A 230,686-nucleotide genomic window follows, 5' to 3' on the forward strand; every position below is an offset into this window, starting at 1 on the left:
CGTTACTGAACGGCGTCGATACGCTTGATGATGTCGGCGTAAGGCGCGCCGTACTTGGCTCGCACCGCGGCGGTGGCGTCGTAGAAGGGCTTTTTGTCGACGGTGATGAACTCGACCCCGGCCTTCTTGAGTTTTTCCTCACTGCTGGCGGACTTGGCGTCCCACAGCACGCGCTCATCGGCCTGGGCGACTTTGGCGGCTTTTTTCACCATGTCCTGCTGGGCGGGAGTGAGTTTGTTCCAGGTGATTTTCGACATCACGATGGGCTCAGGCAGGATCAGGTGTTCGGTGAGGGTGTAGTACTTGGCGTTCTGGAAGTGGTTGTGTTCCAGCAGGGTGGGCGGGTTGTTCTCCGCGCCGTCGATGACACCGGTCTGCAAGGCACTGAAGATCTCGCCGGTGTCCATGGCGATGCCGTTGGCGCCCATGGCGTTGAAGGCGTCGATGAACAGCGGGTTGCCCTGCACGCGGATCTTCATGCCCTTGAGGTCTTCGATCTTGCGCACCGGTTTCTTGGTGTAAAGGTTGCGCGTGCCGCCGTCCATCCAGGCCAGGGCCACGAGGCCGAACTCGGAGTCGGTGATCTTGGCGAGGATTTCATCGCCGATCTCGCCGTCGATGACCTTGCGCATATGCGCCTGGTCGCGGAACACGAACGGCAGGTTGAAGACGTTCACATCCGGCACCACCGGCCCGACGATGCCGAGGCTGACGCGGGTCATCTGCACGGCGCCCACTTGGGCCTGTTCGACTACTTCTTTCTCGGAGCCCAGCACGCCGCCCGGGAAGTACTTGAACGTGAGTTCGCCGTTGCTTTCCTTGGTCAGCGCCTTGCCCATGTTTTCTTCGGCAACCACGGTGGGGTAGCCAGCGGGGTGGATGTCGGCGAATTTGATTTCCAGCGCGTGAGCGGCGCTGCTGAGGGTGAACACTGCGGCGGCGAGCAAGGTGCGTTTGAAGTCCATTGGGGGTCACTCCTGTCTTGTTATTTTATTGTTGTATTCAAGGCACAGCGATGCAGCTAGAGGGTGAAGGTGGGCTCCGGCAATCCGGTGACGCCGGGGTTGAGCGCAAACACGCCGCCGGCGATGGACTGGTCGCTCTGGTCATCACGGATCGAGGTGACGAAGAGGGTGTCCAGCCGACTGCCGCCGAAGGCGCACATGGTGGGTTTTTTCACCGGCACGCTCAGGGAGCGATCCAGGCGACCGTCGGGGGTGAAGCGGTGGACCAAACCGGCGTCGTTGGCGCAGATCCAGTAGCAGCCTTCGGCGTCAACCGCGGCGCCGTCGGGTCGACCCAGGAAATGGTTCATGTCGACAAACACGCGGCGATTGGACGGCGTGCCGGTCTCGATGTCGTAGTCGAACGCCCAGATCTGCTGCACCAGCGGGTGGGAATCGGAGGCGTACATCGTGCGGCCATCGGGGCTGAAGGCCAGGCCATTCAGGGTGATGAACCCGTCAAGTTGGGCGTGGGGCGCTGAACCGGACGCATAACGGTAGAGGATGCCTTGCGCCGCATTGGCGCTCATGTTGAGCACCATGCTGCCGGCCCAGAAACGGCCCTGACGATCACAGCGGCCATCGTTCAGGCGCATGTCCGGGCGTGGGTGTTTGACACTGGCCAGGGGGGTGGTGTCGAGGCTGCCGTCGTTGTGTGCAGTGAGTTGGAAAAAGCCGGTTTCCATGCCTGCGACCCAATTGCCCGCATTGGTGCGGGCGATGCAGGCAAGCATCTGCGGGGCTTTCCAGGCGGCGACATGGCCGTTGCCGGCGCTCCAGCGCTGCAGGCCGCTGTTGGGAATGTCCACCCAGTACAGCGCGTTTTCCTCAGGCACCCATACCGGGCATTCGCCCACGGCATTGCGGGCGTCGACGATCAATTCAGCAGTCATGGCAACTCATTCCCTTGGGTTGATGTGAACTCAGTCACCGAACGGTCCGGCTGCGCAGAATGCGCCACCCTGATAGACCTTGGCCGGGTCATCGGCTGCCACTGGCGGCTGGGCTTCGACCTGGGCGCGGAACACTTCGGACGTGTCCTTGGGCACAAAACCCAGGTGTGCGGCGTGGCGGTTGTCCCACCAGGTGTCGAGGTTATCCGACATGCCGTAGACCACGGTGTGGCCGACGTTCGGCGTGTACAACGCGCGTTCGAGCAGTTGAGTGAGGTCGTCGAAACTCAGCCAGGTATGCATCATCCGGCGGTTCTGCGGTTCCGGGAACGAGGAGCCGATACGGATGCTCACGGTCTCGATGCCGTAGCGGTCGAAGTAGAAGCTGGCCATGTCTTCGCCATAGGACTTGGACAGGCCGTAGTAGCTGTCGGGGCGGCGTGGGGAATGGGCGTCGATGGTTTCGGTCTGCTTGTAGAAGCCGATCACATGGTTGGAGCTGGCGAAGATCACGCGCTTTACGCCATGGCGACGGGCGGCTTCGTAGATATGGAATGTGCCGCTGATATTGGCACCGAGGATTTCTTCAAACGGACGCTCCACCGAGACACCGCCAAAGTGCAGGATGGCGTCGACGCCTTCCACCAAGTGGTGCACGGCTTGTTTGTCGGCGAGGTCGCACGGTTGGACTTCCTCCGAGGCATCGGCAGCCGGGGCCATGGCGGCGATGTCGGACAGGCGCAGTACCTGGGCGTAAGGGCGCAGGCGCTCGCGCAGGACTTTACCGAGGCCACCGGCGGCACCGGTGAGCAGCAGGCGGTTGAAGGGAGCGGGGGTGGTCGTGGTCATGGGGATTCCAAATTTTTGTTGTAGGTTGTCGTATGACTATGCCGAAGTATTGTTAGGGAGCCCCCAGGTTGTCAACGTTCTTGCGGACAGAGTGCGGAGCAAAATGCGGGAGAGGGCTTGCCCTCAATGAGGGCGTGCCAGTGAATGCATCTGCTACTGACCCACCGCCATCGGGAGCAAGCCCCCTCCCACAGGGGATTTTCTTGGGCTGGGAGACTGAGCTCTACAGCAGGGAGATTGGATAGCTGATAAAGATCCGGTTTTCGTCGAACTCGTTGGTGCTGAAATCCCGACGCATGGTCGAGTTCCGCCACTTAACGTTCAGGTTCTTCAACGCACCGCTCTGCACGGTGTAGGCCAGCTCCGACTCACGCCCCCACTCTTTGCCATCAGTGATCGCCCCGGTGTGCACGTTGCTGCCGCTGATGTAGCGGTTCATCAGGGTCAGCCCCGGTACGCCGAGCACCACGAAGTTGAAGTCATGTCGCACCTGCCAGGATTTTTCCTTGGCGTTGTCATAGCTGGCGTTGTAACTGTCGTTGGCCAGGGTGCCGCCGCTGGTGCCGTTGACGCGCATCCACACGCTGTCGCCGGTGAGTTTTTGCAGGCCCACATAGAAGGTGTTGCCGCCGTATTTCGCCGAGAGCAGGGCGAAGGTGGTCTTGTTGTCCAGGTCGCCGGCCAGGGCGCTGCCGTCTTCCTTGCCGCTGAAGAAACCGAGGTTGGCGCCCAACGTCCAGTCGCCTACCGGCTGGCTGTGGGTGAGGTTGACGTAGCGCTGCTGGTAAATGTCGCTCAGTTCGGCGTACCACAGGCCGACCTGGGTGCGCTTGTCATTGAAGCTGTATTCGCCGCCGCCGAAGTTGAACCGGTCGGAGGTGAATGCCGCTTTGCCGTTCATGAACATGTCTTCCATGCTCGCGTCGTTGCGCGGGCTGTTGCCACGGAACTGGCCGCCGTAAAGGGTCAGGCCGGCGATCTCGTTGGACGTCACCTGGCCGCCGCGAAAGGTCTGGGGCAGGGAGCGACCATCGTCGGAACGCAGGATCGGCAGCACCGGCATCCATTCGCCGACCTTCAGTTCGGTCTTCGACAGTCGGGTTTTCAGCGCCACACCCAGGCGTCCGAAGTTGTCGGCGGGGCGGCCGTCATCGTGGATTGGCAGCAATTGGGTACCGCCAGTGCCTTTGCCGCCATCCAGTTTCTGGGAATACAGGCCCAACACATCAAGGCCGAAACCCACCGTGCCCTGGGTGAAGCCCGACTTGGCATCGAGAATGAAACTCTGCGTCCACTCTTCGGCCTTGCCTTGGGGGTTCGCCGGGTTGGTGAAATTGCGGTTGAAATAGGCGTTGCGCAGGTTGAGCGTGGCTTTGGCGTCGTCGACAAAACCTTCGGCGTGGGTGATGAGGGGCAGGGTGAAGGCCAGGCCGCCGAGACCGATAAGGCCGATACACGACGAGGAATTACGGGCGAATTGACTCACAGTGACGCTCCCTTTGATTTGTTGTTTTTATTATTTGTTATACGTCGTCGTACAACATCAGGGCGGATATTTGCGGGGTTTTCGTGGAGTGTCAAGCAGAAGTTATACGATGACTAAGTGAAGGCGGGAGCAGTCAATGTGGGAGGGGCGGTGCGACGATTCGACGTGCCCCCGATAGCAGTGGGTTAGTCACAGATGATGTCGCTGATACACCGCCATCGGAAGCCAGGCGAATCGTCGCACCGCCCCTTCTATATTCAGTCAGCCAGGACCATCGGCGGCAAAGTGCCGAGGAGCGAAACGGCGGCTACTGCGCAAACACCCAGCAGCCACTCCACCATCACGCTGACCTTCAAACTGCCCAACTGCTGTTCGCAACGATCAAGGCGCAGCCGGTTCAGCAGTGCCAGGGCCAACATGCCCAACACCAGCATCACCTTGATTAACAGAATCAGGGCAAAACCACTGAACAACGGCGTGGGCCACAGTTGCCCGGTCAGTACGCGCACATTGATCAAGCCAGTCACCAGCAGGCCCGCGACCAGGCCATAGCCCACGCCACTGAAACGACGCAGGACAGGTGCCAGCTCATCACGGTTCGATTGCCTGAGGATCATCACCAGCAGCAATAACCCACCCAACCATGCACCGACGCACATCAGGTGCACCACTTGGTTGAGGATCAACAGCTGCCCGCTCAGCCCGTCGAGCATGGCGCCATGGCCGACCGGCGCGAGGGTCATCAGCAAGAGTGTGATCAGCGGCAGGCGCGGGGCCTTCCACGCGGTCATCAGGGCGATGGCCAGCAACCCATTCAACATCAGATGCCAGGTCCATACCTGGCCAAAAAAGGTCTTGCCCAGCACTAACTGCACGGTTGACGGTTCCAGCGCCGCCGCCCATGAGCCCGCCATGCTGACGGTGATCAACATTAACCAGATCACACCCGACGCGAGGGCAGTCCATGCCAGGCCACGGGTCATGCGCAACAATTGTCGGTCCAGCACGGGCTGCGGTTTGGCGCCCAGGAGCCAGGGCCTGAACACACAGGCCCCGAACATCAACAACACGACGATGAAATGCACAAAGCGGCACAGCACCAGCAGCGTCGCCATGGATTATTGGCCGACCTTGAAGCTGTATTCGCCGTTGCTCTTGTGGGTGTCGACCGAGACGGCATTCCACACCACCTTGTAGTTACCGGCCGCCAATGGCGCGGCCGGGGTGACTACGAGGGTTTTCTTGTCGGCGCCTTCGGTATCCAGGCCCTTGATGGCGATTTCGGTGCCGTCCTTGCTCAGGGATACCTTGGTGAAGGTGGCTTCGATGCCTTCGCTGAAGGTCAGGCGCAGATCCTGGGGGGCCGTGACAGTGCTGTCTGCCGCAGGCGTGGCGCTTTTGAGATGAGCATGGGCAAATGCTGCGGAGGCACCCAGCAGGGAGGCGAGCAGGGCGACAGTGGTCAGGGTTTTCTTGATCAACATTGTGCAATACCCATCAATGGTTAGGAGCGGGCAGTGTACGAAGTTTCGACTGCGCCTGTCGCCCCGATCTAGAGCGGGTGGTAGTCTTTGGCGTATGTCTTTGTCAGGGAGCCCTTATGGGCAATCACAAGATCGGAATTCGTCGGATCAACGTCGAAAAAATCCTGCTGGCGGCGGAGAAAATCTTCGCCGAGAAAGGCTACGGCAGCACCGCCATGGCCGACATTGCTGAAGAAGCGCAATTGCCGCGCTCCAACCTGCATTACTACTTCACCACCAAAAGCGAACTGTACAGCGCCGTGCTATTCGACCTGCTGGAGGTGTGGAAACAGGACGCCCTGAGCTTCGAAACCTTCGATGACCCGCGGGTGGTCCTCAGCAGTTACATCCGCGCCAAGATGCAGCGCTCACGCACGCGGCCCTATGGTTCGAAGGTCTGGGCCAACGAAATCATCCACGGCGCGCCAACACTCGGTGAGGCGCTGGACGAGAGCCTGTACGACTGGGCCAAGATGAAGGAAGCGAAAATTCGCCAGTGGGTGGAAGACAAACGCATCCTGCCGGTGGAGCCGTCGAGCCTGCTGTATATGATCTGGGCATCGACCCAGCACTATGCCGACTTTGACCACCAAGTGAAGATTTTGAATGATCACCAGCCGTTGTCGGATATGCAGTTCGAGAAGGCGATCCAGACGGTGACAGGTGTGATTTTGCGCGGGATTGGGTTGGCGCCTTGAGTGGTGTGGTGGGGCTGAGGGCCTCATCGGGGGCAAGTCGAATTGTCGCACCGCCCCTCCCACCTTTACTGCATTTTGTCTGAAAGAATGCAGACAACTGTGGGAGGGGGCTTTACTGCATTTTGTCTGAAAGAATGCAGACTATTGTGGGAGGGGGCTTGCCCCCGATAGCGGCCTACAGGCCTACAGGCCTACACCGCCTCCCGGTAGGGATTCCTCGGATCCTGCGTCCAATTCAAAAACGGCTTGCCCGTGTCGATAGGCACCATCTCGATACAATCCGCCACTGGGCAGGTGATCTGGCACAGGTTGCAGCCCACGCACTCATCATCGATCACCTCGTACTTATGCGTGCCGTCCGCCTGCTTCAAGCTGGCGATGGCCTGGTGCGAGGTATCCTCACAGGCAATATGGCAACGGCCACAGCCAATGCACGCCTCTTGGTCGATCTTGGCGATCACCTGGTAGTTGATGTCCAGGTACTTCCAGTCCGTTGTATTGCCCACCGCCCGCCCGGAAAACTCTCGCAAGCTCGCGTAACCCTGGCTGTCCATCCACCGCGACAGCCCGTCCTTCATCTCCTCCACGATGCGAAAACCATGCAGCATCGCCGCCGTGCACACTTGCACCGCGCCGCAACCGAGGGCGACAAATTCTGCGGCGTCGCGCCAGTTGCCGATGCCGCCAATGCCGCAGATCGGCAGGCCTTTTGTCTGCGGGTCGCGGGCGATTTCCGCGACCATGTTCAAGGCAATCGGCTTGACCGCCGAGCCGCAATAACCGCCGTGGGTGCTTTGCGTACCGACGATGGGGAGGGCGACCATGCGATCCAGGTCCACGCTGGTGATGGAATTGATGGTGTTGATCAGCGACACCGCATCCGCACCGCCGCGATAGGCCGCCCGCGCCGCCACACGGATGTCGGTGATGTTCGGCGTGAGCTTGACGATCACCGGCAGCGAGCAATAGGTCTTGCACCAGCGCGTCACCTGCTCCACATACTCCGGCACCTGGCCCACCGCCGCGCCCATACCGCGCTCGGGCATGCCGTGGGGGCAGCCGAAGTTCAGCTCGATACCATCGCAACCGGTGGCTTCCACCAGGGGCAGAATGTTTTTCCAGGACTCTTCAACACACGGCACCATCAGCGACACGATCAGCGCGCGGTCGGGCCAATCCTTTTTCACTTGGGTGATTTCCCGCAGGTTGATTTCCAGCGAGCGGTCGGTGATCAGCTCGATGTTGTTGATGCCCAACACTTCACGGTTGGCGCCGAAGTGCGCCGAGTAACGTGACGACACGTTGACCGCCGCGGGGTCCTCACCCAGGGTCTTCCACACCACGCCGCCCCAGCCTGCTTCAAACGCACGCACCACGTTGTAGGCCTTATCGGTGGGCGGCGCGGAGGCCAGCCAGAACGGGTTGGGGGTTTTGATACCGGCGAAGACAATCGAGAGATCGGCCATTACGCAGCCTCCACATTGAGCATGAGTTGGGCGTGCATGGCTTCGGCGGCCAGCTTGCCGTGTTGCACTGCCTGTACGGTGAGGTCCTGGCCGAGGCTGACGCAGTCGCCACCGGCGTAGACCCCCGGGATGCTGGTGCGTAGCTGTTCGTCGACGAAGATGCGCTCGCCCACGCGGTGCAGCTGTTGCGCCAGGGGATCGTGCAATGCGTCGTTGTCGAAGCCTTGACCAATGGCCTTGAAGATTGCATCGGCAGCCAGTTCGAAGGTTTCCTCGGTGGGGAGCAGGCGGCCGTTTTCCACGCGGGTGCGGGCGAAGCGCATGCCGCGTACGTGGCCCTTGTCATCCAGCAGCACTTCTTCGGGCTGTGCCCAGGTTAACAGGCGCACCTGATTAGCCTTGGCGATGTCTTGTTCATGGTGAGTGGCGCCCATATCGGCAAGGCCACGGCGGTAGACGAGGTTCACATCGCGTGCGCCGAGGCGGGCCATTTGCACGGCCATGTCGATGGCGGTGTTGCCGGCGCCGAGCACGATGCAGCGGTCGGCCAGGGGCAGTTGAGTCAGGTCATCGGCCTGGCGCAGCTCGCGGATGTAATCGGTGGCGGCGAGCAGGCCGGGGGCGTCTTCGTGGGGCAGCCCCAATTGTTTGCTGGCGGCGAGACCCAGGCCGAGGAATACCGAATCGAATTGCTGATGCAGTTCGCTCAAGGTCAGGTTGTCACCCAGGCGCTGGCCGTGGCGGATTTCGATGCCGCCGATTTGCAGGAGGAAATCCAGTTCCTTCTGGGCGAAGTCGTCCACCAGTTTGTATTTGGCGATCCCGTATTCATTCAGGCCGCCGGCTTTTTCCCGCGCTTCGAAGATCACCACGTCGTGGCCATGCAGGGCTGCGCGATGGGCACAGGCCAGACCGGCTGGCCCGGCGCCCACCACGGCGATGCGCTTGCCGGTGGAAGCGGCGCGCTGGAAGGGGTGTTCGCTGAAGTGCGCATTGTCGATGGCGTAGCGTTGCAACAGGCCGATCAGTACGGGCGCGCATTCTTCGCTGTTGTTACGCACGCAGGCTTGTTGGCAGAGAATTTCGGTGGGGCAGACCCGGGCGCAGCTGCCGCCGAGGATGTTGGCCGAGAGGATTTTCTGCGCTGCGCCTTGGACGTTGTCAGTGTGGATATTGCGGATGAACGAGGGGATGTCGATTTCGCTGGGGCACGCGTTCACGCACGGGGCGTCGTAGCAATACAGGCAGCGCGAGGCTTCCAGTTGGGCCTGGCGGGCGTTGAGGGGCGGCGCCAGGTCGGTGAAATGGCTGGCGAGGGTGGCCCCGTCTTCATGGGGATGGGGGAGGTGGGTCAGGGTCTGGATCACGGTGTTGGCCTCACGGTTATTGAGGTGCTGCCTCTGATGGGCATTGGTTTTTTGTGTTGTCTGTTTGGGCCTCATCGGGGGCAAGCCCCCTCCCACATTCGACCGAGTTGTATCTGAATGAATGCAGTCAAGCGTGGGAGGGGGCTTGCCCCCGATGGCGGTCTCAGCGCTTCACAGCAACCGGCCTGGAATGCTCCGCCCGCTTGCTCAACTGCTCAAACACCGACGGATACGCCGGCCGTTCCACATACCGCCCGGCCCCGCGTTCGGCGCGCAGGTCGCCATCGGCCCAGACCAGTTTGCCCTGGCTGATGGTGTGGCTCGGCACGCCGCGCACGGTCTTGCCTTCGAAGATGTTGAAGTCGACCTTTTGATGGTGCGTCTTGGCGGAAATGGTCCGCGTGCCTTCGGGGTCCCACAGCACCAGGTCGGCATCCGCACCCACGCGGATCGCGCCTTTGCGTGGGTACAGGTTGAAGATCTTCGCGGTGTTGGTGGAGGTCAGCGCGACAAACTCCTGCATCGACAGGCGCCCGGTATTGACGCCTTCGTGCCACAGCAGCGCCATGCGGTCTTCGATACCGGCGGTGCCGTTGGGGATCTTGCTGAAATCGTCACGCCCGGCGGCTTTTTGCTCGGCGCAGAAGCAGCAGTGGTCGGTGGCGGTGGTGTGCAGGTTGCCCGATTGCAAGCCATGCCACAGCGCTTCCTGGTGCCCGCGCGGGCGGAACGGCGGGCTCATCACATAGCCGGCGGCGGTTTGCCAGTCGGGGTGTTGGTAGACGCTGTCGTCCAGCAGCAAGTGGCCGGCGAGCACTTCGCCGTACACCGCCTGGCCCTTGCCACGTGCATAGGTGATTTCATCCAGCGCTTCTTTGGTGGACACGTGCACCAGGTACAGCGGCGTGCCGATCGTCTCGGCGATACGGATCGCACGGCTGGCCGCTTCACCTTCTACCTGGGACGGGCGCGACAGCGGGTGCGCCTCCGGCCCGGTGATGCCCTGGGCCATCAACTTGCGTTGCAGGTGATACACCAACTCGCCATTTTCGGCATGCACGGTGGGCACGGCGCCGAGTTCCAGGCAGCGCTCGAAGCTGGCGACCAGGGTGTCGTCGGCCGCCATGATTGCGTTCTTGTAGGCCATGAAGTGCTTGAAGCTGTTGATGCCGTGATGGCTGACCAGCTCGGCCATTTCCTCGCGCACCTGTTCGTTCCACCAGGTGATTGCCACGTGGAAGCCGTAGTCGGATGCCGATTTTTCGGCCCAGCCGCGCCATTGGTGAAACGCTTCCATCAAGGACTGCTGCGGGTTGGGGATCACAAAATCGATGATGGAGGTGGTGCCTCCGGCCAAGCCCGCTGCTGTACCACTGAAAAAGTCTTCACTGGCCACGGTGCCCATGAAAGGCAGTTGCATGTGGGTATGGGGGTCGATGCCGCCGGGCATCAAGTATTGGCCGCTGCCATCGAGTATTTCAGTGCCGGCGGGAATATCCAGATCCGTGCCAATGGCGCGAATTAGGCCGCCTGCGCATAACACATCGGCGCGGTAACTTTCATCATGGGTAATAACGGTAGCGCCACGGATCAACAGCGACATGTCGAGTTCCTCACAGGCTTGACCGGCTTGTGCCAGTTCTAAGTGTTGTAATACTGCTGCCGATGGTCGGTTAATTCCTGTCATCGGTGACAGGAATAGAAACTAGCCCGAGTTTTTCGATTGAGCAAGAAGATTTTTAATAAGCTTATATCCATATTAAGTATCTGATTTATAAGGATTAAAAATTAAAATCACCAAAATGTAGCGGCCTCTCACCATTTTGACGCACTTGACAGGATCTCAATATGAGCAACATTTCTTATTGCAAATCAGACGGTTGAGATATGCCTCTTGACGGGGCTGGGAAATAAAAATAATTGTGTTGCACCAGATTGAGTCCCGACAGTTCGGGCAACTTCCACGTTATTCGGCCTGAGTCGCGTGGCAAGTACCGCAGGTTCAATCGGAAAGCTGATTAACATCAGTCAGTTATATGAGCGGTAAGGGTGTGGTGGCGGTTTTCGGCACGGTTATTGAGTGCAGAAACGGCTGGCCGGGCCCGTGATGTCATGTTGTTTACGAGGTACTCCGGCCACCTGCACTCACCACGCAGGTGAGCAAAAATAATTCGAAAAAACCGTGGAGCGGCCATGCAACAGAACAGATCGCAAGTCATAGAACGCAACGGCCTGTACGAACTCGACGCCGGCCCCGACGTCCTCGACAGCCCTCGCTATAACCACGACATGGCACCGACCAAGGTGCATGAACGAACCTGGAACAAATGGCACATCACCGCGCTGTGGGTCGGCATGTCGATCTGCGTGCCCACCTACACGCTGGGTGGGGTGCTGACCGCTTACTTCGGGTTGTCGGTGGGCGAGGCGCTGATGGCGATTTTGCTCGCCAATATCGTGGTGCTGATTCCGCTGACCCTCAACGCCTTCCCCGGCACCAAGTACGGCATTCCGTTTCCGGTGTTGCTGCGTTCGTCTTTCGGGATCCTCGGTTCCAACGTGCCGTGCCTCATCCGCGCGCTGGTGGCGTGCGGCTGGTTTGGTATCCAGACGATGTTTGGCGGACTGGCGATTCACCTGTTCCTGGGGTCGATTTTCGAGGGGTGGAAGTCCCTAGGCGGCACCGGTGAAGTGATCGGCTTCATGATTTTCTGGTGCCTGAATTTGTGGGTCGTATTGCGTGGCGCTGAGTCGATCAAGCGCCTGGAAACCCTGTCGGCGCCGTTGCTGGTAGCTGTGGGCATTGGCCTGCTGGTGTGGGCGATGCCGAATGTATCTATCAGCGAGTTGATGGCTATTCCTCCCAAGCGCCCTGAAGGGGCGAGCCTCACCGGTTATTTCATGGCCGGCCTTACCGCGATGGTGGGCTTCTGGGCCACCTTGTCGCTGAATATTCCCGATTTCAGCCGCTACGCCAAAAGCCAGAAGGATCAGATCCTCGGGCAGATTTTCGGCCTGCCGCTGACCATGTTTCTGTTCGCCGCCCTCGGCGTGATCATGACCGCCGCGTCAGTGAAGCTGGTAGGCGTCAGCGTGTCCGATCCGGTGACCCTGATCGGTCATATCCAGAGCCCGGTGTGGGTGGCCGTGGCCATGGCGCTGATCATCGTCGCGACCTTGTCCACCAACACTGCCGCGAACATCGTTTCGCCCACCAACGACTTCCAGAACATCGCGCCCAAGCTGATCAACCGCACCACGGCGGTGATCCTCACCGGCTTGGTCGGGCTGGTATTGATGGGCCATGAACTGCTGAAAAAACTCGGCCTGATCGTCTCGGATGTGAGCCTGGAAACCGTGTATTCCAACTGGTTGCTGGGTTACTCAAGTTTGCTGGGCCCGATCGCCGGGATCATGGTGGTGGACTACTTCATCACCCGCAAACAGCAACTGGACCTGGCCGGCTTATACCGCGACGACGTATACCCGGCGTGGAACTGGAGCGGCTTTATCGCCTTTGGCGTGCCGGTGGTGTTGACGTTGCTGTCGTTGGGCAGTGATGCGTTCAGCTGGTTCTACAGCTACGGCTGGTTTACCGGTTCGGCGTTGGGCGGGTTGTTGTATTACGGCCTGAATGCCAGGCGCGGAATCAGTCCGGTCGTTGTCAATTCATAAAAAATACAAGCCTGAGGAGATCCCCATGAACGCTGCCCGTGACGTTCTGCAATCGACCCACCAGCACATCAACCGCGACCGCTTGTGGCAGTCGCTGATGGACCTGGCCAAACTCGGTGCCACCCCCAAGGGCGGCGTGTGCCGCCTGGCCCTCACCGACCTCGACCGCAAGGCCCGCGACCTGTTTGTGCAGTGGTGCGAAGACGCCGGTTGCACCGTGACCGTCGACGGCATTGGCAATATTTTCGCGCGCCGTCCCGGTCGTAATCCCAACCTGCCGCCCGTGATGACCGGCAGCCATATCGACACTCAGCCCACGGGCGGCAAGTTTGATGGCTGCTTTGGTGTATTAGCCGGGGTGGAAGTGCTGCGCACCCTGAACGATCTGAATATCGAAACGGAAGCGCCGCTGGAAGTGGTGGTGTGGACCAACGAGGAAGGCTCGCGCTTCCCGCCTTGCATGATGGGCTCCGGAGTGTTCGCTGAGAAATTCACCCTGGCGGATACCTTGGCCAAGGTCGATGCGGAAGGGGTCAGTGTGGGTGATGCGCTGAATGCGATTGGCTACGCGGGAACCCGTCCTGAGAGTGGGCACAAGGTCGGTGCGTATTTCGAAGCGCATATCGAACAAGGGCCGATTCTTGAGGATGAGAAGAAGACCATCGGCGTGGTACTCGGCGCCCTCGGACAAAAGTGGTTCGACCTGAAGCTGCGCGGCGTTGAAGCGCATGCGGGGCCGACACCGATGCACCTGCGCAAGGACGCCCTGGTAGGCGCAGCGGCAGTGGTGGCGGCGGTGAATGCGGCGGCGTTGGGGCATCAGCCCCATGCTTGCGGGACCGTGGGTTGCCTGCAGGCGTATCCCGGCTCACGCAACGTCATTCCTGGCGAAGTGCGCATGACCCTGGACTTCCGTCACTTGGAACCGGCGCGCTTGGATTCGATGATTGCCGAGGTGCGCAAGGTCATTGATGACACCTGCGCCAAGCATGGCTTGAGTTTTGAAATGGAACCCACGGCCGACTTCCCGCCGCTGTACTTCGACAAAGGCTGCGTTGACGCCGTGCGCGATGCGGCGAATGGGCTGGGCTTGTCGAACATGGACATCGTCAGCGGGGCAGGTCACGACGCGATCTTCGTCGCCGAGTTGGGGCCGGCGGGGATGATCTTTGTGCCGTGTGAGGGGGGGATCAGCCATAACGAGATCGAGAACGCCGCCCCGGATGATCTGGCGGCGGGGTGTGCGGTATTGCTGCGCGCCATGGTGGCTGCATCGGCAGCCATCGCCAGCGGCAAACTCGCGGCCTGAAATGCCGGTAAAAAATGTAGGAGGGGGCTTGCTCCCGATTGCGGTGTATCAGTTACAGATAATCTGACTGACCTACCGCAATCGGGAGCAAGCCCCCTCCCACATTTGAACGGTGTTGTTTCGGCTAGTGTTGCCAGACGTTAGACCCAGATGGCATCCCACAGTGGGTAGTCGCCAATCCGCTCCACCAGGCCCGCTCGCAATGGATTAGCCACCACATACCGGGCCATTTTCACCAAGTCATCTTCCTTGCGTAGCGCCCGGTCATGGAAGCTCTCTTGCCAAAGCCGCCCCTTGCGTCCGCTTGCACCATTAACGGTCCTGGTGCTTTTTGACTTCACCTGGCACATCAAGTCCGCCAGCGAGCCTTTTTTCAGTTCAAGCAGCCAGTGGAAATGGTCCGGCATGATCACCCATGCCAGGGAATTGGCCAGCCCTTGGTACTGAGCCAGCCGAAATTGCCAGACCACTAAGCGAGCGAGATGGAAGTTGTTGAATATCGGTATGCGTTCGTGGGTGTTGGTGGTGATGAGGTAGATGCGGTTGGGTTCGCTGAAGCGGCCGATGCGCAGGCGGTGTGAAGCGGGTAAATCTGCCATTCCCTGGCCCTCTCTAGATGTGCTTAGAGAGGCTAGATTGGAGAGCAAGAGGTTGATGGGCAGGCTTTTGGCAGGATGTGTCGGGAAGGTCGCCATCGGGGGCAAGCCCCCTCCCACATTGGCTCAGCGGCGCTCATACATTATGTGTCTGACGCAGGACAAGTGTGGGAGGGGGCTCTGCGGTGCTTATATATTATGTGTCTGACGCAGAATCAGTGTGGGAGGGGGCTTGCCCCCGATGGCGGTATTTCATTCAAGGCATCATTAACTGACCCACCGTTATAGAGAGCAAGTCGCACCGCCCCTCCCAGACCTAGAGCCGTGCCAGGTCCGAGAATGATGTCAGGCGCCAGGTTGCCAGCCGCCGCCGAGTGCCGTCACGAGTCCTACACTGGCCTGCAGCTGCCGCGTCTGCACCGCCTGCAATGTCCGTTGCGCTTGCAACGCCGCCGTCTGCGCCGTCACCACATCCAGGTAACTCACCGCACCCGCTTGATAGCTGTTCATCGCCAGCGATTGCGTGTGTTGCGCCGCGTCCGCCGCGGCTTGCTCATCCTGCGCTTCCTGCTGCAAATCCCGCAGTTGCGCGAGGTTATCTTCCACCTCGCGCACGGCCTTCAGTACCTGGCTGCGGTACTGCGCGGACGCTTCTTCAAATTCGGCTTTGGCCTGGCGTTCATTGGCACTTAGGCGGCCACCGTCAAAGATCGGCAGGTTCACCAACGGCCCCAGCGCCCAATACCGATTACCTGCCGACAGCAGATTCCCCACGCCTTGCGTTTGCCCGCCGATCAGCCCGGTCAAACTGAAATCCGGATACCACGCCGCCTTGGCTACGCCGATATTCGCGTTGGCCGCAAACACCCGGCGCTCTGCCGCCGCAATGTCCGGGCGACGTTGCAGCAGGTGGCTTGGCAGCTGCGAGGGAACCCCCGGCAGGGCGATCAGTTGCTGGCCGGGCGGCAGCGTAAAGTCGCTGGCTGCCACACCCACCAATTCACCGATGGCGTGCTCGGTGAGGTTGCGTTGCCCGCGTACCTCATCCAATTGCGCCCTGGCCTGCGCCAGTTGATTTTGCGCACGGGTCAGGTCCAGCTCCGAGGCTATCTGGCCCTCGTAACGGCTGCGGGTCAGTTGCAGTGCCTGGCTGAAATCCTCCAGCGAGCCAGTAAGAATCCGGCTCTGCGCATCCAGCCCATTGAGCTGCACGTACAAGGTCGCCAACTGACGCTGCAAACTCAGGCGCGCCACCGCCAGGTCATCCCCGGACGCTTGCGCCTGGGCGTCACCGGCCGCGACCTGATTGCGAATTTTGCCCCACAGGTCCAGGTCGTAACTCAATGAAAAACCGGCGGTGTTGCTGTTGTACACCGACGGCTGCGTCTCCCCCCGTAGCGGCCGCGAGTCAGATTGGCGCTGGCGCAACGGTTCTGCGCTGGCGGTGATCTGTGGAAACAACCCGGCATGTAACTGACTGGCATAGGCTTGGGACGCATCGAGGTGCGCCAGCGCTGCAGCCAAGTCCGGGTTGGCCTTGAGCAATTGCTGTTGCAGGTCATTCAGGCGCGAATCGTTGTAGAGCTTCCACCATTCGGGGGCCAGTTGGTCGGACGGCTGCGCGCTGTGCCAGGGGCCGTCGCTGGTCTGTTCGCGGTAGTTGGCTGGCAGGTCAATCGACGGCACCTTGTAGCTAGGCGCCATCGAGCAACCTTGCAATACCAGCAGCGTCAACGCAGCGAGTGGTTTAAGCCCTGTGCGCATGCGCACCTTAAGCCTTACGCGCATGCGCACCTCCGGCGTCGGCCAGTTGCACAGCGTCGCCTTCGCGCAGAGCGTCGGGCGGGTTGTCGACCACGCGGTCGGCAGGTTTCAGGCCCTGGTCGATTACCAGGCGTTCGCCCAGGTCGAGGCCGATATGGATGGCTTGCAGGTGCACATGGTTCTGCCCATCCAGTACCGCGACCTGGGTGCCTTGGGCGCGAAAGATCAACGCGCTGGCCGGGATGCTCACACCATGGGTGTCGGCCGGAATCGGCAGCGTGGCTTCGGCGTAATCACCTGGCAGTAGCGCGTCGTCGGGATTGTCGACCACGAACTGCGCGAGCAGGGTGCCGGAGCGGCGGTCGATGGCAGTGGAGTCGCCGATCAGCCGTGCCTTGAAGTGCTCGCCAGGGTGTTCGGGCACGGTGAGCCGGGCTTCCAGGCCGGGGTGAATCACTGCCGCGTAGTTCTGTGGCACGGGTACATAAAGCCGCAGCTGGTGCGTATCCGCGATGCTGAACAACTCCGGGTCGCTGTCGGTGTCGGCCTTGATCAATTGGCCGATGTCGGTGTTGCGCGCCGTGATGGTGCCGGCGAACGGCGCGCGAATTGTCTTGTAGCCTTCCAGTGCGGACAGCCGCGCATAGTCGGCAGCAGCAGCCTGGGCATTGGCTTTGGCGGCCGCGGCGTTGGAGGTTTTTTCATCGGCTTCCTGGCGCGATACGGAGTGGCTCGCCAGCAGGTTTTGCCATCGGGTTGCGGTGGTTGCAGCGAGGCGCGCATTGGCCTGTTCCTGCACCAAGCGTGCATGGGCTTGCGCCAGTTGCTGGTCGAGGTCGGGGCTGTCGATTTCGGCGAGGACTTGCCCGGCCTTGACCTGGCGGCCGATGTCGACTGTCCAGTCCTTCAAATAACCGCTGACCCGGGCGTGGATCGGCGCCTTGCTCCACGCCTCAAGGTGCGCCGGCAGGCGCAAGGTATCGCCTGCCACATTCTGCTTGGGTTGAAACACCATCACTTGCGGGATGGCGGCGGTCTCTGTCCAGGCGGTGACCGATTGCTCGTGCAGCGTGCGGGCATGCAAGCCGTTGGCGACCAACAGGGCAGCCACGGTCAGTCCGCCGACACCCATGAGCATCAGGCGCTTGCGCGAGGGTTTGTGATCAGACGACATGTGGGGTTTCTCCTGCAACTGCGCGACTAGGGTGACGCCCGTGGACCAGGCTGAAGACCACGGGAACAAACAACAGGGTGGCGATGGTGGCGAAGATCAAACCACCGATCACCGCACGGCCCAGCGGCGCGTTTTGCTCCTCGGACAGCGCCAGGGGCAACATGCCGATGATCATCGCCAGGGCGGTCATGCACACCGGGCGGAAGCGCGTGTAACCGGCCTCCAGCGCGGCCTTGAGCGCATCACCATGTTCGGCCAGGCGCTCACGGCAGAAGCTCACCACCAGGATTGAGTTAGCCGTGGCTACGCCCATGCACAAGATGGCTCCGGTGAGCGCCGGCACCGACAATGAGGTGCCGCTGAGGAAGAGCATCCACACGATCCCCGCTAACGCCGCTGGCAACGCAGTGATGATCACGAACGGGTCGGCCCAGGATTGGAAGTTGACCACGATCAGCAGGTAGATCAGCACCACCGCGCCGAGCAGGCCGAAGCTCAAGCCGCTGAAGGCTTCATGCAGCGCGTCGATCTGGCCGTGCAGGCTGATCGTCGCGCCTTTTGGGCGCATGGACGCGGTGTCATCCAGCACCTTTTGCACGTCGCGGGCTACGCCGCCGAGGTCGCGGCCTTGCACGTTGGCGTACAGGTCCAGGGTCGGTTCGATGTTGTAGTGGGTCACCACCGCCGGGCTTTGCACACGGGAGATGGTTGCCACACCGCCGAGGATCTGCGACTGCCCGTTGGCGCCGGTGACGGGCAGCGCTTCCAGTGACGGAAGGCTGTCGAGGCGGTATTGCGGGGTGGCGGCGACGATGGAATAGGACACGCCGTTGGCCGGGTTGAGCCAGAAGGTCGGCGCGGTTTGCGAGCTGCCGGCGAGAGAGGCGACCATGCTGTTGGTCACGTCGCGCTCGGTAATGCCCAGGCCGTTGGCGCGCAGGCGGTCGACATTCACCTGCAGCGACGGGTAGCCGGTTGACTGCTGTATGCGCAAGTCGGCGATGCCGGGCACGTGTTGCAGGCGACGTTCCAGCTCGACGGCATAGGCGCGGTTTTCTTCATCGCTGCGCCCGGAGATTTTCACGTCCAGCGGCGCCGGCGCGCCGAAGTTGAGGATCTGGCTGCTGATGTCCGCCGGCAGGAACGCGAAGTGGCTGCCGGGAAAACTTTGCGGCAGCGCTTCACGCAGTTTTTTCACGTAGTCGGCGGTGGGCGCGTGGTGTTTTTTCAGGCTGACTTGAATGTCGCCATCCTGCGGGCCGATGGTGCCGCTGCTGCTGTAGGCCATGTCGATGCCGCTGAGCGGGATGCCAATGTTATCGACAATGGTGTCCAGTTCTTCGGCAGGGATGACCTCACGGATCCGCGCTTCAATGCGGTCGAAGGCGGCGGCGCTTTCTTCGATGCGCGTGCCCAGCGGCAGGCGCGCATGCAGGGCCAGCGCACCGGCATCCGTGGCCGGGAAAAAGTCCTGGCCAAGGCTGGGCAATAGCAGGAATGAGGCGAGCACACAGGCCAGAAAACCCACGATAAAGCGCTTGCGATGACCCAGGGCCAATGTCAGCAAGCCATGGTAGGTGTCGCGGATATTCGAGAAGTGGCGCTCGAACCCTTGCTGGAAATTCAGCACGGCTTGCAGCGCGGCAGTGCGCGGTTTCGTGTGCTGCTCACCCTCATGGTGGTTGATGAATTCATCTTCCGGATGATGTCCCGCGCCTTGCTCCGGCGTATGTGGTTTGAGTAGGAACATCGCCAGCGTCGGCACCAGGGTGCGCGAAAGAATGAACGAGCTGGCCATGGCAAAGATCACCGCCAGCGCCATGGGCCGGAATAGATAACCGGCGATGCCTTGCAGCAGGAACATCGGCACGAACACGATGCAGATGCACAGCAGCGAGACGAACGCCGGGCCGACAATTTGCGCGGCGCCGTCGAGGATCGCGGTCTTCACCGCCTTGCCTTGTTCCAGGTGCCAGTTGATGTTTTCGATGGTCACCGTGGCGTCGTCCACCAGGATCCCCACCGCCAACGCCAGCCCGCCGAGGGTCATGACGTTGAGGGTTTGCCCGCTGACGGCCAGCAGCGCTATCGCTGAGAGCACTGCCAGAGGAATCGACGCCGCAATAATGATCGTGGAGCGCCAGCTGCCGAGGAACAGCAGGATCATTGCGCTGGTCAGCAGCGCGGCGATGATGCCTTCCTGGGCCACGCTGCCCACCGATTGCTTGACGAACACCGAGGCGTCGCCCAGCAACGAGGTCTTCAGTGACGGTGGTAGGGTCTCGTTGATGCGCGGCAGCATTCCACGGATACCGTCGATGATCGACAGGGTGGAAATGCTGCCGTTTTTCAACGCCGGCATCAGCACTGCGCGATGACCGTCGACGCGCACGATGTTGGTCTGCGGCGGCGAGCCGTCACGCACGTGGGCAACCTGGCCGATGGTGATCAGCGCGCCGTCGACGGTCTTGATCGGCAGGTCGTTAAGCTCATCGATGGCCTTGGGGCTGTTGTTGAGCAGGATGGTGTATTCGTTGGGGCCGAGCTTGGCAGTGCCCACCGGAATGATCTGATTCTGCAGCGCCAGGGCATTGCCCACATCCTGGGCCGACAGGCCTTTGGCAGCCAGCGCTTGCGGGTCGAGGTCGAGGGTGATCTGACGCTGCTTGCCACCCATCGGTGTGGGCATGGCCAGGCCGGGCAGGGCGCTCAACGGCAGGCGGATGTTGTTCTGCACCAGGTCGCGGATCTTGGCTTCCGAGAGGCTTGGGCTGGAAAACGCCATTTGCAGGATCGGCACCGTGGACGCGCTGTAGTTGAGGATCAGCGGCGGCGTGATGCCCGGCGGCATTTGCTTGAGCACGGTTTGTGACACGGCGGTCACTTGGGCATTGGCGGTGCGGATATCGACGCCGGGTTGGAAGAAGATTTTCACGATGCCCATCCCTGGCAGGGATTGGGATTCGATATGTTCGATGTCGTTGACGGTGGTGCTCAGGGAGCGTTCGTAGGTGTAGATCACGCGGCCCGCCATGGCGTCCGGCGACAGGCCGTTGTACTGCCAGACCACGGCGACCACAGGGATGCCGATATCGGGGAACACGTCGGTGGGAGTACGCAGGGCCGCCATCGGCCCGATGATGCAGATAAATATGGCCAACACGATAAACGTGTAGGGCTTTTGCAGTGCGGTCTTTACCAGCCCGAGCATGCGTGAACCTCCGAGGGAGCAGGATTGCAAACCCCGGCAGTCTTGCCCGACCCACCTAACGCGCGCCTTTCAGCCAGGTGAAGGAACATTTAGGTAAGGGCTGAAGATCGTTTCATATGGATTCATTTGTTCCAGGCAGCGCTGCTGGTCACGCTTGTCACCCATCGGACATATCGTCTTTTTGGAGCACTGCCATGTCACTTAAACCTCTGTTGTTGATCCCTGCATTGGGTGTCGTATTGCTGCTGTCGGCGTGCGCCGGCCCGATCCCTAAAGCGGATCCGAGTGAGGCCTGGATTGGTCTGACAGAGGATGCGCCGAATGACTTGCTGGCTGAGCGCGTGGACGGCAAGCGTGTGGATGACGGGCGCTATTTCGAGGTGAAACCGGGGGCTCACAGCCTGGATGTTACGTTGTACGAAGAGGAGCCCGGCGACGACAATCAGCGGGATTGTCAAGGCCGGGTCGAATACGAAGCCTTTAAGGCGGGTGAGCACTACACGCTGGTGGAATCCAGCCTGGGCACCACCGTGCGTGCATCCTTAAAGGATGGCCACGGCAAGGAAGTTGCGGCGACGCGGGACTTCAATTGCATGCCTGGCTAGGCGTGGTGTGCCGCTGCCTTTAGGGGCTTGGCAGGTTTTACGTGGGGGTGATGGTGCCGACGGGTAATGCGCAACACCCCCCACAACATGGCGCCGGCAACCGCCAGCCAACCGCAGATCAACATCACAATCGTCGTTGCAAGGCTCATTCAGGCCTCCTTTCGCCCAGTACGGGGCACACACAGTCTTCTCAATGGACAGTCTAGCTACCTGACGGTTGCCTGCTATTGACCAATGGTCGTGTTCATCCAACTTGTTTGCTCTATCTCAGGCGGTAAACCCTGGCTTTGGGCTATACCCGCGTGGCCGAGCGCCCTATGATCAGGGCCCTTATCGGCAGTTGATCAAGAGAGTAAAAAATTGCGGTTACGGTCGAACGTTAAATCATCCCTGTTGCTGGCCTGCGCCATGGGCCTCGCTGCCTGTTCCGGGCATCCGTCGAAACTGCCGGGCTTGCCGGAGCGCGTCGAACTCAATGGTGTGCCGACCTTTCGCAGCGAGGCTTATCAGAGCGGTCCTACGGCATTAGCCAGCATGCTGTCGCAACAAGGCATTGTCATGACACCGGGTTTGCTGGATAAGCCGCTGCGTTTGCCGGGCGGCGAAGCGGACCTGGAGCGCAACATGCAAGTGTTGGCGCGTGAGTACGGGCTGATGGTGTATCCACTGGATGCCAAACTGACGGCCGTGCTGGCGCAAGTGGCGGCGGGTTATCCGGTGATGGCGCGAGTGGGCGGCGGGCTGTGGTCGGATGCGCACTATGTCGTCGTGGTGGGCTTCAATCAGCAGAAAAGCACGGTTCTGCTGCGCTCGGGCATGGACCGGCGTTTATTGATGAGCTTCAGCGAGTTTGAATCGAAGTGGGCAAGCGCCGGGCACTGGGCGATCCTCACCCAGCGTCCGAGCCAGTTGCCAGCGAATGTGGATGCCCAGCGTTGGCGCGAGGCGGCAAATGCGACGGCCCAAGCCGGGCAGGAGCAGGCGGCGGCCCAGGCGCTTAAAGTATTGTCAGAACACCGATAAAAATGTGGTGCGGCGCCCTTTAACGGTGGGCTTGCGCCGCATTCGAGCGGTTCTTCAGATTTTTGTCGGCCTTGTAGCGCAATGCCACGTCCGGCACCGAACCGCCCTTGCCAGTCTCGACCCAGCTGCGAATACGGCTGGCATCGGCAAAGTGCGTGAACTTGCCGAACGCATCCAGGATCACCAGCGACACCGGGCGATTACCCATGCTGGTCACCAGCACCAGGCAATGGCCGGCCTGGTTAGTGAAGCCGGTCTTGGTCAACTTGATATCCCAGTTGGCGCGGTTGATCAGGTGGTCAGTGTTGGAGAAACCCAGGGTGTAGTTGGGCTTGCGGAACGCAACGGTCTTTTCCTTCGTGGTGCTCAACTGGCTGAGCAGCGGGTAGTGCCGTGCGGCAGCCAACAGCTTGCTCAGGTCGCGGGCGGTGGACACGTTGTGTATCGACAGGCCGGTGGGTTCAACATAGTGGGTGTTGGTCATGCCCAGCGCCTTGGCCTTTGCGTTCATCGCCGCGATAAATGCCGGGTAGCCCCCCGGATAGTGGTGGGCCAGGCTGGCGGCGGCGCGGTTTTCCGATGACATCAGGGCGATCAGCAGCATTTCCTTGCGAGGCATTTCGCTGCCGATTTTTACGCGGGAGAACACGCCTTTCATTTCCGGCGTGTCTTTGATGTTGATGTCGATGTACTCATCCATGTTCTGCTTGGCTTCAAGCACGATCAGGCCGGTCATCAACTTGCTCACCGACGCAATCGGCACCACCACGTCGGGGTTGCTGGCGTAGATGACCTTGTTGGTCTGCAGGTCCACCAGCATGGCGCTGCCGGATGCGATCTGCAGTTTGGATGGGTCGCGCGGCGCCTGGGTGGATTCGGCGGCGTGCGCAAAGGTGCCTGTGAACGCAAAAAATAGGCTGGCAATAGAAAGACGAATTTTCACGCGGATGAACTCGCTAAAAAAGTAGGAAATACCGTTGAGCAACGGTTTCTTTGATAAATGCCGTTACATTTTAGGAGTATGGACGATGGAGTGTCGAATGTTCTTCTAAAACCAGACGAAAGTGCTTAAAAACTAAGAAAAAACAGGTTTTTTTCGGGCAATAAAAAGCCCTGCGATAAGGCAGGGCTTTTTCAGTACGACTGGTTATTAACCGTGCAGGGTCTCTGCGGCGTACAGGGTGTTCTCCAGCAGGCAAGCGCGGGTCATCGGGCCGACGCCGCCTGGCACCGGGGTGATCCAGCCAGCGCGGGGCAGGGCAGTGTCGTACACCACATCGCCTACCAGCTTGCCGTCTTCCTGACGGTTGATGCCCACGTCGATAACGATGGCGCCTTCCTTGATCCACTCACCCTTGACCAGGCCCGGCTTGCCGGCGGCTACGACAACGAGGTCGGCACGACCAACGTGGCCTGCCAGGTCCTTGGTGAAGCGGTGGGTAACGGTCACGGTGCAGCCGGCCAGCAGCAGCTCCATGGCCATCGGGCGACCGACAATGTTGGACGCGCCGACCACAACTGCATCAAGGCCGTACAGATCGACACCGGTACTTTCCAGCAGGGTCATGATGCCTTTTGGCGTGCACGGACGCAGCAGGGGGATGCGCTGGGCCAGGCGGCCGACATTGTAAGGATGGAAGCCGTCGACGTCTTTGTCCGGGCGGATTCGCTCCAGCAGCTTGGACGCGTCCAAGTGCTCGGGCAGTGGCAGTTGCAGGAGGATGCCGTCGATCGCAGGGTTGTCGTTGAGGCCGTCGATCAGATCGGTGAGTGCCTCTTGGGTGGTGGCGGCAGGCAGGTCATAGGCCTTGGATATAAAGCCGACCTCTTCACAATCTTTACGCTTGTGCGAGACATAAACCTGAGAGGCAGGATCGCTGCCGACCAGGATCACCGCGAGGCCAGGCGTGCGCAGGCCTTGCTGGCTGCGCTCGGTGACTCGTTTGGCGATCTGCTGGCGCAGGCTGGCGGCGATTGATTTGCCGTCGATAAGTTGTGCAGTCATTACGCGTGATTAACCATCGAGAGGGGGAGGAAAAGTGCGCGCATTCTCGCACGCCACGACGTGAGGGCAAAGGCGCTTGGTCTGCAAATTGGCCTAACCCCTTAAATAAAATGAATTTTTTTCAAAAAAGATTTGACGGGTTTCCGGGCCCTCTATACTATTCGTCGCACTTGTCGGGCACAGCCTAGCACTGGTTAAGAAGGTCGAGCAGAATTGTTGTACTGCAAGGCTGGAAGCACTTAGTTTGTAATCCTCCAAGAGTACAGATTAATAAGGCGCCCGTAGCTCAGCTGGATAGAGCATCCGCCTTCTAAGCGGATGGTCGCAGGTTCGAGTCCTGCCGGGTGCGCCATTAGGCAGCTTTGGCACAAGTAGCGCTATATGGTGGGCGTAGCTCAGTTGGTAGAGCACGGGATTGTGACTCCCGTTGTCGAGGGTTCGATCCCCTTCGTCCACCCCATATTTTGAAAAGGCGCCAGATTAATCGTCTGGCGCCTTTGCTTTAAGAGCTTCAAACGCGGATGTGGTGGAATTGGTAGACACACTGGATTTAGGTTCCAGCGCCGCGAGGCGTAAGAGTTCGAGTCTCTTCATCCGCACCAATTAAAGCTTCGCCAAGCCGCCAGGCTGGGTGGGGTCAACAAAGAAGATGTTCGAGTTCTTTGTTAATGCAATATGGTGGGCGTAGCTCAGTTGGTAGAGCACGGGATTGTGACTCCCGTTGTCGAGGGTTCGATCCCCTTCGTCCACCCCATATTTTGAAAAAGCGCCAGATCAATGATCTGGCGCTTTTTTTTTGCATCTGGAAAAAGCTGGGTCTTGTTTCTGTGGGCGGTTGCGGTCGAGTAGTGCGAGGCGCCTAGAGATTATGGTTGTCAAAAAAGCAAGCATTCTCAATGCCTTGGCGTTAGAATCGTTGCCGGTTTTGAACGTGTAGGACTGATGCTCGTCTATAGAGAGGTCAGTACCGCTATTAAATAGCGATAACGGCGCAGTACCTGAAAAGGGCTGTGCCGTTTTCGTTTAAGCGTTTCGAGTTTCAAGGGCGGGGCGCTTCATCGTATTTGTGTTTCTCGATGCTGCTTCCCTGTCGCCGGTCTTGCTCGCAAGGCTGGCTGCCGGGGGCTGCGTTCCTGGTCCTTCTATATATAGAAGGGTTGGCGCAGAGCCCTGGCGTGATGAGCTGTATTTGCTAACGGGCTGAGGTGCACGCGTGCACTTGAACCTACAAATGGCCTGCTGTTTTTTTACCCGTTTCCAGTAGGGTGACTTCTTGAGTTTGACCCTCTAGAATGCATGCCCTTGATTCTGGGGTCGGAAACGGCCGGCTAACGTCTGTGCAACGAGGAATATTCATGCAAGTTTCTGTTGAAAATACTACTGCTCTTGAGCGCCGCCTGAGCATCACCGTGCCGGCAGAGCGTATCGAGACTGCGGTCAACAAGCGTCTGCAGCAGACTGCCCAAAAGGCCAAGATCGCTGGTTTCCGTCCAGGCAAAGTGCCGATGAGCGAAATCAAGCGCCGTTTTGGTGCTGATGCGCGTCAAGAAGCTGTAGGTGACGTGATCCAGGCTTCCTTCTACGAAGCCGTTGTTGAGCAAAAGCTGAACCCAGCTGGCTCGCCTTCGATCGAGCCTAAGTCCCTGGAAGCTGGCAAGGACCTGGAATATGTTGCCGTATTTGAAGTGTTCCCAGAGTTCGAAGTCGCTGGTTTCGACGGTATCGAAATCGAGCGCCTGAGCGCTGATGTCGCTGATTCCGACCTGGACAACATGCTGGAAATCCTGCGCAAGCAGAACACTCGTTTCGAAGTGGCCGATCGTGCCGCCCAGAACGAAGACCAGCTGAACATCGATTTCGTTGGCAAGGTTGACGGCGAAGTGTTCGCTGGTGGCTCTGCCAAGGGTACCCAATTGGTACTGGGCTCCAACCGCATGATTCCTGGTTTCGAAGACGGCCTGGTTGGCGCCAAAGCCGGCGAAGAGCGTGTTCTGAACCTGACTTTCCCTGCTGACTACCAAAATCTGGACTTGGCTGGCAAAGCTGCCGAGTTCACCGTGACCGTCAACAGCGTTTCCGAGCCTAAGCTGCCAGAGCTGAACGAAGAGTTCTTCAATCAGTTTGGTATCAAGGAAACCGGCATCGAAGGCTTCCGCACCGAAGTTCGCAAGAACATGGAGCGCGAGCTGCGCCAGGCCATCAAGTCCAAGGTTAAGAATCAGGTCATGGACGGTCTGCTGGCTGCCAACCCGATCGAAGTGCCTAAGGCTTTGCTGTCCAATGAAGTGGATCGCCTGCGCGTTCAAGCGGTTCAGCAGTTTGGTGGCAATATCAAGCCTGACCAACTGCCTGCCGAGCTGTTCGAAGAGCAAGCCAAGCGTCGCGTTGTGCTGGGTTTGGTCGTGGCTGAAGTGGTCAAGCAGTTCGACCTCAAGCCTGATGAAGATCGCGTTCGCGAAATGATCCAGGAAATGGCTTCGGCCTACCAGGAGCCTGAGCAGGTTGTGGCTTGGTACTACAAGAACGACCAGCAACTGAACGAAGTGCGTTCGGTTGTGCTGGAAGAACAAGTTGTGGATACTGTTCTGCAGAAGGCTAAGGTGACCGATAAAGCGGTCTCTTACGAAGAAGCAGTCAAGCCGGCGGAAGCAGCACAAGCCGACTGATTGTCCAACTCGTTGGAAATTCAACCATAAGCCAGCCTCGCGCTGGCTTATGCGTTTTCAAGACATGACTATTTGGGAGTAACTGCAGAGCATGTTCCGTAATTCCTATATTCAGCAGAACTCTGATATCCAGGCCGCAGGCGGCTTGGTCCCGATGGTTGTCGAGCAGTCTGCTCGTGGCGAGCGCGCCTACGACATCTACTCGCGCCTGCTCAAGGAGCGAGTGATCTTTCTGGTGGGCCCGGTAGAGGACTACATGGCCAACCTGATCTGTGCGCAGCTGCTGTTCCTTGAAGCGGAAAACCCGGACAAGGACATCCATCTCTACATTAACTCGCCGGGCGGTTCGGTGACGGCAGGTATGTCGATCTACGACACCATGCAGTTCATCAAGCCTAACGTCTCGACTACCTGCATTGGCCAGGCCTGCAGCATGGGCGCGTTCCTGCTGACGGCGGGTGCCGAGGGCAAGCGTTACTGCCTGCCGAACTCGCGCGTGATGATTCACCAGCCACTGGGCGGTTTCCAGGGCCAGGCGTCGGACATCGAAATCCACGCTAAGGAAATCCTCTTCATCCGCGAACGTCTTAACACGCTGATGGCCAAGCACAGCGGGCACACGCTGGAAGAAATCGAGCGCGACACCAACCGCGACAACTTCATGAGCGCCGAAGCCGCACGTGAATACGGGTTGATCGATGCAGTGATCGAAAAGCGCCCCGCTTAATATAAGCCGCTCAAAATAGGGTTGGTCGGCGTGTCCGATCATCGGCGGGCTTGAAAAAGCCCGCATAAGCCTTCATCTTGTGTTGCAAGCCTATCGGATTTGGATCGAACGAATGACTGACACCCGCAACGGCGAGGACAACGGCAAGCTGCTCTATTGCTCCTTCTGTGGCAAAAGCCAGCATGAAGTACGCAAGTTGATTGCCGGCCCCTCGGTGTTTATCTGCGACGAGTGCGTCGACCTGTGCAATGACATCATCCGCGAGGAGGTGCAGGAAGCACAGGCCGAGAGCAGCGCGCATAAACTGCCTTCGCCTAAAGAAATCAGCGGCATCCTTGATCAATATGTGATTGGTCAAGAGCGTGCAAAGAAGGTTCTGGCCGTAGCGGTGTACAACCACTACAAGCGTCTGAACCAGCGTGACAAGAAAGGCGACGAAGTCGAACTCGGCAAGAGCAACATCTTGCTGATCGGTCCTACAGGCTCGGGTAAAACCCTGCTTGCAGAAACCCTCGCTCGTCTGCTGAATGTTCCGTTCACCATCGCCGACGCTACCACCCTCACTGAGGCTGGCTACGTGGGTGAGGACGTCGAGAACATCATTCAGAAACTGCTGCAGAAGTGCGATTACGACGTAGAGAAGGCCCAGATGGGTATTGTCTATATCGACGAAATCGACAAGATCTCGCGCAAGTCTGACAACCCGTCGATCACCCGGGACGTTTCTGGTGAGGGCGTGCAGCAGGCTCTGTTGAAGCTGATTGAAGGCACGGTTGCTTCCGTACCGCCACAAGGCGGCCGCAAGCACCCGCAGCAGGAATTCCTTCAGGTTGATACGCGTAACATCCTGTTCATCTGTGGCGGTGCGTTCTCTGGGCTGGAAAAAGTTATTCAGCAACGTTCCACCCGGGGCGGTATCGGTTTCAGTGCAGAAGTACGCAGCAAGGAAGAAGGCAAGAAGGTGGGCGAGTCCCTGCGTGAGGTTGAGCCTGACGATCTGGTCAAGTTCGGTCTGATCCCGGAATTCGTTGGCCGTTTGCCGGTCCTGGCCACATTGGACGAGTTGGATGAGGCTGCTCTGATTCAGATCCTCACCGAGCCGAAAAATGCCCTGACTAAGCAGTACGCCAAGCTGTTTGAGATGGAAGGTGTGGACCTTGAGTTCCGTACTGATGCTCTCAAGTCGGTAGCCAAGCGGGCGCTGGAGCGCAAGACCGGTGCACGTGGTCTGCGTTCTATCCTTGAAGGTGTATTGCTCGACACCATGTACGAAATCCCCTCGCAGTCTGAGGTGAGTAAAGTGGTGATCGACGAAAGCGTTATAGAAGGTAAGTCCAAGCCGCTGTATATCTACGAGAACAGTGAGCCGACTGCCAAAGCTGCGCCAGACGCGTAAGCGTTTCGCAGTTTCGGTACAAACAAGGGGCCCCTAGGGCCCCTTTGTTTTTTGTGCGACTTTTATCTTGAAGCGTTTACTGCGTTTAACTGCTGGCAATAAGCTTGTTTTTTTTGCATGCAGCCCCCATCTTGGTTTCAAGCTTATTTTTCAACTGTCATAGAGGCGAAATCATGAAGACAACCATTGAATTGCCTCTCCTGCCGTTGCGTGATGTCGTCGTTTATCCGCACATGGTTATCCCGCTGTTCGTGGGGCGCGAGAAGTCTATCGAAGCCCTTGAGGCAGCGATGACGGGCGACAAGCAGATCCTGCTGTTGGCCCAGAGAAATCCTGCCGATGATGATCCAGGCGAAGACGCCCTGTATCGCGTCGGTACAATTGCTACTGTCCTGCAACTGCTCAAACTGCCTGATGGCACCGTCAAGGTGCTGGTAGAAGGCGAGCAACGAGGTGCTGTAGAGCGTTTCATGGAGGTGGATGGTCACCTGCGCGCCGAAGTGGCGCTGATCGACGAAGTCGAAGCCCCTGAGCGCGAATCCGAAGTTTTTGTACGCAGCCTGCTCTCGCAGTTCGAGCAGTATGTGCAGTTGGGCAAAAAAGTCCCGGCTGAGGTCCTGTCTTCCCTCAATAGCATTGATGAGCCAAGCCGTCTGGTCGACACCATGGCCGCACACATGGCGCTGAAGATCGAGCAGAAGCAAGACATCCTCGAAATCATCGACCTGTCGGCCCGTGTTGAACATGTCCTGGCGTTGCTGGATGCCGAAATCGACCTGTTGCAGGTTGAGAAGCGCATTCGTGGTCGCGTGAAGAAACAAATGGAGCGTAGCCAGCGCGAGTACTACCTGAATGAGCAGATGAAGGCCATTCAGAAAGAACTTGGCGACAGCGAGGAGGGCCACAACGAAATCGAAGAGCTGAAAAAGCGCATTGATGCCGCAGGCCTGCCGAAAGACGCTCTTACCAAAGCTAATGCCGAGCTGAACAAGCTCAAGCAGATGTCGCCGATGTCCGCTGAAGCGACCGTAGTGCGCTCGTACATCGACTGGCTGGTGCAAGTGCCGTGGAAGGCCCAGACCAAAGTGCGTTTGGACCTGACACGTGCCGAGGAAATTCTCGACGCCGATCACTATGGCCTCGAAGAAGTCAAAGAGCGGATTCTCGAATACCTCGCCGTGCAAAAGCGCGTGAAGAAAATTCGTGGTCCGGTGTTGTGCCTGGTCGGCCCTCCAGGTGTTGGTAAAACCTCTCTCGCCGAATCGATTGCCAGTGCGACTAACCGCAAATTCGTGCGCATGGCGCTCGGCGGTGTGCGTGATGAGGCGGAAATTCGTGGTCATCGCCGAACTTACATCGGTTCGATGCCAGGAAGATTGATTCAAAAGATGACAAAGGTGGGTGTGCGCAACCCGCTGTTCCTGCTTGATGAAATCGACAAAATGGGCAGCGACATGCGTGGCGACCCGGCATCGGCGTTGCTGGAAGTGCTCGACCCTGAGCAAAACCATAATTTCAACGACCATTACCTAGAAGTCGACTACGACTTGTCTGACGTAATGTTCCTCTGCACTTCCAACTCCATGAACATCCCGCCGGCCTTGCTGGATCGGATGGAGGTGATTCGTCTACCGGGTTACACCGAGGACGAGAAGATCAACATTGCGGTCAAGTACCTCGCGCCCAAGCAAATTTCGGCGAATGGCCTGAAGAAGGGCGAGATCGAATTTGACATCGAAGCGATCCGCGACATCGTACGTTACTACACCCGCGAGGCCGGTGTGCGGGGCCTTGAACGCCAGATCGCGAAGATTTGCCGCAAGGCAGTCAAAGAGCATGCGCTGGAAAAACGCTTCTCCGTGAAGGTGGTGGCCGACTCCTTGGAGCACTTCCTGGGTGTGAAGAAATTCCGCTACGGCCTGGCCGAGCAGCAGGATCAAGTCGGTCAGGTGACTGGCTTGGCGTGGACCCAGGTGGGCGGAGAATTGCTGACCATCGAGGCTGCTGTGATTCCAGGCAAAGGCCAGCTGATCAAGACCGGTTCCCTGGGTGACGTGATGGTTGAATCCATCACTGCCGCGCAGACCGTGGTGCGCAGTCGCGCCAGAAGCCTGGGGATCCCCCTGGACTTCCACGAGAAGCATGACACTCACATTCATATGCCGGAAGGTGCTACGCCTAAAGATGGCCCTAGCGCTGGCGTAGGCATGTGCACGGCCTTGGTGTCTGCATTGACCGGCATCCCGGTGCGTGCCGACGTCGCCATGACTGGGGAAATCACCCTGCGTGGTCAGGTATTGGCCATCGGTGGTCTGAAAGAGAAATTGCTTGCAGCACACCGGGGTGGTATCAAAACAGTGATCATCCCTGAAGAGAATGTTCGCGACTTGAAGGAAATTCCTGACAACATCAAGCAGGATCTTCAGATTAAACCGGTTAAATGGATTGACGAGGTCCTGCAAATTGCGCTGCAATACGCGCCAGAGCCCTTGCCGGATGTGGCTCCGGAGATAGTTGCCAAGGATGAAAAACGAGAGTCTGATTCCAAGGAAAGAATTAGCACGCATTAATGTGAATAAGCCTGGAGGCTTCCTTGACAGCTTTTTAGAGCCCTTGTTATAAAGCGGCTCTTAAGTGTCTGTAGGCCATTCAGCACTGGTTTTTGCTGTTTACCAAAAAACTTAGAATCATACTCAATAGATATATAAGGGGACTTAGAGTGAACAAGTCGGAACTGATTGATGCTATTGCTGCATCCGCTGATATCCCGAAAGCTGCTGCTGGCCGTGCGCTGGATGCAGTAATCGAATCCGTCACTGGCGCTCTGAAGGCCGGCGACTCCGTGGTACTGGTAGGCTTCGGTACGTTCTCTGTGACTGACCGCCCAGCTCGCACTGGCCGCAACCCACAGACTGGCAAAGCACTGCAAATCGCTGCTGCCAAAAAACCAGGTTTCAAAGCCGGTAAAGCCCTGAAAGAAGCCGTTAACTAAGCTTCGTTCAAGCCTTTGCTACCCGGGTCGGACGCAGGTCTGGCCTGGCAGCGGAGCGGTAGCTGACCCACGTATCCATTGGGTCGCCACGCCGGGGGTGCAAGTTCAACCCCCCGTCCGCTCCGCCAGTTACGAGAAGGCGCATCCTCGGATGCGCCTTTCTTCTATCCGGATTCTACCCACGCTCCACGGTTGCCAATTTTTGAAGTTCAACCGTTTCTGGGGGACGCATGCTGCAAAATATCAGGGACAATTCACAAGGCTGGATTGCCAAGACCATTATCGGGATCATCGTCGCATTGATGGCGTTCACCGGTATCGAAGCCATTTTCCAAGCTTCGGGTACTAACAAGCAGGACGTGGCCAAGGTCAACGGTGAAGAAATCACCCAGACCGAGCTGAGCCAGGCCGTCGACATGCAACGTCGACAGCTGATGCAACAGTTGGGCAAGGATTTCGACGCTTCGCTCCTCGACGAAAAACTGCTGCGCGAGGCGGCTCTCAAAGGCCTGATCGACCGCAAGCTGCTGCTGCAAGGTGCTGCCGATTCCAAGTTCGGGTTCTCTGAAGCTGCATTGGACCAGGTGATCCTGCAAACGCCGGAATTCCAGGTTGACGGCAAGTTCAACGCCGAACGCTTTGACCAGGTGATCCGTCAGTTGGGCTATAGCCGTCTGCAGTTCCGTCAGATGATGACCCAGGAAATGCTGATCGGTCAGGTTCGCGCAGGCATTGCCGGTAGCGGCTTTGTCACCGATGCCGAAGTGCTCGCATTTGCCCGTCTGGAAAAACAGACTCGCGATTTCGCCACCGTCAACATCAAGGCCAACCCTGCGGCGGTGAAGCTCACCGACGAAGAGGTCAAGGCTTACTACGACCAGCACGCCAAAGAGTTCATGACCCCGGACCAGGTGGTCATCGACTATCTGGAATTGAAGAAGTCTTCTTTCTTCGACCAGGTCAACGTCAAGGACGATGAACTGCAGGCGGCCTATCAGAAAGAAACCGCCAACCTCGCTGAACAGCGTCGCGCGGCGCACATTCTGATTGAAGTCAACGACAAGGTTTCCGACGCGCAAGCCAAGGCTAAGATCGAAGAAATCCAGGCACGCCTGGCCAAAGGTGAGAAGTTCGAAGCCCTGGCCAAGGAGTTTTCCCAGGATCCTGGCTCTGCCAACAACGGCGGTGACCTCGGCTTCGCTGGCCCTGGCGTCTACGATCCGGACTTCGAAACGGCCCTGTATGCGTTGAAACAGGACCAGGTCTCGACGCCGGTGCGCAGCACCTTCGGTTGGCACTTGATCAAGTTGTTGGGCGTTGAAGCACCGCAAGTGCCGACGTTCGCCAGCCTGAAAGACAAACTGACCCGTGAGCTCAAGGCCCAGCAGGTAGAGCAGCGTTTTGTCGAAGCGACCAAGCAATTGGAAGATGCGGCATTCGAAGCTTCTGACTTGGCTCAGCCTGCCTCTGACCTGAAGCTGACCGTGCACACCTCCGCACCGTTTGGCCGTGAAGGTGGTGACGGTGTCGCGGCCAACCGTGCCGTGGTCACCGCTGCGTTCAGCCCGGAAGTGCTGGATGAAGGTGCCAACAGCACCGCCATTGAGCTGGACCCGGAAACCATCATCGTGCTGCGTGCCAAAGAGCACCGCAAACCTGCGCAACTGCCGCTGGAAAGCGTTGCTGCGGCAATCCGCACGCAGATGGCCAAGGAGCGCGCCAGCGCGGCTGCCAAGACTCACGCTGACGAGCTGATCGCCAGCCTGCGTGATGGCAAGACACCGCTGAACCAGCCGGTCGATGGTCAGGCGTGGAAAGTCACTGAAGCGGCTACCCGTAGCCAGGAAGCGATCGACCCAGCCGTATTGCAAGCCCTGTTCCGCATGCCTAAGCCTGCGGTCAAGGACAAGCCGACCTTCACCACCGTGACCCTGGCTGACGGTAGCCTGGCGATCGTGCGCTTGAACGGCGTGAATGAAGCTGCAGCCCCATCGGAAGAAGAAAAGGCCCAATACCGCCGCTTCCTCGCTTCCCGTGTTGGCCAGCAGGACTTCGCAGCGTACCGCAAGCAGTTGGAAACCAAGGCTGATATCAAGAAGTACTGATGTTGGTTTGAACAAGAAGCCCCCGGCCTGAAAAGACCGGGGGCTTTTTTATGTGCGCTAGACTGGGTGCTCGGTATCGTCGACCCAGGAGTTCCATGCATGTTGATTCAAGGAATGGACGGCTTGCTGATCCGCCGCGCCCGTGTGGCGGATGTTTCTGCCGTGCTCCAGGTGTTCGACGAGGTGATTGCATGGTTCGTTGGCATAGGCAATACCCATCAGTGGGGCACCGAGCCCTGGTCGGCGTTGCCCCGGCGGGTCGCGCAAGTGGCTGAAGCCTGCGCGTTGCCCGGGGCGTGGGTGGTAGAGGATCCCGCAGGGCGTATCCGTGGAGCGCTGGTTTTGGGCGATCCCATGCCTTATGTACCGTTGGCGACTGAGCCCGAGGTGTATGTGCGCCTGTTGATTGCCGCGCGTGACCCGCGTGTTCGCGGCCTTGGGCGGCGCATGATGGCCTTTGCCGATGACCAAGCCCGGGCAGTAGGCGTCACGCGTTTGCGTGTGGACTGCTACGGCGGCGGGACAGGGGATCTGGTGCGTTTTTATGAGTCCTGTGGCTACGAGCGCATTTCAACATTCGACTTGGCGGGCTGGCCGGGCCAACTGTTGGGGCGCCGTCTGTGATGCGCCAGCCCAGGCCAGTAGCATCAGTAGCATAACGGCCCATGGAAAGCCCGCGACGCCCCAGCCCTGAAGCAACACGCCACCCGCCAGCCCGCCACCGGCTATCCCCAGGTTCCACACGGTCACTAGCATTGATTGTGCGGTATCCGCCGACTCGCCCGCCGATTGGGCCAGTGCGGTTTGCAACAGCGCCGGCAGGCCGCCGAACGCCAGGCCCCATAACGCCACGGCGGTATAGATGACTGCCGGCACATTGATCCAGAACGCCAGCGCCAGGGCGATCAGGCCAAACAGCGCACAACTGATTAATAGTAAGGCGCGCAGCCACCGGTCAATCAACACACCTGCCAACCAGATGCTAAGCACCGCCGAGAGGCCAAACACCAGCAGCACTCGGTCAACATCCGCATCGATCCCGGCGGGCACCAGCAACGGGGCGATGTAGGTGTAGAGAATGTTGTGGGCCAGCACGTAGGTAAACGTTACCCACAGCACCGGACGAATTCCTGGCAGGTTCAGCACCTGGCGCAGCCCCAAGCGTTTATCCGCCCGTTCGCCAGCAAAATCCGGCAGTTGCCAGCGTGCCCAAGCCAGTAACACCAAGGTCAGCCCGGTCATGATCGCAAAACTCAGGCGCCAGCCAACGGTGGTGCCGAGGAAGGTGCCCGCAGGCACACCCAGTGACAGCGCCAGCGGTGCACCCAGCATGGCCACGGCAATGGCGCGACCTTGCAAGTGTGGCGACACCATTCGGCTCGCATAACCCGCTAGCAACGCCCAAAGCAGCCCGGCGAAGACCCCGGCAAAAAAGCGCGCCACGAGGGTCAGCCCGTAGTGGCTGGACAGCGCGGTTATGCTGTTGACCAAGGCAAAGCCGCCGATGGCCATCAGCAGTAACGGTCGTCTGCGCAAGCCGCGGGTCAGCAGCGTCAGGGGGATGGCCGCCAGCAACGAGCCAAGGGCATAGACCGTGACCAGTTGACCGACCAGGGCGGGCGACACGCCTAGGCCTTTGCCTATCTGGGGTAGTAATCCGGCGGGCATGGCTTCGGTGAGGATGGTGATAAAGCCAGCGCTGGCCAGGGCCAGTAGACCGCCCAGCGGTAATGAATCCCGCTGGGCTGATGCGGTGAGTGAAGGGCTGCTGCTCATGACGTTTTATCCAGGTAAAAGGGCAAGCGGCCAGAGTAGGGGGCTGTGGTTGACGGAAAAACAGGCTAAGGTTCCGAACTTATCGGACGCAAGTGTCCGCAATCGCTGAAGGGGGATCATGGACAGCTTGGGCAGCCTTTCGGTGTTCGTGCAGGTGGCGCAGACGCTCAGCTTCACCGCCGCCGGCCGTGTGCTGGGGGTGTCGTCGTCGGCTGTAGGCAAAAGCATTGCGCGGATGGAAGAGCGCCTGGGCGTGCGGCTGTTTCACCGCAGCACGCGCAGTATCACCTTGACCAGTGAAGGCTCGCTGTTCCTTGAGCGGTCGCGGCGGATTCTCGCTGAGGTGGAAGCAGCCGAGCAGGAACTGACAGACGCCGGTGCAACCCCACGGGGCAAGCTGCGCATCAGTGTGCCGCAGGTGCGGGGCTTGTTGATGCCAGTACTCAGTGACTTTATGCGCGTCTATCCGGATATCGAGTTGGATGTGGATTTCTCTGACCGTATGGTGGACGTGATCGAGGAAGGTTTCGATGCGGTGATTCGTACGGGCAAGCCAGAAGATTCGCGGTTGATGGCGCGCCACCTGGGTCACTACCAGTTGGTACTCGTCGCCACACCGGGATACTTCGCCCAACACGGCACCCCGCAGCAACCACAGGACCTGAATGGCCACGCCTGCCTGCGCCACAAGTTCTGCGCCACGGGCAAGCTCGAGCCCTGGCCGTTGCGTCTTGCCCCGGGTGCTGCGGAACCGCTGTTACGTACGCCGTTGGTCAGTACCACCATTGAGTCTCTGAACCACGTGGTGCTCGAGGGTTTGGGCATTGCCTGCCTGCCGGACTACATGGTCAACCAGGCCGTGGGCGAGGGGCGCTTGCAACGGGTGTTGGATGATTACTTGGAACACCGGGGCAGTTTCTGGATGTTGTGGCCCGGTCGCCATACTTCGACCAAGGTACGCGTGTTTATTGACCATATGTGCGCCGGGCTTTTCCCTGCAGGCCCCGGTGCGTAACCCTGTGACGTTTTACCGACAGGAATGCGCGCGCCAAGGCCTCGTTCTGTTGCACAATACCGCCCAGACCGTTTTCCTCAGGATCTTCAATGTCGACATCATTCCACTTGTGTAGCCTCGGGCTGGCGCTGGTGCTGGCGGGCGCCGCGGGCTGCTCGTCACCCAAGACCGCTATTTATGAACATGAGAACTTCGACGACTCCGGTACGTTTTCCCGGGATTACCCCGTTAGCGATGTAGCAGCGTGCGAGGCCGCGCGGCGTGCCTTGCTGAGCCAGGGCTACATCATCACCAGCAGCGACCCGAAACTGGTCGTGGGTAACAAGAGTTTCCAGCAGACCGGCGAAACTCACCTGCAGATCAGCTTCAACGTGGTGTGTGCCGATGACGGCAAAGGTAAAAAGCACTCGACGATGTTTGCCAACGCCCTTCAGGATCGCTATGCGCTGAAGAAGGTCAACAACTCCGCTAGCCTGGGTGTAGGCGTGCTGGGGTCGGTGTCGATGCCGATTGGCTCCACCGATGACTCGATGGTGAAGGTGGCGAGTGAAACGGTGTCCGCGCCGAAGTTCTACGATCGCTACTTTGCGTTGGTGGACGTCTTCCTGCCCCAGGAAGTGAAGAAGGCTGAGCATATCCCCGAGCAGCCAAAGGCGGACCTCGGTGTGCCGGAGCCGAAGGCCGCACCCGCTGCGGAGAAAGTCGAGGCGCCGAAGGAAGAGCCTGCCGTACCAGCTGCTGCGGAGCCGGTTGTGCCTGCGCCTGAAGCCGCACCGATTGCCCCGCAGGCCGAGCCCGCACCCGCCACGACCACGCCGGACCTGCCGGCGCCGACAGAAGCGATTCCGCCCCTGCCAACGCCTGCGCAGTAGTTCAGACCGCTACGGGATTCACCTTGTCGACGTTGATCCCGTAGCGTTTGATCGCTTCACTGACCTTGTCGCGACCGATCATGCCGTCATCCGCCAGCGCCTTCAGGGCGGCCAGGGCGATGAAGTGGCGATCCACCTCAAAGAACTCACGCAAGGCTTCCCGGGTGTCTGATTGCCCGAAGCCATCAGTGCCCAGCGCGACAAAGCGACGGCCCGGCACGAACGGACGAAGCTGATCGGCGAACAGTTTCACGTAATCCGTCGTCACCACCACTGGCCCCGTGTGCCCGGCCAGGCATTGCTCTGCGTAACTCACGCGAGGCTCGCTTTCCGGGTGCAGCAGGTTCCAGCGTTCGACCGCATGCCCGTCACGGCGCAACTCGGTGAGGCTGGTCACGCTCCACACGTTGCCGTGCACACCGAAGTCGGTGGCCAGCAGTTCAGCGGCGGCGATCACTTCTCGCAGGATCGAACCACTGCCCATCAGTTGCACTTGCGCCTCAGGGTTGGCGCTGAGCCTGTACATACCTTTGAGAATGCCGCCTTCCACGCCTTCGGGCATCGCCGGGTGCGGGTAGTTTTCGTTGAGCAGGGTGATGTAGTAGTAAATGTCCTCTTGCTCAACGTACATGCGCCGCATGCCCTCGCGAATAATCACCGCCAGTTCGTAGGCAAAGGTCGGGTCATAAGAGATGCAGCACGGAATCACCGACGAGAGGATATGGCTATGACCATCGTCATGCTGCAAGCCTTCGCCCATCAGCGTGGTACGCCCGGCCGTGGCGCCCAGCAAGAAACCACGCGCGCGCGCATCGCCCGCCGCCCAAGCCAGGTCGCCGACGCGCTGGAAACCGAACATCGAATAGAAGATATAGAACGGCACGGTCATCAGGCCGTGGTTGCTGTAGGACGTACTCGCCGCGATCCATGAGGAAATGGCGCCTGACTCATTCAGGCCTTCCTGCATGATCTGTCCGTCCTTGCTCTCCTTGTAGTAGCTCAGTTGCCCGGAGTCCTGTGGGGTGTAGAGTTGGCCGACGGCGGAGTGGATGCCGATCTGACGGAACAGGCTCTCCATGCCGAAGGTGCGTGATTCGTCCGGCACGATGGGCACGATCAGCTTGCCCAGGTGCGGGTCTTTCAGCAGGGTGCCGAGGATGCGCACGAAGGCCATGGTGGTGGAAATCGCGCGCTCGCCAGTGTCCTTGAGCTGAGTGGCGAAAGCGCTCAGTTCGGGGATCTGCAGCGATTCGACCGCAGTGTGGCGCGCGGGCACATAGCCGCCCAAGGCCTGGCGACGTGCGGCGAAGTAACGGGCTTCTTCGCTATCGGCTATGGGCTTGAGGTAAGGAATTTCAGCAAGTTGCTCATCGGGCACCTCCAGGCCGAAGCGGTCGCGGAAGGCCTTGACGGCGTCGGCACCCATCTTTTTCAGTTGGTGGTTAATGTTCTGGCCTTCGCCGGCTTCGCCCATACCAAAGCCCTTGACGGTTTTTGCCAGGATCACCGTCGGTTGGCCACTGTGACGCACGGCGGCGGCATAGGCGTTGTAGACCTTGTCCGGGTCATGGCCTCCCCGTGAGAGTTTCCAGATGTCGTCGTCGGACAGGTCCGCAACCAGTGCCAGCAACTCCGGGTATTTGCCGAAGAAGTGTTCGCGCACGTAGGCGCCGTTCTGGGATTTGTAGTTCTGATAGTCACCGTCCACGCATTCCATCATGCGTTGGCGCAGCAGGCCGCTTGTGTCTTTTTCCAGCAGTGCATCCCAGCCACCACCCCAGATCACTTTGATCACATTCCAGCCGGCGGCGCGGTACAGGCTTTCGAATTCCTGGATCACCTTGGCGTTGCCGCGTACCGGGCCGTCCAGGCGTTGCAGGTTGCAGTTGACCACGAAGATCAGGTTGTCGAGTTTCTCGCGTCCGGCCAGGGAAATGGCGGCCAGGGATTCCGGCTGGTCCATTTCGCCATCACCCAGGAATGCCCAGACCTTACGGCCCTGGTGTTGCTTGAGGTCACGAAACTCCAGGTAGCGCATAAAACGCGCCTGATAGGCCGCCGTGATCGGCCCCAGTCCCATGGACACCGTAGGAAATTGCCAGAAGTCCGGCATTAGTCGTGGGTGGGGGTAGGACGAAATGCCCTCACCACCGGCTTCACGGCGGAAGTTATCCAGTTGTGCTTCGCTGATGCGGCCTTCGAGGTAGGCGCGGCCGTAAATGCCAGGCGAGGAATGCCCCTGGATGTACACCAGGTCGCCGTCGAAGCGGTCGGTGCGGCCACGGAAGAAGTGGTCGAAGCCGACGTCGTAAAGCACAGCGGCTGACGCATAAGTGGCGATATGCCCACCCACACCGGAGTGTTTGCCTGCACGCAATACCATGGCCATGGCGTTCCAGCGGATAAACGCATTGGTGCGGCGTTCGATGGCCAGGTTGCCGGGGTAGGGCAACTGGCGATCCACCGGGATCGTGTTGACGTAAGGCGTGGTCACCCGCCCATAGAAGTCGCCATGCCGCGCCACGTCGAAATCCAGCAACTGATCGATCAGGTAATGGGCGCGCGGGCGGCCTTCGGTGGACAGCACCGATTCGATGGACTCCAGCCACTCGCGGGTTTCCTGTGGATCGACGTCGCGTCTGACTGCGTTATTCGGGGTCATGTGAGGCTCCAGGGTCGGCGGATTTCAAGTGGCGGGCTCCTTGTGGGAACGTCGTCAATGTTGTTGCAATTGCAACTACATGGCCGAATCTAGCGCGGGATGAGCTACTATTGCAACCTTCTTGAAATCCACCGGATGGTGTTGCATGTCGTCGAAAGAGCCCGATGTATGGTTCCGTTTTGTCAGGGCCCACAGGACGGTCATCCGTGAAATCGAGCGCCGCCTGGCGGCCGCCGACTTGCCCCCTTACGCCTGGTACGACGCACTGTGGGGTCTAGAAAGCGGCCCCGAAGGCACCCGCCGCATGCACGAGTTGGCCGATGTATTGGCCATTGAGCGCTATAACCTCACGCGGCTGGTAGACCGCCTGGAAAAGGATGGCCTGGTGCTGCGTTCACGCTCCGACGGCGATGGCCGCGCGGCATTTGCGTCGATCACCGATACCGGCCGGGCGTTGCGTAAAAAAATGTGGAAGATCTACGAAAGTACGGTGGACGAGTTGTTCCTGTCGCAGATCGAACCGGAGCAGCGCCGGGCGTTTGCCGAGGCGTTGGAGCGTACCGCCGGGATGGCGGTGGAGGCGGGTGCTCAAACCCGTGGCCGACGCAAAGCTGAAAGCTGATGCAGATCTCATGTGCAAGGGTGCGAGCCCCCTCCCACAATGGAATGCATTGCCGTCCATTTCAGTGCGTAGCTGATTGCAATCGCGCTTCAGAGCCCTGGCGCTAAATCCGCATAACGCTGCTACGTTTAATCTTGAAGTGCAGGAACGTCATGGCGCAGACATTTTTTCGTCATGACGGCACTTTAGGCTGGTGATGCAGGTCATTTATCTGCAGCCACTTTTAACGTCAAGAAGGAGTCCATGATGGACGATTACCAGGAAGAACTGCTGGAGTACCAGGCCTTTGAATTCGATCCGCTGGATCCGGCCGACGACGCCACCGAGCTGTAAGACCGACTTCAGGCGGAATGCCGCTGACTGCGGCGAAATTCCCCTGGGGTCTGGTTGTTCCAACGCTTGAATGCCCGTTGAAAGGCTTGGGCTGAGGCAAAGCCGAGCAAGTAGGCGATCTCGCCGAACGCCAGTTCCGTATCGCGAATGTAGGTCATAGCCAGGTCGCGGCGGGTATCGTTGAGAATCGCGCGGAATTGAGTGCCTTCTTCGGCCAGTTTACGGCGCAATGTCCAGGTCGGCAGCTTCAAGCGTGCCGCCACTTCTTCCAGGTCGGGTTCCCGGCCGCCGTTGAGCATCGGCCCGAGCAACCGGGTAATGCGCTCGCGCAAACTGCGGGTGCGGGTCAACTGCTCCAACTCCCTTTCACACAATTGCAGCAAGAGCTGCCAGGTACTTGGGCAATGCTGCGGGTTACGCATTGCCAGGGTGGATTGGCTCAGGCGCAACTGGTTGGCCTCGGCACCGAAGTGGACCTGGTTGGCGCCCAATAGGCTGTACTGCTCGCTGTACTCGGGGGCATCGAACTCGATGTCGATTCGTTGCGCCAGCAACGGTTGTTGAGCCAGGTTGGCGAGCTGATGCAACCAGCTGGAAATGATCGAGTCGACCACAAAACGGTTGTAGGCGTTGTAGGGGCTGATGGAATAGAAACGCAGCCAGGCGCCTTCGGCATCCTCATGAAAACTCGATTGCCCGCGATAGTTGGCACCATACAGCGGCTCAAAGCGCGTCAGGGTGCGAGCGGCTTCGCGTACGTTAGGCGCCTGTGCGGCGGTGACACCAGCCAGTCCCGCTTGGCTCAAGCGGCTGAGTTGCCCCATGCGCAAGCCCAGGCCGGGGTCGCCGGTCAGTTGAATGGCCGCATGGCCCAGGCGCATATAGCGCGGGATCGACAAGCGCGCACCAGCTTCGGCGAGGCGCGCCGGGTCCAGGCCGTATTGCAGCAAGAGCGGTTGCGGGTCCAGGCCGTGGCTGTGGATCGCGTCGGCCAGGGTGTGCACGAAGCCCACCGACAAATCCCCGAGGCGCACCGGCTTCACCGCGTTACAGCCAGATATTCAGCAGGCGCGCGCCACGGGCGTCGCTGTCGGCGTTGATCTGCCCGTTGTGACTCAGGAAACTCTGCCCGGCAGTGCCCAAATCCCAGAACTGCCCGCGCAGAAATACGCTCATGCCGGCGCTGGCCTGGCTGATCGGTTGTTGGCTGATCAAGGTCAGGCGGCGCCACGCTTCGCCCTCACTGAGCTCTTCGGGCTTGAGGCTGATTTCCTGTGGAGTGGAGACGCTTTTAAAACCGCGCCATGGTCGATCCCAGGTCTCGCGGCCAAGCACAAAGGCCGGCACTGCAATCAGCTGCGCGCCTTGTTCGTTGAGCTTGCGGTAGTTGTCCGGGTACCAGCTGTCACTGCCCACTAGCACGCCAAGGCGGCCGGCCGGGGTGTCGACCACGCTGACGATATTTTCGTCTCCAGGCTCGATAAAACCGCGCTCATCGTAGATCGGGTAGAGCTGGCGTTGCAGATTGCCGACGGGCAAGCCGTCTGCCGCAAATACCACGCTGGCGTTAAACAGCGCGCCATGGCCGACCTGGAGTTGCCCTTGGCTCACACTTGGGTTGGGCAGGGCAATGGAGCCAGCGACCACCGTGACCCCGAATTCCTTGGCCAGGCCGCCGAACAGCACTTGATAGTCACGCGCCATGGCCGGGGCTTTCATGCGCAGGTAGGCGTCGTTGGTGCGGTCATCGCCCGTGGCGCTGATCCAGGCACGCAGGAATTGCAAGGGATTGCTCAGCGACAGCCAGTGCATCGCGTCCTTCAGATGCAGCGCTTGGTACACCTCGTTTTTTTCGCCGGTGAGCATCAGCCAAGTGCCGATGTGTTCAGGCAGTACCACAATGGTCTTTTCGTTGATCAGGCCCTGGTCCCGTGCGTTTTGCAGGTACGCCGCAAGCTTCAGGTGCAGGCGTTCCAGGCTCTGGTAGTCGGCGGGGAATAACTCCGGCTGGATGCCCAGCAGGTTACCTCGATCGGCGGGTTGGCCTTCGTTGACGGCGAGGGTGCTGCGCAGGTCCGACAGGTAATGCGCCACGGGGCGCTCCTGGGTCCAGACCAGATACGCGGCGACGGCGGCAACCAGGGCCAGGGTGACGGTAAAAGCTAGAAGTTTACGCATGGGGGAACAGACAACAGACCAAGTGCAGGGTTCGCTGACTAGGGTAGGGCCCATGCGGCGGCTTGCCAAGGGGCGCTGTGCGTTTGGATCAATAAGTTGTGAGTTTCGGTCATTGAGCGGTAGGGGATCGCCTCTTAGTCTGTGGGACATAAACCGATGGCAGGCCATTCGAGCCTTCCACGTCCCGTGATGATCCGTTGTGGAGCTGTACCATGACCGCTGCTGCCTACCCGCACCTGCTGGCCCCGTTGGACCTGGGTTTTACGACCTTGCGCAACCGTACTCTGATGGGTTCGATGCACACCGGCCTTGAAGAAAAACCCGGTGGCTTCGAACGCATGGCGGCTTATTTTGCCGAGCGCGCCCGTGGCGGCGTGGGCCTGATGGTCACCGGTGGCATTGGCCCCAACGATGAAGGCGGGGTGTACGCCGGTGCGGCCAAGCTGACTACCGACGAGGAAGCGCAAAAGCACAAGATCGTGACCAAGGCCGTGCATGAAGCGGGCGGCAAGATCTGCATGCAGATCCTCCACGCCGGCCGCTATGCCTACAGCCCCAAGCAGGTCGCGCCAAGCGCCATCCAGGCGCCGATCAACCCGTTCAAGCCCAAGGAATTGGACGAAGAGGGCATCGAAAAGCAGATCCAGGATTTCGTCACCTGTTCGCTGCTGGCCCAGGTCGCCGAGTACGACGGCGTGGAAATCATGGGCTCCGAAGGTTATTTCATTAACCAGTTCCTTGCCGCCCACACCAACCACCGCACCGACCGTTGGGGCGGTAGCTACGAAAATCGCATGCGCCTTGCCGTGGAAATCGTGCGCCGGGTGCGCGAAGCGGTGGGGCCGAACTTCATCATCATCTTCCGCCTGTCGATGCTCGATCTCGTGGAAGGCGGCAGCACTTGGGAAGAAATCGTGCAGTTGGCCAAGGCCATTGAGCAGGCCGGTGCGACCATCATCAACACCGGCATCGGCTGGCACGAAGCGCGTATTCCGACCATCGCCACCAAGGTGCCACGCGGCGCGTTCAGCAAAGTCACTGCCAAGTTGCGCGGTGCGGTGCAGATCCCGCTGATCACCACCAACCGCATCAATACACCGGAAATTGCCGAGCAGATTCTCGCCGAAGGCGATGCGGACATGGTTTCGATGGCGCGACCGTTCCTCGCCGACCCGGAGTTCGTCAACAAGGCCGCCGCCGGGCGTGCCGATGAAATCAACACCTGCATCGGCTGCAACCAGGCCTGCCTGGACCACACCTTTGGCGGCAAGCTGACCACCTGTTTGGTCAATCCCCGTGCATGCTATGAGACCGAACTGAATTACCTGCCGGTCAAGCAGATCAAAAAAATCGCTGTGGTCGGCGCCGGCCCTGCGGGTCTGGCGGCTGCCACCGTAGCCGCTGAACGCGGTCACCACGTGACGCTGTTCGACTCGGCCAGCGAGATCGGCGGCCAGTTCAACATCGCCAAGCGTGTGCCCGGCAAGGAAGAGTTCTTTGAAACCCTGCGCTACTTCAAGCGCAAGTTGCAAACCACCCACGTCGAGCTGTGCCTCAACACCCGAGTGGATGTCGCGCAGCTGGCGGCTGGCGGCTACGACGAGATCATCCTGGCCACCGGCATCGCGCCCCGCACGCCGGCGATTGCGGGCGTGGAAAATGCCAAGGTGCTGAGCTACCTGGACGTAATCCTTGAACGCAAGCCGGTGGGCAAGCGCGTCGCGGTGATTGGCGCTGGCGGTATTGGTTTCGACGTGTCGGAATTCCTCGTGCACCAGGGCGTGTCTACCAGCCTGGACCGTGAAGCATTCTGGAAAGAATGGGGCATCGACACCCAGTTGCAAGCCCGTGGCGGTGTGGCCGGCATCAAGCCTCAACCCCATCCTCCGGCCCGTGAAGTGTTTTTGTTGCAGCGCAAGGCTTCAAAGGTCGGCGACGGTCTGGGCAAAACCACCGGCTGGATTCACCGTACCGGCTTGAAGAACAAGCAGGTGCAGATGCTCAACAGCGTTGAGTACCTGAAAATCGACGATGACGGCCTGCATATCCGCATCGGCGCCGAGGGCGAGCCGCAGCTGTTGGCGGTGGACAATATCGTCATCTGTGCCGGCCAGGATCCGTTGCGTGAATTGCACGACGGCCTTGTCGCAGCGGGCCAGAACGTGCACCTGATCGGCGGCGCCGATGTGGCGGCCGAGTTGGATGCCAAGCGCGCCATCAACCAAGGCTCGCGCCTCGCCGCGCAGCTGTAAGACGACGCAAGGGGCGGTGTTAGACTACCGCCCCTTTTTTTATTCAGATGCCGCCCGATGGGTCCTTTCGATTGGCTTCCCCATGCTCCGCTTGAACCGTTAGCACTGGATTGGCTCAACGGCGTCGAGTTGGCCGTGCTGCGCCTGGACCGCATCGACCCGCTGATCAGTGGCAACAAGTGGTTCAAGCTCACCGAGCACTTGGCCCAGGCGCGACAGGCAGGCGCCAGCGGCGTTATCAGCCTCGGCGGCGCCTATTCCAACCATCTGCACGCACTGGCGGCGGCGGGCAAGCGTTTTGGCTTTCCCACTGTCGGCCTGTTGCGCGGTCATGCGCAAGACACGGCTACCGTCCAGGATTTGAAAGCATTCGGCATGCAGCTGCATTGGCTCGGTTATGGCGGCTATCGTGCGCGCCATGAGCCGGGTTTCTGGGAACCTTGGCGCGCGCTTTATCCGCATCTGTATTCCGTGCCTGAAGGCGGCAGCGGATTGGCCGGCGCAGTGGGGTGTGGGGTGTTGGTCGAACAGGCCCGTGAACAACTGAGAAACCTGGGTTGGGCCGATTACGACGGCTGGTGGCTGGCAGCAGGCACCGGCACCACGCTGGCAGGTTTAGTCCTGGCAGAGGCGGGCGCCCATCCGGTGTTCGGCGCAATGGCCGTGCCGGACGATCATGGTGTGGCGCAAAACGTGAGTGCCTTGGTGCAAGGTGGCTATACATTGCTGGATGCCAGCCGGGGTGGCTTCGCCAAGGTCGACCCGCTGTTGCTCGACTTTATTGAAACCACGGAGCAGGCCTGCGGCGTGCCGCTGGAACCGCTGTACACCGGCAAAGCCCTGCTGGCGTTGAAGCAGCAGATCGAGGCCGGGCACATCGCGCCCGGTACTCGCCTGATCTTTGTGCACACCGGCGGCCTGCAAGGCCGCCGAGGGCTTACAGCCTAGCGCGCTTACCCGGCATCATCCGCAACGCTGTGTTATCGCGCATCACATAATGATGAAAGATCCCCGCCAGGGCATGCAGGCCGATCAGCCAATACCCGATTTGGCCGAACAACACGTGCCAGCTTTCAATCTCTTTGGCCAGTGGCTTGTTCTCGCCAATTAACGGCGGCAACTCCATGCCATAGAACATCACCGAATGCCCCTCGGCACTGACGATCAGCCAACCAGCAATCGGCATACCGATCATCAAGGCGTACAGCGCGGCGTGCATCAGGGTGGCGAGCAGGCTTTGCCATTGCGGCGGGGCGGGGACGATCTTCGGCGCCACCCCCAGGCTGCGCGCGAACAGACGCAGCCATACCAATACAAACACGGTGAGGCCGAACATGAAGTGCATCTCGACGATCAAGGTGCGGGCGCCGCTGCCTTTGGGGAACTGGCCGCGTAACTCTATGCAGGCGTAGACCACCGCCAGCAGCACCACCATCAACCAGTGCAGCGCAATCGACATGGTGCTGTAGCGCGTATCGGAATTTTTCCACGGCATCGCTCGGTTCCTTATTCATCAGGGTAAACCTCCGCTCTTTGGCGACGGAGTCTTTTTACTTTATGCCTGTTTTGAACGATTTGCCCGGCGCGAATGCCTTTGTATTGACGCTTGTCAGTGGCTTTGCGGCATTTCACCGCGCGCCAGACGCTGGTTAACATCGGCGATCACCGCCGGCAGGTCAGTGATGGTATCGATCAGGTAATGCGGGCGTGAGCCTTCGAACATCGCCTCGATGCGCGTGCGTTCGCTGGCCAGGGTGGCGGCATCGAGGGCTTGAAACTGTTCATAGGTAAGCCCCAGGGCATTGCCGGAGCAGGTCAGGGCCACGGTCCACATTCCGGCGCGACGACCTTCGAGTATGCCGGGCACGGTGTCGTCGACCTTGAGGCACGCCGCCACATCATCAATTCCGAGGGCAATTACATTGGCCAGGGCCTGGGCCGGCCATGGGCGGCCGTTGGGCACTTCATCGGTGGCGACCACATGGTCGGCGACGTAACCATTGGTGGCGGCCAGGGCGACAACCTTGTCCATCACCTGCTTGGGGTAGCCAGAGCAGGAGCCAATCTTGATGCCTTGCTCACGCAGTTGAGCGATGGTGTCGAGTGCGCCGGGGATCAGCGCCGAGTGTTCGGCGATCTTCTCGATCTGCAACGGCATGAAGCGCTGGTAGATGGCGGTCACGTCGTCGTCGGTGGGCGTGCGGCCGAACGCTTTGCGATAACGTTCGGCGACTTGCGGTTGGTCGCAAAGGGTGCGGATATGGTCCCACTTGCCCATGCCCATCGGGCCACGGGCTTCTTCGATGGAGACTTGCACGTCGAACTCGGCGAAGGCCTCCACAAAAATCTGAGTCGGTGCGAAGGAGCCGAAGTCGACGACGGTGCCGGCCCAATCGAGGATGACGGCCTGGAGGGTGTTGGGGTTTTGATAGTTCATGGTTCAGATCCTGTGGGTTATGGGGAGAATCAGATGTCCAACACTTCCATTTCTTGCAGCACCTCGGCGATCGCCTTGACCGCCGTCTGCATGCCGGTTGCGTCGACATGGCCGATGCAGCCGACGCGGAATGTTTCCACTTGGGTCAATTTGCCGGGGTACAAGATGAAACCCTTGGCCTTGACCCGCTCGTAGAAGTCCTTGAACTGGTAGCGCGGGTCTTTGGGGGCGTGGAAGGTGACGATGATCGGTGCCTGGATTTCGGCCGGCAGAAAACTGCGCAAACCAAGGCTGGCCATGCCGTTCAGAAGCGCCTGGCAGTTGTCGGCATAGCGTCGATGGCGTGCAGGCAGGCCACCTTCCTCCTGGTATTGCAGCAGCGCTTCGTGCAGGGCGGCGACCACGTGGGTCGGTGGGGTGAAGCGCCACTGGCCGGTCTTCGCCATGTAGGTGTGCTGGTCGAACAGGTCCATCGCCAGGGAATGGCAGTTGCCTTGGGCGGCGGCCAGTGCCTGCTTCTCGGCAAAGACGAAGCCCATGCCGGGCACGCCTTCGAGGCACTTGCCCGAGGCGGCGATCAGTGCGTCGAACGGCACGTTTCGGGCATCAATTGGAAGGGCGCCGAAGGAACTCATGGCGTCGATGATCAGGCGCTTGCCGTGGTTCTTAACGACCTGGGCGATCTCCGGCAACGGATTGAGAATGCCGGTGCTGGTTTCGCAGTGGATCAACGCGACGTGGGTGATGCCCGTGTCGGCCTGGAGCAAACGGTCCACATCGGCGGCGGTGGTGGGTTCGTCTTCAGCGGTTTCAAAGGTGCTGAAGTCGCGGCCCAGCACTTCACAGATCTTCGCCAGGCGCTTGCCGTACGCGCCGTTGATCAGGACCAGCACCTTGCCATTACGCGGAACCAGGGTGCCGATGGCCGCTTCGACGGCAAAGGTGCCGCTGCCTTGCAAGGGCACACAGTGGTGGCTGTCAGCACCATTGAGGATTGCCAGCAATTGCTCGCAGACGCTGGCAGTGAGTTGGTTGAAACGGTCATCCCATGAACCCCAGTCCACCATCATGGCCTGACGGGTGCGGTTGGATGTGGTCAGGGGGCCAGGGGTCAGCAGGATCGGCGCGGCAGTGGTCATCTCAAGTCCTCGCAAGGCATCGGGGGTTGAAGCTACGGCGCCTAAATTGCAGTTTGGCTTGTCATCAATCAAATTGTTTGTTGTTATGCGAGCTATCAGTGAGGCCGATGACTATGAACCTGTTCCAACTGCGCGCATTCGATGCCGTGGCCCGCGAGGGCAGTTTTACCCGTGCTGCCGCGCGGCTTTTCATCAGCCAACCGGCGGTGACCGGGCATATCAAGGCCCTGGAGGAGTACTACCAGATCCCGTTGCTACGGCGCACCGCCCGACGGGTTGAGTTGACTGAAGAGGGCGCACGGCTGGCGGCGATCACCCGGGCGATCTTCGGCCTGGTGGACGAGGCCCAGACGATGCTGGAGGCCAACCGCCAACTGCTGACCGGGCGTCTGGAAGTCGCGGCGGACGGCCCGCACTTGGTGATGCCGATGATTGCCAGCCTGCGCGCGCGCTACCCCGGGATTACCGTCAACCTGCGCCTGGGCAATGCCCAGGAAACCCTCGCCGCACTGTTATCCGAACATGCGGATGTGGCGGTGCTCACCGAAGTGGAGCCGCGCAATGGCCTGCACCTGCAACCGTTGAACGAGTCGAGGATTTGCGCATTGGTGCCGGCCAGCCATCCGTGGGCGCAGCAACCCGAGGGTATTCGCCTTGAGCAACTCAACGACGTGATCATGGTGCTGCGCGAGCCCAGCTCCATCACCCGGCGTACCTTCGATGACGCCTGCATGGCCGCGAATGTGCAGCCCAAGGTGCTGCTGGAACTGGACAGCCGCGAAGCGGTGACCGAAGCCGTCGCCGCTGAGTTGGGAGTGGGCGTGGTCTCTTCTATGGAAGTCAGCCCCGACCCACGCGTGCAGGCCGTGGCGATTGAGGGCGATGGGCTGGTCAACCGGCATACGCTCGGTTGCATGGAGCGGCGCCGTTCGTTGCGCCTGATTCAGGCGTTTTTCGAGTTGGCGCCGAGCTGAAGGCTGTCGCGCACGATCTCCAGGAACGTCGCCACCACCCGGCGGGAACTCTGTTCCTTGAGGCATACCAGGGTTTCTTTCATGCGCTGGCTGCAATCGCGGATCGGCATGGCGCACACCCGTGAGTCGGCGCCGAACTCCGCCGCCGAGACCACGCCCACGCCGATGCCCACCACCACCGCTTCACGCGCGGCCTCACGGCCTTCCACCTGGATCGCCGGGCGAATGCGCAAGCCTGCCTGGCTCATTTCGTGTTCAAGGGTCTGACGGGTGACCGAGCCGATTTCACGCAATACCAGCGGCGTGTCGTCCAGGTCAGCCAAGCAGATGGACTCGCGTCCGGCCCACGGGTGGTTGCGCGCGACAAAGGCGAGCAATTGGTCGTCAGGCAACGGCAGCGACAGCAGGCGCTCATCGTCGACGTCGCGGCCCAGCAAGGCCAGGTCGGCCTGGTAGTTGTACAGGCGAAACAGCGATTCGTCGGTGTTGCCGGTTTCGATCTTCACGCTGATTCCCGGGTACAGCTGGCAAAAACGCGCGATCTGCGGCAGCACATGCACGGGGGCATCCACGGCGAGGGTGAGGGTGCCGGTGAGCAACGCGCGGGAGTCCTGCAACAGTTCCTCGGCTTCGGCCTCGATCACAAACAGGCGCTGGGTGATGCTCAGCAGGCGTTCGCCCAGGTCTGTCAGGCGCACTGAGCGCTTGTTGCGATGAAATAACAGCACGCCGAAGCGCTCTTCGAGTTTGCGCACCTGGTCGGAAATCGCCGGTTGCGTCAGGAACAACCGTTCGGCGGCCTGGGTGAAACTGCCGTGTACGGCCACGGCATGAAAGGCTTTGAGTTGGGCATGGGACACCGACATCGCAAATCCTCTTACAAGCTGAGCTTATATTTGAAATACGATAAATCGATTTTACCTATTAGTCAGCCATTGCTTTGATATGTCTCAACCACTGTAGGTTGAGTCCTACAACCTCCGGTGGTCATGGGCTCTGGGACACCGGACTCATCTGACCAATACCGCGCCATCCACGGCTCGGCATTGCAGTGCTTAACCATAAAAACAACAGGCATTTGCTTCTCGATTCTGCCGGCACACTCACCTGAGGTCAGAAACACCATGAATATCCCTATGGGTAGCATCAAGCGTTGGCGTGTGCAGATTTTCGCCATCACATGGCTGGCGTACGCCGCGTTCTATTTCACTCGCAAGGCGTTTTCCGTGGCAAAGCTGGGGATCGTCGACGACCCGAGTTTCCCCCTCGACAAAATGATGATGGCCAACCTGGATGGCATTTACCTGGCGGCCTATGCCGTCGGACAGTTCACCTGGGGCATGCTGGCTGACCGCTTCGGGCCGCGTGTCGTTGTGCTCGGCGGGTTACTGATTTCTGCCGCTGCGGCGCTGGTGCTGGGCACGTTTGCCACCTTGCCGATCTTTATAAGTTGCATGCTGATCCAGGGCTTGGCGCAGTCCACCGGCTGGTCTGGACTGTGCAAGAACCTCGGCAGTTTCTTCCCGGCGCAGCAGCGCGGGCGGGTGCTGGGGTTATGGAGTTCGTGCTACGCCTTCGGTGGCCTGGTGGCGTCGCCCTTTGCCGGGTGGTGGGCCTACACCCTGATCGGCAGCTGGCATGCGGCGTTTATCTCCAGTGCGGCGGTGGTAGCGTTTGTGGCGGTGCTGTTCTTTCTCTTCCAGCGCAACACGCCGCAGGACGTGGACTTGCCGGCCGTGGAACCGGAGCCGCTGTTGAGCGCCGAGGAGGCCGCCGCCGAGAAGCGCATCAGCGTGCTGGAACCGCTGCGGGCCATCTTGCGTAACCGCACCGTCTTGACCCTGGGGCTGGCGTATTTCCTGTTGAAACCGGCGCGCTACGCGATCCTGTTGTGGGGCCCGGTGATCGTGTATGAGCAAATGCCCTCGGTCGGCAAGGTCGGCGCGGCCATCGTGCCGACGGCGTTCGAACTGGCCGGTTTGCTGGGGCCAGTGCTGATCGGGCTGGCGTCCGACAAACTCTTCGGCGCCCGACGCATGCCGGCCTGCGTGCTCAGCCTGCTGGCCCTGACCGTGGCCTTGGCGCTCTTCATGGGCGCGCTGCACACCGGCAGCGTGCTGCTGGTGATGGCGTTGTTGTTTGTGATGGGCCTGACCCTCTACGGGCCGGACTCAATGATCAGCAGCACCGCCGCCATCGACTTCGGCACCGCCAAGGCGGGGGCGACAGCCGCAGGCTTTGTGAACGGTTGCGGTTCAGTGGGGGCGATCCTCGGCGGGTTGCTGCCGGGCTACTTCGATACGGTGACGGTGTTTATCGTGTTTGCCGGTGCCGCGCTCTTTTCCTCGCTGGTGCTGATGCCCTACTGGAACGCCAGGCCGGCCGTGCTGGCCCAGGTCGGGGATTTCGTGCCGGACCGCGGTCTTGCGATCAAACCCTTGCGAACCTGAGGGGTATGGCCGGTTTTTGGTGGATCAGAGCGTTTTTGCCCTATAAACTCTGCCCCCAAAGCGCCGGCCAGTAGACGTTTCGGCGCGATGTATAGAAGAGAGTGAGTCATGGGCGCACAGTGGAAAGTCAAACATAAAGAAGCGGCATCCAATGCCAAGGGCAAGATCTTTGGCAAGCTGGTGAAAGAAATCACCATCGCCGCCCGCAATGGCGCCGACACCGCGACCAACGCTCACCTGCGTCTGGTGGTGGAGCAGGCCAAGAAGGCCTCGATGCCCAAGGAAACCCTGGAACGCGCGATCAAGAAGGGCGCCGGTCTGCTCGGTGAGACCGTGCAATACCACCGCGTGACCTACGAAGGTTTCGCCCCGCACCAGGTGCCGCTGATCGTTGAGTGCGTAACCGACAACATCAACCGCACCGTGGCGGAAATCCGCGTGGCGTTCCGCAAGGGTCAGTTGGGTGCTTCGGGCTCGGTAGCCTGGGACTTCAACCATGTCGGCCTGATCGAAGCGTCGCCGGATACCCCGGACGCGGATCCGGAAATGGCTGCGATTGAAGCCGGTGCACAGGACTTTGAAGACGGCGAAGAAGAGGGCGCGACCCTGTTCATCACCGAAACCACCGACTTGGACGCAGTGCAGAAAGCGTTGCCCGAGCAGGGTTTCACCGTGCTATCGGCCAAGCTGGGCTACATCTCGAAAAATCCGGTCAGCGGTTTGACGGATGAGCAGATGGCTGAAGTCGAAGCCTTCCTCGAAGGTTTGGACAACCATGATGACGTGCAGGATATGTTCGTGGGCCTGGCGGGCTGATTGAATTTATAGCTGTACAACTGTGGGAGGGGGCTTGCTCCCGATAGCGGTGGGTCTGACCCACTGCAATCGGGAGCAAGCCCCCTCCCACATGGTTTAAGAGTGTTGGATAGATGCCAGCAAGGCGTTGATTTCTTCGAAGCTCGGTCGTGCCAACACATCCGGCTGACAGCACATTTTTTGGAGTTCCAAGAGTTCACCGCTCAACCCCGTTTCAACCCGCTCCAACAATTCCCCCAGCAACACCCCGAACGCCCGCACTTCAAGTCGCTGTAACGCCCGTGTCTCCAAGGTATCCGTCGTGGCATGGAACGACGCTGCGCCAAAATCCCCTAGCAGGCAATCGCCCACTTCATTCCACAGAATATTGTGGCCGTACAGGTCGCCATGGGTGATGCCGTGCCTGTGCAAATGAGCGGCCACCGAGGCGATGCCCTGGGCCATGCGCAAGGCCACATTGGCACTGAAACGGGCAGTCGGTTCGTAGATGTCGCGGGTGCACGAAGCCAGGCTCGGCAGGGCGGCGAGGTTGCGGTAACTGGGGTCAATCAGGTCCATCACCAGTGCGGCCTGGTGATCGGGATGGCCGACTACACGGCCCTCGACCTTGATCAGATTGGGATGCAGCCCGGCGGCGATGCAGGCCTGCATTTCGTGCAGCGGCGAGCCATCGCTGGTGATCGTGCCTTTATAGAGTTTGACTGCCACCGGCTTGGCCTGCGGTTTCCATAGGGCCTTGCGGATCACCCCCGAGGCGCCTTCGCCCAGCACTTCGGCCAATTCCAGTTCTGCCCACGGGATGTCCGGCGTTGCGTCGTCTGCCGCCACATCCACTGCCATTTCCACCGGGTTTCCGGCATAGGCCAACCAGGTCAGGCTTGGCAGGGCTAACAGCCATTGCGGCAGATGGGTAAAGCGGTTGGACGCGATGCGAAGCAATTCGAGGTTGTGACAGTTGGCCAGGCTTTCCGGCAGGGCCGCGAGTTGGTTCCCGGCGAGCATCAGTTTTTGCAGCAGCGGCCGCTCGCCCAACGCGTCGGGCAACTGGCTGATGCGATTGTCGGTGAGGATCAGCCAGCGCAACAGCGGCGGTAAAGCGGCGGCGGGAACGTGGCTGATCTGGTTGGCCTTGAAGCCGATCATGCTCAACTTGGCGCACTGCCCCAGGCATTCCGGCAGCTCAGTAAAAGCGTTGTCCGAGCAGAAGAGCACGCGAAGGTGCGGCAGGCGGTGCAGGTCGTCGGGCAGGCGGCTCAGGGCGTTACCGCTGAGGTTGAGGATCTCCAGGGAGTCGGCCAGCCCGAAGATTTCTTCTGGGAATTCGGTGAGCCCGCAGGACAGGTCCAGGCGCGTAACGCCGGCCAATTGGCCAGCCTTGAGTTGGGCGAGGGTATTCATGAACGGCGCGGTCACTCGGCAAGGGGGCGTAAATGGCGCTCATGATACCGGGTCGGGCACCGGTTGCGGGCTGGCGTGTTGCAGTTGATTCAGGCGGCTGGCGGTGCGCGCCAAGTCGATGGCCTGACCGCTCATCGCCTGTGCCAGCGGTTGTTCGCCGATCAGGATCAGGTGCTTGTCTTTGTCGTAGAGCACGTCCACCAGGTTGATAAAACGCTGCTGCACAGCGATCGGGCACTCGGCCAAGTGGGGCAGGCCGTCGATGATCCAGTGATCGAAATCCTCGCACAGCAGCAGGTAGTCCATCACGGCTGTCAGCTGTTCGCAGAGGTCGCTGAAGGTAAACGCGATGGTACGAGCGTGATGCTGGCGGCAGATCAATTGTCGGTTGCCCACCGTCAGGTGCTGCGCCGGGCCATCGGTGACCGGCAGGCCGAGCGCCGCACGCTGGGTCGGTGTGCCCGGCCACACGTATTGCCCGGTGGTAAAGCGCTGCACGGAATGAGCCTGGGGCAGGCTGCGGAAATCCTTGGGCGAGCTGACTTCCAGCACCTCCATGCGCGTGGCGATCAAGTCGATCACCGGTTTGAACCGTTCGTGGTACAGCGGGTTGGGTAACAGGCCTTCGGGCGCATAGTTGGAGGTGACCAGCACCAGTACGCCGCGCTGGAACAACGCCTTGAACAGCCGGGTAATCAGCATGGCATCGCCGATATCGTGCACGTGGAACTCGTCGAAACACAGCACACGGCGGCCGTCGAGCAGTTCGTCCAGGGTGACGGCCAGGGCATCCTCGGCCTTCTGGTGGGCGAACATGCCCCGGTGCAACTGGGCGAAAAAATCATGGAAGTGCACGCGCTGCTTTTCGGCGATGGGCAGCGCCTGGAAGAAACCGTCCAGCAGCCAGCTTTTGCCGCGACCTACCGGGCCGTGCAGGTACAGGCTGCGGGTGGGTTGGCCAGCGAGCAGATGCTGGGTCGCGCGCGCCATGGCGGCGATTGCCTGGGCCTGGCCGGCGCTGAGGGTATAGCCCTGTTGCCGGGCCTTGTTCTCAAAGAACGTCTGAATGGGCGAGTCGTCGTGGCCGTCGGCATGTTTACCGAGCAAGCGACGGATTAAAGGAAGCACGGCCAATGGGATTCACTCTGTGTGTCGAGGTCGCTTACTTTAGGTCGCCCGGGGCGATTTGACCAATACAGAAGGCCGCGGCCAGCTATCTCTAAACGGCATGGAGCACAGGTAATCCTGTCCACACTGGCAGATTTTTTCTCAGTGACTACCCTTCTACATGGCAGTCACCCCTGTATAAGGATTTGGGGCAGTGAAGGGACGAGCAGTATTGACAGTCATGGGCGCGATGCTCTGCAGCACGGTTTACGCGGCGCAACTGCAAGTTGTGGTGCGCATCGATGTGCAACGGGGCTGTCAGTTGGTGGGCACCACCCGCAGCGCTGGCATCGAGCAACTTGGCGTATTGGATTTTGGCAGCGGCCCGCGTCTGGATGACCCGGCCGGGCCGTTGAGTGCGGCGCTGATCAGCCAGCGCCAGCCGCGCCTGGAATGTAACCCCGACACCCCGTACCAGATGCGCGTCGATGGCGGCCTGAACGGTGGCACCGGCGAAGTGCGTTACCTGAGCACGGGCATCCCCTCCGGCAAACCCATTCCTTATCGCATTTATGCCGACGCCGCGCGGCGTGTTCCGTTGCCAGTGAATGTCCCGCTCAGCGGCCGTGTGCCGGACTCTGGCTCCGTCGATCTGCCGCTGTATGGTCGTATCGAACCGCTCAAGGACATCCCGGCCGTCGGCCGTTACACCGACCTGCTCAAGGTAACGGTCACATGGTGAACCGTGGCTGGACCCTGCTGGCCATGGGTGGCCTGTTGCTGCTGGCTGAAGACGCCCGCGCGGCGGTGGCCAGCGGGTTTATCCAGGCGCGCATGGTGATCACCGCCAGTTGCGAAGTGAGCAAGGGCAATGACACAGCGCCAGTCAGCCCGACGGGCGGCACCGCCATGCTGGACTTCGGCAGCCAGGGACCTACGTGGAGCAACCCCTTGGGGGCGAACATCTCAGACGGCAGTAACGCGCCGCTTACAGTCTCGTGCAACCCGACGGTCGCCAGCTTTACCGTGACCATCGACGGCGGCACCAATGCCGTCGGCACCACCCGGCGCCTGAGCAACGGCCGCCAGACTATCCCTTATCAACTGATGGCCGACCCGCGGGGGCGTATCCCTTACACCATCGGCCAGCAACGCAGTTTTGTAGCCGCTAATGGCACGCAAATGACCATCCCGGTGTGGGGCGCCGTGGTGGCCAATACCACGGCCCTCCCTGCAGGAACCTATACCGACACATTGACGGTGACACTGGATTGGTAAATCAAAAGGATGACGATCATGCATGCACTTGTATCTCGACTCGGCGTTTGTGCACTGGGTCTGGCGATGGCCTCCAGCCTGAATGCGGCCACCACGGTGACCGGCCAGATCACCTCCAGCCTGACACTGATTGCCAGTTGCCAGGTCAACGGTTCCGGAGCGGCTACTGGTCTCAACTTCGGTAGCTTGAACTTCGGCACCACCAACAGCCTGTTTACCAATGCTGACGCCCAACTGCTGGGCGGTACCGGTACTGGTGGCGCGCTCTCGATCCTGTGCTCCAGTGGCACCACGCCAGCAGTGAAAGTGCGTGCCGGTGCCCATGATGGTGCTTCTCCGGGTGGTACCCGTGCACTGGCCGACGGCGCGGGTAACTTCGTGCCTTACGACTTCTACACCGACAGCGGCCATTCGGCGCTGCTGGCGATTGACGGCGTGATCACCCTCGCGACCAGCACCGGTGTGGCGCAAACCGTGAACCTTTATGGTCGGGCAGTGGGCAAGGCCGGGCTGCCGGCGGGCACGTACTCGGACACCGTGGCCGTTGAACTGACGTTCTAATGCGCTGGCTTCGCGCATTGCTGGCCTGTGGCCTGGTGGTGCCGCTGCCGTTGGCGGCGGTGACCAGCCAGAGTTTTCAGGTGAGCGCGACGATTACGCCGGGCTGCCTGATCGTCGGCGGCGGCGCCAACTACGGCGCGCTGAACTACGGCAGTTACTCGGCCCTGGCCACCAGCACCGTGACCGCGGTGCTGACCGGCGGCGTGACCCTGCAATGCACGCCGGGGGTGGCGTTAAGCATGAGTGTCGACGGCGGCCTGCATAACAGCAGCGGGCGCAACCTGCAACTCAACAGCGGCAGTACGCGAGTGGCTTATCAGCTGTTTCGGGACGCGGCGTTCAGCCAGAGCCTGGGGATCAGCCAGAGCGTCAGCGTGGCGTACAGCGACGCAAACAACATCAGTCTGCCGATCTATGGGCGGGTGGTTTTACCGGGCAATCAGCCTGGGGGGACTTACAGCGACACGCTGCAGGTGCAGCTGACGTGGTAGGGCTTATCGGTAAAAGGAGTGGTTTTATGCGTTCACCTTCCCGGCGGCTGTGGGCCGCAGGTATTGCCTTGGGGGCGTTGTGCACGACGGGGCTGGTGCAGGCCGCCAGTTCGGTGCTGATCTGGCCTATCGACCCGGTGCTGGAAGCTGATCAACAGGCCAGCGCGCTGTGGCTGGAGAACCGCGGAACGGAAACCGCGAGCCTGCAGATTCGCGTATTTGCCTGGAGCCAGAGTGGCTTTGACGAGCAGTACCAGAACCAGCGCGATGTGATCGGCAGCCCACCGGTGGCCAGGATCGAACCGGGTCAAAAGCAACTGGTACGCCTGACCCGCACCCGTGAAGTGCCGCCGGGCCAGGAGTTGGCCTACCGCATCATCATTGATGAAATTCCCTCGCCATTGCAGGTGCCCACGCCGCCGGAAGGCAAGAATACGGCGGCGGCGATTCGTTTCCAGATGCGCTACTCGGTGCCGTTATTCGCCTACGGCGCGGGGCTGTGGAGCAAGGAGGACGCCACGCGTCAGCGTGACCCGGCGGGCGCGGGCAAACCGGACCTGAGTTGGCACAAGGTCACCGTCGCGGGGCGCAATTACATCGAGGTGCGTAACCAGGGCGCTGTGCATGCACGATTGACGGACGCGTCGTTCAAGCAGAGCGGACAGACCCGGCCGCTGGTGGAGGGCTTGTTGGGTTATGTGCTGCCCGGCGCGACGATGCGCTGGCCGGTGCCGGATGCTGTGTCGGCTGATCAGCCGTTGCAGGTTCGCGTCAATGGTGCGGCGCAGTTGGAGAGCCTGGCGCCGAAGCGTTGAAGGCAGTGTAACGGGGCGGGGAAGCTCCGGGTTTTAAGCAGATGGAGATGTCCATTGAAGGACACAACGCCATGGTGAGTCGTGGTCGGGCTCGTCATCTATGGCTGTCGGTGGTGGTCAGCGGGCTGTGGGGCGTGGCAGTGGCTGGCGACCTGCCACCGCCGCCGAGCAGCATGGAGGCTGTCGCCGATGCACAGTTATTTCTGGAGTTGGTGGTCAACCAGATGGACACCGGCCGCGTCGTTGCAGTCGATCAACGTGCCGGACAACTCTATGTGCCGGCCGGCGCGCTGCAGGATGTGGGCATGAAATTGCCCGGTGAACTCAGCGGCAGCGTGGCCCTGGACGCAATCCCCGGCCTGCACAGCGATTACGACAGCAACGGCCAGCGCCTGCTGATCGACGTGCCGCCGTCGTGGTTGCAGGAGCAGTTCATCGGCAACCGCGACACCTACCCGCGTACCCAGGCCATGAGCAGCTTTGGCGCTTTGCTCAACTACGACCTGTACTTCAACGACACCGATGAAGGCGGCAGCTACCTCGCGGCCTGGAATGAAGTGCGGCTGTTCGACAACTGGGGCACCTTGTCCAACACTGGGCAGTATCGCCAGACCCTGGCCGGCGGTATCAACGACAGCACCCTCAATAATGGTTACCGGCGCTACGACACCACCTGGCGTTTCTCGGATGATGAGCGCTTGCTCACCTACGAGGCCGGCGACGTGATCAGCGGTTCGCTGCCCTGGAGCAGCTCGGTACGCTTGGGCGGGGTGCAGTTGTCGCGCGATTTTGCGGTGCGCCCCGATCTGGTTACTTATCCCTTGCCGCAATTTGCGGGCGAGGCGGCAGTGCCGTCGTCGGTGGATCTGTTCATCAACGGCTACAAATCCGAAAGCGCGCTGCTGCAACCGGGCCCCTACACCCTGACCAATATCCCGTTTATCAACGGCGCGGGTGAAGCGGTGGTCGTCACCACCGACGCCCTGGGTCGCCAAGTGTCGACCACGGTGCCGTTCTACGTCACCAGTACGCTGTTGCAACAAGGCCTGACGGATTTTTCGGTGGCGGCCGGCACGTTGCGCCGCGACTACACCGTGCGCGACTTCTCCTATGGATCAGGGGTGACCAGTGCCACGTTGCGTTATGGCTACTCCGACAACCTCACTCTGGAAAGCCACGCCGAAGCCACCGGCGATCTGACTCTCGGCGGGCTGGGCGCCAATGTGCGCCTGGGCAATTTTGGCGTGCTCAACACTGCCCTCAGTCAAAGCCAGTTCGAAGGCCGCAACGGCCAGCAACTGAGCCTGGGTTATCAGTACAACAGCACCCGTTACAGCCTGTCCTACCAACGGGTGGAACGGCGCGCCGATTACGCCGATTTGACCCTGGTCGACACGCCCTACGCCAGCCTCAGCAAGCGCAGCGAACAGGTGACCCTGAGCCTCAATCTGCAGCGTTTTGGCAGCCTGGGCCTTGGGTATTTCGACGTGCAGGCAGCGGACGATTCCCGCACGCGCCTGCTCAACCTGAGCTGGAGCAAACCGTTGTGGCGCAACACCAGTTTCTACCTGTCGGCCAATCGCGAGATCGGCGATAGCAATTGGGCCATGCAGGCACAACTGGTAATCCCGTTCGACCTCAACGGCAGCCTTGCGTTGAGCACCGAGCGCGGAAAGGACGGCACTCGTCGCCAGCGCGTCAACTACAGCAGTGCGGTGCCCAGCCAAGGTGGGTTCGGCTACAACCTGGGGTATGCCCAAGGCGATGCACCCAGCTATCGACAAGCTGACTTGACCTGGCGTTTGCAGTCGGTGCAATTGCAGGCCGGCGTGTACGGCAGCAGCGATGCCGAGACGCGCTGGGCGGATGCCAGTGGCTCTCTGGTGTGGATGGGCGGCGACACCTTTGCTGCCAACCGCATCAACGATGCATTTGTGGTGGTGAGTACCCAGGGGTTTGCCGGGATTCCGGTGCGCTACGAAAACCAGTTGGTGGGAGAGACCGATCGCAATGGGCATTTGCTGGTGCCATGGAGCAGTGCGTATTACCGGGGCAAGTATGAAATCGATCCGCTGAACCTGCCGCTCAATGTGCAGAGCCCTAACGTGGAACAACGAGTTTCGGTGCGCCGTGGCGCGGGTTATCTGCTTGAGTTCCCGCTGCGGCGAGTGCTCGCTGCGAGCGTTACCCTGGTGGACAGTCAGCATCAGGAATTACCCCTGGGCAGCCTGGTGGTCCATGAGCAAAGCGGCCAGCAGGCGGTGGTGGGCTGGGATGGTCTGGTGTACCTGGAGAACCTGTCGGCCCACAACACCTTGCAGGTGACGTTGGGACAAGGGCGAGCCTGCCAGGCGACCTTTGATATCGATGAGCAGCAACAAGGCGTGCCGCTGATCGGGCCGTTGGTGTGCCAGTGAGAGGCAGGGCATGGTTGCTGCTCGGGCTGCTGCAGGCGGGCCCGGCGATGGCGGCGTGCTCGGTGGTCACCACCGCGCCGGCCAGCTTCGGCTCGATCAGTTCAATGACGGTGCGCACTGCCGCGCAGACCAGTTCCACGGCCAACGCCGGTTTGAGTTGCACGTCGGCGCTGATTTCGCTGTTGGTGTCGTCGGACCACTTCTACGCCACCGTTACGTCGGCCCAGAGTGGCATGGTCGGGCCGACCGGTGACGTGATCGGTTACACCCTTTACGGCAACAACAGCAGCAGCTATCCGATTACCCGAGGCACGCAATTCGATTTTGGTGGATCCGGGGGGATTGCCCAGGCGTTGGGGCTGATCGCAGGGCCAGGGACGAAAACCGTGCCGCTGTACCTGAGCAGTATCACGGGCAGCAATGTGGCGGCGGGGCTATATACCGAGACGTTGAACATTGCCTGGAACTGGAACTATTGCTCGGGGATCGGCATCGGCGGCGTCTGCCTGGGACGGGACATTGGTAATGCCGTCGCGACCCTGACGGTCAGCATGATCGTCACCAACGACTGTCAGATCACCGCGCCCAATATCAGCTTTGGCAGTGCTCCGGTGATCAGTGGGTTCACTGCCGTGACCGGACAAACCATCAACATCGCCTGCACCAAGGGCAGTGCCTACACCGTGGGCCTGAGCGACGGCCAGAATCCGCTGAGTGCGGGTGGGCGGCGGCGCATGATTTCAGGCAGCAATTACCTGGCCTACGACATTTTCAAAAGCGCCGGCACCACGCGGTGGGGCAGTGTTGGCGCAGCGCGGCGGGCCAGTTCCACGGCTGAGGTCAACCCCGGCAATGGCTTGGGCACCGGCAGCCAGGTGTTCAACTACAACGCAAAAATCTACAGCGACCAGACCACCCCACCCGCCGGCACCTATCTCGACAATGTGGTGCTGGACGTGGGGTTCTAGAACGGCTGAAGGGAGGGTGGCGGCTGATCCGTCGGGCTGACCACCGCATAGTTGTAGCCGCCGCCGGACCAGTATTGCGCTTGTAATCCATCCGCCGTGCGCTGGCCGTGGGGCAGGAAACCGTTGTCCGGGCCCGGTGGGCGAATGTAGAAACTGATGCGCCGACCCTGGGGATCTTCGTACAGCACCATGGCGGCGGCGCCTTGGTCGGTGGTGAGCAATCGACCGCTGACCGGCTTGAAGCCCGACTGACTCAAGTCCGGCAGGCGGTGGGCCTGGTTGAAGTAGCGGTCGAGCCACGCCTGCATGGTGCCGCTGTCCTGGCCGTTGTAGTCGGCGGGCATGATGCCTTCCTGGGCAAACAGGCGGAACGCTTGCATGGCGTCGGCCATCGGCAACATCGGTGCTTGTGTGGCTTCACGGGCGTGCCAGCCGCCGAGGCCGCCCAGGCTGACGGCAATCAGCAATACCGCCGCCGTGGCGAAGTGGCGGCGCGATTGATGCTTGATGCGTTGGCGAATCAGCGCCGGGTCCAGTGCCGGGTTGGGCGGCTGTTGCAGGGCGCCGCTCAAGGACGCGCGCAGTAGTTGCGCGTCCTGTTGCCAAGCCTGGACCCGGGCCGCGACGTAGGGATGGGTCGCCAAATAGGTGTCGAGCACACGGCGATCACTCTCCAGGAGCTGGTGGTCGACGTAGGCATGCAGGTCGCGTTCGCTGGGGGGCAGGCTGATCATTTGAGTATCCGCAGGGAAGGGCTGGCAATTTCGCCATCGCTGAGTTGACGCAAGGCTTGGCGTGCCCGGGACAGGCGCGACATCACGGTGCCCACTGGCACATCGAGGATGTCGGCTACGTCCTTGTAGCTCAAACCTTCGACCGACACCCATAACAGCAGGGCGCGCTGTTCGGTGTTGAGTTGATCGAAGGCTTGCAGGGTCGACTGGGCGATCACAGTGCGCTCCACCGACGGCTGCGCGTCATCGCGGCCGGTAAAAAACTCCAGCATGCGTGCATAGCGCCGGGTGCGGCGGTGGGCGTCGAGGAACTGCCGATAGAGGATCGAAAACAGCCACGCGCGCAGATCGCCCTCAACGCGTTTGTCGGCCCAGCGGGTAATCGCCCGTTCCAGAGTGGACTGCACCAGGTCATCGGCGCTGCTGGCGTTACGGGTCAAGGACACGGCAAAACGCCGCAGCCTGGGGATGAGTTCACGTAACTGTTCGTCGAGTTCATGCATGGGTGTCTGGCTGGTCACTACGCTGGGACTAGAGAGACGTCCGGCGTTAAGGGTTATTCCAGGCTAGGAAAAATAAATCCACGGCCAGGGAATAGAGCAGATCGGCATTCGTCTCAATGCTCCGACCTTAAGTTTCACCCCCTAAGGCCTCTGGCCCTGGAGTTTGTTCATGGTAGATCACTCATCACCGCCCCGTCCTGCGTTGAGCACTGCGAGCCTGATTGCGCGACTCGCCGGTATTGGGGCCGTAGTTGCTGTCGTTGCCGGGGCATTTGCCTACGTCAACGGCACGCTCGACCCACAGCGGCTGCGGCCGAAAACCTTGGTCAATGCCCTGGAAACGAATAACGGCGTGCACCCTGGTTTTCGCCGGAACCATGCCAAGGGCGTGTGCGTGGCCGGGTATTTCGAGAGCAGCCCCGAAGCCCGTGCGTACTCCAGTGCCCAGGTGTTCAGCGAGGCCAAGACGCCCCTGGTCGGCCGGTTTGCGTTGCCCAGTGGTAACCCATATGCACCGGACAGCAGTGTGCCGATCCGCAGCTTTGCCGTGCAGTTCAACCAATCCAACGGCCAGCAATGGCGCACGGGTATGAACAGCATGCCGGTGTTCCCGGTAGGCACGCCCGAGGCGTTCTACCAGATGCTCAAAGCGGGTGCGCCCGATCCGGCCACCGGCAAGCCGAACCCGGCGAATATGCCGGCGTTTTTCGCCGCGCATCCCGAGACGGCGCCGTTTTTGGCGTGGGTCAAGACCGCCAAGCCATCGGCCAGTTACGCCACCGAAACCTATAACGGCATCAACGCGTTTTACTTGGTGAGCGCCGATGGCAAGCGCCAGGCCGTGCGCTGGGGCGTGCTGCCGCAGAGCCAGGACGCGGCGGGGGATACTGCGCCGGGCGGTGCTGACTTCCTTGAGAAAGACTTGGCGCAGCGCCTGGCGTCAGGGCCATTGCGTTGGCAGTTGAACATCACCCTGGCCAACCCCGGCGACCCACTCGACGATGCGAGCAAGACCTGGACCGGCGAGCACAAAGTGTTGAACGCCGGCACCCTGGTGCTGCAAAGCAGCCAACCTCAGGCCGACGGTGATTGCCGCGACATCAACTTTGACCCGCTGATTCTGCCCAGCGGCATCGAAGCCTCAAATGATCCGCTGCTGGCCGCCCGCTCGGCGGCGTATGCCAGTTCGTACCTGCGCCGTGCCGGTGAAGTCGGCCCGTTGCACAGTGCCCCTCAGGAGTCGAAACCATGAATGCCCACCCTCGGTTTTTTGCGCCCCTGGCACGTCTGCTGCACTGGTTGATGGCGCTGATGGTCATCGCCATGTTGTTTATCGGCGCGGGGCTGGCGGCGTCGGTGTCGGAGCGGCATGAGTGGTTGATCCACCTGCACAAGCCGCTGGGGATTGCGATCCTCGCTTTGGTGATCGTGCGATTGGTGGTGCGTTTTTCCACCCGTCAGCCGCCGTTACCGTCTGACTTACCGCAGTGGCAAGTGCTGGCGGCCAAGGCATCCCATCTGGTGCTGTATGGGTTGATGCTGGTATTGCCGCTGCTGGGTTGGGCGATGATCTCGGCGGCAGGTGATCCGGTAATGCTCAGCAGTTCGGTGCAGTTGCCGGCGCTGGTGGCGGCTAACGCGCCGCTGTTTGCGCTGCTGCGCAAGGCCCATGGGTATCTGGCTTACCTGCTGTTTTTCACGGTGCTGTTGCACTTGGCGGCGGCGTTGTTCCATGGACTGATTCGGCGTGATGGGGTGTTGCAGAGCATGACCGGCACCAGGGACTGATGCCGGCTGAGGGCAGGGGCGTTAGCGCAGGACCGTGACGATATCGGCCACGGTACTCAACACATCCTTGCCCAATTGCTTGGACCGCTCACCCGACCAACCGGTTTTCGGGTTGGGGGCGTCGTCGTTGTCCTTGAATGGCATTTCCAGGGTCAGGGACAGGCAGTCGTATTTTTCGCCGACTGCATTGCACGCCAGGGTCATATTGGCTTCGCCCGGCAAGTCGCGGGTGTAGCCATGTGTGGTCTGGAAGTCTCGGGTCAGCGCACTCAAGTGGCGGCGGAAGTGTTTTTCCAGCGCTTCGATACGCGGGGTATAGCCCGGGTTGCCTTCGCAGGCGGCGGTGAACACGTAGGGGATTTCTTCGTCACCGTGGATATCGAGGAACAGGTCCACACCGTACTCTTCCATCTGTTGCTGCACGAACAGCACTTCTGGACTGATCTCCTGGCTGGCGCTTTGCCAGGCACGATTGAGGTCCTGCCCCATGGCGTTGGTGCGCAAGTGACCGTGGAAGGCACCGTCGGGGTTCATGTTCGGCACGAGGTACAGGTCGGCAACGGCCAGGAGTTTTTTCATCTCGGCATCGCCGTCCTGTTGCAGGCGCTCGATGATGCCTTCCATGAACCATTCGGCCATGTGTTCGCCGGGGTGCTGTTGGGCGATGATCCAGATGTTGCGACGGCCTTCGCCGCCTTTGCCACGGCGCAGCAGTTGGATATCGCGGCCTTCTACGCTTTTACCGGTCGCCAGCAGTTGAGTGCCGGCGTATTTCAGCGCCAGCTCTATCAGCCGATCATGGCGTTCACGGCTGTAGGGCTCGAAGTAGGCGAACCAGGCATGTTTCTCGCGGGTTTCGAGGCTGATGTGCAGGATCTCTCCGTCGAAGCGAGTCGGTACTCGGAACCAGTTGACGTGATCATAAGACGCGACAGCGTGGTAGCCGCTCCAGGCATGCTTATACGAGGAGCCACCCGCGTTGCTCAGGCGAAAGGTGTGGGTGTGGCCCACGTGCATGCCTTCGGCCTTGAAGTGGAACCATTGGAAATGGTGACTGCGGGTATCGGGTCGAATTGCCAGCAACAAATGGTATGCATCGCTGGCGTCGAGTACTTGGATATTGCCACTGTCGAAGTCGGTGCTGATCTTGATGGAAGTCAAGGCCACGGTCATAGTCTGGTTGCCTGAATATGAGTGTTGTGACGACTATATTACACAGGAGTCTGGTAAAGACTGGACGCAAAATTGTTGCGAGAAGGGGGGCGTCATCCGTGACGCTGCCGCAGCTTAAAATCTATGAGATTGATTCTCAAGCGCTATTTCGCAGAGATCTGAGCCAGAGCGCCCGACTGACTTTCTTTTGGCGATGGTCTTTTGCTACCATGCGCGCCATCGAGCAACACACAGTCTTCATTAGCCTGAAGCCACGCCAGGGAAACTGGCAAAAAAAAGACCCGGCCAAAGAGCCGGGTCAAAAACCGTGATTAGCCTGATGAGGAGATATTCCAAGAGTCCGACCTAAGGTCCCTTGGTTTATCGACTGATCTCGCGATCAGCTGAGCCCAATAATAATCATTATCATTTGCAAGTCAAATGTTTTTATCCCTGTGATAGAAATATTTTCCTTCGCGCCTCTTACGCGTTCGTCTGAGCCCCCGATGCCTGCAGCGACCGCTCTATCATCGCCTTCGCCATATCAATCAAATACACAACTGAAAACGCCAGGTCGCGCTGATTGCCTTGATGGCTGCTCGCCGATTCATAGGCCGTAGCGGCGGCGCTGCGCAACAGCTCTGAGGCGTGGACCAGCGCTTCTTCCTGACTGATGCCCGGTTTGAGTGTGAAAAAACCTTCGTCCGGGACGGGTGCTGACATATTTCCTTTCAAGTAAAAGTCCAGCGCCCTCTGGGCAGCACCGCTGCTGCGCAGGTTGTAAACGTCGTCACTCTTGGTGGCTTCAGGCAGGAGATACGGGCTCGTTGTCATAAGGGGCGGTACTCTGTGTGGGTGTCGAAAACCTTGAGCCTGATAATAGTACGTATCGTATTTATGTCGTTTTATGGATTACTACAAACTGTTTATTGCCCTGAAAAATACCTGCCGTATTGTCTGGCGCCATGGATAACTGGATAGCGTTGGTCAAGGCCAACATGAAAGACCGCAAGGTCACACAGGGTGAGCTGGCTGAACGCTTGGGCATGTCCCAGGGCGGTGTGGGCCATTGGCTCAACAAGCGGCGCGTGCCGAGCCTGGCAGACATGAACCGGGTCCTGGAAGAGTTGGGGCTGGGCTACCTGGAAGTGGTGCAGGAGGTGCGTGAGAAAACCGACGAAGTCCCCATTCAGGCTAAACAGTACACACCGTATTTTCGCTACCCGGTCAGCGAGTGGAGGGGCCTGTGCGAAGTGCGCGAAGAGCGCCCCGCTTATGGCGCCGCGGGCTTCGAGCTGTCGGACTACCATGCCCACGGAGATGCCTTTTGGCTGCCCGTGACGGGGGACGCCATGACGGCGCTTAGTGGCCTGAGCATCGCTGCGGGCATGATGATTCTGGTGGATCCCGCAATCGCCGCACAACCCGGCAGGCTGGTGGTCGCCCAATGGGCAGACAGCCCCCAGGCGACCTTCCGCCAGTTGATGGAAGAGAGCGGCGAGCTCTACCTGGTGCCGCTCAACCCTACCTACCCGAAACGGCTGTTCACCAAGGATTGCCGCATCCTTGGCGTCGTCGTGCAGGCCACGGCGAAGTTCTAATCAGCGGTTTCGAGTTCCACCAGCGCGCAACCTTCGGCAACCATTTCGCCTTCCTGGCAGAACAGCGCCTTGACCACTCCGGCCTTGGGCGCGCGGATGCTGTGCTCCATCTTCATCGCTTCGAGCACCACCAATTGCGTGCCGGCTTCAACCGCTTGGCCGACTTCCACCAGCACTCGCACAATGCTGCCGTTCATCGGCGCTGTAAGGCCACCTTGATGAGACTGGTTGGCCTCGACGGCGGCAATTGGGTCGAACAGGCTCACGCCATGCATCTCGCCATCCCAACGCAAGAACAGGGTGCCCTCGCGACGTACTGCCAGATGTGAATGACGCACGCCGTGATGATCGATCAGCAGGTGCTCCCCGCACAGTCGCGGAACATCTTCGCCCACTGTCACTCGGCGATCCTGCCCATTACAGCTCAAATGCAGGGAAACCTCGGCGGGTAGCCCGGCACGAAACCCACGGGTGTCCGCCCAAGGCCCTTCACCCGCCGGCAAGCTCTGCATAAACGCCGAACCCGCCGCCTGCCAGAATTCATCGCCCAACTCACCGGGCACGGGCAGCAACTCATCCTGATAACGCGGAATAAATCCGGTATCCAGTTCGGCCGCCGCAAATGCGGGATGGCCAATGATGCGCCGCAGGAAGCCCAGGTTGGTTTTGATCCCGCCGACGGCAAACTCATCGAGCATACCCAGCAATCGCAGACGTGCCTGCTCACGGTCCTCGCCCCAGGCAATCAACTTGCCGAGCATCGGGTCGTAGAACGGCGAAACGCTGTCCCCTTGCCCAACGCCGCTGTCTACCCGACGCCCCGGGCCCGACGCGGATTCGCGGTACAGCGCCAAGTGCCCGGTGGCGGGCAAGAAGTCATTGGCCGGGTCCTCGGCATACAAGCGCACTTCAATCGCATGGCCGATCAGTGGCACCTGTTCCTGGCTGATCGGCAGCGCTTCGCCCTGGGCGACACGAATCTGCCAAGCCACCAGATCCAGGCCGGTGATGGCCTCGGTCACCGGGTGTTCTACTTGCAGCCGCGTGTTCATTTCCATAAAGAAGAACTCGCCGCGCGCATCCAGCAAAAACTCCACGGTACCGGCGCCAACGTAGCCGATGGCTTGGGCGGCACGCACGGCGGCTTCGCCCATGGCTTTGCGCTGTTCAACACTCAGCCCCGGCGCTGGCGCTTCCTCGACGACCTTCTGGTGCCGACGCTGGATCGAGCAATCGCGTTCATTGAGGTACAGGCAATGCCCCTGTTGATCGGCAAATACCTGGATCTCCACATGGCGCGGCTTGAGCAGGTATTTCTCCACCAGCATCTGGCCGTTGCCAAAAGAGGACAGTGCTTCACGCTGGGCCGAGGCCAATGCTTCGGCGAGTTGGTCGACGTGCTCAACCACCTTCATGCCCTTGCCACCGCCGCCCGCTGTGGCTTTTAGCAGCACCGGATAACCAATACGTTCGCAGGCGGCGCGGAAGGTTTCCAGGTCTTGGGCTTCGCCGTGATAACCCGGCACCAACGGCACACCAGCGGTTTCCATCAGCGCCTTGGCGGCGGATTTGCTACCCATGGCGTCGATGGCCGAGGCGGGCGGGCCGAGGAAGATCAGGCCGGCGGCTTCAATCGCCCGGGCAAAACCGGCGTTTTCCGACAAAAAGCCGTAGCCCGGATGAATCCCTTGGGCACCGCTGGCGTGAGCGGCCGCGATGATCTTATCGATTTGCAGGTAACTTTCCGTGGCCTTGCTGCCGCCCAGGTCCACGCGAATATCCGCCTCGCGACTGTGCCGCGCATCGCGGTCGATGGCGCTGTGCACGGCCACGGTTGTCAGGCCCATTGCTTTGGCGGTGCGCATCACCCGGCAGGCAATCTCACCCCGGTTGGCTACCAGCAGGGTCGTCAGTGTACTCATGGGCGCGGCTCCTGGGATTGCCAGCTCGGTGACCTTTTTTGCAGGAACGCCCTCAATCCTTCCTGCCCCTCGGCACTGACGCGAATCCGCGCAATTGCGTTTTCGCAGTAGCGGCGCAGTGCTGGGGTGAGGGCGCCGTTGCCCACTTCACGCAGCAGATCTTTACTCGCGCGCATCGCTGCCGGGCTGTTTTGCAACAGGTTGGCAATCCACTGCTCGACCTGGGTATCCAGCTCACCGGCCGGGTAGCTTTCGGCAAGCAAACCGATGTCTCGCGCACGTTGGCCACCAAAGCGTTCGGCCGTCAGAGCATACCGGCGCGCCGCGCGTTCGCCGATGGCCTGCACCACGAACGGACTGATCACCGCCGGCGCCAGGCCAATGCGCACTTCCGACAGGCAGAACTGCGCGTCATCGGCGCCGATCGCCATGTCGCAGCAACTGATCAACCCGAGGGCGCCACCGTAGGCTGCGCCTTGCACCACGGCCAGGGTCGGGATTTTCAGCTTGGCCAGGTTGTACATCAGCTCTGCCAGTTCGCGGGCGTCGTCGAGGTTGGTGTGGTAATCCAACTCGGCCGACTGCTGCATCCAGGCCAGGTCCGCGCCGGCACTGAAGTGCTTGCCGCGCCCGCGCAGCACCAAAAAACGCAGGGATGGATCGCCTTGCACCTGGTCGAGAGCAATGATCAATTCGCGGATCATTTCGGCATTGAACGCGTTGTTCTTGGCTTCACGACTGAGCCACAGGGTGGCGAAGCCACGACTGTCGGTGATCAGTTCGAGGGTGTTGAAATCGCTCATGGGTACAGCTCCGATTACATGCGGAACACGCCGAAGCGGCTCGGCTCGATAGGGGCGTTCAGGGAGGCGGACAGCGCAAGGGCGAGCACCTCGCGGGTCTGCTGCGGATCGATGACACCGTCGTCCCACAGGCGCGCGCTGGAGTAGTAGGGGTGGCCCTGGGTTTCGTACTGATCGAGGATCGGCTGCTTGATCGCGGCCTCTTCTTCAGCACTGAATGCATTGCCCGCACGCTCGGCCTGCTCACGCTTGACCTGCACCAACACGCCGGCGGCCTGCTCGGCGCCCATGACCCCGATGCGTGCGTTGGGCCACATCCACAAAAAACGCGGGTCGTAGGCGCGGCCGCACATGCCGTAGTTACCGGCGCCGAAACTGCCGCCGATGATCACCGTGAACTTCGGCACCTTGGCGCAGGCCACGGCGGTGACCAGCTTGGCGCCATGCTTTGCGATGCCGCCGGCTTCGTATTTCTGGCCGACCATAAAGCCGGTGATGTTCTGCAAAAACAGCAGTGGAATCCCGCGCTGGCAGGCCAATTCTATAAAGTGCGCGCCTTTTTGCGCCGCCTCGGCAAACAGAATCCCGTTGTTGGCCAGGATCGCAATCGGGTAGCCGTGCAAGTGCGCAAAACCGCACACCAGTGTTGTGCCGAACAGCGCCTTGAATTCATCGAACACCGAACCGTCCACCAACCGTGCGATCACTTCGCGCACATCGAATGGCTGCTTGGCATCCGCCGGGATCACGCCGTACAGCTCATCGCTGCTGTACAACGGCGCCACTGGCGCGCGTTGCACCAACTGGCCCTGCTTGCGCCAATTGAGGTTGGCCACACTGCGTCGGGCCAGGGCCAGGGCGTGTTCGTCGCTGTCGGCATAGTGGTCGGCCACGCCGGATATCTTGCAGTGCACATCGGCCCCACCGAGGTCTTCAGCGCTGACCACTTCACCCGTGGCGGCTTTTACCAGCGGTGGGCCGGCAAGGAAGATGGTGGCCTGCTGGCTCACCATGATCGCTTCGTCCGCCATGGCGGGTACATAGGCGCCACCGGCTGTGCACGAGCCCATCACTACCGCAATCTGTGGGATGCCTTGGGCGCTCATATTGGCCTGGTTGAAGAAGATCCGCCCGAAGTGCTCGCGGTCGGGGAATACTTCATCCTGGCGCGGCAGGTTGGCGCCGCCGGAGTCCACCAGGTAGATACACGGCAGGCGGTTCTGCTCGGCGATGGTCTGGGCGCGCAGGTGCTTTTTCACGGTCAGTGGGTAATACGAACCGCCTTTCACCGTTGCGTCGTTGGCGACGATCATGCATTCGACGCCTTCCACGCGACCGATCCCGGCGATTACCCCGGCTGCAGGCACGTCTTCGCCGTACACCTGATGGGCGGCCAATTGGCTGAGTTCAAGGAACGGCGAGCCCGGATCGAGCAGGCGATTGATGCGCTCACGGGGCAGCAATTTGCCACGTGAGGTGTGCCGCTCCTGCGCCTTGGCGCCGCCGCCTTGTTGTACATGGGCGAGCAAGGTGTGCAGGGCGTCGACCTGTTGGCGCATCGCCGCGCTGTTGACGGCAAACTCCGCCGAGCGCGGGTTGAGTTGAGTGTGCAAGGTGGCCATGAGGGCGCTCCTTCAGCGAGTTTCGTTGAAGAGTTCACGACCGATCAGCATCCGCCGAATCTCACTGGTGCCAGCGCCGATTTCATACAGTTTGGCGTCGCGCAGCAGGCGGCCGGCGGGGAATTCATTGATGTAGCCGTTGCCGCCGAGAATCTGGATCGCGTCCAGGGCCATTTGCGTGGCGCGTTCGGCGCTGTAGAGGATCACCCCGGCCGCGTCCTTGCGCGTGGTTTCGCCGCGCTCGCAGGCCTGGGCCACGGCGTAGAGGTAGGCGCGGCTGGCGTTGAGTTGGGTGTACATGTCGGCGACCTTGCCCTGGATCAGCTGGAATTCGCCGATGCTCTGGCCGAACTGCTTGCGGTCGTGGATGTAGGGAACGATCAGGTCCATGCAGGCCTGCATGATCCCGGTAGGGCCGCCGGACAGCACCACACGCTCGTAATCGAGGCCGCTCATCAGTACTTTTACGCCGCCGTTGAGCACCCCGAGGATGTTTTCCTCGGGCACTTCGACGTCATCGAAAAACAGTTCACAGGTGTTGGAGCCGCGCATACCCAGCTTGTCGAATTTGCTGCTGCGGCTGAAGCCCTTCCAGTCGCGCTCGACGATAAACGCAGTGATGCCGTGAGGGCCTTTTTCCAGGTCGGTCTTGGCATAAATCACGTAGGTGTTGGCGTCGGGACCATTGGTGATCCAAGTCTTGCTGCCGTTGAGCACGTAGCGGTCGCCGCGCTTGTCGGCGCGCAGTTTCATAGAGACCACATCGGACCCAGCGTTCGGCTCGCTCATGGCCAGAGCGCCGACGTGTTCGCCACTGATCAGTTGGGGCAGGTATTTGAGTTTCTGTTCGTGATTACCGTTGCGGTTGATCTGGTTCACGCACAGGTTCGAGTGTGCGCCGTAGGACAGCGCTACAGACGCCGAACCACGGCTGATCTCCTCCATGGCCACCACATGGGCCAGGTAACCCAGGCCGGCGCCGCCGTATTCTTCGGCCACGGTAATGCCCAGCAGGCCCATGTCACCGAACTTGCGCCACAGGTCGGCGGGGAACAGGTTGTCACTGTCGATCTGAGCCGCGCGAGGCGCGATCTCCTTGGCCACGAAGGACTGCACCTGGTCGCGCAGCATGTCGATGGTTTCACCGAGGGCGAAGTTCAGGGACGGGTAACTCATGGACAGGCACCTTAAATATCAGCGTTGTTGTTGTATGGAGGGCTCATCAGAGGAGGGCGCTCACCTTTACGTTAACGTAAGCTTGCGTTGTGGTGCTGTCAATCGTAGTTTACGTTTACGTCAACCTACAAAAAAGACAACAGGGGTCGTTATGGATCAACCGCAGCCGAGCTATAGCCGTGGCGCTCAGGACAAGGCCTTGTTGGCCATGACCATTGGCCAGGCCTTCGATCGCACCGTCGCGCAATACCCGCAGGGCGAAGCGCTGGTAGTGCGTCATCAGCAACGTCGTTACACCTGGCAGCAATTGGCCGAGACGGTTGAACTGCATGCCCGCGCGTTCCTCGCATTGGGCATGCAGACCGGCGATCGCCTGGGCATCTGGGCGCCCAATTGCGCGGAGTGGTGCATCAGCCAGATCGCCAGCGCCAAGCTCGGCGTGATCCTGGTCAACATCAACCCGGCGTATCGCAGCAGCGAGCTTGCCTACGTGCTCAAGCAATCCGGCTGCCAATGGCTGGTGTGTGCCGGTTCGTTCAAGACCTCCGATTACCATGCCATGTTGCAGGAACTGAACCCCGACCTGCGCGGCCTGATCAGCCTTCACCCCGAGCCGCCTGCGGGGTTTATGCCTTGGTCGCAACTGGCGAACCTCGGCGCCAGCGTTGCGCCCGAGCAACTTCACGCGCGCCAGGCCAGCCTGCACTTCGATCAACCGGTCAACATTCAATACACCTCCGGCACCACCGGTTTCCCCAAAGGCGCCACCCTCAGCCATCACAACATACTCAATAATGGTTACATGGTCGGCGAAAGCCTGGGCCTCACCGCGCAGGATCGTCTGGTGATCCCGGTGCCGCTGTACCACTGTTTCGGCATGGTGATGGGCAACCTGGGCTGCATCACTCACGGCACCACCATGATCTACCCCAATGACGGCTTTGACCCGCTGCTGACCCTCACCGCCGTCGCCGAAGAGCGCGCCACCGGCTTGTATGGCGTGCCCACCATGTTCATCGCCATGCTCGATCATCCGGGCCGCGCCGACTTTGACCTGTCCACCCTGCGCACCGGCATCATGGCCGGCGCCACGTGCCCCATCGAAGTGATGCGCCGGGTCATCAGCGAACTGCACATGGGCGAAGTACAGATTGCCTACGGCATGACCGAAACCAGCCCGGTGTCGCTGCAGACCGGCGCCAATGACGACCTGGAACGCCGCGTGACCACTGTCGGTCGCACCCAGCCGCAACTTGAAAACAAGATCATCGACGAGGCGGGTAACACCGTTGCACGCGGCCAGATCGGCGAACTGTGCACCCGTGGCTACAGCGTGATGCTCGGCTACTGGAACAACCCCGAAGGCACCCGAGAGGCCATTGACGACGCCGGTTGGATGCACACCGGCGACCTGGCCAGCATGGATGAACACGGTTACGTGTGCATTGCCGGGCGCAACAAGGACATGATCATTCGCGGCGGCGAAAACGTGTACCCGCGGGAGCTGGAAGAGTTCTTCTTCACCCATCCGGCAGTGGCTGACGTGCAGATCATCGGCATTCCCGATGCGCGCTACGGCGAAGAAATTGTCGCCTGGATCAAGTTCCACCCTGGCCATGTGGCCAATGCGCTGGAGTTGCAGGCGTGGTGTAAGGACCGCATAGCGCACTTCAAGACGCCTCGGCATTTCAAGTTTGTGGAGGAGTTCCCGATGACGGTGACGGGCAAGATCCAGAAATTCAGGATGCGCGAAATCAGTCTCCAGGAGCTGCAGGGCGACGCCTGAAACGCGGTGCATGGCTACCGCTTCGGTATGGGGCCCATTGCCTAGGGTGGCGGGATATTCCGCTATCTGAAGGCGATGCACATGACAGATCCAGCCACACCTGACATTGAGGAGGATCAGGGCCCTCACGTCACGGTAATCCGCGACAACACGCCCGGGTGGTACACCGATGCAGTAGACGCGCGTAAAACCGAACTGACCGCAGTGGGCCTGCGTATTCCGGATTGGTACAAACAGGCGCAAGCGCCAGCCAAGGAGCGGCTCAAGAAGGTTCACGAGCGCAGTCGGCGCTCGCTGAACCAGCTCGATCAGTTGCTTGGTTCGCTGCAAAATCCGGCGGACTACGCCGAGCCATTACTGGTTGCCGCCATCGAGAAAACGTTCGGTAAACGCCTGGACGTTCGCCAGGTGTTCTATGCGCGCAAGATGGCGAACACCACATGCAACCCCGGACCCGCTGAGTTGGAACCCGACAGCGAGCATGCACTGGCGCCCGAGTTTTATTTCTATAAAGGCCTGAGCCTGCTTGAAGCGGCGCTGAATAACTTCACTGCGAGTGAGGCCACCGCACCGGTGTGCGGTGATTGCCACCTGATCACCTGTTACAACTTTCACAGCTACCGCGTACGCGTCATTCATTCTGTGTGGAGTGTCCAGGCGCAAAAACTGGACATTGACGCCTATCGTTTTGCCCAGTTGTGCCGGGAGCTTGACCTGGGCAAGTCATACTTCGAACACGTGCGTGCCACGATCAATGCACACATAAACGCAGTGCCAGACGCGCCGCCCGGAAAGCTCTACAGCACGCTGATCACCAGCCATCGAAACCAACTGGAACTGGCCGCTGAGATCGCCTTGATGAAGGCGGATATCGACCCGTCTCAGCATGCGCTGATCAAACAGATCCTGATCGACCCGGTTGGACGCAAATGGGCGGGTGATGATGTCGCGTTCTGTCGATTTCGGCTGCTGGGGCTGGAGCTGGACAGCATCCTGATCATCGGCCCGCGGGTGATGGAGCAGTACCTGGTCAACTCCGAGATCGTGCCTCGGCCTTGCATGGTTTACATCCCCGGCGATCCGCTTTATCCGCTAAAGGCCTATGACAACGTGGGCGCTTTCACCGAAGCACTGACCCTGCGCCTGTGCCGCGCGAAGTACCGAACGTTCTTCAGCCAATTTGTGCCACTGGCCGAGCAGAATGATTTTTTTGCCAAGCTTAAAATGTTGCTTGACCCTGAGGATGGGTACCGCATCAGCGATAATTTTGATGCAAACAAGAGAACGCCGATCCAGCGCCAGGGGGACTACGGCAAGGTCTGGAAAGACGTGTGGTACGACAGCGCGCTGCAGCGCGTGCGTTCGATCATGAACAACGCCAGTGCCGGCGCGGTCTCGACTGACGACATCACTACGCGAACCTACAATGCCTGGCTCTGGTCGTGGGGCAGCAAGGCCCTGGATATTCTTAATCTGGCGGCGTTCGTGGTGCCGGTGCTCGGTGAAGTGATGCTGGTGGTTGGGGCGATACAGATGGCTCGCGAGGTGTGTGAGGGCCTTGAGTCATGGTCCGACGGCGACACGCACCAGGCCTGGGCGCATCTCTCGGCGGTGGCGCTGAATGTGGCGGGGCTGGCGGTCCCCAAGGCGCTGACGGTGTTGAAGGACACCGCGTTGGTCAGACGGCTGGTGCATGTCCAGATGGGCGGGCGACCGCGTCTGTATGACTTCAGCCCGGGTGCCTACAAGCATCAGGTTACATTGCCGGCCGGTCTTGTACCGCAGTCCGATGGACTCTATCCCCACGAGGGGCGCCTGTACTTGCCGGCTGCAGGTGGCGGCCACTATGAAGTCCAGGCCGCACGGGGCCGAAATGCCTTCACACTGATCCATCCCGACGGTGACACGCGTTATGCACCGCGTATCCGGCATAACGGCGAAGGCGCGTGGGTGCACGAGTTTGAACAGCCTTTGAGTTGGGATCGCACAACCTTGTTGCGCCGTATGGGCCCCCGTGTCGAGCGCCTGAGCGATCATCAGTTGGAGCAGCTTCGGCTGATCAGCGGGGTGTCCGATGATGAACTGCGCCGTATCTATGTCGAGCAGCAACTGCCGCCACCGATATTCAGCGAAACCGTGCGGCGCTTTGAGTTGGCGGGCAAGCACCAGGCGTTTATCGACCAGTTGAGCAGCAATGATCCGCAGGTGTTCGGCCGGGTTGACGCGACCTTGCAATTGAAATTGCTGGTGGACAATGGCCTGTGGCCAAAATCCAGGGTGCTGGTGATCTTTGATGCCGAAGGCAATCTGACCTGGCGTTCTGACCGCGTCAGGACGCGCAGCCAGGTGGTGAAGCTTGATGCCGAGCAGACCGACAGTGGCATGTTGCTGCCGGCTTTTCTCAAACAATTGAGTGAGCCTGAAATCCGTCAACTGCTCGACGAAGAGGCCGTGCTGGACGATCTCCGTACTCGCCTGGATATTGGTGGGCTGACGGACGAGGAAGGCGATCCCATTCCCCGGCCGGCAAGCCGAGAAGACTTGGAGGCAAAGGCGCAGCTTATGATGCCCGCGCAGCGTATGCCCGAGGCGAGAGCACTCAGGTACCGTGACCGGTTGCTGGAGGTGGCGAAGAACACCCAGGGCAAGCTGTACCGCGAGGAGGTTTTGGCCGGTGATAGGCCCAGCAATACTCATGCACAGCTGATCCAGGACAGCTTCCCCGGACTGCCCCGGCTCGCCGCCGAGGAGCTGGCCAACCATGCCAGCCCCGAGGAGTTGGTGCACCTGGACAGCACATCCCGGTTGCCCCTGCGTCTGGCCGAAGAGGCTCGTTGTTACCTGCAAAAAGCACGGGTCATGCGTGCGCATACCGACATGCTGTTTGACAGTGAATTGACCATGGATGGCGTACACCTGGCGCTGCACAAGCTGGCGGCGCTGCCCGGCCGCCTCGACGGTGTCGGCATCGAGTTGCGTGCAGGCACCTATGACGGGCCGGTGCTGGACCGCATAGGCCGTGCGGACGCCCCGCGACAGCGGCGCCTTGTGCGCGTCAGCATGAAGGAATGGGCGGTGTACCGCGAACCGCAGGTGGCTTCGTACCATCGTGCCGATAAAGACGCGTTCTACAGCGCGCTACTGGTGGCCACTGAGGATCAGGGCCTCGACATGCCGCGAATACGCGAATCGACGCCGACCTTGAAGGCACAGATCACCACTCAGCCGTTGAGCGAACAGGCCAGCCGCCAAGCCCTGGGCCTGCAAGCGATCAAGCCGGGGTTCAAGTCGCCCATGCGCCTGGCCGACGGGCGCATCGGCTACCCGCTCAGCCCGGTGGGCGGCGCGCAGCAATGGCCCTCGGTGTGCGTGATGAAAGCAATGATGCTGTACCCGTCGAAATCCATCGAGGCGGTGGTCGAGATGCTGGGGTTGCAAGGTCGTGGCAGTGCGGCGCTGGTGGCCAGGCTTAATCAGCTTGAACAAGAGTTCGCACAGCTTGACCGGGAATTGGTCGCCTGGCAGCAACAAGGTGAGCCCGGTTACCGCAGCGCCAGGCGCCGGGTCAGCGCGACCGTGCGATACGCCTGGCAGCGCGAGTCGGCTACTGCGTTCGCGGCGGATGGCACGTCTATCGGGCATGTCCTGGATCTGTCTGGTGAAGTCATCGACGAGCTTCCGCAGCTCAGCGCCAATATGGACCACGTGGGCCGCCTGACTTTACGGCGCATGGGGCTGTCGGACAGCTCCCTGCCGTTTCTGCAGTCCTTCGGCGGTTTGCGCTGGCTGGACATGCGTGAGAACAACCTCACTCAACTGCCGGAGTTCGCCAATGCGGGCGTTGGGCTGACCAAGCTCAACCTGAGCCGCAACGATATTCGCCTGACCGAGCAAAGCCGAGCGCGCCTGGAAGCCATGCATGGCCTCAAGATTCTAAACCTCTCCGACAATCGCAACCTGGGATGGACCGCCGACGTGCGCAACATGCGCAGTCTGAACCAGCTGTATCTGAGCGATACCGGGACCACTCGTTTCCCGGCGGGCGTCGAGCAACTGACTCAACTGGCGCGGATCGACCTGCATACCAATCGGCTCACGACACTGCCGGAGTACGCGTTCCAGCATCTGGAACGGATCTCTGTGCATGACAACCCCTTTTCGGAGGCTACCCGGGTGCGCCTACCCGGTGAGTTTCCGGTGAATCAGGCGCAATGGGCAGACCATGTCACCGCCGACGAAGCGCGGGTACTCTGGCTGGCCGATACACCGACGGCGCTGCAGGCCGAGCGCAGGATCCTGTGGGATGACCTGAGTGCCAGTGCCGACTCGGCGCCGTTCTTCACGGTACTGGCCGACACCACACGCAGCGCCGAATATGCCTCATCCAACACCCGTGCAGCCCTGGCGGCGCGGGTGTGGGACATGCTGGAAGCAGCACAGCAAAGTCAAGACATCCGCGAAACGCTCTTCAGCACCGCAGATGATCGAGTCACCTGTGGCGATGGCACCACGGTGGAGTTCATGAACCTTGAAAGGGAACTGATCGGCGCAAGGGCCCTGGTACAAGCGGGGGATGCGCACGCGGAGGGCGCACTGATCAGCACCGCGAAAAAACTGTTTCGCCTGCATCTGGTGGACACCCTTGCGCAACGGGACGTCGAGGCGCGAGGGCCTGGGTTCACCGAGCAGGTCGAAGTCATCCTGGCCTATCGGGTCGGTCTGGCGGACCGGCTGGACCTGCCCGTCAAATCCCGCGGCATGTTGTTTCCCCAGCAAGCCAATGTAAGCCCGGCAGCACTCGACCAGGCCTATACGCAGGTGCTCGCGAATGAGCGGATGGTTGCGGATGAGTCAGCGTTTTTTGCCGAGCGGCGTTTCTGGCAACAGCACTTGCGCACTCGCTACCCTCAGGAGCTTGAGGCCTTGACGGCGCCCGGTACCGCGCTGAACCGGGCCAAGGGCGAGGCGCTCGAAGCGGTCTCGGACTGGCAGGCGCTGGAGGATAGCGCGCCGGACAGGGCGCAGTGGCAGGCAACACACACCGAATTGGTCGATAACCTGATGACTGTGCTGGGTAAGCCCAGGGAAGAGATTCTGGTGGATGGCGCGATGCAAAGTGCGTTTTATATCGAGCAGTTCAACCTGCTGCGCGTGGCGCAGTGGGAGCAAGAAGAACAGGCCATGCGCACGCTGACGCGGTCGGTGCTCAACAACGCCGCCGCGGAGCAGGGAACAGAGGTCTGAAAAGGCCATGTGCAGAAAGCACAAAGGGGACCCGAGGGTCCCCTTTAATTTGTCGTTGCGTGCTCTTTTTTATTATTGAAGGGCGGCCTGTTGTTGTTTTTGGTAGCCGTGACCCTTTTACCGCTGTTTTTAGCGACCCCCATGCGGGGTCAAGAGCAAACGTATTTTTTTGAGCGCTGACCTGCTTCTTCGTGACCGATCCAACCAGTGGGTAGCTACCTGAGGTAGTTTTATTTTTCTCTAACCGGTTGCGGGTTTCGGCGAGCCGTACCCTGCGAAGCACATCTTCTCCAAAAAAATCTGTTAGCTGCGTCTCTGCCGTGTTGTTTTTGTTATGTCAGAGTCGTTTCGTCTTATTTTTATTAGGTTTGGCGCTTTTTATTCTTGTTATGCCATAGAGATAGCAGAAGCCGTGCCAACTTTTAAAAATCCTTTAAAATCAGCTGGTTAGTTTTTTGTTCGGATTTGGCTTACGCAAAGTTCGACAAAATATGTTCCCGTGTTACTCGATGTGTAGTCGTGCGGTAACACATTGTCACGGCTGCTCTACTCAAACGGCATTACGGACCTTGGCCACCCGCGAACCCGTAGGGCGGCCCAGGACCTGACTGATTTGCAGGCCAGCGGCAATCAATGCTTGCAGGTCGATGCCGGTGTCGATCCCCAGGCCGTTGAGCAGGTAGACCACGTCTTCAGTGGCAACGTTACCGCTGGCGCCCTTGGCGTAAGGGCAGCCGCCGAGGCCCGCGATAGAGCTGTCGAACACACTGATCCCTTCTAGCAGACTGGCATAGATGTTGGCGACCGCCTGGCCGTAGGTGTCATGGAAGTGGCCCGCCAGTTTGTCCCGTGGCACCTGCGCACCGACGACATCGAACAGTCGCCGGGTAGAGCCTGCCGTGCCGGTGCCGATGGTGTCGCCCAGGGAAACCTCGTAGCAGCCCATGGCATACAACTCCCGCGCGACTGCGGCAACTTGCTCTGGCGCAATCTCGCCTTCGTAAGGACAACCCAGCACGCAGGACACATAGCCGCGCACGCTGATGCCATGTTGCCGGGCTGCAGCCATGATCGGCGCAAAGCGTTCCAGGCTTTCACTGATGGAACAGTTGATATTGCGTTGGGAAAACGCCTCGGACGCTGCCGCAAACACCGCGACTTCTTTCACCCCGGCCGCCAGCGCATCCTCAAAACCCCGCAGGTTCGGTGCCAGTGCGCCATAGGTCACGCCGGGCTTACGCTGGATCTGCGCAAATACCTCGGCCGAACCGGCCATCTGCGGTACCCATTTGGGCGAGACGAAACTGCCAACTTCGATGTAGCTCAAACCCGCCGCGCTGAGGGCGTCCACCAGTTGCACCTTGTCGGCCACGCTGATGGGTTGGGCTTCGTTCTGCAGCCCATCGCGCGGACCGACTTCGACCAGGCGCACATGGGAGGGGAGTGGATTTGATGGGTGGGACATGGCAGTTACCTTCTGATCAATGGCCAGCCTGGCTCATGGTGTGCGCGAGGGCCTGGGTGCAGCGCTCTTCGGCGGTGTCCAGTTCCAGTTTCATCTGTTCGATATCCAGCAACTGTTGCTCAAGCTGCTCGCGGCGCTCTGCGATCTTGGCCAGCATGCTGTTGAGCTGGATGTGGTTGCCGCTGCTGGGGTCGTAGAGTTCGATGAGCTCGCGGCATTCGGCCAGGGAAAAACCGATGCGTTTGCCGCGCAGGATCAGCTTGAGGCTGACCTTGTCCCGTGCCGAATAGATGCGTTCCTGGCCCCGGCGCTCCGGGGTCAGCAGGCCTTGTTCTTCATAGAAGCGAATGGCGCGAGTGGTGATGTCGAGCTCGCGGGCGAGGTCGGAGATGCTGTAGGTGATGCTCATGGCGGCGCTCAAGAAGGTCCTGGCGCTAAGCTAATGGCAGGTTGACGTAAACGTCAAGGCCAGCTTCGCTGACCATAGGGGGCAAGCCCCCTCCCACAGGGTGCGCGCTTCAACCTCAGGCTTGTTGTTTGTCCAGCTTCTTCTCATGGGCCGTAACCTGCTGGCACAACTCGATCATCTGCTCACGCATCCAGCGGTTGGCCGGATCCTGGTCGGTGCTTTCGTGCCAGTACAGGTGCGTTTCCACCGGAGGCACATCGTTGACCGGCAGGTTGACCCAGTGCAACTCATGGCGCCGTGCGAAGCGTTCGGGCACGGTCATCACCATGTCGGTCTGCTGCAGCACTTGCGAGGCCATCAGGTAATGCTGGGAGCGCAGGGCGATCTTGCGTTGCAGGCCCATCTTGCCCAAGGCCAGGTCGACATGGCCCAGGCCGTTGCGGCGGCTGGAGATGTGGATATGGGTCAGCCCCAGGTAATCGTCGAGGGTCAGCTTGTCCTTGCCCGCCATCGGGTGGCCCTTGCGCATGGCGCACACGTAGCGGTCTTCCATCAGCTTGACGTGGCGCACTTGCGGGTCGGTGTTGAGCGGCGCATCCACCGCAAAATCCAGGCGCCCGGCGGCCAGTTCCTTAGTGGTTTCGCGGCGCTTGGACAGGAAACTTTCGATCACTACCGTCGGCGCCAGACGGCGCAGGCGCTGGAACAGCGCCGGCAGAATCACCGCTTCGGTGAGGTCGGTCATGCTGATGCGGTAGGTCTTGGCCGCCTGTTGCGGATTGAAGATACGGCTTTCCTGTACCGACACTCGCAGCAACGACAGCGCATTACGCACCGGGCCGATGATGTTCTGCGCCATCGGCGTGGGCACCATGCCCTGAGCGGTGCGTACAAACAGCGGGTCGTTGAAGGTCTCGCGCAGGCGTGCCAGGGCGTTGGACACCGCCGGCTGGGTGATGCCGACGATCTGACCGGCGCGGGTCAGGTTGGCTTCGGTGTAGATCGCGTCGAAGACGATAAAGAGGTTGAGGTCGACCTTGCTCAGATTCATTGGGTTGCGCTCTTATTGTTAGGTGGCGATTTGTTGCGTGCTGAGACGCCGATCATATATCGGTGATGAATGTTAATACACGCCGAGAATAGGCTAGGTAAATTATGAGCGCTGTTCTAGCATCGATTGCATGACCTAAACAACCTCTCAAAGAAGGGAGCTGCTCATGGATTTCGCCTATTCGCCCAAGGTTCAGGAACTGCGTGAACGCGTCACCGCGTTTATGGATGCTTACGTTTACCCGGCCGAGCCGGTGTTCGAACGCCAGGTCAGCGAAGGCGACCGCTGGCAGCCCACCGCCATCATGGAAGAGTTGAAAGCCAAGGCTAAAGCCGAAGGCCTGTGGAACCTGTTCCTGCCCGAGTCCGAACTGGGCGCCGGCCTGACCAACCTCGAATATGCGCCGCTGGCCGAAATCATGGGCCGTTCACTGCTGGGCCCGGAGCCGTTCAACTGCTCGGCACCGGATACCGGCAACATGGAAGTACTGGTGCGCTACGCCAACGAAGAGCAGAAACAACGCTGGCTCGAACCGCTGTTGCGCGGCGAGATTCGCTCGGCCTTCGCCATGACCGAACCGGACGTCGCCTCGTCGGACGCCACCAACATGGCCGCCCGCGCCGAACGCCAGGGCGACGAGTGGGTGATCAATGGCAAGAAATGGTGGACCTCCGGCGCCTGCGACCCGCGCTGCAAGATCCTGATTTTCATGGGCCTGAGCAACCCCGACGCGCCACGCCATCAGCAGCACTCGATGATCCTGGTGCCGGTGGACACCCCCGGTGTGAAAATCGTGCGCCCGCTGCCGGTGTTCGGCTACGACGACGCGCCTCACGGCCACGCCGAAGTGCTGTTCGACAACGTGCGTGTGCCCTATGAGAACGTACTGCTTGGCGAAGGCCGCGGCTTTGAAATTGCCCAAGGTCGTCTTGGCCCAGGCCGTATCCACCACTGCATGCGCTCCATTGGCATGGCCGAACGTGCGCTGGAGTTGATGTGCAAACGCGCGGTCAGCCGTACCGCGTTCGGTAAACCATTGGCACGCTTGGGCGGCAATATCGACAAGATCGCCGACTCACGGATGGAGATCGACATGGCGCGCCTGCTGACCCTGAAAGCGGCGTACATGATGGACACCGCGGGCAACAAAGTGGCGAAAAGCGAAATTGCGCAAATCAAGGTGGTGGCGCCAAACGTAGCGCTGAAGGTCATCGACCGCGCGATCCAGATCCACGGCGGCGCAGGCGTCTCCAACGACTTCCCGCTGGCCTACATGTACGCGATGCAGCGCACACTGCGCCTGGCCGACGGCCCGGACGAAGTGCACCGCGCTGCAATCGGCAAGTTTGAAATCGGCAAATATGTGCCTAAAGAGTTGATGCGCAGCGGGCAGTAACACCGCGTCGCCTGTAATCGGGGGCGAGCCCCCTCCCACATTCGACAGTATTCCTACTGGAGATACGCGGTCACCTGTGGGAGGGGGCTTGTCCCTGATGAGGCAGGATCAGGCACTGAAGATCTGGCAGTCCTCAGTACACCCAAACCTCCACCCGCCGATTTTTGATCCGCCCCTCATCCGCCGTATTCGCCGCCACCGGCATCTGCGCACCAAACCCGCGAATATCTCGCAGTACTACGCCGCTCTTGACCAACTCCCGTCGCACCGCCATCGCCCGCAATTTAGACAGCAGCGCCGCCCGCTGCGGATCGTTCTTGGTATCGCCGAATCCCACCAGCGTCACCTTTTTGTCCAGCTTGTCGTGACCCTTGAGATACGCCACCACCCGCTGCACATCCTGGCGCGCCTTGTTATCCAGGCTGGCGCTGCCTTCTTCGAAACGAAAATTCACGGTCAAGCGCTGAGCGTCCCGAGCGATGGCTTGATAGTCATCCGGCATTGTCGGGCGCGGTTCCACGGCCATGGCCTGCACCTGCTGCGCAATAAACCCACTGGCCGCCACAATCGCCTGGCCTTTGCTGCTCTGGGCAAAGTCCACCAGCGCCTTGGCCCACGGGTTATGGGCGGTGGGCGGCAGGTAAAAGAACAATCGGCGCGACAGCGGGTAATCCTCAGTGGCGATCAGGCTGTTGAGCGGCAACATCGGTTGCGAGTCGCCATCCACAATCGCCACGGCCTTGGCGTGGCGCACGTAGGGCAGCCCAATAAAACCGATGCCCTGAGGGTCCTGGCTCACCGCATCGGACAATGCCTCGCTGGACTCGAAACGCTTGGCCGAAGAAACCAGGGGCTTGGCGCGCAGGCGCAACACCAATTCCTTGAAGGTGTCGTAGGTGCCCGACTGATCATCGCGGGCGTAGATATGAATCGCGCCGCCGATGCCGCCCAGAGCCTCCCAAGTGCTGATCTCACCGTTGAAGATCTGCGCCAGTTGCTCGGTATTCAGGGTATTCAGCGGGTTCTGTGGGTTGAGGATGATTGCCAGGCCATCGATGGCGATCACGTGTTCGGCGTCGGGGCTTTTCAAGTCACCAAGCGGTTCAAGGTCTACCAGTTCGCTGTCCTTGATCGGTCGGGACGAGGCCGCAAGGTCGGCGCTGGTTTTCTTCAGGGCGACAAAGCCTGTGCTGGAACCGTGGGCTGCGACGTCGATAGTCACCGTTTTGCCCTGGCGTGTCTTGCCGATCACGCGCTGTTCATTGGCGCCCTCGGCAGGTTCGCTGTGCACGTTCTGCAACCCTTGATGCTCCATCAAACCCTTGGCCAATGCCGGGGCCAGCGCCGCGCCAATGGTGTTGGAGCCCTGGATTCGCAAGGCCGGGCCTTGATCGGGAACGGGTAGGGGGGCAGCCACAACGGAGAGGGAAAATGCGCAACACAACAGGAACAGAACGCGCAGCATCATGCCGGCACCTTCTCAAGCCAAAGGGAGTGCCGCGAGATTAAGTCAGTAGGATTTCAATAATGTGACTGACACTCAAATGATCAAAAGTGTGGGAGGGGGCTTGCCCCTTCTCCCACATTTGACCCGAGTACAGTCAGGGGGATCAGCTCAGTTCAAGCCAGATCGGCGCATGGTCCGAGGGTTTTTCCAAACCACGCAGGTCGTAATCCACGCCGGCATCCTTGACCCGTGGCAGCAAACCGTTGGAGGCCATGATCAGGTCGATTCGCAGCCCACGCTTGGGCTCATCTTCAAAGCCGCGGCTGCGGTAGTCGAACCAACTGAAGCGGTCGGCCACGTCCGGGTTGAGGTGACGGAAGCTGTCCACCAGGCCCCAGTTTTTCAGGCGGGCCATCCACTCGCGCTCTTCGGGCAGGAAGCTGCACTTGCCAGTTTTCAGCCAGCGCTTGGCGTTGTCGGCGCCGATGCCGATGTCGCAGTCTTCCGGGGAAATATTCACATCGCCCATCACCACCAGCGCCTGATCGTTGCTGAACTGGCTTTCCAACAACTGTTGCAGGTCTTCGTAAAAGCGCTGCTTGGCGGGGAATTTGGTTGGATGGTCGCGGCTTTCACCCTGTGGGAAATAGCCGTTCATGATGGTCACCGGGTTGCCGTTTTCATCGGCGAAGGTGCCCCAGATAAAACGACGCTGGGCGTCTTCTTCGTCACTGGCAAAGCCTTTGTGAAGGCTCAACGCAGGCTGACGCGAAAGCAGCGCCACGCCGTAGTGGCCTTTTTGGCCGTGGTAGTAAACGTGATAGCCCAGTGCTTGTACTTCGGCCAGAGGAAACTGGTCGTCGTGGACCTTGGTTTCCTGCAGGCCGATTACATCGGGTTGATGCTTTTCAATCAGCGCCGCCAGCTGATGGGGGCGGGCGCGCAGCCCGTTGATATTGAAGGAGACGATTTTCATGGTCGGCGGTCCAGTCTGGCAAAAGGGCGATGCTAGCGGACAAGTCGGACGGGGGCCAGCGTGGCGGTAGGACAGATGCGCTGCTAATGTCTGGGAACGACTGGTGCTGCGTAGGTTCGTACCCATAAGAACGCCATCTATTGAGTGGCGCCCAGGGAGATTGATTGTATGACTGACACTGCCATTGGCGAAGTTCGCTTGCTCAACAGCGGCTATTCCCGCGAGGCCCGCTCCCTGCTGTACCAGGCCTATCGGCATGAGCCGACGTTTGCCTACATCTTCGAAGCCGAACGCCCAGGTTATGAGCAGCGGGTACGCGCCACCGTGCGGGAGCTGGTCAAGCAGCATTTTTTTCAAAAACTTCCGGCGATCGGTTTGTTTGTGAATGATCGGCTGATCGGCATTGCCTTGATCGCACCCCCGCAACGGCGCCTGGGGATCACTGAGAGCTGGGCGTGGCAACTGCGCATGTGGCTGAGCACTGGTGTGCGCGGTACACGGCGTTATCTTGATTATCATCACGCCGTGCTGGCGTGCCTGCCGAGCGAATCGGTGCATGTGCTACCGCTTTTGGGCATTCACCCGCAGTTCCAGGGCAAACACTACGGTGAACAGTTGCTGGAGGCGGTGCATAACTGGTGCGCCGAAGACCCGCACTCTTCGGGTGTGGTGCTGGACACCGGCAATTCCCGCTACCTGGATTTCTACAAGCGCCAGGGCTATGAGGAAATCGGCGAAGTCGCTGTAGGGCCTATCCTGGAGCATGTCTTTTTCCACCCCAATCCCCAGCTGTTACATGCTGCAACGGCTTAATGCAGAATTTTTCAGAATCGTCTGAGTTCTAAGTTTTCCCCCAGCTCGTGTAGCATCCGCGCCTATGAAGTTTCCAGGAAGATTTACCAGCGGCTTGGTTCTGCTGTTCACAAGCTGCGGCGCATTTGCGCTAAGCGAATTGGACGTGCGGATCAAACCCTCAAACGACGCGTTGAAAGCCAACATTGAAGGCTACATCGGCGGGGTTGGCGATCGTGACGAAGAGGCCTTGCTGCGGTTCAGCCGTGGTGCCGAAGAGCAGGCGCGCAAAGCGGCGCAGGCACTAGGCTTCTATCAGCCAAACATCGACAGCGAGGTGAAAGGCGGCAAGAACCCGCGCCTGATCCTCCGCGTCGACCCCGGTGAACCGGTGCATTTACGCAACGTGACTATTCGGGTCGACGGCGAGGCTGCGAACCTCAAGTCTTTTCGCGTGCCTGCCAGCGACGACCTAATCTCCGGCGCCGTGCTCAACCACGGCCACTACGAAGACGCCAAGCGTCTGATCCAGAATCAAGCCTCGCGCTACGGCTTTTTCAGCGGGCGCTTTACCAGCCAGAAACTCGCGGTGGACCCACAAGCTGGCGTCGCCGATATCGAACTCATTTATGACAGCGGCCCGCGCTACAGCCTGGGCAAGGTCAGCTTTGCCGGCGACACGCCGTTTGATGACGAACTGCTGCAACGCATGGTGCCGTTCAAAAACGGTGACCCTTACGATTCCGAACTGATCGCCGAACTCAACCAGAACCTGCAAGCCAGCGGCTTTTTCGAAGGGGTGCGCGTGGATGCCAGCCCCACCGCCTCGACACAAGACGTGATCCCGGTGGCCGTCAATCTGGACACACGCAAGCCGCGCACCATGGGCCTGGGCCTGGGTTACTCCACTGACGTCGGTCCGCGTGGCAAGGCCAACTGGACCCGTCACTGGGTTAACCCCCAGGGCCATAGTTATGGCTGGGAAGCAGAACTCTCGGCTCCGCGCCAGAACGTCGGCCTGTGGTACGACATTCCGCTGGACCCGCCGCTCACCGACAAACTGCGCTTCGCTGGCGGCTACCAGAATGAAGAACTGGCGAACACCGACACCCTGAGTAAATTGCTTACCGTCGGCCCCGAATGGCACAGCAAGTTGCCCAGTGGATGGACACGGGTGATTTCTCTCAAGTACCAGCGCGAAGAATACCGCCTGGGCAATGACTCCGGCCTGAGTAACCTGCTGATGCCTGGCATCAGTTATTCCTACCTGCGCAGCGATAACCGCATCGACCCCCACAACGGCTACCGCCTGCAATTCGACACGAAGGTGGCGAAGGAGGGCCTGGGCTCCGACACCAACTTGCTGTACGGCACGGCCATGGTCAAAGGCCTGACTACCCTGTGGGACAATCATCGTTTCCTGGCGCGGGCGCAGTTCGGCGGCAGTGCCACCAATGGCTACAAGTCGGTGCCACCGTCGTTGCGCTTCTTTGCCGGTGGCGATCAGAGCGTGCGCGGTTATGAGTACCAGACGCTGTCGCCCGAGAACGACCAAGGTGATCGCATCGGTGGCCGCTACATGGTGGCCTTGAGCGCCGAGTATCAATATTCCATCGCCGAAAAATGGCGGATCGCGACCTTCATCGACCAGGGCAACTCGTTCAACACCCTGGAACTGCCCAGCCTGAAAACCGGCGTGGGTGTCGGTATCCGCTGGGTATCGCCGGTGGGGCCAATCCGTCTCGACCTGGCCCATGCCCTGGAAGACCCGGGCGGCGTTCGTTTGCACTTTTCCATGGGGCCTGAGCTGTGATGCGTGGTTTGAAAATAGCGGGGCTGGCCGTGGTGGCCATCCTCGCCGTGCTGTTGCTGGCACTGTGGGCGGTACTGGGCAGCCAGGCGGGCAGCCGCTGGGCATTGGGCCAAGTGCCGGGTTTGAGTGTGGAGAATTTCCAGGGCCGTTTGGGCGGCCAGTGGAGCGCCGATCATCTGCTGTGGCAGCAAGACACCAGCCGCGTGGAACTCAAGGCGCCCACGTTCGAGTGGTCGCCAGCCTGCCTGCTGCGCATGACCTTGTGCATTGACCGGTTGGATGTGAATCAGGTCATTCTGCAATTTCCACCCAGCACCGAAGAAAGCAGTGGCCCCCTTGTACTGCCAGATCTGAAATTGCCGGTTGCTCTCCAGTTAGGCGACGTTCGCGTCGGTAGCCTGGTGTTCAACGGCAGCGAAGAGCTTAAAGGCCTGCAACTGGCGGCGCATTGGACCGCCGCCGGGATGCAGATCGACTCAGTGCACCTGCAGCGAGACGATCTGGTGCTGGACCTGTCTGGCCTGTTGCAACCCACTGGCGACTGGCCGTTGACCGCCAGCGGAAACTTGAGCCTGCCTTACGCGCCCGGCGGCGCGCCCTGGAAAGTTGCCCTTAAGGTCGACGGCGACCTGCTCAAGACCCTCAAACTCGACGCCGACAGCAGCGGCTACCTGCCGGCCAAACTGCAGGGCGAGCTGCAACCCCTGGCTGAAAACCTTCCGGCCCAGTTGCACATCACCGCTGACGGCTTCAAGCCCAGCGCCGATCTGCCCGACACCCTGCAACTCAATCAACTGGACCTCACCGCCAAGGGTGATCTGAAAAACGGCTACCAACTGCTCGGCAAGGCCGTGCTACCGGCAGAGAAAGGTCCGGTGGACCTGCTGCTGCAAGGCAAAGTCGACGCCAACGGCGCGCAAATTGCGGGCCTGGACCTGAATGCCGGTGACAAGCAAAGCCTCAAGCTGAGTGCCAACCTGGATTGGCAACAAGGCTTCACAGCCGATGCCAGGATCGACTGGCTCGACTTCCCCTGGCATCGCCTCTATCCCGTGATCGACGAACCTCAAGTGACGGTGCGTACGTTCAACGGCGAGATTTCCTATAAAGACGGCAACTACCTGGGCAACCTCAAGGCCGACCTCGACGGCCCGGCCGGCAAGTTCAATGTGGTCACGCCGTTCAGTGGCGACCTCAAGCAAGTCTTCCTGCCCGAGCTGAAACTCACCGCCGGTCAAGGTAAGGCCGAAGGCCACCTGAACCTGCAGTTTGCCGATGGTATCGCCTGGGATACCGCGCTGGACCTGTCGGCGCTCAATCCGGCGTACTGGGTCGCTGAACTGCCGGGTACGTTGGCCGGTCCGCTGCGCAGCAAGGGCGAGTTCAAGAACGAGCAACTCAAGCTGAATGCCGACCTCGACCTCAAGGGCCGCCTGCGGGGCCAAACCGCCGTGCTGGCGGCCAAGGCCGAAGGTGCAGGGGAGCAATGGACCCTGGCCAACCTGGATATTCGCCTGGGTGACAACCGCATCAACGGCAGCGGCAGCCTGCAACAACGCCTGGCCGGGCAGATCGACATCAAGCTGGCGCGCCTCGCCCAGCTCTGGCCGCAGTTACGCGGGCAGATCAATGGCCGCCTCGACGTGGCCGGCAGCCTGAATGCGCCTCAGGGCAAACTCGACATCAAGGGCCAGCAACTGGCGTTTGCCGACAACCGCCTGCAAAGCCTCAGCCTCGGCGCTACCCTCGACAGCGCCCAGCGCGCCAAGATCGACCTCAAAGGCAGCGGTATTCAAAGCGGCGACACCCAGATCGGCACCCTGACCGCCAGCGCTCAAGGCGACATCAAGAACCAGAAGGTCCAGCTCGACTTGGCCGGTCCGCTGGTCAAGCTGGCCCTGGCCCTGGACGGCAACCTCGACAAAGGCAACTGGCGCGGGCGCCTGGCCAGCGGGGATGTCCAGGCCGGCGGGCAGGATTGGAAGCTGCAAGCCCCGGCCAAAATCGATTACATGGCCGACGGCAAGCTGACCTTCGCGGCGCATTGCTGGGTCTCCGGCGGCGCCAGCCTGTGCGGCGAAGACCAGCGCCTGATGCCCGAGCCCAAGTTGCGTTACCACCTCAAGCAATTCCCAATCGACAGCCTCGCGGCCTTTTTGCCTAAGGATTTTGCCTGGCGCGGCAGGCTCAATGCCGATGTCCAACTCGACCTGCCCGACAGCGGCCCCAAGGGCTTGATTTCGGTGGATGCCAGCGGCGGCACTTTGCGCGTCAAGGACAAGGACCAGTGGCTGGATTTTCCTTACGACACCCTCAAGCTTGAAACCACCCTCAACCCCAAGCGCATCGACACACAGTTGAACTTCCGGGGTGGCAAGCTCGGTGAATTGCTGTTGCAGGCGCAGATTAATCCGCTGCCGAAGAACAAGCCGATCACTGGCAATTTCAGCCTCACCGGGCTGGACCTGGCGGTGGCGCGTCCGTTTGTGCCGATGGTGGAAACCCTCAACGGCAAGCTCAACGGCAACGGCCGGATTTCCGGTGGCCTGCTCGCGCCGCAGATCAACGGCAATGTGAACCTGATCGGCGGCGAAGTCTCTGGTCCGGAGTTGCCCGTCAGCCTCGAAGGCCTGAACGTGCAGGCTCTCATCGCCGGCGAAAGCGTGCAGCTCAATGGTGGTTGGCGCAGTGGCAAAGCCGGGCAGGGCAGCCTCAAGGGCCAGATCGACTGGGGTCAGGCCCTGGCCGTGGACCTCAGTCTGCAAGGCTCGCAATTGCCGGTCACAGTCGAACCCTACGCCACGCTGGAAGTGGCGCCGGACCTGAAGATCACCTTGAAGGACGACAAACTGGCGATTGCCGGCAAAGTGAAGATCCCGCGTGGCGACATCACCGTGCGCGAATTGCCGCCGTCGACGGTCAAGGTCTCGGACGACACTATCATCGTCGGCAGTCAGACCGAGGAGGGCAAGCCAGCGATGGCCATGGCCATGGATATCGACGTGGCAGTGGGAGAAGACCAGCTCAACTTCTCAGGCTTCGGCCTCACCGCCAAGGTGCAGGGCCATGTGCATATCGGCGACAACATGGACACTCGTGGCGAGCTTTGGCTCAACGATGGCCGCTACCGCGCTTACGGTCAGCGGCTCAATGTGCGGCGGGCGCGCTTGCTGTTTGCCGGCCCTCTGGACCAGCCGTTCCTGGACATCGAGGCAGTGCGTGTCACCACAGAGCCGTCCCGGACCGTGACCGCCGGTATTCGCCTGAGCGGCAGCGCCGAGCAACCGACTACGCAGATTTTCTCCGAGCCGGCGATGGCCCAAGAGGATGCGTTGTCGTACTTGGTACTGGGGCGTTCACGCACCACCACTGGCGAAGACAACAACATGCTCGCCGAAGCGGCGCTGGGCCTGGGTTTGATGGGCAGCGCCGGGGTGACCTCGGACATCGCCACCAAGTTGGGCATTCAGGACTTCGACCTCGACACCCAGGGCAGCGGCAATAACACCGCCGTAGTAGCCAGCGGCAAGATCACCGAGAAGCTCAGCCTGCGCTATGGCGTGGGCGTGTTCGAACCGGCCAGCACCATTGCCTTGCGCTACCTGCTGAGCAAGAAGGTATACCTGGAGGTGGCGAGTGGCGTGGCCAGTTCCCTCGACATTTTCTACAAGCGCGATTTCTAAGTCCTAGTCGAAAAAAAATATGTAAGGGGGCTTGCCCCCGATTGCGGTGTGACAGTCAGAAGATGTAGTGACTCACACACCGTGATCGGGGATAAGCCCCCTCACACATTTGCTCCCGCCTGTCGTCGAATTAGCAAGCAAGCTAATTATTCCATTTGACATTCGCTGCCTAAGCAGTAACATCTCGTCATACATTCGCTGCCTAGGCAGCAATAAGGTGACTTTCGATGCCCCATTTCACCCCCGAAAACTTCCACAACTGCCATCTCGGCTTGTTGCTGGGCCGCGCTGCGATCCTCAAGGACCGCATCATCGACACCCATATGGAACCCCACGGCATCACGGCCGCGCAGTTCAAGGTGTTGATCATCATGGCCCAGTTCGGCGTCGACACCCCGGCGGAGCTGTGCCGCAACCTGTCCCTGGACAGCGGTTCGATGACCCGCATGCTCGATCGCCTGGAGCAAAAAAACCTGCTCAGCCGCAAGCGTTCCGAGCTGGACCGACGCCAGGTGCAGTTGGTGTTGACTGCCGACGGCCAGCGCCTGGCGGACATGCTGCCGCACATCGGCGCCCAGGCGCTGAACCAACTGGCGGGCGTATTGGAGCCCGGCGAGTTGGAAACCCTGGAACAGATCCTCAAGAAAATTCTGATAGCTGCGGGTGATCCCATCACCCTTCAGCGGGTAGGTAAATGATGAATCCACGTGCCCTATGCCTAGTGCTGGTCGCCATGAGCATGGCCGGTTGCGCCAATTTCAGCGGCCTCGACACCCAAGGCCAGCGCCTCGACGCCAACACGCTGCAAGCCGGTAAATCCCTGAGTGGCGTGACCCTGTCGAGTGCGGCCTGGCCCAGCGCCGATTGGTGGAAAGGCCTCGGCGACCCACAGCTCGACGGCCTGATCCATGAAGCCCTGCAAAACAGCCCCGACATGCAAGTGGCGAGCGCCCGTGCCCACCAGGCCGAAGCGGCCGCCTACGCCGCCGACGCGTCGCGCATGCCGACCCTGGATGCCAGCGCCGGTGTGACCCGTTCGCGCCTGGCCAAGGATCAGGACCCGCTGGGGCAGGGCGATGCGTACTCCACCGTGCGAAAAATCGGTGCCAGCTTCAACTACACCTTTGACCTCTGGGGTGGCCAGCGCGCCGCCTGGGAAGCTGCATTGGGCCAGGCCCGTGCCGCTGAAGTCGATCAACAGGCCGCGCGCCTGACCCTGGCTGCTGATGTGGCCAAGGCCTACAGCGACCTGGGCCAGGCCCATATCATGCGTGGCCTGGCCACTGACGACCTCAAGCGCACCCGGCAAATGCTCGATCTCAGCAAGGCCCGCCTGGATTCGGGCATCGACAGCCACTATCAGTACCAGCAGACCGAAAGCCTGGAAGCCAGCTCCCAATCGCAATTGATCGACGCGGAAAAACAACTGCAGAGTGCCAAGATCGCCCTCGCGGTGCTGCTCGGTAAAGGCCCGGATCGCGGCAATGAGCTGGCGCGTCCCAGTGTGTTGAAACCCGCTGCCGTTGCCGTACCGTCGGTGTTGCCTGCCGAACTGTTGGGCCGTCGTCCGGACCTGATCGCCGCACGGTGGCGTGTGGAGGCGGCGAGCAAGGACATCGCGGCCAGCAAGACGCGCTTCTACCCCAACCTCAACCTGAGCGCGAGCGCCGGGGCCGAGTCGTTGCTGGGGGATGCGATGTTCGGGTCGGCCAGCCGCTTCTTCAATATCGCGCCAACGATCTCGCTGCCGATCTTTGACGGCGGCCGCCTGCGCGCCGGCCTCGATGCCCGCGACGCCGACTACGACCTCGCCGTGGCCCAATACAACAAAACCCTGGTGCAAGCCTTGGGTGATATTGGCAACACCCTTTCGCAACTGCGCGAAACCGGCCGGCAGATCCAGGCCCAGCAACACGCTACCGATATTGCCCAGCAGTCCTACGACACGGTGCTTCAGCGGTACGGCTCCGGGATCGGTAACTACCTGGACGTGCTCAGCATCGAACAGCAATTGCTGCAGGCCCAGCGTCAGCTGGCGACCCTGAATGCCGGGCAGATCGCTCTATCGATTCAATTGATGCAGGCCCTGGGCGGCGGGTTCAACGCCGACAACGTGGCGTCGACCACCCCAGCCACTCGCACGGAATAATTTGAGGTATTTGTCATGGCCACTGCCGAAAACACTAACGCTACAGAACAACCCAAAGACAACAACCCGCGCAAACGCAAAGTCATGCTGATCGGCCTTGCGCTGATCGTCATCCTCAGCGTCCTCGGCGTATGGGCCTGGCACGAATTCTACGGGCGCTTCAACGAGAGCACCGACGACGCTTATGTGAACGGCAACGTGGTGGAAATCACCCCGCTGGTCACCGGCACCGTGGTGAGCATCGGCGCGGACGATGGCGACTTGGTCCACGAAGGCCAAGTGCTGGTCAACTTCGACCCGAATGACGCCGCCGTCGGCCTGCAAAGTGCCCAGGCCAACCTGGCGCGTACCGTGCGCCAGGTGCGTGGCTTGTACAGCAACGTTGATGGCATGAAAGCCCAGGTCAACGCGCAGAAAGCCGATGTGCAGACCGCTCAGGACAACTACAACCGCCGTAAGACCCTGGCCCAGGGCGGGGCGATTTCCCTGGAGGAACTGTCCCATGCCCGTGACAGCCTGACGGCCGCCAAGAACGCCCTGACCAACCTTGAGCAGCAGCTCAAAACCAGCAACGCCCTGGTGGATGACACGGTGATCTCGTCCCATCCGGACGTGCAAGCTGCCGCCGCGCAATTGCGTCAGGCCTACCTGACCAATGCGCGCAGCACCCTGATCGCGCCGGTCACCGGCTATGTCGCCAAGCGCTCCGTGCAACTGGGCCAGCGCGTGCAGCCGGGTACCGCATTGATGGCCGTGATCCCGCTGAACCAACTGTGGATCGACGCCAACTTCAAGGAAACCCAACTGCGCGACATGCGCATTGGCCAACCGGTGGACATCGAGTCGGATATCTATGGCAGTGATGTGAAATACAGCGGCACCGTCGACAGCCTCGGCGCCGGCACCGGCAGCGCGTTCGCCCTGTTGCCGGCGCAGAACGCCACCGGTAACTGGATCAAGATCGTGCAGCGAGTACCGGTGCGCATCCATATCAATGCCGAAGAGTTGGCCAAGCACCCACTGCGCGTTGGCTTGAGCACCGTGGTGAATGTGGACCTGCACGACCAGAGCGGACCCGTGCTGGCGCAACAGCCGCCACAAAAGGCCTCATTCACCACCAACGTGTATGACCGCCAATTGGCCGAAGCCGATGCCATGATCACCCAGTTGATCCATGACAACAGCGTCGCCGCTCCCAAGGCTGTGCAACGCTGATGAGCAATAACGCCTCGTTCACGCCACCCAGCCTGTTGATGGCCACCATTGGCCTGTCGCTGGCGACTTTTATGCAGGTGCTCGACACCACCATCGCCAACGTGGCGTTGCCGACCATTTCCGGCAACCTGGGCGTGAGTTCAGAGCAGGGCACCTGGGTGATCACCTCGTTTGCGGTGAGCAACGCCATCGCCTTGCCGCTCACCGGTTGGTTGAGCCGACGCTTTGGCGAGGTGAAGCTGTTTCTGTGGGCGACCATTCTGTTTGTGCTGGCGTCGTTCCTGTGCGGGATTTCCACTTCGATGCCCGAGCTGATCGGCTTTCGGGTGCTGCAAGGTTTGGTGGCGGGGCCGTTGTACCCGATGACCCAAACCTTGTTGATTGCGGTCTACCCGCCGGCGAAGCGCGGCATGGCCCTCGCGTTACTGGCGATGGTCACGGTGGTCGCGCCGATTGCCGGGCCGATCCTCGGCGGTTGGATCACCGACAGCTACAGCTGGCCGTGGATCTTCTTTATCAACGTTCCCATCGGCATTTTTGCGGTGATGGTGGTGCGTGCGCAGTTGAAGAAGCGACCTGTGGTCACCAGTTATCAGCCGATGGATTACGTCGGGTTGTTAAGCCTGATCGTGGGGGTCGGCGCCTTGCAGATCATCCTCGACAAGGGCAATGACCTGGATTGGTTCGAATCCAACTTCATCATCATCGGCGCGGCGATTTCGGCGATTGCCCTGGCGGTGTTCGTCATCTGGGAGCTGACCGATAAGCACCCAGTGGTCAACCTGCGGCTGTTTGCCTACCGCAACTTCCGCATCGGCACCATCGTGTTGATCCTCGGTTACGCGGGCTTCTTTGGCATCAACCTGATCCTGCCACAATGGCTGCAAACCCAGATGGGCTACACCGCCACCTGGGCCGGCCTGGCGGTGGCGCCGATCGGGATTCTGCCGGTGCTGATGTCGCCGTTCGTGGGCAAGTACGCGCACAAGTTCGACCTGCGTCTGCTGGCGGGCCTGGCGTTCCTGGCGATTGGCTTGAGCTGCTTCATGCGCGCAGGCTTTACCAATGAAGTGGACTTCACCCACATCGCCCTTGTGCAGTTGTTCATGGGGATTGGTGTTGCACTGTTCTTTATGCCGACCCTGAGCATCTTGATGTCCGACCTGCCACCGCACCAGATTGCCGACGGTGCGGGCCTTGCAACCTTCCTGCGTACGTTAGGCGGCAGTTTTGCGGCGTCGCTGACCACCTGGATCTGGATTCGCCGGGCGGACCAGCACCATGCGTACATGAGCGAGAACATGACCACCTATGACGCGGCCACGCGCAATGCGCTGGATGCGTTGGGTGGGGCAGGGCACAAGGCCTATGCGCAGTTGGACCAGATCCTCACCAGCCAGGCGTACATGATGTCCACCGTGGATTACTTCACGTTGTTGGGGTGGATGTTCATGGGATTGATGCTGCTGGTGTGGCTGGCGAAGCCGCCGTTTGGCGCCAAGGCGGGGCCGGAAGCAAGCGGCCACTGATCCACACGGACTGGAATGCAATCAGATGTGGGAGGGGGCTTGCCCCGATAGCGGTGGGTCAGCCAAAAATAGGCTGACTGATCCACAGCAATCGGGGGGCAAGCCCCCTCCCACATTTTGATCTCTGTTCACATTGGATCAGTGGTGTTTGAGGTCTCAGGCGCCAGGCAATGCCAGCTGCGGGTTCACAAAATCAAACGCCGCCAACTGAAACCCTTGCTCATCCACCTGCAACGCCCAACCCTGCTTGTCCCAATCCCCCAGCACAATGCGCTTGGCCGCCTGCTCGCCAATCTGCAGCTTGTGGATCGCCGGGCGGTGGGTATGGCCGTGGACCAGGGTGCGCACGCCGAACTGCTGCATCACCCGCGGCACTTCCTCGGGGGTTACATCGACAATGTCGTTGGCCTTCATGCGCGTCTGCGCCCGGCTCTCACTGCGCAGCTTGCGCGCCAGCTTGTGGCGGGTGCGCAAGGGCAAGTGACGCAGGATAAACAGCACAATCGGGTTACGCAGGATGCGCCGCAGCTTCATATAACCCACGTCGCGGGTGCAGAGGCTGTCGCCGTGCATCAACAGCACGGGTTCGCCATACAACTGCACGACACTCGGGTCCTTGAGCAAGGTCGCGCCTGCTGCTTTGCAGAACGCCTTGCCGATCAGGAAATCGCGGTTGCCATGCATGATAAAAATCGGGGTACCGCTGTCGCTCAGCTCGCGCAGGGCTGCGCAAATCGAACGTTGAAAGGAGCTCATCCCATCGTCGCCAATCCAGGCTTCGAAGAAGTCCCCCAGAATGTACAACGCCTGGGCGCCACGGGCGCGGCCGTGGAGCAGATCCAGAAACGCCCGGGTGATGTCCGGGCGCTCCTCTTCCAGATGCAAATCTGAAATCAGCAATATCACCCAACGATCTCGGCTTTCTCGACGATTACGTCTTCTGCTGGAACGTCCTGGTGACCGGCTTTGGACGTGGTGGACACGCCTTTGATCTTGTCGACAACGTCCTGGCCTTCGGTGACTTTACCGAACACGGCGTAACCCCAACCCTGCACGTTCTTGCCGCTGTGGTTCAGGAAGGCGTTATCGGCCACGTTGATGAAGAACTGCGCGGAGGCCGAATGCGGCTCCATGGTACGGGCCATGGCGACGGTGTACTTGTCGTTGGAAAGGCCGTTGTCCGCTTCGTTCTGGATGCTTGGGCGCTTGTCTTTCTTCTCTTTCATGCCTGGCTCGAAACCGCCGCCCTGGATCATGAAGTTACCGATGACGCGGTGGAAAACGGTGTTTTCGTAGTGGCCAGCGTTCACGTACTCGATGAAGTTGGCGACGGTGATCGGCGCTTTCTCGGCGTTCAGCTCGATGACGATCTCGCCGTGGTTGGTGGTCAGTTTGACTTGAGTCATGTTCACTACTCTTTCAGGAAATTCGTGGGTTTGAGCGCCTTGGCGCCTTACCGGTTTGGCCAAACTGCGGCCAAGGCGCGCAGTTTAGCGTGCCTTGCAGGAATTTCGAGGTGGTTTTTTACCGCGCCCGTCATAAAAGCAGCAATAAATGCAGCAGTTTTTGACCGCGCTCTGTCAGCAGCTTGACAGCATCAGCTATGATACGGCCTTTGTTTTATCTGGCCCCAACCGGCCACGAACCTGTCTGTTCAAGGATCCTATGAGCAAGCCCACTGTCGACACTACCTCGAATTCCAAGGCCGGACCTGCCGTCCCGGTCAATTTCCTGCGCCCGATCATCCAGGCGGACCTGGATTCGGGCAAGCACACGCAGATCGTCACCCGCTTCCCGCCAGAGCCCAACGGCTACCTGCACATTGGTCACGCTAAATCGATCTGTGTGAACTTCGGCCTGGCCCAGGAGTTCGGTGGCGTCACGCACCTGCGTTTCGACGACACCAACCCGGCCAAGGAAGACCAGGAATACATCGACGCCATTGAAAGCGACATCAAGTGGCTGGGCTTCGAATGGTCCGGTGAAGTGCGCTATGCCTCCAAATACTTCGACCAGTTGTTCGACTGGGCCGTCGAGCTGATCAAGGCCGGCAAGGCCTACGTCGACGACCTGACCCCGGAGCAGGCCAAGGAATACCGTGGCACGCTGACCGAACCGGGCAAGAACAGCCCGTTCCGCGACCGTTCCGTGGAAGAGAACCTCGACTGGTTCGCCCGCATGCGCGCCGGTGAGTTCCCGGACGGCGCCCGCGTACTGCGCGCCAAGATCGACATGGCTTCGCCGAACATGAACCTGCGCGACCCGATCATGTACCGCATCCGCCATGCCCACCACCACCAGACCGGTGACAAGTGGTGCATCTACCCGAACTACGACTTCACCCACGGTCAGTCGGACGCCATCGAAGGCATCACTCACTCCATCTGCACCCTGGAGTTCGAAAGCCATCGTCCGCTGTACGAGTGGTTCCTGGACAGCCTGCCGGTTCCGGCGCACCCGCGTCAGTACGAATTCAGCCGCCTGAACCTGAACTACACCATCACCAGCAAGCGCAAGCTCAAGCAACTGGTCGATGAGAAGCACGTGTTTGGTTGGGATGACCCGCGCATGTCGACCCTGTCGGGCTTCCGCCGTCGCGGCTACACCCCGGCGTCGATCCGCAATTTCTGCGACATGGTCGGCACCAACCGTTCCGATGGCGTGGTTGACTTCGGCATGCTCGAATTCAGCATCCGTCAGGACCTCGACGCGAATGCTCCGCGCGCCATGTGCGTCTTGCGTCCGTTGAAAGTCGTGATCACCAACTATCCGGAAGACAAGGTCGATCACCTCGAACTGCCGCGTCATCCGCAGAACGAAGCACTCGGCGTGCGCAAGCTGCCATTCGCCCGTGAAATCTACATCGACCGCGATGACTTCATGGAAGAGCCGCCAAAAGGCTACAAGCGCCTGGAACCGAACGGCGAAGTGCGCCTGCGCGGCAGCTACGTGATCCGCGCCGACGAAGCAATCAAGGACGCCGATGGCAACATCGTTGAGCTGCGTTGCTCCTACGACCCGGAAACCCTCGGCAAGAACCCTGAAGGCCGCAAGGTCAAAGGCGTGATCCACTGGGTGCCGGCTGCGGCCAGCATCGAGTGCGAAGTGCGTCTGTACGATCGCCTGTTCCGCTCGCCTAACCCTGAGAAGGCCGAAGACAGCGCCAGTTTCCTCGACAACATCAACCCTGATTCCCTGCAAGTACTCACTGGTTGTCGTGCTGAGCCATCGCTTGGCGACGCACAGCCGGAAGACCGTTTCCAGTTCGAGCGCGAAGGTTACTTCTGCGCGGATATCAAGGACTCGAAACCAGGCGCTCCGGTATTCAACCGTACCGTGACCTTGCGTGATTCGTGGGGCCAGTGATTCTGTTTTAAGGAACTGTCGTGCTAACGATCTACAACACACTCAGCAAGACCAAAGAAGTCTTCAAGCCGCTGGATGGCAACAAGGTGCGCATGTACGTGTGCGGCATGACCGTGTACGACTACTGCCACATCGGCCACGGCCGCAGCATGGTTGCCTTCGACCTGGTGACCCGCTGGTTGCGTTTCAGCGGCTATGACTTGACCTATGTTCGCAACATCACCGACATCGACGACAAGATCATCAACCGCGCCAATGAAAACGGTGAGTCGTTCGACGCGCTGACCGAGCGCATGATCGCCGCGATGCATGAGGACGAGGCTCGCCTCAACATCCTCAAGCCGGACATGGAGCCGCGCGCCACGGACCACATCCCTGGCATGCACGCCATGATCCAGACCCTGATCGACAAGGGTTATGCCTACGCCCCCGGCAATGGCGACGTGTACTACCGCGTCGCCAAGTTCATGGGCTACGGCAAGCTGTCGCGCAAGAAGATCGAAGACCTGCGCATCGGTGCGCGTATCGAAGTCGACGAAGCCAAGCAGGATCCGCTGGACTTCGTGCTGTGGAAAGGCACCAAGCCCGGCGAGCCGAGCTGGGAATCCCCATGGGGCGCCGGGCGTCCGGGCTGGCACATCGAATGCTCGGTGATGTCCACCTGCTGCCTGGGCGAGACCTTCGATATTCATGGCGGCGGCAGCGACCTTGAGTTCCCGCACCACGAAAACGAAATCGCCCAGAGCGAAGCCGCCACCGGCAAGACCTACGCCAACGCCTGGATGCACTGCGGCATGATCCGCATCAATGGCGAGAAGATGTCCAAGTCCTTGAACAACTTCTTCACCATTCGCGACGTGCTGGAAAAGTACCACCCGGAAGTAGTGCGTTACCTGTTGGTGTCCAGCCACTACCGCAGCGCCATCAACTACTCGGAAGACAACCTCAAGGACGCCAAGGGCGCTCTGGAGCGGTTCTACCACGCGTTGAAAGGCTTGCCCGCCGTTGCACCGGCTGGCGGCGAAGCGTTCGTGGCACGGTTCACCGAAGTCATGAACGACGACTTCGGCACACCCGAAGCCTGCGCGGTGCTGTTCGAAATGGTGCGTGAAATCAACCGCCTGCGCGAGAGCGATCTCGACGCAGCGGCTGGCCTGGCTGCTCGCTTGAAAGAGCTGGCCAGCGTGCTGGGTGTATTGCAGATGGAAGCCGATGACTTCCTGCAAGCCGGCGCCGAAGGGCGTGTGGATGCGGCTGAGGTTGATGCGCTGATCCAGGCGCGTCTGGCGGCTCGCGCAGGCAAGGACTGGGCGGAATCCGACCGTATCCGTGACCAACTGACCGCGATGGGCGTGGTGTTGGAAGACGGGAAGGGCGGGACGACGTGGCGGTTGGCTGATCAGGCCTGATTGGCAAACGCTGGATGAAAAACGCCCCGACTGGTTCGGGGCGTTTTTTTGCACACCGTTTTAGTGAGCGGCTCACCCGATCGAGTGTGTGAGGGGCGGTGTGAGGATTCGACATGCCCCCGATAGCGCTGTGTCAGCCAACATACCTGCCAACAGTGCCGCCGCCTTCGAAGCCTCGCTAAAGCTCGACATCTCCCACATTGGGAGAGTGCCTGCGTCCTCGAAGCCGAGAAACCGGGCTTCCTGCGACTAGTGCGATGGGTGGGCTCACGGTCTGTTCCTTCAGAGGACCGTAGCTGGAAAAAGGACGGATCTAGCCGCCGGAAACCTGCGAAAGTGGTGTTAGATACGCAGGTGCCGTTGAGACGTCATACGCATTCTTAGTCGCGTCGTTATGAATCGTCTCGTGGTATCTGCCGTCCTTGAAATGCAGGGCGACGCCATCATCGACCGCGTAGGCGGGTTGTGCGCCTTTGAGCCGGACGAGCTCAACAAACGAAGTCTCTCTTCCCGCCTCTGAACTGAAATGCGGACACAGCGCTCCTGGCAGAAAACCCAGGCCGGCAATCAGGGCGAACGCTCCCCCTGAATCGGAGTGCCCGTATTCAAACCAGCAAATCGCCCCAGCGCTGACACCACACAGGACCTTGCCGTTTTCCCATGCCTTTGTCAGAAGGCCCACTGCGCCAAATTCACGCCAGATAGCCAGCATGGCGCGGGTATTCCCGCCTGCCACGTAGATGATGTCGGCTTGCTCAAACAACGAAGACATATGATCCGGGCTGGGAAAGGGTGGAATGAAAAATGTCAGCGTGCGTACGCTGCAACCAGCGCTCTCATATTTGGCCGTGAAGTCAAAAATCTTGACTCGGTCATCCCCACTGGCTGTGGAGATATAGAGCACAGTAGGGCGTGTTTTGCCTGATGAAGCGACGATCTGTTCGTCAATGTGCGTCATGCGCTGCATGTCTTCGGCGGACTCGCCGCCAATGACAATAATATGTTTAGTCATCCTGACCTCCAGTCCGTGTTACGCGGCGCGAGTGCCGGCTGTCAGTTGATATCGACTCTGAACAAAACCATTGTCCGACACCTGGGTTCCGACATGGCGAAGCCCATGCTCACTGCCAACCTGGCTAAACAATGGAATGCCTTGCCCCAGCAAAACCGGGATACGCGTAATGATCAGCTCATCAACCAGGCCCGCTTCAAGAAACGCCTGGACCGTTTGGCCACCGTCGATATAAAGATGCTTCATACCGCGTTCGGCTAACGCTACCACGAGTGAGGTCACGTCTCCTGCCATGACCTCGACCTTGCCCTCCAAATGCTCAGGTAGCTCCAGTCGTTGGCGGGAAAGCGCAATGACCGGCGTACCCTCATAGGGCCATTCGGGGAAGGACAAGACTTTCTCCAGGGTTTTGCGGCCCATCACGAGCGCATCGACCGTTGCGATGAAGCTTTCATACGTCACGCCGTTCAACTCGGCGGTTTCGTATTCCGGTTTGTGCAACCACTCGATATCACCGTCGGGGCGAGCAATAAAACCGTCGACGCTGGCTGCGATAAAAACCGAACATTTGATATCCATGGCGAAAACTCCTTTTTGCGTGTGGACGTAACGGCAGCCTGCGGGTGATGTTGGGCTGGGCGCCAATGTTACTTTAATCATCAGGTGCAACAACCGAGCGCCAATATAAATAGCCCTTACGCCCCTTTTTGAGTGCTAGGACGTATAGGAAGTTGGTTGATCCAGGACGTTGGACGATGTGCTCCATGGCCTGCGACCCCCTGAATCCGGATCCTAACTTTTTGGTTAGCCCATTACCTTTTCGTGCGTTCTTGTGGCCTCTTCGTCCCGTTCCTATCCTGTGGTCTCCGTTTATCCAGGAGTAGGTTTCCCATGAGTTTTGATCTTCAACTAAAGGGCCTTCGCGCCTTGGTCACCGGCGGCACCAAAGGTATCGGCGCCGCAGTGGTTGCCGTGTTGCAGGAACAAGGCGTCCAGGTGATTTCGGTCGCGCGTTCGGCGGTGGAATCGACACCCGAAGGCGTGCATTTCATCGCCGCCGACCTCGGCACTGCCGCCGGTTGCGCGTGCGCCACCGACGCGGTGAAAAGCCAGTTCGGCAGCGTCGACATCATCGTTAATGTACTCGGCGGCTCCAGCGCGCCAGGCGGCGGTTTCGCGGTGCTCGATGATGAGCAGTGGGCGAGTGCGTTGGGCCAGAACCTGATGGCGGCGGTGCGAGTGGATCGGGCGCTGTTGCCAGGAATGATCGAGCGTGGGGCCGGCGTGATTATTCATGTCACGTCGATCCAGCGTGAGTTGCCTTTGCCGGAGTCCACCACGGCGTATGCCGCTGCGAAGGCGGCTTTGGCGACCTACAGCAAGAGCCTGTCAAAGGAAGTCACGCCCAAGGGCATTCGGGTGGTGCGTGTTTCGCCGGGTTGGGTGGAGACGGATGCGGCGGTGGTGCTGGCAGAGCGTCTGGCGCAAGAGGCGGGCACAGATTATGAAGGTGGCAAGCAGATCATCATGCAAGCACTGGGTGGTATTCCGCTCGGGCGTCCTGCCAAGCCTGAAGAAGTCGCTGACTTGATTGCCTTCCTGGTATCGCCGCGTGCAGCGTCTATCAGCGGCACTGAGTATGTGATCGACGGCGGCACCGTTCCCACGGTTTAGGCCTCGGGTTTGGCCGCTTGCCACTTGAGCAGGCCATCCAGCACTGGGCACAGGCTCTGACCCCATTCGGTCATTCTGTATTCCACTTTGGGCGGCACCACCGGGTAGACCGTGCGCTGCACCAGGCCATCGGCTTCGAGTTGGCGCAATTGCTGAGCGAGCATCTTCTGCGAGATATCCGGGATCAGTCGCTCAAGGTCTGAATAACGCTGCACCTGACCGCCGAACAGGTGGAACAGGATGATCAGCTTCCAGCGCCCGCCGAGCCAGTGGAGGGTGCTTTCGACATCGGCCGCGGCGGTGGCGGGGGTGTAGGTTTTGCTCATCGCGTACGTCCTGGAACAGTTCGGAAAATTGCTATTTGTTCTGATGCCCGCGCCATCATGGCCTTAGAAGGGCGCCACGACCAAGCCGATGTTCAAGCTGGCGGTTATTTGAATGAGCACAGATCCAAATGTGGAAGGGGCAAGCCCCCTCCCACATTTTTACCGTGTTCGCCTCAGAGCTCAGCGGCGGCTGCTGACTTCAGCGGGCACGTCATCACCGGCCATGCGCTTGCGAAACAGCGCCGTACTTGCCAGCAGCACACCAGGGGCCCCAACGTCGAGGCGAGGGCAGGCGGCTGCATGTGCTGGAAGACGTCCTTCATGCGCAACAACCCGGTCGCACCGATCAGCGCAAACACGCTGCCGTGGAGTGGCTGGCAGGTGTTCACTATGTGCCGACTGGTGTACCGAATGAAGGCTAATTGCAGTTGCCGGGTTTGACTCGCGGCAATGTGCCTGAGTCACCTTTCTTGACAAACATCAATTTATGATCCTGACTTAAATCAGAGAACGTTAGCGTAGTGTGCGGCGAAACAGTTTTATCTCTTAAAGAATTTTGATCTCCTCACCGGTACGAAGGATATTGGAATGAATAAGATATTAACTGTATTGGCGCTACTGGTGTGGATGCCGATCTCCCAAGCTCAAAGTGTGTGGATGCAACTGCAAAGTCAGCACGATTCGCTAGATGTTGCTGAAGTTTCCCTCGGTAATTACAAGGTGCCTCCGGCGATTTTGGCGGAACATGCCGATGTTGAGCGGGGATGGAAAGTTATTACTGTGGACGCCAATGGCAATACGCTTTATAGCAGCACCATTAACGACAGTCGTTATCGTCGCGGCGAAGTTTTTAATGAGATAACAGGTGCAATATCAAGTGTCAGTGCGGAATCTGCTGTAGAAGGCACTGAAGAAGTATTACTTCCTTACGACAGCCAAGTGTCCAGGATCAAGATCTTTCGTATTGACCTCAAGGCGGTTGACTCACTTGATGGTGCAGCGATGCGTAAGCCGTTACTGGAACTCGATCGCCAGGCCATCGAACGCTTGGCGAAGCGAGCACCTTTGCGTGGTGTCCTAGGCGATATCCACAGCGACAAGGTGGTCATGCTTAATCCGGACGGTAGCAACCAGAGAAAGCCGCTGGTGTTTGCCATTGTCGGCGATGGTTATGCCCAAGACGATATGCAGGCCTTTCGTGACGATACCCAGGCCGCCATCGATATTATTATGGGCGATACTGTGTTCGATGCGATTAAAGATAAAGTGGGTTTTTTACGCTTTGACCATGTTTCGCCGGTATCGGGTGAGCCGGATACTAAGAATATTGAAACGATCATGCGGCACAGTAATCAACTGGGGCATGGCATCTATGACGTTTCGATTAAACTTTCAAAATTTACATACCATCAGGTCGGCGTCGGCGGTCTCGCCAGTACCAATAAGATTTATATCTTTAAACCGTCTGCCAATACGCCGCTGGCCATCACCTCGATTCCCCATGAAATCGGTCATGCGTTGTTCAGGTTGGCGGATGAATATGCGTCCTATGACGCTGGCGAGACGTGCTTCGATGTCGAGCCTGCGGCGCCGAATATCACCCGTCAGACTGACAGGGAAAAAATCAAGTGGGGCGATCTGATCAGTCCGCAAACGCCTTTGCCAACCGAAGAAAATGCGGTTGAAGCTGGCACGTTAGGCCTTTACACCATCCACAAGGACTGTACGTACGGCCCCGCACCCCAAGGCATCATGGGCGGTGGACGTTATGGTGTGAAGGGGCACGAGGCTGGTTGGGGGGCGGTCAACGAGCGGCAGATTCGCGGATTGCTGCATGCGTACCTGGGTAACGACGTGCCGCTTGTTTTTGCCCCGTCAGTTGTCATGAAGATAAAAACCGGGGAGAAACGTGAGCCCATAGCGTCTTCTTACCGCAACAGTCGCGCTCCCCTGACGGTGGAGGCGGGATCGACGAGTGTGCCCAATGCAGGCGGAGCGCCGTTTACGTATCGTTGGAAGATCCCTGTTGAACTCAATCCGCAGGTCAACGGGCGTTACGCGATGATTGAGGCCCCATCGGCGCCGCAATTCATGGAGTACCCGGTCGAGGTGCAGATTACTGACGGCAAGATGGCGAACACCCGGAGTGAGACGCTGAAAGTCCTTCCCTCCGTGCGGATCAAAGGGGAAATCATTGGCGCCTCTTCCGCTAACGGAGGGACCTGGGTGGAATTGACGGCCGACATCTCCCACGAAGGCGCAGAGAACCCCGAATTTCAATATCGCTGGACCGTGCCGGCCGGGTGGACCCAGCCCATCGGCGTGACGCAGAAGAGTTTGCGCATCGTTGCCCCCACGCCCTCTGTCAGTACGCCCTTTACGTTCAGTGTCAGTGTCACGCCGCTGATGAAGTTACCGGGCACCGAGAACGATCCTTATCCTGAAAAAATCAGCCTTCCGGCCGATACCGTGACACTGGAGACCTCCGTTGTCGTCAGGCGCAGGCAACCCGTAGACACTGACCCCTATGCCAAAATCCAGGGGCCTTCGTCGATAAAAAGCGCTCAAACCTTTCAGTTGGATGGGTCCAGTTCAGAGATCCCCCATTCGTCGACCAAGATGACATATCGGTGGAATGCCGCTGATTTTGAGCCATCCAGTTCATCCGCAGTGGCGCCTGATTTCAAAGCGCCTGAGAAAGCGGGCAGTTTCCCGGTATCGCTGACGGTGACCAACAGCGAGAACCGCAGTAATACCGTCACGCGCAGCATTCAGGTCGAGTCCGATGAGCCCACGCCCGAACCCGACAGGGTAGAGGGGCCGCAGACGCTGATGTCCGGTGAGGTGGCTGTCTTTACCGCCGTCGTCAATGATCTGCGGGATGTTCGCGGCTATAGCTGGGCGTTTTCGCCGGCGTTTGCTTACCAGAATGTAAGCGCCCCTAATATCGTGGCGAAGGCGCCCGAGGTCACGCAAAGTACGACCGGCAGGGTTACGGTGCTGGTTTACCGCACCGGTTCCCCCAATCCGACTTCGCTGTCCAAGGACGTCGTGATAGAGCCCAAGCCAGTGGATAGCCCTGCACCGCAGGCGATAATCAGCGGTCCAATTTCCGTGGAGGCAGGCAAGACGCTGACTCTGTCGGGCGCGGGGTCGAGTGGCGGCAACCTGCGTTATGCATGGACGGCGAATGAGTTTTCGCCGGCGTCTTCCTCCGGGATCGGTCCGATCCTTACCGCGCCTGCCACGGCTGGCCCACGCATCATCAACCTCATGGTGACCGATGCCGACAATCGCAGCGCCAGTGCAAGTCATACGGTTAACGTCACAGCCCAACAAGCCGGTAACTGCGCGCCGGCCTGGGTGGCGAGCAAGGCCTACGCGACGCCCAACGAGAAGGTGTCCTATGACGGTTACAACTACGAGGTCGCCCACTGGACGCAGAATAATCGGCCTGACCTGAACTTTGTATTGAGCGGTTCAGCCAAGCCGTGGCGGCGCTTGAGTCCTTGCACGCCCTGAGGCGGGCGGACCTTCAATCACTGTTGGAGCGAAGTTTGCTCGCGAAAACCTGAGTGCGCCACGATTCAGCATGAAGTGCTGCGTTATCGTTGACGAGCTTCGCGAGCTAGCGCTGATAAAGTGCCGGAGCTACGGTGTTTTATCGGCGCGGCGGCTGCTGACTTCGGCCGGCACGTCATCACCGGCCATGCGCTTGCGAAACAGTGCCGTACGGGCCAGAAGCAACGTGGTCACCGGCACGGTGATCGACAGCAAAATCGGAATCAACCACCCGTGCAGCACCGGCCCGGACTTGAGTACCGAAAAATACACGATCGACGCCAACGCTACACACCAGGCTCCCAACGTCGAGGCCAGGGCAGGCGGGTGCATGCGCTGGAAGAAGTCCTTCATGCGCAGCAAACCGATCGCGCCGATCAGCGCAAACACACTGCTCAACACCAGCAGCACCGCGACCACGATTTCCATCCAGAACGGCATCATTCAATCACCTCCCCGCGCAGCAGGAATTTCGCCAGGGCAAACGAGCCCACAAAGCCAAACAACGCAATCAACAGCGCCGCTTCAAAGTAGGTGTCACTGGCATAACGAATACCGAGCACCAGCATCATCAGCATCGCCAGGATGTACAGATAGTCCAGCGCCAGTACCCGGTCTTGAGCTGAAGGGCCTTTGAACAGGCGGATCAGCGTCAGCACCATGGCCAGGGAGAACAGGAACAGGCTGAACAGGATTGCATTGGAGAGCAGGGCGCTCATTCGAAGATCTCCATCAATGGCCGCTCGTACGCGCTTTTGAAATGTTCGATGAAGGCCACTTCGTCCTCCAGATCGAAGACGTGCAGCAGCAGGATGCTGCGATCCAGCGCCAGTTCCGACCAGATGGTGCCGGGCACTACGGTGGTGATCATCGACAGGGCGGCAAGGCCGTTGGCGTCACGCAAGTCCAGGGGGATCTTGATGAAGCGAGAACGCGGTGGGCGCGAGCCGCATGTCAGCACAGCCCAGGCCACTTGCAGGTTGGAGACGATCACATCGCGGCCCACCAGGAAGAACAGGCGGATGATTACGCCAGGTCGGCGGATACGGATCGGCAGCGGGCGCAACGGCGCCATCAGCAGTGGGGCGAGCACCCCCAGCGCAGCACCCAGCAGCAGATGGCCAGGGCTGACGGAGAGGTTCAGCACCAGCCACAGCACCCACAATGCCAGGGACAACCACGGGGCAGGGAGCAGACGCTTCATGGTTGCACCTCCAGAGCGGCCGTCTTGGCTTCAGGGCTGAGCACTGGTCGCGTGGCCATGACCGCCATCACGTAGCTTTCCGGGTTGTTCAGGCTTTGGGCGGTGGCCTGGGTGTAGCGCATTAGCGGCTCGGCCTTGAAGGTCAGCAGGATGCTCAGGCCCAGCAGGAAGAAAATCGGCACGCATTCGTAGCGGCGCAGCAAGGGCGATGGACGCTCCTCCGGGGTCCAGAAACGCTGGACACCCAGACGGGCGAAGGCGATCAGCGAGGCCAGTCCGGACAGGATCAGTAATGCCATCAGGCCCCAGGCCGCAGGGCGGATCGGGCCTTCCTGGCCGCTGCCCAGGCCCAGTGGATTGACCAGCGCACTCAGCAAGCTGAGCTTGCCGATAAACCCGGACAGCGGCGGCATGCCGATGATCAGCAGTGCGCAGGCGACAAAACTCAAGCCCAGGAACGCCATGGTCCAGGGGATCACCTGGCCGACTACGGCTTTCTGCTCGTCATCCAGGTTGACCCCTGGACGCGGGTGCAACGACTCCATGGCCTTGGGCAATGCATCGATTTCTTCATCCAACGGCAGGTCATTGGCCGAGCGCGAACGCTCGATCAATTCGGCCAGCAGGAACAGCGCACTCAACGCCAGGGTCGAGCTGACCAGATAGAACAGCGCCCCAGCGGTCAGGCTCGGCTGGGCGAAACCCACCGACGACAGCAGGATGCCGGCCGACACCAGGATGCTCAGGCTCGCCATGCGTTCCAGACGTTGCGCCGCCACCATTGCTAGCCCAGCGAAGACGATGGTTGCCATGCCGCCGTACACCAGCCAGTCGCCACCAAACAACGCCGAAGCGCCGGCCTGGCCGGAGAACAGCAGCGTCCACAGGCGCAGCACGGTGTACACGCCGACTTTGGTCATGATCGCGAACATCGCCGCCACCGGCGCGCTGGCCGAGGAGTAAGCGGGCGCGAGCCAGAAGTTCAGCGGCCACATGCCGGCCTTGGCCAAAAACGCGGTGGCGAGGATCGCCGCACCGGCATGCAACAGGCCACGATCGGCCTCCGGTACCAGCGGGATTTTCAGTGCCAGATCAGCAAAATTCAGCGTACCGGTAACGCCGTAGATCATCGCCGCGCCAATCAGGAACAGCGACGACGCCAGCAGGTTGATCGCAATGTAATGCAGGCCCGACGACACCCGCGCGCGGCCCGAGCCGTGCAGCATCAAACCGTAGGACGCGGCCAGCAGCACCTCGAAGAACACGAACAGGTTGAACAGGTCCGCCGTGAGGAACGCGCCGTAAAGGCCCATCATCTGGATCTGGAACAGCGCATGGAAGCTGGTACCGGCACGGTCCCAGCGGGCCATGGCGAACAACAGCGCGCTCACGCCGATAATCCCAGTGAGCACCAGCATCAATGCCGAGAGTTGATCCACCACCAGCACGATGCCGAATGGCACCTGCCAGTTGCCCGGCAGGTAGACGCCAATCGAGCCGGGCCCACCTTTTTGCGTCCAGTACAACAGCAGGATTGCGATGCCGAGGCCGATGACACTGGAGAACAGATTGATCTTGGCTTTGAGCGGGCGGCGTTTTTCGCCGAGCATCAGCATCAGCGCTGCGGTGAGCAACGGCAGCAGGATGGGGGCGACGATCAGTTGGTTGACCCAGTTCATTCCTTGGGCTCCCGGCCGTCCACATGGTCCGTGCCGGTCAGGCCCCGTGACGCCAGCAGCACCACCAGGAACAGTGCGGTCATGGCGAAGCTGATCACGATGGCCGTCAGCACCAGTGCCTGGGGCAGTGGATCGGTGTAGTTGAGCAGGTCTTGCGGCACGCCGTCCTTGATGATCGGCTCTTTACCGATAAACAGGCTGCCCATGCTGAAAATGAACAGGTTGACCCCGTACGACAACAAGCACAGGCCCATCACCACCTGAAACGTCCGTGGCCGCAGGATCAACCAGACGCCGGAGGCCGCCAGGACCCCAATGGCAATTGCGATGACTTCTTCCATCAGGCGGCTCCTTCTGTTGCGGCGACTACTTTGGCCTGGTTACTTGGTTTATGCGCGCGCACCGACTGGTGACCGAGGGCAGTGAGCATCAGCAAGGTCGAGCCGACGACCATGGCGTATACGCCGACGTCGAAGAACAGCGCGCTGGCGACATGAATATCGCCCAGCAGCGGCAGGCTGAAATGCCAGGTGTGCGTGGTGAGGAACGGGTAGCCGACAAACAACGCGCCGATCCCGGTCAGCGTTGCCGAGAACAGGCCGAAGCCCATCCAGCGCATTGGCCGCAGGCTCATTTGTGCCTCGACCCACTGCGTACCGGCCACCATGTATTGCAGGATAAACGCCACTGACATCACCAAGCCGGCGACAAAACCGCCGCCCGGTTGATTGTGGCCGCGCATAAACAGGTAGAACGACACTACGAGGGCAATCGGCAGCAGCAGGCGTACCAGCACTGCCGGCACCATCATAAAGCCCAGGGCGGTATCGCTGGCCTGGCGCGGGTTGACCAGGTCGGTCGCCACGTCCGGCGCCAGTTGGCGCTGTTGTGCAGGCAGCTGCATGCTTTCCTTGGACGGGCGGAAGCGCCGCAGCAGGGCGTACACCGTCAGCGCCACGGCGCCTAGCACGGTGATTTCGCCGAGGGTGTCGAAGCCACGGAAGTCCACCAACATCACGTTTACCACGTTGCTGCCGCCGCCTTCGGGAAGGGCGCGGCTCAGGTAGAACGAGGAAATATCGTTGGGCGTCTGGCGCGTCAGCATCGCGTAGGACAGCAGCGCCATGCCGCCACCGACCACGGTAGACAGCAGGAAGTCACGCAGGCGGCGAATGCGCGCCTTGCGTAGCGAGCTGGGCAGTGGCGAGACTTCTTCGATCCGCCGTGGCAGCCAGCGCAGGCCGAGCAGGATCAGCACGGTGGTGACCACTTCGACCACCAGTTGAGTCAATGCCAGGTCGGGCGCGGAGAACCATACGAAGGTGATGCACGTCATCAGGCCGCACACGCTGACCATGGTCAGTGCCGCCAGCCGGTGGTATTTGGCTTGCCAGGCGGCGCCCAGGGCGCAGGCAATTGCCAGCAGCCACAGGGTCACGAACACGATGGAGCCGGGGATCTTCGGCCGGTCGCCCCAACTGAGGCCGCTGTTGAACATCGGGATCATGGCGCCGATCACCGCGACGATCACCAGCAGGAACAACTGGGTCTGCAGGCGCTTGGTGCTGATGCGTTTTTCGATTTTGCGCACGCCGCGCATCATCACCACCAGGCTGCGCTCAAAGCCGCGCTTGCCGTTGAAGTAGCTGATGACCGGCGGGTACTTGAAACGGCCGAGCTTGAGCTGCTTGCGCAGCATCAGGTAGAGCACCACGCCACCGGTCATGGCCACCAGGCTCATGATCATCGGCGCGTTCCAGCCGTGCCAAATGGCGAGGCTGTACTCCGGCAGTACACCACCGACCACCGGCAGTGCCGCAGTGGCGAGGATCGAGCCGACCACCTGGGCCGGGAAAATGCCCACCAGCAGGCAGGTGAATACCAGCAACTCGACGGGGGCACGCATCCAGCGTGGTGGCTCGTGGGGTGTGTGGGGCAGGTCTTTGGCAGGCGGACCGAAGAACACATCGACCGTAAAACGCAGCGCATAGGCCACGCTGAAGGTGCCGGCGATGGTTGCGATCATCGGCAGGGCGATTTCCACCCACTGAGTGGCCGAGATAAACACGGTTTCGGCGAAGAACATCTCTTTGGACAGGAATCCATTGAGCAATGGCACGCCGGCCATGGATGCGCTCGCCACCATCGCCAGGGTCGCGGTGAACGGGATCAGGCGCACCAGGCCGCTGAGCTTGCGGATGTCGCGAGTGCCGCTTTCGTGGTCGATGATGCCCGCCGCCATGAACAGCGAGGCTTTGAAGGTGGCGTGGTTGAGGATGTGGAACACCGCCGCGACGGCCGCCAGCGGGCTGTTGAGGCCCAGCAATAAGGTGATCAGCCCGAGGTGGCTGATGGTGGAGTAGGCCAGCAGGCCTTTGAGATCATTCTGGAACATGGCGCAGTAAGCGCCGAGGAGGAGGGTGAGGGCGCCGGCACCGCCGACGATCCAGAACCATTCTTCGCTGCCCGACAGCGAGGGCCACAGGCGGGCCAGCAGGAACACGCCGGCCTTCACCATCGTCGCCGAGTGCAGATAGGCAGACACCGGGGTCGGTGCCGCCATGGCGTGGGGCAGCCAGAAGTGGAACGGGAACTGCGCGCTTTTGCTCAAGGCGCCGATCAGCACCAGGGCCAGCATGACCGGGTACAGCGCGTGCGCGCGAATCTGATCGCCCGCCGCCAGCACCAGGTCCAGGTCATAGCTGCCGACGATATGCCCCAGCAACATCACGCCTGCCAACAGGCACAAACCGCCTGCACCGGTGACCATCAACGCCATGTAGGCGCCGCGTCGCGCATCGGCGCGATGGTGCCAATAACCGATCAACAGGAACGAGAACAGGCTGGTCAGTTCCCAGAAAAATACGATTTGAATCAGGTTGCCGGAGATCACCAGCCCGAGCATCGCGCCCATAAAAGCCAGGAAAAATGCGAAGAAACGTGGCACCGGATCGTCCGGCGACATGTAGTAGCGCGCATACAGCGCCACCAGTGCGCCGATGCCGAGCACCAGCATCGAGAACAGCCAGGCGAACCCATCCATGCGCAACACGAAGTTCAGCCCAAGGCTGGGTAACCACATGAATTCTTCGCGGATCACGCCACCGTGGGCGATCTGGGGGTAGAGCAGGGCGACTTGAATAGTGCCGACCAGGGCCACAAGGCCGGCCAACAGGGATTCGGTGTTACGTGCATTGTGCGGCAGCAAGGCCGCTAGACAGCTGCCAATGAATGGCAGAAGCAGTAGAACTATCAGGGACATAGGCTTCTAATCTGCGGGAGTTTGGGATGCATCATACGTGCCGCTTTGATGATCACCAAACGGCAAGATGTGGCAGGATCCTACAAGGTAGGCTGAAACTTCCCATTTGGCATTGTTTCATTAGGCTGGAATTACCCCTGTGGCGAGGGCGTATGCTCTTGCCGGGCTGCGAGGCAACTCCAAAACACGAACCTCAATTCTGACGCTCTTGCTCCAGCTCTTCAGCCAACGCGAGCGCTTTCTGCCCCTTCGTCTTTAATTCGCTGACAATCACTGCCACCACGATCAACACCGCCCCCAGCATCGCAATCGGCGGGAACCGCTCGCCGGCAATCCGCCCCACCACACCGGCCCACACCGGCTCGCCGGCGTAGATCAACGTGGCTCGTGTCGGTGAGACGCTCTGTTGCGCCCAGTTCATCGCGACTTGGATTACCGCGCTGGTCAAGCCCAAGCCCACGGCGCTGAACAGCAGCAACCACGAAAACCCCGGCAGCGCCTCGCCCATCGGCACCACCATCAAAAACGATAGGAGTGAGGCTGTGGCCAATTGCACCACCGTCACCCGGCGCACATCCACCTGACCGGCAAATGCGCTGATCAAGATGATTTCCGCCGCAATCGCAATGGCACCGATCAAGGTCGCGATTTCACCTGGGCTGAAATTCAGCGAAGCCCCCGCAGGCCCGGTCAGCAGCATCAACCCGGCAAACGCGAGCATGATGCCGATGCTCGGCATTAACCCAGGGCGACGGCCGAGTACCAGCCATTGCAACAACGGCACGAACGGCACGTAGAGCGCGGTGATAAACGCCGACTGGCTGCTCAGGATCGTCTGCAGGCCGATGGTCTGCAAGCCGTAGCCAAACATGATCGCCACACCGATAAACACCCCGGCCTTCAATTCAAACAAGGTCAGGTCGCGCAGCGTGCGCAACGAGAAGAAACCCACCACGATGGCCGCAGCCGCAAAGCGCAGACCCACGAAAAACATCGGACCGCTCACCGTCATAGCGTGCTGCACCAATAAAAAGGTGCCGCCCCAGATCATGGTGATAAACACCAGAATGCATTCGGCTTTGCTGAAGCGGTTGAAACGCGAAGGGGTTTTGGTGGTGGTCATGGCGGCTCGGTCTTGCACAGGGAAAGGTACGGACCGCACAATGCGCCGCACGCTGGGCAGTATACTGCGCACACCCACCTATTGAGCAATATAGTGCACAAAGAAAATCCACAACGGGCCTCGGTCCTGCAGCACGTCAGCCAAAACGTTCGTCGCCTGCGCCACGCCGCCGACCTGAGCCAGACCGCGCTCTCGGAAAAGTCCGGGGTCAGCCGGCGCATGCTGGTGGCCATTGAAGCAGGCGAGAAAAACGTCAGCCTGTCCACCTTGGACCGCGTGGCCGAAGCATTGGACGTAGCCTTCAGCGACCTGATCCAGGCTCCGGACGTACGCGATCACAGCCGCATCAACGAACTGGCCTGGGCCGGTGAAATTGCCGGGAGCAAGGCGGTGCTACTGGCCAAGGCCACCGCGCGGCGCGAAGTCGAATTATGGGAGTGGCGCCTCGAACCCGGTGATCGCTATTGCCCGGACCCCGACCTGGAAGGCTGGAGCGAGCAGCTGTTTGTGTTCGAGGGCAGCTTGACGCTGGTCGTGGGCGACCAGGAAAACACCATCGGCGCCGGCGAATTCTTCATGTTCGCCAGTCACCAACCCCACGCCTATCGCAACGATGGCGAGGTCGCCGTGCGCTTTGTGCGCAACGTGGTGATTTAGCGGCCTTGTCTACAAGGATGCTGATGAGCACCTGTCAAGTTTCACAGCTTGTTTGTCTCATGTGCCGGGCATAGGTTTATGGCATCACTGCCCGGAAGTGGTTGGTTGGCGGCGATTTAATCAATCACTGGAGGATGCACCATGAAAGACGAACAACCCCCCGTGCTGGTGAACCCCGCACCATCCCTGGAGCCATCACAGGGCGGTGTCGTCCAATATGCTGATGTGGAGGCTGAAGAGCTCAAATTGGTTATCCAACCGTTCGTTGGCATGAGCATAGGTCAAACAATCATTGGGAAGATTGAGGGGAATGGCTCCAGTCACTTCAGGGTTGAAGTTAAATCGGTAGAAACCTTGGAAATTCCCGCGTGGACTGGAAAACCGGTTTTTTTCACGTCCCTCGTTTATGTGAGTTTTGAGGTGGAAGGGCTTTCGCCGCCTTATAAATCGGACCTTGGTAAGTACATTGTCGAAGGGGCTCCTCGCACCCCTGCATAGAGCGTGTTCCATACGTTACTGTTTGCAGGTGAACAGTGACTAGACAGTTTGCTGTATGACAGCGCTCCCGTTCTTTGCGAGATTTTAATTTAACTCATTGTTTTTAAAGTTATTTTTCATGTGGCACGACTCCTGCTGTAGCTCCTGCATATCCCTGGAGCCTGGAGTCGGCCCATGTCAGCCCATCCTCAACACCCTGCCCATATCATCCGCTCGGACGCGGAGGCCATCGAGGTCGCCACGCGCCTGGCCGAACGCTTCGCCGTCGATGCCAGCGTGCGCGACCGCGACCGTCGCTTACCGGTAGACGAACTCGACGAGTTTTCCGCCAGCGGCCTGTGGGGCATCACTGTTCCCAAGGCCTACGGTGGCGCCGGTGTGTCTTATGTCACCGTGTCCGAAGTGATCAAATTGATCTCCGCCGCAGACCCGTCCTTGGGGCAAATCCCACAGAACCATCTGGGTGTCGTCGACATCCTCCTGCAAACCGCCACCGATGAGCAGAAGCGCTATTACTTCGGCAAGGTGTTGGCGGGCTACCGCTTCGGCAATGCTTTCTCCGAGGCCAAGAGCAAAAACGCCGGCACCTTTGACACCCAAATCCGGTTTCACGGTGATACCGCGCAAATCAACGGTGAAAAGTTCTACTGCACCGGCGCACTGTTCGCCCATATCGTGCCCACGGTGGGCAATAACGAAAAGGGCCAGGCGTTCATTGGTTTTGTCGAGCGCAACGCGCCAGGCCTGACCGTGATCGATAACTGGGACGGCTTCGGCCAGCGCACCACCGCCAGCGGCGGCGTGACCCTCGACGGCGTGACTGTGCCCTTGAGTGCGGTGATCCCCGCCCACCTGGCGTTTGACCAACCCACGGCCGATGGGCCGATTTCGCAAATCATCCAGGCAGCGGTGGATACCGGCATTGCCCTCGGCGCCCTTGAACAGGCAAAAATTTTCGCGCGCCAGGCCCGTCCCTGGATCGACAGCCAGCAGGATCATGGCTGGCAAGACCCGTTCACCATCGCCGCCATCGGCGATCTGGAATGGCGCGTGCACGGCACCGAAGCGATCCTCGCCAAGGCCGGCATCGCGGTTGACCAAGCCTTGGCGCAACCGAACGAAGACACCGTGGCCAACGCCTCGCTGATCGTCGCCCAAGCCAAGGTGCTGTCCGCCGAAACCGCCTTGCTCGCCAGCAGCAAACTCTTCGAACTGGCCGGCACCCGTTCGGTCACGGCCAAGCACAACCTCGACCGCTTCTGGCGCAACGCGCGCACCCACACCCTGCACGACCCGGCCCGCTGGAAATACCACCTGATCGGCAACTTCGTGCTCAACGGCGTGAAACCTGCGCGCCACGCCTGGAACTGAGGAACCTGACCCATGACTGCCTTGAATCTCGCGCGCCAACTGCTGGACAGCACCCGCCGCCATGTCGAAAAAAGCGCTGACCCCTATGTGATCAGCCGCTTCGGCGACTTGCAGATCCGTGTGGATGTGGCCGCTGCCTTGCTCGAACGCGCCGAAACCCACCCGAGCCCGGTGGCCGCCACCGAGGCGCAGATCGCCGCCGCCGAAGCCCTCATCGCCGCCAGTAACGCGGAATTTGAACTGACCGGGCAACGCACCGCGCTGCCGTCGACCCTGGATGATCCGTTGCGCAACAAATACCAGATTGTCGGCAACTACCACCTCAACGGAGTGCTGTGATGTCCCGTGAAATCCGCTTGAACGCTTTCGACATGAACTGCGTCGGCCATCAATCTCCCGGCCTGTGGGCGCACCCCCGTGACCGTTCGTGGCAGTACAAGGACCTGGAATACTGGACCGATCTGGCGAAAATTCTGGAGCGCGGCAAGTTCGACGGTCTGTTTATCGCCGACGTGCTGGGCATCTACGATGTGTACAACGGCAACGGTGATGCGGCGATTCGCCAGGCCACCCAAGTGCCGGTCAACGACCCGTTGTCGCTGATCGCGCCGATGGCGTTGGTCACCGAGCACCTGGGCTTTGGTCTCACCGCTTCGTTGTCGTTTGAGCATCCCTATCCATTCGCGCGTCGGCTGTCGACCTTGGACCATCTGACCAAGGGCCGTATCGGCTGGAATATCGTCACTTCTTACCTGGAAAGCGGCGCCAAGAACCTCGGCCAGAAAGCCCAGACCGAACACGACGCACGCTACGACTACGCCGAGGAATACCTGGAGGTTTGCTACAAGCTTTGGGAAGGCAGTTGGGAGGAGGGCGCGGTACTGCGCGACCGCGAGCGGCGGATTTTCAGTGATCCGAGCAAAATCCACGAGATCCGACACGTCGGCAAACACTTCCAGGTGCCCGGCATTCACCTGTGCGAGCCGTCACCGCAGCGCACGCCTGTGCTGTACCAGGCCGGCGCGTCCAGCCGTGGCAAGCAGTTTGCCGCCGAGCAGGCCGAATGCGTGTTCGTCGCCGCGCCGTCCAAGGTGCTGCTGAAAAAAACCGTTGCCGACATCCGCCGTCGTGCGGCCGAGGCCGGGCGTGATCCGAAGAAAATCCTGATCTTCAATTTGCAGACGGTGATCGTCGACGAAACGGACGCCAAGGCTAAAGCCAAGTTTGACGACTACAAATCCTATGTGAGCTACGAAGGCGCGATGGCGCTGATCTCCGGCTGGACCGGCATCGACTTCAGCCAGTTCAAACCGGATGAGCCGCTCAAGCATGTGCACACCAACGCCATTCAATCGGCGGTGGAAGCCTTCTCCACGGCCGATCCGAATAAAGTCTGGACGCCGAATGAACTGGCGGACTGGGTCGGCATCGGTGGCTTCGGTCCGCTGTTTGTCGGCGGTCCGGAGACGGTGGCAGACCTGTTGCAGGAATGGGTCGAAGAGACCGACGTCGACGGCTTCAACCTGGCCTATGCGCTGACCCACGAAACCTTTATCGACGCCGTGGAATGGCTGGTGCCGGAGTTGCAGAAGCGTGGGGTGTACAAGACCGAATACGCCGAAGGCACGTTGCGCGAGAAGTTGTTTGGCGACGGTGCGCGACTGGGAGCCAACCACCCGGGCGCCAGCTATCGCGATCTTTCCAATGCACATAAATCCAATGTGGGAGGGGGCTTGCCGCGGATAGCGGTGGCTCAGTCAAAGGTGGTCTAACTGACCCACCGCCATCGGGAGCAAGTCGAATCGTCGCACCGCCCCTCCCACAGTTGTCCCGTGTCGATCCAAATAATCAAGCCAGCGGACCACCGCACGCACACCTCCCACTAGGAGCAAACACCTATGAGCGTGCTCGAACCCAAGGCCCTCCTGGAACACCTGCAACACTGGGCACAACTCACGCCGTTGCACATCGCCCTGCGCCACAAGCGCCAGGGCCAATGGTATGCCTGGCGCTGGATTGACACCCTGCGCGACGTCGAGCGCCTGGCCGATGGTTTGCGCCAGCAAGGTTTAAGTGAACAGTCTCGCCTGGTGCTCAGCGGCGCCTTTGAGCCGAACCTGCTGTTGCTGGCGTTGGCGGCCCATTCCGTCGGCGCGCAAGTGCTGACGCTGGCCGATGACCTTGAGCCGCAGGCCCTGGAGCAACACCTGTGGCGTATGCATCCCAGCCACGCCTACGCTCAAGGTCGTCAGCGCGATTGGACGTTCACCCAGCGGTTGGATTTCGCCCAATTGCTCGGCCCGGTCGAGCCTGCGCAGCATTTGCAGCGCTGGTGGCAACCCTCCGGCGAAACCGCACTGTGGAGCGAGGAGGGCACCCATTGGCAAGGCGGTCTGGCGGTGCTGCTGGAGCAATGGCTGAGCAGCGGCCACGGCCTGGCCTTCCCGGAAAGCCTTGCCTCGGCGCAGCGCGATCGCAGTGAAGTGGCGCCCACCGGCTTGCTGCTGTCGCCGGAGCGTTTGCGGCAATTGGCCGATGAGATCGAAAGCCGCCTTGCACCCCGCGGCACCTGGCGCCGACGCCTGTGCGACTGGGCCATCGCCCACCCTCAAAGCGGCCTGCGCCGTTTACTGAAGAACCGTGTACGCAAACTGCTGGGTTTTCAGCGCCTGGCCTCTATCTGGCAGCCTCTCAAATCCACTGCCGAGCCCGTGTGGCTGGCTGAACTCAAACGGGATATCGCATGAGCGACGCTATTCTTCAGGTGCGCGATATCTCGCTGTCATTCAAAGGGGTCAAGGCCATCAATGCCTTGTCTTTTGACGTGCAGCGCGGCGAGATCTGCGCGTTGATCGGCCCTAACGGCGCCGGTAAAAGTTCGTTGCTCAATGTGCTCAATGGCGTGTATCGCTTTGACGCCGGCGAGATCGTCTTCGAACAGCAACATTTCCACCGCATCGACCCCTTGGTCGCCGCGCGCCGAGGCATTGGCCGCACCTTCCAGAACAACGCGCTGTTCAAAAAAATGAGCGTGCTCGACAACCTTCTCACCGGCCTGTCGCGGCACATGCGCAGCAGCTTTATCGAGCAGGCCCTCGGCTTGCCACGCGCGCGCCGCGAGGCCGCGACCTTTCGCCAGCGGGGCCAAGGCATTCTTGAGTTCCTTGAGCTGCAAGCACACCGCGATGTGCTGGTGGGCAACCTGTCCTACGGCCTGCAAAAGCGTGTGGAGTTGGGCCGTGCACTGATCGCCGGACCTAGCCTGTTGCTGCTCGACGAACCCATGGCCGGGATGAACGCAGAAGAGAAACAGGACATGGCGCGCTTCGTCGCTGACGTGAACCGCGACCTCGGCACCACCGTGGTGTTGATCGAACACGATATGGGCGTGGTGATGGGACTGTCCAACCACGTGGTGGTGCTCGACTACGGGCGCAAGGTCGGCGACGGCACGCCGGCGCAAGTACAGGCCAATCCCGAGGTGATCGCCGCCTACTTGGGAGCCGTACACTGATGACCTTCTTCTTCGAAACCCTGCTTGGCGGCCTGCTCGCCGGCACGATGTATTCACTCGTCGCCATCGGCTTCGTGCTGATCTACAAAGCCAGCGGTGTGTTCAATTTTGCGCAGGGCGCGATGTTGCTGTTTGCGGCGTTGACCTTTGTCAGCCTGCATGACCAGGGCGTGCCGTTTGCCCTCGCGTTGCTGCTGACGGTAATCGTAATGATCGTCGGCGCGTTGCTCATCGAGCGCCTGGTGCTGCGCCCGCTGGTGAACCGCTCTCAGATCACCCTATTCATGGCCACCCTCGGCTTGTCATTCATTATCGAAGGCCTGGCCCAGGGCTTGATGGGGGCGCAAGTGCGCGCCCTGGACTTGGGCATCGACGACGTGCCGTTGTTTGTCGGCCCGCTGATGCTCAGCCAGTTCGACCTGATCGCCGCAGCGGCTGCCGTGGTGCTGGTGACGGTGCTCGCGCTGCTGTTCAACAAGACCCGCATCGGTGTGTCGTTGCGCGCAGTGGCGGATGACACCACAGCGGCGCTGTCCATCGGCATCAACCTCAACCGCATCTGGCAGATCGTCTGGGCGGTGGCCGGCATTGTCGGGCTGGTGGCCGGGCTGTTATGGGGCGCGCGCCAGGGGGTGCAGTTTTCGCTGTCGCTGGTGGTGCTCAAGGCGTTGCCGGTGTTGATCATCGGCGGCTTTACCTCGATTGGCGGCGCGATTGTCGGCGGGTTGATTGTCGGCGCGGCGGAAAACCTGGCTGAGGTGTATATCGGCCCGCTGATCGGCGGCGGCATCACGCCGTGGTTCGCCTATGTCTTGGCCTTGGCCTTCCTGTATATCCGTCCCGCCGGCCTGTTCGGCGAGCGCGCTATTGAGCGAGTCTGAAACCATGTCGATCCCTGTTGCTCAAGAAACCGCGCCGTTGTTGCTGGTCCCGCGACGTGTGCCCTGGGGCCTGCTCGGCCTGCTGGCGTTGGCGTTTATCGTGGTGCCGCTTTGGGGCAATGACTATTGGCTCAATGCGATCCTGATCCCGTTTCTAGTGCTGTCGCTGGCCGGGTTGGGTTTGAACCTGCTGACCGGCTACACCGGGCAAACCTCGGTGGGCGCGGCTGGCTTCATGGCGGTCGGCGCCTTCGCGACCTACGGATTTCTGCTGCGCTTGCCGGAGCTGGGATTGCCGCTGGCATTGCTGGGCGGCGGGATTATCAGCGCCTTGGTCGGCCTGTTGTTCGGGTTGCCCAGCTCGCGGATCAAAGGCTTCTACCTGATGGTCACTACGTTGGCCGCGCAGTTTTTCCTGGAATGGCTGTTCGTCAAATTCCCGTGGTTCTACAACTACGGATCGTCCGGGACTATCTCGGCGCCGAAACTGGCGCTGTTCGGCCATGACCTTAATACGCCGCTGGGCCGCTACTGGCTGACGCTGGTCACGGTGCTGCTGTTGACCTGGACCGCCGTCAACCTGGTGCGCAGCCAAGTGGGGCGCAACTGGATGGCGATCCGCGACATGGACACCGCTGCCGCCGTGGTCGGCATCCCGGTGGTGCGCTACAAGCGCCTGGCGTTTGCGGTCAGCTCGTTTTACCTCGGCATCGCCGGCGCGCTCTGGGCGTTTGCCTACCTGGGCACGGCCAGCGCCAGCAGCTTCGATATCAATCGCTCCTTCCAGATCCTGTTCATCATCATTATCGGTGGCATGGGCAGCATCGCCGGCAACTTCGTGGGCGCGGCGTTTATCAGCTTGCTGCCGATCTTTCTCAGCCACGCGGGGCAAGCGCTGTTCGGCGGCTCGGTGGACGCGGGGCAGTTGCAGAATCTGCAAAAAATCATTTTTGGCGTGTTGATCATCGTGTTCCTGATCAAGGAACCTGAGGGCTTGATTCGCCTGTTGCACAACCTTCGCGATCGGCTGCGTCAGTGGCCCCTACGTTTCTGACCTATAGAAGAGAGTTTCCATGCGTGCATCCTTAAAACGATCCCTGGTCAGTGCGGCCTTTGCGTTGGCGGCGTTGTCCGCTGCCGTACCCCAGGCGATGGCCTCGGCCGACCAGCAGTTCTTCCCCCTGGCGACTTACCGGGTGGGCGCCTACGCGTCCAGCGGCGTGCAGGTGTGGGCCGGGATGATCGACTACCTGCGCTATATCAACGAGGTCGAAGGCGGCATTAATGGCGTGAAACTGGTGTGGCAGGAATGCGAGACCGAGTGGACGGCAGAGAAGGGCATCGAGTGCTACGAGCGCTTCAAGAATGGCCTGGATGGCGCGCCGGTCGCGGTGTATCAGCCCAACGGCGCGCCGGCGGCGTATGCCTTGAGCGAGCGGGCCGAGGTGGACAAGATCCCGCTGATCACGCTCGGGTACGGTCGCACCGAAGCCACCGACGGCACGGTGTTCCCTTACAACTTCCCGGTGATGCTGACCTTCTACAGCGAAGCCTCGACCCTGGTGAACTACATTGCCCAGCGCGAAGGCGGCTTCGACAAACTCAAGGGCAAGAAGATCGCCACGGTCTACCACGACTCGGCCTATGGGCGCGAAACCCTCGGCCCGCTGAAATTGCTGGCCGAAAAATACGGCTTTGAAAATATCCAGATTCCAGTGGCTGACCCCGGCAATGAACAGTCCGCGCAGTGGCGTCAGGTACGCCAGGCCAACCCGGACTGGGTGTTCCTGCGCACCTGGGGCGTGTCGACGCCGGTGGCGGTGAAGACCGCCGCGCGCTTCGGCTTCCCGGTTGACCATATCATCGGCGACATCTGGGCCAGTTCCAGCGAAGACGTATTGCCCGCTGGCGCTGCCGCCAAGGGCTACCTGGCGCTGACGCCATACCCGGCGGGCGCCGATTTTGAGATCCACAAACGCCTCAAGCAATACATCCTCGACAAGGGCCACAGCGACCTCAAGGACCTGAAAAACTTCGGCAGCGTGTACTACAACTCCGGCCTGGTGAACGCGGCCGTGGCCGTAGAGGCGATCCGCACCGGTCAGGCCAAGTTCGGCAAGCGTCCACTCAATGGTGAAGAAGGCCGCTGGGGCCTGGAACACCTGAATATCGACGACGCACGCCTCAAGGCCATGGGTTACCTGGGCCTGATGCAGAACCTCAAGCTGTCATGCCGCGACCATGAAGGCGGCGGTTCTGCGCGCGTGCAGCAATGGGACGGCGCCAACTGGACGCTGGTCAGCGAATGGATCGCCGCTGACCGTGGGCTGCTGCGCCCGTTGATCGATGAAAAATCCGCCGCGTTCGCCAAGGAAAAAGGCCTCACGCCACGCACCTGCACCGGGGATGAATAAGTCATGAGTCAGCCAGCCACTGAAGCCGAAAGCGTGTCACTGCTGACGGTCAATGACATTGAAGTGATCTACGACGGCGCAATCCTGGCGGTGGCCGGGGTCTCGCTGAGCGTGCCCAAGGGCGCCATTGTCGCTTTGCTTGGTGCCAATGGTGCCGGCAAGAGCACCACCCTCAAGGCCATCTCTGGTCTGGTGCGGGCCGAGCGCGCCGAGGTCAGCCGAGGTGTGATCGAGTACGCAGGCAAGGACCTGGCGGATGTCGACCCCAGCCAGCGCGTGCGCCAGGGCATGGTGCATGTGCTGGAGGGGCGCCATGTGTTCGGCCAGTTGACGGTGGAAGACAACCTGCGCAGCGGCGGCTTTGTGCGACGCCTGAGCCGCAAGGAAATGGAGCACGACCTGGAGCGCATCTACGCCTGGTTCCCCCGGCTCAAGACCAAGCGCCACACCCGCGCCGGGCTCACCTCGGGCGGCGAGCAGCAGATGGTCGCCATCGGCCGTGCGTTGATGACTCGTCCTACTTTGGTACTGCTCGACGAGCCATCCATGGGTTTGGCGCCTATGATCGTGCAGGAGATTTTCGAGATCATCGCGCAGCTCAACCGCGAGCAGCAGGTGAGCTTCCTGATCGCCGAGCAGAACATCAACGTCGCGCTGACCTATGCGTCCCAGGGTTACGTGCTGGATACTGGGCGCGTGGCCTTGAGCGGCAGCGCCGCTGAATTGCTGGCGCGGGGTGACTTGCATGATATTTACCTGGGTAAACAGTAAGGGCGAACCTGCATGAGTGAATCCATCCGCAACGCTGATGTACTGATCGTCGGCGGCGGCCTGAGTGGGACGATGCTGGCCGTGCAACTGCTGCGTCTAGGTGGTCAGCGTCGGATCCTGGTGATCGAGCCGCGCGCCGAGCTTGGGCGTGGCGAGGCCTACAGCGCTGTGGAGTTGGGCCACACCCTGAACGGCAACGCGGCACGCATGAGTGTTGACCCGGACAATGCCGATGACCTGACTCAATGGCTCACTGACTACATCGGCGCTGGCGGCTGGCCGGAGTCGGACCAGCAGCACGTGCCCATCAGCGAACTGTTCCCGCCCCGCGGGATTTTTGGCCTGTATGCGCAGCAACGGTTGGCTGAGGCCAAGGTGTTGTCGGCTTCCACGGTGGAGCATGTCAGGGCGCAAGTGGTCGACCTGCAAGTGGACGCGGATTCAACCCTGCTGACCCTCGACAACGGCCAGCAACTGCGCGGTGCGTTTGCCGTATTGGCCACCGGTATGTTCCCGGCGGCACGCACGCCACAAACCGAATCCAGCGGCTTGAACGCCGCGGCGGTGGACCCGTGGGATGTGCAGGCCATGACCCAACTCGACCCGCAGTCTAGGGTGCTGATCATCGGTTCCGGGCTGACCATGGTCGACGCAGTGGTGTCCCTGGAACAGGCCGGGCATCGCGGACCTATCGAGGTTTTCTCACGCCACGGTTTGTTGCCCCATGTGCGCCGGCAACCGCCGGCTTGGGAGGATTTTCTTGCCGCTGACCACGGCCTTCGCAGCCCTCGGCAGTTGCTGCGCGAAGTGCGTCGGCAATGCCGGATCGCGCTGGAGCAGGGCATCGATTGGCAGTCGCCGCTGGACACCGTGCGCGCCCATATCGGCCGGTTGTGGAGCCAGGCCAGCGAGCGGGAGAAACGTCAGTTCGTGCGGCATGTGCGGCCCTGGTGGGAAAGCCATCACCACCGCTCGCCGCCGTTGAGCGCAGAGTTGGTAGCGCGGCTGCATGAGGAAGGGCGCTTGCGGATTCAAGCGGCGTCTTTCAAAGGGCTGGAGCCTTCGGGCGAGGGCGTAACCATTCGCTTGCGTCATCGAGGCGAACAGGCGATCACCCAAGTGTCGGGGGCAGCGCTGATCAACTCCAGCGGCATCGAATACGATTGGCGCCGCGTGGCCCGGCCGTTGCCGCAGCAGTTGCTCAAACGCGGGTTGATCAGGCCTGGGCCGTTGGCGTTGGGGATTGCGGCGGATGTGTCCGGCGCAGTGCTGGATGCCCAGGGGCAGGTCAGTGAACGCCTGTTTGCCATGGGCCCGCCATTGCGCGGGATGTGGTGGGAAAGCACGGCGGTGACGGATGTGGCGCTTCAGGCCAAGGCGCTGGCTTCGAGATTGGTGAAGGCCTGAATGGGGTAGGGCTTGCTTCAGATCTGCGGTTTTTTGGGGTACATATCCGTTATTTGGGTAACGGCGGCTAGTGGTTCCGCTCTTACAACGGGTCACTTTTGTAAAGGCCGGAATGCCGGCCATCGTGGTTGACGGGGCGATTTCAGATCAAAAGCAAGAGCGTGGCGGCCTGAGAACCGACCGGTTCTTAAGTTGAACTCATTTCAAATGTGGGAGGGGGCTTGCTCCCGATGGCAGGGGGTCAGTCACAGCTGCATAAACTGAAACACCGCCATCGGGAGCAAGCCCCCTCCCACAGTTTCATCTCCATAGATCAGATAGGCCTCACCTTGTCTTGGATCTGCTTTTGATTTGGCTCTTACATCCTTTTCGCTGACGAATTCAGCGGTCTTTTGATCTGCGCTTTTGATTGTGATCTTCGGCGCCCCGTCAAACACGCTGGCCGAACGCAGGCTTTAATCCGTGGCTAACCCGGCAGGACGCCGGGTTAGACGCACTGGGCCATGGATGGCCCAGTGCGGTGGCCCACGGATTCAAGCCTGAGTGCGGGCACACCGAGCCTAGGCGGCTAGTGGTTCCGCTCTTACAGTGGGTCACTTTTGTAAAGGCCGGAATGCCGGCCATCGTGGTTGACGGGGCGATTTCAGATCAAAAGCAAGAGCGTGGCGGCCTGAGAGCCGACCGGGTTCTCAGGTCCAACTCCGCCCAAATGTGGGAGGGGGCTTGCTCCCGATGGCAGGGGGTCAGTCACAGCTGCATAAACTGACACACCTCCATCGGGAGCAAGCCCCCTCCCACAGTTTGATCTCCATAGATCAGATAGGCCTCACCTTGTCTTGGATCTGCTTTTGATTTGGCTCTTACATCCTTTTCGCTGACGAATTCAGCGGTCTTTTGATCTGCGCTTTTGATTGTGATCTTAGGCGCCCCGTCAAACACGCTGGCCGAACGCAGGCTTTAATCCGTGGCTAACTCGGCAGGACGCCGAGTTAGACGCACTGGGCCATGGATGGCCCAGCGCGGTGGCCCACGGATTCAAGCCTGAGTGCGGGCACACCGAGCCTAGGCGGCTAGTGGTTCCGCTCTTACAACGGGGCACTTTTGTAAAGGCCGGAATGCCGGCCATCGTGGTTGACGGGGCGATTTCAGATCAAAAGCAAGAGCGTGGCGGCCTGAGAACCGACCGGGTTCTCAGGACCAACTCCGTCCAAATGTGGGAGGGGGCTTGCTCCCGATGGCGGTGTGTCAGTTTATGCAGCTTTGACTGACCCTCTGCCATCGGGGGCAAGTCGAACCGTTGCACCGCCATCCCACAAGGGATCTCCATTTATCTTGGGGTCTTCACAAAGCCAGGCTTGAGGCCGAACACCTCAACCCCCTGCGCCGTCGATTGCCCGGTGGTCACTTTCACTCGCTCCACCGGCTTATCCATCGCTTCTCGATACTCCACCGTCATATCCGCTTGGATCGCCTCGCTCGGAATCACAATCGCCTGCGCATTGTTGTAGGTGATGATGGTCAACCGCGCACTCATCCCCAACCGCACCCGCTGCAACTGCTGGGGCGTCAGCTTGGGGATCGATAGCGTCACCGGAAACTGCGCACTGCCCTGGCTGTCACTGGCCATCGCCAACCCGCTGACCACACTGACTGAGCCAGTCAGCCGCTCGCCATCAAACCCATCGCCCATGACCTCCACCGCTTGGCCCTGATGCAATTGGTTGATGTCCAACTCCGAGACCTTGGCGACGATTTTCAGCCGTTCTATGTTCGCCAACCCGAACAACACCTGGCCTTGGCTGATCTTGCTCCCAACTTGGATGGGTGCGTTGGTAATGCCGCCGCCTTGGGGTGTGTTATTGCCAGGCGCGGGTACCACGATGCCGGAAAACGGCGCCTTGACCTCCTGGCCTTCGAGCAACGTGCGCAGGGCCTCGTATTTCACCGTAGCGTTGGTCAGTTCCATGTCGGCAATCTGGCGGTACTCGCCTTTGCCCTGATCGAGCGCCTGTTGCAGTTCGCTGCGGGCGGAGGCGAGGTCCAGCTGTTGTTGCTGGGCTTGCTGCTTGAGTTCGTCCAGTTCGTTGCGCGGGATGATGCCGCGCTTGAACAGGTTGTCGCTTTCGGTGAGTTTGCGCTGGGTGTTGCCAGCATTCATCTCGGTGGTGCGCAGACTGCGGCGGGCACGGCTGACTGCCGGGCTGCTCTCCCAGTCTTGCATCTCCTGCACGGTACGCCGGGCTTTGAGCTGGGCGGAAAGTGCGTCGCGCAGTTGCACTTGGAGGGTGGCGGGGTCCATGCGCAGCAGCACCTGACCGGCCTCGACCCGTTGGCCTTGTTCCACCAGGTTGGCCTGCACGTTGCCGTCGAACGGGGCGGTGAGGATGAGGGTGGTGTCGGGCTCGATCTTGCCCACCAGACCTATCTGGTGCACCAGCGGGTCGGGTTTTATGGCCAGCCATTGCTCGGCGGTGCTGGCGGGACTGGAAGCAGGACTGCGCAACGCCAGCCCCGCTCCGACCAGCAGCAGGATCACTACAGCGCCCAGCAGGCGTTTTCGATTAGTAGTCATTGAGGGTGATTTCCCAACTTTCCAGCGTCATGCCCAGGGTCAAGTCGAGCTGGGTCTGGGCGTTCAAATAAGCGATCAGTGCATTGAGCTGCGCGTTTTCGGCGTTGCGCAGGTCGGTCTCGAAACTCAGCACTTGGAAGTTGGTGGAACGTCCAGCACTGAGCTTTTCCCGCTCGATCTCGATCTTGCGCCGTGACAGCTCCACCGCACGCTGGGAGATTTCATATTGGCGCCAACGGGTACCGAGGTCGCGCACCACATCGTTGACGCTGCGCTCCAGTTCCTGACGGGCGTCGGTGATGCGGATTTCCTGATCCTCCACATTCACCCGCGCACGCACTTCGGCCTGGCGTGTGCTGATGTCACCGATGGGGATCTGCACCTGCACCCCGGCGTAGCTGTCCCAGGTGCGGTTATTGCTGCTGCCGGCGTCGTTATTGTAGTTGTCGCGAATCTGGTTCGCGCCGGCCACCAAATCCACCTGCCAGCGCCCGGAGTCTTTGGCGATCACTAGGTCGAGGTCGGCCTGCTGGCTGCCGAGCAGGGCGGCGAGGTACTCCGGTTGCTGGGTTTGCGCCAGGGTGAAGGCCTGGTGCTTGTCGATCTGCATGGGCTTGGCCTCCAGGGCTTCGGTGGCGCGAATCGGCGTGGACAGGTCCAGGGCCAGCAGACGCAGGAGCGCCATGCGATTGGTATCGAGTTGGTTTTGCGCTTCTTCCACGCCCAACTGCTGGGTGGCGATATCGGCTTCGGTCTGCACGATTTCGAACTCGGCCATGCGCCCGGCGCTGATCAGCGCCTTGTTCACGTTCAGCAAGGTGTCGGAGCGTTTGAGGGCTTCCTGCACGATCAGCAGTTGTTCCTGGGCGCGCAGCAGTTCGCGGTAGGTGGCGATGATCTGGCTGATGGTCTGCGCCACGGTGGCCTTGAGGTTCAGGCGATTGGCCTGTTCCGACAGGCGTGACAGGCGCAGCGGCGCCGTGGTGGCGTCCCAGCCGGCACCGCGCAGCAGCGGTTGGATGATCGCCAGGTCCAGGCCGTCGCTGCGGTAACGGCCGGCGCGGTCGGCGTTGTTCAGTTGCTGGGTCCAGCCCATGCTCAGGCGGGTGCCGTACTCACTGAGCAAACTGGTGGCCGGCGCCACGTTGGTGTTGCGTGCGCTGTCCTGGGAACCGCGGGTGGCGCGGTAATAGCTGTTGAGGGTGAGCTTGGGGTTGAACACGTCTTCAGCGACCCGCAGGTCGAACTTCTGCGCCACCCGTTGCAGGTAGGCGCTGCGGATTGCCGGGTTGTTGCGCAGGCCCAGGTACACCGCGTCGCCAAGGGTCAGCGCGGTGACCTGGGCGTTCAACGACACGCTGCGGGGGCTGCTGGGGGCCGAGGGACGGATGACCACATCGGCCGCCACGCCGGGCAGGCTGATCAGCGCGAGCAACCAGAGCCATTTACTCATCACGCAGGGCCTCCACCGGTTGCAATCGCGAGGCCGAAACTGCCGGGTAGAGGCCGAAGAATAAACCCACCAGCAATGTACTGCCCACGCCGAGGGGCAGGGCGGCAGCCGCCAGCGCGAACTCCCAGCCCGACAGCCAGGCGTAGAGCCAGGCAGCGCTCATGCCCAGCACCGCGCCGCACAGCGCGCCGACGGCGGTGAGGGTCACGGCTTCGAGCAGGAACAGGTTGCGGATATCCCGCTGGCGAGCGCCCAAGGCCATGCGAATGCCGATCTCGCGGCGGCGCTCCGAGACGTTCATCAGCATCACGTTCATCACCCCCACGCCACCGCCCACCAGGGAAATCGCGCCGAGGGCCAGTAGCAGGTAGGCGAAGGTACGGCTTTGCCGGGTCATGCCGTCGATCATTTGCTGGGGCACCTGAATGTCGACAGTGTGCTCGGTGAGCTGGGTCTGCAAGGCGTCGGCGGCTGCCCGGGCGATGTGCTCCATGTCCTGGCCGGGCGCGGCGCGGATGATCACATTGCTGATCTGCGGCGTGGCGTAGATACGGCGCATGCCTTCGGCGGGGATGAACAATGACTCGTTGGCCTGCACCGGCATCAGCATCGCCCGCGGTTGGTTGTGCAGAATGCCGACGATCAGGAACAGGTAGTCGTTGATGCGCACCCGGTCGCCGAGTTGCACGGGATCGCCCGGCGCCCCGAGTGCCTGGGCGACCTGGTCGCCAATCACGCCATAGGTTTCGTTGGCGTCGTAGCTCGACAGAAAACGCCCTTGTCGCAGTTCCAGGCGCATCGTTTGGGGAATCTCCGCTGTGCCGCCGACGAAGTTGGCGTTGGCTGTGCGGCCATGGAACACGATGGGCCCGCTGAACAGGCTGAGTGCGCCGATGTGCGCGATGCCTGGCACGGCCTCGCGCACCGCTTGCAGGTTGAGTGGGGTACGCATCGGCACGTTGTTGTTGCCTTTGGGCGGGAACTGCACCACCAGGGTGTCGGTGCCCATGTCCTTGAAAATCATCGCGGCATCCACTGCCGCGTTATGGCCGATATTGATCAGTGCTACCACCGACGAACTGCCAATGACGATGCCCAAGAGGGCCAGAACCGAGCGCTTGCCAAGGGTGCGCAGGCTGATGAAGGCTTCATGCAGCAATTGGCTGAGGCTCTGTTCGACCCGCAGGCTCATAGGCGACCAACCTCGTGCACCACGCCGTTGCGCACCAGAATCTTGCGTTCCAGTCGCTCGGCGATAGTCGCGTCGTGGGTGACGATGATCAGCGTGACCTGTTGCTCGCGGTTCAGCGCCAGGAGCAGGTCCATGATGTCCTGAGCGGTGCTGCTGTCGAGGTTACCGGTGGGTTCGTCGGCCAGGATCACCGAAGGTTTGCCCACCAGCGCGCGGGCGATAGCAACGCGTTGGCGCTGACCGCCGGAAAGGTCGGCGGGGCGATGGTGAGCGCGATCGGCCAAACCCACTTGTTCGAGCATGCGCAGGGCCTGTTCCACCGATTCATGGCGCGACACTCCGCGATAGCTCAGGGGCAAGGCGACGTTGTCCAAGGCGCTGAGGCGCGGCAGCAGGTTGAAGCTCTGGAACACAAAACCGATCTGCTGGTTGCGGATCGCCGCCAGTTCATCCGGGGTGGCGCTGAAAATATCGTGGCCCGCAAAGTGGTACTGGCCGCAGTTGGGCAAGTCCAACAGGCCAAGAATATTGAGTAGGGTGCTTTTACCGGAGCCGGACGCGCCGAGAATGCCGCAGCTGTCACCGCGGGTGATGGACAGGCACACGTCATTGAGAATGGACAGCTCTTGCCCGGCCAACTGATAGCGTTTGCCGATGCCTTGCAGGGAGATCAAGCCTGGGTGCGCGGGGGTATCTGTCATCATGACTACGCCTGCAGTCTCGACGCTGCCGTCATGTCCCCCGGTAAATCCTTGTAACAAGTTCGGGAGTTGTCAGGTACGCGTCACGGACTGGTTTTATTTCTTGTTTTTAAAATATTGTTTGAATACTAACCGTGTTCCCAGCGCTTCGCCAGCCATGGATGTAGAGCGGTTTTACCCTTTGAAACGATTACATAACGCGGTGTGAGGGGCCGCCAAAATTGCCCGGATTACCCTCAAAATGCCCGCTGGCCAAGGCTTTGAATAGTATGGCGGTGTATCCCCACTTGCTTTCGACCGGCCGCCCCGGTATAAAAAATCAAATTATTTTTTAAAACAATATTTCCGCCGTGGAACCCTTTATGGTCGCGAAGAAACTCAGCGCTCCAAACATTACCAAGACTCGATTGCTGGATGCGACAGAGGCGCTCTTTATTAAGTACGGTTATGACGCAGTGTTGTTACGGCAGATTACCGAGCGAGCCCAAGTGAACCTGGCCGCTGTGAACTACCACTTCGGGGACAAGGATTCCCTGATGAAAACCCTGCTGATGCAGCGCCTGGAACCGCTCAACGAGCAGCGCCTGGAACTGCTGGCGCGCTGCGAAGCCGAGTCTGATGGCCCACTCGATTGCGATACCCTCCTAGGCGTGCTGTTCGCCCCGGCCATGGGCCTGGAGCGCAGCGATCCGGCCAGTGCGAGTGGGGAAGGGCGTTCGTTCATCCGTTTCCTGGGTCGTGTGTACAGCGACACCTCACCGTTCATCCAGGAATACCTCAAGGTGCATTACCAGCCGGTGTTCCAGCGCTTCTTCGAAGCGTTCGCCCTGGCCTTGCCAGATCTGCCGCGCAATGAGTTGGGCGTGCGCCTGCAATTTGCCCTCAAGGCGATTTCCGGGGTGATGGCCGGCACCGAACTGCGCCTGCTGATGAATTCCATGAGCCTGGGCCGCCCGGCGACGGATGCCGAAGTGATGGCCAAGTTGATCACCTTGGTCTCGGCGGCGATTCGTGTGCCGCAGCAAAGCCCGGAAGCGGAAACCGCGTTGGCGAAGGTGCTGGATACCCAGCGTGCCATTCGTGAACAAGCGGCCGCGCCCGCTGCCAAGGCCTCGCGTTAAGTCAAATCCCAGGCAAAAAAAAGCCCGCTGGGGCGGCGGGCTTGATGTGCAACGTTTGTAACGGATGAGGCTTCACCCTACGTCCCGGGATGTGAATAAAACGTGAAAAATATGTAGGAGAAAGTGTGAAGGTGTAGATGCTGGGTACACGTCAACGGACCAGCTTTCTAGATCTTCCAGCGTCCGGCGCTCTTAGCCAGCCGCTGGCGCATCCCATCCACATTCGCCGCCAATTGCACCGTCAGCAACCGATAACCGTCCAACGCGCTGTAGACCGGCGTATCCAGCGCCGGCTCGCTCACGCCGCCATGGCTTGGCCGCTCCAACCGCTCTGTCACCCCCGACTTCAGCGCCCGCGCCATCCCCACCAACTGCACACGAATCTGCCGGTGCTCAGCCTTCAACATCATCTGCATGCGCGCAGTGGCCTGTTCATCACGCGGGTCCGGCCGCGTGTTGCCGAGAATTTCCAGGGTGCTGATGCACATGCGCAGATGCCGCTGGATCGCGTCCAGCTCGGTCATGGAGATGCGCACTTCCTTGGACACCGACGGCATCAGCGAGCGCAGTTGCACCATCGCGGCGTTCAAACGGTTCAACAATTTGAGGTGTTCATCATCAGTGACCGATTGGCCGTTGATGATTCTGCTGTAAATCGCCGCACAGTCGCGCAAAGCACTGGCCAGGTTGTAGCGCCACGAGTACACGGCATACAGCGGTAGGGCGAAGGAAAACGCCAGGGCCAGCACGATGCCAATCAGGATATCGACCGTGCGCCACAAACCATCCGAGATCGGATTGTCTCCGTGGCCGGCGACGATAAACACCGTGATCGCCGACAGCAGGGCGATGTATCCGCCCTTGCCGATGGCGTGATAGGAAAAGAACCCGCACACCACCGACATCAGCAAATAGGTCAACAGCGGCAGACCGAAGTAGGCCTGTTGCACCACCAGCAGCAAGCCGACGCTGGCGCCGATCAAAGTACCGTAGGCGCGCTCCACGGCTTTCTTGCCGATATTGCCGTGGTGCTGCAAACCGCCGATCACGATCAGCATGGTCACCGACGCCCACTCACCGTGGGGCAGGTTGATGCCGGTGGTCAGCAGGATCGTCGCCAGCAAGCCAATGGACACGCGCACGGCGTGGATCAGCTTGGCATGGCGATAGCGACGGTACGGATCGAGCAACGGGCGCAGCAGGCGCCGGGCAAACATAGGCAAATGCAGGTTAATCAACTGCTCGCGTTCCTCTAGAAAATGTAATCGGTGGTCAGGAAGCTCGAATCGCGGTTGCGCAGGATGTCGCTGACCAGCGCCTTGTTGCTCTCCTGGAACTTGGTGGCCACCAGGGTGCGGATCGAGAACACCCGCAAGGCGTCATGTACCGACAACGTGCCTTCGGCCGAGTTCTTGCGCCCGTTGAATGGGAACGTGTCCGGCCCGCGCTGGCACTGGGCGTTGATATTGATCCGGCCAACCTGATTGGCAAAGGTGTCCACCAGACGCCCGACTGCCACGGCGTTGGTGCCGAAGATGCTCAATTGCTGCCCGAAGTCCGAGTCGAGTACGTACTCGATCACCGTCTCCAGATCGCGGTAAGGCACGATCGGCACCACCGGGCCAAACTGTTCTTCGTGGTACACGCGCATCTGCGGGTTCACCGGGTACAGCACGGCCGGGTAGAAAAACGAACCACGGCTGGTGCCACCGTTGGCATTCACCACCTGGGCACCGTGTTGTTGAGCATCGGCCACCAGATCGTTGAGGTAATCCACCTTGCCCACTTCCGGCAGCGGCGTCAGCGACACGCCGTCTTCCCATGGCATGCCGGGCTTGAGTGTCGCCAGCTTGGCGTTGAATTTCTCGATAAAGCTGTCGACCACATCCTCATGCACAAACAGGATTTTCAACGCGGTGCAGCGCTGGCCGTTGAACGACAACGAACCGGTGACGGCCTCGCTGACGGCATTGTCCAGGTCCACCTCGGGCAACACGATGCCGGGGTTTTTCGCGTCCAGGCCCAGTGCAGCACGCAAGCGGTGCGGCTTGGGGTGCAGTTTTTTAAGGTCGCTGGCGGCCTTGTTGGTGCCGATAAACGCAAAGATATCGATCTTGCCGCTGGCCATCAGCGCGCTGACGGTTTCACGGCCACTGCCGTAGATCACGTTGATCACTCCGGCCGGGAAGCTGTCGCGGAACGCCTCCAGCAGCGGGCGGATCAGCAGCACGCCGAGCTTGGCCGGTTTGAACACGACGGTGTTGCCCATGATCAACGCCGGGATCAGCGTGGTGAAGGTCTCATTGAGCGGGTAGTTGTAGGGGCCCATGCACAGCGCTACACCCAGCGGTACGCGGCGGATTTGCCCGAGGGTGTCCTGTTCCAGTTCGAAGCGGCTGCTGCGACGGTCCAGTTCCTTGAGGGCATTGATGGTGTCGGTGATGTAGTCGCAGGTGCGGTCGAACTCTTTTTGCGAGTCCTTGAGGTTCTTGCCGATTTCCCACATCAGCAGCGTGACCACGGCATCGCGCTGTTCGCGCATACGGCGCAAAAACGCTTCGACATGCTGGATACGGTCCGCCACACGCATGGTTGGCCATTCGCCCTGGCCCCGGTCGTAGGCGCGCACGGCGGCATCGAGGGCGGTGAGGGCGGTGTCGGCGTCCAGCAGCGGCGTGCTGCCGATCACCACACGGCTGTCGCCCAACTGCACCGGGCTCTGCACCTGGGCCAGCGGGCCGTTCCACACCTGCAATTGGCCATCGACCAGGTAATCACGCTGTTCAATGGGCGCTTCAAGCCGGAATTGCTCGGGAATATCGGCCACGGACGTTGGAAACAGCTGGGCGAGCAGGTTGCTGGTGGTCATGTCGCTACCCCTGGAATAGTTTCAAAACATGACTAGAGAGTCACCCAACAGAGGGCTCTATGGCAAGGCTTGCGCGCTTTCTCCTACGCACGATGACGTACGGCGGGTAAACTGCGCGCCTTTCTTGAAGGAGTTCACATGAGTCACTACCAGCCGGGCATTCTTGCCGCACCGGTGCCTTTGCAGGCACGCCATCTGTTTTTTGCCGTGCAAACCCTTGAAGCCGTACCGGCCGCGTTGGACGCGCTGGTGCAACTGGTGGATTCGGCGGCAGTGGTCGGTTTTGGTGAACCGCTGGTAAATGCACTGGGCACGCACATCGATGGTCTGCGCCCATTCCCGGCTGTCAGCGGCCCGGGTGCGAATAATCCGTCCACCCAGCAGGCACTGTGGGTGTGGCTGCACGGTGTGGATCGCGGTGAACTGCTGTTGCGCAGCCGTGCCTATGAAAAGGCCCTGGCCCCGGCGTTTGGCCTGGTGCAGTCAACCGAAGGCTTTCGCTACAAGACCGGGTTTGACCTCACCGATTATGAAGACGGCACCGAAAACCCCCACGACGACGCCGCCGTTGATGCCGCGCTGACCGACAGCGGCGCCAGCTTCGCTGCGATCCAGCAATGGCAGCACGATCTCGACGGCTTCGCCGCCTTGCCCGCCCAGGAGCGCGACCACATCATCGGCCGCCGCCATGGCGACAACGAAGAGCTGGACGACGCCCCCGAATCCGCCCACACCAAACGCACCGCCCAGGAAAGCTTTACCCCGGAAGCCTTCGTGGTACGCCGCTCGATGCCATGGGCCGAGAACGGTCAGGCGGGGTTGATGTTCCTCGCGTTCGGCCACTCGTTCGATGCTTTCGAAGCACAACTGCGCCGCATGAGCGGGTTGGAAGATGGGATTGTCGACGGGTTGTACCGCATCAGCACGCCGTTGACCGGTGGTTACTACTGGTGCCCGCCGGTTATAGGCGGGCATTTGGACCTGAGCGCGCTGGCGAACATGAAATTGTCGACAGGCAACTGATCCGCGGCTGAAAAAAATCAGCGCTGCCCTTAATCTGGCAGCCTTATCACCCGCGTGGATCGTTCATGTCTTCTGCCGCCGATGGCCTGCCTCTCAACAAACGCCTGCCTGCCGTGATCGCGATCTCCCTGGGGATCGGCATGGCGACGTTGGACACGGCCATCGTCAACACCGCACTGCCGACACTGGCCGAAGGGATTGGTACCGATTCCGCCTCGGTGATCTGGGTGGTCAACGCCTACCAGTTGGCGATTATTGCCACGGTGCTGCCGTTTGCGTCGCTGAGTGACGTGCTGGGGCATCGCCGTGTGTACCTTGGCGGGTTGCTGCTGTTTATCGTCTCGTCGCTGTTTTGCGGGTTGGCCGGTTCGCTGGAGACCCTGACGGCTGCGCGGGTGGTGCAGGGGCTGGGGGCGGCGGCGATCATGAGTGTGAACACGGCGTTGCTGCGGCATATCTACCCGTCGAAAATGCTTGGGCGTGGCCTCGGCTATAACTCGCTGGTGGTGGGGTTGGCCTTCACCTTGGGGCCGACCGCCGCGTCGGCGATCCTGTCAGTGGCGACCTGGCACTGGCTGTACCTGATCAATGTGCCGCTGGGGCTGTTGGCCCTGGCACTCGGCGTGCGTTCACTGCCCATCCTCCCCATCACCGGGCACGCGTTTGACCGGCTGGCGGCATTGTTATGTGCCGGTTTGTTCGCCTTGTTGGTCTTGGGCCTTGGCACAGCGGTGCACGGCGCTCAAGGCGCACTGACCCTGGGCTTGATTGCCGTGGCGCTGCTGTGCGGCACCTTGTTGCTGCGTCGCCAGGCCGGTCATCCGGCGCCGATGCTCGCCTTGGACCTGTTCAAGCGGCCGGTGTTTGCCTTGTCTTCTCTCACTGCGATCTGCGCCTTCAGTGCCCAGGGCCTGGCCTTCGTGTCGCTGCCATTTCTGCTGCAAGCAGTGCTCGGCCATAGCCAGGTGGAAACCGGCTTCCTGATGACGCCATGGCCGGCCGTAGTGGCGGTGATGGCACTGGTCGCCGGGCGCCTGGCCGACCGTGTGTCCCTGGGCCTGCTGTGCGGCATCGGCCTGCTGATGTTGAGCCTGGGCATGGCCGCATTGGCGACCTTGGACACAGGCGCGTCGGCCTTCGATATCGGTTGGCGCATGGCCTTGTGCGGCGCCGGTTTTGGTTTTTTCCAGTCGCCCAATCTCAAGGCGTTGATGACCAGTGCACCGCTGGCGCGCAGCGGCGGGGCCAGTGGCATCGTGGCGATTTCGCGCTTGTTGGGGCAGACGCTGGGCGCCTCACTGGTGGCGTTGTGTTTCCACCTGTTCATGGCCAGCGGCCCGCACTCTGCGTTGTGGCTGGGCTGTGCATTTGCGCTGGTGGGCAGCGTGGCAAGCGGTTTGCGTTTGCTGCCCTATGGGAAAAAGACGTGACGGGGCGTTGTAAAGCGCGGTTCGCTAAGGCTACCGTGGCGACCTGAATATTTCGGGATGTTTCAGATTTATGTCCAGTCAGGCCCAACGCACTGCCGACACCACCTCCCGCCGCGCCGCGCTGACCCTGGCGTTGTGCCTGCCCAGCGACGTGCTGCTCTACCTGCTGCTGCCCATGGAATCCCAGGCCTTTGGCATTACCCTGGCCCAGGCCGGGGTGTTGCTGGCGGCCAACCGCCTGGTGCGGATTTTCGGTTACCGGCATGTGTTGAATTTCTACGCGCGCAACGGCGATCGTCTGACCTGCATGATCGCCGCCGGTGCCGCTGCGCTGTGTGCCCTGGGCAATTCGGTGCTATCCGGCTTTGCCGCGTTGCTCGGGTTGCGGCTGGTGTGGGGCCTGTGTTTTGCCGCGTTGAACCTGTCGACCCAGGTATTGGCCACCGCTGAGCCAGAGGGCGCCGCGCGCCGGGCCGGGCGTTCGCGGGCCTTGATCGCCTGGGGACCGATGCTGGCGTTGCCGTTCGGTGGTTGGCTGACGCTGTGGGCCGGGCCGCGTCCGATCTTTGTGATTCTCGCCGGTTGCTGCCTGATAGGCCTTTGGATGGCGCGCGGCTTGCCCAGCGCCGGACATGATTTGCACAGCACACCAGGGCGTCGCTTCAAGTGGCCGGACAGCGTTGCACTGTGGTCGTTTATCGAAGGCGTGGCGCTGGACGGGCTGTTTATCTTTGGGCTGTCGATCCAGGCCCAGAAAATTCTCGGCGGCGATGCGGTGCTGATTGCTGGTGGCTTAATGGCCCTGCGCTACGTCTCGGAAATGCTTCTGAGCCCCCTGGGCGGTCGCGCGGCGCAGCGATTTGGCGCCACCGCCATGTTGCTGCTGTTTTCGTTCTTGAGTGCCCTGGCCTTGAGCGCATTCGGCAGCTATTGGGTGATCGTCGGCGCGGCGGCGGTGCTGGTGCTGCGCGCATTGCAACTGCCGCTGGTGACTACCTTGGTCGCCGAGCGCAACCCCGGTTCGATGCGAGTGTCGGCGCTGGCGTCCAATGCGGTCTGGCGCGACATCGGCGCTGGCCTGGGGCCGCTGCTGGCGGGTCTGCTGCTGCCGGTGGCGTCGGCGCCGCTGGTGTTTGGCGTGGCGGGTGCGGCGATTGCGGTGAGTGCGTTGTTCTGCTGGCGAGGCAGATGATTTAAACGCTTTTCAATCCGTCCAGCCACGCGGGGTCGAAACGGGTCTGTTCGGTGTCGATTCCCAGCGTCTGCATCCTGGCTTTATGCGCGTCCATTTCGCCGACCAGTTGCGCCTGGGCGCTGGAGTTGGCGTCCAGTGCATGCATCTGCGTCAGCCCCAGGTGATAGAAACGCAGCACTTTCATGGCCGTCGGATCATTGGCCTGCACACGTTCGGTGACGGTGTGCATCACATTGGTCACGCGCATCAGCGTGCGCTTGAGCTGCCAGCCGTACACCGCAGCGGCCAGCCACGACTTGGACCAGAACGGGCCGCGCACCAGGGCGACGGTAATCAGCACCCCCGCGAACACACCGCCGACATTGAAGCGAAAGTTATCACCGCCGGGTTCGCCGAACAGCATCACCGCCAGGGTCGACAGCAGCATGGCCAAGGCCATGAACAGCACGGCCACGATCAACGTGCTGCGGCGGGTCTGTTGGCGGTAGGTGACGGGGTCGCAGGGTTTGAGCTCGAACATCCGGTCCAGGTCTCCAGGGCGGGTAGGGGGTGGCATCTTCTCATGGTCAGCGGTCAGCGGTGGGGCAATCAAGTTGAACCATGATCTGTGGCAGTTTCTCTAAACGAATGTAGTCCCTTTGAGGTGAACCACCATGCCCGAATACAAGCAACCACCGCCCGGTACACCCGACCCTGATCGCACACCCGGTGAAGAAGAGCGCGACAACGATGCCTTGCGCCCCAATGACCCGAAAGAGCGTGACGACCATGATGATGTGGAGCGCGTCGAAGAAGACTTGGAAAACCTCCACGACAAAGCTCGCCCGCTCTAACAGGAGACCATGATGAACAAGCGCTCGGATGGGCCCCCCTCTAACGAACACGCCAGCGGCAAGGATGAGCTGGGATTTGACCCCGACTCGCCGGATGTGGCTGATCCGCAGGTTGATCCGGTAGGTCCGGCGATTGCCCCGCTGGATAAAAAGGACAAGGACGAGGCGAAAAAAAAGCCGCCCTACGATCCGTTGGGCGACTTAAAGAAATAACAGCGTAATAGGTAATCAGGCCCCGCCATTGAGCGGGGCCTTCGTTTATTTAGGTGGCGTCCAGGAAACGTCGGTAATCCCGAACTTCTCCGCCCAGGGCCGGGTGGTTTTTTTCACTTGCTCGTGGCCGACGCGGCCGATACGGCTGACATGAGCAATGTCGGCATCGACCGCTGCCCAGTGCCAGGCCTCGGCGTTATTCATCACTTCGGCACGCACCACAAAGGACTTCGGTTGACCGTGCAGTTGGTAGTGGATGGTGTAGATTTTTGCGGTACTCATGTTGCCTCCCTGTCTTGTTATAGATGGAGGCTGAAGCGTTCAAAAAGGTTCATTCAAAATGACAGTTTGCATGTGAACGCGGCATAGTGACGCACTCTTCCTGCGCCCAAGGACCGTGCCATGACCCGCCTCAACCATAGCCATCTGTACCTGCAGCGCCTGGGATACGATTCGCCGCCACCGCCCACCCTGGCAACCCTGCGGGATCTGCAACTGCGCCATGTGTGCACCTTCGCCTTTGAAAGCCTGTCGACCCTGTTGCGCCTGCCGGTGCCGATCGACTTGCCCAGCGTCGAGCAAAAGGTGTTGTTCGATGGCCGCGGCGGCTATTGCTATGAGTTGAACCAGATGTTCCTCGCGCTGCTGCAGGAACTGGGTTTCGAGGCCCGTGGCATTACCGGTCGGGTGGTGATGGGCGGACCGCCGGACGCGCGCACGGCACGCACCCATCGTTTGAGCCTGGTGACCCTGGACGGGGTTCGTTACATCACCGATGTAGGCTTTGGCGGCATGGTGCCCAGCAGTCCGTTGCAGTTGGACACTGAGGCCGTGCAGGCCACCGCCCATGAGCCCTATCGCCTGACGTTCAATGCAGGGGAGAACAGTTACACCTTGTGGGCCGAAGTGGCGGGGGAGTGGCGTGGTTTGTATGTGTTCGACTTGCAGGTGCAGGGAGCCATCGATTACGAAATCGGTAATTGGTATGTCTCGACCCACCCGAACTCGCCGTTCTTGGGCCAATTGAAAGTCGCACTGCTGGCGCCCGGCAAACGCCATACCTTGAACAACGCGCATTACGCGATCCATTCCCTGGATCAGCCCAGCGAAAAACGGCTGCTGAACAACGCGCAAGAGCTAACGGCCTTACTGAGGGACACCTTCGGTATTCGCGTGCCGGTGCAGCCGTCACTGGCTCAAGCAATGGCCGGCGGGTGGCCGACCTAAAGCCAGGCGACGCCATTTATGAGTGCGCGTTCTCTGCTCACGAGCGCTGCATTCGCAGCTTAATCCTACGCCCCGCAATGACACTGCCTGCATTCTCGTGTGGTCCCATCGCTATATAAATCCGCCCACGCTGAATATTTTCGGCAGTAGGCGTAGCGCGGGGGCTCCAACAGGCTCAGTTTTCTGAACCGTTGGATTCGACGTCCCGACTCGCGGCTCTACTGCCAGAGCCATTTGCCCGAGGGACACATGATGGGGTCGCCCACCGAAGCTCAACCACTGGATTTCACCCTGTTGTGCTTGCCCCTGAGCGAGGCCGATGGCGGTGGCCAGAACTTTGAATATTCGGCGCAATTCTTAGAACTTGAAGAAGAGGCACTGGGTAAACCCGAGGTTCAGTACGGCGACACCGTTACCGACGCCATCGAGCCGAACTGGAAGCGCGTCATGGCCCTCGCACTGCCGATGCTGGAGCGTAGCCGCGATTTGCGCCTGGCCATCTGGGCCACCCGCGCCGAACTCAACGTGCACGGCATCGCCGGACTGTCGGCTGGTCTGGGGCTGGTGCAGGGGTTGTTGGAAAATTGCTGGGACGGGCTGTACCCCAGGCTCGACCCGGAGGATGGCCATGACCCGCTGTTGCGCATCAATATCCTGGCGTTCCTATGTGCCCCCAACGGCCTGGTACGCGACGTGTTGGATGCGCCGTTGATCAACGCGCGAGGCATTGGCGTGGTCAGCTTGAGAATGATCGATCTGGCGATTGTCGAGCACGGCGGCGAGGGCAATCACCCGAGCCTGGCAATGATCGAAGGGGCGCTTGTCGATGCCAATGCGCAACAGCTACAGGCCATTCACCTTGCGCTGACCCAGGCGTTAGCGCACAGCCTGCAGATTGAGCAGTGGCTGACGGAAAAAGTCGGCGTAGGTCGCGCCATCGACCTCAATGGACTGGTCGCTCCGCTGCGTCGCGCCGCTGAAATAGTCCGCCGGTTCTTGCTTGAACCTGCGCCAGTCGAGGCGGCTGCCGCCACTGTTGCTACCTCAGAGGTGGCCGCACCGCAGGCACTGTTCGGCGAGATCCGCAGCCGCGAAGAGGCGCGCCAGGTCATCGATCGGCTGTGCAGCTATTTTCATACCCATGAGCCCGCGAGCCCGGTGCCGTTCCTGCTGCAACGGGCAAAAACACTGATCGACAAGAATTTCATGGAGTTGCTGCAAGACCTGGCGCCCGATGGACTTGCGCAACTGGCGCAGGTCAGCGGCATCCGCACCAACGACAACTGAACGTTCATCTATCCACTCCACTCACCGGAGCCAGTTCCGTGGCCAAAGAAAGTAGCCAGAAGTTTATCGCCCGCAATCGTGCGCCGCGCGTCCAGATCGAATACGACGTGGAGATCTACGGCGCGGAAAAAACCGTGCAGTTACCCTTCGTGATGGGCGTGTTTTCAGACCTTTCCGGCAAACCGGCCGAGCCTTTGCCGCCGGTAGCCGAGCGCAAGTTTCTGGAAGTCGATGTGGACAACTTTGACGAACGCCTCAAGTCCATGAAGCCCCGTGTGGCGTTTCAGGTGCCCAATACCCTGACGGGCGAGGGCAACCTGCCGGTGGAGATCACCTTTGAGAGCATGGACGACTTCTCCCCAGGTGCAATCGCCAACAAGGTGCCCAGCCTCAATCAGTTGTTGGCCGCGCGCCGCCAGCTGTCGAATCTGCTGACCTATATGGACGGCAAGGTAGGGGCCGAAGAATTGCTGGCCAAAGTGCTCAGCGATCCGAGTGTGATGCAGGCCCTGTGCGCGGGCCCCCAACAACCCGACTAACTGAATGACCGTGGTCTCTGCCGGCGCCTCGTTTGCCCCGGTATGGGGACGCTGTTGCCCATAATTCAAGGATACCGTCATGTCCACTACGCAATCGGAACAACCCGAACAGGGAGCTCCGGCCACGGCATTCGACGCCGGTGACTTCGCCAGCCTGCTGCAAAAAGAATTCAAGCCCAAGACCGACAAAGCCAGGGACGCCGTGGAATCCGCCGTGCGCACCCTGGCGGAACAGGCGCTGCAAGGCACGCAGGTGATGTCCCATGACGTGCTCGGCACGATTGAAGGCCTGATCGCCAGCCTCGACCAAAAGCTCACCGAACAGGTCAACCATATCCTCCACCATGAGGAGTTCCAGGCCGTGGAAAGCGCCTGGCGCGGCTTGCATTACCTGGTCAGTAACACCGAGACCGACGAGTCCCTGAAGATTCGGGTGATGAACATTTCCAAGCACGAAGTGCATAAGACTCTGCGCAAGTTCAAAGGAGTGGCCTGGGACCAGAGCCCGATTTTCAAGAAGCTGTATGAAGAGGAATACGGCCAGTTCGGTGGCGAGCCCTATGGCGCCTTTGTCGCTGACTACTACTTCAACAACAGTGCGCCGGACGTCGAGCTGTTGACCCAGATCGCCCGTGTCAGTGCCGCCGCGCACTGCCCGCTGATCACCGCCGCTGACCCCAGCGTGATGCTCATGGAGTCCTGGCAGGAACTGGCCAACCCACGTGACCTGACCAAAATCTTCCAGACCCCGGAGCACGCGGCGTGGCGCAGCTTGCGCGCCAGTGAAGACTCACGCTACGTGGGCCTGGCCATGCCGCGTTTCCTGGCCCGTGCCCCTTACGGAGCCAAGTCCAATCCGGTGGAAGACTTCGATTTTGAAGAAACCACCGACGCCGCCGACGCCAAGGATTTCACTTGGGCCAACGCGGCTTACGCCATGGCTGTGAATATCAACCGGTCGTTCAAACACTATGGCTGGTGTTCGCAAATTCGCGGCATCGAATCCGGCGGCGTCGTGGAGGGCTTGCCAGTGCATACCTTCCCGACTGACGACGGCGGTGTGGACATGACCTGCCCGACCGAGATCGCCATCAGCGACCGGCGCGAAGCCGAGCTGGCCAAGAACGGCTTCATGCCCCTGGTGCACAAAAAAAACAGCGATCTGGCGGCCTTCATCGGCGCCCAGTCCCTGCACAAACCGGCGGAGTACGACGACCCGGATGCCAGCGCCAACGCCAACTTGGCAGCGCGTCTGCCGTACCTGTTTGCCACGTGCCGTTTTGCTCACTACTTGAAGTGCATCGTGCGCGACAAGATCGGTTCATTCAAAGAGCGCGACGATATGCAGACCTGGCTCAACAACTGGGTTGGCCGCTACGTGGAACACAACCCGGCCACCGCGACCGATGCCGACAAAGCGCGTAAGCCGCTGGCGGGGGCCGAGGTCGTGGTGGAAGAAATCGAAGGCAACCCCGGTTACTACAGCGCCAAGTTTTTCCTGCGTCCGCACTACCAGCTTGAAGGCTTGACCGTGTCCTTGCGGTTGGTCTCCAGGCTGCCTTCAACCCAAGCGTCATAACCCCGTTGTTCAACCTGAAAGGTACTCACCATGATCCTGCTGAACTTTAAAGGCACCCCAATCAAAGGCACTTCCACCGTCGACGGTCACAAAGACTGGATCACCCTCGACGCTATCCAAATGGGGGTTTTCCGAGCGATTTCCTCCAGTGGCGGCGGTGCCGACCGTGACACCAGCAACCCTTCGTTCTCGGAAATTTCCGTGACCAAACTGGCCGACGTGGCCTCGGCCGATTTGTTTATGCAGGCTGTGTGCGGCAAGAGCCTGGGCGATGCCGAGATCCACTTTGTCCATACGGGCGGCGCGGACAAAAAACAGCAAGTGTTTCTTAAGATCATCCTGGGCGGCGCGATTATCAGTGCTTACTCCGCCAGCAGCACTGGCGATCGGCCGGCCGAAACCCTTTCGATCAACTTCACCACCATAAGCTACGCCTATGACGCCTTCAACGGTGACACGGTAATCACCGGTACGCCGAAGAAGTGGGACTTGGAAAAGAATCAGAAGATCTGATTCGGATGCCCGACGGTGGGTGGGTTCGCCCGCCCGCCGTCCTGTCGATGGAGGCCTCAGCGCATGGCTGAACTAACCAGTCTCGAACGTTTGCAACCGTCCTTGCTCGATCGCTTGAGTGATGACGACACCGCGCAGGTTTTCGAGCCTCGCGACAAGCGCGTGTTGTCCATGCGCCGCTTGCGCAAGGCGGTATTACGCGATTTGGGGTGGCTGCTCAACAGCACCAGTCTGGGCAGCTTTCGCGACCTGAGGAAGTGCCCGTTGGCGGGACAATCAGTGCTCAATTTTGGGCTGCCCGATCTCGCGGGAAAGACGGCTGCCGGCCTGGACCGCGAAGCGTTGGGACGCCGCATTCGCCAGGCGATCTGGGATTTCGAACCGCGGATTTTGCGCGAAAGCCTGCGTGTCGTGCCGGTTGCCTCCTCGGGTGCAACCATCAGTCCCAACCAGATGACCTTTGAAATTCATGGCGAACTCTGGGGCCAACCGTTGCCCGAGCGCCTGTACCTGAAGACCGAACTCGACCTGGAAGCAGGCGAGGCGCGGATCTTCGATATTGAGACAAGGGACGTGCGTTGAACGCAAAACTGCTGCGCTATTACGAGCGTGAGCTGGCGCATCTGCGGGAAGTTGGCGGTGAATTCGCCCGCGACTACCCCAAGGTTGCCGGCCGCCTGGGGCTGGAAACCTACGCCTGTGCCGACCCCTATGTTGAGCGGCTGTTGGAAGGTTTCAGCTTTCTCGCCGCACGGGTGCAACTGAAGATTGATGCCCAATTCCCACAATTTACCCATCACCTGCTGGAACTGATCTACCCACATTACTTGGCGCCAACGCCATCGATGGCGGTGGTGCAACTGCACCCGGACATGGGCGAGGGCAGCCTGGCCGCCGGCTTCAAGGTGCCACGCCACACGGCATTGCACAGCCAGTTGGGCAAGGGGGACCAGACCGCCTGCGAATTTCGCACTGCCCATGAGGTAACCCTGTGGCCGGTGGAGTTGGTCGAGGCGCGCTATTTCGCCTGCAGCACGCAGGTGGCCGGGGTTGACCTGTCACGTCTCGGCGCAGTCAAGGCCGCGTTGCGCCTGCGCCTGAGCGTCGGGGCTGGCCTGGCTTTCAGCGACCTGGCCCTAGACACCCTGCGGCTGCACATCCGTGGCGGGGACGGCACGCCCGCGCGGGTTCTTGAACAGCTGTTGGCCCAAGTGGCGGGTGTGCTGGTCATGCCCATGCAAGCGTCTGGGGACTGGCATCAGCTGCTGCCCAGCAGTGCGATTCGCAGTGTGGGCTATAGCGACAGCGAAGCCTTGCTGCCCATCGGGCCGCGTTCGTTCCAGGGTTATCGCTTGTTGCAGGAATACTTCGCCTTGCCGCAACGCTTCATGTTCGTCGACGTGGTGGGGTTGGCGAGCAGTGTCAGCCGCTGCACCGCCGAGCAACTGGAGCTGATCGTGTTGTTCAAGACGGCAGACCCGTTACTTGAGCAAAGCCTCAGTGCTGCCAATTTCGCGCTGTATTGCACGCCGGCGATCAACCTGTTCCCGATGCGCACCGAGCGTGTGCACCTGGATGAACAGCGCTCTGAATACCATGTGAGCCCCGACCGCACACGGTCAATGGACTACGAGATCTACGAAATTGAAGGGGTGACCGGTTACGGCAGTGGCGCCGAGGCCAGTCAGATATTCGAACCCTTCTACCGCGCCAACGACCTGCATGGGCGCACGCCGCCGCGTGCGTACTACCAGGTACGGCGCGACACGCGGGTTTTGTCCGAACAGCAGCGCAGCCGAGGCCCGCGCTCCAGTTATGGGGGCAGCGAGGTATTCGTGTCGCTGGTGGACGGCGAGCAGGCACCTCACCGCAGCGACCTGCGCCAATTGGGCATCGACGCCCTGTGCAGCAACCGCGACCTGGTGCTGAGCATGCCGGTGGGCAGTGGCAGCACCGACTTCAGCGTCCAATCCGCTGCGCCGGTGCAGTCGGTACGTTGCGTGGCAGGGCCCACGGTGCCCGCGCCGTCGTATGCCGAAGGCGATACCGCATGGCGTCTGGTCAGCCATTTGTCCCTTAACTACCTGTCACTGCTGGACCAGGACACGGAGCAGGGCGCTGTAGCCTTGCGTGACATGTTGCGCCTGTATTGCCGCGTCGACGATGCCGTTGCACATAAACAGATCGAAGGCGTGCGTTCGGTGACTGCGCAGAGCATCGTGCGGCGCCTGCCATTGTCTGGACCCGTCACCTATGGGCGAGGTTTGCAGATCAGTGTGAGCGTGGATGAGTCTGCGTTCGAGGGTGCAGGCGTCTGTGTATTGGGCTCGGTGCTGGAACAGTTTTTCGCCAAGTACGTGTCGCTCAACTCATTCACCGAGACGCGGATCGTGAGCGCGTCACGGGGCGTGATCATGCAGTGGCCTGCGCGGGTGGGCAGATGCGAGATCCTCTGAGCCTGCTCAGCGAGCTTGAAGCGCATCCGGGTCGGTTTGATTTCTACGCGGCATTGCGCCAGTTGGAATGCGCCTTTGCGCACCTGCCGCGCATCGGCGAGGCCACGCGCCCGGCGGACGAGGCGGTGCGTTTCGGCCAGCATTCCTCGCTGGCGTTTGAGCCGGCAATGATTGCGGGCCTCATACCCGGCGACACGCCTAAACTGCTGCTCAATTTCTTCGGCCTGATGGGCGCCAATGGCCCGTTGCCGATTCACCTCACCGAATACATTCGCGACCGTCAACGCAACCTCAACGACCCTACGCTGGCGGCATTTTGCGACGTGTTTCATCACCGCATGATCAGCCTGTTCTATCGCGCCTGGGCCAGTGCCCAGCCAACGGTGAGTCTGGACCGTCCGGGGGCGGACCGGTTTGCCAACTACCTGGGATCATTGCTCGGTATTGGCCTACCGTCGCTGCAGGCGCGCGACGGCGTGGTGGACCTCGCCAAGCTGCATTTCGCCGGCCGCCTGGGACCGCAAACACGCAATGCCGAAGGCCTGGCCGCCTTGCTTGGCGACTACCTTGGCGTTCCCGTAGAGGTCGAGCAATTTGTCGGCCACTGGATGACCCTGCCCCGTGACGGGCTGTGCACCTTGCGCAGCGGTCCGGACGCGGTGGTACTCGGCCAGGCCACGGTCATGGGCCGGAAAGTCTGGAATGCCCAACACAAGTTTCGCCTGCTGATTGGCCCTCTGGACCTGACACAAACCCGCCGTTTGCTGCCCGGTGGCGACAGCCTGCAACGGGTGCAGGATTGGGTGCGTCAGTACGTCGGCATGGCGATGGACTGGGACGTCAACCTGATCGTCAAGAAAGAACACCGGCCTCGCTTGCGCCTGGGGTCCACGTCATTGGGCTGGACCAGTTGGCTGAGCAGCAGAGCGCCCCAGCGGGATGATCGGCAGTTGCTGATCAAGCCTCGACCCTCATTTTCTTCTCAAGGAACTGCCCATGGCTGATATCAGTCGCGTCGCGCTTTTCGGCAAGCTCAACAGCCTGTGCTACCGGGCGATTGAAAGCAGCACTGTGTTCTGCAAACTGCGCGGCAATCCCTATGTCGAGCTGGTGCACTGGTTGCAGCAGTTGTTGCAATTGACCGATTCGGACCTGTTGCGCTTGGTCCGCCATTACGGCATTGATCCGGTGGTGTTGGACCGGGACCTCACTGCCGCCCTGGATCGTTTGCCTAGGGGCTCGAGCTCGGTGACGGACCTGTCCTCGCAGGTCGAGGAAACCGTGGAGCGTGCTTGGGTCTACGCGACCCTGATGCTGGGTGAGTCCCAGGTGCGTTCTGGCCATTTGCTGCTGGCGATGCTGAAAACTCCGGCATTGCGTAATGGTTTGTATGGTGTGTCCCGGGAGTTCAACAACGTCAGGACCGACGACCTCAGCGAGCAGTTTGGCGCGTTGCTCAAGGATTCGCCCGAGGCCCGCATGACGGCCAGCGACGGGTACCAGGTGCCGGGTGAGGCTGTCGGTGCACTGGCGCCCGACCGTCAGGAAGGCCTGAAGCGCTTCACTGTCGACCTGACCGAGCAGGCGCGGCGAAACACGATGGACCCTATCGTCGGACGCGATGAAGAGATCCGGCAGGTCATCGATATCCTGATGCGCCGTCGCCAGAACAACCCGCTGCTGGTGGGCGAGGCGGGCGTGGGCAAAACTGCTGTGGCGGAAGGATTCGCCCAGCGCATCGCCCGTGGCGACGTGCCGCCTAGCCTGCGGGACGTACAATTGCTGGCCCTTGATGTCGGCCTGTTGCAGGCCGGTGCGAGCATGAAAGGTGAGTTTGAACAGCGCCTGCGCTCGGTCATCGATGAGGTTCAAGCCAGCGTCAAACCGGTGGTGCTGTTTATCGATGAAACCCACACCCTGGTCGGCGCAGGTGGCGCCGCGGGTACCGGCGATGCGGCTAATCTGCTCAAGCCAGCCCTGGCCCGTGGCACCTTGCGTACCTTGGGCGCAACCACGTTTGCCGAGTACAAAAAACACATCGAAAAAGATCCGGCCCTGAGCCGACGCTTTCAGACGGTGCAGGTCGATGAGCCGGATGAAAGCCGTGCGCTGCTGATGCTGCGCGGTCTTGCCTTCAGCCTGCAGGAGCACCATCAGGTGCAGATCCTCGATTCGGCGCTGGAAGCGGCTGTGCGTTTGTCCAATCGCTATATCCCGGCGCGCCAGTTACCGGACAAAGCGGTGAGTCTGATCGACACCGCGTGCGCCCGCGTCGCCATCAGCCTGCACGCCACCCCGGCGGAAGTCGATGACAGCCGCCGGCGTATCGAATGCCTGGAAACCGAGCAGGCGATCATCCAGCGTGAACGCGCCATGGGGGCGCAAACCTCAAGTCGTTGTGCATCGGTCGATGCGTTGCTGGCGACCGAGCGCGAGCGCCTGAAGGTCCTTGGCAGCCGCTGGCACAGCGAGCTGGCGCTGGTCATGCAGATCTTGCGTCTGCGTAGCCGGTTGGTCGATGTGGATGCCGATGAACCTGAAGCGGGCCGGTTGCAACTGCGTCAATTACAGGAGCAATTGGCGTTGTTGCAAGGCGAGACTCCGTTGGTCCTGGTCAACGTCGACGAACAGGCCGTCGCGGCGGTAGTACAGGACTGGACCGGCATCCCCGTTGGCCGCATGGTCAAGAATGAAATCGAGAACGTGTTGCACCTGGCAGAACGTTTGGGCCAGCGCATTATCGGTCAGGATCATGGGCTGGAGATGATCTCGCGACGTATCCAGACCTCCCGCGCGGGCCTCGACAATCCAGGCAAACCGGTGGGGGTGTTCATGCTCGCCGGCACCTCCGGGGTGGGGAAGACCGAGACGGCCCTGGCCCTGGCCGAGGCGTTGTACGGCGGCGAGCAGAACGTCATTACCCTCAATATGAGCGAATACCAGGAAGCCCACAGCGTCTCCACCCTCAAGGGCGCGCCGCCTGGTTACGTGGGCTACGGCGAAGGCGGCGTGCTCACCGAAGCAGTACGGCGCAAGCCTTACAGCGTGGTGCTGCTGGACGAAGTGGAGAAGGCGCACTCGGATGTGCACGAACTGTTTTTCCAGGTGTTCGACAAGGGCTGGATGGAAGATGGTGAGGGGCGAGTCATCGACTTCAAGCACACCCTGATCCTGCTGACCACCAACGTCGGCACCGACCTGATCAGCCGCCAGTGCCGTGACCCGCTGGCAATGCCAGAACCGCAAGCCCTCGCAAAAGCCTTGCGTGAGCCGTTGCTGGAGGTCTTCCCGCCGGCTTTGCTCGGACGCCTCGTGGTGATCCCGTATTACCCCCTCAGCGACGCCATGCTCGACCGCATCATCCGCCTGCAACTGGAGCGGATCAGGCAGCGCATCGCTGACAGCCACAAGATTCCCTTCACGTACAGCGATGACGTGGTGCAGTTGATTGCCAGCCGCTGCACCGAGCTGGAAAGCGGTGGGCGGATGATTGACTCAATCCTGACCAACTGCTTGCTGCCAGCAATCAGCCGTGAGTTCCTCGATCGTCTGTTACAGGGCATCCCGGCCAGCCAGGTTGGGGTCAGCGTGGAAAACGGCGAGTTTGCCTATGTCTTTTCCGAGTCCGCGAGGTAGTCCCTATGGCAACCAGTCAAATGCATCGTGACATTCAGGTCAGCAGTGTACTCGGCGACGATGTGCTGCTGTTTCGCAGCATGCAGGCATTCGAGGGGCTGTCTCGTCTCAGTGAATACGAGGTGGAGCTGTACAGCGAACGCGCCGACCTGGACATCAACGACTTGCTCGCTACGCCGATGAGCATTGCGGTGGACTTGCCCAAGGGCGGTAGTCGTTACTTCAGCGGGCATGTGAGCCACTTCTCCATAACCGGTCGTCAAGGTCGCTATACCACGTGCAAAGCGGTGTTGAGGCCGTGGTTGTGGTTCCTGACACTGGCCAGCGACTGCCGTATTTTCCAGGGCCTGAGCGTGCCGCAGATCCTCAACCAGGTGTTCGCGCCTTACAGCATTGCCGATGTCGACACCTCGGGCCTGAGTGCGGACTACACGGCACTTAACTATTGCGTGCAATACCGCGAGAGCGATTTCAACTTTGTCAGCCGGCTGATGGAGCAGGAAGGTATCTACTACTTCTTCAAAAGCGCTGCTGGCCGTCATACCTTGGTACTTGCCGATTCCTGCGGCGCGCATTCGCCGGCGCCGGGCTATGCCCAACTGCGCTACATGCCGTCCCAGGATCACGCCCTGCGCGAAAGCGAGGTGATCTACGCCTGGCACATGAGCGGCGAGGTGGCGCCGGGCGGCTACACCCTGAAGGACTTCGACTTCGAAAAGCCCAGCGTCAATCTGATGGTCAAGTCGGCCATGCCTGGTGACTACCCGCAGTCTCGTCACGAACGTTACGACTATCCGGGTCGATACACCGAGCGCAAACAGGGCGAAACCTATGCCCGCACCTTGATTGAATCGCTACAGACCGGCGCCGGTCGGATCAGCGGTGCCACTCGTGCCCGGGGGCTGTTCCCGGGAGCGTTGATGACCTTGGCCGAGCACCCGCGCAGTGAACAGAACGCGCAGTGTTTGCTGCTGGAAGCGCGTTACACGTTGTCGTTAGACACCTATGAGCCGACGCCACCGACCGAGCCCGCGCCCGTGTTGACTTGCGAGTTCGTGGCCATGCCGCACCAGCAGCCATTTCGAGCACCTTGCGTATCGCCCAAGCCACGGATGCACGGTCCGCAGACCGCCAAGGTGGTGGGCAAACAGGGCGAAGACATCTGGACCGACAAATACGGACGGATCAAGGTGCAGTTCCACTGGGACCGCGAGGGCAAGGGCGACGAAAACAGCTCATGTTGGGTCCGAGTAGCCCAGGGCTGGGCCGGCAAGCGTTGGGGCAGCCTGCATATCCCGCGTATCGGCCAGGAAGTGGTGGTCAGCTTTCTCGACGGCGACTCCGACCAGCCGTTGGTCACCGGCAGCGTCTATAACGCGGAATCGCTGCCGCCCTATGCACTGCCAGAAAATGCCACCCGCTCGACCCTCAAGACCCATTCTTCAAAGGGCGGTGGTGGCTACAACGAACTGCGCTTCGAGGATAAGAAGGGTTCGGAGCAGGTCTCTGTGGACGGCAACCGCAATGAAAAAACCAGCGGTGCGGTATCGATGAGCGCCGGCAGCGAGATGATTATCGAGGGCGCCATGAAGACGGGTATCACCGCCGGTACCGATGTGCATATCAAGGGCGGGGCGAACGTGGTGATCGAAGCCGGCGCGAGCATCACCTTGAAGGTCGGTGGGGCCTTTATGACCTTTTCTCCAGGTTCGATTCTCGCATCGGCCATGCCTGTGCCCTTGCCTCAGGCCGCAACCGCTGCCACCGCCGCGGCATTGGCGGCGGCCACCGGGCCTGCGGGTGTGCCGCTGCCGCCCAAGGAGGCCGACGATGGCAAGTAAGCCGTTGTCGGCTCTGTCTGCTTCTACCGTTGCCAATATTGGAAGAACTTAATGTCCTGGAAACACAAAGTGGTTTGGTCCGAAGGCATGTTGTTGCAGCCTCAGCATCTGCAACAACATGACCGTTTCCTGCAAACCCAGCTGGAGGCACGGGTCACGGCGTTGCGTGCGTATGGCTGGGGCTTTTCGGCGTTGGACATTGACCCGCAGCAACTGGCTCTGGGCAAGGTATCGTTGCTTTCATACAGCGGTATATTCCCGGATGGAACGCCTGTCGGCCTGCCATTCGATGATGAAATGCCGCCGCCCCTGACCATCCCCGATGATGCGCGCGACCTGACAGTGGTGTTGGCGTTACCAAGCTTACGTCCCGGGATCCCGGAGGTTGACGACAACCCCAGTATCGAAAATTTCGCCCGACTTCGCAGCGCTGAATACGAAGTCTGGGACAGCAATGGACTGGACAGCAGTGCGCTGATGAGTGTCGGCAAGTTGCGCGTGCGTCTGGCCTTTGAGGGCGACGTGGCCGATGCCTACACCTCACTGGGTATCGCCCACGTGGTGGAAAAGCGCGCCGACAACTGTGTGGTGCTTGATCGCGGCTACTGCCCGCCCTGTCTGGATATCCGGGCGGCCGAATGCCTCAAGGCGATGGTCGATGAGGTCGCAGGGCTGGTGCAGCAGCGGGGCGAAGCCACGGCCTCACGCGTGGCCCGGCTCGATGGCAGTGGTGCAGCGGACATTGCCGATATCCTGCAGCTGCAGGTGCTCAATCGCAGCCTGCCGCTGATGCGCCATTTATCGACCATGAGCGGCCTGCATCCCGAGCAACTGTATCGCGACCTCTCGGCCCTGGCCGGTGAGCTGGCAACGTTTAGCCGCGACGATAAGCGCACGCCTGCCTACCCGGTGTATCGCCATACGGCCCTGGCAGAAACGTTTGCTCCGGTGATGCTTGAACTCCGTCGGATGCTCTCGACCGTGATGGATACGCGGGCCATCGCTATTCCCTTGGAAGAGCGCCAATACGGCATCCGTGTGGCCGTGCTGCCGGACCGGGCGTTACTGGCCTCGGCCACCTTCATCCTGGTGGTTCAGGCTCAAATGGCGGCGGACAGCGTGCGCAGCAGTTTCCCCTCCCAGGTCAAGATCGGCTCGATGGAGAAAATCCGCGACCTGGTCAACCTGCAACTGCCGGGTGTTGGCCTGCGGCCTTTGCCGGCAGCCCCGCGGCAATTGCCGTTCTATGCGGGCTGCACGTATTTCGAACTTGATCGCAGCAGCGAGTATTGGCAACTGTTGAGCCAGTCGAGCGGTTTTGCGATCCATGTACCCGCCGGGTTTCCTGGGTTGGATATGCAATTTTGGGCCATCCGCGATTTGGCCCAAAACGAGTGAGGTGAACGCCCTGTTGCAGGGCATCCAGAAACGCAAAACGGCGCCCGAAGGCGCCGTTTTGTTTACTGCATCCCGCTAAGCGATCAAACGCCCAGTACCGCGTGCTGCACCAGGGTGAGCAACGGTTGTGGGTACACGCCCAGGAAGAACGCGAGCAGGGCGATGGCCAGCAGCATCACGCCGCCTGCCTTCTGTTCCCAATGCAGCTCGGCATCCACACGGCGCAGGTTTGGCTCGATCAGGTACAGGGTGACCATCACGCGCAGGTAATAGAACACGCCGATAGCGCTGCCCAGTACCAGGGACGCAACCAGCCACCACTCGTGGGCTTCTACACCGGTAGCGACGATGTAGAACTTGCCGATGAAACCCGCGGTCAGCGGGATACCGGCCAGGGACAGCATCATCACGGTCAGTACGGCGGTCAGGTACGGGCGGCGCCAGAACAGGCCGCGATACTCGTACAGGGCGTCAGCGTCACGGCCTTTGTACGGCGAGGACATCAGCGTAATTACACCGAAGGCGCCGAGGCTGGTGATCACGTAGGTGACCAGGTAAACGCCGATGGCTTCCACGGCCAGGCCTTTGCTCGCCACCAGGGCGATCAGCAGGTAGCCGAAGTGAGCGATGGACGAGTAACCCAGCAGACGCTTGAGGTTGTTCTGGGTCAGGGCCAGCAGGTTACCGAACAGGATCGACGCGATGGCGATCACGGTCAGCACGTTGCTCAGCACGCCGGTATTGGCAGCAGGCGAGATCTGGAACAGACGCACCATCACGGCAAACACAGCAACCTTGGACGCGGTAGCCAGGAACGCAGCCACCGGCGCCGGGGCGCCTTCGTACACGTCTGGGGTCCACAGGTGGAACGGCACCAGCGACAGCTTGAATGCCAGGCCGATCAGCATCATCGCCAGGCCCAGTTGGGCAATCGGCGCCGGGCTGTTGGTGGCAGCCAGCGCGTGGCCGATACCGGTGAAGCTCAGGCTGCCGGCTTCGGCGTAGAGCAGGGCCATACCGAACAACAGGAACGCGGAACCGGCCGCCGACAGCACCATGTACTTGATGCCGGCTTCCAGGGAACGCTTGTTGAAGAAGGCGTAAGCCACCAGGCCGTAGGTCGGGATCGACAGCAGTTCCAGGCCGATGAACAAGCCGGCCAGGTGCTGTGCGCTGACCAACACGATACCGCCGGCCGCAGCCAGCAGGATCAGCAGGTACAGCTCTTCGCGGTTGCCTGGGTAGCCGGTGCCGCCTTCGCCGAGGTAGGCGTGGGCGAGGGTGACGCAGGCGAGGGTGGCGACGAGGATCAGCGCGATATACAGCAGCGCGAAGTCATCGACCATCATCAGCGGGGTCACCGCCAGTGGCGCGACCTTGAGTGCCGGGATAATCGACAGCAAGGCCAGGTTCAAACCGGCACAGGACAGCAGGAACGTTTGTGAGTGATTGCGGCGCCAGGCGATTGCCAGCATCACCACCACGATGGTGAGGCTGGTAATCAGCAGCGGCGCAAGCGCGATAAAGTGTTGGATCGTGAATTCCATAGCGCTCTTACCGGGCCGAAGCGAGTTGAGAGAAGGCGGTGCCGAACCACTGCTGCACGCCATGCATCGTTGCGGCAGAAGTGTCCAGGAACGGTTGCGGGTACACGCCGATGTAGATCAGCAGCACCGCAAGGCCGAGCACCATGATCAGTTCGCGAGCATCCATCCCTTTCAGGACGGTGTCGGACTTGGCCGGGCCGAAGTAGGCGCGGTGGATCATGATCAGCGAGTAGACCGAACCGAATACCAGGCCGGAAGTAGCAATGGCGCTGATCCAAGGCGTTTGCACGAAGGCACCCATCAGGATCAGGAACTCGCCGATGAAGTTGCCGGTACCCGGCAAGCCCAACGAGGCAGCGGCAAAGAACAGGCTGATTGCCGGCAGGTACGCGATGCGCGACCACACGCCGCCCATCTCACGCATGTCACGGGTGTGCAGGCGCTCGTACAACTGGCCACTCAGGATAAAGAGTGCAGCGGCGGAAACACCGTGCGCCAACATCTGGATCACTGCACCTTGCAACGCCAGTTGGCTGCCGGAGTAGATGCCGATCAGTACGAAGCCCATGTGGGAAACGGACGAGAAGGCAATCAGACGCTTGATGTCGGTTTGCGCGAACGCCAGGAACGCACCGTAGAAGATCCCGATCAGACCCAGGGTCATGGCAATCGGCGCGAACTCCGCCGAGGCGTTCGGGAACAGCGGCAGCGCGAAACGCAGCAGGCCATAGGCAGCGGTTTTCAGCAGGATGCCGGCGAGGTCAACGGAACCGGCGGTCGGTGCCTGGGCGTGAGCGTCAGGCAGCCAGGAGTGAAACGGCACCACCGGCAGCTTCACCGCGAACGCGATGAAGAAGCCCAGCATCAGGATGTACTCGGTGGTCAGGGACATCTTGGTTTTCAACAGGTCGGCGTAGTTGAACGTAATCACGCCTGTGCTGTTGAAGTTGACCAGTACCAGACCCAGGATCGCCACCAACATGATCAGGCCGGAAGCCTGGGTGAAGATGAAGAACTTGGTCGCCGCGTAGATCCGGGTTTTCTTGCCGTCCGAAGAACTGTGACCCCAGAGCGCGATGAGGAAGTACATCGGCACCAGCATCATTTCCCAGAAGAAGAAGAACATGAACAGGTCGAGGGCGAGGAACACGCCGACAACGCCGCCCAGGATCCACATCAGGTTCAGGTGGAAGAAGCCCACGTGACGCTGGATCTCTTTCCAGGAGCAGAGTACCGAGAGGATACCCAGCAGGCCGGTCAGCAGGATCATCAACAGCGACAGGCCATCGAGGGCCAGGTGCACGTTGATGCCGAAGCGCTGGATCCACACGTGCTTGAATTCAAGCGCGAAAGTCGGATCGACACCCGGTGCCGGAGCGAATGAATAGTCACCGTGGGCCCACAGCCAGAGGCCGAGTGCGAGTTCCAGGGACATGGTCAGCAACGCAATCCAGCGGGGGAGGGTGGCGCCGAAGCGTTCACCCATCCAGCAGAGCAGGCCGCCGATGAAGGGGATCAGGATTAGCCAGGGCAGAATCATGACAGGCTCGTTTCCTTTCGCAAGTTTGCAAAGTTCGCAATGTACATAGACATGGTCAGACCGCCACGACAACGATGGCGCCGATCACCAGCACGGCACCGACCGCCATGGACGCTGCATACCAACGCAGTTGGCCGGTCTCGCTGCGGCTCAGGGCGGTGTGACCGGCCTTGGCGGCGCGCGGGATCAAACCGATGGTCTGGTCGAGCGGGTCTTTGCGCAGTACATGGCTGATAGCCAGGTAAGGCTTGACGAACAGTTTGTCGTAGATCCAGTCGAAGCCCCAGGCGGCGAACCACCAGGCCGACAGGAAGCGGCCAATGCCACTGTTGGCCACGGCCGTCACGAAGCGACGCTTGCCGAGGAACAACAGCGCGGCCAGCAGGATACCCGCGATGGCAATGGCGCCCGAGGCGATTTCCAGGCTGTGCTTGGCGGCGCCACCGGCATGGCCGGCGCTTTCCGGCAGTACACCGGCCAGGGGCGGGGTGATCAGGGCGCCGACGAAGGTCGACAGCACGATCAGCACCGACAGTGGCAACCAGTGGGAGATGCCGTGACCTGCGTGCGCTTCGGTCTTGGCTTCACCGTGGAACGTGATGAAGATCAGGCGGAAGGTGTACAGCGAGGTCATGAACGCACCCACCAGGCCTGCGTAGAGCAGGTTCTGGTTACCGCTGGCAAAGGCTTCCCAGAGGATTTCGTCTTTCGAGTAGAAACCGGCGGTCACCAGTGGCAGTGCGGCCAGGGCTGCACCACCGACGATGAAGCTGGCGTAGGCCAGCGGCAGTTTTTTCCACAGGCCGCCCATCTTGAAGATGTTCTGCTCGTGGTGGCAGGCAACGATCACCGCACCGGAGGCAAGGAACAGCAGGGCCTTGAAGAAAGCGTGAGTCATCAGGTGGAAGATCGCCGCGTCCCAGGCGCCAACGCCCAGGGCCAGGAACATGTAGCCGATCTGGCTCATGGTCGAGTAGGCGAGGATACGCTTGATGTCGGTCTGCACCAGCGCGGCAAAGCCGGCCAGCACCAGGGTCACGCCGCCGACGATGCCCACCAGGTGCAGGATGTCCGGCGCGAGGGTGAACAGGCCGTGGGTACGGGCGATCAGGTAGACACCCGCAGTTACCATCGTAGCGGCGTGGATCAGTGCCGACACCGGGGTAGGACCGGCCATCGCATCCGCCAGCCAGGTTTGCAGAGGCAGTTGCGCGGATTTACCTACGGCGCCACCCAGCAGCATCAGGGTCGCCAGGGTGATCCAGAAGTCGCCGACCTGGAATTTCTGTGGTGCCAGCACCAGCAGTTCCTGGATGTTCAGCGTGCCCACCTGTTGGAACAGGATAAACAGGCCGATGGCCATGAACACGTCGCCGATCCGGGTGACGATAAATGCCTTGAGTGCCGCGTTACCGTTGTTGCGGTTGCTGTAGTAGAAACCGATCAACAGGTACGAGCACAGGCCCACGCCTTCCCAGCCGAAGTACAGGAACAACAGGTTATCGCCGAGCACCAGGAACAGCATGCTGGCGATAAACAGGTTGGTGTACGAGAAGAAGCGCGAGTAGCCCGCTTCACCGCGCATGTACCAGGACGCGAACAGGTGGATCAGGAAGCCCACGCCGACGACCACGCCGAGCATGGTGATCGACAGGCCGTCGACGTAGAGGGCGAAGTTAGGCTTGAAGCCTTCCACCGACATCCACTTCCACAGCACCAGGGTGTAGTGACCGCCTTCCGGCGGCGCTACGTTGAATTGCCAGATGACGTAGGCGGTCACGATGGCCGACAGGCCAATGGAACCCACGCCGATCAGGGCCGAGAGGTTTTCCGACCAGCGTCCACGGGAGAACGACAGCAGCAGGAAACCGATCAGGGGAAATACGAAAGTCAGAAAGATCATGTTCATCCGCGCATCTCACTGGCAGCGTCGATATCAAGCGTGTGGAAGCGACGATACAGTTGCAGCAGGATCGCCAGGCCGATACTGGCCTCGGCGGCTGCCAGGCTGATCACCAGGATGAACATGACTTGTCCATCGGGCTGGCCCCAACGTGCACCTGCAACGATGAACGCCAGTGCCGCAGCGTTCATCATGATTTCCAGGCTCATCAACACGAACAGAATGTTACGGCGAACCATCAGGCCGACCAGGCCAAGGCAGAACAGGATGCCGGCGACCGCCAGACCATGCTCCAAAGGGATAGCAGGCATCGTCATTGCTCCTTGGCTTCGTTGCGGCCCAAGTGGAAGGCGGTGATGGCTGCCGCGAGCAGCAGCATCGAAGCCAGTTCGACCACCAGCAGGTACGGGCCGAACAGGCTGATGCCCACGGCTTTCGCGTCTACGGTGGTGTGGCCGATGGCCTGGCCGCTCTGGTGAGCGAACAGCACATACAGCAGTTCACCCAGGAGCAGCGCTGCGAGGACAACCGGGCCGAGCCAGATGCCGGGCTTGAGCCAGACGCGTTCCTGGGCGACCGAAGCCGGCCCCAGGTTGAGCATCATCACCACAAACACGAACAGCACCATGATGGCGCCGGCGTAGGCGATCACTTCGAGCACACCAGCGAACGGCGCGCCGAGGCTGAAGAAGGTCATGGCCACGGCGATCAGCGAAATGATCAGGTAGAGCAGGGCGTGCACGGGGTTAGTGTTGGTGATCACACGAAGCGTGGACACCACTGCAATACCCGATGCGAAATAGAAAGCGAATTCCATCTTTCTTCCTTAAGGCAGCAAGCTCTTCACGTTGATCGGCTCGGCTTCGTTTTGTGCGGCGCCTTTCGGCTTACCGGCAACGGCCATACCTGCAACACGATAGAAGTTGTAATCAGGGTTTTTACCGGGACCAGAGATCAGCAGATCTTCTTTCTCGTACACCAGGTCCTGACGTTTGAACTCGGCCATCTCGAAATCCGGTGTCAGCTGGATTGCGGTGGTCGGGCAAGCTTCCTCGCAGAGGCCGCAGAAAATGCAGCGCGAGAAGTTGATACGGAAGAAGTCCGGGTACCAGCGACCGTCTTCGGTTTCAGCTTTCTGCAGGGAGATGCAACCCACCGGGCACGCCACGGCGCACAGGTTGCAGGCTACACAACGCTCTTCGCCATCGGGGTCGCGGGTCAGCACGATACGGCCGCGATAGCGCGGCGGCAGGTACACCGCTTCTTCCGGGTATTGCAGGGTGTCGCGTTTGCGGAAACCGTGACCGAACACCATCACCAGGCTTCGCAACTGGGTACCGGTACCCTTAACGATGTCGCCAATATATTTGAACATGGGTCAAATCCTCACTGAACCGCGGCCGCTGGCGTGTTCAACAACACAACGGCAGCAGTCACCAGCAAATTGATCAGGGTCAGTGGCAGGCAGAAGCGCCAGCTGAAATCCATCACCTGGTCGTATCGTGGACGCGGAATGGAAGCGCGCAGCAGGATAAACAACATGATGAAGAACGCGGTCTTCAGGAAGAACCAGAAGAACGCCAACTGCGGCAGGATGCCGAACGGACCGTGCCAGCCGCCGAAGAACAGCGTCACCAGCAGGGCAGAGATCAAGATGATGCCGATGTACTCACCGACGAAGAACATGCCCCATTTCATGCCGGCATATTCAATGTGGTAACCGTCGGCCAGTTCCTGTTCTGCTTCAGGCTGGTCGAACGGGTGACGGTGAGTCACGGCGACGCCAGCGATGAAGAAAGTACAGAAGCCGAAGAACTGCGGAATGATGAACCACAGGTTCTGCGCCTGGTACTCGACGATGTCGCGCATGTTGAACGAGCCGACCTGCACCACGATGCCCATCAGCGCCAGGCCCATGAACACTTCGTAGGACACGGTCTGCGCCGAGGCACGCAAGCTGCCCAACAGGGCGAACTTGTTGTTACTCGACCAACCGGCGAACAACACCGCGTAGACCGACAGACCGGCCATGGCGAAGAAGAACAGCAAGCCGATGTTCAGGTCCGCCACGCCCCAGGTCGGGGTGATCGGGATGATCGCGAAGGCAATCAGCAAGGCGCTCATGGCCACGACCGGTGCCAGGGTGAAGATCACCTTGTCGGCAAACGGCGGGGTCCAGTCTTCCTTAAAGAACATTTTCAGCATGTCGGCAGCGATCTGGAACATGCCGAATGGGCCAACGCGGTTCGGACCGTAACGATCCTGCCACCAGCCCAGCAGGCGACGTTCGACGAAGCTGAGCAGGGCGCCCGCAACGACCACGGCCAACAGGATCACGATGGCCTTGACGACCGAGATGATCACGTCGATCACTTCAGGGGTGAACCAGGTCATTGCGCTGCCTCCTGCAGACCGTCAACGGTTTTGCCAAAGATCGCAGGCGGAATGCCGGCGAGGCCTTTAGGCAGTGCAACCAGGCCAGCGCCCAACGCTTCGTTGATACGCAGCGGCAGACGCAGAGTCTGGCCGGCCACGTTCAGGCTGAGCACGGCACCGTCGTTGACGCCGAGACGGTCGGCTTCGGACTTGGCCACGGACACGTACGCTTCTGGGATGCGGCTTTGCACCGGCGCGGCCTTGGAAGAGTTCTCTTCGCTGCCGAACAGGTGGAAGAACGGCACAACTTGCCAAGTGCCCTGGGCCGGGTTGAACGGGCGCGGTACTGCTGCGAACCAGTTCAGCGAGTCACCGGTGCTTTCGATCAGGCGGGTGCCTGGGTCGCCAGCGCGGATGTGACCACCGACTTCGTCCTGGAACTTGTTCCAGGCCTGCGGCGAGTTCCAGCCCGGCGACCAGGCAAACGGCACCTGCTGACGCGGCTCGACTGACCCCGAGTAACCTTCCATGGAGAAGGCGAACGCGGTGTCGTTGTCTTGTGGGGTACGCGGTTCGTGCACGCTGATGTCGGCGCGCATGGCGGTACGACCGGAGTAACGCAGCGGTTCACGGGCCAATTTCATGCCCTTGATGCGGAACGCGGCGGACGGTGCGGCATCGACGATACGCGCAAGCTGCGGTGTGCTGCCGGCGACGGCTGCGGTCACGTGGTCCAGTTGGGTCCAATCGATCGGCTGGTTCAACAGGGTCGCGCGCAGGGCATGCAGCCAGCGCCAGCCTTCGTGAACCAGGATGCTGGCGTCCATGTACTTCGGATCGAATACCTGGAAGAAGCGCTGGGCGCGGCCTTCCTGGCTGACCAGGGTGCCGTCGCCTTCGGCAAAGCTCGCCGCTGGCAATACCAACTGAGCGCGGTCGCTGGTGGCGGTCTTCTGGTGGTCGGCCACGATCAGAACTTTGGCGGCGTTCAGTGCAGCGTCAACCTTGGCGGCGTCGGTGCGTGTGTACAGGTCGTTTTCCAGCACCACCATGGCGTCGGCGTTGCCGTCGATCACGGCTTGCAGGCCAGCGTCCAGGGACTCACCACCCAGCATGGCCAAGCCAAGGCTGTTGGCTTCCGGCACGACCAGGCTGATGGAGCCGTTCTTGTCGCGCAGCTTCAAGGCCTTGGCGATGTTGGCGGCGGCTTCGATCAATGCTTTGGAACCCAGCGAGGTACCGGCAATGATCAATGGACGCTTGGCTGCCAGCAGAGCGTCGGCAATGCGTTGGGCCAGTTCGACGGCTTCAGTGTCCAGGCCTTCGACGGCAGGCGCGCTGGCGTCCAGGGCGTGGGCCACGGCGAAACCGATGCGGGCGAGGTCGTCCGGTGCAGCGTGGACGCATTCTTCGGCGATGTCGTCGAGCTTGGTTTCAGCGATGCTGGCGATAAACAGCGGGTTCAGCGCGTGCTGGCCAATGTTTTTCACCGCAGCGTCCAGCCATGGCTGTACGCGCATGGCGTCGGCCATCTCTTCAGCCTTGCCTTTGACCGACTGACGCAGGGACAGCGCGATACGCGCGGCGGTCTGGGTCAGGTCTTCACCGAGTACGAAGATGGCATCGTGGTCTTCGATGTCGCGCATGTTCGGCACTGGCAGCGGGCTGTCGTTCAGCACTTGCAGGACCAGACGGATGCGTTCCAGCTCACCAGCTTCGATGCCGGAGTAGAAGTGCTCGGCACCGACCAGTTCGCGCAACGCGTAGTTGCTTTCGAGGCTGGCGCGAGGCGAACCGATACCGACGATATTACGACCGCGCAGCAGGTCGGCGGCTTTATCCAGCGCGTCGTCCAGGCTCAGCTTAGTGCCGTCGGCCAGCAGTGGTTGGCGCGGGCGATCCTTTCGGTTGACGTAGCCATAGCCGAAACGGCCACGGTCGCACAGGAAGTACTGGTTGACCGAACCGTTGAAGCGGTTTTCGATACGACGCAGTTCGCCGTAGCGTTCGCCCGGGGAAATGTTGCAACCGCTGGAGCAGCCGTGGCAGATGCTCGGGGCGAATTGCATGTCCCACTTACGGTTGTAGCGCTCGGAGTGGGTCTTGTCGGTGAACACACCGGTCGGGCAGACCTCAGTGAGGTTGCCGGAGAACTCGCTTTCGAGCACGCCGTCTTCAACGCGACCGAAGTACACGTTGTCGTGGGCGCCGAAGACACCAAGGTCGGTGCCGCCAGCGTAGTCTTTATAGAAACGTACGCAGCGGTAGCAGGCGATGCAGCGGTTCATCTCGTGGGAAATGAACGGGCCGAGGTCCTGGTTCTGGTGGGTACGCTTGGTGAAGCGATAACGGCGTTCGTTGTGGCCGGTCATCACCGTCATGTCTTGCAAGTGGCAGTGACCGCCTTCCTCACAGACTGGGCAGTCGTGGGGGTGGTTGGTCATCAGCCATTCGACAACGCTGGCGCGGAACGCCTTGGATTCTTCATCTTCGATGGAGATCCAGGTGTTGTCGGTGGCTGGGGTCATGCAGGACATGACGATACGACCACGGGTGTCGTTCTCGTCGGTGTATTGCTTGACCGCACACTGGCGACAGGCACCGACGCTACCGAGTGCGGGGTGCCAGCAGAAATACGGGATGTCGAGGCCTAGTGACAGACATGCCTGTAACAGGTTGTCCGCCCCATCGACTTCGAGCGCTTTGCCGTCTACGTGGATAGTGGCCATGGTTCAAAGTTCTTCGTTGGCCCGTTGTCAGCGGGCGTGGCTAATGGAATCTTGTTATTCATGGGCATCAACACAGCCTTTACGGCGTCAGCCCATGAGAAGACGAAGGGCACGGACCCTTCGCCTTTTAAAGCGTTACGCGCCGACTACGATCGGCCTTGCCAGAGGCGGGACGGCGGCGCTGGTAGGCGCAATACCGGCTTCGAACTCCGAGCGGAAGTATTTGATTGCGCTGCCCAATGGCTCCACGGCGCCCGGTGCGTGAGCACAGAAGGTCTTGCCTGGGCCGAGGAAACCGACCAGACCCAACAGGGTCTCGATGTCACCCTCACGGCCTTCGCCATTTTCCAGGGCCATCAGCAGCTTGACGCTCCACGGCAGACCGTCGCGGCATGGGGTGCAGAAGCCACAGGATTCACGGGCAAAGAACTGCTCCATGTTGCGCAGCAGCGAGACCATGTTCACGGTGTTGTCCACCGCCATCGCCAGGCCAGTACCCATCCGGGTGCCCACCTTGCCGATGCCGCCGGCATACATTTGTGCGTCGAGGTGCTCGGGCAACAGGAAACCGGTACCAGCGCCGCCTGGCTGCCAGGCCTTCAAGGTGTAGCCGTCGCGCATGCCGCCGGCGTAGTCCTCGAAAAGCTCGCGTGCGGTAACGCCGAATGGCAGCTCCCACAAGCCAGGATTCTTGACCTTGCCGGAGAAGCCCATGAGCTTGGTGCCCATGTCTTCGCTGCCTTCACGGGCCAACGATTTGTACCAGTCCACGCCGTCGGCGATGATCGCCGGCACGTTGCACAGGGTCTCAACGTTGTTGACGCAGGTCGGCTTGCCCCATACGCCCACGGCGGCGGGGAAGGGGGGCTTGGAGCGCGGGTTGGCGCGGCGCCCTTCGAGGGAGTTGATCAGTGCGGTTTCTTCACCGCAGATGTAACGCCCGGCGCCGGTGTGCACGAACAGTTCGAAATCAAAGCCGGAACCCAGGATGTTCTTGCCCAACAGGCCAGCAGCCTTGGCTTCTTCCACGGCACGGTTGAGGTGCTTGGCGGCGGTGGTGTATTCGCCACGCAGGAAGATATAGCCACGATAGGTTTTCAGCGCGCGGGCACTGATCAGCATGCCTTCGATCAGCAAATGGGGCAGTTGCTCCATCAGCATGCGGTCTTTCCAGGTGTTCGGCTCCATTTCATCCGCGTTGCACAGCAGGTAGCGGATGTTGATGGACTCGTCCTTGGGCATCAGGCCCCACTTCACGCCCGTGGGGAAGCCTGCACCGCCGCGGCCTTTGAGGCCGGCGTCTTTCACGGTCTGGACGATGTCGTCCTGGGCCATGTCGGCAAAGGCTTTGCGCGCAGCGGCGTAGCCGTTCTTGGCCTGGTACTCGTCGAGCCATACCGGCTCGGCATCGTCACGCAGGCGCCAGGTGAGAGGATGGGTCTCAGGCGAACGCTTGATCAGGTTGGCGGGGCCGAAAGATGTAAGGGTCATGGGTAGCCCTCAAGCAATTGGGTCACGCCAGCAGGCTGCACGTCACCGAATGTGTCGTCGTCGATCATCAACGCCGGCGCCTTGTCGCAGTTGCCCAGGCAGCACACCGGCAGCAGCGTGAAGCGGCCGTCCGGAGTGGTTTGGCCCAGGCCGATGCCGAGTTTGTTCTGGATCTCGCTGACCACGGATTCGTGACCACCGATGTAGCAGACCATGCTGTCGCACACGCGAATGATGTGACGGCCCACCGGTTGACGGAAGATCTGGCTGTAGAACGTAGCCACGCCTTCAACGTCGCTGGCGGGGATGCCCAGAATCTCGCCGATGGCGTAGAGGGCGCCGTCCGGCACCCAGCCACGTTCCTTCTGAACGATCTTCAGGGCTTCGATCGACGCCGCGCGCGGGTCTTCGTAGTGATGCAGCTCGTGCTCGATGGCCGAGCGCTCGGTTTCACTCAAGGTGAAACGGTCTGTCTGGATAAGCGTGCTGTTCATGCTTAGCGGTCCACGTCGGCCATAACGAAATCGATACTACCCAGGTACGCAATCAAGTCCGCGACCATCTCGCCTTTGATCACCGAAGGGATCTGCTGCAAGTGCGGGAAGCTTGGAGTACGAATCCGGGTGCGGTAGCTCATGGTGCCGCCATCGCTCGTCAGGTAATAACTGTTGATACCCTTGGTCGCTTCGATCATCTGGAAGGATTCGTTGGCCGGCATGACCGGGCCCCACGAAACCTGCAGGAAGTGCGTGATCAGGGTTTCGATGTGCTGCAGCGTGCGTTCTTTGGGCGGCGGCGTGGTCAGCGGGTGATCCGCCTTGTACGGGCCGGCCGGCATGTTGCGCATGCACTGTTCGATGATCTTCAGGCTCTGGCGCATTTCTTCGACGCGCACGATGCAACGGTCGTAGGCATCGCCATTGGCGGCCACCGGCACTTCGAACTCGAAGTTCTCGTAGCCGGAGTATGGGCGCGCTTTACGCAGGTCGAAGTCGCAGCCAGTCGAGCGCAGGCCTGCACCGGTGACGCCCCATTCCAGGGCCTCTTTGGTGTTGTAGGCGGCGACGCCGATGGTACGGCCCTTGAGGATGCTGTTATCGAGCGCGGCTTTTTGGTACTCGTCCAGACGCTTGGGCATCCAGTCGATGAACTCCTTGACCAGGCGCTCCCAACCATTCGGCAGGTCGTGGGCCACGCCGCCGATGCGGTACCAGGCCGGGTGCAGACGGAAACCGGTGATGGCTTCGATGACCTTGTAGGCGCGCTGACGGTCGGTGAATGTGAAGAACACCGGGGTCATGGCGCCGACGTCCTGGATATAGGTACCCAGGAACAGCAGGTGGCTGGTGATCCGGAAGAACTCGGCCATCATGATGCGGATGGTGTCGACGCGGTCCGGGACCTTGATGCCGGCCAGCTTCTCGACCGAGAGCACGTACGGCAGGTTGTTCATCACGCCGCCGAGGTAGTCGATACGGTCGGTGTACGGGATGAAGCTGTGCCACGACTGACGCTCGGCCATCTTCTCGGCGCCACGGTGGTGGTAGCCGATGTCCGGCACGCAGTCGACGATTTCTTCGCCATCCAGTTGCAGGATGATACGGAAGGCACCGTGAGCCGAAGGGTGGTTCGGGCCAAGGTTGAGGAACATGTAGTCCTCGTTGGTGCCGGAGCGTTTCATGCCCCAGTCTTCCGGACGGAAGCGCGCAGCCTCTTCTTCGAGCTGTTGCTTGGCGAGGTTGAGGCTGAACGGGTCGAATTCGGTGGCGCGGGCAGGGAAGTCCTTGCGCAGCGGGTGACCTTCCCACGTTGGCGGCATCATGATGCGCGTCAGGTGCGGGTGGCCGGGGAAGTCGATACCGAACATGTCCCACACTTCACGCTCGTACCAGCTGGCGTTGGGCCAGATACCGGTTACGGTCGGGACGCTCAGGTCGCTCTCGGAGAGGGCAACCTTGATCATCACGTCGCTGTTACGTTCCAGCGACATCAGATGGTAGAACACGGTGAAATCGGCACCGCTTGGCAGGCCCTGGCGCTTGGTGCGCAGACGCTCGTCCACGCCATGCAGGTCATAAAGCATGACGTACGGCTTGGGCAAGTTACGCAGGAAGGTCAGGACTTCGACGAGCTTGGCGCGCGCCACCCACAGCACCGGCATACCGGTACGTGTGGCCTGGGCGGTGAAGGCGTCAGGGCCAAAACGGTTATTGAGTTCGACGACCACATCCTGGTCGTCTGCCTTATAAGGCGGGATGTACAGAGCGCTGCCTGTAGTCATGGTTTTTTATCGCTTTCGGTCAACGTAAAGAATGAAGCCAGGTGTTCGTTCTATAAAAGAAGCGGGCTGGATCAGACTTCGTCAGGGCTGCGCAGGTTGGTGACTGCGATTCGCTGTTCGCGGCGCTGTTCCTTTTGCGAGGGCATCTCGGCGCGGTAAACGCCTTGATCGCCGACGACCCAGGAAAGCGGACGACGCTCCTTGCCAATCGATTCCTGCAACAGCATCAAGCCTTGCAGAAATGCTTCAGGGCGGGGCGGGCAGCCAGGCACGTAGACGTCCACGGGCAGGAACTTATCCACCCCTTGGACCACTGAGTAGATGTCGTACATGCCACCGGAGTTGGCGCACGAACCCATGGAGATAACCCACTTCGGTTCGAGCATTTGCTCGTAGAGACGCTGAATGATCGGCGCCATCTTGATGAAGCAGGTTCCGGCGATAACCATGAAATCCGCCTGGCGCGGTGATGCCCGGATAACTTCGGCGCCAAAGCGCGCGATGTCGTGGGGCGCCGTGAAGGCGGTGGTCATTTCCACGTAGCAGCACGAAAGGCCGAAGTTGTACGGCCACAGGGAGTTTTTACGCCCCCAATTGACCGCGCCACTCAGCACGTCTTCGAGTTTGCCCATGTAGATGTTTTTGTGGACTTGGTCTTCTAACGGATCGGAAACGGTTTCCCGTTCGCCGATGGGGTACTGCTCGTTAGGAGCATCCGGGTCGATCCTGGTGAGATTGTATTGCATCGCCAAAGCCTCATTGTTTCAGCTTCGCTTGCCGCTTACGACGAGCTTCCGGAGCCCAGTCAAGGGCGCCCACTCGAAATAGGTAGACAAGGCCTGCCAACAGAATTGCTATGAAAACGAGAGCTTCGACGAATCCGGTCCAGCCGCTTTCGCGGACGGACACAGACCAGGCAAAGAGAAAGAGGGCTTCGATATCGAAGATCACGAACAGCATCGCGACCAGATAGAATTTGGCTGAGAGCCGCAGACGGGCGCCACCTGTAGGTAGCATGCCCGACTCGAACGGTTCGTTTTTGCTGCGGCCCCAGGCTTTTGACCCGAGGAGGCTGGAAACACCGAGCATGAAGGCGCAAAGGCCGACAACACCGAGGAGGAAAATGGCAAAGCCCCAGTTGTGGGCCATGAGTCCTGTCGCTTCGGTCATGCTGGAAATCCTTAACAGAGAGCAAAGGTCTCTGAGCTCGAAAAAGTAATGATGCAGTGACGATATGTCGCAGCGCAGTCAATCGCGGTGATTTTATGGCTAAACACCGGGCAAGTAAAATTCCTATAGCGAAATTATTCGATGGAATAAGGACATAGTGCACCTTCTTGGGGCTGTAGCCCTTGCGGGGCGGGGATTAGCGGGCATTTGATCAATTATGTTTTGTTTAACCAGTAACGAAGTTTTCATGGTCTAAATGATAATGAATATTGTTTGCGCGGGGGTTTAAGCGATTGTTTCTCATGTGGCGGGGTAAGTTGCCGTTACTTGTTTGATTGGCGCAAGTTGCCGGAGCGGATCTTTTAACCGATTTATCCGCAGCGAATACCGCTCTGGATCAAGGTTTTGTACAAAATCTTCAGGTTGCGTGCGTTCCCTTGTGGGAGGGGGCTTGCCCTCGATGGCTGAGTGTCAGTCAATAACGCTGTTGCTGATCCACCGTTATCGGGGGCAAGCCCCCTCCCACATTTGGATTCTCATTGGCCCGGGGCAGATATCTCAGGCAAAAAAACGCCCCGAACCAGTCGGGGCGTGATTGTCGTGCAGCACTGCGGTTAGCTCTTTAACGGGTCCGCAGTGGCTGTGTACTCACATCGATCAGTGGAACTGCTCTTCTTCAGTCGACCCGGTCAGCGCGGTCACGGACGAGGTGCCGCCCTGGATCACGGTGGTCATGTCATCGAAGTAGCCAGTACCCACTTCCTGCTGGTGCGCCACAAAGGTGTAGCCTTTGGAGGCGTCAGCGAATTCCTGCTCCTGCAGCTTCACGTAGGCGGTCATGTCGTTGCGGGCGTAGTCGTGCGCCAGGTTGAACATGCTGTGCCACATGTTGTGAATGCCGGCCAGGGTGATGAACTGGTGCTTGTAGCCCATGGCGGACAGTTCGCGCTGGAACTTGGCGATGGTCGCGTCGTCCAGGTTCTTCTTCCAGTTGAAAGAAGGCGAGCAGTTGTAGGACAGCAGTTGGTCCGGGTATTCCTTCTTGATCGCTTCGGCGAAACGACGCGCTTCGTCCAGATCCGGCTTGGCGGTTTCGCACCAGATCAGGTCGGCATACGGTGCGTAGGCCAGACCGCGGGCGATGGCCTGATCGAGGCCGGCGCGTACCTTGTAGAAACCTTCCTGAGTGCGTTCGCCGGTAACGAATGGCTGGTCGTACGGGTCGCAGTCCGAGGTCAACAGGTCTGCTGCGTTGGCGTCGGTACGGGCCAGGATGATGGTCGGTGTGCCGGCAACGTCAGCCGCCAGACGGGCAGCGGTCAGCTTCTGTACAGCTTCTTGGGTCGGAACCAGTACCTTGCCGCCCATATGGCCGCATTTCTTCACGGAAGCCAGTTGGTCTTCGAAGTGAACGCCCGCGGCGCCTGCTTCGATCATGCTCTTCATCAGCTCATAGGCGTTCAGTACGCCGCCGAAGCCGGCTTCGGCGTCAGCTACGATTGGCGCGAAGTAGTCGATGTAGCCTTCATCGCCTGGGCCTTTGCCAGCTTTCCACTGGATCTGGTCAGCACGACGGAACGAGTTGTTGATGCGCTTGACTACGGTTGGCACGGAGTCAACCGGGTACAGCGATTGGTCGGGGTACATGGATTCAGCGGAGTTGTTGTCCGCTGCCACTTGCCAGCCGGACAGGTAGATCGCCTGGATGCCGGCTTTTACCTGTTGGACTGCTTGACCGCCAGTGAGGGCGCCCATGCAGTTGACGAAATCTTTGTCGGGACGGAAGGAAGGCTTGGCACCTTGGGTGACCAGGTTCCACAGCTTCTCGGCGCCGAGTTTTGCAAAGGTGTGCTCAGGTTGAACCGAGCCACGCAGGCGGACGACGTCAGCAGCGGAATAAGCGCGGGTTACGCCTTTCCAGCGTGGGTTTTCAGCCCAATCTTTTTCAAGGGCTGCAATTTGCTGTTCGCGTGTCAGTGCCATGGGGAAAAACCTCGTCGCATAGGTCTAGGTGGAAAGATCCATTTGCCAGCCGCGCAATCGTTGCGGGGTATGGCTGCTCGCTGACCAGAAGCATAGGTGGTCAAGTCAGGTTCGACGGGGAAGGCGACGGGATGAACGATGATCGAGAGGGGGCAGGTAAAGGCTGGCCGAGAACGGTCTTCGGGCATCGTGGGCCCTTGGGTATTCTGCAGCATGTTGCCGGGTTACCTGGTTAGCTTCCGTCCCTCGGGACAACTTCGTTCCAGTCGCAACCTCGTCAAACACACCTTGTGGGCGGTACAGACACGAATCGGCTCAGGTGGGTAGCTTAGAGCGACGATCCGAAGGCCCTTGCCAGGGCCCCTGATTAGCGGGAGCGAGGCCATCATGCCCATGCTTTTTTGGATCGTCAAATGTTTTGTAGTGCTTTTTTTATAGCACTACATCTTTAGTCTAATACGACTCATCAGTCAGTTTTTGGTGCTTCAGTTCAGGGTGTCGACCTTGACCCGCAACGTCAGGTCATCACGGCCCTGGGTAGAGTAGCTGCGGGTTGTAGAGGATTTATCGGCTTGGGTTTCACGGTTGATGCCGGCCAGGGGGATCCATTCGCCAAGGCGCCCGCTGACGGTTGTGTCGGTACTTTGTACATTCACTACATCGGGACGTTCCTGGCTCATGCGGTCACGGTTGGTACTGATCGCCAGATGCACGGTCTCGCCGGTGACGCTGGCAGTGACGTAGAAGCCCTGGGTGACGTTGCGGTATTGGGTCTGGTTCTGCGGGCGGCCGTAGGCGTCTGGTTGGGTGGTGGTCAGTGGCACGCTCTGGCCGACCTGGATAAGCGCGGGCACGCCTTCGCTGGCCTGGATCTGCTGGATGCCGCCGTCGCGACTGGCAGTGCCGTAGTTGATGATGCGGGTTTGGCTATCGCCACTGTTCTGTTGGTTGTTTTCGTTGGTGTCTACAGTAATCAGCAGGCGCTTGGCCGGTGTGTCCAGTTGTGCAATCAGTGCGCGCAGGTCCTGGAGTTTGCCGGGATCGGCGTTAACAATAAGTTGGTTGCCGTAGGCGCTGACGGTGCCGTCCTTACCGATGAAATTCTGCGCCACCGGCAATAGATCGGCGCTGGTGCGGTTGTTCAGGTTGACGACTTCGGTGTCGGCCATTGTCGAGCAACTGACGGCCAGGAGGAGGGCGGTGAGCAGGGTGCGTAGGGACATGTCCGTTATCTCTGCGAGTCATTTAGGCTTGATAGTGCCAGTTTGTCGGCCTGGCGTGTAGTGAGCGGGCTTGCCCTGCGCTGGGCTGCCTAGCGGCCCCTATAAAAAACGCCGCGTTCTTTCAGAAAGAACGCGGCGTTTGGTTTTGTGGCTGCTAAGCAGCCCAGCGCGGGGCAAGCCCGCTCACCACAGACAAGCCCTTAAGCAGGGATCAGCCCCCACGCACCATATCAACATGGGGAATCCCGACTTCCAGGAACTCATCGCTGACGATCTTGAAGCCCAACCGCTCATAAAACGGCGCTGCATAGACCTGCGCGCTGAGGAACTGTTTGGTCTGGCCGCGTTGCTCGGCCACGCCAATCACCGCTTCCATCAGCTTGTCGCCAACCTTCAGGCCGCGCCAGTCCTTGAGGACCGATACGCGGCCGATCTCGCCGCTGGGCAGCAGGCGAGCGGTGCCGATTGGAAAGTCGCCTTCGAACGCCAGGAAGTGCATCGCACCAGCGTCATCCGCGTCCCACTCCAGCTCGGGCGGAACCGATTGTTCAGCGATAAATACCGCTTCACGAATGCGCCGAATCTCGGCGATATCCTTTTGCCAGTCCGCGACACTTACGTGAATTTTATTCATCGGCAAATCCCAGGCTGCCTTGCTTGACCAGCTCGCACAGCAGGTCGCGGCCGTCTTCGTCGGCGAGCCACTCACCCAGGTTTTCGCTGTGCAACGCATCGGCGGAGCACACCAGTTTCAACAGTTCACGCAGCTTGCCGGGCAGGTAGCGGCTCTGGCCGCTGGCAAACAGCAGCACGTCGTCGTCCACTTCCGACCACGCCATGCGCGCGCTTGGGTTGCGTACCAGAATCGCGCCGTCTTGCAGGGTGCTGATGAAGTCTTCTTCGCCCAGCTCTTCGCCGGCCACGAGTTCTGGGTAGCGCGGTTCGGTCATGAACTGGCCGAACCAGGTCAGCAGCATGCGTTCGTCGCTCATGTGCTCGGCCAGCAGGCTCTTGAGGCGGTCGAGGGCGTCGCGCTGGATCTGATGCGGGTCGCTGACCGGCTGCGCGTCGGCGTCGGTGTAGCGCTCTTCATCCGTCAGGTATTGGGCGAGGAAATCGGTGAAGTGGGTGAGCACTTCGGCGGCGCTCGGCGCACGGAAGCCGACCGAGTAGGTCATGCAGTCGTCTTCGGCGATGCCGAAGTGCGCCAGGCGTGGCGGCAGATAGAGCATGTCGCCCGGTTCGAGTACCCATTCGGCGGTTTCTTCGAATTCGGCGAGGATGCGCAGGTCGGCGTGTTGCAGCAGCGGGCTTTCGGAGTTGCACATCTGGCCGATCTTCCAGTTGCGCTTGCCTTGGGCTTGCAGCAGGAACACATCGTAGTTGTCGAAGTGCGGACCAACGCTGCCGCCAGGCGCGGCGAAGCTGATCATCACATCGTCGATGCGCCAGCTTGGTAGAAAGCGGAACTGCTCCAGCAGCTCGGCCACTTCCGGAACGAACTGGTCGACCGCCTGCACCAGCAGGGTCCACTCGCGCTCAGGCAGGCTGCCGAAGGCGTCTTCGGCGAACGGGCCGCGACGCAGTTCCCACGGGCGCTCGCCGTGTTCGATCACCAGGCGCGATTCGACTTCTTCTTCCAAGGCCAGGCCGGCCAGTTCGTCGGCGTCGATCGGGCTTTCGAAATCAGGGATGGCCTGACGGATCAGCAGTGGTTTTTTCTGCCAGTAGTCACGCAGGAATTCCCGTGCCGTGATGCCGCCCAGAAGTTGAAGAGGGATGTCAGGATTCATGTGTAACCTATTGAAAGAAAGCACTTTTCAGACTGGAATAAAAACGCCCGGCGCGGCCGGGCGTCTCAAGGGTCTTGCGATGATCAGATGCGCTTGGCTTGCTCTACCGCGTTGCCGATGTAGTTGGCCGGGGTGAGCAGTTTCAGCTCGGCCTTGGCGGCGGCTGGCATGTCCAGGCCGTCGATGAAAGTTTGCAGCGCTTCAGGGCTGATGCCCTTGCCGCGCGTCAACTCTTTCAGCTTCTCGTACGGGTTTTCGATGTTGTAGCGACGCATCACGGTCTGGATCGGCTCGGCCAGCACTTCCCAGCATGCGTCCAGGTCAGCGGCGATTTTCTGCGCGTTGAGCTCCAGCTTGCTGATGCCTTTGAGGCTGGCTTCGTACGCGATCACGCTGTGGGCAAAACCCACGCCGAGGTTGCGCAGTACGGTCGAGTCGGTCAGGTCGCGCTGCCAGCGTGAGATTGGCAGCTTGCTGGCCAGATGCTGGAACAGGGCGTTGGCGATGCCGAGGTTGCCTTCGGAGTTTTCGAAGTCGATCGGGTTGACCTTGTGCGGCATGGTCGACGAACCGATTTCACCGGCAATGGTGCGCTGCTTGAAGTAGCCCAGGGAGATGTAGCCCCAGATATCGCGATCGAAGTCGATCAGGATGGTGTTGAAGCGCGCAATGGCGTCGAACAGCTCCGCGATGTAGTCGTGGGGCTCGATCTGCGTGGTGTAAGGGTTGAAGCCCAGGCCCAGCTCGTCTTCGATGAAGGCGCGGGCGTTGGCTTCCCAGTCGATCTCAGGGTAGGCCGACAGGTGCGCGTTGTAATTGCCGACGGCGCCGTTGATCTTGCCCAGCAATGGTACGGCAGCGACTTGAGCAATCTGACGCTCCAGACGATACACCACGTTGGCGAGTTCTTTGCCCAGGGTGGTCGGCGAAGCTGGCTGGCCGTGGGTGCGCGACAGCATTGGCACGTCAGCGAAACGGATGGCCAGTTCGCGGATAGCTTCGGCGGTCTGGCGCATCAGTGGCAGCATCACGTCATCGCGGCCTTCGCGCAGCATCAGGGCGTGGGACAGGTTGTTGATGTCCTCGCTGGTGCAGGCAAAGTGGATGAACTCGCTGACCTGGGCCAGTTCCGGCAGCTTGGCCGCCTGCTCTTTGAGCAGGTATTCAATGGCTTTGACGTCGTGGTTGGTGGTGCGCTCGATCTCTTTCACACGCTCGGCGTGCTCCAGGGAGAAATTTTCCGCCAGGGTGTTGAGCACAGCGTTGGCTTCGGCAGAGAACGCCGGCACTTCGCTGATGGCGGGATGAGCGGCCAGGCGCTGGAGCCAGCGCACTTCAACCAGAACACGAGCACGGATCAAGCCGTATTCGCTGAAAATAGGGCGCAGGGCCTGGGTTTTGCCGGCGTAGCGGCCGTCAACAGGGGAAACCGCAGTGAGCGAAGAGAGCTGCATGGGGTGTTCTCGGACAGTCGGGCAACGAAATGGGGCGCGTATCATACATGAAAAAATCCGCCGGTCCGTCGCCAACTGACCGGCGTATTACGCGTAACGGCTTGAAAAAAGCCCTTTGCTGCGACTTATTCGTTGCGCATCAACGGGTAAAGCTCTTTGAGCAATTTTCGACGGCTGATCACCAGCTGCCAGCGATGGCCGCCCAACTGACGCCACAACCGCGCCGAGCGAATACCGGCCAGAAGCAGGGCGCGGATTTTCGAGGCGTTGTTCGGTTGCTGCAGGTTGCGCATGTCGCCGTGAACCTGGATCCGCTGGCGCAAAGTGCTCAAGGTGTCTTGATACAGCGCACCACAGGCGGCGATCACGTTTTCGTGGGCCGGGCCGAAGTGTTCTACCTGGGACTGGATTTGTGGCAGGCGTTTGCCGATGGTTTCCAGCATGTCCTCGCGCTTGGCCAGTTGGCGCTCGAGGCCGAGCATCGACAGGGCGTAGCGCAGCGGCTCGCGCTGCAAGGTGCTGGGGTCGCGCTCCAGGGCGCCGATCAGGGCGCGGTAACCTTCACGCAGTGCGAGGTCGTCGCCGCCGTAGACTTCCAGAGTGTCCTTGGGGTCGCGGATCAGCAGGCTGCCGAGCATGCAAGTCAGGCCGGCTTCGGTGACCTGGCCGGTCTTGGCGATCTTGTCCACGAGCACGGCGGAGAGAAATACCCCGCCGAGTGCCGTCAATTGCTCTTGGGTAGGGCTCATGCCGGGTTGCTCCAGGCTTGCGCGACTTCAATCACGCCGCCGCCCAGGCAAATTTCGCCGTCATAGAACACCACCGACTGGCCGGGGGTGACCGCGCGTTGCGGGTCATCAAAGGTGGCGCGGTAGCCTGTCGCGGTTTTTTCCAGGGTGCAGGGCTGGTCGCTTTGGCGATAGCGCACTTTGGCAGTCAGGCGGCGCGGGGTGCTCAGGTCGATCGGGTTGACCCAATAGATCTCCGAGGCCAGCAGCGCGCCCGAGAACAGCAGCGGGTGTTCATTACCCTGGCCGACGATCAGCACGTTGTTTTCCAGGTCCTTGACCAGCACATACCACGGCTCTTCACCGGCGTCTTTCAAACCGCCGATGCCCAGGCCCTGGCGTTGGCCAATGGTGTGGTACATCAGGCCATGGTGACGGCCGATCACTTCACCTTCGGTGGTCTTGATCTCACCCGGTTGCGCCGGCAGGTATTGCTTAAGGAAGTCGCTGAAGCGGCGCTCGCCGATAAAGCAAATCCCGGTGGAATCCTTTTTCTTCGCGGTAGCCAGGCCGTGTTTCTCGGCGATCCTGCGCACTTCGGGTTTTTCCAGCTCGCCCACCGGGAACAGGGTCTTGGCGATCTGTTCACCGCCAACAGCGTGCAGGAAGTAGCTCTGGTCCTTGTTCGGGTCCAGGCCCTTGAGCAGTTCAGTACGGCCATCGATGTCGCGGCGGCGCACGTAGTGGCCAGTGGCAATCAGGTCGGCGCCAAGGATCATGGCGTAGTCGAGGAACGCCTTGAACTTGATTTCGCGGTTGCACAGGATGTCCGGGTTCGGCGTGCGACCGGCCTTGTATTCAGCCAGGAAGTGCTCGAACACATTGTCCCAGTACTCGGCGGCGAAGTTGGCGGTGTGCAGCTTGATACCGATCTTGTCACACACGGCCTGGGCATCTGCCAGGTCGTCCATGGCGGTGCAATATTCCGTTCCATCGTCTTCTTCCCAGTTCTTCATGAACAGGCCTTCCACCTCATAACCCTGCTCCATGAGCAGAACGGCGGAAACGGAAGAATCCACGCCGCCGGACATGCCGACGATGACGCGCTTCTTTTGTGTGTCAGAAGGGGCTGGATCACGCATAGGGTTTCAACGGGTGTCTTGAAAAAGGACGCGATTCTAGCAGGCCTGGGCCCGCAAGGCTAAAGAGAAGGGCGGATCAATTCCAGACTGTGACGCTGGCCGGCCAGATAATCATCGATGCAGCGGATGATCAGCTCGCTGCGCCAGTCCTCGCGCACGGCCATCAGCTCGTCACGGCTCAGCCAGCGGGCGCGCAGGATGCCTTCGTCGAGTTGGTAGTTCGGGTGGTGTTTCAGGGCTTTGGCAATGAAACAGACCCTTTGGTAGGTCACGCCATTGCTGGGTGCGGTGTACAGGTAGATGCCGACGATACCGGTGGCTTCAACGTCCCAGCCGGTTTCTTCGAGAGTTTCACGCACGGCGGCCTCGGTCAGGGTTTCGTCTGGGTCAAGGTGGCCGGCGGGCTGATTGAGCACGGCGCGACCGCCCTTGAGTTCTTCGACCATCAGGAAGCGTCCTTTGTCTTCGACGATGGTGGCGACGGTAATGTGGGGTTGCCAGGTCATAAGCGGGTCTCGAATTCAGGCGGGGCAGCTCCCATGATACGCCTGGCATCAGCAAGCTGCTCAGAACGTGCCGGTGGTCTGAGCCGAGGGAGAGAAAATCAATGTCGTCTCATTGTCCGGGTCGGGTTGCCACTTCTGAACATCCAGGGGGTTATTTTCGTTGCGAATAATACACTTCCACTTCACCTCCTGATTGAGCTCAACATTTGCAAAACTCACCTCGCCTGTCCACGTCGGGTAGTTTGCAGGGCTTAGCAAAAAAGCTTTCGCTGGAACCCATTCCCCGATCTCCGGTCGCGAGCCAACCACGTAAACGCTATATCCGGGTGTCGTGATGCCGTTTTTACAGGTGAAGTTTGCCTGGAGGAAATACTTTATTTTGATGTCTTGACCTGCATCTGACAATGGCGCTAAAGCGAGCAGGAACAGGTATAGCGGCAGTAGTTTGTGGGGGCGAAACATTTGATGGGCTCCTGTTCTCGGGTCATTAGTCACGAGAGCAGAATGTTCTTTTGGGGGCGGCAGGTAACCTGTCAATACTTACAGTTAGCTAGCATTTTTCGATATAGCTTCAGCGCTGTTAAAGCCTTAAAACACAAACCCCGGCGCATGGCCGGGGTTTGTGGTGTTCCCTTACAACCTTACTTCAACTTGGCAATTGCCGCGTTGAGGGTGTTGCTTGGGCGCATGGCCTTGCTGGTCAGCTCTGGGTTCGGCGCGTAGTAGCCGCCGATGTCCACTGGCTTGCCCTGTACGGCGTTGAGTTCGGCAACGATGGTTGCTTCGTTCTCGGCCAGGGTTTTTGCCAGTTCGCCGAACTGCGCTTGCAGTGCAGTGTCCTCGGTCTGGGCGGCCAGGGCTTGAGCCCAGTACAGCGCCAGGTAGAAGTGGCTGCCGCGATTGTCGATGTTGCCGACTTTGCGCGATGGCGACTTGTTGTTGTCGAGGAATTGGCCAGTGGCCTGGTCCAGGGTCTTGGACAGTACTAGGGCTTTCGGGTTGTTGTACGTCACACCCAAATGCTCAAGGGAGGCGGCCAGGGCCAGGAATTCGCCCAGGGAGTCCCAGCGCAGGAAGTTTTCTTCCAGCAACTGTTGCACGTGCTTCGGTGCCGAACCGCCGGCGCCGGTTTCGAACAGGCCACCGCCGTTCATCAGCGGCACGATCGACAGCATCTTGGCGCTGGTGCCCAGTTCCATGATCGGGAACAGGTCGGTCAGGTAGTCGCGCAGTACGTTGCCGGTCACCGAGATGGTGTCCAGGCCCTTGCGGGTGCGCTCCAGAGTGAACTTCATCGCGTCGACTGGCGACATGATGCGGATGTCCAGACCTTCGGTGTTGTGGTCTTTCAGGTAGGCCTGAACTTTCTCGACCACAACGCCGTCGTGAGCGCGCTTAGGGTCCAGCCAGAAGATGGCAGGGGTGTTGCTGGCGCGCGCGCGGTTGACGGCAAGCTTGACCCAATCCTGGATCGGCGCGTCTTTGGTCTGGCACATGCGGAAGATGTCGCCGGCTTCGACGTTCTGTTCCATCAGCAGGTTGCCCTTGCTGTCGGTGATACGGACTACGCCGTCAGCCTTGATCTGGAAAGTCTTGTCGTGGGAGCCGTACTCTTCTGCTTTCTTCGCCATCAGGCCAACGTTTGGCACGCTGCCCATGGTGGTTGGATCGAAAGCGCCATTGGCCTTGCAGTCTTCGATGACCGCTTGGTAGATAGTGGCGTAGCAGCGATCCGGGATCACGGCCTTGGTGTCGTGCAGCTGGCCGTCGGTGCCCCACATCTTGCCGGAGTCACGGATCATGGCTGGCATCGAGGCGTCGACGATGACGTCGCTCGGCACGTGCAGGTTAGTGATGCCTTTGTCGGAGTTGACCATCGCCAGGGAAGGGCGAGCGGCGTAGACCGCCTGGATGTCAGCTTCGATCTGCGCTTGCTGCTCGGCCGGCAGGGCCTTGATGCGAGCGTACAGGTCACCGATGCCGTTGTTCAGGTTGAAGCCGATCTGCTCCAGTACCGTGGCGTGCTTGGCCAGGGCATCTTTATAGAACTCGGCAACGATCTGGCCGAACATGATTGGGTCGGAGACCTTCATCATGGTGGCTTTGAGGTGGACCGACAGCAGTACGCCTTGTTTCTTGGCGTCTTCGATTTCAGCGGCGATGAACGAGCGCAGTGCGTTTTTGCTCAGCACGGCGCTGTCGAGGATCTCGCCAGCTTGAGCTGTGGTCTTTTCTTTCAGGACGGTGGTGGTGCCGTCCTTGCCGACCAGCTCAATTTTGACAGCATCAGCGGCTTCGATCTGTACGGCTTTTTCGCTGCCGTAGAAGTCGCCATTGCTCATGTGGGCGATGTGGGACTTGGAGTCCGCAGCCCATGCGCCCATTTTGTGCGGGTGCTTGCGGGCGTAGTTCTTGACCGACAGCGGCGCGCGGCGGTCGGAGTTGCCTTCGCGCAGTACCGGGTTCACGGCGCTGCCCTTGACCTTGTCGTAACGTGCACGGGTTTCTTTTTCCGCGTCGGTGGTTACGGTCTCCGGATAGTCCGGCAGGGCGTAGCCCTGGGCCTGCAGTTCCTTGATCGCCGCTTGCAGCTGCGGAGTCGAGGCGCTGATGTTAGGCAGCTTGATGATGTTGGCTTCAGGGGTAACGGCCAGGTCGCCCAGTTCGGCGAGGTGGTCCGGTATGGCCTTGTTGCCCAGTTGCTCGGGGAAGCTTGCGAGGATGCGCCCGGCGAGAGAAATATCGCGGGTTTCCACGGCAATATCAGCGGAAGCGGTGAAGGCCTCTACGATAGGCAGCAGTGAATAGGTGGCGAGGGCAGGGGCTTCGTCGGTGAAGGTGTAGATGATCTTCGAGCGGGTGGGCATATTCGGATTAACTCTCTTCTTTGCTGAAAGCGTGCGCAGAAACTCGAGATGCGCCGGGTGGAGCGCGTTCGTTCAAAGTCATCCATGAGCGAAATGTCGAGGTTTCTTCGCGGTGATGTTGGGTTGCATCAGTCGAGCGTCAAGCGGGTGGACTATTGTAATAGTCCGGCTTTGTAGCTGAAGGCACCTATTCTAGAGCGGTCAGCCGTCGTGACTCTTGGGTCAGCGGCGGCATTATACATAGGTCGCTATGCTTACGCCGAGCCTTCATACAAAAGGTGTGTCGTCCATTGGTCTAAAGGTCGCAGGTACCGGGGTACGCCTAAAGTCGCATGATGTGCTCAAGATTGGCGCTTTTCCCTTTGCTTTCAGGCTTGTAGGCGACAAATTATGCTGTTTTCGATGCAAATGAACATGGCGTGAGGTTTCGGTCGTCATTTATCTGGAGTAGGCTCGAACGCAGCCAGATGTTTAATCCATAGATGGAGTTCAGCATGGGATACAAGAAGATTCAGGTTCCGGCAGTCGGCGACAAAATCACCGTCAATGCAGACCATTCTCTCAATGTTCCTGACCAACCGATCATCCCTTATATCGAAGGTGACGGTATTGGCGTCGACATCAGCCCGGTGATGATCAAAGTGGTCGACGCAGCTGTTGAAAAGGCATACGGCGGCAAGCGCAAGATCTCGTGGATGGAGGTGTACGCCGGCGAAAAGGCGACTCAGGTCTACGATCAGGACACCTGGCTGCCCCAGGAAACCCTGGATGCCGTCAAGGATTACGTGGTGTCCATCAAGGGTCCGCTGACCACGCCGGTCGGTGGTGGTATTCGATCGCTGAACGTGGCTCTGCGTCAGCAGCTCGACCTTTATGTGTGCCTGCGCCCAGTGCGTTGGTTCGAAGGTGTGCCGAGTCCGGTCAAGAAGCCCGGCGACGTGGACATGACCATCTTTCGCGAAAACTCCGAAGACATTTACGCCGGGATCGAGTGGAAAGCTGGCTCGCCGGAAGCTATTAAAGTGATCAAGTTCCTCAAGGAGGAAATGGGCGTTACCAAGATCCGCTTCGACCAGGATTGCGGGATTGGCATCAAGCCGGTGTCCAAAGAGGGCACTAAGCGCTTGGCGCGCAAGGCCTTGCAATATGTGGTGGATAACGACCGCGAATCGCTGACCATCGTGCACAAAGGCAACATCATGAAGTTCACCGAAGGGGCCTTCAAGGAATGGGCCTATGAAGTGGCGGCCGAAGAGTTCGGCGCGACCCTGCTCGATGGTGGGCCGTGGATGCAGTTCAAGAACCCGCGCACCGGCAGGAATGTGGTGGTCAAGGATGCAATCGCCGACGCCATGCTCCAGCAGATCCTGCTGCGTCCGGCTGAATATGACGTGATTGCAACCCTTAACCTCAATGGTGACTACCTGTCCGACGCGTTGGCGGCGGAAGTGGGTGGTATCGGCATTGCGCCGGGTGCCAACCTGTCTGACACCGTGGCAATGTTCGAGGCGACTCACGGGACGGCGCCCAAGTATGCGGGCAAGGATCAGGTCAATCCGGGGTCTTTGATCCTTTCAGCGGAAATGATGCTGCGTCATATGGGTTGGATTGAAGCTGCTGATCTGATCATCAAGGGCACCAATGGCGCCATTTCGGCCAAGACCGTGACCTATGATTTCGAGCGCCTGATGGAGGGCGCCACGCTGGTGTCGTCGTCGGGCTTCGGTGATGCGCTGATCTCGCATATGTAACGTCTCACGCGACAAAAAAACGGCCATCCCAACTTGAGTGGGATGGCCGTTTTTCTTGCCGCAGACTGCATGCTCGGCGGCGGTTTAGGCCGGTTGCTTCTTCTCTTTATGAGCGTGTTTCTCCGTGGTCTTTTCCGGTGCTTGCGCGCTCACTGCGCCGATGTTCACGGCATGCAGTCCCTTGGGGCCTTGAATGATTTCAAAACTCACGGGCTGGCCCGCTTTCAGCGTTCTATAACCATCCATTTGGATTGCTGAATAGTGCGCAAAAAGGTCCTCGTTTTTCCCTTCCTCATTAACAAAGCCATATCCTTTGGCGTTGTTGAACCACTTGACCTTGCCATTGATCTTGACGCCGGACATACCCATTTCCCTCTGCACCAGACTCCATCACTGGAGTATCATCCAGTTTATCCGTCCTAACCCGAATAAATTAAGGTTGACTGCGCGGACCTTTTTTACCCACTGTGGGTTCTATTGGTTGTAACACCGATTCGCCGATAGTCAAGGCGACCGGCCAGTTGAGAGTTGAAATTCTGACAGGTCGCCCCCACCACTGTATTTGAACCACTGACGAACCTTTCTTTCCATGCATGCAATCAGCCAGATTCGACTAACATTCAATCAGGATCGACCGGATCACGAACACGATGACGACGGTTCTGCAGGCATTGCTGTTCAGGAGGCCAAGCCTGCTCTACAGGCGCCGCCGATGTACAAGGTGGTTTTGTTCAATGATGACTACACACCGATGGATTTCGTGGTCGAAGTGCTCGAGGTGTTTTTTAACCTGAACCGAGAGTTGGCGACCAAGGTAATGCTGGCCGTTCACACAGAAGGACGGGCAGTATGTGGAGTGTTTACCCGTGACATCGCCGAGACAAAGGCCATGCAGGTCAACCAGTACGCCAGGGAAAGCCAGCATCCGCTACTCTGTGAAATCGAGAAGGACGGTTAACGCCGACCACTTGGGTATGAGGTGAAGCTATGTTAAACCGCGAGCTCGAAGTCACCCTCAATCTTGCCTTCAAGGAGGCTCGTTCGAAGCGTCATGAATTCATGACAGTCGAACACCTTTTGCTGGCACTTTTGGATAACGAAGCTGCCGCCACCGTTCTGCGTGCGTGCGGCGCCAACCTCGACAAACTCAAGCATGATCTGCAGGAGTTTATCGACTCCACCACGCCACTGATCCCCGTGCATGACGAGGACCGCGAGACCCAGCCAACCCTGGGCTTCCAGCGGGTATTGCAGCGTGCTGTTTTCCACGTACAGAGCTCCGGTAAGCGTGAAGTCACAGGCGCCAACGTGCTTGTGGCGATCTTTAGCGAACAGGAAAGTCAGGCAGTGTTCCTGCTCAAGCAGCAGAGCGTTGCCCGTATTGATGTCGTCAACTATATCGCCCACGGTATCTCCAAGGTGCCTGGGCACGGCGATCATTCTGAGGGTGAGCAGGATATGCAGGACGACGAGGGCGGTGAGTCTTCTTCTTCAAGCAACCCGCTGGATGCCTATGCCAGCAATCTCAACGAACTGGCGCGCCAGGGTCGGATCGATCCGCTGGTGGGGCGTGAGCTTGAGGTTGAGCGTGTAGCGCAAATCCTCGCGCGTCGTCGCAAGAACAATCCGTTGCTGGTGGGTGAGGCGGGCGTGGGTAAAACCGCAATCGCCGAAGGCTTGGCCAAGCGTATCGTGGATAACCAGGTGCCTGACCTGCTGGCCAACAGCGTCGTCTACTCCCTTGATCTGGGCGCGTTGCTCGCCGGGACCAAGTACCGGGGCGATTTCGAGAAGCGCTTCAAGGCGTTGCTCGGCGAGTTGAAAAAACGCCCGCAGGCGATCCTGTTCATCGACGAAATCCACACCATCATTGGTGCTGGTGCGGCGTCTGGCGGGGTGATGGATGCGTCCAATCTGCTCAAGCCGTTGCTGTCGTCGGGTGATATCCGCTGCATTGGTTCGACCACCTTCCAGGAGTTCCGTGGCATCTTCGAGAAAGACCGTGCGCTGGCGCGTCGCTTCCAGAAGGTCGACGTGTCCGAGCCTTCGGTTGAAGACACCATCAGCATCCTGCGCGGGCTCAAGGGGCGTTTTGAAGCGCACCATGGCATCGAGTACACCGATGAGGCGCTGCGTGCAGCTGCAGAGCTGGCGTCGCGTTACATCAATGATCGGCATATGCCGGATAAAGCTATCGACGTGATCGACGAGGCGGGGGCTTATCAGCGCCTGCAACCGATCGAGAAACGTGTGAAACGCATCGACGTGCCTCAGGTCGAGGACATCGTGGCGAAGATCGCGCGAATTCCACCAAAGCATGTCAACAGCTCCGACAAAGAGCTGCTGCGTAACTTGGAGCGCGATCTCAAGCTCACTGTGTTCGGCCAGGATGCAGCCATCGACGCGCTGTCCACTGCGATCAAATTGTCGCGTGCGGGCCTCAAGTCGCCGGACAAACCGGTCGGCTCGTTCCTGTTTGCTGGCCCGACCGGTGTCGGCAAAACCGAAGCGGCGCGGCAGTTGGCCAAGGCCATGGGGATCGAGCTTGTGCGGTTCGACATGTCCGAGTACATGGAGCGTCATACCGTGTCGCGCTTGATCGGTGCGCCTCCTGGGTATGTAGGCTTTGATCAGGGCGGTTTGTTGACCGAAGCGATCACTAAGCAGCCCCATTGCGTATTGCTGCTCGATGAAATCGAGAAGGCTCACCCGGAAGTCTTCAACCTGCTGCTGCAGGTCATGGATCACGGGACCCTGACCGACAACAACGGACGCAAGGCGGACTTCCGCAACGTGATCGTAATCATGACCACCAACGCCGGTGCCGAAACAGCCGCGCGGGCTTCGATCGGCTTTACCCATCAGGACCACTCCTCTGATGCGATGGAAGTGATCAAAAAGAGCTTCACGCCGGAGTTCCGCAACCGTCTGGACACCATTATCCAGTTTGGTCGCCTCAGCCACGAGGTTATCAAGAGTGTGGTGGACAAGTTCCTCACCGAGCTTCAAGCGCAGTTGGAAGACAAGCGCGTGCAGCTGGATGTCACGGAGGCGGCGCGCAGTTGGATCGCCGAGGGTGGCTACGATGCCACAATGGGCGCCCGCCCAATGGCGCGTCTGATCCAGGACAAGATCAAGCGGCCATTGGCCGAAGAGATCCTGTTCGGCGAACTCTCCGACCATGGTGGCGTGGTGCATATCGACCTGAAGGATGGCGAGCTGACCTTCGAGTTCGAAACCACGGCTGAAATGGCCTGATCGTTCTGCAGTAATGCAAAAGGCGCCGAAAGGCGCCTTTTTGCTGTCTTGAAACGCAGTTCTCAGAACAATGAAGATCCAGTGTGGGAGGGGGCAAGTCCCCTCCCACAGGAATCATCGGTGTTTGAGAATCCCATGCACACAAAAACGCCCGGCATAACCGGGCGTTTTGTATTGACTTGCTTAGCGAGCGCGGTAAGTGATGCGCCCTTTGCTCAAGTCATAGGGCGTCAGCTCGACGCGCACTTTGTCACCGGTAAGAATACGAATGTAGTTCTTGCGCATCTTGCCGGAGATATGCGCGGTTACGACGTGCCCATTTTCCAACTCCACACGAAACATGGTGTTGGGCAGGGTGTCGACGACAGTGCCTTCCATTTCGAAGCTGTCTTCTTTCGACATGCAGTAAAGCCCTCGGTATCCAGTGAATGGCCCGGTGCAACTGCGCCAGGCAAAAGCGGCGTGCATTGTGCCCGAAAAAGGGTGTTTAAGCCAAGGGGTTCTAGTTAAGCGTGACCCATCTTTGATTAATTAGCAGTTCTATGGGGCGATATTGGGTCTTGTAGCTCATCTTTTTGCAGTTCTTGATCCAGTATCCGAGGTAGACGGCCTCCAGTTCCAGGCGCAGTGCTTCGCCGATTTGCCAGAGGATTGCAAAGCGCCCGAGGCTGCGGCGCTCTTCGGCAGGTTCATAGAATGTGTATACCGCCGACAGGCCATTAGGCAGCAAGTCGGTCACGGCGACGGCCAGCAGGCGACCGTCCGCTCGAAACTCATAGAAGCGTGAAAAGGGTAGGTCACGCACTAGAAACGTGGAGAACTGGTCGCGGCTCGGGGGGAACATATCGCCGTCGGCGTGGCGTTGCTCAATATAGCGCTGGTAAAGGTCGAAATATTCTTCGGTAAATCGAGGCTTGCACGATGTCACCGTCAGGTCGGCGTTGCGCTTGAGGATGCGCTTCTGGTTACGATCCGGCAGAAATTGCGCCACGGGCAGGCGTGCCGGTACGCAGGCATTGCAGTTCTGACAATGGGGTCGGTAAAGGTGGTCGCCACTGCGTCGAAAGCCCATTTCCGAAAGATCGGCATACACGTGCACGTCCATCGGTTGGCTGGGGTCGAGGAACAACGTGGTGGCCTGCTCGTCTGGCAGATAGCTGCAAGAGTGGGCTTGAGTGGCATAAAACTTCAAACGCGCCAACTCGGTCATGATCAACCCTCGGGATAAGCTTTGAAATAAGTGTAAGCCAGGTGCGCGGATGTCGCCTAAGAAACCCATGGTCCGGTGTTGGGTTGGTCCAAGTGGTCGCGTAGAAAACCGGCGAACTCACTGCGAGGAATGGCGCGGGCACCCAAGCTGTGCAAGTGATCGTTGGGCATCTGGCAGTCGATCAGGACGAAGCCCCAGGCCTGTAATTGTCGTGTCAGTGTGGCGAAGCCGAATTTTGAGGCGTTGTCGGCGCGGCTGAACATGGATTCGCCAAAAAACAGTTGGCCCATCGCTAGGCCATACAGGCCGCCCACCAGCACCCCTTCGTCCCATACTTCTACCGAGTGTGCATGGCCGCGTTTGTGCAACTCTAAGTAGGCGCTCTGAATGCCTTCGGTGATCCAAGTGCCATCGGCATAGGCGCGCGGTGCGGCGCAGGCTTGGATGACTGCTGCGAAGTCCTGGTCGAATGTCACGCTGTAGCGCTGCTGGCGTAACAGCTTGCTCAGGCTGCGGGATACGTGCAGCTCGTCAGGGAAGATCACCGTGCGCGGGTCCGGAGACCACCAGAGGATCGGTTGACCCTCCGAGAACCATGGGAAGCAGCCATGCCGGTAGGCTTGGACTAGTCGCTCGGCCGACAGGTCGCCGCCGGCGGCGAGCAGGCCATTGGGTTCGCGCATAGCTTTGGCCAGCGGTGGGAAGGTCAGGGTATTGCGTTGTAACCAGGTCAGCATGGCATCCAGGCTTATGGAAGGGGAGGGGAGTGGCAGGTATGACACCCGCCTCGGTAGTGCTGATTATTGTCGACGCAGCGCCATCGGGCCAGCTTGAATCAGCCATTGATGCGTATTAGCGTGAGCGGGTGTTTCTGCAACTCTATGCCGGGGGTGTGGTCGTATTCGGGGCCGGCCCATGCAGGCCATTTGCCAAGCTTGTCTGGATTAGTAAAAACAGTTCATAAGCCTTTGTCAGCAAAGACAATGCATGCTCAAATTGAACATGTCGTGACACACAATTGGCTATGCTGCCTGAAGAAAGCCAAGTGGCGTGGCATCGGGGGTACAAACCCGTACAATGCGGCCATTGTGGCGTTATCGTCCTTTCATTCAGCAATTGCCCAGTGTTAAACGTAGATTCAACGACGATCGTTTATTTTTCAACTGCTCGGATTGGGCAGTATTTGCAGTCATTCAACAGATGGACGCGCTAAAGGCGCAGGAAAAGACCCGTTTTGAAGAAATCCGCCGCAACACCTAAAGCAGCAGTCGTGCCGGCTTGGCGCCAGCACCTGCATTATCGACTCAAGGAAGGCGCGCTGATCGCTATCGGCGCGCTGTGCTTGTTCCTGATGATGGCCTTGCTCACCTACGGCAAGGACGATCCGGGCTGGAGCCACAACAGCAAGATAGACGATGTGCAAAACTTCGGCGGTCCGGTGGGTTCCTACAGCGCCGACATCCTCTTCATGGTGCTGGGTTACTTTGCTTACATCTTCCCGTTGCTGCTGGCGATCAAGACCTGGCAGATCTTCCGTCAGCGTCACGAGCCGTGGCAGTGGAGCGGCTGGCTGTTCTCCTGGCGCCTGATCGGTCTGGTGTTCCTGGTGCTCTCCGGCGCGGCGCTGGCCCATATTCATTTCCATGCGCCCACCGGTTTGCCGGCGGGCGCGGGCGGGGCCTTGGGCGAAAGCCTCGGCGACCTGGCGCGCAAGACCCTGAATATCCAGGGCAGCACTCTGATGTTCATTGCGCTTTTCCTGTTCGGCCTCACGGTGTTCACCGACCTCTCGTGGTTCAAGGTGATGGACGTGACAGGCAAGATCACCCTCGACCTGCTCGAATTATTCCAGGGCGCCGCCAACCGTTGGTGGTCCGCTCGTGTTGACCGCAAACGCATGGTGGCTCAGTTGCGTGAGGTGGATACTCGCGTCAACGAAGTCGTAGCCCCAAGCACACCGGATCGCCGCGAACAGGCCAAGGTCAAGGAGCGTCTGATCGAACGCGAACAGGCCCTGAGCAAGCACATGTCCGACCGCGAGAAGCAGGTGCCGCCTGTGATTGCACCTGCGCCGCCCAAGGCCCCCGAGCCAAGCCATCGCGTACAGAAAGAGAAACAGGCGCCGTTGTTTGTCGATAGCGCTGTCGAAGGCACCTTGCCGCCGATCTCGATTCTCGACCCGGCCGAAAAGAAACAGCTCAACTATTCCCCCGAATCACTGGCGGCTGTCGGCCACTTGCTGGAAATCAAGCTCAAGGAATTCGGCGTCGAAGTGTCGGTGGACTCGATCCACCCTGGCCCGGTGATTACCCGTTACGAAATTCAGCCGGCCGCTGGTGTGAAAGTCAGCCGCATCTCCAACTTGGCCAAAGACTTGGCCCGCTCCCTGGCCGTGACCAGCGTGCGTGTGGTGGAAGTGATCCCCGGCAAGACCACCGTGGGTATCGAGATTCCCAACGAAGACCGCCAGATCGTGCGCTTCTCCGAAGTACTGTCGACGCCGGAATACGACAACTTCAAATCGCCGGTCACCCTGGCGCTGGGCCATGACATCGGCGGTAAGCCGGTTATCACTGACCTGGCGAAAATGCCTCACCTGCTGGTCGCCGGTACCACCGGTTCCGGTAAGTCGGTGGGCGTGAACGCGATGATCCTATCGATCCTGTTCAAGTCCGGCCCGGAAGACGCCAAGCTGATCATGATCGACCCGAAGATGCTTGAACTGTCGATCTACGAAGGCATTCCACATCTGCTGTGCCCGGTGGTCACCGACATGAAGGACGCGGCCAACGCCCTGCGCTGGAGCGTTGCCGAGATGGAGCGCCGCTACAAGCTGATGGCGAAGATGGGTGTACGTAACCTGTCGGGCTTCAACGCCAAGGTCAAGGAAGCCCAGGACGCCGGCACACCGCTGACCGACCCGCTGTACAAACGCGAAAGCATTCACGACGAAGCGCCGCTGCTGAGCAAGCTGCCGACCATCGTGGTGGTGGTCGACGAGTTCGCCGACATGATGATGATCGTCGGCAAGAAGGTTGAAGAGCTGATCGCGCGTATCGCCCAGAAAGCGCGGGCAGCAGGTATTCACTTGATCCTCGCCACCCAGCGTCCGTCGGTGGACGTGATCACCGGTCTGATCAAGGCCAACATCCCGACGCGCATGGCGTTCCAGGTATCGAGCAAGATCGACTCGCGGACCATCATCGACCAGGGCGGCGCCGAGCAACTGCTGGGTCACGGCGACATGCTCTACATGCCACCGGGCACCAGCCTGCCGATTCGCGTACACGGCGCCTTTGTTTCCGATGATGAAGTGCACCGCGTGGTGGAAGCCTGGAAGCTGCGCGGCGCACCCGAATACAACGACGACATCCTCGCTGGCGTCGAAGAAGCTGGCAGCGGTTTCGACGGTGGCAGCAGCGGTGGCGACGACGATGCCGAGACCGACGCCCTGTACGACGAAGCCGTGGCGTTTGTGCTGGAAAGCCGTCGCGCGTCGATTTCTGCAGTTCAGCGCAAGCTGAAAATCGGCTACAACCGCGCCGCCCGCATGATCGAAGCGATGGAAAACGCCGGCGTCGTCACCGCAATGAACACCAACGGCTCGCGTGAAGTCATTGCCCCTGGGCAGATGCGCGACTGATCCCGCGCCGCGTGGCAGCACGCGGCGCGCCCTTACGACTCAATGAGGACTCCCATGCGCTTTATCCGCATGCTGTTGTTGCCGGCACTGGCCCTGACCGCTGTTTCGGCTCACGCTGACCCGGCCTCTGTCGCCAGCCTGACTAACCTGCTGGACAAATCCAAGACCCTGACCGCGCGCTTCTCCCAACTGACCCTGGATGCCGGCGGTACCCGTTTGCAGGAAACGGCAGGCGAAATGGCTGTGCAGCGTCCGGGGCTGTTCTACTGGCACACCGAAGGGAAGGCTGAGCAGACCATCGTCTCCGACGGCCAGAAGGTCACGTTGTGGGACCCGGATCTGGAACAGGCCACTATCAAGAAGCTCGACCCGCGCCTGAATCAGACGCCTGCGCTGTTGCTGTCGGGTGATGTGTCGAAGATCAACGACAGCTTCGACATCACCTCCAAGCAAACCAGCAACGTGATCGAATTCACCCTCAAGCCGAAGTCCAAGGACACGCTGTTTGACAGCCTGCACCTGTCTTTCGGTAACGGCGTGATCAATAACATGCGCCTGATCGATAGCGTCGGCCAACGCACCGATATCCTGTTCTCCGGGGTCAAGGCCAACGAGCCGGTGCCTGCTTCCAAGTTCAAGTTCGACATCCCCAAGGGTGCCGACGTGATCCAAGAATAAACCAGAGGTTTCAAACGCTGCCCATGGATCTGTTTCGAAGTGACCCGATTGCCCAACCCCTGGCCGCGCGTTTGCGTTCGACCAACTTGGATGAGTACGTCGGTCAGGAACACCTGCTCGCTCGCGGCAAGCCTTTGCGCGAAGCCCTGGAGCAGGGCGCGCTGCATTCGATGATTTTCTGGGGCCCGCCGGGCGTGGGTAAAACCACTCTGGCGCGGCTGCTGGCGAAAGTCTCGGATGCGCACTTCGAAACGGTTTCCGCGGTGCTGGCCGGGGTCAAGGAAATCCGCCAGGCGGTGGAAGTGGCCAAGCAGCAGGCTGGGCAATACGGTAAGCGCACCATCCTGTTTGTCGACGAAGTGCATCGCTTCAACAAGTCGCAGCAGGATGCGTTCCTGCCTTATGTCGAAGATGGCACGCTGATCTTTATCGGCGCCACTACCGAAAACCCGTCCTTCGAATTGAACAACGCCTTGCTATCGCGAGCGCGAGTGTATGTGCTCAAGAGCCTCGATGAAGCAGCGATGCAAAAGCTGCTGCACCGCGCGTTGAGTGAAGACAAGGGCCTGGGCAAGCGCCAACTGAGCGTCAGCGAAGAAGGCTTCAAGATCCTGCTCACCGCTGCCGATGGCGACGGTCGCCGTTTTCTCAACCTGCTGGAGAATGCGTCGGACCTGGCCGAGGATGGCAGCGAGATTGGCGTCGATCTGTTGCAAAGCCTGCTCGGCGACACTCGTCGTCGGTTCGACAAGGGCGGCGAAGCGTTCTACGACCAGATTTCGGCGCTGCACAAATCTGTGCGCGGCTCCAACCCTGACGGCGCGCTGTATTGGTTTGCGCGGATGATCGACGGCGGCTGCGACCCCTTGTACCTGGCGCGCCGCGTGGTACGCATGGCCAGCGAAGACATTGGCAACGCTGACCCGCGCGCCTTGAGCCTGTGTCTGGCGGCGTGGGACGTGCAGGAGCGGCTCGGCAGCCCGGAAGGTGAGTTGGCGGTGGCCCAGGCCATCACTTACTTGGCCTGCGCGCCGAAAAGCAACGCGGTGTACATGGGCTTCAAGGCGGCGCTACGTGCTGCCGCCGAGCACGGCTCCCTTGAAGTGCCGCTGCACCTGCGCAATGCGCCGACCAAATTGATGAAACAATTGGGCTACGGCGATGAATACCGCTATGCCCACGATGAGCCGGACGCCTATGCCGCCGGCGAAGACTACTTCCCAGATGAGCTTGAGCCATTGCCGCTCTACCAGCCGGTGCCCCGTGGCCTGGAGCTGAAAATCGGTGAAAAACTCAATCACCTGGCCCAACTCGATCGCCTCAGCCCCAAACAGCGGAGAAAGTAGTGCTCAAGACGATTCTTGCCGTGTCCGCAGCCGGCATCGCTGGTACATTATTGCGTTTCGCCACCGGTACTTGGGTGAGCGCCAACTGGCCTAAGCATTTTTATGCCGCAACCCTTGCGGTCAACCTTGTTGGCTGCTTGATCATTGGGTTGCTGTACGGCTGGTTCCTGTTGCGCCCGGAAATACCGATTGAAATTCGTGCCGGCTTGATTGTCGGCTTTGTAGGCGGTCTGACGACCTTTTCATCCTTTTCACTGGATACGCTGCGCTTGCTGGAAAGCGGGCAGGCCCTGGTCGCCTTTGGGTACCTGGGCATCAGCGTGTTCGGCGGGCTGCTCGCCACCTGGGCTGGCCTGTCCTTGACCAAACTTTGATAAACGAGAGACCGACATGCTCGATTCCAAACTGTTACGTAGCAACCTTCAGGACGTAGCGGACCGCCTGGCATCCCGTGGCTTTGCCTTGGATGTTGCGCGCATCGAAGCGCTGGAAGAACAGCGCAAGACCGTCCAGACCCGCACCGAAGCACTGCAGGCTGAGCGTAATGCGCGTTCCAAATCCATCGGTCAGGCCAAGCAGCGCGGCGAAGACATCGCGCCGCTGATGGCGGACGTCGAGCGTATGGGCACCGAGCTGTCCGACGGCAAGGTCGAGCTGGACAAGATCCAATCCGAGCTGGATTCGATCCTGCTGGGCATCCCCAACATTCCGCACGAGTCTGTGCCCGTTGGCGAAGACGAAGACGGCAACGTCGAAGTGCGCCGCTGGGGCACGCCAAAAGCCTTTGATTTCGAGATCAAGGACCACGTCGCCCTGGGCGAATTGACCGGTGGCCTGGATTTCGAAACCGCCGCCAAGATGTCCGGCGCGCGCTTTGCGTTGCTGCGCGGTCCGATTGCGCGCATGCACCGTGCCTTGGCGCAATTCATGATCAACCTGCACACCGGCGAGCACGGCTACGAAGAGGCCTACACCCCGTACCTGGTTCAAGGTCCGGCGCTCATGGGTACCAGCCAGTTGCCGAAGTTCGAAGAAGACCTGTTCAAGATCAGCCGCGATGGTGAAGCCGATCTGTACCTGATCCCGACTGCTGAAGTGTCGCTGACCAACATCGTCGCTGGCGAGATCCTCGATGCCAAGCAACTTCCACTCAAGTTCGTGGCCCACAGCCCGTGCTTCCGCAGTGAAGCCGGTGCATCGGGTCGTGATACTCGCGGCATGATCCGCCAGCACCAGTTCGACAAGGTCGAGATGGTGCAAGTGGTTGAGCCGTCGACCTCCATGGAAGCCCTGGAAGGCCTGACCGCCAACGCCGAACGCGTGCTGCAGCTGCTGGAGCTGCCGTACCGAGTGCTGGCTCTGTGCACCGGCGACATGGGTTTCAGCGCCGTGAAGACCTACGATCTGGAAGTGTGGGTGCCGAGCCAGGACAAGTACCGCGAGATCTCGTCGTGCTCCAACTGCGGTGATTTCCAGGCCCGTCGCATGCAGGCGCGTTTCCGTAACCCGGAAACCGGCAAGCCGGAACTGGTGCACACCCTCAACGGTTCGGGCCTGGCTGTAGGTCGTACCCTGGTTGCCGTGCTGGAAAACTACCAGCAGGCTGACGGTTCGATCCGCGTACCTGAAGTGCTCAAGCCTTACATGGCGGGCGTTGAGGTCATCGGCTAAATGGAATTTCTGCCGCTGTTTCATAACCTGCGCGGCAGCCGTGTGTTGGTCGTTGGTGGCGGGGAGATTGCTTTGCGCAAATCCCGGCTGCTGGCCGACGCCGGTGCGGTGCTGCGGGTGGTTGCTCCCCAGATCGAAGACCAGTTGCGTGAATTGGTGCTGGGCAGTGGCGGGGAACTGATTGTGCGCGGTTATCAGGAGGCCGACCTTGATGGTTGCACCCTGATCATCGCCGCCACCGACGACGAGCCACTGAATGCGCAAGTGTCCAGTGATGCCAAGCGTCGCTGTGTACCGGTCAATGTGGTGGACGCGCCGGCCTTGTGCAGTGTGATCTTCCCGGCAATTGTCGACCGCTCTCCCTTGGTGATTGCGGTGTCCAGCGGCGGCGATGCGCCGGTGCTGGCACGCTTGATCCGCGCCAAGCTGGAAACCTGGATTCCGTCCACCTATGGCCAGTTGGCAGGGTTAGCGGCGCGTTTTCGTGCCCAGGTCAAAGGCTTGTATCCGGATGTGCAGCAACGTCGTGCGTTCTGGGAAGAAGTGTTCCAGGGCCCGATTGCCGACCGCCAGTTGGCCGGGCAGGGTGATGAGGCTGAGCGTCTACTGATTGAAAAGGTCAACGGCGCACCGCCGTATGCGCCGGGTGAGGTCTACCTGGTGGGCGCAGGCCCGGGCGACCCCGATCTGTTGACCTTCCGCGCGCTGCGTCTGATGCAGCAAGCGGACGTGGTGCTCTATGACCGCTTGGTCGCCCCGGCGATTCTTGACCTGTGCCGCCGCGATGCCGAACGTGTGTATGTCGGCAAGCGTCGCGCAGACCATGCCGTGCCGCAGGACCAGATCAACCAGCAACTGGTGGACCTGGCCAAGCAAGGCAAACGCGTGCTGCGCCTCAAGGGTGGCGATCCGTTCATCTTCGGGCGTGGTGGTGAAGAGATCGAAGAACTGGCGGCCCATGGCATCCCGTTCCAGGTGGTACCAGGAATCACGGCGGCCAGCGGCTGCGCGGCCTATGCGGGTATTCCGCTGACCCACCGTGACTATGCGCAGTCAGTACGCTTTATCACCGGGCATTTGAAGAACGGGACGTCGGATCTGCCTTGGAGTGATCTCGTGGGGCCGTCGCAAACCCTAGTGTTCTACATGGGCTTGATTGGCTTGCCGATTATCTGCGAGCAACTGATCAAGCATGGCCGTGCTTCTGATACCCCGGCGGCGTTAATCCAGCAGGGCACCACCTCCAACCAGCGCGTTTTCACCGGCACGCTGGCGGACTTGCCGCGGATGGTGGCGGAGCATGAAGTGCATGCGCCGACGCTGGTGATCGTGGGTGAGGTGGTAGTGTTGCGTGAGAAGCTGAAGTGGTTTGAAGGCGCCCAGTCTCAGGTCTGAGCCTTTTAAAAACATCGGGAGCAAGTCCCCTCCCACATTTTTACTGTGTTCACAGTTCCAAATGTGGAAGGGGGCTTGCTCCCGATGAGGCCATCACACACAGCGCATTTCCTGAGTCAGCGCCAGACGCCTTCGCCACTCAACCGCTGGCGATCGTGCCCAGCATCAAACCTCTGCAACGGCCCCTTTGGCACAATCCCCGTCGGGTTGATCGTGCGGTGACTGGCATAGTAATGCCCCTTGATGTGCTCAAAATCCACCGTCTCGGCCACCCCCGGCCACTGAAACATCTCCCTCAGCCAATTCGACAGATTCGGATAATCCGCAATCCGCCGCAGATTGCATTTGAAATGGCTGTAATACACCGCATCAAAACGAATCAACGTGGTGAACAACCGCACATCCGCTTCGGTCAGGTACTCGCCGGCCAGGTAGCGATGGTCGCCCAAGTGCTGTTCCAGATGGTCCAGTTCAGCAAACACATCATCAAACGCGCTTTCATACGCTTTTTGTGAGGTGGCAAAACCTGCGCGGTACACGCCATTGTTCACGGCCGGGTAGATCCGCTCGTTCAGCTCATCGATAGTTGTACGTAGGGAGTCGGGATAGAAATCCAGGGTATTGCCAGTCAGTCCGTTGAAGGCGCTGTTGAACATGCGGATGATCTCCGCCGATTCATTGCTGACGATGCGTTTGAGCTTCTTGTCCCACAAGACCGGAACGGTCACGCGGCCGGTGTAGTCGGCTGTGTCGGCGGTGTAGCGTTGGTGCATAAATTCGAAATTATCCAGCTTATCGCCGGTCGAGCCGTGGGCCTTGTCGAAGGTCCAGCCGTTTTCCAGCATCAGCCAGCTGACTACGGACACATCGATCAGGCTTTCGAGGCCCTTGAGCTTGCGCAGGATCAGCGTGCGGTGCGCCCATGGGCAGGCCAGGGACACATAGAGGTGATAACGACCGGCCTCGGCCTTAAAGCCGCCTTCGCCGCTCGGGCCAGGTTGGCCATCGGCGGTCACCCAGTGGCGCCGCTGTGCCTGTTCCCGTTGGAAAGCGCCGTCTGCGCTACTTTCGTACCACTGGTCTTTCCAGTGTCCTTCGATCAGCAAACCCATGACTGGCTCCTTGGCTAATAAGCGTTGGAGCCCAGTCTAAAGGGATGAGTTCGAACTAAAAGCGCAAAGACTGCGGATGAATGATCGATTAAATCGATTTATCCCGTGCTTCCCAATATTGCTGCGCCAGTTCGAACGCCTGCTCCCGCGGGTGGCCAAGGCCGCGCAAGGCCAGGGCCATGGTGGCGATCAGCGCCAGCTGCGGGTAGCTGTCCTCTGCATCGCCGCGCCATACGGCCTTCAAGTGCTCAGGCTCCAGCGTTGCCGGCTTGACGTGGCGCTGGGCGGAGAGGGCGGGCCATTCTTCATCCCAGCTCTCGCCGCCGGTGGTGCCGTACAGGTGGCTGATAGTGTCGGGGTTGATCTCTATCTCGCCACCGTCGCCTTTCACCACAATCACGTTATCCCCGAGCAGCCCGCTGGCATCGCGGTGGACGCCCTGGTAGCCGGGATGAAAGATGCTTTGCAAGCCGCAACGAGCATTCAACGGGTTGAGCAGCCGCGCCAGCGAGTGGATCGGCGAGCGCAGGCCCAGGGTGTTGCGCAAATCGATCATGCGTTGCAGTTGTGGTGCCCAGTCGCCCAGCGGGATAAATGCGAGGTTTGCGTGCTCAAACGCCGTACCGACCTGTTGCCAGTTTCGGCACAGGGGAATGTGCAGGGTATCCAGCAGCTGCTCGGTGTACAGCCGGCCCGCCGTATGGGCGCCGCCGCCGTGTATCAGGATGCGCACACCGTTCTGCGCCAGGCATTTGGCTGCCAGCAGGAACCACGGCAGGTGGCGTTTCTTGCCGGCATAGGTGGGCCAGTCGACGTCGACATTCAGTGTGGGGGCATCCAGGCGCTCGCGCACGGCTTCTGTGAAACCGGCGAGTTCTTCCGGGCTTTCTTCCTTGTGCCGAAGCAGCATCAGGAAGGCGCCCAGTTGGGTGTCTTCGACTTTTTCGTCGAGCAACATGCCCATGGCTTCGCGGGCTTCTTCGCGGGTGAGGTTACGCGCGCCGCGCTTGCCTTTGCCCAGGATGCGTACGAATTGCGCAAATGGGTGCTCGGCAGGAGTTTGCAGGGTCAGCGGGGAGAAGTCGGTCATAAGCAATTCGTCGGCCGGGGCAGGCCCGCCAGCTTGGCGGCGAGTTTGGCGGGAGTGCCGTTGAACAATTGGTTGAGGTGCAGGCTGTTGCCTTTGTCCGGGCCTAGCTTCAAGGCGGTGTACTTGATCAGCGGGCGCGTGGCTGGGGACAGCTGGAATTCGGCGTAAAAGCCGCGCAACAGTTCGAGGATTTCCCAGTGCGCCGCAGTCAATACCAGGTTTTCGGCGGTGGCCAGGGCGTTGGCCACCTCGGTGGACCAGTCGTTCAGGTCGACGAGGTAGCCGTCCTTGTCCAGTTCGAGGCGGCGCTCGCCCACGGTCAGGGTGTTCATAGCCAGGTGTTGACCTTGTCGTAGTCGATCGACAGTTGCACGAAACCGGGATAGTCCACGCTGTCGGCCCAGTCCGGTAATGGCAGGTTGCGCGCCTGCATGTCTTCGGCCAGCACAAAGACCTTCACGCCCTTGGTTTGCAGGGCTGGGGCGTGCAGCCCGTACGCGCCGTCGCCGCATAGCAGGATCGCGTCCTCGGCGCCGCAGATACGCAGGCAGCTATCGAGGCGGCTATCGGTAAACGGGGAGTGAGACACCACGTGTAAAGTCGACATCAGAGGGTAATTACCTGGTCGTAACGGTCAATCAATTGGGAAATAGCGTCGTTGCTCAACGGTTGCGCTTCGGTTGGCGGCGTCAAGCCACGCACGGCCATGCTGTGGCGGCAGACAAACACATCATCGATGCCGAACAGCTCCAATGCCTGCAGGTTGGCACTGAGGTCCTTTTGTTGCACGGCCTTGGCGTTCTGGTGCGGCGCGAGCTGGAACACGCCGTCATCCATGAACAGCAAGCCGATGGGCAGATCAAAGGCGCCACCCGCCAGCACGATATCCAGCGCTTCCCGTGCGCTCGGGCCGGACCACGGCGCCTGACGGCTGATCAGCAATAAGGATTTGGACATTTCACGGCCCTCCAAAACAGATCAGGCGGTCGGCATCCTGGATTGCATCATGCAATTGCCCCAGGCCTGACAGCGTCCATGGTGCATCCAGGTTCACTGCGCTGCGTTGATAGCGCGTGGCCTCTTCGCTGTTGAGCACGCCACGACGCAGGGCGGCGGCGATGCATACCACGCCGTCGAGCTGATGAGTGCTGACAAACTCACGCCATTGGCGGGCAATGTCCTGCTCATCTTGGGGCGCTACGAGGTTGTTGGACGCGCTGTAAACGCCATCCTGATAAAAAAACAACCGCACAATCTCATGCCCACCGGCCAACGCCGCCTGGGCGAAGAGCAAGGCGCGGCGCGAAGAGGGCGCGTGGGCGGCGGAATACAGGGCAATCGCGAACTTCATGGAACACTCGGCAAGCAAACGTAGGCCAATGATAAAGCCGCCGTCGCGAAAAAGCCCGCCGTGATCAAAACGGTCACTGTCGGTGATCGTTCTGACGATTGCCGGTAGGCGCAAGGCTGCCTAGTCTGTGGGCATTCGAACCGAAAGTGGAGTCCCCATGTCAGGTCCCTTGGCGTCCCTCAAAGTGCTGGATTTTTCCACCTTGCTGCCCGGCCCGTTTGCTTCGTTGATGCTGGCGGACATGGGCGCCGAAGTGCTGCGTATCGAATCGCCCACGCGCCTGGACATGCTGCGGGTCTTGCCGCCCCATGATCAGGGCACCTCGGCAAGCCATGCCTACCTCAATCGCAATAAACGCAGCCTGGGGCTGGACCTCAAGCAGGTCGAGGCCTTGGACATTGTGCGGGCGCTGGTCAAAGACTACGACATCGTGCTCGAACAGTTTCGCCCCGGCGTGATGGAACGCCTGGGCCTGGGGTATGAGGCCTTGAAGGCGATTAATCCCCGGCTGATTTATGTGTCGATCACCGGTTATGGCCAGACCGGCCCGTATAAGGATCGCGCCGGCCACGATATCAACTACCTGGCACTGGCAGGCGTGGCCAGCTATACCGGGCGCCAGGACAGCGGACCGCTGCCGTTGGGTGTGCAGTTGGCGGATGTGGGCGGGGGGTCGCTGCATGCGGTGGTGGGGTTGCTGGCTGCCGTTATCGCCCGTCAGCAAAGTGGCGTCGGGCAATACCTGGATGTAAGCATGACCGATTGCTCGTTCAGCTTGAATGCCATGGCTGGGGCGGGTTACCTCGCCTGTGGTGCGGAGCCGGAATGGGAAGGCCATGTGCTCAATGGCGGGAGTTTCTACGATTACTACCGCTCGCGAGATGGGCGCTGGATGTCGGTGGGCAGCCTGGAGCCGGCGTTTATGCAGCAATTGTGTGAAGCGCTGGGGCGCCCGGAGCTGGCCGCGCAGGGCTTGAAGCCAGAGCGGCAGCCGGCGCTTAAGAAGGCCTTGCAGGTGGAGTTCGAGAAGCGCAGTTTCGAGGAATTGTGCGAGCTGTTTGCCGGGGTGGATGCCTGCGTTGAACCTGTGCTGACGCTCAGCGAAGCCGTGGCCCATCCGCAGTTAAAGGCGCGGGCGCTGGTCAGCCAGGTGCCCAGAGGCGATGGCTCGAGCCAGGCGCAGATTGCCTGCCCGTTGAAATTTTCGGAAGGGTTGCCAGCGCCCCGGCACATTGGCGTCGCCGTGGGCGCGCACAGTGATGAAGTGTTAGCGGAGCTGGGCTTGAGCCCGCCGCGCATCAGCGAGCTGCGCAGCTCCAAGGTGATTATGTAGTGGCTGGGCGGACGCTATCGGGAGCAAGCCTCCTCCCACATTCAGGCCTGTGAATACGATCAAAATGTGGGAAGGGGGTTGCTCCCGATGAGGCCTTTATTCCACCCGGGTTTCGCCGGTAAACACCAATGTCTGCCGACAGCGCCGACACAGATAACGCCGCCCCTGAGCCACCATGCCATGGCGCTGCGACGAAAACGGAAAGTCGCTGTCGGCACATGGGCAGCGGTAAATATAGCGGGTCACCTGGCGCCGCTGCACGGCATAGGTATGGCAACGGTCCGGCGGCAGTTCGTAGACCCCGCGCATGATCAACTGCCACTCCTCGCCATGGGGCTGGATGCGTTCACCAAACAATTGGTGGGCGATCAGGTGCGCCACCTCATGGGCCACGGTCTGCTTGAGGAAGTGCTGGCTGTTTTCTCGGTACAACTGTGGGTTAAAGCGCAGCAGGTTCTCGTGCAAATGCGCGACACCGGCTTTCTGGCCCCGCAGCTTGAGGCTGACCTGGGGGCGTTTGAAGCTTCGTTTGAAAAAGGATTCGGCTTGCAGGAAACAATCTTCGACGCGGGTATTGAGTTGCTCGGGCATGCTGTACATATCTCCAGAGATGCCCAGTATGCCGCAAAGCTGAGTGTTTCCGAATCTGTCAGGCGCCGAATGGTCATGCATAACGCACAAAGCCACCTTGCGGTGGCCTTGCCTACGGTTTCAGCAGTTCAGTTGGTATAGATCGGCCCTACGCCCAGGCCCCAGACGATCACCGTAAACGCCATGATCGCCACCAGCACCACCAGGCCTACGGCCAGTACCGAGCTGGAAAACAGGAAGCCCTCGTCCGGATCGATGTTCATGAACGTCGGCAGCCCCACATACAACAGGTACACCGTGTAGCAGATCGCCGCTGTGCCCACGACCATACCCAGCCACATGTGCGGGTAGAGCGCCGCCAGCCCGCCGATAAACAGCGGCGTCGCGGTGTAGGTCGCAAAGGCCACGCAGCGGGCCATGCTGGGGTTGGCGTCGTAGGTACGGGCCATCCAATGAATGAACGCGCCCATCACCGCCACGCCGCCAAGCATGGCTGCGTACGACATGATGGTCATCCACAACGCACTTTCCTGGGTCAGCATCACCGGCGCGCGATTGCCGATGACCCAGCCCACCTGGGTGGTGCCGATAAACGCTGATATTGCGGGAATTGCCGCGAGAATCAGGGTGTGAGTGAGGTACATGTGGCCGATGCTTTCTTCTTTATCGCCACGGATTTCCCGCCATTCCTGGTCGGGATGGGTAAACAGCCCCACGACGTGATGGATCATGCCAGTCACTCCTGTCGTTGTTACCATCGCCCCCCATCGGAGCGCCCACGGGCCAATTGGCCTGAAAGGTCTGGATATAGATGTGCGACCTCACGTCGCAGTATAGGAAGGGATGACCGGAATAACTGTAGGGCCTTTAGAGCAAATCGCACTGTAAACAGTGGGCCTAATCGCAGATTGGAATGCGGGGCCACGTTGAATGTGTGGACTCGACATCGGTAAGATACCCGGCTTTTCGTCACACACCTCCAGCGGATCCAATCGCCATGGGCACTCTTACGGTCAACCAGAACAAACTGCAAAAACGCCTGCGTCGCTTGGCGGGTGAAGCAGTCGCCGATTTCAACATGATCGAGGATGGCGACAAGGTCATGGTCTGCCTCTCCGGCGGAAAATTATAAGCAAAGATTATTTTGTAAAACAGAAAATTCCTTAGTTCTTGCCTTTAAAGCCCGCCAGATATCAGTTCTCCCTCCCTCTAACTTGACAAAGCTCTCTTTCGTACTAATCTTCACTGATTGGTTATTGGACGAGGTATTTTGTCAATGAAAGTCAGACAGTACCAATATAATTCGATACCTTTCGTGTCCATAGTCGATGATTCGGATTGTCCGTTCGATCCGTATGTCTCGTGTTATTTGAATGGTCCTCTGTCTTCTAAAGCACCAAATACAAGACTTAGATACGCGAATGAACTGATGTTCGTACTTCAGTTCTTTTTTGAAAAAAAAATAAATCTTTCGGCACGAATTGCGTCTGGAAAGTTGATATCGCAGAAAGAGTATATGCGGTTTTATGACGCGTGTTGCTTAATCAAGGATGCGTTTGACTCAAGTTTAAGTATAAAAGAGTTTCGAGTAAGCGATAAACACCTCCGTAATGTTATTGTTGCCAATCAGAAAGGGATGGCGAAGGTATCAAATGAAACTTTGCAAGGTCGAATCAGAAGGCTGAGATGTTTTATTACATGGCTGTTTGAACATTTTCATGGTGTATACGGTATTGAAGAAAATCTGAATGATCGATTCGATAAGCTGATTTCAAAAATCAAACTAGATGAAGAAGATCTTGGGCGAAATCATGGACAAGAAATAAAGGGGGCTGACGAATCTGTGATTCCTGATGAGGTTTTCACGAAATTGTTGGAAATGATTTTTCCATCTTCGCCTAATAATCCATTCAAAGGGTCAAGAATTAGAAATTACTTAATAGTTAATTTGTTAATTTGCTGTGGTATCAGGAGAGGCGCGCTAGCGAAGTCAAAGGTATCAGACTTTCATTTTTACGGAACTTATGATCAGGTATCTATATACCGCTCGGGAAACGACCCGACAGACCCTCGTACAGAAAAACCCAACCAAAAGACTAAGGCGCATCTGGCTACGGTTGGCCAGGATTTGATGTTTCATGTTAAGTTCTATATTGATCAGATTCGGTCAAAATTTTCTCGGGCTCAATATCATGATTTTTTATTAATCAGTGAAAATGATTCTAAAGGAACTGCAGGCCAACCACTTTCCTTAAAGTCGATAAATTCAATTTTTCAGACCATTTCTAAGGCTTTGGGGTTTCATGTCCATCCTCATATGCTCCGCCATAAATGGAATGAGATTTTTGATAAAGAGGCGGATCGTGTTGGAACTGATCCGGTTCTTCGTGAGGACACTAGAAAATATGCGATGGGGTGGTCGCAAAATAGCACAATGGTCGACGTATACGATGATAAGCGCTTGGCGCTTGTAGCAAGGGAACTGTCGATAGCGCATCAGCAACGTATGGCGCAAAAAAAATGAACGACTCAGACGAATCGATATCGATAAATGAAGTTGATAAAGCGCCTTCATTGTTTACAGCCAAGTCTGGTTTGATTGTTAATGCTTTAGATGATGAATGGGTAATACTTCCAAATAAGGGGAAAGGAGCGAGGGTTAGCGTTGGTTGGGTTCATGCTTCGGACATGACAGAAACTGAAAAACAGTTGATTTTGGATGTGTTTGTCTATTACGTAAGAACCAAGGCTGCAAGCACTGCATCGGGTGTTGTTACCAACATAAGGCCATTTGTCTTGGGTGGTATACCACCGTTAGATAAAGTTAAGGCGTTATGGAGTGGGTTGGGTACGCATCAGAAAAAGGCTCTTAATCAGTTTTTTGGTACTCTATCAAGAATGGCGCATAAGAAATTTCATGGCTTCCACAAATTCACAAGAGAGCATCTGGATAAAACTAGCGTTAATCCACTTGATTTGTCCACAGGTGCTTTTAACGATGTAGAGTTTGATTCGTTGGCGAAGAAAATCAATGAAAACCTTCAGCAATTCAAGTGGAGTGCTGAGCAAGAACTTTCCTTTTACCAGTCATCGATGCGTTATGGTGTTCTCAAAAATATGGTGACGACTAAGTTGTTGGTCTCCATTGTACGTCGGCCAATTCAGATTGCGCTTTTGAAATGGTCAGATTTGATTCCCTCAGGTTCAAGTTTTCACGATGCGGCAATACTTAGTGTGGACGAGATAGGCAGCTTGGGGGGAGAGACGCTTCAACTTAGAGTGTACATCGCTAAGTCCACGGGAATGCTTTTTTCACGGGAGCGTCCCGAGAGATATCCATTGTATATTTCTGAAGATTTAGCAAAAGTGCTAATTGAGTTTAAGGGGATAGTTCTCAAGGGGCTCAAGCTGCTTATGACATCATCGGAGATTGACGTTGATGATACCGAACTTCTGAAATTAATGAACGATATTCCTATGTTTCCAGATGTAAAACTTTTTTCTTTGGAAATTGAGTCTTTAGAGTTCTTAAGAAGTCTTTTTTCTTCCCGCTCTACTGCCTACCATGTATCGGAATCGTCCATCACAAATGCCATCAGGTGCGTTCGTCCCAGCTCTGATCGCGTACCGGATTGTATAGCCAGTTCTAATAGGGTTCGTCATACCGTATTAACTCGAGGTGCGCAAGATGGACTCTCTGCTGCGCAATTGGCTAAAATAACCGGTGTAACTGTGCCAGCTGCACGGCACTACATTGACTTGGATTATAAGTCTAGACGGGAGATTGACTCAAAATATATAGGCAACGAATTTCTTAAGGCTGCGTTTAGCGGTTCCTTAGCTTTGATCAAGGAAAGAGATGAAGTTATAGTTGATCACAATTTCAGCCCTGTTGGTGGCGCGCGAAATGAGCGTGTATGTCATACCTGTTCCACAGTCATGGGGCGGCCGTTGGGTTGTTATGGGTGTCCTAATTTCCTTCCAATACTTGAGGCAGATCACAGTTCAGTCTTAGAAGCGGCGGAGGATAAGCTTACGGTAAATCGTAACGCTTTACTCAATCCGCTTCATACTCGAAGCATCGAAAAACTAGAGCGGCAGATTGTTTGGGTTAAGTTGACTATTGCCGTGTGCGATGAGACTCTTGCAATGCAGCGCTCAATAGATGATTAATAAATACTTAGACAGATTGGAATCACTAATCTGTTTGTATCGTGAATCGGAATTCATACAATTTGAGAGCCCTAGTGGAGAAAAGGCAGATTTCGATGATTTGGTCTGGCATCACATTGATCCAAATAGTGGCCGTAATAATAGGTTCCTCTGCGGGATACATGGAAAAAAGGGTAGGAATTCCGGTAACCTGTCTAGCGACGCTCTTCCTTATCCTTATAGTTATCTGATAAAAATTTGGGTTATCGAAACAATCAATACAAATTTGTCTGTCAGTGAAAAAAAAGCTCGAACATCTGCTGCCAGAAAGATGCTTTCACGTATGGATGGCGATCTTTACATTCAATCAGAGTCTTCAGTTCGCAGTCTTTGCTTAGGAAGTAGGACTATTGACCGTCTGCGCCCGTTTTTTGATTTCTGTGCTGATCAGGGATTGATGAGAAAGATTGATTTACAGGGTACTGATGATCGAGATAGGACTGGGCATGCAAGTTTCGATAAGAAACGGGAAAAACTTCCTGATATCAGTGCAGTAGTAGCCTTAGGTAATATTTTTTCGACAGTATTCGAAAATGTCGATGATAAAGGAGCTATTCTCCCTGGTAAGGACGTAAGAATCCATGATGCAATGGTTTTAACTTTTACCCTTCTATCTCTTGCATCACCTAACCGTACCTCTGCTGAAATTCCAGTTTTGCCTAAACAAGTACTTCAGTCTCACTCAGAAGGCGGTGGGGAGCCCGTTTATTATCTTAATTGGATTGGAAGCAAAGGCTACAAAAATACTCGGAATCACGTACTGTCTGCGCTTGCTGAGTCAATTAACAAAGCCGTTAACTTTTTTTTCAAAGCTTGTGAACCCGCCAGAATACTTTGCAGATTTTATGAAAAGCCTTCTGGGAATTGGAGAAGGTTGCTTGGAGATTTCGAGATTGAAGCAGATCTAAAGAAAAACTTGTCTCTGACTCAACAACCAAATCTTTTTACGTTGGGTTATGCACTAGGCTTTTATGGTGTAGATGATTGCGTTCCGGTATTAAAAAAAGGAACTGACTTAACGAGTACTCATGCTAATCACAGAGGTCGTTTTTTTGAAAATAAACCAATTTTTTCTTTGCGCCCTGATGATCAGTTGTCTGTGTCGAATTCGAAGAAGACTAAACTATCCGCATTGCCCTATCTATTCGGATATACGCAATTACCAAAGATATTTGCTGATAGAGATGTCGTGACGGTGGAAGAATTGCAAAATTGGTGGGTGTCTTTTTATAGAAAAGAATTTCTACCTGAGTTTCCTTTTTCTTTCTCTAACGGTGAATCGAGCATCAAGCTTAAAAATGCTATGTTTTGTTTCTTAGGAAGTTGGTTTTATGGAGATTCAAAAAATCCAGGGGGAGGTGGAAGGACACTTAAGAAAACGAATTACGCGGTTGTCCCTTTGGTCTCATTAGGAAGCTCGACTTTATCTCGACTTTCCCCTCAGGGAGTCGGGGATTCGATTTTCGTTGACTATGGATATTCCTCAGAGATTCGGCTGACACCAAATCAGTTGCGGCACCTAACAAATACTCTCGCTGATTTAAGTAATATCCCAGTTGAAATTATTACTGCTTGGTCAGGTAGGAAAAATTCTGAGCAAACTCATACTTATATCCATACTAGTGATGACATAAAAGCAAGCCGAGTAAGCGCAATAGTGAATCCGCCTGAGTTCGACAAAAGCTCAATTCGAACTTATTCTAAGGAGCAGCTTGCAACAGTTACGAATCTACCGGCCTCGATCACCTCTACGGGACTTTGTAGTCAAAATCTACATATTAATCCCTGCAATTATTTGAATGATTTCATCTCCCAGTGTTTTCTGTGTACTGAGGCTTGTTATATTGCAGGTGATGAGAGTGCTATCGAGCTTTTTGAGAAAGATTTAGGATTTCAAAATGCACGGTTAGAGTCGGTAACGGGTGATACTCGTTTATCAACTTCTTCGGCAATGAAAAAATGGTATGTTATCCACTCTCGAAATGTTCGAGTTCTTTCAATGTTGATTGATCTGATGAAAAGTTGTCCTGTAGGTACAACAATTCGCTACTCAAAAAAAGACTCTGAATTCAATTTAATTGATTTAAGCACGAAGGTCATAAAGAAAGCTTCGTGCGCGCTCCCGGATTATGAGGCGCGTTTAAAAGGTTTGATCGAAGATAAATCTACGAACTCTAATACGGATACCAATCCTCAGTTACGTTATCTTTTGTCGTCTTTCGGCCTGAACAATAAGGAGGTATGACGTGGTTGAACCAAAAATATCTGCCCAGGCACAACGTAAGATAGAGATTATGCTCACCAAATGGACAGGTAAACTTACTTGGGATGCACTGGTAACAAGGGTTGAACTTGAACTCGCAATAAAGACGACAAGGCAAACTCTCTGCACCTACGTCGGTATAAGTACGTCATATAAAAATAAAAAAGCGCAGCTTCGGGGCGCGTCACCATCGCTCTACACAACAATCACGGCTTCTGATGTGAAGCTGGTCGAACAGATAGAGAACCTGAAGGCTGAGGTGGAAGTCCTAAAGAAAAATAATGCTGAACAACTTCGAATGATTGAAAGGATTCTTTTAAATGCGGAAACAATTCCCAATCTGGATCTCTATGCTTTAGTGAAAAGGAGGCCTGAGGAAATACAAAAAGACTGATATGTAGATTATTTAAATTATTTATGTCTATTTAGGTGTTTTTTAGAATGTGGCTGGTTTTACTTTTGGGGGAACTGGTGGTTCAATTAGCATGTAACAATTAAGTTTGTGTATTCTAATACTTCAGCTTTCGTAAAATCTTCTACGGTAATAGTTCTGCGGGTCTGCACTCTAGGCTTTCGGCAATTTGGTATAGCTTTTCGACCGTAATATTGACTTCGCCCCGTTCAATTCGTCCCATATAGCTACGGTCTACTTGACAAATCAGAGCGAAGATGTCTTGCGATATGCCCTTCGCTTTCCTCGCTTGCCTGATCTTTTTCCCCAATTCTTTTGCCAGATTCCCCATAGCCGCCTCGACACACATGAGGAAGGACTATCGATCGTTTGCGGACGAATCGGCCACGGACTATAATCCGTATTTTTGTTTAAAAATCATTGAGGTGCCTGCATGAAACAAGATTTATTCGAATTCGACAGGCAGCTCCATTCGCTGCTTTGCGAGCATTTTTCTGGGGGGTTCACGACCCATCAGTTGAGAGACGCGTATGCGGCACTCCTTCCTCCCTCAAGCTTTCGGCTCGCGGATGTGCGCGTTTATGTTTATGAACAGATCCGAAGGTTAATTCGCGCTGGCTGGGTGGAGATGGCAGTGCAACGTCAAAAGCGGGGACAGGTGTTTCGTATGCTGGAGATGCCGCAACGGCTGCAGCTCGTACTGGTAGATGGGAACTTCTCCATGAGCGTCGATCCTCTGGAAGGTCCAGCAGATGAGGGAAGAGAAACACCATGCCCTGTGCCTAGCTCAAAGGGGCAAGACGACCAGGTCCGCCTTCAAGCGATGCTAAAAGAGACCCGGCTTGATCTGCTTTCATCCTTGGGCGAGACCGAGCGGTACAAGCAGTTGTTTGAGGAAATTCCTCACCTGAAGGGGCGTTTTGAAGGGGTATATCTGGAAGTCCGTGACAGGAGCTCAAAGCTCCTGGGGCACGTTCGTGCAATTGAGAATACGCTTAAGGCGATTTCAGCCGCATGAACACCGATCTAAGGGTATGGCAACACGACTGCATTACGTTGGCTATGCAGCACTACACTCAGCAACCTCATTTCTTTTGCCAAGCAACTCCCGGTGCCGGCAAGACCAAAATGGCAGCGGAGCTGGCCAGACAATTACTAATGCAAGACAAGATAGATCTGATCCTCTGCTTTGCTCCGTCACGACAGACAATGGATGGATTTCAGAGAACGTTCTCCGCAGTTCTGGGTAAACGCCTGGACGGGTTGATAGGTGCCGTCGGTGCTGCTTGCACATATCAAGGAATGGAATATCGAGACGCAGCATTCTGGAAACTGTTCGACGACTATAGGGTGTTCGCGGTTTTCGATGAAATCCATCACTGCGCTGGCCATGACTTGCTGTTAAGCAATGCATGGGGTCAGCAGATTGTGCAAAGGATTCAAGACCGCGCCACCTTCACTCTTGCTCTCTCGGGGACACCTTGGAGGTCTGACCAGAAGGCAATAGCGCTTGCTCGATATTCTCAGCCAGACGGGGTGTTGATCTGTGATTACCGATATGGCCTGCAGGAGGCAATCGCTGACGGCGTATGTCGGTCGCCGCGCATCGTCGTTTTGGACAACAACATGGTGAGGTTAACTGAAACGCTATCCACAGAAGGCACCGTCACAACGTATCCGAGTATTGCCAGGTTACTTTCTGAGTCACCCGTGTCTTATGAAGATCTACTGTTCCATGACGATATTTTGCGGCAGATTCTGTTGTTAGGGTGTACAAAGCTTCGCGAAATCCGTGAGCACCATCTGGAGGCCGGCGGCCTGGTAGTTGCGACAAACATTGAGCACGCTCACCGCATAGCTGACCTTATGCGTGCACAGGGGGAGGTGTGTCAGGTCGTGACCAATAAGACGCCAAACGCGCAGCAGGTCATCAATGATTTTCGACATGGTGGCTGCACCTGGATTATTGCGGTTGGCATGATCAGCGAGGGGACGGACATACCTAGGCTTCAGGTTTGCTGTCATCTAAGTCGGATACGTACCGAACTGCACTATCGCCAGGTCTTGGGCAGAATCCTCAGGCGCTCAAATGATGCGGATGAAAAAGCTTGGCTGTATGTTCTCGCGGAACCTGCGCTCCAGCAGTACTCGGAGCGTTTGGCCGATGATTTGCCCGATGATCATGCCGTATTGAGTGTCGTACGAGCTTCGCAGTTTGAGTGCGACGACCAGATTGACGACCATCCAGAAGATCCCAGTGGCATTGAGATCGCTATCTTGGGAGGTTCAATGGGCGGAGCCTATTCCCGAATGGGTAGCGACCACGCTATTTCGATTATCGGCTCATCCGAGCCCGCATTGTATGAACTCAATTTTTCTCAGCACTATCGAACTCAGCTTCTGAGCGTGTATTGAGAGCATGAGCCCATTAGCTTGGCTGTAGTTGGAAAGTTTCAGCTTCGGCTTCACAGTTCACCGACCCAGCGGACACAAAATGCCGGCTCCCCAAAGTTAATTTTGGTAGTTGCAGCACTGCGTTGGTGCCAATGCGAGAAACCTCTTGTGCGGAAACAGAAAAACAGACGTAAGAAAGCACGGTTCATCAAGACGTTGATGGCCATCAAAATCACTCGAGAAGCACGTCAATTGCTTGAAAGGCGTTCAGCTCGCGCGAGTCGATTTCTGGATGGGATATCGATCGTCGGAGATAACTCAGAGTCCGATGGTTGCGAGGCACAGGGAAAATACATGCGTGACTGTTCAACCGTGGACGAGAGTACGGGAGCTAACTATCGTCGATAGTCATCATCCATTTTAAAGGAGGCCGCCCGCTATGGCGCCGTGATCTTTGGCGTCCACCTGACGATGTGAAGCTGGTCATGTATCAATCCCAACCTCCGGAAGCCTCTATCAATGGACCAACAGACCCACGAAAACCACTACGTACCAATCTGGTACCAGAAGCGTTTTTTGCCCGCGCCTGGAGCGCAATTTTTCTATCTTGATCTGTCCCCCTCCATCTATCGGAATGGCCTAGGAAAATCAGTCTCCAAACGCGTCCCGAAGAGTAGCTTCAAAAAAACAGATCTCTATACCACCTGGCCTGGTGGACAGCCCAATGATGAAATCGAGCGTTTGCTTTTTGGAGCGATCGACAACTCTGGGGCCGTTGCGATTCGTCAACTGGCCGGTGGTCAGCCCGAGGAAGTTCATGACGCGTTTACGCCTTTTTTCGAGTATCTCGGCGCACAGAAGTTACGCACACCGAAAGGTCTAGATTGGATCAATGCACACTACTCGCAGCTTGATCAGTCCGGGCTAATGAGAGAAATGCAGCACTTATTGGCACTGAACTTGACCATCTGGAGTGAAGGGGTTCGCGAGATCGTCTCCGCGAAAAAGTCGGACGTTAAATTCATAATCACCGACCATCCTGTCACCCTCTACAATGCGGCCTGCCCTCCAGATGCGCCGACATGTCGCTACCCAAATGAGCCGTCCATGCAATGGAACGGGACGCAAACGATTTTCCCTCTAGATGCCGAGCATTGCCTAATCCTTAGCCACCTCGACTACGCGAAACAGACAGAAGGTGTCGACCTGTTAGCCGAGAGACAGAATGCCCGCAACTTCGGAAAAAGCCTGGCTCAAACGGATGCATGGATCCGTTCCAGGGTGCTGTCCCGAGACCAAGTGCTGGCAATCAATTACCTTCTAAAATCTCGCGCCTGCAAACATGTGGCGGCGCCTGTGGAGGATTGGCTCTACCCGGAACGGGAATACGCCGGCGATTGGGGCAAGATCGGAGAAGTGCTTCGCCCACCAGCTGACGAGCTTTGGCATTTCGGCGGGGAAATGTACGTTGGTTACGAGGATGGCTCGACCCTCTACCAAGACCCGTACGGGCGTACTTCAGGCAGCCATGAGTACCTGAAGAAATCGCCGCCCTCATATCCCATCGATGATGAAGCTGAATGCGGTTGCGGTAGCGGGTATTCGTTTACAGCGTGTTGCAAGGATATTCCTGAAGCGCATCGGCCTACCTGGTCTGTTGCAAGCATTCGAGAGCGGAACCTGATGTTCGTCGGCAAGGTGAAAAACATCCTTGGACTGGACAGCGGCAAAAGCTGGGGCGACGTGCGAGCAGAACTCAACGATGAGCACGTCACGCAAATTTATCGGTGCCTTCAAGCACTGTGGCCAGTTGATACAAACTTCAGAGAGCTTTGGCCGCGGCCGGACCCTCGGATTTTCCGGGCGGTTTACATGGGCTGTATCGATCCTCGCACTGTGGTTACCAGTGTGCTCTGTTGGTCCAGCTATTTCGACGAGGTAGTTTTACTCAACCCGTTTATGAATCCGGCGTGTGTACGCCCCGAGTTCAGCCCTGTCGAAAATCCGTCTCAACACCGGGTGCAGACCCTCAAAAATGTAATGCTCCTACTGGAGCTAGAGCCTTTCATTCGGGCCGGTATAGTTCATTTTGTTCCTGACCCTGGGGAGTTGGAATTTGCTTTTGGTAACGCGATGCGGGAGATGGCGGAATCCCGCGTCAGTGATGCAGAGGAGTTTCACGACGACACCGGTATGTTTAAGTGGCTTGCCGAGGACGACACTGAGCGACTGTTCTCACGACTACCCCTTGAATCTATCAGCAGCATCATCCGTAAATCGTCGCCTCATCTTAATATTGCCGATGTCGATGAAATGGCTCGAAAGTTCAAGAAGCTGAGGGATGATGACCCCTTAGCGCTGCTACAGCCGACTCAGCCTGGAAAGGAGCACAGCCAGCTCACGGCGTTTCGCTGTGCACCGCTTGAATTTTCGATGTTTATGGCGCAAGTGACTGGCGCTGCAATATTTACGGACCTTCCGATTTTCTGGCGACAGTTGCATGCCGCAACGCAAGCTCAACCTACAGCTGCATACTGGCTGCCGTTTACAAATTTGACCGACCAGTTGCTCTTCACCTTGGCGGAGGTACCACACGAAATCTATCGACTGCGGGCATCTGTAAATTTAGCCAATTTCCGAGCGGTTTTTAGATCTGTATCAAAGTTGCTTATCGCGCCTGAGGGCGAGATTGCAAGCCAAGTTGAGCAGCTTGCGAATGACACAGGTATTGCCTCTCTGGTCGCTCAGGATTTTTGGGCAAGGGATTGTCCGGCTATTTTTACACGAAGACTCAGAGTTACGATTCCTAATGAAGGATTTGCCTATGCCGCTGTGCAACGCCAGGTGCTAACCTACGGACATGAGGACGCACTCAAGACCGTTCCACTGGCTCTGTTGATAGAAGTGCCATGAAAACTGAGTTTCGAATGTGGCAGCTTTTTCATGCGGACGATCTGCTCAAGCGGTTGGGACCTATCTGTAAACGATGCCCCCCCCTTTCGCCTACCTCAAGATGAAGCGTCCCTGACTCAACATGGAACAGCTCGGTGGTGCCTTGAGGGTGTCCTGGGGAAGCGAACTTTTCGCTGGGGTAAAGCTCCCATCGCCACAGCTCTAGCATGTTTGGGCCGCTAGTACCCGCGAGGAGGCGGGCGGATTCCCCAGATGGATGATCAGGCTCAACAGGCTGAACTGGCGCCTAATGGCAGTAGCGGCTTGCAGTGAGCCGCACTTTCAGATCATGCGCTAGCCCGGCCTCTAGCAAGAACCTCTTGAGTCAGTCTGACATGATCACTCCAGGCATCCCTATTGGGAACGGCGCCTACCATCTCCCTATGTTCATCAGAGAAATACAACACTGAAAGTACGCCACCAAGACGGCGTGAGGATCGTGCCTCGTCGTCGTGCTGGCTCCAGATATTGATTACCCTACTCATATAGCTTTTGTAATTTCGGTGAGTCGTCGACCCTTTGCAGAAATCCCGATATTCAGGATCATCAGTGCACCCCAGGCGGGTTAAGCAGCTCAGGAGCGCTAGAAACGAAGAGTCATCCAAGAATTTCAGTATCGCCTGAGGACCATTCGATACACCTAGCTGTTGCGAGAGCATGGCCATACGCTCTGCATACAAGCGAACCCAAAAATCCATTCGTAGGAGACTGGGTGGATGGGTACCTGAAGGCATCGCATCCATACGAGCAGGCCGTCCTCCGTTGAACATGAGCATAATGCAGCTCACGATCGCGCACTGTAGATAGGCGTGATCCAGTAACTCGTCGCCTTTGTATGGTCCAAGCATCATCGCCAGCCAGTCCAACGCTTCGAAGTCCGCCGCAAGTTCAGTCGCGTGCGAGATGGCAGCCTGATCCCCTGTAAGCTCCGCCTCCCCAGCGACTTGGAATTCGCTGATGCTATTGGTCGAATCTGATCCGTACCGTGTGCGTATAGCACCATGATTTTGATTGAGATGACCTAACTCGTGGTAAATGACAAAACTTACGCCCGAAATGAACATCAACTCAGCTGCGTGCAGCATGTCGAATCGCCCGGGAAGTGGCTGCGTTCCGTGTAAAGTTCCGCCATCCGGACCGGGTTGAGCGAAACGCGCAAACTCAAAAGCATTTGAGTAGATCTGACCTAGTAGCCCATAGCTCAATGTGATGACGTGGCGCTGAACATCCTCTGGCGATGGTTCGACCGCAGCTACCGCACGTATGTCGTTTGTCGGTATCCATCTGATGTTTAATTCGACCCCAGCGGCGGTATACCACTGACGGCACAGCCGATCTTTAACCTCATCGGCAATCATGTATGCGAGGTCTATAAGGTCGGGCATTTCGTACAGTTTCATAGCGTACTCTGCGTCGCTGATTTGGGTAGGTGTAGCTGGCTGCGTGGGGTTTCGAAGCGCTTCGGCGATCAACAACCTGGTCTTGTCGGCCAGTGCCATTCTGGTCAGCGCTGATCTTGGCTCATATGTCAGCCCAGTGTTTCGGAGCTCGGCTACAGTATCCAGGCATACGAGATGACGCCAACTACCGCATCGTATATCAACTGGATTGCCAACCTCACACTCTGTCGCCATACATCAGTCGCTAGATCCGGGCTCTAAAGCGACCCTTCGCCGATGGATCCTGGGGAAACGTGCAACGGTGTTTGTGATACTGAAATCGGCTTGCAGTTATTTCGTAGCTGATCCCCGTGGACTGGGTAACTAATTGGCCCGGGCGGCCCAAAAAATCGAGGTTACAGGGCTGTGCGCGAAGGGATACTGCGCTAACCTCGCCGAGAGTAACGAGCATGTGTGCCTGTTACCGCATTGAGGAAGGAACCTGTGCGCATCGAGTCGATCACGGTATCTGGCTTTCGCTGTTTCGGCCCGAATGAGATTGCCATCCCAATCTCAGATGAGGTCACCACAATCGTTGGTCCTAACGCTGCGGGTAAAACTGCGCTTCTTCAGGCTATGTCGAAGATGTTCGGGGTCACGCGGGCGCAGCGCACCGTATCACTTTCCGATTTCCACCTAGCTCCTGGAGAGGATCCTGAGAGCCGCGATTCCAAAGAGCTCTTCATCGAGGCGATCGTTGCCTTCCCAGAATTGTTGGACGGGTCTGCAACCGCGGAAACCATCGCCCCTTCATTTCGGCACATGCTGATTACGAGAGCAGCCCAGGCGCCCGTTTGCCGAATGCGGCTTGAAGCACAGTGGGATGACGACGGTACGCTTGAGGGAGAGGTGTCACAGAGTCTTTTTTGGATTGATTGCTTAGATGACGAGCCCGCAGAGGACAAATACCAACCGGTGGCAGTTACCGATCGGGGACTCATACAACTTTATTACACCCCTGCAAGTCGGGACGCCGCCGGCCAAATCCGAGCAACTGCCGGCACGCTGGCCGCCCGTCTCCTGAGGGCCATTGAATGGTCCTCCGACACCGAAGACAAAGTGCAAGAGGCGACTGAGAGCCTGACTGCTGCGTTTGAAGGCGAGTCTGCGATCAAGGCAATTACCGAGGCTCTGCAAACACGCTGGGCAGACCTGCATGACGACGCTTCCAATACCAAGCCTAGGCTCAGCTTGGTGAGCCGACGGTTTGAGGAGGTGATAAACAAGATCGCAGTCATATTTGAACAGGGGCCTGACGGTCGAGAAAGAGGTATCGATGCCCTTAGCGACGGACAACAGTCGCTATTTTATTTTGCATTGGCCGCCGCCGTTTTCGACCTAGAGCGCGAGGTCGTCGAAGGTTCTGTAGACGGATTTCGAAAGGATTCACTGCATATTCCTGCGCTCACACTGTTTGCCCTTGAGGAACCTGAAAACCATCTTTCACCCTACTTCCTTGCTCGAATCATCCGCCAAGTTCGATCGTTGACTGAGGCCAGCGGAGCGCAGGCCATAATTACGAGCCATTCGCCGGCGGTTCTTAGCCGAGTCGAGCCAAGCGAGGTCCGCTACTGCCGCTGCCATGCAAAGACGCGCGTTTCTACTGTGAAGCGAATTGAGCTCCCAACTGACGATGTTGAAGCCAGCAAGTTCGTACGTGGCGCCATTTTGGCCTATCCCGAGCTCTACTTCGCGCGGTTCGTCCTGCTTGTCGAGGGCGACTCCGAAAGGATCGTCCTCCCTCAACTCGCCGAGGCGCTAGATCTTCTCATCGACCCAGCTTTCGTCGCGATCGTCCCTCTCGGCGGACGACACGTCCAATATTTTTGGCGCTTACTCAAGGCCCTAGGTATTCCTCACGCGACTCTCCTAGACTTGGACCTCGGCCGTGATGGTGGCGGGTGGGGGCGAGTGAAAACAGCGATTGAGAAGCTTATTGAGTTCGGCGAACCCAAGGCCAAATTGCTAGGAAGCACAAGCGGCGTTGTATCCGACGCGTCATTTGCCAAAATGCACGAATGGAACAACTTGCCTGACCACTCCATTCTTCTGGGTTGGATCAACAGCTTGAAGCAGTACGGGGTCTACTTTTCGGCGCCGCTAGATCTTGATCTGGGCATGCTGAATGCCTTCCCCGCTGACTATGCCGCCGTGATCCCTAAAGGGGGTGGTCCACGTATGGCCGCTGACAAGGCTGCGGAGGTTGTGCTGGGGACGTCAGGTCCGGGACTTTCGGTATACACGGGACCTTATGAGAATTACCCAATATTGTTTCCGAACTATCGGTACCACTTTCTTACCCACAGCAAGCCAGCTACGCATCTGGCGGCATTGGCCCGGGTTAGTAAGGCGAGCCTGATCGCAGGAATGCCAGCAGTTCTGGCCGAAGTCGTTCGGCATATTTCCAGCTCCTTGAGGCGAGACTGATCATGGCCGTTTCGTCACGCCGAATAGGTCCCGAGGACTGGAAGCCCGTAGGGGTTAAAGCTCTTGAGGCGAATGCGCTGAAGGTGGTCCGTTCGAGAAAAAATCGGTCCGTTATTGCAGGGCCAGGCGCTGGCAAGACAGAACTGCTTGCGCAGCGCGCCGCCTTTCTCCTTCAGACTGATGCGGCCCCATCTCCTCGGCGCATACTAGCTATTAGTTTCAAGCGCGATGCTGCGTCAAATCTGGCAGCACGCGTACGTCAGCGCTGCCACCACACCCATGCGAGCCGCTTCGACTCCATGACGTTTGATGCGTTTGCAAAAGGATTGGTCGACCGCTTCGGTCAGGCATTGCCTGACCGCTGGCGGCCAAGACCCGACTACGAGATCGCGACTCACAATGAACGAGATTTTCGCGAGTTTCTCCATGACCTTCCAACGCCGCCTGCGATAATCGGGACGAAAAATGACGTGCGTGAGATTGGGCCAAAAACGTTTGAGCGCCGACACCTGATCGGCTTACCGCTGCCTGTAGACGGATGGCCGGCCCCAACTGTCGCACAATGGGCGGCAGATGCGTTCTGGCAACAGTCACTCCACAACGGCGGCAAAAGTGTGCTGTCTTTCGCGATGATTGGCCGTCTCGCTGAACTGTTGTTGCGAGTCAACCCGATGGCACGGGATGCCCTGCGTCTCACTTATTCGCATTTGTTTATGGACGAATTCCAGGACACCACCAGGGTCCAGTACGATCTGGTAAGCACGATTTTCCGAGGCACAGAAACCATCGTGACTGCTGTCGGAGATAACAAGCAGCAGATCATGCGTTGGGCAATGGCGATGGATGATCCTTTCTCTGCCTTCGATGCCGATTTCGAAGGCACCCGGACTTCGCTCTTCAACAATTATCGATCTTCGCCGGAGTTGGTACGTATCCAGCACGTGCTGGCCCAGGCGTTAGATGCACGAGCCGTACAGCCGGTATCTCAGACTGATCGCACAATTGACGGAGAAAGTTGCTCAATTCTCGATTTCGCAAGTCCGAAAATTGAAGCGCGTCAGTTGGCACGATTAGTAGCGTCATACATTGCCGATCTGAAACTGGCTCCTCGAGATTTCGTCATCTTGGTTCGACAAAAGGCAGGAGAGTATGCAGAACTTTTAGAACCTGCTTTCGCGAGCGAAAATCTGGCTCTGCGTAACGAAGCTGGAATGGTTGGCAAAGTAATGCTGCAAGAGCTGATGGCAGAGGAAATCTCAAAGTCGCTGGTCACCGTTCTCCGCCTCGCGATGACTTCGCGAGCTGGCGGTTATTGGTCGACTTGCCAGAATTGGCTCGCATCAATGAGAGGGATCGATGCCGATGACGCAATCAGGCAGAGTAGGCTCGCTCGTGAGTTGGATACCTATACAACCGAACTGGCTGAACGTTATTCCCATCCCCCAAAAAGCAAGGCGGCCTCACGCGCACTTGTTGATGACATCCTAAATTTCGTGGGTCCAGAGCATGTGATCCGCTCCAACCCTGCCTATGACCAGGGAACTTGGCTAGAAAAAGTGCTAGACGCGACGGCGGAACATCTTCTGTCCACCTCGTTCCACTGTACGGACTGGTCCCACGCCCTCGACATGTACGAAGGCGTACACGCAGTTCCGTTGATGACGATCCACAAGAGCAAGGGCCTTGAGTATCACACCGTCATTTTTGTCGGACTGGATGACGGCGCGTGGTGGAGTTTTTCCCAGGATGAAATCGAGGCGACAGCAGGATTTTTTGTGGCTTTCACTCGGGCCAAGCAGCGGGTCATATTTACCTACTGTGCTTCGCGTGGCACACGAACAAAAATTGCGACCCTATACGAGTTGCTCACTAGAGCAGGAGTCCAAATTACGTCCGGATCGAATTGACAGTTTCTATGAGCCGCAAACATGGATTGAAGGCGATCTACAGCAGATGCCGTCTGACTTCCCGGTAGTCGACCTCTGGCGTGTGCTTCGCTGGTTCGGAAGCAATGCACGCGTCAGTCGAGTGGTTATCCACAACGGGGTAGCGTACTTCAGCGGTTTGGTCGCCCTTGATCGCTCCACGGATATCAAGGACCAAACCCGTCAGGTGCTAACCCGACTAGACGAATACCTGCAAAAGGCGGGTGCTGATCGCTCGAGCCTGCTCAGCGTGCAGTTGTGGGTCAAGGACATGGAAAACGATATCGCGGGCTTGAATGAAGTCTGGACCGAATGGTTTGCCGAACACGAAAAGCCTACGCGCGCTACTGCACAGGTAATGTTCGACGAAGAAGGGTTGCGCCTGGAACTTATCGCGACAGCAGCAGTGCGTTCCATCGCGTAAGTGCCCAGCCGACCGCAATCGACCCATAGCTGCTCTTCGCACAAGAAAAAATGGCCAAATACAGGCGTAAAACAGCCACTAAACGCACGTTTGATTGGAGGGGCGACTGATACGCAGGAAATGACAGTGCGCCTTACGTTTTGGATTTGATTTTCTTTCTCTTTTCGTATTGTGGCGGCTCGAAGTTAGAGCCGTCAGTACTAACAACATTACATCCATAGAAATAGTCATCTTGGTAGTAATATTTGTTTTTTACTATTGCATCCAGGGCAAATCTAAAAACAAGTTGACGGGACGTATCACTCCAATCCTCTGAAATCAACGGCGCAGTTGATAACCAGTCATATATATATCTACACTCATCGAAAGGGAGTACATCCAAGAACATTGAGGTAGTCTTCCCTTCTGCAACATATTGATAGCGTTTGGTTTCCGAAACTTTATTATGCGCAGGATAACTGACCTGAGCGAACGGAGGGTAAAATGACAACTCGTCTGTAGCAACATCGCACAAAAATGGCATCTTGCGATCATAGTCAAACCTTTTAAGGTCCTTTAAAGACTCGGGCCAGTGAGCATCATCATGGCGAAGCGCATAGAAAACAGAAATTGCGTCAATTGCGGATTTTTTCTCGGTTGAGCCAGTAAGCTGTGATGCCCATCTATCATAAAACTTGAATCCAGGATTTGTTTTTGACCTTGCCCTACTGGGTGCCAGATTACATAGCGCTAAGGTGTATAGAATTGAGTGCAGGTATGAGCATTCCAAAGCCTCACCTCCTGTGCACTCGGGAAAATATTTTTCTTGAAAGGCGTTCAGTTCATGCTCTACCTCGGTATGATCGGCCTCCTCAGCGTCTGTATAGGAGCTCCCAAATTCTGGAAGCCTTGATGATATTTTGGCTAATTCATTAAGAATTTCCTCGCCAAGCTCATTCTGAGGGGTGATCATACTTTGACCGCGCTGATTGGCTGCATCAACGCAACTCACAAGCTCGCTACTTAGGGAAGAATTCACCCCCCGCACTGAAGGTGCAATTATCGCTGCGATATCCGCTATATGGCGGGTTATAAATGATCCATAGTAGGCATCAAAGTTCCGCCTTACTATATCAACAAAATTTTTGTGCGGAGGATAATAGTCATCATGCTCTTCTGGATCAATATCCTCAAGCATACTAGGGATCCAATATCCTTCTGCTTCAGCGCTATCGCTTGTTGACGAGTCCTCAGGAGAGTCTAGGAAAGATTTAGGATAGAGGTAGTTTGCAATCAAATTTGTATAGTTATTGCAGGCTGTCTCGTCATCTATGTCGGGCTTGCTAAAGTTTGTTATTAACACCCCCAGAGGTGCCAGCGCAGAGTGCTTGAATATATTGGAGAGAATTCTTGCTGTTTTTTGTTCATGGCTAGGTAAAGGTGCACAGGCATCATAATAAATAATATCAAATCTACGCGGAGAAGCCACAAAGTAATCTTCAATATTGGTATTCATCAGCTTTACCCCACGGAGAGGTGAGCACTTAAGGGTTGTGAGTGCCGAAGCAAAGACCCCCTCATCAAGCTCGAAAGCCCATATGTTTTCTGGGCGTACACCTAGCTCAGTAAGAATGGCAATGTCGTTGATCGGCTCAGGTCCTGCGAGATAGGCAACTGTAAGCTCTTCTGGTTTTCTCATTCCGATGGTTGACGAGCGAAATTTTCTCCATGATAGAACATCTTCGCTTTTGCATTTATTGGCTGCTCGAGAGTAGCTAGAGTCTGGCCCTGAAGACTTCAGCTTTTTGATTACTTTATTAATGTAATTATCCGGAGCAATAGTGCAGTCTTCACGTCTTACAGTCAATAATTCTACAGCATGGCTAATTGCTGCCTTTCGCGCAGCTTGCTTCGTTGGCTGGCTATAACTTATTGATGGTTCTTTTTTATCAAAACAAGTAGGCCCTGGGGTAGCTGGCATATGTTCTCCTGTTTGCTTTTAATTCGGCTGCCCGCCCTTTTTGAGCAATAGCTATCTCAGAAGCGGGCTGTAATATGATTCCAAAATTCAGGCGCATTCAGTCTAGCTGCTTTTACCGACTCATCCTTAGCCCGCTAAGGCTGCCAGCGCATATCTGGCAGTGTCGTGACTGCTGTCGAGCGGTCACGCGGACCTAGACGTACATGTGCCATAAATTTTTATCATTGAAAAGCTCAGGACGGTTATGCCGGCACTGGCCGCCTACTGACGCACACAGCGAAGGACTGCTATGGGTCGATATCAGCCCTTCACGAAAGGCAGAAATCGGCCAAAAGCGGCCCTTCGCAACAGGCATAAATCGGCCAGAAGCGGTCATTCAGACGCGTCTACCAAGTTGGCATTCAGAACGGCGCGACAGGCTAGAACCTACTATTCAGTGCAGTCGTCCTGTAAATCGCTCTTCAGGGGATCCGGCAGCTAAAACGGCTTCGGCTTTTATCAGCGTGCCATCGAAATCTGCCGGCTTATCCAGCCCTATCCGTGCGCTGGTGCAGTAAAGCGTTTCATAACCAAGTCCCGCTAACACCGGACAAGTGGTCTGAATACACGGGGAGTCGATCACGCTGTCAACTTTGCCGTCAGTCGCGTAACGCACGACTCTGCTACCGCCCCATTCCGCATTCCAGAGAAAGCCCTGCGCATCAATACAAGAACCGTCTGGAGCACCCTGACCGTTGACTGTAGTGAATACACGCTGGTTTTCTAGCGACGGGTAATCGCAGCAGAAAATGCATCCTTGCAGGGAGTCCGCGTAATACATGGTGGAACCGTCCGGGCTAAAACAGATGCTGTTCGGGATCGCCACTTCGGGAAGGTCCAGCGTTTCAGTCTTGAGCGTCGCGGCATTGAACCGGTGAAATCGCCCTATAGTTTGCACCGCCTCACCGGCATCCATAGTGCTAAACACAAAGTTGCCCATACGGTCGCAGCGGCCATCATTGACCCGGGTTCCGGGTACTCCAGGCGTGATGGTAATTTTGGTGAAGCGAAGAGTACTCAGGTTGTAATAACCTAGGCAGGAGGCCAATCCCATTAGCAATACGTCCGTATTGGTCGTAAGGGCGAACGACCCCAGCGGCTCGGGCACTCGCCAGTGCTGTACTTCACCGCTCACGGGGTCCAGAGCAAGCAGTTCGCAACCAGGGATATCGGTCCAGAACAGGCGTTCCGTTCTTTCACACCAGACAGGGCACTCGCCAAGAAGACTGGTGGTGCCGCTTAGGGTTTTAAACATGGTTGCGTCCTACGAAACAGGATGGGGCAAACAAGGCAGTCAGTTGGAGAAAAGCGCTGACCACCTGTCACCGAACAGGGCGATGGCCAGTCCTGCGAGCATCACCATCGACCCGGCCAACTTGATGAGAGACACCGGCCTTTCCGATGCCCCCATCAATCCGAAATGATCGATAACCAGTGAGGAGATAATCTGACCTGCGATAGCGAGGCCCAGCAGGGCTGACAGGCCGATTTTTGGCGCAAGCACCACATAACTAAGCAAGGCACCGGCACCCAGCAGACCGCCCAGCAGGCTCCACCAGGGCTGGGCAGGTATAGCCGCCAGTGAGGCCACTATCCCGCCACGCATCAATGAAAAGACGCCCAGGCACACCGCTCCGGCAGTAAATGAGAACAGCGCCGCCGCTACGGAATCTCCACCCACACCTTTAGCGAGTTGACCATTCAGCGTGGTCTGCAGGGTAATGCCAAGCCCCGCGGCGATGGCCAGCAGGTAGTAAGCTGCGTTCATTTCGCGCCTCCTTACTTGGCTGACTCAAGCGGCATGAATGTCTCGGCAAAAATATCCGGCTGGTAGCCTGCGGCAGCAAACAGATGCTCACGGGATTCGTCGATTGCTGCACGCAGCCTTTCGCTGTCCACGCCCAGCACCTTGCCGCCGCGCTTGACGATGCGCCCGCCAATCATGACCGTGTCGACATTGCTGCGTTCGGCCGCGTGTACCACGGTGCCGAATGCGTTACCCGACGGGTAAAGGTTGATGTCCTGCGCATTGATAAGGATCAGGTCGGCCTGTTTGCCGGGGGTCAGGGTGCCGACTTTGTCCTGCAATCCTGCACAGGTGGCGCCGTCAAGAGTGGCGGCTTTGAGCAGGCCATGAGCCGACAGGGTCACCGGATGATGCTCTGCGCCGCAGCAGCGCTGCTGGTGCATGCCCATGACGCGTTGCAGGTAGAACGCCACCCGCATCTCCATGAACATGTCACCGCTATAGGAGGTTTCGTTATCGACACTCAGCCCCGGGCTGATGCCGTGACGCTGGGCCGACTGCATGGCGAACATTCCATCTTCAATGCCGTAGTGGGCATCTGAACGCGGGCATACGTTGACCCGCACGCCAGCCTCGCGAATGATTTTCCAGCCGGCGTCCGGCAGCGCTGTGCAGTGGTTGAAGATGTTATCGGGGCGCAGCAGACCCTCGCGATGCAAACCCTCCAACTCAGCTGCCATGTCCCCGCCGAAGAATTCGGTAATGATAGGCAGCCCCAAGCGCCGGGCCTCAGCCCATAGCTCAGGCTCCAGCTGCGCCATTACCGCCAGCGAGAGCAGCGGGTTGTCACCGTTCTTGACGTATTTCCCCTGGAGACGCTCCAGGTTGCCGGGCCAGTGGGCTTTGTCCCACTCACCAGAAACTGGCGCACCGGAGGCGTGTACAGACCGGATACCAGCATCGAGCAGCGCCTCGACCGCGGCGTCGGAGTGCGCGCCGGTGCGGCTGTTGTGCGAGTTATCGACCACGGTCGTGATGCCCGCATCGATGCACCCCAATGCAGTCAGTAGATTGCCAATATACATGTCAGCCGGGCGATAGTATTGGGCGAACGAGAAGTGCGTTGCGTTGCAGTAGTCTTCCAGGGTTTCGGCATTCGGATTGATTCGACGCAGTTGGCCCTCCCAGGAGTGACGATGCGTATCGACCATGCCGGGCATGGCAATCATGCCGGATGCCTCGATAACCATAGCGTCGCCGGCCTCGATGTTTTCACCTATGGCCGTGATGGTGCTGCCTTCGATAAGGATATCGCCGCGCGCCAGATTGCCGATATCACCGTCCATGCTCAGCACAGTGGCGCCGCGGATAAGGGTGCGGGCGGCCTGAGCGGTCGGGGCCTGCACAATGCTGCGGTTATATTCAGCCATTTTCTGTACACCTCTTCAAATTTCGTTGGAAGCAATGTACGCAATGCGATACTGCGGGAAAAAGATGGTTAAACTGTTTTTATTATTCAATATCTACGAATAATAACGACTTTACCCGATCACTGCTTTGAGGCTGCTAACAGTCATGGACCGTATTCAAGCGATGCAGGTTTTCGTACGTGTGGCTGAAGCAGGAAGCTTTATCCAGGCGGCGCAGACGCTCTCTCTGCCGGCCTCCACAGTTACCAGCAGCGTTAAAAATCTTGAGAAGTACTTGCAGGTACGCCTGCTGAACAGAACAACGCGTCGGGTCAGCCTGACCTCTGAGGGCGCACAATATCTGGCGCAATGCCGGGAAATATTGGAGCTGATCGAACACACAGAGACCAGCCTGACGGATTCCGTAAAACGGCCACAGGGGCGTTTGCGTGTCGATATGCCGGGTGGCATTGCACACTTCATCGTCATGCCAAACCTGCAAGACTTCTACAGGCGCTACCCGGATATCTACCTGATGATAGGCGTCAACGATCGGCAGGTTGATCTGGTTCAAGAGGGTGTCGATTGCGTTATTCGTACAGGCGAGCTCGATGACTCAACGCTCGTTGCGCGCCCACTCGGTCGGTTTCGCTGGGTAACCTGTGCGTCTGCCGCCTATCTCGAAGAGAACGGCACTCCGCAAAATCCGCAAGATTTGTCTCACCACCGGGCCATCCATTACTTCTCGGGCCGCGCAAGGCAAGCAGGTGAAATGCGCTTTGCCCGTGGTACCGAAAAAATCTCAGTCCCGGTGAACGGCACAGCGGCCGTCAACGAGACTGGGCTTTACATCAAAATGTGCCTTGAAGGCTTCGGGCTGGTGCAGCTCGCTGAGAACGTGGTCAGCGAGCATCTGCGATAAGGGCGACTGGTCGAAGTGCTTGCTGACTGGCAGCCCGCATCGGTTCCTGTTCACCTGCTATACCCGCATCAGCGCTTTTTATCGCCAGCTGTGAGCGCATTCGCTGACTGGATTGCTGGGCTTGTTCGCGACGATGATTCAGCAGATTCAAGTTGAACGTTGCGCCCGGCCAGCATGCCGGTGAATGCTCCGGCTACGGAGATTGCGGCTGTGATCAGCAGCGGTCCTGTCCAGCCACCGGTCCAGTCGTGCAGTTGGCCCAGCAGCAAGGGGCCTGCGGCTGCCATCAGGTAGCCGACGCACTGCGCCATTCCTGAAAGTGCCGCCGTGTCACCGGCATTTTTTGTGCGCAAGCCGATGAAGGTCAGGCCGAGCATCATGCTGGCACCAGAGCCGAAGCCCAGGACCGCGGCCCACAACATGGCGTAGTCTGGCGCGTAA

The 230,686-nt window shown here is 59.3% G+C and carries 195 protein-coding genes, 4 tRNA genes and 3 pseudogenes (1 of these 202 cut by a window edge); 100 read left to right on the forward strand and 102 right to left on the reverse strand.

The features are described 5' to 3' along the window. Positions 1–2 precede the first annotated feature (2 nt). The 6 genes from ACKZ62_RS10375 to copC all read right to left on the reverse strand — a co-directional run bounded on the left by ACKZ62_RS10375 (position 3) and on the right by copC (position 5,716). Entirely contained in the window at positions 3–965 is a 963-nt protein-coding gene (locus tag ACKZ62_RS10375) for a TRAP transporter substrate-binding protein (RefSeq protein ID WP_032889942.1), read from the reverse strand. Positions 966–1,021: 56 nt separating this feature from the next. Beyond that, positions 1,022–1,897: an SMP-30/gluconolactonase/LRE family protein gene (locus ACKZ62_RS10380; protein WP_032889941.1), complete on the reverse strand. Its 876-nt coding sequence runs from the start codon at positions 1,895–1,897 to the stop codon at positions 1,022–1,024. A 30-nt stretch (positions 1,898–1,927) separates the two neighbouring features. Beyond that, positions 1,928–2,746, reverse strand: a complete 819-nt coding sequence (locus ACKZ62_RS10385) for an NAD-dependent epimerase/dehydratase family protein (RefSeq protein ID WP_032889940.1) — start codon at positions 2,744–2,746, stop codon at positions 1,928–1,930. 223 nt (positions 2,747–2,969) lie between these two features. Beyond that, positions 2,970–4,232 carry an OprD family porin gene (locus tag ACKZ62_RS10390; RefSeq protein WP_447096632.1) on the reverse strand — a complete coding sequence of 421 codons (1,263 nt, stop codon included), beginning with the start codon at positions 4,230–4,232 and terminating at the stop codon, positions 2,970–2,972. Positions 4,233–4,489: 257 nt separating this feature from the next. Continuing rightward, entirely contained in the window at positions 4,490–5,347 is an 858-nt protein-coding gene (gene copD / locus ACKZ62_RS10395) for a copper homeostasis membrane protein CopD (protein WP_447096633.1), read from the reverse strand. Between the two features lie 3 nt (positions 5,348–5,350). Then, positions 5,351–5,716: a copper homeostasis periplasmic binding protein CopC gene (gene copC / locus ACKZ62_RS10400; protein WP_032889934.1), complete on the reverse strand. Its 366-nt coding sequence runs from the start codon at positions 5,714–5,716 to the stop codon at positions 5,351–5,353. Positions 5,717–5,832: 116 nt separating this feature from the next. Here copC and ACKZ62_RS10405 point away from each other — a divergent pair, with 116 nt between their 5' ends. After that, a complete protein-coding gene (locus ACKZ62_RS10405) occupies positions 5,833–6,453 on the forward strand; it encodes a TetR/AcrR family transcriptional regulator (RefSeq protein ID WP_447096634.1) in 621 nt (206 codons plus the stop codon). Between the two features lie 191 nt (positions 6,454–6,644). Here ACKZ62_RS10405 and preA read toward each other — a convergent pair whose 3' ends face one another. From preA to hydA, 3 genes are all read right to left on the reverse strand, one after another. Further along, positions 6,645–7,919 carry an NAD-dependent dihydropyrimidine dehydrogenase subunit PreA gene (gene preA / locus ACKZ62_RS10410; RefSeq protein ID WP_447096635.1) on the reverse strand — a complete coding sequence of 425 codons (1,275 nt, stop codon included), beginning with the start codon at positions 7,917–7,919 and terminating at the stop codon, positions 6,645–6,647. Further along, entirely contained in the window at positions 7,919–9,286 is a 1,368-nt protein-coding gene (locus ACKZ62_RS10415) for an NAD(P)-dependent oxidoreductase (RefSeq protein WP_447096951.1), read from the reverse strand. The genes preA and ACKZ62_RS10415 overlap by 1 nt, the downstream gene beginning before the upstream one ends. Positions 9,287–9,449: 163 nt before the next feature. Next, on the reverse strand, positions 9,450–10,889 hold the full coding sequence (hydA, locus tag ACKZ62_RS10420; protein ID WP_447096636.1) for a dihydropyrimidinase: 1,440 nt from the start codon (positions 10,887–10,889) through the stop codon (positions 9,450–9,452). 590 nt (positions 10,890–11,479) lie between these two features. Between hydA and ACKZ62_RS10425 the strand changes: the two genes are divergently transcribed. Continuing rightward, entirely contained in the window at positions 11,480–12,961 is a 1,482-nt protein-coding gene (locus ACKZ62_RS10425; protein ID WP_032889926.1) for an NCS1 family nucleobase:cation symporter-1, read from the forward strand. A 25-nt stretch (positions 12,962–12,986) separates the two neighbouring features. After that, positions 12,987–14,270: a Zn-dependent hydrolase gene (locus tag ACKZ62_RS10430; RefSeq protein ID WP_447096637.1), complete on the forward strand. Its 1,284-nt coding sequence runs from the start codon at positions 12,987–12,989 to the stop codon at positions 14,268–14,270. A 140-nt stretch (positions 14,271–14,410) separates the two neighbouring features. Here ACKZ62_RS10430 and ACKZ62_RS10435 read toward each other — a convergent pair whose 3' ends face one another. The 4 genes from ACKZ62_RS10435 to ACKZ62_RS10450 form a co-directional block, all read right to left on the reverse strand. Further along, positions 14,411–14,869 (reverse strand): REP-associated tyrosine transposase, encoded by a 459-nt coding sequence (locus ACKZ62_RS10435; protein ID WP_095184376.1) that lies wholly within the window; start codon positions 14,867–14,869, stop codon positions 14,411–14,413. A 342-nt stretch (positions 14,870–15,211) separates the two neighbouring features. After that, the gene (locus tag ACKZ62_RS10440) at positions 15,212–16,630 is read right to left on the reverse strand and encodes an efflux transporter outer membrane subunit (protein ID WP_447096952.1); all 1,419 of its coding nucleotides are present in this window, start codon (positions 16,628–16,630) and stop codon (positions 15,212–15,214) included. A gap of 7 nt (positions 16,631–16,637) precedes the next feature. Further along, a complete protein-coding gene (locus ACKZ62_RS10445) occupies positions 16,638–17,804 on the reverse strand; it encodes an efflux RND transporter periplasmic adaptor subunit (protein ID WP_122680599.1) in 1,167 nt (388 codons plus the stop codon). Continuing rightward, on the reverse strand, positions 17,794–21,015 hold the full coding sequence (locus tag ACKZ62_RS10450) for an efflux RND transporter permease subunit (protein WP_447096638.1): 3,222 nt from the start codon (positions 21,013–21,015) through the stop codon (positions 17,794–17,796). The genes ACKZ62_RS10445 and ACKZ62_RS10450 overlap by 11 nt, the downstream gene beginning before the upstream one ends. 194 nt (positions 21,016–21,209) lie before the next feature. Here ACKZ62_RS10450 and ACKZ62_RS10455 point away from each other — a divergent pair, with 194 nt between their 5' ends. Then, positions 21,210–21,620 (forward strand): PA0061/PA0062 family lipoprotein, encoded by a 411-nt coding sequence (locus ACKZ62_RS10455; protein ID WP_095184380.1) that lies wholly within the window; start codon positions 21,210–21,212, stop codon positions 21,618–21,620. Here the strand turns inward: ACKZ62_RS10455 and ACKZ62_RS10460 are convergent. After that, positions 21,617–21,769, reverse strand: a complete 153-nt coding sequence (locus tag ACKZ62_RS10460) for a hypothetical protein (RefSeq protein ID WP_163034900.1) — start codon at positions 21,767–21,769, stop codon at positions 21,617–21,619. The two genes, ACKZ62_RS10455 and ACKZ62_RS10460, sit on opposite strands and share 4 nt — an antisense overlap. A 211-nt stretch (positions 21,770–21,980) precedes the next feature. On the opposite strand from ACKZ62_RS10460, the gene ACKZ62_RS10465 reads away from it, so the two are divergent. Next, positions 21,981–22,643 carry a C39 family peptidase gene (locus tag ACKZ62_RS10465; RefSeq protein ID WP_122756704.1) on the forward strand — a complete coding sequence of 221 codons (663 nt, stop codon included), beginning with the start codon at positions 21,981–21,983 and terminating at the stop codon, positions 22,641–22,643. 19 nt (positions 22,644–22,662) lie between these two features. Here ACKZ62_RS10465 and pbpG read toward each other — a convergent pair whose 3' ends face one another. Together pbpG and folD are read right to left on the reverse strand one after the other, a co-directional pair. Next, complete coding sequence (pbpG, locus tag ACKZ62_RS10470; RefSeq protein ID WP_032890050.1) at positions 22,663–23,586, reverse strand: D-alanyl-D-alanine endopeptidase; 924 nt, start codon at positions 23,584–23,586, stop codon at positions 22,663–22,665. Positions 23,587–23,793: 207 nt separating this feature from the next. Next, positions 23,794–24,648 carry a bifunctional methylenetetrahydrofolate dehydrogenase/methenyltetrahydrofolate cyclohydrolase FolD gene (gene folD, locus ACKZ62_RS10475; protein ID WP_032889913.1) on the reverse strand — a complete coding sequence of 285 codons (855 nt, stop codon included), beginning with the start codon at positions 24,646–24,648 and terminating at the stop codon, positions 23,794–23,796. Positions 24,649–24,923: 275 nt separating this feature from the next. Here folD and ACKZ62_RS10480 point away from each other — a divergent pair. The 11 genes from ACKZ62_RS10480 (at position 24,924) to ACKZ62_RS10530 (ending at position 35,158) form a co-directional block, all read left to right on the forward strand. Then, a tRNA-Arg gene (locus tag ACKZ62_RS10480) sits at positions 24,924–25,000 on the forward strand. 32 nt (positions 25,001–25,032) lie between these two features. Then, a tRNA-His gene (locus ACKZ62_RS10485) sits at positions 25,033–25,108 on the forward strand. 57 nt (positions 25,109–25,165) lie between these two features. After that, positions 25,166–25,250 (forward strand) — tRNA-Leu (locus tag ACKZ62_RS10490). A gap of 76 nt (positions 25,251–25,326) precedes the next feature. Further along, positions 25,327–25,402: transfer RNA gene (locus ACKZ62_RS10495), tRNA-His, on the forward strand. A 601-nt stretch (positions 25,403–26,003) separates the two neighbouring features. Further along, the gene (gene tig, locus ACKZ62_RS10500) at positions 26,004–27,314 is read left to right on the forward strand and encodes a trigger factor (RefSeq protein WP_032889911.1); all 1,311 of its coding nucleotides are present in this window, start codon (positions 26,004–26,006) and stop codon (positions 27,312–27,314) included. Between the two features lie 91 nt (positions 27,315–27,405). Beyond that, positions 27,406–28,041, forward strand: a complete 636-nt coding sequence (clpP, locus tag ACKZ62_RS10505) for an ATP-dependent Clp endopeptidase proteolytic subunit ClpP (protein ID WP_003174822.1) — start codon at positions 27,406–27,408, stop codon at positions 28,039–28,041. A gap of 112 nt (positions 28,042–28,153) precedes the next feature. Next, positions 28,154–29,437 (forward strand): ATP-dependent Clp protease ATP-binding subunit ClpX, encoded by a 1,284-nt coding sequence (clpX, locus tag ACKZ62_RS10510; protein ID WP_003238279.1) that lies wholly within the window; start codon positions 28,154–28,156, stop codon positions 29,435–29,437. A 173-nt stretch (positions 29,438–29,610) separates the two neighbouring features. Then, the gene (gene lon, locus ACKZ62_RS10515; protein WP_032889909.1) at positions 29,611–32,007 is read left to right on the forward strand and encodes an endopeptidase La; all 2,397 of its coding nucleotides are present in this window, start codon (positions 29,611–29,613) and stop codon (positions 32,005–32,007) included. Positions 32,008–32,156: 149 nt separating this feature from the next. Next, positions 32,157–32,429 carry an HU family DNA-binding protein gene (locus ACKZ62_RS10520; RefSeq protein WP_003174819.1) on the forward strand — a complete coding sequence of 91 codons (273 nt, stop codon included), beginning with the start codon at positions 32,157–32,159 and terminating at the stop codon, positions 32,427–32,429. Between the two features lie 230 nt (positions 32,430–32,659). Then, a complete protein-coding gene (locus tag ACKZ62_RS10525) occupies positions 32,660–34,534 on the forward strand; it encodes a SurA N-terminal domain-containing protein (protein ID WP_122680601.1) in 1,875 nt (624 codons plus the stop codon). 99 nt (positions 34,535–34,633) lie between these two features. After that, positions 34,634–35,158 (forward strand): GNAT family N-acetyltransferase, encoded by a 525-nt coding sequence (locus ACKZ62_RS10530; RefSeq protein WP_122753621.1) that lies wholly within the window; start codon positions 34,634–34,636, stop codon positions 35,156–35,158. Here the strand turns inward: ACKZ62_RS10530 and ACKZ62_RS10535 are convergent. Continuing rightward, complete coding sequence (locus ACKZ62_RS10535) at positions 35,105–36,310, reverse strand: MFS transporter (protein WP_447096639.1); 1,206 nt, start codon at positions 36,308–36,310, stop codon at positions 35,105–35,107. The two genes, ACKZ62_RS10530 and ACKZ62_RS10535, sit on opposite strands and share 54 nt — an antisense overlap. Before the next feature lie 118 nt (positions 36,311–36,428). Between ACKZ62_RS10535 and ACKZ62_RS10540 the strand changes: the two genes are divergently transcribed. Then, the gene (locus ACKZ62_RS10540; protein ID WP_032889901.1) at positions 36,429–37,325 is read left to right on the forward strand and encodes a LysR family transcriptional regulator; all 897 of its coding nucleotides are present in this window, start codon (positions 36,429–36,431) and stop codon (positions 37,323–37,325) included. 89 nt (positions 37,326–37,414) lie between these two features. After that, positions 37,415–38,197 (forward strand): DUF2242 domain-containing protein, encoded by a 783-nt coding sequence (locus ACKZ62_RS10545; RefSeq protein ID WP_447096640.1) that lies wholly within the window; start codon positions 37,415–37,417, stop codon positions 38,195–38,197. Between the two features lies 1 nt (position 38,198). Here ACKZ62_RS10545 and aceE read toward each other — a convergent pair whose 3' ends face one another. Next, positions 38,199–40,859 carry a pyruvate dehydrogenase (acetyl-transferring), homodimeric type gene (gene aceE / locus ACKZ62_RS10550; protein ID WP_447096641.1) on the reverse strand — a complete coding sequence of 887 codons (2,661 nt, stop codon included), beginning with the start codon at positions 40,857–40,859 and terminating at the stop codon, positions 38,199–38,201. A 145-nt stretch (positions 40,860–41,004) separates the two neighbouring features. Between aceE and ACKZ62_RS10555 the strand changes: the two genes are divergently transcribed. Next, the gene (locus ACKZ62_RS10555) at positions 41,005–41,481 is read left to right on the forward strand and encodes a MarR family winged helix-turn-helix transcriptional regulator (protein WP_447096642.1); all 477 of its coding nucleotides are present in this window, start codon (positions 41,005–41,007) and stop codon (positions 41,479–41,481) included. Between the two features lie 341 nt (positions 41,482–41,822). Here ACKZ62_RS10555 and ACKZ62_RS10560 read toward each other — a convergent pair whose 3' ends face one another. Continuing rightward, a complete protein-coding gene (locus tag ACKZ62_RS10560) occupies positions 41,823–42,857 on the reverse strand; it encodes an AraC family transcriptional regulator (protein WP_032889894.1) in 1,035 nt (344 codons plus the stop codon). Positions 42,858–42,861: 4 nt separating this feature from the next. Continuing rightward, positions 42,862–43,992: a carbon-nitrogen hydrolase family protein gene (locus tag ACKZ62_RS10565; RefSeq protein WP_447096643.1), complete on the reverse strand. Its 1,131-nt coding sequence runs from the start codon at positions 43,990–43,992 to the stop codon at positions 42,862–42,864. 212 nt (positions 43,993–44,204) lie between these two features. Between ACKZ62_RS10565 and ACKZ62_RS10570 the strand changes: the two genes are divergently transcribed. Further along, positions 44,205–46,244: an NADPH-dependent 2,4-dienoyl-CoA reductase gene (locus ACKZ62_RS10570; protein ID WP_032889888.1), complete on the forward strand. Its 2,040-nt coding sequence runs from the start codon at positions 44,205–44,207 to the stop codon at positions 46,242–46,244. A gap of 57 nt (positions 46,245–46,301) precedes the next feature. Beyond that, entirely contained in the window at positions 46,302–47,192 is an 891-nt protein-coding gene (locus ACKZ62_RS10575) for a 1-aminocyclopropane-1-carboxylate deaminase/D-cysteine desulfhydrase (protein ID WP_032889886.1), read from the forward strand. Here ACKZ62_RS10575 and ACKZ62_RS10580 read toward each other — a convergent pair. The 3 genes from ACKZ62_RS10580 to ACKZ62_RS10590 all read right to left on the reverse strand — a co-directional run bounded on the left by ACKZ62_RS10580 (position 47,182) and on the right by ACKZ62_RS10590 (position 49,820). Further along, the gene (locus tag ACKZ62_RS10580) at positions 47,182–47,739 is read right to left on the reverse strand and encodes a cytochrome b (RefSeq protein ID WP_032889883.1); all 558 of its coding nucleotides are present in this window, start codon (positions 47,737–47,739) and stop codon (positions 47,182–47,184) included. The two genes, ACKZ62_RS10575 and ACKZ62_RS10580, sit on opposite strands and share 11 nt — an antisense overlap. Positions 47,740–47,853: 114 nt before the next feature. Further along, on the reverse strand, positions 47,854–48,681 hold the full coding sequence (phnX, locus tag ACKZ62_RS10585; protein WP_032889878.1) for a phosphonoacetaldehyde hydrolase: 828 nt from the start codon (positions 48,679–48,681) through the stop codon (positions 47,854–47,856). 29 nt (positions 48,682–48,710) lie between these two features. Beyond that, positions 48,711–49,820, reverse strand: a complete 1,110-nt coding sequence (locus ACKZ62_RS10590) for a 2-aminoethylphosphonate--pyruvate transaminase (protein WP_179178761.1) — start codon at positions 49,818–49,820, stop codon at positions 48,711–48,713. 113 nt (positions 49,821–49,933) lie between these two features. On the opposite strand from ACKZ62_RS10590, the gene ACKZ62_RS10595 reads away from it, so the two are divergent. Beyond that, positions 49,934–50,794 (forward strand): LysR substrate-binding domain-containing protein, encoded by an 861-nt coding sequence (locus ACKZ62_RS10595; protein WP_122753629.1) that lies wholly within the window; start codon positions 49,934–49,936, stop codon positions 50,792–50,794. On the opposite strand, the gene ACKZ62_RS10600 is transcribed toward ACKZ62_RS10595, so the two are convergent. Further along, a complete protein-coding gene (locus tag ACKZ62_RS10600) occupies positions 50,764–51,660 on the reverse strand; it encodes a LysR substrate-binding domain-containing protein (protein WP_095184392.1) in 897 nt (298 codons plus the stop codon). The genes ACKZ62_RS10595 and ACKZ62_RS10600 overlap by 31 nt on opposite strands. Before the next feature lie 258 nt (positions 51,661–51,918). Between ACKZ62_RS10600 and ACKZ62_RS10605 the strand changes: the two genes are divergently transcribed. Together ACKZ62_RS10605 and ACKZ62_RS10610 are read left to right on the forward strand one after the other, a co-directional pair. Further along, positions 51,919–53,244 (forward strand): MFS transporter, encoded by a 1,326-nt coding sequence (locus ACKZ62_RS10605; protein WP_447096644.1) that lies wholly within the window; start codon positions 51,919–51,921, stop codon positions 53,242–53,244. A 108-nt stretch (positions 53,245–53,352) separates the two neighbouring features. Beyond that, the gene (locus tag ACKZ62_RS10610) at positions 53,353–54,060 is read left to right on the forward strand and encodes a YebC/PmpR family DNA-binding transcriptional regulator (RefSeq protein WP_032889871.1); all 708 of its coding nucleotides are present in this window, start codon (positions 53,353–53,355) and stop codon (positions 54,058–54,060) included. Between the two features lie 96 nt (positions 54,061–54,156). Here ACKZ62_RS10610 and ACKZ62_RS10615 read toward each other — a convergent pair whose 3' ends face one another. Beyond that, positions 54,157–55,458: a protein kinase gene (locus ACKZ62_RS10615; protein ID WP_447096645.1), complete on the reverse strand. Its 1,302-nt coding sequence runs from the start codon at positions 55,456–55,458 to the stop codon at positions 54,157–54,159. Positions 55,459–55,497: 39 nt separating this feature from the next. Further along, on the reverse strand, positions 55,498–56,592 hold the full coding sequence (zapE, locus tag ACKZ62_RS10620; protein WP_447096646.1) for a cell division protein ZapE: 1,095 nt from the start codon (positions 56,590–56,592) through the stop codon (positions 55,498–55,500). A 214-nt stretch (positions 56,593–56,806) separates the two neighbouring features. Here zapE and ACKZ62_RS10625 point away from each other — a divergent pair, with 214 nt between their 5' ends. The 7 genes from ACKZ62_RS10625 to ACKZ62_RS10655 all read left to right on the forward strand — a co-directional run bounded on the left by ACKZ62_RS10625 (position 56,807) and on the right by ACKZ62_RS10655 (position 63,095). Further along, positions 56,807–57,307, forward strand: coding sequence for a Csu type fimbrial protein (locus ACKZ62_RS10625; RefSeq protein ID WP_032889867.1), 501 nt, complete (start codon positions 56,807–56,809; stop codon positions 57,305–57,307). Beyond that, entirely contained in the window at positions 57,301–57,843 is a 543-nt protein-coding gene (locus ACKZ62_RS10630; RefSeq protein WP_122680612.1) for a Csu type fimbrial protein, read from the forward strand. The genes ACKZ62_RS10625 and ACKZ62_RS10630 overlap by 7 nt, the downstream gene beginning before the upstream one ends. An 18-nt stretch (positions 57,844–57,861) precedes the next feature. Further along, positions 57,862–58,404, forward strand: coding sequence for a Csu type fimbrial protein (locus tag ACKZ62_RS10635; protein WP_032889863.1), 543 nt, complete (start codon positions 57,862–57,864; stop codon positions 58,402–58,404). Beyond that, positions 58,404–58,895, forward strand: coding sequence for a Csu type fimbrial protein (locus ACKZ62_RS10640; RefSeq protein WP_447096647.1), 492 nt, complete (start codon positions 58,404–58,406; stop codon positions 58,893–58,895). The genes ACKZ62_RS10635 and ACKZ62_RS10640 overlap by 1 nt, the downstream gene beginning before the upstream one ends. Positions 58,896–58,921: 26 nt before the next feature. Continuing rightward, positions 58,922–59,710 (forward strand): fimbrial biogenesis chaperone, encoded by a 789-nt coding sequence (locus ACKZ62_RS10645; RefSeq protein WP_095184396.1) that lies wholly within the window; start codon positions 58,922–58,924, stop codon positions 59,708–59,710. Positions 59,711–59,781: 71 nt separating this feature from the next. Continuing rightward, positions 59,782–62,127 (forward strand): fimbria/pilus outer membrane usher protein, encoded by a 2,346-nt coding sequence (locus ACKZ62_RS10650; protein ID WP_032889856.1) that lies wholly within the window; start codon positions 59,782–59,784, stop codon positions 62,125–62,127. Between the two features lie 47 nt (positions 62,128–62,174). After that, entirely contained in the window at positions 62,175–63,095 is a 921-nt protein-coding gene (locus tag ACKZ62_RS10655; protein WP_050442866.1) for a Csu type fimbrial protein, read from the forward strand. Here ACKZ62_RS10655 and ACKZ62_RS10660 read toward each other — a convergent pair. Continuing rightward, positions 63,092–63,829: an anti-sigma factor family protein gene (locus ACKZ62_RS10660; RefSeq protein WP_447096648.1), complete on the reverse strand. Its 738-nt coding sequence runs from the start codon at positions 63,827–63,829 to the stop codon at positions 63,092–63,094. The two genes, ACKZ62_RS10655 and ACKZ62_RS10660, sit on opposite strands and share 4 nt — an antisense overlap. Beyond that, entirely contained in the window at positions 63,826–64,332 is a 507-nt protein-coding gene (locus ACKZ62_RS10665) for a sigma-70 family RNA polymerase sigma factor (RefSeq protein ID WP_032889850.1), read from the reverse strand. Before ACKZ62_RS10665 ends, ACKZ62_RS10660 begins: the two co-directional genes overlap by 4 nt. 169 nt (positions 64,333–64,501) lie before the next feature. On the opposite strand from ACKZ62_RS10665, the gene ACKZ62_RS10670 reads away from it, so the two are divergent. Together ACKZ62_RS10670 and ACKZ62_RS10675 are read left to right on the forward strand one after the other, a co-directional pair. Next, complete coding sequence (locus tag ACKZ62_RS10670; RefSeq protein WP_122680615.1) at positions 64,502–65,584, forward strand: catalase; 1,083 nt, start codon at positions 64,502–64,504, stop codon at positions 65,582–65,584. After that, positions 65,581–66,120 carry a cytochrome b gene (locus ACKZ62_RS10675; RefSeq protein ID WP_099600977.1) on the forward strand — a complete coding sequence of 180 codons (540 nt, stop codon included), beginning with the start codon at positions 65,581–65,583 and terminating at the stop codon, positions 66,118–66,120. The genes ACKZ62_RS10670 and ACKZ62_RS10675 overlap by 4 nt, the downstream gene beginning before the upstream one ends. Positions 66,121–66,141: 21 nt before the next feature. Here the strand turns inward: ACKZ62_RS10675 and ACKZ62_RS10680 are convergent, their stop codons facing one another. After that, positions 66,142–67,293 carry a M14 family metallopeptidase gene (locus ACKZ62_RS10680; RefSeq protein ID WP_032889844.1) on the reverse strand — a complete coding sequence of 384 codons (1,152 nt, stop codon included), beginning with the start codon at positions 67,291–67,293 and terminating at the stop codon, positions 66,142–66,144. A gap of 98 nt (positions 67,294–67,391) precedes the next feature. On the opposite strand from ACKZ62_RS10680, the gene ACKZ62_RS10685 reads away from it, so the two are divergent. Next, complete coding sequence (locus ACKZ62_RS10685; protein WP_179178769.1) at positions 67,392–67,604, forward strand: hypothetical protein; 213 nt, start codon at positions 67,392–67,394, stop codon at positions 67,602–67,604. 151 nt (positions 67,605–67,755) lie between these two features. Here the strand turns inward: ACKZ62_RS10685 and ACKZ62_RS10690 are convergent, their stop codons facing one another. Next, positions 67,756–68,106 carry a DUF6124 family protein gene (locus ACKZ62_RS10690; RefSeq protein WP_447096649.1) on the reverse strand — a complete coding sequence of 117 codons (351 nt, stop codon included), beginning with the start codon at positions 68,104–68,106 and terminating at the stop codon, positions 67,756–67,758. Positions 68,107–68,237: 131 nt separating this feature from the next. On the opposite strand from ACKZ62_RS10690, the gene ACKZ62_RS10695 reads away from it, so the two are divergent. Then, a complete protein-coding gene (locus ACKZ62_RS10695) occupies positions 68,238–68,873 on the forward strand; it encodes a LexA family protein (protein ID WP_095184402.1) in 636 nt (211 codons plus the stop codon). On the opposite strand, the gene ACKZ62_RS10700 is transcribed toward ACKZ62_RS10695, so the two are convergent. From ACKZ62_RS10700 to ACKZ62_RS10715, 4 genes are read right to left on the reverse strand one after another with little or no spacing between them, the layout of a single operon-like run. After that, the gene (locus ACKZ62_RS10700) at positions 68,870–70,795 is read right to left on the reverse strand and encodes an acetyl/propionyl/methylcrotonyl-CoA carboxylase subunit alpha (protein WP_447096650.1); all 1,926 of its coding nucleotides are present in this window, start codon (positions 70,793–70,795) and stop codon (positions 68,870–68,872) included. The two genes, ACKZ62_RS10695 and ACKZ62_RS10700, sit on opposite strands and share 4 nt — an antisense overlap. Continuing rightward, positions 70,792–71,598 (reverse strand): gamma-carboxygeranoyl-CoA hydratase, encoded by an 807-nt coding sequence (locus tag ACKZ62_RS10705; RefSeq protein ID WP_099600981.1) that lies wholly within the window; start codon positions 71,596–71,598, stop codon positions 70,792–70,794. Before ACKZ62_RS10705 ends, ACKZ62_RS10700 begins: the two co-directional genes overlap by 4 nt. A 14-nt stretch (positions 71,599–71,612) precedes the next feature. After that, entirely contained in the window at positions 71,613–73,220 is a 1,608-nt protein-coding gene (locus tag ACKZ62_RS10710; RefSeq protein WP_447096651.1) for a carboxyl transferase domain-containing protein, read from the reverse strand. A 12-nt stretch (positions 73,221–73,232) separates the two neighbouring features. After that, the gene (locus ACKZ62_RS10715) at positions 73,233–74,396 is read right to left on the reverse strand and encodes an isovaleryl-CoA dehydrogenase (protein ID WP_032889830.1); all 1,164 of its coding nucleotides are present in this window, start codon (positions 74,394–74,396) and stop codon (positions 73,233–73,235) included. 151 nt (positions 74,397–74,547) lie between these two features. Here ACKZ62_RS10715 and ACKZ62_RS10720 point away from each other — a divergent pair, with 151 nt between their 5' ends. Both ACKZ62_RS10720 and ACKZ62_RS10725 read left to right on the forward strand, forming a co-directional pair. After that, the gene (locus tag ACKZ62_RS10720) at positions 74,548–76,182 is read left to right on the forward strand and encodes an AMP-binding protein (RefSeq protein WP_447096652.1); all 1,635 of its coding nucleotides are present in this window, start codon (positions 74,548–74,550) and stop codon (positions 76,180–76,182) included. 81 nt (positions 76,183–76,263) lie between these two features. Next, positions 76,264–81,426: an NEL-type E3 ubiquitin ligase domain-containing protein gene (locus tag ACKZ62_RS10725; protein WP_447096653.1), complete on the forward strand. Its 5,163-nt coding sequence runs from the start codon at positions 76,264–76,266 to the stop codon at positions 81,424–81,426. A gap of 550 nt (positions 81,427–81,976) precedes the next feature. Here ACKZ62_RS10725 and ACKZ62_RS10730 read toward each other — a convergent pair. The 3 genes from ACKZ62_RS10730 to ACKZ62_RS10740 form a co-directional block, all read right to left on the reverse strand. Then, positions 81,977–82,891: a hydroxymethylglutaryl-CoA lyase gene (locus ACKZ62_RS10730; RefSeq protein ID WP_032889827.1), complete on the reverse strand. Its 915-nt coding sequence runs from the start codon at positions 82,889–82,891 to the stop codon at positions 81,977–81,979. A gap of 16 nt (positions 82,892–82,907) precedes the next feature. Continuing rightward, positions 82,908–83,300, reverse strand: coding sequence for a MerR family transcriptional regulator (locus ACKZ62_RS10735; RefSeq protein ID WP_032889825.1), 393 nt, complete (start codon positions 83,298–83,300; stop codon positions 82,908–82,910). Positions 83,301–83,415: 115 nt separating this feature from the next. Continuing rightward, on the reverse strand, positions 83,416–84,351 hold the full coding sequence (locus ACKZ62_RS10740; protein WP_095184407.1) for a LysR family transcriptional regulator: 936 nt from the start codon (positions 84,349–84,351) through the stop codon (positions 83,416–83,418). A gap of 166 nt (positions 84,352–84,517) precedes the next feature. Here ACKZ62_RS10740 and ACKZ62_RS10745 point away from each other — a divergent pair, with 166 nt between their 5' ends. Beyond that, a complete protein-coding gene (locus tag ACKZ62_RS10745; RefSeq protein WP_032889822.1) occupies positions 84,518–85,747 on the forward strand; it encodes an acyl-CoA dehydrogenase in 1,230 nt (409 codons plus the stop codon). Positions 85,748–85,880: 133 nt separating this feature from the next. On the opposite strand, the gene ACKZ62_RS10750 is transcribed toward ACKZ62_RS10745, so the two are convergent. Together ACKZ62_RS10750 and xthA are read right to left on the reverse strand one after the other, a co-directional pair. Next, entirely contained in the window at positions 85,881–87,215 is a 1,335-nt protein-coding gene (locus tag ACKZ62_RS10750; RefSeq protein WP_032889820.1) for a substrate-binding domain-containing protein, read from the reverse strand. Between the two features lie 142 nt (positions 87,216–87,357). Then, positions 87,358–88,170, reverse strand: a complete 813-nt coding sequence (gene xthA, locus ACKZ62_RS10755) for an exodeoxyribonuclease III (protein ID WP_032889816.1) — start codon at positions 88,168–88,170, stop codon at positions 87,358–87,360. 168 nt (positions 88,171–88,338) lie between these two features. On the opposite strand from xthA, the gene ACKZ62_RS10760 reads away from it, so the two are divergent. The 7 genes from ACKZ62_RS10760 to ACKZ62_RS10790 all read left to right on the forward strand — a co-directional run bounded on the left by ACKZ62_RS10760 (position 88,339) and on the right by ACKZ62_RS10790 (position 99,351). Further along, positions 88,339–88,983 carry a GNAT family N-acetyltransferase gene (locus ACKZ62_RS10760; protein WP_032889813.1) on the forward strand — a complete coding sequence of 215 codons (645 nt, stop codon included), beginning with the start codon at positions 88,339–88,341 and terminating at the stop codon, positions 88,981–88,983. Between the two features lie 64 nt (positions 88,984–89,047). Beyond that, positions 89,048–90,775: an autotransporter assembly complex protein TamA gene (locus tag ACKZ62_RS10765; protein ID WP_032889811.1), complete on the forward strand. Its 1,728-nt coding sequence runs from the start codon at positions 89,048–89,050 to the stop codon at positions 90,773–90,775. Next, positions 90,775–94,458: a translocation/assembly module TamB domain-containing protein gene (locus ACKZ62_RS10770; RefSeq protein ID WP_181639996.1), complete on the forward strand. Its 3,684-nt coding sequence runs from the start codon at positions 90,775–90,777 to the stop codon at positions 94,456–94,458. The genes ACKZ62_RS10765 and ACKZ62_RS10770 overlap by 1 nt, the downstream gene beginning before the upstream one ends. 227 nt (positions 94,459–94,685) lie before the next feature. After that, complete coding sequence (locus tag ACKZ62_RS10775) at positions 94,686–95,156, forward strand: MarR family winged helix-turn-helix transcriptional regulator (protein WP_095184411.1); 471 nt, start codon at positions 94,686–94,688, stop codon at positions 95,154–95,156. Further along, positions 95,156–96,607, forward strand: coding sequence for an efflux transporter outer membrane subunit (locus tag ACKZ62_RS10780; RefSeq protein ID WP_447096953.1), 1,452 nt, complete (start codon positions 95,156–95,158; stop codon positions 96,605–96,607). Before ACKZ62_RS10775 ends, ACKZ62_RS10780 begins: the two co-directional genes overlap by 1 nt. A gap of 15 nt (positions 96,608–96,622) precedes the next feature. Next, positions 96,623–97,822 (forward strand): HlyD family secretion protein, encoded by a 1,200-nt coding sequence (locus tag ACKZ62_RS10785; RefSeq protein WP_032889802.1) that lies wholly within the window; start codon positions 96,623–96,625, stop codon positions 97,820–97,822. Then, entirely contained in the window at positions 97,822–99,351 is a 1,530-nt protein-coding gene (locus ACKZ62_RS10790) for a DHA2 family efflux MFS transporter permease subunit (RefSeq protein ID WP_032889801.1), read from the forward strand. Before ACKZ62_RS10785 ends, ACKZ62_RS10790 begins: the two co-directional genes overlap by 1 nt. A 156-nt stretch (positions 99,352–99,507) precedes the next feature. On the opposite strand, the gene lpxH is transcribed toward ACKZ62_RS10790, so the two are convergent. Together lpxH and ACKZ62_RS10800 are read right to left on the reverse strand one after the other, a co-directional pair. Next, complete coding sequence (gene lpxH, locus ACKZ62_RS10795; protein WP_447096654.1) at positions 99,508–100,257, reverse strand: UDP-2,3-diacylglucosamine diphosphatase; 750 nt, start codon at positions 100,255–100,257, stop codon at positions 99,508–99,510. Next, complete coding sequence (locus ACKZ62_RS10800; RefSeq protein ID WP_032889796.1) at positions 100,254–100,757, reverse strand: peptidylprolyl isomerase; 504 nt, start codon at positions 100,755–100,757, stop codon at positions 100,254–100,256. Before ACKZ62_RS10800 ends, lpxH begins: the two co-directional genes overlap by 4 nt. A 259-nt stretch (positions 100,758–101,016) precedes the next feature. On the opposite strand from ACKZ62_RS10800, the gene ACKZ62_RS10805 reads away from it, so the two are divergent. Together ACKZ62_RS10805 and cysS are read left to right on the forward strand one after the other, a co-directional pair. After that, positions 101,017–102,717 (forward strand): glutamine--tRNA ligase/YqeY domain fusion protein, encoded by a 1,701-nt coding sequence (locus ACKZ62_RS10805; protein ID WP_032889794.1) that lies wholly within the window; start codon positions 101,017–101,019, stop codon positions 102,715–102,717. 20 nt (positions 102,718–102,737) lie between these two features. Continuing rightward, the gene (cysS, locus tag ACKZ62_RS10810; protein ID WP_032889792.1) at positions 102,738–104,126 is read left to right on the forward strand and encodes a cysteine--tRNA ligase; all 1,389 of its coding nucleotides are present in this window, start codon (positions 102,738–102,740) and stop codon (positions 104,124–104,126) included. A 313-nt stretch (positions 104,127–104,439) separates the two neighbouring features. Here the strand turns inward: cysS and ACKZ62_RS10815 are convergent, their stop codons facing one another. Next, positions 104,440–105,138, reverse strand: a complete 699-nt coding sequence (locus ACKZ62_RS10815) for a Type 1 glutamine amidotransferase-like domain-containing protein (protein ID WP_447096655.1) — start codon at positions 105,136–105,138, stop codon at positions 104,440–104,442. An 18-nt stretch (positions 105,139–105,156) separates the two neighbouring features. Next, the gene (locus tag ACKZ62_RS10820; RefSeq protein ID WP_032889787.1) at positions 105,157–105,717 is read right to left on the reverse strand and encodes a dihydrofolate reductase family protein; all 561 of its coding nucleotides are present in this window, start codon (positions 105,715–105,717) and stop codon (positions 105,157–105,159) included. A 312-nt stretch (positions 105,718–106,029) separates the two neighbouring features. Here ACKZ62_RS10820 and ACKZ62_RS10825 point away from each other — a divergent pair, with 312 nt between their 5' ends. Further along, on the forward strand, positions 106,030–106,812 hold the full coding sequence (locus ACKZ62_RS10825; protein ID WP_447096656.1) for an SDR family oxidoreductase: 783 nt from the start codon (positions 106,030–106,032) through the stop codon (positions 106,810–106,812). On the opposite strand, the gene ACKZ62_RS10830 is transcribed toward ACKZ62_RS10825, so the two are convergent. Beyond that, entirely contained in the window at positions 106,809–107,138 is a 330-nt protein-coding gene (locus tag ACKZ62_RS10830; protein WP_032889784.1) for a winged helix-turn-helix transcriptional regulator, read from the reverse strand. The genes ACKZ62_RS10825 and ACKZ62_RS10830 overlap by 4 nt on opposite strands. A gap of 180 nt (positions 107,139–107,318) precedes the next feature. Next, a pseudogene (locus ACKZ62_RS10835) lies at positions 107,319–107,551 on the reverse strand (monovalent cation/H(+) antiporter subunit G). A 175-nt stretch (positions 107,552–107,726) separates the two neighbouring features. Between ACKZ62_RS10835 and ACKZ62_RS10840 the strand changes: the two are divergent. Beyond that, complete coding sequence (locus tag ACKZ62_RS10840) at positions 107,727–110,660, forward strand: M64 family metallopeptidase (protein WP_447096657.1); 2,934 nt, start codon at positions 107,727–107,729, stop codon at positions 110,658–110,660. A 129-nt stretch (positions 110,661–110,789) separates the two neighbouring features. On the opposite strand, the gene ACKZ62_RS10845 is transcribed toward ACKZ62_RS10840, so the two are convergent. The 7 genes from ACKZ62_RS10845 to ACKZ62_RS10875 form a co-directional block, all read right to left on the reverse strand. Next, positions 110,790–111,143 (reverse strand): Na+/H+ antiporter subunit G, encoded by a 354-nt coding sequence (locus ACKZ62_RS10845; protein WP_032889780.1) that lies wholly within the window; start codon positions 111,141–111,143, stop codon positions 110,790–110,792. Next, complete coding sequence (locus ACKZ62_RS10850; RefSeq protein ID WP_005789171.1) at positions 111,140–111,418, reverse strand: K+/H+ antiporter subunit F; 279 nt, start codon at positions 111,416–111,418, stop codon at positions 111,140–111,142. The genes ACKZ62_RS10845 and ACKZ62_RS10850 overlap by 4 nt, the downstream gene beginning before the upstream one ends. Continuing rightward, positions 111,415–111,903 carry a Na+/H+ antiporter subunit E gene (locus tag ACKZ62_RS10855; RefSeq protein ID WP_032889779.1) on the reverse strand — a complete coding sequence of 163 codons (489 nt, stop codon included), beginning with the start codon at positions 111,901–111,903 and terminating at the stop codon, positions 111,415–111,417. The genes ACKZ62_RS10850 and ACKZ62_RS10855 overlap by 4 nt, the downstream gene beginning before the upstream one ends. Beyond that, complete coding sequence (locus tag ACKZ62_RS10860) at positions 111,900–113,582, reverse strand: monovalent cation/H+ antiporter subunit D (protein WP_032889777.1); 1,683 nt, start codon at positions 113,580–113,582, stop codon at positions 111,900–111,902. The genes ACKZ62_RS10855 and ACKZ62_RS10860 overlap by 4 nt, the downstream gene beginning before the upstream one ends. Then, entirely contained in the window at positions 113,579–113,923 is a 345-nt protein-coding gene (locus ACKZ62_RS10865) for a Na+/H+ antiporter subunit C (protein ID WP_003192163.1), read from the reverse strand. The genes ACKZ62_RS10860 and ACKZ62_RS10865 overlap by 4 nt, the downstream gene beginning before the upstream one ends. After that, on the reverse strand, positions 113,923–116,844 hold the full coding sequence (locus tag ACKZ62_RS10870) for a monovalent cation/H+ antiporter subunit A (protein ID WP_122765488.1): 2,922 nt from the start codon (positions 116,842–116,844) through the stop codon (positions 113,923–113,925). Before ACKZ62_RS10870 ends, ACKZ62_RS10865 begins: the two co-directional genes overlap by 1 nt. A 193-nt stretch (positions 116,845–117,037) precedes the next feature. Then, on the reverse strand, positions 117,038–117,967 hold the full coding sequence (locus tag ACKZ62_RS10875; protein ID WP_095184419.1) for a DMT family transporter: 930 nt from the start codon (positions 117,965–117,967) through the stop codon (positions 117,038–117,040). A gap of 93 nt (positions 117,968–118,060) precedes the next feature. On the opposite strand from ACKZ62_RS10875, the gene ACKZ62_RS10880 reads away from it, so the two are divergent. The 12 genes from ACKZ62_RS10880 to ACKZ62_RS10935 all read left to right on the forward strand — a co-directional run bounded on the left by ACKZ62_RS10880 (position 118,061) and on the right by ACKZ62_RS10935 (position 129,480). Beyond that, positions 118,061–118,624, forward strand: coding sequence for a helix-turn-helix domain-containing protein (locus ACKZ62_RS10880; RefSeq protein ID WP_095184420.1), 564 nt, complete (start codon positions 118,061–118,063; stop codon positions 118,622–118,624). A 141-nt stretch (positions 118,625–118,765) separates the two neighbouring features. After that, positions 118,766–119,122 carry a hypothetical protein gene (locus ACKZ62_RS10885; RefSeq protein ID WP_447096658.1) on the forward strand — a complete coding sequence of 119 codons (357 nt, stop codon included), beginning with the start codon at positions 118,766–118,768 and terminating at the stop codon, positions 119,120–119,122. Positions 119,123–119,296: 174 nt separating this feature from the next. Further along, the gene (locus ACKZ62_RS10890) at positions 119,297–120,493 is read left to right on the forward strand and encodes an SfnB family sulfur acquisition oxidoreductase (protein WP_447096659.1); all 1,197 of its coding nucleotides are present in this window, start codon (positions 119,297–119,299) and stop codon (positions 120,491–120,493) included. 12 nt (positions 120,494–120,505) lie between these two features. After that, positions 120,506–120,832 carry an acyl-CoA dehydrogenase gene (locus ACKZ62_RS10895; protein WP_032889767.1) on the forward strand — a complete coding sequence of 109 codons (327 nt, stop codon included), beginning with the start codon at positions 120,506–120,508 and terminating at the stop codon, positions 120,830–120,832. Beyond that, the gene (locus ACKZ62_RS10900; protein WP_032889765.1) at positions 120,832–122,265 is read left to right on the forward strand and encodes an LLM class flavin-dependent oxidoreductase; all 1,434 of its coding nucleotides are present in this window, start codon (positions 120,832–120,834) and stop codon (positions 122,263–122,265) included. The genes ACKZ62_RS10895 and ACKZ62_RS10900 overlap by 1 nt, the downstream gene beginning before the upstream one ends. A 126-nt stretch (positions 122,266–122,391) precedes the next feature. Continuing rightward, positions 122,392–123,240, forward strand: a complete 849-nt coding sequence (locus ACKZ62_RS10905) for an acyl-CoA synthetase family protein (protein ID WP_181639990.1) — start codon at positions 122,392–122,394, stop codon at positions 123,238–123,240. Further along, complete coding sequence (locus ACKZ62_RS10910; protein ID WP_181639989.1) at positions 123,237–124,007, forward strand: ABC transporter ATP-binding protein; 771 nt, start codon at positions 123,237–123,239, stop codon at positions 124,005–124,007. The genes ACKZ62_RS10905 and ACKZ62_RS10910 overlap by 4 nt, the downstream gene beginning before the upstream one ends. Continuing rightward, positions 124,007–124,888 (forward strand): branched-chain amino acid ABC transporter permease, encoded by an 882-nt coding sequence (locus ACKZ62_RS10915; protein ID WP_032889760.1) that lies wholly within the window; start codon positions 124,007–124,009, stop codon positions 124,886–124,888. The genes ACKZ62_RS10910 and ACKZ62_RS10915 overlap by 1 nt, the downstream gene beginning before the upstream one ends. Positions 124,889–124,892: 4 nt before the next feature. Beyond that, positions 124,893–125,942, forward strand: a complete 1,050-nt coding sequence (locus tag ACKZ62_RS10920) for a branched-chain amino acid ABC transporter permease (RefSeq protein WP_032889758.1) — start codon at positions 124,893–124,895, stop codon at positions 125,940–125,942. A 19-nt stretch (positions 125,943–125,961) separates the two neighbouring features. After that, positions 125,962–127,302 (forward strand): ABC transporter substrate-binding protein, encoded by a 1,341-nt coding sequence (locus ACKZ62_RS10925; RefSeq protein ID WP_032889756.1) that lies wholly within the window; start codon positions 125,962–125,964, stop codon positions 127,300–127,302. Positions 127,303–127,305: 3 nt separating this feature from the next. Then, entirely contained in the window at positions 127,306–128,073 is a 768-nt protein-coding gene (locus ACKZ62_RS10930; RefSeq protein WP_122765482.1) for an ABC transporter ATP-binding protein, read from the forward strand. A 12-nt stretch (positions 128,074–128,085) separates the two neighbouring features. Further along, positions 128,086–129,480 (forward strand): FAD/NAD(P)-binding protein, encoded by a 1,395-nt coding sequence (locus ACKZ62_RS10935; RefSeq protein ID WP_181639987.1) that lies wholly within the window; start codon positions 128,086–128,088, stop codon positions 129,478–129,480. Between the two features lie 1,327 nt (positions 129,481–130,807). On the opposite strand, the gene ACKZ62_RS10940 is transcribed toward ACKZ62_RS10935, so the two are convergent. Genes ACKZ62_RS10940 through ACKZ62_RS10955 form a run of 4 tightly spaced genes read right to left on the reverse strand, consistent with a single transcriptional unit; the run spans position 130,808 to position 135,401 of the window. After that, on the reverse strand, positions 130,808–132,052 hold the full coding sequence (locus ACKZ62_RS10940) for an efflux RND transporter periplasmic adaptor subunit (protein ID WP_179178788.1): 1,245 nt from the start codon (positions 132,050–132,052) through the stop codon (positions 130,808–130,810). Next, positions 132,042–133,505 (reverse strand): TolC family protein, encoded by a 1,464-nt coding sequence (locus ACKZ62_RS10945; RefSeq protein WP_099601004.1) that lies wholly within the window; start codon positions 133,503–133,505, stop codon positions 132,042–132,044. The genes ACKZ62_RS10940 and ACKZ62_RS10945 overlap by 11 nt, the downstream gene beginning before the upstream one ends. After that, a complete protein-coding gene (locus tag ACKZ62_RS10950; RefSeq protein ID WP_032889744.1) occupies positions 133,498–134,697 on the reverse strand; it encodes an ABC transporter permease in 1,200 nt (399 codons plus the stop codon). The genes ACKZ62_RS10945 and ACKZ62_RS10950 overlap by 8 nt, the downstream gene beginning before the upstream one ends. Beyond that, positions 134,694–135,401 carry an ABC transporter ATP-binding protein gene (locus ACKZ62_RS10955; protein WP_032889741.1) on the reverse strand — a complete coding sequence of 236 codons (708 nt, stop codon included), beginning with the start codon at positions 135,399–135,401 and terminating at the stop codon, positions 134,694–134,696. Before ACKZ62_RS10955 ends, ACKZ62_RS10950 begins: the two co-directional genes overlap by 4 nt. A 359-nt stretch (positions 135,402–135,760) precedes the next feature. Between ACKZ62_RS10955 and ACKZ62_RS10960 the strand changes: the two genes are divergently transcribed. Next, positions 135,761–136,519 (forward strand): TetR/AcrR family transcriptional regulator, encoded by a 759-nt coding sequence (locus ACKZ62_RS10960; protein ID WP_032889739.1) that lies wholly within the window; start codon positions 135,761–135,763, stop codon positions 136,517–136,519. A 167-nt stretch (positions 136,520–136,686) separates the two neighbouring features. Here the strand turns inward: ACKZ62_RS10960 and ACKZ62_RS10965 are convergent, their stop codons facing one another. Together ACKZ62_RS10965 and ACKZ62_RS10970 are read right to left on the reverse strand one after the other, a co-directional pair. Next, positions 136,687–137,748: an FUSC family protein gene (locus ACKZ62_RS10965; RefSeq protein WP_447096954.1), complete on the reverse strand. Its 1,062-nt coding sequence runs from the start codon at positions 137,746–137,748 to the stop codon at positions 136,687–136,689. 23 nt (positions 137,749–137,771) lie between these two features. After that, positions 137,772–139,388, reverse strand: a complete 1,617-nt coding sequence (locus ACKZ62_RS10970; RefSeq protein WP_032889737.1) for an NADP-dependent glyceraldehyde-3-phosphate dehydrogenase — start codon at positions 139,386–139,388, stop codon at positions 137,772–137,774. 138 nt (positions 139,389–139,526) lie between these two features. Between ACKZ62_RS10970 and ACKZ62_RS10975 the strand changes: the two genes are divergently transcribed. The 3 genes from ACKZ62_RS10975 to ACKZ62_RS10985 all read left to right on the forward strand — a co-directional run bounded on the left by ACKZ62_RS10975 (position 139,527) and on the right by ACKZ62_RS10985 (position 143,033). After that, entirely contained in the window at positions 139,527–140,411 is an 885-nt protein-coding gene (locus ACKZ62_RS10975) for a Dyp-type peroxidase (protein ID WP_095184427.1), read from the forward strand. Between the two features lie 65 nt (positions 140,412–140,476). Then, on the forward strand, positions 140,477–141,841 hold the full coding sequence (locus tag ACKZ62_RS10980; RefSeq protein ID WP_032889731.1) for an MFS transporter: 1,365 nt from the start codon (positions 140,477–140,479) through the stop codon (positions 141,839–141,841). A gap of 70 nt (positions 141,842–141,911) precedes the next feature. Further along, a complete protein-coding gene (locus tag ACKZ62_RS10985) occupies positions 141,912–143,033 on the forward strand; it encodes an MFS transporter (RefSeq protein WP_032889729.1) in 1,122 nt (373 codons plus the stop codon). Position 143,034: 1 nt separating this feature from the next. Here ACKZ62_RS10985 and ACKZ62_RS10990 read toward each other — a convergent pair whose 3' ends face one another. Continuing rightward, positions 143,035–143,556, reverse strand: coding sequence for a DUF3087 family protein (locus ACKZ62_RS10990; protein WP_095184429.1), 522 nt, complete (start codon positions 143,554–143,556; stop codon positions 143,035–143,037). A 133-nt stretch (positions 143,557–143,689) separates the two neighbouring features. On the opposite strand from ACKZ62_RS10990, the gene ACKZ62_RS10995 reads away from it, so the two are divergent. Together ACKZ62_RS10995 and ACKZ62_RS11000 are read left to right on the forward strand one after the other, a co-directional pair. Continuing rightward, positions 143,690–143,869, forward strand: a complete 180-nt coding sequence (locus ACKZ62_RS10995; protein ID WP_032889724.1) for a hypothetical protein — start codon at positions 143,690–143,692, stop codon at positions 143,867–143,869. 12 nt (positions 143,870–143,881) lie between these two features. Then, entirely contained in the window at positions 143,882–144,082 is a 201-nt protein-coding gene (locus ACKZ62_RS11000) for a DUF6021 family protein (protein ID WP_032889722.1), read from the forward strand. A 45-nt stretch (positions 144,083–144,127) separates the two neighbouring features. On the opposite strand, the gene ACKZ62_RS11005 is transcribed toward ACKZ62_RS11000, so the two are convergent. Beyond that, positions 144,128–144,364: a DUF6555 family protein gene (locus ACKZ62_RS11005; RefSeq protein WP_032889720.1), complete on the reverse strand. Its 237-nt coding sequence runs from the start codon at positions 144,362–144,364 to the stop codon at positions 144,128–144,130. A gap of 120 nt (positions 144,365–144,484) precedes the next feature. On the opposite strand from ACKZ62_RS11005, the gene ACKZ62_RS11010 reads away from it, so the two are divergent. From ACKZ62_RS11010 to tssK, 11 genes are all read left to right on the forward strand, one after another. Continuing rightward, on the forward strand, positions 144,485–145,309 hold the full coding sequence (locus ACKZ62_RS11010) for an arylamine N-acetyltransferase family protein (protein WP_095184430.1): 825 nt from the start codon (positions 144,485–144,487) through the stop codon (positions 145,307–145,309). Between the two features lie 252 nt (positions 145,310–145,561). Further along, entirely contained in the window at positions 145,562–146,596 is a 1,035-nt protein-coding gene (gene tssA / locus ACKZ62_RS11015; RefSeq protein WP_447096660.1) for a type VI secretion system protein TssA, read from the forward strand. Between the two features lie 38 nt (positions 146,597–146,634). Continuing rightward, positions 146,635–147,135, forward strand: a complete 501-nt coding sequence (gene tssB / locus ACKZ62_RS11020) for a type VI secretion system contractile sheath small subunit (protein ID WP_099601010.1) — start codon at positions 146,635–146,637, stop codon at positions 147,133–147,135. A gap of 79 nt (positions 147,136–147,214) precedes the next feature. Beyond that, positions 147,215–148,714, forward strand: a complete 1,500-nt coding sequence (gene tssC / locus ACKZ62_RS11025; RefSeq protein ID WP_032889713.1) for a type VI secretion system contractile sheath large subunit — start codon at positions 147,215–147,217, stop codon at positions 148,712–148,714. 30 nt (positions 148,715–148,744) lie between these two features. Next, positions 148,745–149,227: an Hcp family type VI secretion system effector gene (locus ACKZ62_RS11030; RefSeq protein WP_032889711.1), complete on the forward strand. Its 483-nt coding sequence runs from the start codon at positions 148,745–148,747 to the stop codon at positions 149,225–149,227. Between the two features lie 63 nt (positions 149,228–149,290). Then, positions 149,291–149,809: a type VI secretion system baseplate subunit TssE gene (gene tssE / locus ACKZ62_RS11035; RefSeq protein ID WP_095184434.1), complete on the forward strand. Its 519-nt coding sequence runs from the start codon at positions 149,291–149,293 to the stop codon at positions 149,807–149,809. Continuing rightward, positions 149,806–151,683, forward strand: coding sequence for a type VI secretion system baseplate subunit TssF (gene tssF, locus ACKZ62_RS11040; protein WP_447096661.1), 1,878 nt, complete (start codon positions 149,806–149,808; stop codon positions 151,681–151,683). The genes tssE and tssF overlap by 4 nt, the downstream gene beginning before the upstream one ends. Beyond that, complete coding sequence (gene tssG, locus ACKZ62_RS11045; protein WP_032889704.1) at positions 151,668–152,687, forward strand: type VI secretion system baseplate subunit TssG; 1,020 nt, start codon at positions 151,668–151,670, stop codon at positions 152,685–152,687. Before tssF ends, tssG begins: the two co-directional genes overlap by 16 nt. Further along, the gene (tssH, locus tag ACKZ62_RS11050) at positions 152,680–155,319 is read left to right on the forward strand and encodes a type VI secretion system ATPase TssH (protein ID WP_447096662.1); all 2,640 of its coding nucleotides are present in this window, start codon (positions 152,680–152,682) and stop codon (positions 155,317–155,319) included. Before tssG ends, tssH begins: the two co-directional genes overlap by 8 nt. Before the next feature lie 5 nt (positions 155,320–155,324). Continuing rightward, the gene (locus tag ACKZ62_RS11055) at positions 155,325–157,160 is read left to right on the forward strand and encodes a type VI secretion system Vgr family protein (protein WP_447096663.1); all 1,836 of its coding nucleotides are present in this window, start codon (positions 155,325–155,327) and stop codon (positions 157,158–157,160) included. A gap of 51 nt (positions 157,161–157,211) precedes the next feature. Next, positions 157,212–158,558, forward strand: a complete 1,347-nt coding sequence (gene tssK / locus ACKZ62_RS11060) for a type VI secretion system baseplate subunit TssK (protein WP_032889699.1) — start codon at positions 157,212–157,214, stop codon at positions 158,556–158,558. An 83-nt stretch (positions 158,559–158,641) separates the two neighbouring features. Here tssK and nuoN read toward each other — a convergent pair whose 3' ends face one another. The 23 genes from nuoN to ACKZ62_RS11175 all read right to left on the reverse strand — a co-directional run bounded on the left by nuoN (position 158,642) and on the right by ACKZ62_RS11175 (position 185,291). Then, the gene (nuoN, locus tag ACKZ62_RS11065) at positions 158,642–160,105 is read right to left on the reverse strand and encodes an NADH-quinone oxidoreductase subunit NuoN (protein WP_003174731.1); all 1,464 of its coding nucleotides are present in this window, start codon (positions 160,103–160,105) and stop codon (positions 158,642–158,644) included. Positions 160,106–160,112: 7 nt separating this feature from the next. Beyond that, positions 160,113–161,645, reverse strand: a complete 1,533-nt coding sequence (gene nuoM, locus ACKZ62_RS11070; RefSeq protein ID WP_017527174.1) for an NADH-quinone oxidoreductase subunit M — start codon at positions 161,643–161,645, stop codon at positions 160,113–160,115. A 55-nt stretch (positions 161,646–161,700) separates the two neighbouring features. Further along, positions 161,701–163,554, reverse strand: coding sequence for an NADH-quinone oxidoreductase subunit L (nuoL, locus tag ACKZ62_RS11075; protein WP_447096664.1), 1,854 nt, complete (start codon positions 163,552–163,554; stop codon positions 161,701–161,703). Beyond that, the gene (nuoK, locus tag ACKZ62_RS11080; RefSeq protein WP_003174727.1) at positions 163,551–163,859 is read right to left on the reverse strand and encodes an NADH-quinone oxidoreductase subunit NuoK; all 309 of its coding nucleotides are present in this window, start codon (positions 163,857–163,859) and stop codon (positions 163,551–163,553) included. The genes nuoL and nuoK overlap by 4 nt, the downstream gene beginning before the upstream one ends. A gap of 2 nt (positions 163,860–163,861) precedes the next feature. Further along, entirely contained in the window at positions 163,862–164,365 is a 504-nt protein-coding gene (gene nuoJ, locus ACKZ62_RS11085) for an NADH-quinone oxidoreductase subunit J (RefSeq protein WP_003174726.1), read from the reverse strand. A 9-nt stretch (positions 164,366–164,374) separates the two neighbouring features. After that, complete coding sequence (gene nuoI, locus ACKZ62_RS11090) at positions 164,375–164,923, reverse strand: NADH-quinone oxidoreductase subunit NuoI (RefSeq protein WP_003174725.1); 549 nt, start codon at positions 164,921–164,923, stop codon at positions 164,375–164,377. Positions 164,924–164,934: 11 nt separating this feature from the next. Then, positions 164,935–165,942 (reverse strand): NADH-quinone oxidoreductase subunit NuoH, encoded by a 1,008-nt coding sequence (nuoH, locus tag ACKZ62_RS11095; protein ID WP_003174724.1) that lies wholly within the window; start codon positions 165,940–165,942, stop codon positions 164,935–164,937. After that, entirely contained in the window at positions 165,939–168,653 is a 2,715-nt protein-coding gene (nuoG, locus tag ACKZ62_RS11100; RefSeq protein WP_032889693.1) for an NADH-quinone oxidoreductase subunit NuoG, read from the reverse strand. Before nuoG ends, nuoH begins: the two co-directional genes overlap by 4 nt. 135 nt (positions 168,654–168,788) lie before the next feature. Next, the gene (nuoF, locus tag ACKZ62_RS11105) at positions 168,789–170,144 is read right to left on the reverse strand and encodes an NADH-quinone oxidoreductase subunit NuoF (protein ID WP_003174722.1); all 1,356 of its coding nucleotides are present in this window, start codon (positions 170,142–170,144) and stop codon (positions 168,789–168,791) included. Continuing rightward, positions 170,141–170,638: an NADH-quinone oxidoreductase subunit NuoE gene (gene nuoE, locus ACKZ62_RS11110; RefSeq protein ID WP_003174721.1), complete on the reverse strand. Its 498-nt coding sequence runs from the start codon at positions 170,636–170,638 to the stop codon at positions 170,141–170,143. Before nuoE ends, nuoF begins: the two co-directional genes overlap by 4 nt. 2 nt (positions 170,639–170,640) lie before the next feature. Continuing rightward, positions 170,641–172,425 carry an NADH-quinone oxidoreductase subunit C/D gene (nuoC, locus tag ACKZ62_RS11115; protein ID WP_095184439.1) on the reverse strand — a complete coding sequence of 595 codons (1,785 nt, stop codon included), beginning with the start codon at positions 172,423–172,425 and terminating at the stop codon, positions 170,641–170,643. Positions 172,426–172,496: 71 nt separating this feature from the next. Then, positions 172,497–173,171 (reverse strand): NuoB/complex I 20 kDa subunit family protein, encoded by a 675-nt coding sequence (locus ACKZ62_RS11120; RefSeq protein ID WP_003174719.1) that lies wholly within the window; start codon positions 173,169–173,171, stop codon positions 172,497–172,499. Positions 173,172–173,181: 10 nt separating this feature from the next. Then, positions 173,182–173,595, reverse strand: coding sequence for an NADH-quinone oxidoreductase subunit A (locus tag ACKZ62_RS11125; RefSeq protein ID WP_003219575.1), 414 nt, complete (start codon positions 173,593–173,595; stop codon positions 173,182–173,184). 657 nt (positions 173,596–174,252) lie between these two features. Further along, entirely contained in the window at positions 174,253–175,578 is a 1,326-nt protein-coding gene (gene aceA, locus ACKZ62_RS11130) for an isocitrate lyase (RefSeq protein ID WP_010458877.1), read from the reverse strand. A 485-nt stretch (positions 175,579–176,063) separates the two neighbouring features. After that, positions 176,064–176,801, reverse strand: a complete 738-nt coding sequence (locus tag ACKZ62_RS11135) for a secretin N-terminal domain-containing protein (protein ID WP_032889688.1) — start codon at positions 176,799–176,801, stop codon at positions 176,064–176,066. Between the two features lie 211 nt (positions 176,802–177,012). Next, positions 177,013–177,435 carry a GNAT family N-acetyltransferase gene (locus ACKZ62_RS11140; RefSeq protein WP_032889687.1) on the reverse strand — a complete coding sequence of 141 codons (423 nt, stop codon included), beginning with the start codon at positions 177,433–177,435 and terminating at the stop codon, positions 177,013–177,015. Continuing rightward, entirely contained in the window at positions 177,428–178,594 is a 1,167-nt protein-coding gene (locus ACKZ62_RS11145; protein ID WP_032889686.1) for a ribosomal protein uL16 3-hydroxylase, read from the reverse strand. Before ACKZ62_RS11145 ends, ACKZ62_RS11140 begins: the two co-directional genes overlap by 8 nt. Positions 178,595–178,677: 83 nt before the next feature. After that, positions 178,678–180,048 (reverse strand): adenylosuccinate lyase, encoded by a 1,371-nt coding sequence (purB, locus tag ACKZ62_RS11150; protein WP_032889684.1) that lies wholly within the window; start codon positions 180,046–180,048, stop codon positions 178,678–178,680. Positions 180,049–180,173: 125 nt separating this feature from the next. Beyond that, positions 180,174–180,797 (reverse strand): high frequency lysogenization protein HflD, encoded by a 624-nt coding sequence (gene hflD / locus ACKZ62_RS11155; protein ID WP_027606331.1) that lies wholly within the window; start codon positions 180,795–180,797, stop codon positions 180,174–180,176. Further along, complete coding sequence (gene mnmA / locus ACKZ62_RS11160; protein WP_032889682.1) at positions 180,794–181,918, reverse strand: tRNA 2-thiouridine(34) synthase MnmA; 1,125 nt, start codon at positions 181,916–181,918, stop codon at positions 180,794–180,796. Before mnmA ends, hflD begins: the two co-directional genes overlap by 4 nt. Before the next feature lie 59 nt (positions 181,919–181,977). After that, the gene (locus ACKZ62_RS11165; RefSeq protein WP_032889681.1) at positions 181,978–182,424 is read right to left on the reverse strand and encodes an NUDIX hydrolase; all 447 of its coding nucleotides are present in this window, start codon (positions 182,422–182,424) and stop codon (positions 181,978–181,980) included. A 60-nt stretch (positions 182,425–182,484) separates the two neighbouring features. After that, a complete protein-coding gene (locus ACKZ62_RS11170) occupies positions 182,485–182,886 on the reverse strand; it encodes a carbohydrate-binding module family 20 domain-containing protein (RefSeq protein ID WP_095184443.1) in 402 nt (133 codons plus the stop codon). Positions 182,887–183,065: 179 nt separating this feature from the next. Continuing rightward, the gene (locus tag ACKZ62_RS11175; protein WP_095184444.1) at positions 183,066–185,291 is read right to left on the reverse strand and encodes an NADP-dependent isocitrate dehydrogenase; all 2,226 of its coding nucleotides are present in this window, start codon (positions 185,289–185,291) and stop codon (positions 183,066–183,068) included. Between the two features lie 494 nt (positions 185,292–185,785). Between ACKZ62_RS11175 and icd the strand changes: the two genes are divergently transcribed. Further along, entirely contained in the window at positions 185,786–187,042 is a 1,257-nt protein-coding gene (gene icd, locus ACKZ62_RS11180; protein ID WP_032890041.1) for an NADP-dependent isocitrate dehydrogenase, read from the forward strand. Between the two features lie 84 nt (positions 187,043–187,126). Here the strand turns inward: icd and cspD are convergent, their stop codons facing one another. After that, the gene (cspD, locus tag ACKZ62_RS11185; protein WP_163033180.1) at positions 187,127–187,405 is read right to left on the reverse strand and encodes a cold shock domain-containing protein CspD; all 279 of its coding nucleotides are present in this window, start codon (positions 187,403–187,405) and stop codon (positions 187,127–187,129) included. Positions 187,406–187,631: 226 nt separating this feature from the next. On the opposite strand from cspD, the gene clpS reads away from it, so the two are divergent. Together clpS and clpA are read left to right on the forward strand one after the other, a co-directional pair. Further along, the gene (gene clpS, locus ACKZ62_RS11190) at positions 187,632–188,000 is read left to right on the forward strand and encodes an ATP-dependent Clp protease adapter ClpS (protein ID WP_010567912.1); all 369 of its coding nucleotides are present in this window, start codon (positions 187,632–187,634) and stop codon (positions 187,998–188,000) included. Between the two features lie 29 nt (positions 188,001–188,029). After that, on the forward strand, positions 188,030–190,300 hold the full coding sequence (gene clpA, locus ACKZ62_RS11195) for an ATP-dependent Clp protease ATP-binding subunit ClpA (RefSeq protein WP_447096665.1): 2,271 nt from the start codon (positions 188,030–188,032) through the stop codon (positions 190,298–190,300). Positions 190,301–190,483: 183 nt separating this feature from the next. Here the strand turns inward: clpA and infA are convergent, their stop codons facing one another. The 3 genes from infA to aat form a co-directional block, all read right to left on the reverse strand. Then, positions 190,484–190,702, reverse strand: coding sequence for a translation initiation factor IF-1 (infA, locus tag ACKZ62_RS11200; RefSeq protein WP_002553999.1), 219 nt, complete (start codon positions 190,700–190,702; stop codon positions 190,484–190,486). Positions 190,703–190,802: 100 nt separating this feature from the next. Then, complete coding sequence (locus ACKZ62_RS11205; protein ID WP_032889677.1) at positions 190,803–191,510, reverse strand: arginyltransferase; 708 nt, start codon at positions 191,508–191,510, stop codon at positions 190,803–190,805. 56 nt (positions 191,511–191,566) lie between these two features. Then, positions 191,567–192,247: a leucyl/phenylalanyl-tRNA--protein transferase gene (gene aat, locus ACKZ62_RS11210; RefSeq protein ID WP_122680649.1), complete on the reverse strand. Its 681-nt coding sequence runs from the start codon at positions 192,245–192,247 to the stop codon at positions 191,567–191,569. 497 nt (positions 192,248–192,744) lie between these two features. On the opposite strand from aat, the gene ACKZ62_RS11215 reads away from it, so the two are divergent. From ACKZ62_RS11215 to cysG, 6 genes are read left to right on the forward strand one after another with little or no spacing between them, the layout of a single operon-like run. After that, positions 192,745–195,153: a DNA translocase FtsK gene (locus ACKZ62_RS11215; RefSeq protein WP_032889675.1), complete on the forward strand. Its 2,409-nt coding sequence runs from the start codon at positions 192,745–192,747 to the stop codon at positions 195,151–195,153. Between the two features lie 54 nt (positions 195,154–195,207). After that, positions 195,208–195,831, forward strand: coding sequence for an outer membrane lipoprotein periplasmic chaperone LolA (lolA, locus tag ACKZ62_RS11220; protein WP_032889674.1), 624 nt, complete (start codon positions 195,208–195,210; stop codon positions 195,829–195,831). A gap of 23 nt (positions 195,832–195,854) precedes the next feature. Further along, positions 195,855–197,177, forward strand: a complete 1,323-nt coding sequence (locus ACKZ62_RS11225; protein WP_032889673.1) for a replication-associated recombination protein A — start codon at positions 195,855–195,857, stop codon at positions 197,175–197,177. After that, complete coding sequence (gene crcB, locus ACKZ62_RS11230) at positions 197,177–197,551, forward strand: fluoride efflux transporter CrcB (protein WP_032889672.1); 375 nt, start codon at positions 197,177–197,179, stop codon at positions 197,549–197,551. Before ACKZ62_RS11225 ends, crcB begins: the two co-directional genes overlap by 1 nt. Positions 197,552–197,567: 16 nt before the next feature. Then, positions 197,568–198,848, forward strand: coding sequence for a serine--tRNA ligase (serS, locus tag ACKZ62_RS11235; protein ID WP_032889671.1), 1,281 nt, complete (start codon positions 197,568–197,570; stop codon positions 198,846–198,848). Next, on the forward strand, positions 198,849–200,243 hold the full coding sequence (gene cysG / locus ACKZ62_RS11240) for a siroheme synthase CysG (protein ID WP_032889670.1): 1,395 nt from the start codon (positions 198,849–198,851) through the stop codon (positions 200,241–200,243). A 116-nt stretch (positions 200,244–200,359) separates the two neighbouring features. On the opposite strand, the gene ACKZ62_RS11245 is transcribed toward cysG, so the two are convergent. The 6 genes from ACKZ62_RS11245 to tusD form a co-directional block, all read right to left on the reverse strand. Next, positions 200,360–201,355: a glutathione S-transferase family protein gene (locus ACKZ62_RS11245; protein WP_179178799.1), complete on the reverse strand. Its 996-nt coding sequence runs from the start codon at positions 201,353–201,355 to the stop codon at positions 200,360–200,362. 88 nt (positions 201,356–201,443) lie between these two features. Continuing rightward, positions 201,444–202,445, reverse strand: a complete 1,002-nt coding sequence (locus tag ACKZ62_RS11250) for a glycosyl transferase family protein (protein WP_032889668.1) — start codon at positions 202,443–202,445, stop codon at positions 201,444–201,446. After that, positions 202,442–202,777: a TusE/DsrC/DsvC family sulfur relay protein gene (locus ACKZ62_RS11255; RefSeq protein WP_032889667.1), complete on the reverse strand. Its 336-nt coding sequence runs from the start codon at positions 202,775–202,777 to the stop codon at positions 202,442–202,444. The genes ACKZ62_RS11250 and ACKZ62_RS11255 overlap by 4 nt, the downstream gene beginning before the upstream one ends. Beyond that, complete coding sequence (tusB, locus tag ACKZ62_RS11260; protein WP_032889666.1) at positions 202,774–203,052, reverse strand: sulfurtransferase complex subunit TusB; 279 nt, start codon at positions 203,050–203,052, stop codon at positions 202,774–202,776. The genes ACKZ62_RS11255 and tusB overlap by 4 nt, the downstream gene beginning before the upstream one ends. Further along, entirely contained in the window at positions 203,052–203,402 is a 351-nt protein-coding gene (gene tusC, locus ACKZ62_RS11265; protein ID WP_032889665.1) for a sulfurtransferase complex subunit TusC, read from the reverse strand. Before tusC ends, tusB begins: the two co-directional genes overlap by 1 nt. A gap of 1 nt (position 203,403) precedes the next feature. Further along, complete coding sequence (gene tusD, locus ACKZ62_RS11270; protein WP_032890039.1) at positions 203,404–203,796, reverse strand: sulfurtransferase complex subunit TusD; 393 nt, start codon at positions 203,794–203,796, stop codon at positions 203,404–203,406. Between the two features lie 157 nt (positions 203,797–203,953). Here tusD and ACKZ62_RS11275 point away from each other — a divergent pair, with 157 nt between their 5' ends. Then, complete coding sequence (locus tag ACKZ62_RS11275) at positions 203,954–205,129, forward strand: CaiB/BaiF CoA transferase family protein (protein WP_447096666.1); 1,176 nt, start codon at positions 203,954–203,956, stop codon at positions 205,127–205,129. 96 nt (positions 205,130–205,225) lie between these two features. Here ACKZ62_RS11275 and ACKZ62_RS11280 read toward each other — a convergent pair whose 3' ends face one another. Both ACKZ62_RS11280 and ACKZ62_RS11285 read right to left on the reverse strand, forming a co-directional pair. Next, positions 205,226–205,720, reverse strand: coding sequence for a SprT family zinc-dependent metalloprotease (locus tag ACKZ62_RS11280; RefSeq protein ID WP_032890037.1), 495 nt, complete (start codon positions 205,718–205,720; stop codon positions 205,226–205,228). Positions 205,721–205,848: 128 nt separating this feature from the next. Then, complete coding sequence (locus ACKZ62_RS11285) at positions 205,849–206,451, reverse strand: Yip1 family protein (RefSeq protein ID WP_032889661.1); 603 nt, start codon at positions 206,449–206,451, stop codon at positions 205,849–205,851. 266 nt (positions 206,452–206,717) lie between these two features. On the opposite strand from ACKZ62_RS11285, the pseudogene ACKZ62_RS11290 reads away from it, so the two are divergent. From ACKZ62_RS11290 to ACKZ62_RS11310, 5 genes and pseudogenes are all read left to right on the forward strand, one after another. After that, positions 206,718–206,846, forward strand: a pseudogene (locus ACKZ62_RS11290) (tRNA 2-thiocytidine(32) synthetase TtcA); the annotation flags it as partial. 303 nt (positions 206,847–207,149) lie between these two features. Next, positions 207,150–208,244 (forward strand): tyrosine-type recombinase/integrase, encoded by a 1,095-nt coding sequence (locus ACKZ62_RS11295; RefSeq protein ID WP_447096667.1) that lies wholly within the window; start codon positions 207,150–207,152, stop codon positions 208,242–208,244. After that, positions 208,241–209,893, forward strand: a complete 1,653-nt coding sequence (locus tag ACKZ62_RS11300) for a hypothetical protein (RefSeq protein WP_447096668.1) — start codon at positions 208,241–208,243, stop codon at positions 209,891–209,893. The genes ACKZ62_RS11295 and ACKZ62_RS11300 overlap by 4 nt, the downstream gene beginning before the upstream one ends. Further along, positions 209,886–212,177 (forward strand): hypothetical protein, encoded by a 2,292-nt coding sequence (locus ACKZ62_RS11305; protein ID WP_447096669.1) that lies wholly within the window; start codon positions 209,886–209,888, stop codon positions 212,175–212,177. Before ACKZ62_RS11300 ends, ACKZ62_RS11305 begins: the two co-directional genes overlap by 8 nt. Before the next feature lies 1 nt (position 212,178). Then, on the forward strand, positions 212,179–212,589 hold the full coding sequence (locus tag ACKZ62_RS11310) for a hypothetical protein (RefSeq protein ID WP_447096670.1): 411 nt from the start codon (positions 212,179–212,181) through the stop codon (positions 212,587–212,589). 142 nt (positions 212,590–212,731) lie between these two features. Here the strand turns inward: ACKZ62_RS11310 and ACKZ62_RS11315 are convergent, their stop codons facing one another. Further along, positions 212,732–212,938 carry a helix-turn-helix domain-containing protein gene (locus tag ACKZ62_RS11315; RefSeq protein WP_447096671.1) on the reverse strand — a complete coding sequence of 69 codons (207 nt, stop codon included), beginning with the start codon at positions 212,936–212,938 and terminating at the stop codon, positions 212,732–212,734. Positions 212,939–213,040: 102 nt separating this feature from the next. Between ACKZ62_RS11315 and ACKZ62_RS11320 the strand changes: the two genes are divergently transcribed. The 3 genes from ACKZ62_RS11320 (at position 213,041) to ACKZ62_RS11330 (ending at position 217,914) form a co-directional block, all read left to right on the forward strand. Next, complete coding sequence (locus ACKZ62_RS11320) at positions 213,041–213,625, forward strand: VspR family transcription factor (RefSeq protein ID WP_447096672.1); 585 nt, start codon at positions 213,041–213,043, stop codon at positions 213,623–213,625. Beyond that, positions 213,622–215,022: a DEAD/DEAH box helicase gene (locus tag ACKZ62_RS11325; RefSeq protein WP_447096673.1), complete on the forward strand. Its 1,401-nt coding sequence runs from the start codon at positions 213,622–213,624 to the stop codon at positions 215,020–215,022. Before ACKZ62_RS11320 ends, ACKZ62_RS11325 begins: the two co-directional genes overlap by 4 nt. A gap of 498 nt (positions 215,023–215,520) precedes the next feature. Continuing rightward, on the forward strand, positions 215,521–217,914 hold the full coding sequence (locus ACKZ62_RS11330; protein ID WP_447096674.1) for a DUF4238 domain-containing protein: 2,394 nt from the start codon (positions 215,521–215,523) through the stop codon (positions 217,912–217,914). Between the two features lie 326 nt (positions 217,915–218,240). Here ACKZ62_RS11330 and ACKZ62_RS11335 read toward each other — a convergent pair whose 3' ends face one another. Further along, a complete protein-coding gene (locus tag ACKZ62_RS11335) occupies positions 218,241–219,353 on the reverse strand; it encodes a phage exclusion protein Lit family protein (RefSeq protein WP_447096675.1) in 1,113 nt (370 codons plus the stop codon). A gap of 483 nt (positions 219,354–219,836) precedes the next feature. On the opposite strand from ACKZ62_RS11335, the gene ACKZ62_RS11340 reads away from it, so the two are divergent. From ACKZ62_RS11340 to ACKZ62_RS11350, 3 genes are read left to right on the forward strand one after another with little or no spacing between them, the layout of a single operon-like run. Beyond that, positions 219,837–221,819 (forward strand): ATP-dependent nuclease, encoded by a 1,983-nt coding sequence (locus tag ACKZ62_RS11340; protein ID WP_447096676.1) that lies wholly within the window; start codon positions 219,837–219,839, stop codon positions 221,817–221,819. Between the two features lie 2 nt (positions 221,820–221,821). Beyond that, positions 221,822–223,726 (forward strand): UvrD-helicase domain-containing protein, encoded by a 1,905-nt coding sequence (locus ACKZ62_RS11345; protein ID WP_447096677.1) that lies wholly within the window; start codon positions 221,822–221,824, stop codon positions 223,724–223,726. Between the two features lie 46 nt (positions 223,727–223,772). Next, entirely contained in the window at positions 223,773–224,168 is a 396-nt protein-coding gene (locus ACKZ62_RS11350) for a RidA family protein (protein WP_447096678.1), read from the forward strand. A gap of 133 nt (positions 224,169–224,301) precedes the next feature. On the opposite strand, the gene ACKZ62_RS11355 is transcribed toward ACKZ62_RS11350, so the two are convergent. From ACKZ62_RS11355 to ACKZ62_RS11370, 4 genes are all read right to left on the reverse strand, one after another. After that, positions 224,302–226,128 carry an SEN1985 family protein gene (locus tag ACKZ62_RS11355; protein ID WP_236171925.1) on the reverse strand — a complete coding sequence of 609 codons (1,827 nt, stop codon included), beginning with the start codon at positions 226,126–226,128 and terminating at the stop codon, positions 224,302–224,304. Positions 226,129–226,561: 433 nt separating this feature from the next. Then, entirely contained in the window at positions 226,562–227,422 is an 861-nt protein-coding gene (locus tag ACKZ62_RS11360) for an SMP-30/gluconolactonase/LRE family protein (RefSeq protein ID WP_065883888.1), read from the reverse strand. Positions 227,423–227,461: 39 nt separating this feature from the next. Beyond that, positions 227,462–227,935, reverse strand: coding sequence for a DMT family transporter (locus ACKZ62_RS11365; RefSeq protein WP_015371102.1), 474 nt, complete (start codon positions 227,933–227,935; stop codon positions 227,462–227,464). 11 nt (positions 227,936–227,946) lie between these two features. After that, on the reverse strand, positions 227,947–229,344 hold the full coding sequence (locus ACKZ62_RS11370; RefSeq protein ID WP_447096679.1) for an amidohydrolase family protein: 1,398 nt from the start codon (positions 229,342–229,344) through the stop codon (positions 227,947–227,949). A 163-nt stretch (positions 229,345–229,507) separates the two neighbouring features. Between ACKZ62_RS11370 and ACKZ62_RS11375 the strand changes: the two are divergent. After that, positions 229,508–230,401, forward strand: a pseudogene (locus tag ACKZ62_RS11375) (LysR substrate-binding domain-containing protein). Here the strand turns inward: ACKZ62_RS11375 and ACKZ62_RS11380 are convergent. Next, positions 230,314–230,686: the end of an MFS transporter gene (locus ACKZ62_RS11380; protein ID WP_447096680.1), read on the reverse strand. Its footprint extends 875 nt past the window's final position; 373 of the gene's 1,248 nt are visible here — the last part of the coding sequence; its start codon lies off the right edge, out of view; the stop codon is at positions 230,314–230,316. The pseudogene ACKZ62_RS11375 and the gene ACKZ62_RS11380 overlap by 88 nt on opposite strands.

The organism is Pseudomonas sivasensis, assembly GCF_052938085.1.

Excerpts from the sequence above, each read along its gene's own strand:
- ACKZ62_RS10375 (WP_032889942.1), bottom strand. The coding sequence starts at position 965 with ATGGACTTCAAACGCACCTTGCTCGCCGCCGCAGTGTTCACCCTCAGC.
- ACKZ62_RS10380 (WP_032889941.1), bottom strand. The coding sequence starts at position 1,897 with ATGACTGCTGAATTGATCGTCGACGCCCGCAATGCCGTGGGCGAATGC.
- ACKZ62_RS10385 (WP_032889940.1), bottom strand. The coding sequence starts at position 2,746 with ATGACCACGACCACCCCCGCTCCCTTCAACCGCCTGCTGCTCACCGGT.
- copD (WP_447096633.1), bottom strand. The coding sequence starts at position 5,347 with ATGGCGACGCTGCTGGTGCTGTGCCGCTTTGTGCATTTCATCGTCGTG.
- copC (WP_032889934.1), bottom strand. The coding sequence starts at position 5,716 with ATGTTGATCAAGAAAACCCTGACCACTGTCGCCCTGCTCGCCTCCCTG.
- ACKZ62_RS10405 (WP_447096634.1), top strand. The coding sequence starts at position 5,833 with ATGGGCAATCACAAGATCGGAATTCGTCGGATCAACGTCGAAAAAATC.
- preA (WP_447096635.1), bottom strand. The coding sequence starts at position 7,919 with ATGGCCGATCTCTCGATTGTCTTCGCCGGTATCAAAACCCCCAACCCG.
- hydA (WP_447096636.1), bottom strand. The coding sequence starts at position 10,889 with ATGTCGCTGTTGATCCGTGGCGCTACCGTTATTACCCATGATGAAAGT.
- ACKZ62_RS10425 (WP_032889926.1), top strand. The coding sequence starts at position 11,480 with ATGCAACAGAACAGATCGCAAGTCATAGAACGCAACGGCCTGTACGAA.
- ACKZ62_RS10430 (WP_447096637.1), top strand. The coding sequence starts at position 12,987 with ATGAACGCTGCCCGTGACGTTCTGCAATCGACCCACCAGCACATCAAC.
- ACKZ62_RS10435 (WP_095184376.1), bottom strand. The coding sequence starts at position 14,869 with ATGGCAGATTTACCCGCTTCACACCGCCTGCGCATCGGCCGCTTCAGC.
- ACKZ62_RS10440 (WP_447096952.1), bottom strand. The coding sequence starts at position 16,630 with ATGCGCACAGGGCTTAAACCACTCGCTGCGTTGACGCTGCTGGTATTG.
- ACKZ62_RS10445 (WP_122680599.1), bottom strand. The coding sequence starts at position 17,804 with ATGTCGTCTGATCACAAACCCTCGCGCAAGCGCCTGATGCTCATGGGT.
- ACKZ62_RS10450 (WP_447096638.1), bottom strand. The coding sequence starts at position 21,015 with ATGCTCGGGCTGGTAAAGACCGCACTGCAAAAGCCCTACACGTTTATC.
- ACKZ62_RS10455 (WP_095184380.1), top strand. The coding sequence starts at position 21,210 with ATGTCACTTAAACCTCTGTTGTTGATCCCTGCATTGGGTGTCGTATTG.
- ACKZ62_RS10460 (WP_163034900.1), bottom strand. The coding sequence starts at position 21,769 with ATGAGCCTTGCAACGACGATTGTGATGTTGATCTGCGGTTGGCTGGCG.
- folD (WP_032889913.1), bottom strand. The coding sequence starts at position 24,648 with ATGACTGCACAACTTATCGACGGCAAATCAATCGCCGCCAGCCTGCGC.
- tig (WP_032889911.1), top strand. The coding sequence starts at position 26,004 with ATGCAAGTTTCTGTTGAAAATACTACTGCTCTTGAGCGCCGCCTGAGC.
- clpP (WP_003174822.1), top strand. The coding sequence starts at position 27,406 with ATGTTCCGTAATTCCTATATTCAGCAGAACTCTGATATCCAGGCCGCA.
- clpX (WP_003238279.1), top strand. The coding sequence starts at position 28,154 with ATGACTGACACCCGCAACGGCGAGGACAACGGCAAGCTGCTCTATTGC.
- lon (WP_032889909.1), top strand. The coding sequence starts at position 29,611 with ATGAAGACAACCATTGAATTGCCTCTCCTGCCGTTGCGTGATGTCGTC.
- ACKZ62_RS10525 (WP_122680601.1), top strand. The coding sequence starts at position 32,660 with ATGCTGCAAAATATCAGGGACAATTCACAAGGCTGGATTGCCAAGACC.
- ACKZ62_RS10530 (WP_122753621.1), top strand. The coding sequence starts at position 34,634 with ATGTTGATTCAAGGAATGGACGGCTTGCTGATCCGCCGCGCCCGTGTG.
- ACKZ62_RS10535 (WP_447096639.1), bottom strand. The coding sequence starts at position 36,310 with ATGAGCAGCAGCCCTTCACTCACCGCATCAGCCCAGCGGGATTCATTA.
- ACKZ62_RS10540 (WP_032889901.1), top strand. The coding sequence starts at position 36,429 with ATGGACAGCTTGGGCAGCCTTTCGGTGTTCGTGCAGGTGGCGCAGACG.
- ACKZ62_RS10545 (WP_447096640.1), top strand. The coding sequence starts at position 37,415 with ATGTCGACATCATTCCACTTGTGTAGCCTCGGGCTGGCGCTGGTGCTG.
- aceE (WP_447096641.1), bottom strand. The coding sequence starts at position 40,859 with ATGACCCCGAATAACGCAGTCAGACGCGACGTCGATCCACAGGAAACC.
- ACKZ62_RS10555 (WP_447096642.1), top strand. The coding sequence starts at position 41,005 with ATGTCGTCGAAAGAGCCCGATGTATGGTTCCGTTTTGTCAGGGCCCAC.
- ACKZ62_RS10565 (WP_447096643.1), bottom strand. The coding sequence starts at position 43,992 with ATGCGTAAACTTCTAGCTTTTACCGTCACCCTGGCCCTGGTTGCCGCC.
- ACKZ62_RS10570 (WP_032889888.1), top strand. The coding sequence starts at position 44,205 with ATGACCGCTGCTGCCTACCCGCACCTGCTGGCCCCGTTGGACCTGGGT.
- ACKZ62_RS10575 (WP_032889886.1), top strand. The coding sequence starts at position 46,302 with ATGGGTCCTTTCGATTGGCTTCCCCATGCTCCGCTTGAACCGTTAGCA.
- ACKZ62_RS10580 (WP_032889883.1), bottom strand. The coding sequence starts at position 47,739 with ATGCCGTGGAAAAATTCCGATACGCGCTACAGCACCATGTCGATTGCG.
- phnX (WP_032889878.1), bottom strand. The coding sequence starts at position 48,681 with ATGAACTATCAAAACCCCAACACCCTCCAGGCCGTCATCCTCGATTGG.
- ACKZ62_RS10590 (WP_179178761.1), bottom strand. The coding sequence starts at position 49,820 with ATGACCACTGCCGCGCCGATCCTGCTGACCCCTGGCCCCCTGACCACA.
- ACKZ62_RS10595 (WP_122753629.1), top strand. The coding sequence starts at position 49,934 with ATGAACCTGTTCCAACTGCGCGCATTCGATGCCGTGGCCCGCGAGGGC.
- ACKZ62_RS10600 (WP_095184392.1), bottom strand. The coding sequence starts at position 51,660 with ATGTCGGTGTCCCATGCCCAACTCAAAGCCTTTCATGCCGTGGCCGTA.
- ACKZ62_RS10605 (WP_447096644.1), top strand. The coding sequence starts at position 51,919 with ATGAATATCCCTATGGGTAGCATCAAGCGTTGGCGTGTGCAGATTTTC.
- ACKZ62_RS10610 (WP_032889871.1), top strand. The coding sequence starts at position 53,353 with ATGGGCGCACAGTGGAAAGTCAAACATAAAGAAGCGGCATCCAATGCC.
- ACKZ62_RS10615 (WP_447096645.1), bottom strand. The coding sequence starts at position 55,458 with ATGAATACCCTCGCCCAACTCAAGGCTGGCCAATTGGCCGGCGTTACG.
- ACKZ62_RS10625 (WP_032889867.1), top strand. The coding sequence starts at position 56,807 with ATGGGCGCGATGCTCTGCAGCACGGTTTACGCGGCGCAACTGCAAGTT.
- ACKZ62_RS10630 (WP_122680612.1), top strand. The coding sequence starts at position 57,301 with ATGGTGAACCGTGGCTGGACCCTGCTGGCCATGGGTGGCCTGTTGCTG.
- ACKZ62_RS10635 (WP_032889863.1), top strand. The coding sequence starts at position 57,862 with ATGCATGCACTTGTATCTCGACTCGGCGTTTGTGCACTGGGTCTGGCG.
- ACKZ62_RS10640 (WP_447096647.1), top strand. The coding sequence starts at position 58,404 with ATGCGCTGGCTTCGCGCATTGCTGGCCTGTGGCCTGGTGGTGCCGCTG.
- ACKZ62_RS10645 (WP_095184396.1), top strand. The coding sequence starts at position 58,922 with ATGCGTTCACCTTCCCGGCGGCTGTGGGCCGCAGGTATTGCCTTGGGG.
- ACKZ62_RS10650 (WP_032889856.1), top strand. The coding sequence starts at position 59,782 with ATGGTGAGTCGTGGTCGGGCTCGTCATCTATGGCTGTCGGTGGTGGTC.
- ACKZ62_RS10655 (WP_050442866.1), top strand. The coding sequence starts at position 62,175 with ATGGCGGCGTGCTCGGTGGTCACCACCGCGCCGGCCAGCTTCGGCTCG.
- ACKZ62_RS10660 (WP_447096648.1), bottom strand. The coding sequence starts at position 63,829 with ATGATCAGCCTGCCCCCCAGCGAACGCGACCTGCATGCCTACGTCGAC.
- ACKZ62_RS10665 (WP_032889850.1), bottom strand. The coding sequence starts at position 64,332 with ATGCATGAACTCGACGAACAGTTACGTGAACTCATCCCCAGGCTGCGG.
- ACKZ62_RS10670 (WP_122680615.1), top strand. The coding sequence starts at position 64,502 with ATGGTAGATCACTCATCACCGCCCCGTCCTGCGTTGAGCACTGCGAGC.
- ACKZ62_RS10675 (WP_099600977.1), top strand. The coding sequence starts at position 65,581 with ATGAATGCCCACCCTCGGTTTTTTGCGCCCCTGGCACGTCTGCTGCAC.
- ACKZ62_RS10680 (WP_032889844.1), bottom strand. The coding sequence starts at position 67,293 with ATGACCGTGGCCTTGACTTCCATCAAGATCAGCACCGACTTCGACAGT.
- ACKZ62_RS10690 (WP_447096649.1), bottom strand. The coding sequence starts at position 68,106 with ATGACAACGAGCCCGTATCTCCTGCCTGAAGCCACCAAGAGTGACGAC.
- ACKZ62_RS10695 (WP_095184402.1), top strand. The coding sequence starts at position 68,238 with ATGGATAACTGGATAGCGTTGGTCAAGGCCAACATGAAAGACCGCAAG.
- ACKZ62_RS10700 (WP_447096650.1), bottom strand. The coding sequence starts at position 70,795 with ATGAGTACACTGACGACCCTGCTGGTAGCCAACCGGGGTGAGATTGCC.
- ACKZ62_RS10705 (WP_099600981.1), bottom strand. The coding sequence starts at position 71,598 with ATGAGCGATTTCAACACCCTCGAACTGATCACCGACAGTCGTGGCTTC.
- ACKZ62_RS10710 (WP_447096651.1), bottom strand. The coding sequence starts at position 73,220 with ATGGCCACCTTGCACACTCAACTCAACCCGCGCTCGGCGGAGTTTGCC.
- ACKZ62_RS10715 (WP_032889830.1), bottom strand. The coding sequence starts at position 74,396 with ATGAGTTACCCGTCCCTGAACTTCGCCCTCGGTGAAACCATCGACATG.
- ACKZ62_RS10720 (WP_447096652.1), top strand. The coding sequence starts at position 74,548 with ATGGATCAACCGCAGCCGAGCTATAGCCGTGGCGCTCAGGACAAGGCC.
- ACKZ62_RS10725 (WP_447096653.1), top strand. The coding sequence starts at position 76,264 with ATGACAGATCCAGCCACACCTGACATTGAGGAGGATCAGGGCCCTCAC.
- ACKZ62_RS10730 (WP_032889827.1), bottom strand. The coding sequence starts at position 82,891 with ATGTCCCACCCATCAAATCCACTCCCCTCCCATGTGCGCCTGGTCGAA.
- ACKZ62_RS10735 (WP_032889825.1), bottom strand. The coding sequence starts at position 83,300 with ATGAGCATCACCTACAGCATCTCCGACCTCGCCCGCGAGCTCGACATC.
- ACKZ62_RS10740 (WP_095184407.1), bottom strand. The coding sequence starts at position 84,351 with ATGAATCTGAGCAAGGTCGACCTCAACCTCTTTATCGTCTTCGACGCG.
- ACKZ62_RS10745 (WP_032889822.1), top strand. The coding sequence starts at position 84,518 with ATGGATTTCGCCTATTCGCCCAAGGTTCAGGAACTGCGTGAACGCGTC.
- ACKZ62_RS10750 (WP_032889820.1), bottom strand. The coding sequence starts at position 87,215 with ATGATGCTGCGCGTTCTGTTCCTGTTGTGTTGCGCATTTTCCCTCTCC.
- xthA (WP_032889816.1), bottom strand. The coding sequence starts at position 88,170 with ATGAAAATCGTCTCCTTCAATATCAACGGGCTGCGCGCCCGCCCCCAT.
- ACKZ62_RS10760 (WP_032889813.1), top strand. The coding sequence starts at position 88,339 with ATGACTGACACTGCCATTGGCGAAGTTCGCTTGCTCAACAGCGGCTAT.
- ACKZ62_RS10765 (WP_032889811.1), top strand. The coding sequence starts at position 89,048 with ATGAAGTTTCCAGGAAGATTTACCAGCGGCTTGGTTCTGCTGTTCACA.
- ACKZ62_RS10770 (WP_181639996.1), top strand. The coding sequence starts at position 90,775 with ATGCGTGGTTTGAAAATAGCGGGGCTGGCCGTGGTGGCCATCCTCGCC.
- ACKZ62_RS10775 (WP_095184411.1), top strand. The coding sequence starts at position 94,686 with ATGCCCCATTTCACCCCCGAAAACTTCCACAACTGCCATCTCGGCTTG.
- ACKZ62_RS10780 (WP_447096953.1), top strand. The coding sequence starts at position 95,156 with ATGAATCCACGTGCCCTATGCCTAGTGCTGGTCGCCATGAGCATGGCC.
- ACKZ62_RS10785 (WP_032889802.1), top strand. The coding sequence starts at position 96,623 with ATGGCCACTGCCGAAAACACTAACGCTACAGAACAACCCAAAGACAAC.
- ACKZ62_RS10790 (WP_032889801.1), top strand. The coding sequence starts at position 97,822 with ATGAGCAATAACGCCTCGTTCACGCCACCCAGCCTGTTGATGGCCACC.
- ACKZ62_RS10800 (WP_032889796.1), bottom strand. The coding sequence starts at position 100,757 with ATGACTCAAGTCAAACTGACCACCAACCACGGCGAGATCGTCATCGAG.
- ACKZ62_RS10805 (WP_032889794.1), top strand. The coding sequence starts at position 101,017 with ATGAGCAAGCCCACTGTCGACACTACCTCGAATTCCAAGGCCGGACCT.
- ACKZ62_RS10815 (WP_447096655.1), bottom strand. The coding sequence starts at position 105,138 with ATGACTAAACATATTATTGTCATTGGCGGCGAGTCCGCCGAAGACATG.
- ACKZ62_RS10820 (WP_032889787.1), bottom strand. The coding sequence starts at position 105,717 with ATGGATATCAAATGTTCGGTTTTTATCGCAGCCAGCGTCGACGGTTTT.
- ACKZ62_RS10825 (WP_447096656.1), top strand. The coding sequence starts at position 106,030 with ATGAGTTTTGATCTTCAACTAAAGGGCCTTCGCGCCTTGGTCACCGGC.
- ACKZ62_RS10830 (WP_032889784.1), bottom strand. The coding sequence starts at position 107,138 with ATGAGCAAAACCTACACCCCCGCCACCGCCGCGGCCGATGTCGAAAGC.
- ACKZ62_RS10840 (WP_447096657.1), top strand. The coding sequence starts at position 107,727 with ATGAATAAGATATTAACTGTATTGGCGCTACTGGTGTGGATGCCGATC.
- ACKZ62_RS10845 (WP_032889780.1), bottom strand. The coding sequence starts at position 111,143 with ATGATGCCGTTCTGGATGGAAATCGTGGTCGCGGTGCTGCTGGTGTTG.
- ACKZ62_RS10850 (WP_005789171.1), bottom strand. The coding sequence starts at position 111,418 with ATGAGCGCCCTGCTCTCCAATGCAATCCTGTTCAGCCTGTTCCTGTTC.
- ACKZ62_RS10855 (WP_032889779.1), bottom strand. The coding sequence starts at position 111,903 with ATGAAGCGTCTGCTCCCTGCCCCGTGGTTGTCCCTGGCATTGTGGGTG.
- ACKZ62_RS10860 (WP_032889777.1), bottom strand. The coding sequence starts at position 113,582 with ATGAACTGGGTCAACCAACTGATCGTCGCCCCCATCCTGCTGCCGTTG.
- ACKZ62_RS10865 (WP_003192163.1), bottom strand. The coding sequence starts at position 113,923 with ATGGAAGAAGTCATCGCAATTGCCATTGGGGTCCTGGCGGCCTCCGGC.
- ACKZ62_RS10870 (WP_122765488.1), bottom strand. The coding sequence starts at position 116,844 with ATGTCCCTGATAGTTCTACTGCTTCTGCCATTCATTGGCAGCTGTCTA.
- ACKZ62_RS10875 (WP_095184419.1), bottom strand. The coding sequence starts at position 117,967 with ATGACCACCACCAAAACCCCTTCGCGTTTCAACCGCTTCAGCAAAGCC.
- ACKZ62_RS10885 (WP_447096658.1), top strand. The coding sequence starts at position 118,766 with ATGAAAGACGAACAACCCCCCGTGCTGGTGAACCCCGCACCATCCCTG.
- ACKZ62_RS10890 (WP_447096659.1), top strand. The coding sequence starts at position 119,297 with ATGTCAGCCCATCCTCAACACCCTGCCCATATCATCCGCTCGGACGCG.
- ACKZ62_RS10895 (WP_032889767.1), top strand. The coding sequence starts at position 120,506 with ATGACTGCCTTGAATCTCGCGCGCCAACTGCTGGACAGCACCCGCCGC.
- ACKZ62_RS10900 (WP_032889765.1), top strand. The coding sequence starts at position 120,832 with ATGTCCCGTGAAATCCGCTTGAACGCTTTCGACATGAACTGCGTCGGC.
- ACKZ62_RS10905 (WP_181639990.1), top strand. The coding sequence starts at position 122,392 with ATGAGCGTGCTCGAACCCAAGGCCCTCCTGGAACACCTGCAACACTGG.
- ACKZ62_RS10910 (WP_181639989.1), top strand. The coding sequence starts at position 123,237 with ATGAGCGACGCTATTCTTCAGGTGCGCGATATCTCGCTGTCATTCAAA.
- ACKZ62_RS10915 (WP_032889760.1), top strand. The coding sequence starts at position 124,007 with ATGACCTTCTTCTTCGAAACCCTGCTTGGCGGCCTGCTCGCCGGCACG.
- ACKZ62_RS10920 (WP_032889758.1), top strand. The coding sequence starts at position 124,893 with ATGTCGATCCCTGTTGCTCAAGAAACCGCGCCGTTGTTGCTGGTCCCG.
- ACKZ62_RS10925 (WP_032889756.1), top strand. The coding sequence starts at position 125,962 with ATGCGTGCATCCTTAAAACGATCCCTGGTCAGTGCGGCCTTTGCGTTG.
- ACKZ62_RS10930 (WP_122765482.1), top strand. The coding sequence starts at position 127,306 with ATGAGTCAGCCAGCCACTGAAGCCGAAAGCGTGTCACTGCTGACGGTC.
- ACKZ62_RS10935 (WP_181639987.1), top strand. The coding sequence starts at position 128,086 with ATGAGTGAATCCATCCGCAACGCTGATGTACTGATCGTCGGCGGCGGC.
- ACKZ62_RS10940 (WP_179178788.1), bottom strand. The coding sequence starts at position 132,052 with ATGACTACTAATCGAAAACGCCTGCTGGGCGCTGTAGTGATCCTGCTG.
- ACKZ62_RS10945 (WP_099601004.1), bottom strand. The coding sequence starts at position 133,505 with ATGAGTAAATGGCTCTGGTTGCTCGCGCTGATCAGCCTGCCCGGCGTG.
- ACKZ62_RS10950 (WP_032889744.1), bottom strand. The coding sequence starts at position 134,697 with ATGAGCCTGCGGGTCGAACAGAGCCTCAGCCAATTGCTGCATGAAGCC.
- ACKZ62_RS10955 (WP_032889741.1), bottom strand. The coding sequence starts at position 135,401 with ATGATGACAGATACCCCCGCGCACCCAGGCTTGATCTCCCTGCAAGGC.
- ACKZ62_RS10960 (WP_032889739.1), top strand. The coding sequence starts at position 135,761 with ATGGTCGCGAAGAAACTCAGCGCTCCAAACATTACCAAGACTCGATTG.
- ACKZ62_RS10970 (WP_032889737.1), bottom strand. The coding sequence starts at position 139,388 with ATGACCACCAGCAACCTGCTCGCCCAGCTGTTTCCAACGTCCGTGGCC.
- ACKZ62_RS10975 (WP_095184427.1), top strand. The coding sequence starts at position 139,527 with ATGAGTCACTACCAGCCGGGCATTCTTGCCGCACCGGTGCCTTTGCAG.
- ACKZ62_RS10980 (WP_032889731.1), top strand. The coding sequence starts at position 140,477 with ATGTCTTCTGCCGCCGATGGCCTGCCTCTCAACAAACGCCTGCCTGCC.
- ACKZ62_RS10985 (WP_032889729.1), top strand. The coding sequence starts at position 141,912 with ATGTCCAGTCAGGCCCAACGCACTGCCGACACCACCTCCCGCCGCGCC.
- ACKZ62_RS10990 (WP_095184429.1), bottom strand. The coding sequence starts at position 143,556 with ATGTTCGAGCTCAAACCCTGCGACCCCGTCACCTACCGCCAACAGACC.
- ACKZ62_RS10995 (WP_032889724.1), top strand. The coding sequence starts at position 143,690 with ATGCCCGAATACAAGCAACCACCGCCCGGTACACCCGACCCTGATCGC.
- ACKZ62_RS11000 (WP_032889722.1), top strand. The coding sequence starts at position 143,882 with ATGAACAAGCGCTCGGATGGGCCCCCCTCTAACGAACACGCCAGCGGC.
- ACKZ62_RS11005 (WP_032889720.1), bottom strand. The coding sequence starts at position 144,364 with ATGAGTACCGCAAAAATCTACACCATCCACTACCAACTGCACGGTCAA.
- ACKZ62_RS11010 (WP_095184430.1), top strand. The coding sequence starts at position 144,485 with ATGACCCGCCTCAACCATAGCCATCTGTACCTGCAGCGCCTGGGATAC.
- tssA (WP_447096660.1), top strand. The coding sequence starts at position 145,562 with ATGGGGTCGCCCACCGAAGCTCAACCACTGGATTTCACCCTGTTGTGC.
- tssC (WP_032889713.1), top strand. The coding sequence starts at position 147,215 with ATGTCCACTACGCAATCGGAACAACCCGAACAGGGAGCTCCGGCCACG.
- ACKZ62_RS11030 (WP_032889711.1), top strand. The coding sequence starts at position 148,745 with ATGATCCTGCTGAACTTTAAAGGCACCCCAATCAAAGGCACTTCCACC.
- tssE (WP_095184434.1), top strand. The coding sequence starts at position 149,291 with ATGGCTGAACTAACCAGTCTCGAACGTTTGCAACCGTCCTTGCTCGAT.
- tssG (WP_032889704.1), top strand. The coding sequence starts at position 151,668 with ATGCGAGATCCTCTGAGCCTGCTCAGCGAGCTTGAAGCGCATCCGGGT.
- tssH (WP_447096662.1), top strand. The coding sequence starts at position 152,680 with ATGGCTGATATCAGTCGCGTCGCGCTTTTCGGCAAGCTCAACAGCCTG.
- ACKZ62_RS11055 (WP_447096663.1), top strand. The coding sequence starts at position 155,325 with ATGGCAACCAGTCAAATGCATCGTGACATTCAGGTCAGCAGTGTACTC.
- tssK (WP_032889699.1), top strand. The coding sequence starts at position 157,212 with ATGTCCTGGAAACACAAAGTGGTTTGGTCCGAAGGCATGTTGTTGCAG.
- nuoN (WP_003174731.1), bottom strand. The coding sequence starts at position 160,105 with ATGGAATTCACGATCCAACACTTTATCGCGCTTGCGCCGCTGCTGATT.
- nuoM (WP_017527174.1), bottom strand. The coding sequence starts at position 161,645 with ATGATTCTGCCCTGGCTAATCCTGATCCCCTTCATCGGCGGCCTGCTC.
- nuoL (WP_447096664.1), bottom strand. The coding sequence starts at position 163,554 with ATGAACATGATCTTTCTGACTTTCGTATTTCCCCTGATCGGTTTCCTG.
- nuoK (WP_003174727.1), bottom strand. The coding sequence starts at position 163,859 with ATGCCTGCTATCCCTTTGGAGCATGGTCTGGCGGTCGCCGGCATCCTG.
- nuoJ (WP_003174726.1), bottom strand. The coding sequence starts at position 164,365 with ATGGAATTCGCTTTCTATTTCGCATCGGGTATTGCAGTGGTGTCCACG.
- nuoI (WP_003174725.1), bottom strand. The coding sequence starts at position 164,923 with ATGTTCAAATATATTGGCGACATCGTTAAGGGTACCGGTACCCAGTTG.
- nuoH (WP_003174724.1), bottom strand. The coding sequence starts at position 165,942 with ATGACCTGGTTCACCCCTGAAGTGATCGACGTGATCATCTCGGTCGTC.
- nuoG (WP_032889693.1), bottom strand. The coding sequence starts at position 168,653 with ATGGCCACTATCCACGTAGACGGCAAAGCGCTCGAAGTCGATGGGGCG.
- nuoF (WP_003174722.1), bottom strand. The coding sequence starts at position 170,144 with ATGACCCTTACATCTTTCGGCCCCGCCAACCTGATCAAGCGTTCGCCT.
- nuoE (WP_003174721.1), bottom strand. The coding sequence starts at position 170,638 with ATGAACAGCACGCTTATCCAGACAGACCGTTTCACCTTGAGTGAAACC.
- nuoC (WP_095184439.1), bottom strand. The coding sequence starts at position 172,425 with ATGACTACAGGCAGCGCTCTGTACATCCCGCCTTATAAGGCAGACGAC.
- ACKZ62_RS11120 (WP_003174719.1), bottom strand. The coding sequence starts at position 173,171 with ATGCAATACAATCTCACCAGGATCGACCCGGATGCTCCTAACGAGCAG.
- ACKZ62_RS11125 (WP_003219575.1), bottom strand. The coding sequence starts at position 173,595 with ATGACCGAAGCGACAGGACTCATGGCCCACAACTGGGGCTTTGCCATT.
- aceA (WP_010458877.1), bottom strand. The coding sequence starts at position 175,578 with ATGGCACTGACACGCGAACAGCAAATTGCAGCCCTTGAAAAAGATTGG.
- ACKZ62_RS11135 (WP_032889688.1), bottom strand. The coding sequence starts at position 176,801 with ATGTCCCTACGCACCCTGCTCACCGCCCTCCTCCTGGCCGTCAGTTGC.
- ACKZ62_RS11140 (WP_032889687.1), bottom strand. The coding sequence starts at position 177,435 with ATGAATAAAATTCACGTAAGTGTCGCGGACTGGCAAAAGGATATCGCC.
- ACKZ62_RS11145 (WP_032889686.1), bottom strand. The coding sequence starts at position 178,594 with ATGAATCCTGACATCCCTCTTCAACTTCTGGGCGGCATCACGGCACGG.
- purB (WP_032889684.1), bottom strand. The coding sequence starts at position 180,048 with ATGCAGCTCTCTTCGCTCACTGCGGTTTCCCCTGTTGACGGCCGCTAC.
- hflD (WP_027606331.1), bottom strand. The coding sequence starts at position 180,797 with ATGAGCCCTACCCAAGAGCAATTGACGGCACTCGGCGGGGTATTTCTC.
- mnmA (WP_032889682.1), bottom strand. The coding sequence starts at position 181,918 with ATGCGTGATCCAGCCCCTTCTGACACACAAAAGAAGCGCGTCATCGTC.
- ACKZ62_RS11165 (WP_032889681.1), bottom strand. The coding sequence starts at position 182,424 with ATGACCTGGCAACCCCACATTACCGTCGCCACCATCGTCGAAGACAAA.
- ACKZ62_RS11170 (WP_095184443.1), bottom strand. The coding sequence starts at position 182,886 with ATGTTTCGCCCCCACAAACTACTGCCGCTATACCTGTTCCTGCTCGCT.
- ACKZ62_RS11175 (WP_095184444.1), bottom strand. The coding sequence starts at position 185,291 with ATGCCCACCCGCTCGAAGATCATCTACACCTTCACCGACGAAGCCCCT.
- icd (WP_032890041.1), top strand. The coding sequence starts at position 185,786 with ATGGGATACAAGAAGATTCAGGTTCCGGCAGTCGGCGACAAAATCACC.
- cspD (WP_163033180.1), bottom strand. The coding sequence starts at position 187,405 with ATGTCCGGCGTCAAGATCAATGGCAAGGTCAAGTGGTTCAACAACGCC.
- clpS (WP_010567912.1), top strand. The coding sequence starts at position 187,632 with ATGCATGCAATCAGCCAGATTCGACTAACATTCAATCAGGATCGACCG.
- clpA (WP_447096665.1), top strand. The coding sequence starts at position 188,030 with ATGTTAAACCGCGAGCTCGAAGTCACCCTCAATCTTGCCTTCAAGGAG.
- infA (WP_002553999.1), bottom strand. The coding sequence starts at position 190,702 with ATGTCGAAAGAAGACAGCTTCGAAATGGAAGGCACTGTCGTCGACACC.
- ACKZ62_RS11205 (WP_032889677.1), bottom strand. The coding sequence starts at position 191,510 with ATGACCGAGTTGGCGCGTTTGAAGTTTTATGCCACTCAAGCCCACTCT.
- aat (WP_122680649.1), bottom strand. The coding sequence starts at position 192,247 with ATGCTGACCTGGTTACAACGCAATACCCTGACCTTCCCACCGCTGGCC.
- lolA (WP_032889674.1), top strand. The coding sequence starts at position 195,208 with ATGCGCTTTATCCGCATGCTGTTGTTGCCGGCACTGGCCCTGACCGCT.
- ACKZ62_RS11225 (WP_032889673.1), top strand. The coding sequence starts at position 195,855 with ATGGATCTGTTTCGAAGTGACCCGATTGCCCAACCCCTGGCCGCGCGT.
- serS (WP_032889671.1), top strand. The coding sequence starts at position 197,568 with ATGCTCGATTCCAAACTGTTACGTAGCAACCTTCAGGACGTAGCGGAC.
- cysG (WP_032889670.1), top strand. The coding sequence starts at position 198,849 with ATGGAATTTCTGCCGCTGTTTCATAACCTGCGCGGCAGCCGTGTGTTG.
- ACKZ62_RS11245 (WP_179178799.1), bottom strand. The coding sequence starts at position 201,355 with ATGGGTTTGCTGATCGAAGGACACTGGAAAGACCAGTGGTACGAAAGT.
- ACKZ62_RS11250 (WP_032889668.1), bottom strand. The coding sequence starts at position 202,445 with ATGACCGACTTCTCCCCGCTGACCCTGCAAACTCCTGCCGAGCACCCA.
- ACKZ62_RS11255 (WP_032889667.1), bottom strand. The coding sequence starts at position 202,777 with ATGAACACCCTGACCGTGGGCGAGCGCCGCCTCGAACTGGACAAGGAC.
- tusB (WP_032889666.1), bottom strand. The coding sequence starts at position 203,052 with ATGTCGACTTTACACGTGGTGTCTCACTCCCCGTTTACCGATAGCCGC.
- tusC (WP_032889665.1), bottom strand. The coding sequence starts at position 203,402 with ATGTCCAAATCCTTATTGCTGATCAGCCGTCAGGCGCCGTGGTCCGGC.
- tusD (WP_032890039.1), bottom strand. The coding sequence starts at position 203,796 with ATGAAGTTCGCGATTGCCCTGTATTCCGCCGCCCACGCGCCCTCTTCG.
- ACKZ62_RS11275 (WP_447096666.1), top strand. The coding sequence starts at position 203,954 with ATGTCAGGTCCCTTGGCGTCCCTCAAAGTGCTGGATTTTTCCACCTTG.
- ACKZ62_RS11280 (WP_032890037.1), bottom strand. The coding sequence starts at position 205,720 with ATGCCCGAGCAACTCAATACCCGCGTCGAAGATTGTTTCCTGCAAGCC.
- ACKZ62_RS11285 (WP_032889661.1), bottom strand. The coding sequence starts at position 206,451 with ATGATCCATCACGTCGTGGGGCTGTTTACCCATCCCGACCAGGAATGG.
- ACKZ62_RS11295 (WP_447096667.1), top strand. The coding sequence starts at position 207,150 with ATGTTCGTACTTCAGTTCTTTTTTGAAAAAAAAATAAATCTTTCGGCA.
- ACKZ62_RS11300 (WP_447096668.1), top strand. The coding sequence starts at position 208,241 with ATGAACGACTCAGACGAATCGATATCGATAAATGAAGTTGATAAAGCG.
- ACKZ62_RS11305 (WP_447096669.1), top strand. The coding sequence starts at position 209,886 with ATGATTAATAAATACTTAGACAGATTGGAATCACTAATCTGTTTGTAT.
- ACKZ62_RS11315 (WP_447096671.1), bottom strand. The coding sequence starts at position 212,938 with ATGGGGAATCTGGCAAAAGAATTGGGGAAAAAGATCAGGCAAGCGAGG.
- ACKZ62_RS11320 (WP_447096672.1), top strand. The coding sequence starts at position 213,041 with ATGAAACAAGATTTATTCGAATTCGACAGGCAGCTCCATTCGCTGCTT.
- ACKZ62_RS11325 (WP_447096673.1), top strand. The coding sequence starts at position 213,622 with ATGAACACCGATCTAAGGGTATGGCAACACGACTGCATTACGTTGGCT.
- ACKZ62_RS11330 (WP_447096674.1), top strand. The coding sequence starts at position 215,521 with ATGGACCAACAGACCCACGAAAACCACTACGTACCAATCTGGTACCAG.
- ACKZ62_RS11335 (WP_447096675.1), bottom strand. The coding sequence starts at position 219,353 with ATGAAACTGTACGAAATGCCCGACCTTATAGACCTCGCATACATGATT.
- ACKZ62_RS11345 (WP_447096677.1), top strand. The coding sequence starts at position 221,822 with ATGGCCGTTTCGTCACGCCGAATAGGTCCCGAGGACTGGAAGCCCGTA.
- ACKZ62_RS11350 (WP_447096678.1), top strand. The coding sequence starts at position 223,773 with ATGCCGTCTGACTTCCCGGTAGTCGACCTCTGGCGTGTGCTTCGCTGG.
- ACKZ62_RS11355 (WP_236171925.1), bottom strand. The coding sequence starts at position 226,128 with ATGCCAGCTACCCCAGGGCCTACTTGTTTTGATAAAAAAGAACCATCA.
- ACKZ62_RS11360 (WP_065883888.1), bottom strand. The coding sequence starts at position 227,422 with ATGTTTAAAACCCTAAGCGGCACCACCAGTCTTCTTGGCGAGTGCCCT.
- ACKZ62_RS11365 (WP_015371102.1), bottom strand. The coding sequence starts at position 227,935 with ATGAACGCAGCTTACTACCTGCTGGCCATCGCCGCGGGGCTTGGCATT.
- ACKZ62_RS11370 (WP_447096679.1), bottom strand. The coding sequence starts at position 229,344 with ATGGCTGAATATAACCGCAGCATTGTGCAGGCCCCGACCGCTCAGGCC.